Source organism: Verticiella sediminum, assembly GCF_007558815.1.
GTDB classification, from domain to species: Bacteria; Pseudomonadota; Gammaproteobacteria; order Burkholderiales; family Burkholderiaceae_B; genus Verticiella; species Verticiella sediminum.
In genome coordinates this window covers 1-222,316 of sequence record NZ_VLTJ01000042.1, presented here as the reverse complement: position 1 = coordinate 222,316, position 222,316 = coordinate 1, and the positions used below count along the sequence as shown (strand labels likewise).

General features: G+C 68.8%; 202 protein-coding genes, 1 tRNA gene and 7 pseudogenes (1 of these 210 cut by a window edge). 102 read left to right on the top strand and 108 right to left on the bottom strand.

What is annotated here, in order from left to right:
• The 4 genes from FOZ76_RS25275 to FOZ76_RS25260 form a co-directional block, all read right to left on the bottom strand.
• Positions 1-2,702, bottom strand: the 5' portion of a protein-coding gene (locus FOZ76_RS25275; RefSeq protein WP_143951061.1) for a ribonucleoside-diphosphate reductase subunit alpha. It extends 208 nt beyond the left edge of the window; 2,702 of the gene's 2,910 nt are visible here — the first part of the coding sequence; it begins with the start codon at positions 2,700-2,702; its stop codon lies off the left edge, out of view.
• Between the two features lie 196 nt (positions 2,703-2,898).
• The gene (ampD, locus tag FOZ76_RS25270; protein WP_211366506.1) at positions 2,899-3,474 is read right to left on the bottom strand and encodes a 1,6-anhydro-N-acetylmuramyl-L-alanine amidase AmpD; all 576 of its coding nucleotides are present in this window, start codon (positions 3,472-3,474) and stop codon (positions 2,899-2,901) included.
• Positions 3,471-3,710: a PP0621 family protein gene (locus FOZ76_RS25265; RefSeq protein ID WP_143951059.1), complete on the bottom strand. Its 240-nt coding sequence runs from the start codon at positions 3,708-3,710 to the stop codon at positions 3,471-3,473. The genes ampD and FOZ76_RS25265 overlap by 4 nt, the downstream gene beginning before the upstream one ends.
• 123 nt (positions 3,711-3,833) lie before the next feature.
• Positions 3,834-4,673 (bottom strand): cytochrome C assembly family protein, encoded by an 840-nt coding sequence (locus tag FOZ76_RS25260; RefSeq protein WP_143951058.1) that lies wholly within the window; start codon positions 4,671-4,673, stop codon positions 3,834-3,836.
• Between the two features lie 29 nt (positions 4,674-4,702).
• Here FOZ76_RS25260 and ffh point away from each other — a divergent pair, with 29 nt between their 5' ends.
• Positions 4,703-6,136: a signal recognition particle protein gene (gene ffh / locus FOZ76_RS25255; RefSeq protein ID WP_143951057.1), complete on the top strand. Its 1,434-nt coding sequence runs from the start codon at positions 4,703-4,705 to the stop codon at positions 6,134-6,136.
• A 12-nt stretch (positions 6,137-6,148) separates the two neighbouring features.
• The gene (locus FOZ76_RS25250) at positions 6,149-6,520 is read left to right on the top strand and encodes an MAPEG family protein (RefSeq protein ID WP_143951056.1); all 372 of its coding nucleotides are present in this window, start codon (positions 6,149-6,151) and stop codon (positions 6,518-6,520) included.
• Between the two features lie 45 nt (positions 6,521-6,565).
• Here FOZ76_RS25250 and FOZ76_RS25245 read toward each other — a convergent pair whose 3' ends face one another.
• Entirely contained in the window at positions 6,566-7,438 is an 873-nt protein-coding gene (locus FOZ76_RS25245; protein WP_143951055.1) for a helix-turn-helix domain-containing protein, read from the bottom strand.
• Between the two features lie 160 nt (positions 7,439-7,598).
• Here FOZ76_RS25245 and FOZ76_RS25240 point away from each other — a divergent pair, with 160 nt between their 5' ends.
• The 3 genes from FOZ76_RS25240 (at position 7,599) to FOZ76_RS25230 (ending at position 9,936) form a co-directional block, all read left to right on the top strand.
• Entirely contained in the window at positions 7,599-8,396 is a 798-nt protein-coding gene (locus FOZ76_RS25240; protein WP_170235629.1) for an alpha/beta fold hydrolase, read from the top strand.
• Positions 8,397-8,482: 86 nt separating this feature from the next.
• A complete protein-coding gene (locus FOZ76_RS25235; RefSeq protein ID WP_143951268.1) occupies positions 8,483-9,271 on the top strand; it encodes a transporter substrate-binding domain-containing protein in 789 nt (262 codons plus the stop codon).
• A gap of 293 nt (positions 9,272-9,564) precedes the next feature.
• On the top strand, positions 9,565-9,936 hold the full coding sequence (locus tag FOZ76_RS25230) for an MAPEG family protein (RefSeq protein ID WP_143951053.1): 372 nt from the start codon (positions 9,565-9,567) through the stop codon (positions 9,934-9,936).
• 19 nt (positions 9,937-9,955) lie between these two features.
• On the opposite strand, the gene FOZ76_RS25225 is transcribed toward FOZ76_RS25230, so the two are convergent.
• From FOZ76_RS25225 to leuS, 10 genes are all read right to left on the bottom strand, one after another.
• Positions 9,956-11,170, bottom strand: coding sequence for a DUF4214 domain-containing protein (locus FOZ76_RS25225; RefSeq protein WP_143951052.1), 1,215 nt, complete (start codon positions 11,168-11,170; stop codon positions 9,956-9,958).
• A gap of 38 nt (positions 11,171-11,208) precedes the next feature.
• Complete coding sequence (locus FOZ76_RS25220) at positions 11,209-12,306, bottom strand: hypothetical protein (protein ID WP_143951051.1); 1,098 nt, start codon at positions 12,304-12,306, stop codon at positions 11,209-11,211.
• 223 nt (positions 12,307-12,529) lie between these two features.
• On the bottom strand, positions 12,530-12,973 hold the full coding sequence (locus tag FOZ76_RS27765) for a thiamine pyrophosphate-dependent enzyme (protein WP_211366503.1): 444 nt from the start codon (positions 12,971-12,973) through the stop codon (positions 12,530-12,532).
• Positions 12,925-13,284 (bottom strand): hypothetical protein, encoded by a 360-nt coding sequence (locus FOZ76_RS27760; RefSeq protein ID WP_211366500.1) that lies wholly within the window; start codon positions 13,282-13,284, stop codon positions 12,925-12,927. The genes FOZ76_RS27765 and FOZ76_RS27760 overlap by 49 nt, the downstream gene beginning before the upstream one ends.
• Positions 13,285-13,473: 189 nt before the next feature.
• Positions 13,474-14,997, bottom strand: coding sequence for a THUMP domain-containing class I SAM-dependent RNA methyltransferase (locus tag FOZ76_RS25210; RefSeq protein WP_246129761.1), 1,524 nt, complete (start codon positions 14,995-14,997; stop codon positions 13,474-13,476).
• A 12-nt stretch (positions 14,998-15,009) separates the two neighbouring features.
• Positions 15,010-15,432 carry a CopD family protein gene (locus FOZ76_RS25205; protein WP_143951267.1) on the bottom strand — a complete coding sequence of 141 codons (423 nt, stop codon included), beginning with the start codon at positions 15,430-15,432 and terminating at the stop codon, positions 15,010-15,012.
• A gap of 82 nt (positions 15,433-15,514) precedes the next feature.
• Positions 15,515-16,774, bottom strand: a complete 1,260-nt coding sequence (locus FOZ76_RS25200; RefSeq protein WP_143951048.1) for a glutamate-5-semialdehyde dehydrogenase — start codon at positions 16,772-16,774, stop codon at positions 15,515-15,517.
• A gap of 3 nt (positions 16,775-16,777) precedes the next feature.
• Complete coding sequence (holA, locus tag FOZ76_RS25195) at positions 16,778-17,725, bottom strand: DNA polymerase III subunit delta (RefSeq protein WP_143951047.1); 948 nt, start codon at positions 17,723-17,725, stop codon at positions 16,778-16,780.
• A gap of 8 nt (positions 17,726-17,733) precedes the next feature.
• On the bottom strand, positions 17,734-18,294 hold the full coding sequence (locus tag FOZ76_RS25190; protein WP_170235628.1) for an LPS-assembly lipoprotein LptE: 561 nt from the start codon (positions 18,292-18,294) through the stop codon (positions 17,734-17,736).
• A gap of 64 nt (positions 18,295-18,358) precedes the next feature.
• Complete coding sequence (gene leuS / locus FOZ76_RS25185; protein ID WP_143951045.1) at positions 18,359-21,034, bottom strand: leucine--tRNA ligase; 2,676 nt, start codon at positions 21,032-21,034, stop codon at positions 18,359-18,361.
• Positions 21,035-21,234: 200 nt separating this feature from the next.
• Here leuS and FOZ76_RS25180 point away from each other — a divergent pair, with 200 nt between their 5' ends.
• Positions 21,235-21,468 (top strand): hypothetical protein, encoded by a 234-nt coding sequence (locus tag FOZ76_RS25180; RefSeq protein WP_143951044.1) that lies wholly within the window; start codon positions 21,235-21,237, stop codon positions 21,466-21,468.
• Between the two features lie 162 nt (positions 21,469-21,630).
• Here the strand turns inward: FOZ76_RS25180 and FOZ76_RS25175 are convergent, their stop codons facing one another.
• The 3 genes from FOZ76_RS25175 to FOZ76_RS25165 form a co-directional block, all read right to left on the bottom strand.
• On the bottom strand, positions 21,631-22,065 hold the full coding sequence (locus FOZ76_RS25175) for an acyl-CoA thioesterase (protein WP_143951043.1): 435 nt from the start codon (positions 22,063-22,065) through the stop codon (positions 21,631-21,633).
• Positions 22,066-22,181: 116 nt separating this feature from the next.
• Entirely contained in the window at positions 22,182-22,829 is a 648-nt protein-coding gene (locus tag FOZ76_RS25170; protein WP_143951042.1) for a site-2 protease family protein, read from the bottom strand.
• Between the two features lie 24 nt (positions 22,830-22,853).
• Positions 22,854-23,651 carry an IclR family transcriptional regulator gene (locus FOZ76_RS25165; protein WP_143951041.1) on the bottom strand — a complete coding sequence of 266 codons (798 nt, stop codon included), beginning with the start codon at positions 23,649-23,651 and terminating at the stop codon, positions 22,854-22,856.
• Positions 23,652-23,742: 91 nt separating this feature from the next.
• Between FOZ76_RS25165 and FOZ76_RS25160 the strand changes: the two genes are divergently transcribed.
• Complete coding sequence (locus FOZ76_RS25160) at positions 23,743-24,966, top strand: acyl-CoA dehydrogenase family protein (RefSeq protein WP_143951040.1); 1,224 nt, start codon at positions 23,743-23,745, stop codon at positions 24,964-24,966.
• Between the two features lie 13 nt (positions 24,967-24,979).
• The gene (locus FOZ76_RS25155) at positions 24,980-26,041 is read left to right on the top strand and encodes a Bug family tripartite tricarboxylate transporter substrate binding protein (RefSeq protein ID WP_143951039.1); all 1,062 of its coding nucleotides are present in this window, start codon (positions 24,980-24,982) and stop codon (positions 26,039-26,041) included.
• Between the two features lie 135 nt (positions 26,042-26,176).
• Here the strand turns inward: FOZ76_RS25155 and FOZ76_RS25150 are convergent, their stop codons facing one another.
• Genes FOZ76_RS25150 through FOZ76_RS25125 form a run of 6 tightly spaced genes read right to left on the bottom strand, consistent with a single transcriptional unit; the run spans position 26,177 to position 32,600 of the window.
• On the bottom strand, positions 26,177-27,124 hold the full coding sequence (locus FOZ76_RS25150; RefSeq protein ID WP_246129760.1) for a Bug family tripartite tricarboxylate transporter substrate binding protein: 948 nt from the start codon (positions 27,122-27,124) through the stop codon (positions 26,177-26,179).
• Between the two features lie 2 nt (positions 27,125-27,126).
• Entirely contained in the window at positions 27,127-29,250 is a 2,124-nt protein-coding gene (locus FOZ76_RS25145) for an acetate--CoA ligase family protein (protein ID WP_143951037.1), read from the bottom strand.
• The gene (locus tag FOZ76_RS25140) at positions 29,250-30,041 is read right to left on the bottom strand and encodes a DUF169 domain-containing protein (RefSeq protein ID WP_143951036.1); all 792 of its coding nucleotides are present in this window, start codon (positions 30,039-30,041) and stop codon (positions 29,250-29,252) included. Before FOZ76_RS25140 ends, FOZ76_RS25145 begins: the two co-directional genes overlap by 1 nt.
• A complete protein-coding gene (locus tag FOZ76_RS25135) occupies positions 30,038-30,685 on the bottom strand; it encodes a UbiX family flavin prenyltransferase (RefSeq protein WP_143951035.1) in 648 nt (215 codons plus the stop codon). The genes FOZ76_RS25140 and FOZ76_RS25135 overlap by 4 nt, the downstream gene beginning before the upstream one ends.
• Complete coding sequence (locus FOZ76_RS25130) at positions 30,682-31,101, bottom strand: hypothetical protein (protein ID WP_143951034.1); 420 nt, start codon at positions 31,099-31,101, stop codon at positions 30,682-30,684. The genes FOZ76_RS25135 and FOZ76_RS25130 overlap by 4 nt, the downstream gene beginning before the upstream one ends.
• A gap of 26 nt (positions 31,102-31,127) precedes the next feature.
• A complete protein-coding gene (locus FOZ76_RS25125; RefSeq protein ID WP_143951033.1) occupies positions 31,128-32,600 on the bottom strand; it encodes a UbiD family decarboxylase in 1,473 nt (490 codons plus the stop codon).
• 95 nt (positions 32,601-32,695) lie between these two features.
• Here FOZ76_RS25125 and FOZ76_RS25120 point away from each other — a divergent pair, with 95 nt between their 5' ends.
• Positions 32,696-33,475, top strand: a complete 780-nt coding sequence (locus FOZ76_RS25120; protein WP_143951032.1) for a GntR family transcriptional regulator — start codon at positions 32,696-32,698, stop codon at positions 33,473-33,475.
• A gap of 1 nt (position 33,476) precedes the next feature.
• Here FOZ76_RS25120 and FOZ76_RS25115 read toward each other — a convergent pair whose 3' ends face one another.
• From FOZ76_RS25115 to alaS, 4 genes are all read right to left on the bottom strand, one after another.
• Entirely contained in the window at positions 33,477-34,010 is a 534-nt protein-coding gene (locus FOZ76_RS25115) for a TIGR02444 family protein (protein WP_143951031.1), read from the bottom strand.
• A 16-nt stretch (positions 34,011-34,026) separates the two neighbouring features.
• Positions 34,027-34,653: an L-threonylcarbamoyladenylate synthase gene (locus FOZ76_RS25110; RefSeq protein ID WP_143951030.1), complete on the bottom strand. Its 627-nt coding sequence runs from the start codon at positions 34,651-34,653 to the stop codon at positions 34,027-34,029.
• A 46-nt stretch (positions 34,654-34,699) separates the two neighbouring features.
• On the bottom strand, positions 34,700-34,948 hold the full coding sequence (locus tag FOZ76_RS25105) for a sulfurtransferase TusA family protein (RefSeq protein ID WP_143951029.1): 249 nt from the start codon (positions 34,946-34,948) through the stop codon (positions 34,700-34,702).
• A gap of 61 nt (positions 34,949-35,009) precedes the next feature.
• Positions 35,010-37,664 (bottom strand): alanine--tRNA ligase, encoded by a 2,655-nt coding sequence (gene alaS, locus FOZ76_RS25100; RefSeq protein WP_143951028.1) that lies wholly within the window; start codon positions 37,662-37,664, stop codon positions 35,010-35,012.
• Between the two features lie 311 nt (positions 37,665-37,975).
• On the opposite strand from alaS, the gene putA reads away from it, so the two are divergent.
• From putA to FOZ76_RS25090, 3 genes and pseudogenes are all read left to right on the top strand, one after another.
• Positions 37,976-41,920, top strand: a complete 3,945-nt coding sequence (putA, locus tag FOZ76_RS25095) for a trifunctional transcriptional regulator/proline dehydrogenase/L-glutamate gamma-semialdehyde dehydrogenase (RefSeq protein WP_143951027.1) — start codon at positions 37,976-37,978, stop codon at positions 41,918-41,920.
• A gap of 74 nt (positions 41,921-41,994) precedes the next feature.
• The gene (locus FOZ76_RS28240; RefSeq protein WP_281283038.1) at positions 41,995-42,129 is read left to right on the top strand and encodes a hypothetical protein; all 135 of its coding nucleotides are present in this window, start codon (positions 41,995-41,997) and stop codon (positions 42,127-42,129) included.
• A pseudogene (locus FOZ76_RS25090) lies at positions 42,108-42,797 on the top strand (sodium:solute symporter family transporter); the annotation flags it as partial. The gene FOZ76_RS28240 and the pseudogene FOZ76_RS25090, both read left to right, overlap by 22 nt.
• A 58-nt stretch (positions 42,798-42,855) precedes the next feature.
• Here FOZ76_RS25090 and FOZ76_RS25085 read toward each other — a convergent pair.
• Entirely contained in the window at positions 42,856-43,749 is an 894-nt protein-coding gene (locus FOZ76_RS25085) for a LysR substrate-binding domain-containing protein (RefSeq protein ID WP_143951025.1), read from the bottom strand.
• 118 nt (positions 43,750-43,867) lie between these two features.
• Here FOZ76_RS25085 and FOZ76_RS25080 point away from each other — a divergent pair, with 118 nt between their 5' ends.
• The 4 genes from FOZ76_RS25080 to FOZ76_RS25065 all read left to right on the top strand — a co-directional run bounded on the left by FOZ76_RS25080 (position 43,868) and on the right by FOZ76_RS25065 (position 48,123).
• Positions 43,868-44,782 (top strand): ferritin family protein, encoded by a 915-nt coding sequence (locus FOZ76_RS25080; RefSeq protein WP_143951024.1) that lies wholly within the window; start codon positions 43,868-43,870, stop codon positions 44,780-44,782.
• A 111-nt stretch (positions 44,783-44,893) separates the two neighbouring features.
• Positions 44,894-45,883: a Bug family tripartite tricarboxylate transporter substrate binding protein gene (locus FOZ76_RS25075; RefSeq protein WP_246129759.1), complete on the top strand. Its 990-nt coding sequence runs from the start codon at positions 44,894-44,896 to the stop codon at positions 45,881-45,883.
• A 149-nt stretch (positions 45,884-46,032) separates the two neighbouring features.
• Entirely contained in the window at positions 46,033-47,010 is a 978-nt protein-coding gene (locus tag FOZ76_RS25070; protein WP_170235627.1) for a Bug family tripartite tricarboxylate transporter substrate binding protein, read from the top strand.
• A gap of 3 nt (positions 47,011-47,013) precedes the next feature.
• A complete protein-coding gene (locus FOZ76_RS25065) occupies positions 47,014-48,123 on the top strand; it encodes an NAD/NADP-dependent octopine/nopaline dehydrogenase family protein (RefSeq protein ID WP_143951022.1) in 1,110 nt (369 codons plus the stop codon).
• Positions 48,124-48,146: 23 nt separating this feature from the next.
• Here the strand turns inward: FOZ76_RS25065 and FOZ76_RS28075 are convergent.
• Positions 48,147-49,061 (bottom strand): annotated as a pseudogene (locus tag FOZ76_RS28075) (LysR family transcriptional regulator); the annotation flags it as partial.
• Between the two features lie 88 nt (positions 49,062-49,149).
• Here FOZ76_RS28075 and FOZ76_RS25055 point away from each other — a divergent pair.
• Positions 49,150-50,049 (top strand): DNA/RNA non-specific endonuclease, encoded by a 900-nt coding sequence (locus FOZ76_RS25055; protein WP_143951020.1) that lies wholly within the window; start codon positions 49,150-49,152, stop codon positions 50,047-50,049.
• A 94-nt stretch (positions 50,050-50,143) separates the two neighbouring features.
• Here FOZ76_RS25055 and FOZ76_RS25050 read toward each other — a convergent pair.
• A tRNA-Arg gene (locus FOZ76_RS25050) sits at positions 50,144-50,220 on the bottom strand.
• A gap of 391 nt (positions 50,221-50,611) precedes the next feature.
• Between FOZ76_RS25050 and FOZ76_RS25045 the strand changes: the two genes are divergently transcribed.
• From FOZ76_RS25045 to FOZ76_RS25030, 5 genes and pseudogenes are all read left to right on the top strand, one after another.
• Entirely contained in the window at positions 50,612-52,987 is a 2,376-nt protein-coding gene (locus FOZ76_RS25045) for a membrane-bound PQQ-dependent dehydrogenase, glucose/quinate/shikimate family (RefSeq protein WP_143951019.1), read from the top strand.
• 170 nt (positions 52,988-53,157) lie between these two features.
• Positions 53,158-53,274, top strand: a pseudogene (locus tag FOZ76_RS28320) (DNA-binding response regulator); the annotation flags it as partial.
• Positions 53,275-53,353: 79 nt separating this feature from the next.
• On the top strand, positions 53,354-53,854 hold the full coding sequence (locus FOZ76_RS25040; protein WP_342781891.1) for a winged helix-turn-helix domain-containing protein: 501 nt from the start codon (positions 53,354-53,356) through the stop codon (positions 53,852-53,854).
• Positions 53,855-53,907: 53 nt separating this feature from the next.
• The gene (locus FOZ76_RS25035) at positions 53,908-55,278 is read left to right on the top strand and encodes an ATP-binding protein (protein ID WP_143951018.1); all 1,371 of its coding nucleotides are present in this window, start codon (positions 53,908-53,910) and stop codon (positions 55,276-55,278) included.
• A gap of 246 nt (positions 55,279-55,524) precedes the next feature.
• A complete protein-coding gene (locus FOZ76_RS25030) occupies positions 55,525-56,145 on the top strand; it encodes a Fur family transcriptional regulator (RefSeq protein WP_143951017.1) in 621 nt (206 codons plus the stop codon).
• A gap of 85 nt (positions 56,146-56,230) precedes the next feature.
• Here FOZ76_RS25030 and FOZ76_RS25025 read toward each other — a convergent pair whose 3' ends face one another.
• Both FOZ76_RS25025 and FOZ76_RS25020 read right to left on the bottom strand, forming a co-directional pair.
• Positions 56,231-57,427: an MFS transporter gene (locus FOZ76_RS25025; RefSeq protein WP_143951016.1), complete on the bottom strand. Its 1,197-nt coding sequence runs from the start codon at positions 57,425-57,427 to the stop codon at positions 56,231-56,233.
• Between the two features lie 90 nt (positions 57,428-57,517).
• Complete coding sequence (locus FOZ76_RS25020) at positions 57,518-58,765, bottom strand: MFS transporter (protein WP_143951015.1); 1,248 nt, start codon at positions 58,763-58,765, stop codon at positions 57,518-57,520.
• Positions 58,766-58,944: 179 nt separating this feature from the next.
• Between FOZ76_RS25020 and FOZ76_RS25015 the strand changes: the two genes are divergently transcribed.
• Positions 58,945-59,493 (top strand): PaaI family thioesterase, encoded by a 549-nt coding sequence (locus FOZ76_RS25015; protein ID WP_211366526.1) that lies wholly within the window; start codon positions 58,945-58,947, stop codon positions 59,491-59,493.
• 94 nt (positions 59,494-59,587) lie between these two features.
• Here FOZ76_RS25015 and FOZ76_RS25010 read toward each other — a convergent pair whose 3' ends face one another.
• Entirely contained in the window at positions 59,588-60,097 is a 510-nt protein-coding gene (locus FOZ76_RS25010; RefSeq protein WP_170235625.1) for a DUF4168 domain-containing protein, read from the bottom strand.
• A 295-nt stretch (positions 60,098-60,392) separates the two neighbouring features.
• The gene (locus FOZ76_RS25005) at positions 60,393-60,980 is read right to left on the bottom strand and encodes a superoxide dismutase (RefSeq protein WP_143951012.1); all 588 of its coding nucleotides are present in this window, start codon (positions 60,978-60,980) and stop codon (positions 60,393-60,395) included.
• Positions 60,981-61,263: 283 nt separating this feature from the next.
• Here FOZ76_RS25005 and FOZ76_RS25000 point away from each other — a divergent pair, with 283 nt between their 5' ends.
• Together FOZ76_RS25000 and FOZ76_RS24995 are read left to right on the top strand one after the other, a co-directional pair.
• The gene (locus FOZ76_RS25000) at positions 61,264-61,884 is read left to right on the top strand and encodes a DUF2239 family protein (RefSeq protein WP_143951011.1); all 621 of its coding nucleotides are present in this window, start codon (positions 61,264-61,266) and stop codon (positions 61,882-61,884) included.
• Between the two features lie 87 nt (positions 61,885-61,971).
• Positions 61,972-62,220 carry a GlsB/YeaQ/YmgE family stress response membrane protein gene (locus FOZ76_RS24995; RefSeq protein ID WP_143951010.1) on the top strand — a complete coding sequence of 83 codons (249 nt, stop codon included), beginning with the start codon at positions 61,972-61,974 and terminating at the stop codon, positions 62,218-62,220.
• Between the two features lie 266 nt (positions 62,221-62,486).
• Here FOZ76_RS24995 and FOZ76_RS24990 read toward each other — a convergent pair whose 3' ends face one another.
• The gene (locus FOZ76_RS24990) at positions 62,487-62,939 is read right to left on the bottom strand and encodes a PA2169 family four-helix-bundle protein (protein WP_143951009.1); all 453 of its coding nucleotides are present in this window, start codon (positions 62,937-62,939) and stop codon (positions 62,487-62,489) included.
• Positions 62,940-63,308: 369 nt separating this feature from the next.
• Here FOZ76_RS24990 and FOZ76_RS24985 point away from each other — a divergent pair, with 369 nt between their 5' ends.
• Positions 63,309-64,520, top strand: a complete 1,212-nt coding sequence (locus tag FOZ76_RS24985) for an OpgC domain-containing protein (protein ID WP_143951008.1) — start codon at positions 63,309-63,311, stop codon at positions 64,518-64,520.
• A 227-nt stretch (positions 64,521-64,747) separates the two neighbouring features.
• Complete coding sequence (locus tag FOZ76_RS24980) at positions 64,748-67,333, top strand: DUF6351 family protein (RefSeq protein WP_143951007.1); 2,586 nt, start codon at positions 64,748-64,750, stop codon at positions 67,331-67,333.
• Positions 67,334-67,398: 65 nt separating this feature from the next.
• Here FOZ76_RS24980 and FOZ76_RS24975 read toward each other — a convergent pair whose 3' ends face one another.
• Positions 67,399-67,959: an NADPH-dependent FMN reductase gene (locus FOZ76_RS24975; RefSeq protein ID WP_143951006.1), complete on the bottom strand. Its 561-nt coding sequence runs from the start codon at positions 67,957-67,959 to the stop codon at positions 67,399-67,401.
• 95 nt (positions 67,960-68,054) lie between these two features.
• The gene (locus tag FOZ76_RS24970; protein ID WP_143951005.1) at positions 68,055-68,963 is read right to left on the bottom strand and encodes a DUF72 domain-containing protein; all 909 of its coding nucleotides are present in this window, start codon (positions 68,961-68,963) and stop codon (positions 68,055-68,057) included.
• A gap of 132 nt (positions 68,964-69,095) precedes the next feature.
• Here FOZ76_RS24970 and FOZ76_RS24965 point away from each other — a divergent pair, with 132 nt between their 5' ends.
• The 3 genes from FOZ76_RS24965 (at position 69,096) to FOZ76_RS24955 (ending at position 72,808) form a co-directional block, all read left to right on the top strand.
• Entirely contained in the window at positions 69,096-71,168 is a 2,073-nt protein-coding gene (locus FOZ76_RS24965) for an ATP-dependent helicase (RefSeq protein WP_143951004.1), read from the top strand.
• Positions 71,169-71,276: 108 nt separating this feature from the next.
• Positions 71,277-71,888 carry a superoxide dismutase gene (locus FOZ76_RS24960; RefSeq protein WP_143951003.1) on the top strand — a complete coding sequence of 204 codons (612 nt, stop codon included), beginning with the start codon at positions 71,277-71,279 and terminating at the stop codon, positions 71,886-71,888.
• A 62-nt stretch (positions 71,889-71,950) separates the two neighbouring features.
• Complete coding sequence (locus tag FOZ76_RS24955) at positions 71,951-72,808, top strand: ZIP family metal transporter (protein ID WP_425473353.1); 858 nt, start codon at positions 71,951-71,953, stop codon at positions 72,806-72,808.
• Positions 72,809-72,827: 19 nt separating this feature from the next.
• Here the strand turns inward: FOZ76_RS24955 and FOZ76_RS24950 are convergent, their stop codons facing one another.
• Positions 72,828-73,547: a DNA-3-methyladenine glycosylase gene (locus FOZ76_RS24950; RefSeq protein WP_143951002.1), complete on the bottom strand. Its 720-nt coding sequence runs from the start codon at positions 73,545-73,547 to the stop codon at positions 72,828-72,830.
• A 48-nt stretch (positions 73,548-73,595) separates the two neighbouring features.
• On the opposite strand from FOZ76_RS24950, the gene FOZ76_RS24945 reads away from it, so the two are divergent.
• The 4 genes from FOZ76_RS24945 (at position 73,596) to bamC (ending at position 77,753) form a co-directional block, all read left to right on the top strand.
• On the top strand, positions 73,596-74,888 hold the full coding sequence (locus FOZ76_RS24945; protein ID WP_143951001.1) for a phospholipase A: 1,293 nt from the start codon (positions 73,596-73,598) through the stop codon (positions 74,886-74,888).
• A 32-nt stretch (positions 74,889-74,920) separates the two neighbouring features.
• The gene (locus tag FOZ76_RS24940; protein ID WP_143951000.1) at positions 74,921-75,487 is read left to right on the top strand and encodes a thermonuclease family protein; all 567 of its coding nucleotides are present in this window, start codon (positions 74,921-74,923) and stop codon (positions 75,485-75,487) included.
• A 143-nt stretch (positions 75,488-75,630) separates the two neighbouring features.
• Complete coding sequence (dapA, locus tag FOZ76_RS24935) at positions 75,631-76,527, top strand: 4-hydroxy-tetrahydrodipicolinate synthase (protein WP_143950999.1); 897 nt, start codon at positions 75,631-75,633, stop codon at positions 76,525-76,527.
• Between the two features lie 80 nt (positions 76,528-76,607).
• Positions 76,608-77,753 carry an outer membrane protein assembly factor BamC gene (bamC, locus tag FOZ76_RS24930; RefSeq protein ID WP_143950998.1) on the top strand — a complete coding sequence of 382 codons (1,146 nt, stop codon included), beginning with the start codon at positions 76,608-76,610 and terminating at the stop codon, positions 77,751-77,753.
• Positions 77,754-77,999: 246 nt separating this feature from the next.
• Here bamC and FOZ76_RS24925 read toward each other — a convergent pair whose 3' ends face one another.
• The 3 genes from FOZ76_RS24925 to yjgA form a co-directional block, all read right to left on the bottom strand.
• On the bottom strand, positions 78,000-78,506 hold the full coding sequence (locus FOZ76_RS24925; protein WP_143950997.1) for a universal stress protein: 507 nt from the start codon (positions 78,504-78,506) through the stop codon (positions 78,000-78,002).
• A gap of 195 nt (positions 78,507-78,701) precedes the next feature.
• Positions 78,702-79,376, bottom strand: coding sequence for an alpha/beta hydrolase (locus FOZ76_RS24920; protein ID WP_143950996.1), 675 nt, complete (start codon positions 79,374-79,376; stop codon positions 78,702-78,704).
• Between the two features lie 36 nt (positions 79,377-79,412).
• A complete protein-coding gene (gene yjgA / locus FOZ76_RS24915; protein WP_143950995.1) occupies positions 79,413-80,018 on the bottom strand; it encodes a ribosome biogenesis factor YjgA in 606 nt (201 codons plus the stop codon).
• Positions 80,019-80,081: 63 nt separating this feature from the next.
• Here yjgA and pmbA point away from each other — a divergent pair, with 63 nt between their 5' ends.
• Together pmbA and FOZ76_RS24905 are read left to right on the top strand one after the other, a co-directional pair.
• Positions 80,082-81,437: a metalloprotease PmbA gene (gene pmbA, locus FOZ76_RS24910; RefSeq protein WP_143950994.1), complete on the top strand. Its 1,356-nt coding sequence runs from the start codon at positions 80,082-80,084 to the stop codon at positions 81,435-81,437.
• 33 nt (positions 81,438-81,470) lie between these two features.
• Positions 81,471-82,295 carry an NRDE family protein gene (locus FOZ76_RS24905; RefSeq protein WP_143950993.1) on the top strand — a complete coding sequence of 275 codons (825 nt, stop codon included), beginning with the start codon at positions 81,471-81,473 and terminating at the stop codon, positions 82,293-82,295.
• A gap of 37 nt (positions 82,296-82,332) precedes the next feature.
• On the opposite strand, the gene FOZ76_RS24900 is transcribed toward FOZ76_RS24905, so the two are convergent.
• The gene (locus tag FOZ76_RS24900) at positions 82,333-84,033 is read right to left on the bottom strand and encodes a long-chain-fatty-acid--CoA ligase (RefSeq protein WP_143950992.1); all 1,701 of its coding nucleotides are present in this window, start codon (positions 84,031-84,033) and stop codon (positions 82,333-82,335) included.
• A gap of 307 nt (positions 84,034-84,340) precedes the next feature.
• Here FOZ76_RS24900 and FOZ76_RS24895 point away from each other — a divergent pair, with 307 nt between their 5' ends.
• Positions 84,341-85,579, top strand: a complete 1,239-nt coding sequence (locus FOZ76_RS24895) for a M20 aminoacylase family protein (RefSeq protein ID WP_143950991.1) — start codon at positions 84,341-84,343, stop codon at positions 85,577-85,579.
• A gap of 28 nt (positions 85,580-85,607) precedes the next feature.
• Here the strand turns inward: FOZ76_RS24895 and FOZ76_RS24890 are convergent, their stop codons facing one another.
• Together FOZ76_RS24890 and FOZ76_RS24885 are read right to left on the bottom strand one after the other, a co-directional pair.
• Positions 85,608-86,270, bottom strand: coding sequence for a nuclear transport factor 2 family protein (locus FOZ76_RS24890; protein WP_143950990.1), 663 nt, complete (start codon positions 86,268-86,270; stop codon positions 85,608-85,610).
• Entirely contained in the window at positions 86,267-87,274 is a 1,008-nt protein-coding gene (locus FOZ76_RS24885) for a Bug family tripartite tricarboxylate transporter substrate binding protein (RefSeq protein WP_170235624.1), read from the bottom strand. The genes FOZ76_RS24890 and FOZ76_RS24885 overlap by 4 nt, the downstream gene beginning before the upstream one ends.
• Positions 87,275-87,388: 114 nt before the next feature.
• Between FOZ76_RS24885 and FOZ76_RS24880 the strand changes: the two genes are divergently transcribed.
• Positions 87,389-88,333, top strand: a complete 945-nt coding sequence (locus tag FOZ76_RS24880; RefSeq protein ID WP_143950988.1) for a LysR family transcriptional regulator — start codon at positions 87,389-87,391, stop codon at positions 88,331-88,333.
• 39 nt (positions 88,334-88,372) lie between these two features.
• On the opposite strand, the gene FOZ76_RS24875 is transcribed toward FOZ76_RS24880, so the two are convergent.
• Positions 88,373-89,440, bottom strand: a complete 1,068-nt coding sequence (locus FOZ76_RS24875; protein ID WP_143950987.1) for a YeiH family protein — start codon at positions 89,438-89,440, stop codon at positions 88,373-88,375.
• A 110-nt stretch (positions 89,441-89,550) separates the two neighbouring features.
• Between FOZ76_RS24875 and FOZ76_RS24870 the strand changes: the two genes are divergently transcribed.
• Together FOZ76_RS24870 and mgtE are read left to right on the top strand one after the other, a co-directional pair.
• The gene (locus tag FOZ76_RS24870) at positions 89,551-90,453 is read left to right on the top strand and encodes a LysR family transcriptional regulator (RefSeq protein ID WP_143950986.1); all 903 of its coding nucleotides are present in this window, start codon (positions 89,551-89,553) and stop codon (positions 90,451-90,453) included.
• 115 nt (positions 90,454-90,568) lie between these two features.
• Positions 90,569-92,032 (top strand): magnesium transporter, encoded by a 1,464-nt coding sequence (gene mgtE, locus FOZ76_RS24865; RefSeq protein WP_246129758.1) that lies wholly within the window; start codon positions 90,569-90,571, stop codon positions 92,030-92,032.
• 12 nt (positions 92,033-92,044) lie between these two features.
• On the opposite strand, the gene FOZ76_RS28235 is transcribed toward mgtE, so the two are convergent.
• Positions 92,045-92,170: a hypothetical protein gene (locus FOZ76_RS28235; RefSeq protein WP_281283036.1), complete on the bottom strand. Its 126-nt coding sequence runs from the start codon at positions 92,168-92,170 to the stop codon at positions 92,045-92,047.
• Positions 92,171-92,260: 90 nt separating this feature from the next.
• On the opposite strand from FOZ76_RS28235, the pseudogene FOZ76_RS28230 reads away from it, so the two are divergent.
• From FOZ76_RS28230 to FOZ76_RS24840, 6 genes and pseudogenes are all read left to right on the top strand, one after another.
• Positions 92,261-92,695: pseudogene (locus FOZ76_RS28230) on the top strand (ABC transporter substrate-binding protein); the annotation flags it as partial.
• 72 nt (positions 92,696-92,767) lie between these two features.
• Entirely contained in the window at positions 92,768-94,669 is a 1,902-nt protein-coding gene (gene mnmC, locus FOZ76_RS24860; RefSeq protein WP_281283044.1) for a bifunctional tRNA (5-methylaminomethyl-2-thiouridine)(34)-methyltransferase MnmC2/FAD-dependent 5-carboxymethylaminomethyl-2-thiouridine(34) oxidoreductase MnmC1, read from the top strand.
• 92 nt (positions 94,670-94,761) lie between these two features.
• The gene (locus FOZ76_RS24855) at positions 94,762-96,945 is read left to right on the top strand and encodes a glycoside hydrolase family 31 protein (RefSeq protein WP_143950983.1); all 2,184 of its coding nucleotides are present in this window, start codon (positions 94,762-94,764) and stop codon (positions 96,943-96,945) included.
• Positions 96,946-97,027: 82 nt separating this feature from the next.
• Positions 97,028-97,966: a GDP-mannose 4,6-dehydratase gene (locus FOZ76_RS24850; RefSeq protein ID WP_143950982.1), complete on the top strand. Its 939-nt coding sequence runs from the start codon at positions 97,028-97,030 to the stop codon at positions 97,964-97,966.
• Positions 97,963-98,943: a GDP-mannose 4,6-dehydratase gene (locus FOZ76_RS24845; protein WP_143950981.1), complete on the top strand. Its 981-nt coding sequence runs from the start codon at positions 97,963-97,965 to the stop codon at positions 98,941-98,943. Before FOZ76_RS24850 ends, FOZ76_RS24845 begins: the two co-directional genes overlap by 4 nt.
• A 5-nt stretch (positions 98,944-98,948) precedes the next feature.
• Positions 98,949-99,350, top strand: coding sequence for a hypothetical protein (locus tag FOZ76_RS24840; protein ID WP_143950980.1), 402 nt, complete (start codon positions 98,949-98,951; stop codon positions 99,348-99,350).
• A gap of 79 nt (positions 99,351-99,429) precedes the next feature.
• Here FOZ76_RS24840 and FOZ76_RS24835 read toward each other — a convergent pair whose 3' ends face one another.
• The 7 genes from FOZ76_RS24835 to FOZ76_RS24805 all read right to left on the bottom strand — a co-directional run bounded on the left by FOZ76_RS24835 (position 99,430) and on the right by FOZ76_RS24805 (position 104,807).
• On the bottom strand, positions 99,430-100,344 hold the full coding sequence (locus FOZ76_RS24835) for an RpnC/YadD family protein (protein WP_143950979.1): 915 nt from the start codon (positions 100,342-100,344) through the stop codon (positions 99,430-99,432).
• A 399-nt stretch (positions 100,345-100,743) separates the two neighbouring features.
• Entirely contained in the window at positions 100,744-102,045 is a 1,302-nt protein-coding gene (locus FOZ76_RS24830) for a dihydroorotase (RefSeq protein WP_143950978.1), read from the bottom strand.
• 81 nt (positions 102,046-102,126) lie between these two features.
• Positions 102,127-103,083: an aspartate carbamoyltransferase catalytic subunit gene (locus FOZ76_RS24825; RefSeq protein WP_143950977.1), complete on the bottom strand. Its 957-nt coding sequence runs from the start codon at positions 103,081-103,083 to the stop codon at positions 102,127-102,129.
• Positions 103,076-103,594 carry a bifunctional pyr operon transcriptional regulator/uracil phosphoribosyltransferase PyrR gene (gene pyrR / locus FOZ76_RS24820; RefSeq protein ID WP_143950976.1) on the bottom strand — a complete coding sequence of 173 codons (519 nt, stop codon included), beginning with the start codon at positions 103,592-103,594 and terminating at the stop codon, positions 103,076-103,078. Before pyrR ends, FOZ76_RS24825 begins: the two co-directional genes overlap by 8 nt.
• A gap of 31 nt (positions 103,595-103,625) precedes the next feature.
• Positions 103,626-104,018: a Holliday junction resolvase RuvX gene (ruvX, locus tag FOZ76_RS24815; RefSeq protein ID WP_143950975.1), complete on the bottom strand. Its 393-nt coding sequence runs from the start codon at positions 104,016-104,018 to the stop codon at positions 103,626-103,628.
• Positions 104,011-104,583 (bottom strand): YqgE/AlgH family protein, encoded by a 573-nt coding sequence (locus FOZ76_RS24810; RefSeq protein ID WP_143950974.1) that lies wholly within the window; start codon positions 104,581-104,583, stop codon positions 104,011-104,013. The genes ruvX and FOZ76_RS24810 overlap by 8 nt, the downstream gene beginning before the upstream one ends.
• Before the next feature lie 59 nt (positions 104,584-104,642).
• Positions 104,643-104,807, bottom strand: a complete 165-nt coding sequence (locus FOZ76_RS24805) for a rubredoxin (protein WP_143950973.1) — start codon at positions 104,805-104,807, stop codon at positions 104,643-104,645.
• A 107-nt stretch (positions 104,808-104,914) separates the two neighbouring features.
• Between FOZ76_RS24805 and thiD the strand changes: the two genes are divergently transcribed.
• The 7 genes from thiD to FOZ76_RS24770 all read left to right on the top strand — a co-directional run bounded on the left by thiD (position 104,915) and on the right by FOZ76_RS24770 (position 112,811).
• Positions 104,915-105,781, top strand: a complete 867-nt coding sequence (gene thiD, locus FOZ76_RS24800; RefSeq protein ID WP_281283035.1) for a bifunctional hydroxymethylpyrimidine kinase/phosphomethylpyrimidine kinase — start codon at positions 104,915-104,917, stop codon at positions 105,779-105,781.
• Positions 105,778-106,515 carry a thiamine phosphate synthase gene (thiE, locus tag FOZ76_RS24795; protein ID WP_143950971.1) on the top strand — a complete coding sequence of 246 codons (738 nt, stop codon included), beginning with the start codon at positions 105,778-105,780 and terminating at the stop codon, positions 106,513-106,515. Before thiD ends, thiE begins: the two co-directional genes overlap by 4 nt.
• 87 nt (positions 106,516-106,602) lie before the next feature.
• On the top strand, positions 106,603-107,889 hold the full coding sequence (hemL, locus tag FOZ76_RS24790; RefSeq protein ID WP_143950970.1) for a glutamate-1-semialdehyde 2,1-aminomutase: 1,287 nt from the start codon (positions 106,603-106,605) through the stop codon (positions 107,887-107,889).
• Positions 107,890-107,930: 41 nt separating this feature from the next.
• On the top strand, positions 107,931-109,160 hold the full coding sequence (gene argJ / locus FOZ76_RS24785) for a bifunctional glutamate N-acetyltransferase/amino-acid acetyltransferase ArgJ (protein WP_143950969.1): 1,230 nt from the start codon (positions 107,931-107,933) through the stop codon (positions 109,158-109,160).
• A 91-nt stretch (positions 109,161-109,251) separates the two neighbouring features.
• Complete coding sequence (locus FOZ76_RS24780; RefSeq protein ID WP_425473352.1) at positions 109,252-110,094, top strand: ATP-binding protein; 843 nt, start codon at positions 109,252-109,254, stop codon at positions 110,092-110,094.
• On the top strand, positions 110,084-111,094 hold the full coding sequence (locus FOZ76_RS24775) for a Nudix family hydrolase (protein WP_143950967.1): 1,011 nt from the start codon (positions 110,084-110,086) through the stop codon (positions 111,092-111,094). The genes FOZ76_RS24780 and FOZ76_RS24775 overlap by 11 nt, the downstream gene beginning before the upstream one ends.
• Positions 111,095-111,170: 76 nt before the next feature.
• The gene (locus FOZ76_RS24770; RefSeq protein ID WP_170235623.1) at positions 111,171-112,811 is read left to right on the top strand and encodes a methyl-accepting chemotaxis protein; all 1,641 of its coding nucleotides are present in this window, start codon (positions 111,171-111,173) and stop codon (positions 112,809-112,811) included.
• On the opposite strand, the gene zapD is transcribed toward FOZ76_RS24770, so the two are convergent.
• The 3 genes from zapD to FOZ76_RS24755 form a co-directional block, all read right to left on the bottom strand.
• A complete protein-coding gene (gene zapD, locus FOZ76_RS24765; protein ID WP_143950965.1) occupies positions 112,769-113,536 on the bottom strand; it encodes a cell division protein ZapD in 768 nt (255 codons plus the stop codon). The genes FOZ76_RS24770 and zapD overlap by 43 nt on opposite strands.
• 356 nt (positions 113,537-113,892) lie before the next feature.
• Positions 113,893-114,564 carry a dephospho-CoA kinase gene (coaE, locus tag FOZ76_RS24760; RefSeq protein ID WP_143950964.1) on the bottom strand — a complete coding sequence of 224 codons (672 nt, stop codon included), beginning with the start codon at positions 114,562-114,564 and terminating at the stop codon, positions 113,893-113,895.
• Between the two features lie 34 nt (positions 114,565-114,598).
• Positions 114,599-115,477: a prepilin peptidase gene (locus FOZ76_RS24755; protein ID WP_143950963.1), complete on the bottom strand. Its 879-nt coding sequence runs from the start codon at positions 115,475-115,477 to the stop codon at positions 114,599-114,601.
• Between the two features lie 28 nt (positions 115,478-115,505).
• Between FOZ76_RS24755 and FOZ76_RS24750 the strand changes: the two genes are divergently transcribed.
• On the top strand, positions 115,506-116,210 hold the full coding sequence (locus FOZ76_RS24750) for a copper resistance protein NlpE N-terminal domain-containing protein (protein ID WP_170235622.1): 705 nt from the start codon (positions 115,506-115,508) through the stop codon (positions 116,208-116,210).
• 204 nt (positions 116,211-116,414) lie between these two features.
• On the opposite strand, the gene bktB is transcribed toward FOZ76_RS24750, so the two are convergent.
• Genes bktB through FOZ76_RS24730 form a run of 4 tightly spaced genes read right to left on the bottom strand, consistent with a single transcriptional unit; the run spans position 116,415 to position 120,169 of the window.
• Positions 116,415-117,599: a beta-ketothiolase BktB gene (bktB, locus tag FOZ76_RS24745; RefSeq protein WP_143951264.1), complete on the bottom strand. Its 1,185-nt coding sequence runs from the start codon at positions 117,597-117,599 to the stop codon at positions 116,415-116,417.
• A gap of 40 nt (positions 117,600-117,639) precedes the next feature.
• Entirely contained in the window at positions 117,640-118,572 is a 933-nt protein-coding gene (gene rsgA / locus FOZ76_RS24740; protein WP_246129757.1) for a ribosome small subunit-dependent GTPase A, read from the bottom strand.
• Positions 118,569-118,919 (bottom strand): 4a-hydroxytetrahydrobiopterin dehydratase, encoded by a 351-nt coding sequence (locus tag FOZ76_RS24735; RefSeq protein WP_211366497.1) that lies wholly within the window; start codon positions 118,917-118,919, stop codon positions 118,569-118,571. Before FOZ76_RS24735 ends, rsgA begins: the two co-directional genes overlap by 4 nt.
• Positions 118,916-120,169, bottom strand: a complete 1,254-nt coding sequence (locus FOZ76_RS24730) for a M48 family metallopeptidase (protein WP_143950961.1) — start codon at positions 120,167-120,169, stop codon at positions 118,916-118,918. Before FOZ76_RS24730 ends, FOZ76_RS24735 begins: the two co-directional genes overlap by 4 nt.
• A 155-nt stretch (positions 120,170-120,324) precedes the next feature.
• Here FOZ76_RS24730 and orn point away from each other — a divergent pair, with 155 nt between their 5' ends.
• Entirely contained in the window at positions 120,325-120,870 is a 546-nt protein-coding gene (orn, locus tag FOZ76_RS24725) for an oligoribonuclease (protein WP_143950960.1), read from the top strand.
• Here orn and FOZ76_RS24720 read toward each other — a convergent pair.
• From FOZ76_RS24720 to FOZ76_RS24700, 5 genes are all read right to left on the bottom strand, one after another.
• Positions 120,860-122,311: an MATE family efflux transporter gene (locus tag FOZ76_RS24720; RefSeq protein ID WP_143950959.1), complete on the bottom strand. Its 1,452-nt coding sequence runs from the start codon at positions 122,309-122,311 to the stop codon at positions 120,860-120,862. The two genes, orn and FOZ76_RS24720, sit on opposite strands and share 11 nt — an antisense overlap.
• Before the next feature lie 73 nt (positions 122,312-122,384).
• Positions 122,385-124,058 carry a glycosyltransferase gene (locus FOZ76_RS24715; RefSeq protein WP_143950958.1) on the bottom strand — a complete coding sequence of 558 codons (1,674 nt, stop codon included), beginning with the start codon at positions 124,056-124,058 and terminating at the stop codon, positions 122,385-122,387.
• A gap of 407 nt (positions 124,059-124,465) precedes the next feature.
• Positions 124,466-124,732, bottom strand: coding sequence for a type B 50S ribosomal protein L31 (locus FOZ76_RS24710; protein WP_143950957.1), 267 nt, complete (start codon positions 124,730-124,732; stop codon positions 124,466-124,468).
• A gap of 254 nt (positions 124,733-124,986) precedes the next feature.
• Positions 124,987-125,880, bottom strand: a complete 894-nt coding sequence (locus tag FOZ76_RS24705) for an NAD-dependent protein deacetylase (RefSeq protein ID WP_143950956.1) — start codon at positions 125,878-125,880, stop codon at positions 124,987-124,989.
• The gene (locus tag FOZ76_RS24700; RefSeq protein WP_143950955.1) at positions 125,877-127,745 is read right to left on the bottom strand and encodes a potassium transporter Kup; all 1,869 of its coding nucleotides are present in this window, start codon (positions 127,743-127,745) and stop codon (positions 125,877-125,879) included. Before FOZ76_RS24700 ends, FOZ76_RS24705 begins: the two co-directional genes overlap by 4 nt.
• A gap of 134 nt (positions 127,746-127,879) precedes the next feature.
• Here FOZ76_RS24700 and hutC point away from each other — a divergent pair, with 134 nt between their 5' ends.
• Positions 127,880-128,596: a histidine utilization transcriptional repressor HutC gene (hutC, locus tag FOZ76_RS24695; protein WP_143950954.1), complete on the top strand. Its 717-nt coding sequence runs from the start codon at positions 127,880-127,882 to the stop codon at positions 128,594-128,596.
• 52 nt (positions 128,597-128,648) lie between these two features.
• Here hutC and FOZ76_RS24690 read toward each other — a convergent pair whose 3' ends face one another.
• From FOZ76_RS24690 to FOZ76_RS24640, 11 genes are all read right to left on the bottom strand, one after another.
• Positions 128,649-130,004, bottom strand: coding sequence for a DUF1254 domain-containing protein (locus tag FOZ76_RS24690; protein ID WP_246129756.1), 1,356 nt, complete (start codon positions 130,002-130,004; stop codon positions 128,649-128,651).
• A 25-nt stretch (positions 130,005-130,029) separates the two neighbouring features.
• Positions 130,030-131,328 carry a DUF1254 domain-containing protein gene (locus FOZ76_RS24685; RefSeq protein WP_143950953.1) on the bottom strand — a complete coding sequence of 433 codons (1,299 nt, stop codon included), beginning with the start codon at positions 131,326-131,328 and terminating at the stop codon, positions 130,030-130,032.
• Positions 131,329-131,340: 12 nt separating this feature from the next.
• Positions 131,341-132,321 (bottom strand): Bug family tripartite tricarboxylate transporter substrate binding protein, encoded by a 981-nt coding sequence (locus tag FOZ76_RS24680; protein ID WP_143950952.1) that lies wholly within the window; start codon positions 132,319-132,321, stop codon positions 131,341-131,343.
• 79 nt (positions 132,322-132,400) lie between these two features.
• Positions 132,401-133,384, bottom strand: a complete 984-nt coding sequence (locus FOZ76_RS24675) for a Bug family tripartite tricarboxylate transporter substrate binding protein (protein WP_170235621.1) — start codon at positions 133,382-133,384, stop codon at positions 132,401-132,403.
• A gap of 91 nt (positions 133,385-133,475) precedes the next feature.
• A complete protein-coding gene (locus FOZ76_RS24670; RefSeq protein ID WP_143950950.1) occupies positions 133,476-135,581 on the bottom strand; it encodes an acetate--CoA ligase family protein in 2,106 nt (701 codons plus the stop codon).
• 22 nt (positions 135,582-135,603) lie between these two features.
• Entirely contained in the window at positions 135,604-136,866 is a 1,263-nt protein-coding gene (locus tag FOZ76_RS24665; protein WP_143950949.1) for an alkyl sulfatase dimerization domain-containing protein, read from the bottom strand.
• Complete coding sequence (locus FOZ76_RS24660; RefSeq protein ID WP_143950948.1) at positions 136,863-137,546, bottom strand: TetR/AcrR family transcriptional regulator; 684 nt, start codon at positions 137,544-137,546, stop codon at positions 136,863-136,865. Before FOZ76_RS24660 ends, FOZ76_RS24665 begins: the two co-directional genes overlap by 4 nt.
• Before the next feature lie 108 nt (positions 137,547-137,654).
• Entirely contained in the window at positions 137,655-138,320 is a 666-nt protein-coding gene (locus FOZ76_RS24655) for a DsbA family protein (protein ID WP_143950947.1), read from the bottom strand.
• Positions 138,317-138,760, bottom strand: coding sequence for a disulfide bond formation protein B (locus FOZ76_RS24650; protein ID WP_143950946.1), 444 nt, complete (start codon positions 138,758-138,760; stop codon positions 138,317-138,319). Before FOZ76_RS24650 ends, FOZ76_RS24655 begins: the two co-directional genes overlap by 4 nt.
• The gene (locus FOZ76_RS24645; protein WP_143950945.1) at positions 138,753-139,181 is read right to left on the bottom strand and encodes a heavy-metal-associated domain-containing protein; all 429 of its coding nucleotides are present in this window, start codon (positions 139,179-139,181) and stop codon (positions 138,753-138,755) included. Before FOZ76_RS24645 ends, FOZ76_RS24650 begins: the two co-directional genes overlap by 8 nt.
• A gap of 99 nt (positions 139,182-139,280) precedes the next feature.
• The gene (locus FOZ76_RS24640; protein WP_143950944.1) at positions 139,281-140,201 is read right to left on the bottom strand and encodes a LysR family transcriptional regulator; all 921 of its coding nucleotides are present in this window, start codon (positions 140,199-140,201) and stop codon (positions 139,281-139,283) included.
• A gap of 256 nt (positions 140,202-140,457) precedes the next feature.
• Between FOZ76_RS24640 and FOZ76_RS24635 the strand changes: the two genes are divergently transcribed.
• The 5 genes from FOZ76_RS24635 (at position 140,458) to FOZ76_RS24615 (ending at position 143,962) form a co-directional block, all read left to right on the top strand.
• On the top strand, positions 140,458-140,658 hold the full coding sequence (locus FOZ76_RS24635) for a tautomerase family protein (RefSeq protein ID WP_143950943.1): 201 nt from the start codon (positions 140,458-140,460) through the stop codon (positions 140,656-140,658).
• Between the two features lie 415 nt (positions 140,659-141,073).
• On the top strand, positions 141,074-141,340 hold the full coding sequence (locus FOZ76_RS24630) for a hypothetical protein (RefSeq protein ID WP_211366495.1): 267 nt from the start codon (positions 141,074-141,076) through the stop codon (positions 141,338-141,340).
• Positions 141,316-141,507 (top strand): hypothetical protein, encoded by a 192-nt coding sequence (locus FOZ76_RS24625; RefSeq protein WP_211366492.1) that lies wholly within the window; start codon positions 141,316-141,318, stop codon positions 141,505-141,507. The genes FOZ76_RS24630 and FOZ76_RS24625 overlap by 25 nt, the downstream gene beginning before the upstream one ends.
• Positions 141,508-141,562: 55 nt before the next feature.
• On the top strand, positions 141,563-141,799 hold the full coding sequence (locus FOZ76_RS24620) for a hypothetical protein (RefSeq protein ID WP_143950942.1): 237 nt from the start codon (positions 141,563-141,565) through the stop codon (positions 141,797-141,799).
• Positions 141,800-141,985: 186 nt separating this feature from the next.
• Positions 141,986-143,962, top strand: coding sequence for an FUSC family protein (locus FOZ76_RS24615; protein WP_211366488.1), 1,977 nt, complete (start codon positions 141,986-141,988; stop codon positions 143,960-143,962).
• A 407-nt stretch (positions 143,963-144,369) separates the two neighbouring features.
• On the opposite strand, the gene FOZ76_RS24610 is transcribed toward FOZ76_RS24615, so the two are convergent.
• On the bottom strand, positions 144,370-146,766 hold the full coding sequence (locus FOZ76_RS24610) for a membrane-bound PQQ-dependent dehydrogenase, glucose/quinate/shikimate family (RefSeq protein ID WP_143950940.1): 2,397 nt from the start codon (positions 146,764-146,766) through the stop codon (positions 144,370-144,372).
• A 561-nt stretch (positions 146,767-147,327) separates the two neighbouring features.
• On the opposite strand from FOZ76_RS24610, the pseudogene FOZ76_RS28070 reads away from it, so the two are divergent.
• Positions 147,328-147,663, top strand: a pseudogene (locus FOZ76_RS28070) (aldo/keto reductase); the annotation flags it as partial.
• Positions 147,664-147,712: 49 nt separating this feature from the next.
• Here the strand turns inward: FOZ76_RS28070 and FOZ76_RS24600 are convergent.
• Entirely contained in the window at positions 147,713-148,612 is a 900-nt protein-coding gene (locus FOZ76_RS24600) for a LysR family transcriptional regulator (RefSeq protein ID WP_143950939.1), read from the bottom strand.
• A 159-nt stretch (positions 148,613-148,771) separates the two neighbouring features.
• Here FOZ76_RS24600 and FOZ76_RS24595 point away from each other — a divergent pair, with 159 nt between their 5' ends.
• The 12 genes and pseudogenes from FOZ76_RS24595 (at position 148,772) to arsH (ending at position 157,885) form a co-directional block, all read left to right on the top strand.
• Positions 148,772-149,404, top strand: a complete 633-nt coding sequence (locus tag FOZ76_RS24595) for an NADPH-dependent F420 reductase (protein WP_143950938.1) — start codon at positions 148,772-148,774, stop codon at positions 149,402-149,404.
• A 99-nt stretch (positions 149,405-149,503) separates the two neighbouring features.
• Positions 149,504-149,899: a DoxX family protein gene (locus FOZ76_RS24590; RefSeq protein WP_143950937.1), complete on the top strand. Its 396-nt coding sequence runs from the start codon at positions 149,504-149,506 to the stop codon at positions 149,897-149,899.
• Positions 149,900-150,014: 115 nt separating this feature from the next.
• Positions 150,015-150,776: a DODA-type extradiol aromatic ring-opening family dioxygenase gene (locus FOZ76_RS24585; protein WP_246129754.1), complete on the top strand. Its 762-nt coding sequence runs from the start codon at positions 150,015-150,017 to the stop codon at positions 150,774-150,776.
• Between the two features lie 190 nt (positions 150,777-150,966).
• The gene (locus FOZ76_RS24580) at positions 150,967-151,632 is read left to right on the top strand and encodes a response regulator transcription factor (RefSeq protein ID WP_143950935.1); all 666 of its coding nucleotides are present in this window, start codon (positions 150,967-150,969) and stop codon (positions 151,630-151,632) included.
• On the top strand, positions 151,629-153,020 hold the full coding sequence (locus tag FOZ76_RS24575; protein ID WP_143950934.1) for a sensor histidine kinase: 1,392 nt from the start codon (positions 151,629-151,631) through the stop codon (positions 153,018-153,020). The genes FOZ76_RS24580 and FOZ76_RS24575 overlap by 4 nt, the downstream gene beginning before the upstream one ends.
• A gap of 604 nt (positions 153,021-153,624) precedes the next feature.
• Positions 153,625-154,422 carry a MipA/OmpV family protein gene (locus FOZ76_RS24570; protein WP_143950933.1) on the top strand — a complete coding sequence of 266 codons (798 nt, stop codon included), beginning with the start codon at positions 153,625-153,627 and terminating at the stop codon, positions 154,420-154,422.
• A 113-nt stretch (positions 154,423-154,535) separates the two neighbouring features.
• Positions 154,536-154,724, top strand: a pseudogene (locus FOZ76_RS28430) (Rrf2 family transcriptional regulator); the annotation flags it as partial.
• A 419-nt stretch (positions 154,725-155,143) separates the two neighbouring features.
• Positions 155,144-155,818, top strand: a complete 675-nt coding sequence (locus FOZ76_RS24555; RefSeq protein WP_143950932.1) for a class I SAM-dependent methyltransferase — start codon at positions 155,144-155,146, stop codon at positions 155,816-155,818.
• Positions 155,819-156,187: 369 nt separating this feature from the next.
• Positions 156,188-156,511 (top strand): ArsR/SmtB family transcription factor, encoded by a 324-nt coding sequence (locus FOZ76_RS24550; RefSeq protein WP_143950931.1) that lies wholly within the window; start codon positions 156,188-156,190, stop codon positions 156,509-156,511.
• A 54-nt stretch (positions 156,512-156,565) separates the two neighbouring features.
• A pseudogene (locus FOZ76_RS24545) lies at positions 156,566-156,708 on the top strand (arsenical-resistance protein); the annotation flags it as partial.
• A 39-nt stretch (positions 156,709-156,747) separates the two neighbouring features.
• The gene (gene arsC / locus FOZ76_RS24540) at positions 156,748-157,170 is read left to right on the top strand and encodes an arsenate reductase (glutaredoxin) (protein WP_143950930.1); all 423 of its coding nucleotides are present in this window, start codon (positions 156,748-156,750) and stop codon (positions 157,168-157,170) included.
• Positions 157,163-157,885, top strand: a complete 723-nt coding sequence (gene arsH / locus FOZ76_RS24535; protein ID WP_143950929.1) for an arsenical resistance protein ArsH — start codon at positions 157,163-157,165, stop codon at positions 157,883-157,885. Before arsC ends, arsH begins: the two co-directional genes overlap by 8 nt.
• 301 nt (positions 157,886-158,186) lie before the next feature.
• Here the strand turns inward: arsH and FOZ76_RS24525 are convergent, their stop codons facing one another.
• From FOZ76_RS24525 to FOZ76_RS24500, 6 genes are all read right to left on the bottom strand, one after another.
• Positions 158,187-158,525, bottom strand: coding sequence for a hypothetical protein (locus FOZ76_RS24525; RefSeq protein WP_143950928.1), 339 nt, complete (start codon positions 158,523-158,525; stop codon positions 158,187-158,189).
• 29 nt (positions 158,526-158,554) lie between these two features.
• Positions 158,555-158,773 carry a hypothetical protein gene (locus FOZ76_RS24520; protein ID WP_143950927.1) on the bottom strand — a complete coding sequence of 73 codons (219 nt, stop codon included), beginning with the start codon at positions 158,771-158,773 and terminating at the stop codon, positions 158,555-158,557.
• Positions 158,774-159,094: 321 nt separating this feature from the next.
• Entirely contained in the window at positions 159,095-160,252 is a 1,158-nt protein-coding gene (locus tag FOZ76_RS24515; protein WP_143950926.1) for a JmjC domain-containing protein, read from the bottom strand.
• Positions 160,253-160,268: 16 nt separating this feature from the next.
• Positions 160,269-162,860 carry a DNA mismatch repair protein MutS gene (gene mutS / locus FOZ76_RS24510; protein ID WP_143951260.1) on the bottom strand — a complete coding sequence of 864 codons (2,592 nt, stop codon included), beginning with the start codon at positions 162,858-162,860 and terminating at the stop codon, positions 160,269-160,271.
• 312 nt (positions 162,861-163,172) lie between these two features.
• On the bottom strand, positions 163,173-163,595 hold the full coding sequence (locus FOZ76_RS24505; RefSeq protein WP_143950925.1) for a type II toxin-antitoxin system VapC family toxin: 423 nt from the start codon (positions 163,593-163,595) through the stop codon (positions 163,173-163,175).
• Positions 163,592-163,846, bottom strand: coding sequence for a FitA-like ribbon-helix-helix domain-containing protein (locus FOZ76_RS24500; protein ID WP_211366481.1), 255 nt, complete (start codon positions 163,844-163,846; stop codon positions 163,592-163,594). Before FOZ76_RS24500 ends, FOZ76_RS24505 begins: the two co-directional genes overlap by 4 nt.
• Positions 163,847-164,177: 331 nt before the next feature.
• On the opposite strand from FOZ76_RS24500, the gene FOZ76_RS24495 reads away from it, so the two are divergent.
• From FOZ76_RS24495 to FOZ76_RS24475, 5 genes are all read left to right on the top strand, one after another.
• Positions 164,178-165,254, top strand: a complete 1,077-nt coding sequence (locus tag FOZ76_RS24495) for a hypothetical protein (RefSeq protein ID WP_143950924.1) — start codon at positions 164,178-164,180, stop codon at positions 165,252-165,254.
• A gap of 1,077 nt (positions 165,255-166,331) precedes the next feature.
• Positions 166,332-167,219: a LysR family transcriptional regulator gene (locus FOZ76_RS24490; protein ID WP_143950923.1), complete on the top strand. Its 888-nt coding sequence runs from the start codon at positions 166,332-166,334 to the stop codon at positions 167,217-167,219.
• 181 nt (positions 167,220-167,400) lie between these two features.
• Positions 167,401-168,294, top strand: coding sequence for a TauD/TfdA dioxygenase family protein (locus tag FOZ76_RS24485; protein WP_281283034.1), 894 nt, complete (start codon positions 167,401-167,403; stop codon positions 168,292-168,294).
• Between the two features lie 12 nt (positions 168,295-168,306).
• Positions 168,307-169,275 (top strand): Bug family tripartite tricarboxylate transporter substrate binding protein, encoded by a 969-nt coding sequence (locus FOZ76_RS24480; protein WP_143950921.1) that lies wholly within the window; start codon positions 168,307-168,309, stop codon positions 169,273-169,275.
• Between the two features lie 4 nt (positions 169,276-169,279).
• Entirely contained in the window at positions 169,280-170,041 is a 762-nt protein-coding gene (locus FOZ76_RS24475) for a fumarylacetoacetate hydrolase family protein (protein ID WP_143950920.1), read from the top strand.
• 119 nt (positions 170,042-170,160) lie between these two features.
• On the opposite strand, the gene FOZ76_RS24470 is transcribed toward FOZ76_RS24475, so the two are convergent.
• Both FOZ76_RS24470 and FOZ76_RS24465 read right to left on the bottom strand, forming a co-directional pair.
• On the bottom strand, positions 170,161-171,450 hold the full coding sequence (locus FOZ76_RS24470) for a PQQ-dependent sugar dehydrogenase (protein ID WP_143950919.1): 1,290 nt from the start codon (positions 171,448-171,450) through the stop codon (positions 170,161-170,163).
• A complete protein-coding gene (locus FOZ76_RS24465) occupies positions 171,447-171,875 on the bottom strand; it encodes a DUF2231 domain-containing protein (protein WP_143950918.1) in 429 nt (142 codons plus the stop codon). The genes FOZ76_RS24470 and FOZ76_RS24465 overlap by 4 nt, the downstream gene beginning before the upstream one ends.
• A gap of 351 nt (positions 171,876-172,226) precedes the next feature.
• On the opposite strand from FOZ76_RS24465, the gene FOZ76_RS24460 reads away from it, so the two are divergent.
• Positions 172,227-173,507 carry an arsenic transporter gene (locus tag FOZ76_RS24460; RefSeq protein ID WP_143950917.1) on the top strand — a complete coding sequence of 427 codons (1,281 nt, stop codon included), beginning with the start codon at positions 172,227-172,229 and terminating at the stop codon, positions 173,505-173,507.
• Positions 173,508-173,535: 28 nt separating this feature from the next.
• On the opposite strand, the gene FOZ76_RS24455 is transcribed toward FOZ76_RS24460, so the two are convergent.
• The 9 genes from FOZ76_RS24455 to FOZ76_RS24415 all read right to left on the bottom strand — a co-directional run bounded on the left by FOZ76_RS24455 (position 173,536) and on the right by FOZ76_RS24415 (position 181,349).
• Entirely contained in the window at positions 173,536-174,399 is an 864-nt protein-coding gene (locus FOZ76_RS24455) for a cation diffusion facilitator family transporter (RefSeq protein ID WP_143950916.1), read from the bottom strand.
• 127 nt (positions 174,400-174,526) lie between these two features.
• Positions 174,527-175,000, bottom strand: a complete 474-nt coding sequence (locus FOZ76_RS24450) for an ureidoglycolate lyase (protein WP_143950915.1) — start codon at positions 174,998-175,000, stop codon at positions 174,527-174,529.
• Between the two features lie 44 nt (positions 175,001-175,044).
• Positions 175,045-175,770 carry an amino acid ABC transporter permease gene (locus tag FOZ76_RS24445; protein ID WP_143950914.1) on the bottom strand — a complete coding sequence of 242 codons (726 nt, stop codon included), beginning with the start codon at positions 175,768-175,770 and terminating at the stop codon, positions 175,045-175,047.
• A gap of 20 nt (positions 175,771-175,790) precedes the next feature.
• On the bottom strand, positions 175,791-176,642 hold the full coding sequence (locus FOZ76_RS24440; RefSeq protein WP_143950913.1) for a transporter substrate-binding domain-containing protein: 852 nt from the start codon (positions 176,640-176,642) through the stop codon (positions 175,791-175,793).
• A 42-nt stretch (positions 176,643-176,684) separates the two neighbouring features.
• Positions 176,685-177,152, bottom strand: coding sequence for a MaoC family dehydratase (locus FOZ76_RS24435; RefSeq protein WP_143950912.1), 468 nt, complete (start codon positions 177,150-177,152; stop codon positions 176,685-176,687).
• Position 177,153: 1 nt separating this feature from the next.
• A complete protein-coding gene (locus FOZ76_RS24430) occupies positions 177,154-178,788 on the bottom strand; it encodes an acyl CoA:acetate/3-ketoacid CoA transferase (protein ID WP_143950911.1) in 1,635 nt (544 codons plus the stop codon).
• A gap of 10 nt (positions 178,789-178,798) precedes the next feature.
• Complete coding sequence (locus FOZ76_RS24425) at positions 178,799-179,941, bottom strand: acyl-CoA dehydrogenase family protein (protein WP_143950910.1); 1,143 nt, start codon at positions 179,939-179,941, stop codon at positions 178,799-178,801.
• The gene (locus FOZ76_RS24420) at positions 179,938-180,333 is read right to left on the bottom strand and encodes a hypothetical protein (RefSeq protein WP_143950909.1); all 396 of its coding nucleotides are present in this window, start codon (positions 180,331-180,333) and stop codon (positions 179,938-179,940) included. The genes FOZ76_RS24425 and FOZ76_RS24420 overlap by 4 nt, the downstream gene beginning before the upstream one ends.
• Before the next feature lie 5 nt (positions 180,334-180,338).
• The gene (locus FOZ76_RS24415; protein WP_143950908.1) at positions 180,339-181,349 is read right to left on the bottom strand and encodes a LacI family DNA-binding transcriptional regulator; all 1,011 of its coding nucleotides are present in this window, start codon (positions 181,347-181,349) and stop codon (positions 180,339-180,341) included.
• Between the two features lie 180 nt (positions 181,350-181,529).
• On the opposite strand from FOZ76_RS24415, the gene FOZ76_RS24410 reads away from it, so the two are divergent.
• From FOZ76_RS24410 to FOZ76_RS24395, 4 genes are all read left to right on the top strand, one after another.
• A complete protein-coding gene (locus FOZ76_RS24410) occupies positions 181,530-182,471 on the top strand; it encodes a dihydrodipicolinate synthase family protein (RefSeq protein ID WP_170235620.1) in 942 nt (313 codons plus the stop codon).
• 7 nt (positions 182,472-182,478) lie between these two features.
• Complete coding sequence (locus FOZ76_RS24405; RefSeq protein WP_143950906.1) at positions 182,479-183,375, top strand: dihydrodipicolinate synthase family protein; 897 nt, start codon at positions 182,479-182,481, stop codon at positions 183,373-183,375.
• A 104-nt stretch (positions 183,376-183,479) separates the two neighbouring features.
• Positions 183,480-184,196, top strand: coding sequence for an amino acid ABC transporter ATP-binding protein (locus FOZ76_RS24400; protein ID WP_246129779.1), 717 nt, complete (start codon positions 183,480-183,482; stop codon positions 184,194-184,196).
• A 55-nt stretch (positions 184,197-184,251) separates the two neighbouring features.
• Positions 184,252-185,091 carry a phytanoyl-CoA dioxygenase family protein gene (locus tag FOZ76_RS24395; protein ID WP_143950904.1) on the top strand — a complete coding sequence of 280 codons (840 nt, stop codon included), beginning with the start codon at positions 184,252-184,254 and terminating at the stop codon, positions 185,089-185,091.
• A gap of 49 nt (positions 185,092-185,140) precedes the next feature.
• Here FOZ76_RS24395 and FOZ76_RS24390 read toward each other — a convergent pair whose 3' ends face one another.
• On the bottom strand, positions 185,141-186,241 hold the full coding sequence (locus FOZ76_RS24390; RefSeq protein ID WP_170235619.1) for a S1C family serine protease: 1,101 nt from the start codon (positions 186,239-186,241) through the stop codon (positions 185,141-185,143).
• Positions 186,242-186,479: 238 nt separating this feature from the next.
• Positions 186,480-187,724, bottom strand: a complete 1,245-nt coding sequence (locus tag FOZ76_RS24385; protein WP_143950902.1) for an MFS transporter — start codon at positions 187,722-187,724, stop codon at positions 186,480-186,482.
• Positions 187,725-187,886: 162 nt separating this feature from the next.
• On the opposite strand from FOZ76_RS24385, the gene FOZ76_RS24380 reads away from it, so the two are divergent.
• Positions 187,887-188,552: a hypothetical protein gene (locus FOZ76_RS24380; RefSeq protein ID WP_143950901.1), complete on the top strand. Its 666-nt coding sequence runs from the start codon at positions 187,887-187,889 to the stop codon at positions 188,550-188,552.
• Between the two features lie 121 nt (positions 188,553-188,673).
• Here the strand turns inward: FOZ76_RS24380 and FOZ76_RS24375 are convergent, their stop codons facing one another.
• Complete coding sequence (locus tag FOZ76_RS24375; protein WP_170235618.1) at positions 188,674-190,965, bottom strand: AsmA family protein; 2,292 nt, start codon at positions 190,963-190,965, stop codon at positions 188,674-188,676.
• A gap of 387 nt (positions 190,966-191,352) precedes the next feature.
• Between FOZ76_RS24375 and FOZ76_RS24370 the strand changes: the two genes are divergently transcribed.
• Positions 191,353-192,228 carry an alpha/beta hydrolase gene (locus tag FOZ76_RS24370; protein WP_143950899.1) on the top strand — a complete coding sequence of 292 codons (876 nt, stop codon included), beginning with the start codon at positions 191,353-191,355 and terminating at the stop codon, positions 192,226-192,228.
• A 6-nt stretch (positions 192,229-192,234) separates the two neighbouring features.
• On the opposite strand, the gene FOZ76_RS24365 is transcribed toward FOZ76_RS24370, so the two are convergent.
• The gene (locus FOZ76_RS24365) at positions 192,235-193,584 is read right to left on the bottom strand and encodes an APC family permease (protein WP_143950898.1); all 1,350 of its coding nucleotides are present in this window, start codon (positions 193,582-193,584) and stop codon (positions 192,235-192,237) included.
• A 100-nt stretch (positions 193,585-193,684) separates the two neighbouring features.
• The gene (locus tag FOZ76_RS24360; RefSeq protein WP_143950897.1) at positions 193,685-194,476 is read right to left on the bottom strand and encodes an SAM-dependent methyltransferase; all 792 of its coding nucleotides are present in this window, start codon (positions 194,474-194,476) and stop codon (positions 193,685-193,687) included.
• Between the two features lie 309 nt (positions 194,477-194,785).
• On the opposite strand from FOZ76_RS24360, the gene FOZ76_RS24355 reads away from it, so the two are divergent.
• From FOZ76_RS24355 to FOZ76_RS24325, 7 genes are all read left to right on the top strand, one after another.
• Positions 194,786-195,886, top strand: a complete 1,101-nt coding sequence (locus tag FOZ76_RS24355) for a polyamine ABC transporter substrate-binding protein (RefSeq protein WP_246129752.1) — start codon at positions 194,786-194,788, stop codon at positions 195,884-195,886.
• Positions 195,887-195,979: 93 nt separating this feature from the next.
• Entirely contained in the window at positions 195,980-197,113 is a 1,134-nt protein-coding gene (locus tag FOZ76_RS24350; protein ID WP_143950895.1) for an ABC transporter ATP-binding protein, read from the top strand.
• Positions 197,114-197,123: 10 nt separating this feature from the next.
• Positions 197,124-198,029 carry an ABC transporter permease subunit gene (locus FOZ76_RS24345; protein ID WP_143950894.1) on the top strand — a complete coding sequence of 302 codons (906 nt, stop codon included), beginning with the start codon at positions 197,124-197,126 and terminating at the stop codon, positions 198,027-198,029.
• Positions 198,030-198,187: 158 nt separating this feature from the next.
• On the top strand, positions 198,188-198,991 hold the full coding sequence (locus tag FOZ76_RS24340; protein WP_143950893.1) for an ABC transporter permease subunit: 804 nt from the start codon (positions 198,188-198,190) through the stop codon (positions 198,989-198,991).
• 52 nt (positions 198,992-199,043) lie between these two features.
• Complete coding sequence (locus FOZ76_RS24335) at positions 199,044-200,033, top strand: FkbM family methyltransferase (protein ID WP_170235617.1); 990 nt, start codon at positions 199,044-199,046, stop codon at positions 200,031-200,033.
• 252 nt (positions 200,034-200,285) lie between these two features.
• Entirely contained in the window at positions 200,286-201,257 is a 972-nt protein-coding gene (msrP, locus tag FOZ76_RS24330) for a protein-methionine-sulfoxide reductase catalytic subunit MsrP (protein WP_143950891.1), read from the top strand.
• Positions 201,258-201,938 carry a protein-methionine-sulfoxide reductase heme-binding subunit MsrQ gene (locus FOZ76_RS24325; protein WP_425473349.1) on the top strand — a complete coding sequence of 227 codons (681 nt, stop codon included), beginning with the start codon at positions 201,258-201,260 and terminating at the stop codon, positions 201,936-201,938.
• A 78-nt stretch (positions 201,939-202,016) separates the two neighbouring features.
• On the opposite strand, the gene FOZ76_RS24320 is transcribed toward FOZ76_RS24325, so the two are convergent.
• Complete coding sequence (locus FOZ76_RS24320) at positions 202,017-204,416, bottom strand: sulfatase-like hydrolase/transferase (protein ID WP_246129751.1); 2,400 nt, start codon at positions 204,414-204,416, stop codon at positions 202,017-202,019.
• Positions 204,417-204,541: 125 nt separating this feature from the next.
• Here FOZ76_RS24320 and FOZ76_RS24315 point away from each other — a divergent pair, with 125 nt between their 5' ends.
• The 5 genes from FOZ76_RS24315 (at position 204,542) to FOZ76_RS24295 (ending at position 211,593) form a co-directional block, all read left to right on the top strand.
• Positions 204,542-205,264 (top strand): response regulator, encoded by a 723-nt coding sequence (locus FOZ76_RS24315; RefSeq protein ID WP_143950890.1) that lies wholly within the window; start codon positions 204,542-204,544, stop codon positions 205,262-205,264.
• Positions 205,261-207,069 (top strand): sensor histidine kinase, encoded by a 1,809-nt coding sequence (locus FOZ76_RS24310; protein ID WP_211366478.1) that lies wholly within the window; start codon positions 205,261-205,263, stop codon positions 207,067-207,069. Before FOZ76_RS24315 ends, FOZ76_RS24310 begins: the two co-directional genes overlap by 4 nt.
• Before the next feature lie 115 nt (positions 207,070-207,184).
• Positions 207,185-208,498: a DNA recombination protein RmuC gene (locus FOZ76_RS24305; protein WP_143951256.1), complete on the top strand. Its 1,314-nt coding sequence runs from the start codon at positions 207,185-207,187 to the stop codon at positions 208,496-208,498.
• 98 nt (positions 208,499-208,596) lie between these two features.
• Positions 208,597-209,265 (top strand): ribose-5-phosphate isomerase RpiA, encoded by a 669-nt coding sequence (gene rpiA / locus FOZ76_RS24300; RefSeq protein WP_143950888.1) that lies wholly within the window; start codon positions 208,597-208,599, stop codon positions 209,263-209,265.
• A gap of 207 nt (positions 209,266-209,472) precedes the next feature.
• Positions 209,473-211,593 (top strand): acetate--CoA ligase family protein, encoded by a 2,121-nt coding sequence (locus FOZ76_RS24295; protein WP_143950887.1) that lies wholly within the window; start codon positions 209,473-209,475, stop codon positions 211,591-211,593.
• A 98-nt stretch (positions 211,594-211,691) separates the two neighbouring features.
• On the opposite strand, the gene FOZ76_RS24290 is transcribed toward FOZ76_RS24295, so the two are convergent.
• Positions 211,692-212,675 (bottom strand): Bug family tripartite tricarboxylate transporter substrate binding protein, encoded by a 984-nt coding sequence (locus tag FOZ76_RS24290; protein WP_143950886.1) that lies wholly within the window; start codon positions 212,673-212,675, stop codon positions 211,692-211,694.
• A gap of 195 nt (positions 212,676-212,870) precedes the next feature.
• Between FOZ76_RS24290 and FOZ76_RS24285 the strand changes: the two genes are divergently transcribed.
• Entirely contained in the window at positions 212,871-213,773 is a 903-nt protein-coding gene (locus tag FOZ76_RS24285) for a LysR family transcriptional regulator (RefSeq protein ID WP_143950885.1), read from the top strand.
• 26 nt (positions 213,774-213,799) lie between these two features.
• On the opposite strand, the gene FOZ76_RS24280 is transcribed toward FOZ76_RS24285, so the two are convergent.
• The gene (locus FOZ76_RS24280; protein WP_143950884.1) at positions 213,800-214,558 is read right to left on the bottom strand and encodes an IclR family transcriptional regulator; all 759 of its coding nucleotides are present in this window, start codon (positions 214,556-214,558) and stop codon (positions 213,800-213,802) included.
• Positions 214,545-215,447 (bottom strand): isocitrate lyase/PEP mutase family protein, encoded by a 903-nt coding sequence (locus FOZ76_RS24275; RefSeq protein ID WP_170235616.1) that lies wholly within the window; start codon positions 215,445-215,447, stop codon positions 214,545-214,547. Before FOZ76_RS24275 ends, FOZ76_RS24280 begins: the two co-directional genes overlap by 14 nt.
• A 326-nt stretch (positions 215,448-215,773) precedes the next feature.
• Between FOZ76_RS24275 and FOZ76_RS24270 the strand changes: the two genes are divergently transcribed.
• Positions 215,774-216,742 (top strand): Bug family tripartite tricarboxylate transporter substrate binding protein, encoded by a 969-nt coding sequence (locus FOZ76_RS24270; RefSeq protein WP_143950882.1) that lies wholly within the window; start codon positions 215,774-215,776, stop codon positions 216,740-216,742.
• Entirely contained in the window at positions 216,739-217,545 is an 807-nt protein-coding gene (locus FOZ76_RS24265; RefSeq protein WP_143950881.1) for an HpcH/HpaI aldolase family protein, read from the top strand. The genes FOZ76_RS24270 and FOZ76_RS24265 overlap by 4 nt, the downstream gene beginning before the upstream one ends.
• Before the next feature lie 79 nt (positions 217,546-217,624).
• Here the strand turns inward: FOZ76_RS24265 and FOZ76_RS24260 are convergent, their stop codons facing one another.
• The 3 genes from FOZ76_RS24260 to FOZ76_RS24250 are packed head-to-tail and all read right to left on the bottom strand — an operon-like array spanning position 217,625 to position 221,368.
• A complete protein-coding gene (locus tag FOZ76_RS24260) occupies positions 217,625-218,665 on the bottom strand; it encodes an ABC transporter ATP-binding protein (RefSeq protein WP_143950880.1) in 1,041 nt (346 codons plus the stop codon).
• An 8-nt stretch (positions 218,666-218,673) separates the two neighbouring features.
• Positions 218,674-220,365, bottom strand: a complete 1,692-nt coding sequence (locus FOZ76_RS24255; protein ID WP_246129750.1) for an ABC transporter permease — start codon at positions 220,363-220,365, stop codon at positions 218,674-218,676.
• Positions 220,349-221,368, bottom strand: coding sequence for an extracellular solute-binding protein (locus tag FOZ76_RS24250; RefSeq protein ID WP_143950879.1), 1,020 nt, complete (start codon positions 221,366-221,368; stop codon positions 220,349-220,351). The genes FOZ76_RS24255 and FOZ76_RS24250 overlap by 17 nt, the downstream gene beginning before the upstream one ends.
• A gap of 239 nt (positions 221,369-221,607) precedes the next feature.
• Between FOZ76_RS24250 and phoU the strand changes: the two genes are divergently transcribed.
• Positions 221,608-222,306, top strand: coding sequence for a phosphate signaling complex protein PhoU (phoU, locus tag FOZ76_RS24245; RefSeq protein ID WP_143950878.1), 699 nt, complete (start codon positions 221,608-221,610; stop codon positions 222,304-222,306).
• Positions 222,307-222,316: the final 10 nt, after the last annotated feature.

The following is a 222,316-nucleotide window of genomic DNA, read 5'->3' as shown; positions in this document are numbered from 1 at the left end:
GTCTTCAGACCACGCTGCCATGCGAGCTTGTAGGTTTCGTCGAGCTTCTTGCCCGAGGCGCCTGCCATGTAAATGTTCAGAGATTGGGCCTGGTCGATCCATTTCTGGCGACGCGAGGCGCATTCGACCAGCCAGCGCGGGTCGGTCTCGAAGGCCGTGGCGTAGAGTGCGCGCAGCTCCGCAGGGACGCGATCGATCCTGGCGAGCGAGCCATCGAAGTATTTCAGGTCGGCAACCATGACCTCGTCCCACAGACCCAGTTTCTTCAGGTCGCGAGCCAGGTACTCATTGACGACGGTGAACTCGCCGGAGAGGTTCGATTTCACGTACAGGTTCTGGTAGGTCGGCTCGATGCACGCGGATACGCCGATGATATTTGAAATCGTTGCGGTTGGGGCAATCGCTACGCAATTGCTGTTCCTCATGCCATGGGCCTTGATGCGCGCGCGCAACGAGTCCCAGTCCATCGTGCTGCTTGCATCGACATCCACATAGCCGCCGCGCTCTTCGCGCAGCAAGGCGATGGAGTCCTGCGGCAGGATGCCGCGATCCCACAGCGATCCCTTGAAGCTTTGATACGCGCCGCGCTCGGCGGCGAGATCGCACGAGGCCGAGTAGGCGTAGTAGCACACGGCTTCCATCGACGTATCGGCGAACTGCACCGCGGCTTCGGAGGCATAGGGTACGCGCATCGCATGCAGGCAGTCCTGGAAGCCCATGATGCCCAGGCCCACGGGACGATGGCGCTCGTTGGCGTTGCGCGCCTTTTGTACCGCGTAATAGTTGATGTCGATCACGTTGTCGAGCATGCGCATCGCGGTGCCGATGGTGCGCTTGAGCTTCTCGTGATCGAGTGCGTAGCTGCCGTCGTCCTGCTGCTTCAGGTGCGCGACCAGGTTCACCGAACCCAGGTTGCACACGGCGATCTCGCTGTCGTTGGTGTTCAGCGTGATCTCGGTGCACAGGTTGGAGCTGTGCACCACGCCCACGTGCTGCTGCGGCGAGCGGATGTTGCACGGATCCTTGAACGTGATCCACGGATGGCCGGTCTCGAACAGCATCGAGAGCATCTTGCGCCACAGCGACATGGCGGGGATCTTCTTGAAGAGCGTGAGCTCGCCGCGCTCGACCTTGGCTTCGTATGCGGTGTAGGCGGCCTCGAATTCACGGCCGACCTTGTCGTGCAGGTCGGGCGCATCGGAGGGCGAGAACAGCGTCCACTCGCCGTTCTCCATCACGCGCTTCATGAACAGGTCGGGAATCCAGTTGGCGGTGTTCATGTCGGGCGTGCGGCGGCGCTCGTCGCCCGTGTTCTTGCGCAGCTCGAGGAATTCCTCGATGTCCAGGTGCCACGTCTCCAGGTAGGTGCAGACCGCGCCCTTGCGCTTGCCGCCCTGGTTCACCGCGACGGCGGTGTCGTTGACCACCTTCAGGAACGGCACCACGCCCTGGCTTTCGCCGTTGGTGCCCTTGATGTGGCTGCGCAGCGCGCGCACCGGCGTCCAGTCGTTGCCCAGGCCGCCGGCATACTTGGCGAGCAGGGCGTTCTCCTTGATCGCGTCGTAGATGCCTTCGAGGTCGTCGGAGACCGTGGTGAGATAGCACGACGAGAGCTGCGAGTGCAGCGTGCCCGCGTTGAACAGCGTGGGCGTCGAGCTCATGAAGTCGAAGCTCGAGAGCAGGCGATAGAACTCGATCGCGCGCGCATCGCGGTTCTGCTCGCGCAGGGCCAGACCCATGGCCACGCGCATGTAGAAGGCCTGCGGCATCTCGATGCGCTGGCCGCGCACGTGCAGGAAGTAGCGGTCGTACAGCGTCTGCAGGCCGAGATAGTTGAACTGCAGGTCGCGGTCGGCTTCGATCGCATTGGCCAGGCGCGTCAGGTCGAAGCTGGCGAGTTCGGGGTCGAGCAGTTCGCTCTCGATGCCCTTGGCGATGAAGCGCGGGAAGTAGTCCTTGTAGCGCTCGGCCATCCGGGCCTGGCTCACGTGCTGGCCCAGCACTTCGCGGCCGATGGTGTGCAGCAGCAGTCGCGCGGTGACCTGGCTGTAGGCCGGGTCCTTCTCGATCATCGAGCGCGCGGCCAGGATGGCGGACTTGAGCACCTCGTCCAGGGAAACACCGTCATACAGGTTCTTGACCGTTTCCTTCAGGATCGCGTCGGTGTCGACATACTCGGTCAGGCCCTGGCCTGCCGATACGATCAGATCCTGCAGGCTGGCGATGTCGAGCGGGCGGCGCTCGCCGTCGACCAGCACGTTGACCTGGCCATGCTCGGCCTGCACCTGGGCGGCGACCGCGCGCTCCTGTGCACGCTTCTCGCGGTACAGGACGTAGGCACGGGCGACATCATGCTCGCCCGAGCGCATCAGGGCGAGTTCGACCTGGTCCTGGATGTCCTCGATGTGGAAGGTGCCGCCACCCGGCTGGCGGCGCATGAGGGCGGCCACGACCTGCTGCGTGAGTTGCTCGACCAGCTCGCGCACGCGCGCGGAAGCCGCGCCCTGCCCGCCGTTGACGGCGAGAAAGGCCTTGGTCATGGCCACGGCGATCTTGCCGGGCTGGAAGGGCACCACCGAGCCGTTGCGGCGCAGGGTCTTGTAGTCCTGGTACGCAGGGCTGTCGGCGGACGGGGTGTTGGCAGGGTTGGACGGACGGAGCGGGGCGGGCGCGGCGCCAGCCACAGGAGAAGTGGATTGCATGGGGGCTCCTGGAGAGTCGAAGCAGCAACCACACTATGGGTAGTGCTTCGTTGGGTGTTCAGGCACTAATTGTAGTGGTGGGGGCCAGAGGGCACAAGCGTGCCCCCAAGGGGCCATTAACAATTCGATGCAAGTCTGACGATAAAAGAACGCAACTTTTTGCAGCACGGCGGTCTGCCCCGGACGCTGGGCGCGCTCACGGCAGCAGACGGGCCGGCAGGGCTGTGTCGCGCCGGTAGCGCGACCAGTCGAAAGCGGGGCCGGGATCGGTCTTGCGGCCGGGCGCGATGTGTTCGTGTCCACGCACGGCACGCAGCGGGTAGCGGCTGCGCAGCACCCGGGTGAGCTGCGCGAGCCGCGCATATTGCGCATCGGTGTAGGGCAGGGTGTCCGTGCCCTCGAGCTCGATGCCGATCGAGAAGTCGTTGCAGCGCTGCCGATCGGCGAAGAACGACACGCCCGCGTGCCAGGCCCGCCCATCGGCGGGCACGAATTGTACGACTTGCGCGTCGCGGCGCACGAAGAAGTGCGCGCTCACGTGCAAGCCCTGCAATCGGGCGAACCATGGGTGGGCGTTCAGGTCCAGCCGGTTGGTGAAGAGCTGCTCGACATAGGGCCCGCCGAACTCGCCGGGCGGCAGGCTGATGTTGTGCACGACCAGCAGACGGATGGGTTCGCCGGCAGGCCGCGCATCGCAGTTGGGCGAGGGGGCATGCCGCACGTCCGGGCCGGGCAGCAGCCAGCCGCGCCGGTCCAGGCGCAAGGGGGTCAACGCGGCGCCCCCAGGCGCGCATGGTCTTCCGAGCACCAGTGCTTGCCGTTGCGCTGGATGGCATCCTTGGCCGGCAGGTGCACGCCGCAGTGCGCGCATTGCGCCATCGGCTCGAAGCGCCGGCTGCGGCTGGTGCGCCGGGCCGCGGTGGTGCGCGCAGCCGCATGGCGGGCCATGAGCCGCATCACCAGCAGGCCCACGATGACGACGGCGGCCCAGAAGAGAAGTTTGCTCATCAAATGCTCCGAGAAACCCGGCATCCAGGCCGGGGAGGAAAAGGGCGCAGCCGATGGCCATGCCCCACTCGGGACGTCGAGCGCCAGTCTCGGGAGACCCCGGCCTTCAGGGCGGGGAGGACGTCAACGCTGAAGTACGAGTTCCAGTACGAAACGGCTGCCTGCATAGGCCAGCAGCAGCAGGATCAAGCCCGCGAGTGTATAGCGAACCGCGACGCGCCCGCGCCAGCCGCGCAGGCAGCGGCCGAGCAGCAAGGTGCCGAAAGTGATCCAGGACAGCAGAGTGAACACTGTCTTGTGGTCGAAGGGCAGGAGCGGGCCGCCGAGCGCCCGCGACATGGCCGCGCCGGTGAGCACGGCCAGCGTGAGCAGGACGAAGCCGATCCAGATCAGCCGGAACAGCACCTGTTCGAGCACCAGCAGCGGCGGGATCGCGTCGAACAGCCGGCCCCAGGCCGGCGACATGCCGGCGCTGTCGGCCGTGGGCTGTGGACTGTGCAGGCGGCGATCGGCCGCCGCCATGAGCAGCGCATGCAGCGCGGCGATGGTCATGATGCCGTAGGCGGCCAGCGAAACCGTGAGGTGCGCGGCCAGCCACGGCGTGCCGGTATGGGGAATGCTGATCGGGTGCTGCATGGCGACCGGCATCAGCGCGGCGAGCGCGGCCAGCGGCAGCAGCACCAGCCGCACGCCGTCTACCCGTATGATGAAGCTTTCGAGCCAGAACACCAGTATGCCCAGCCAGAGCGTGGCCGAGAGCGCCAGGCCCAGGCCCATGCGCAGTTCGCCATCGCCCACCATCGCTGCGTACAGCCCGGCGCCGTGTATCAGCAGCACCAGGCCGAGCAGGGATTTCTCGGTCGGCGTGGCGAGCGTGCCGGCGTGTCCGGCGAGCGCGCGCCACGGGCGCAGGCCGAGCAGCGCATACCCGAGAGCGGCGAGTGTGTGCAATACAATTCCCATAACCGTCCCAGTGTAAGCGATTCCCATTCATGCTAGACAATCTCACCAACCGTCTGTCGCGCGTCGTCAAGACCCTGCGCGGCGAGGCCCGCCTGACCGAGGCCAACACGCAGGAAATCCTGCGCGAGGTGCGCATGGCGCTGCTGGAGGCCGACGTCGCCCTGCCGGTGGTGCGCGACTTCGTGGCCAAGGTCAAGGAAAAGGCCCTGGGCGAGGAGGTCGTCGGCAGTCTCACGCCCGGCCAGGCCCTGGTCGGCGTGGTGCACAGCGAGCTCACCGCGCTCATGGGCGGCGATCTCGGCCCCTACGCGGCCGAACTCTCGCTGGCCCAGCAGCCGCCCGCCATCGTCCTCATGGCCGGCCTGCAGGGCGCGGGCAAGACCACCACCACCGGCAAGCTCGCGCGCTGGCTGCGCGAAGGGCTGCACACGCACGAAGGGCGCAAGACGGGCAAGAAGAAGGTGCTGGTGGTGAGCGCCGACGTGTACCGTCCCGCCGCCATCGAGCAACTGCGCACCGTCGCGGCCCAGGCCGGGGTGGACTTCCTGCCGTCGAACACCGAGCAGTCGCCCGAGGAGATCGCGCGCAACGCGCTCGAGCACGCACGGCGCTATCACTACGATGTGCTGCTGGTCGATACGGCGGGCCGCCTGGGCGTGGACGAGGCCATGATGCGCGAGATCAGCGCCCTGCACGCCCTCTTGAAGCCCATCGAGACCTTGTTCGTGGTCGATGCCATGCAGGGTCAGGACGCGGTCAACGTGGCCAAGGCCTTCAACGACGCGCTGCCGCTCACGGGCGTGGTGCTGACCAAGCTCGACGGCGACTCGCGCGGCGGTGCGGCGCTGTCGGTGCGCCACGTCACGGGCAGGCCGGTCAAGTTCGTCGGCGTCTCGGAAAAGCTCACCGGCCTGGAGCCTTTTCACCCCGAACGCATGGCCCAGCGCATCCTGGGCATGGGCGACATCGTCTCCCTGGTCGAGCAGGCGCAGCAGGCGATCGACCAGCAGGACGCCCAGAAGCTCGCCGCCAAGCTCAAGTCGGGCTCGAAGTTCGACCTCAACGATTTCCGCGACCAGCTCGCCCAGGTCTCCAAGCTGGGCGACATGGGTTCGCTCATGGAGAAGCTGCCGGCCCAGTTCGCCCAGGCCGCCGGCCAGTTGAAGGGCGGCCAGGCCGAGCAGCAGATGCGCCGCATGCGCGGCATCCTCGATTCCATGACGCCGGCCGAGCGTGCCAAGCCGGAACTGCTCAAGGCCTCGCGCAAGCGCCGCATCGCCACGGGCTCGGGCGTGCCGGTGCAGGAGGTCAACCGCCTGCTCTCGCAGTTCGACCAGATGCAGGGCATGATGAAGCAGATGAAGAAGGGCGGCATGGCCAAGATGATGCGCGCGATGGGCGGCATGAAGGGGCTGGGCGGCCTGGGCGGCATGAAGCTGCCCGGCGGGTTCAAGATGAAATAGGGGGACGACGGCATGAACGCGGTGGCTTACCTGCTGATTCTCGCGGCCCTGCTGCCGCTGCTTGCCGCAACCGTTGCCAAGGCGCGCGGCGAGCGCTTCGACAACAACGATCCGCGCGGCTGGCTGGCCCGGCAACAGGGCTGGCGTGCGCGCGCGAACGCAGCCCAGAGCAATCTCTTCGAAAGCCTGCCGTTCTTCTTCGCCGCGGTCCTCTACGCGCTGTACGCCGGCGCCGCGCCCGGCACGGTGGGTTGGCTGATGCTGGCCTGGATCGTGTTGCGCCTGGCTTACATCGGCTGCTACCTCGCGGACCTCGGCCTGCCGCGCTCGGCGGTATGGGCGCTGGCGCTGGCATTGAACATCGCGATCGTGTTTGCGGGCTGACGGTTCGGCGTGGTCGGGCCACCGCGACGGCGGCGTGCCAGCGGGTCAACCGTCGTGGGCCTGGATCAGACGGTGCAGTTCGTCGGCGGCAGCGCCCGCCTTGAGTGCTTTCTCCCAGAGGCGGTCGGCCAGTTGTGCGTACATGCGCAACGCAGCCGGGTCCTCGGTGACGGTGGCCACGCCGTAGCGCAGGTTGGTCGGCTCGGCAATACGGAAAGGGCTGTTGACCAGCAGTCTGCGCCCGCCCGCGCGCATCAGCTCGAATCCCGCCGTGGGCAGTCGGTGCGGCGTCAGGGCGATCTGCACCCCCATGGGCGGTGAGACGATCAGCTCCGCCATGTGGCGGATCTCGCGCAGGGCTTCACGGCGCAACTGTGCGCGACGGGCATAGGCCATGCCGGGCAGTCCGCCCATGCCGGTCTCGAGGTAGTGCTTCACTTCCGCGAGCGGGACGATGCTGACCAGGGTGGGTGAACGGTAGCGGAAAGCCGCCTTGCGGGCAGCGAGCGTGTGCATCAGGCGCTGGCATTCGGCGGGCGTCAGATGATCGCCGATCTCGCTTTCCCGGGTGAGCGCCTCGGCGAGCAGCGTGTCGTAGCGTTCCGAGGTGAGCAGGTAGGCGATCGGTCCGAACACGACGGTCAGTTGCTCCGCGGCGGCTTCGAGCTTCTGCACGCGTTCGAAGAACTGGAGCCCGTGGGTGACGTATTCGTTGCCCAGGCCGAGCAGGGCGGTGGGAGAGGTGCCATAGACGCGGGCGAGCTTGTCCAGCACGTCCAGCTTGACGATGTTGCCGGCCTCGTAGCGATAGAGCAGTGCCCGCGAAACCCCGGCCGCGCGCGCCGCCTGTTCGGCGCTCAGGCCGGCCGTCTCGCGGTATTCGCACAAGCGCTTGCCGATTTCGCGGTATCCGTCCATGGGTGCCTGCTGCGGTGCGCCGCCAGTGTGTCCAAAAAACAAGACTTATATCGCAATTTCGATGCAAATATCGAAATCGAGCATGGGCGTGCGACGCGGCGGCGACCATAGTGTGCGGGTTGCCCACTGTCCTGCCGGCGCACGCGCGTCGGCCGCCATCATGCCCTTCGTGTCGCTGCGGGGTGCCAATGTGCACTATCTCCACCACGGCTGCGGTGGCCGTCCCATCGTCTTTCTGCATGGCGGATTCGGCAGCTCCTCCGAACTCTGGGAACTCGCCATGGCGGGCCTGCCTCAGGGCTGGAGCGGCTACGCGATCGACAACTTCCTGCGCTCGGATGCGCCTCCCGAGGGCTACAGCGTGCCTGCCCTGGCGGCCCGCGTGGCGGACTTCATCGATGCGCTCGGGCTCGATCGCCCGGTCGTCGCGGGGCATTCGATGGGCGGCGTCGTTGCTCAGCTCGTCGGCATCCGGTATCCGGAGCGCGTCTCGGGATTGGTGCTGGTGTGCACCGGACCTTCCATGACCAGCCATGCGATGGCGCGCGCCTGGTGCGAGCAGCTCGCCGAACATGGCAGTGCCGCCATGCGGGAGATCAGCGCCAACTGGTTCCACACCGTTCCTGGCACCTTCTTCGAGGACTATGTCGCAAGAGCCTGCGCCGCGCCGGTGCCGGCCATGCTCGCGGTGCAGCGGTCTTTGATCGAGACCGATCTTCGCGCAGACCTCGGGCGCATCGGCTGCCCCGCGCTGATCGTGCACGGTGCTCATGACCAGGGGCGCACGATGACGCACATGCGCGCGCTGCTCGACGGCATCCGCGACAGCCGGCTGGCGGTCATGCCCGACAGCGGCCATTCGCCGATGGTGGAAACGCCGGCGGACTTCAGCCTCGCGCTGGGCGACTTTCTGAGCGGGCTCGACGAGCGGCGCCTCGAGGCCTGCAGCACCGTCTGAAGGCCAACTTCGTTTGCCACCCACCACGATCGGAGTCTTTCATCATGATGCAGATCTTCTCCTCTTTCCGGCCGGGAGCGTCGGCAATGCCGCGCGGCCGTGCCTTGCGGACGTTCGCCAGGTTCGCGGCAGCCGCGATGGTCCTGGCAGCCGGCTCCGCGCAGGCCGATGTGCTGGACCAGGTGCGGGCCGCCGGGGCAGTGCGGGTGGCTGTCGTCCAGGACTATCCGCCGTTCGGCTCGGTCGGCCCCGACATGCAGCCGCAGGGGTTCGACATCGACCTTGCCCGCATGCTGGGCGAACGCCTGGGCGTGCGTACCGAACTCGTCAAGGTCATCACGGCGAACAAGATCCCGTACCTCACGACCGGCCGCGTGGACGTGCTGCTGAACATCGGCTTCAATGAAGAACGAGACAAAGTGGTGGACTTCTCGCAGCCGTATGCGCCGTACTTCGTCGGCGTATACGGCCCGGTCGGGACGGCGGTGGCCTCGGCGTCGGACCTGGGCGGGCGGTCGGTGAGCGTGACTGCCGGCACCATCGAGGATCTGCTGCTGACCAAGCACATGGCCGCCGACACCAAGGTCATGCGCTACGAGGACAACACGTCCACCATTTCGGCCTTCATGTCCGGCCAGGCTGAGTTCATCGCCATCGGCAATATCGTGGCCGCGACGGTGCTCGCCAAACAGCCGGCGCGCAAGGCCGAGCAGAAATTCCTCATGATGAATTCTCCGGTCAGGGCCGCAGTGAACGAGGGCGAGGCCCGGCTGCTGGCAGAGGTCGATGCTGCGATAGGCGAGGCCAAGCGTACGGGTGAGCTGAACCGGATGTCGGAGCGCTGGCTGGCACAATCGCTGCCGGAAGGGTTCTGACGTTGTTGCTGGCGACGCCGGCGAGCCTCCCTTCCGATGCGACTGGCCGGATCGCGCGATAGGCGCCGGCGCGCAGCAGGCGGGCTCGATGCCGCAACCGCGTGGCGGCGGGAACGTCCTGGCCGCCGCGCAGTCTCAGCGTCGTCCCGGCCTGTCGGGCTGCCGTGGCCGGGTCCGGCCGCGCGGCGCTGATGGCGAGGCCGCAGGCGGCTATCGCCAAAGTGCTCGCATCCAGGTCTCGCTGTGCCTTGAAGGGAAAAACCCCTTTTCCTCTTTTTCCGGAGATTCCCCGCATGACCCTCGTGACCTGGATGTTGATCGTCGCGGCCCTGCTGCCCTTCGCAGCCGCGGGCCTGGCCAAGGCCGGAGGCCAAGGGTTCGACAACAACGATCCGCGCGCCTGGCTGGCGCGCCAGGAAGGGTGGCGGGCACGCGCCAACGCCGCCCAGAACAACCTGTTCGAAGGCCTGCCTTTCTTCTTCGCGGCCGTTCTGTTCGCCTTGCACACCGGCGCCGACCCTTCGGACGTGGGGCGCCTCATGCTGCTCTGGGTGGTGCTGCGTGTGGCCTATGTGTGGTTCTACGTGGCCGAACGCGGCACCTTGCGCTCGCTGGTCTGGGCCCTGGCGCTCGCCGTCAATATCCTGATCGTGTTCGCCGGCTGAGGCGGGCGCCCAGGCGCGCTCAACTGCCGTCGTCGTACGCGGGCAGCGCGCCGGCAAGTGCGACCTCGACGGCTGTGGCCGCCTGCGCCGCCGGATGGCCGGACGCGGCGGCCGATGGCAGCGTCCAGGGCGTGTCCTCCCACAGCAGGTCCTGCTGCCAGAGCGAGCCGCCGAAACGCGCCAGGTCGCCGGCCGCACCTTCGTCGTAGGCTGCACGCAGATGCAGGATGGCGCGGTAGGCGTCGCCGGCATCGGCGACGCCCGCTAGGATCGCCACCAGATCGACACCGGGCGCATCCGGGCCGCTGACGTGGGCCTGTGCCGCGTGGCTGGCCACGGCCAGTCGCGCGTGCAGATAGGACTGGTCGCCGTCCGCTCCGAGCGCGGCGACCAGAAAGGTGAAGAGGAAGGCATCGCGGCTCTGGACGCCGGTGTCCAGCTCCTGGAGCCAATGGTCGCGGCCCGAGGCGTCGGGCAGACGTCCGAGCACCGAGGCGTAGGCCAGCTCCAGGAACTGCTCGTTGTTCAGGACGGTGCCGGCCTCGCCGCTTACGCTGCCGCTGTGATACATCGACTTGGCGACAGCGCGAAATGCATCGGCCTCGCTCATACCCTCTTCCAGGTAGTGGGCCACGTCCCCGGCCCAGTATGCCAACCCCTCGAACTCGGGCGCGCGGCCGAAGGCGCCGACGTACATGCTGACGAGAAAATCGACCTGCGCGGCGGTGACGCCGTCGAAGGCGAGATCGGCATCGGGAAGCGCGCCGTTGCCCGCGTCGTAGACGGCTTCGAGCACGTCGTCGGCGTTGGGGGCGGGGTTATGGGGGGCTACTTCGATCCAGCCTTGCACCATCTCCACGTGGCTGATGTTGCCGCTTTGCACTGCGTTGATCAGCGCGGCGCGTTCGCCCGGCGCGGCGGTGGGATACAGGAAGTCCACGAATTCGTCGGCCTTGATCGATGCGACGTAGGCGTCGGGGTTGTTGATCGCCCATATATCGACCGGGCTGCTCGGGAAAGCCTTGTAGTACTGCCCTGATACTCCGATGCTGTTCAATAAGGCACGCTCGTACACCTCTTCTGGTGTGCCGATACCTCGGTCGATGAACCAAAAACCAGCGTCAACAGCGGCGATTGCGTCGCCCAGACGTGACCATTCACCTGGTCCTTGAGGCAGATAGACTTCATAAAAATAGGTCAGCTTTGCGACGATCTGATTTCTTGTGTAGCTCATTGGAATCCCTCTACATAAAGTCAATTAGATCGGCCGACTCAGGAAATAACCTTGCATCGATTTCCTGATTTCAAGACATATTCGGCCTTGACACCGAGCCCTGGCCAAAGCTGATTTGCGGTTCGTTGGCATTCGTTATTGCCGGCGGCAATGCCGCCGGCACCCTGTTCGTTGTTGGTCGCGGCGGAGGCGTCAATGGCCCGTCTGATGTTTGTGTCCCATACTCCAGGCATCTCTTTGTTCAAAAAATCCCGATACACGTTTCCAGCAGCCGCGCCTCCCGCATCGTTGAATTTCTGATGGCCGATCGCCGAGGCGCGACTCCACCAGTCGTCCAGCCAGTAGGTGTAGCCGGACCGTTCGGGACAGCGACCCGCCGTGCCCAATCCCCGGTAATAGCTGATCAACTGGTTTCGATACGTGTTGTCCATCAGCGCGCTTCCGGCGCTGTATCCGGTGTCGCTGCTGCTGCATATCATCGAAGTGAAGGAGCGATCGATGGGGAAGTCGGTGCCGGGCTTGGGGCCGCTGGCCTGGCAGGTGCTGCGGCTGACCTGGCAGTTGCGCCAGGTGGTCGTGCCGTTGTGGCTGATGCGCTCCGTGCCGTGCGGCGGCAGCAGCCAGCCGTACACGGTGTAGCTGCCTTGCTGCGCCGATGTGCAGGCGCCGGTCTGCCCGGTGGGACAACTGCAGGCGCAACTGCGCGACGTGGTGTCGGTGCGCAATGCGACGGCGGTGCTGCAGCGCCCGCTGCCGGTGTGCCAGTATTGGCCGCTCGGACAACCGGTGCTTGATGTCCCGATGCGCAACTCGAGGTGCTGCAGGTCGGAGAGCAGGTGGATTTCGGCCTCTTTCGCCTGTGCGCCAGACGGGATGGCGAGCGCGAGCAGGGCGAGACCCAGCAGGCGGGCACCGCAGGTAGTACGACCGGCAAAGCGCTGCGCCGGCCGGGCGAGCGGACGTCGACCCGGCCGGCGGGCCCGCGCTATGGCTATGTGTGCGCGCGCGGCGCTTGCGCGCCATGGTGGGAAGACGGAGGAGGCGCCGTGGCGTCGCTCGCGCTGCGGCGCAGCCCGGCTCGCCGCGGGGGCGGCCAGGGTTGGCGCGGCAATGGGTATGGGCTGTAGCAGTGGCATGGCGGCGGACCTGAGTGGATCGGGCACGCGCCGCAACGGAGGGCCGGCAAGCCGGCACGCCACTCGGTTCGTGAAGATCGCATGGTGCGCGGCCCGCCGGCCGGGTGCAATGCGTAGCGCGCGCAAAGCCGCGCACTCTGGCCCGCTTCGCGTTGCGCCACAGGCAAGCCGGTGTCCTCCTCCGGGGCAAGCCGATGTCCCACCGGGAGCCCGTCGACGGCTCCTAGTCCTTGGGCAGAGCCGGCTTGCGGTGCGAGAAGCGCGTTTCCTCGGCCGTGATCACTTCCAGCAGCGCGGCCCGACCGTTGCGGGTCTGCTCGCAGGCGCGGCGCAGCGCGCCGGCGATCGCCCCGGGTTCTTCGACCCGCTCGCTCCAGCCGCCCAGGTCGCGCGCCAGGCCGGCGTAATCGCCGCCGATGTCGCGCGAGCGGTACAGGCGGTGCGACAGTTCCATGTGGCCGCCTTCGCACGCCATGATCGAATTGTTGAAGACGATGGTGAGAATGGGGGCGTCGCAGCGCACGGCGGTTTCGAAATCCAGCCCGGTCATGCCGAAGGCCGCGTCGCCCATGAAATTGACGCACAGTTTGTCGGGTCTAGCGAGCTTGGCCCCGATGGTCAGGCCCAGGCCGTGGGACTTGCCCCAGCCCAGGTAGCTGTTGGGCACGGTGGCGCGGTAGAACGGGATGATCTGGTCGCGCGGGCTGCCTCGCGCACGACCGTGCCGTCGGGCGCCGCCCGCCCGCGCAGCCGGTCGCGCAGCGCTTCGATCAACTGGCCCAGCACCAGTTTGGCGTCGCCCAGCAGGGCGACGTCGGTTTCGTAGCCCTTGTGCAGGTCCCTGGGGTCGTTGCTCAGGTGCACGAAGCGCTTGCGGTACGACAGGATGGGGTTGACCAGGGCACGCCGGGTCAGGCTGGTGCCCACCGCGAACACCAGTCGGCCGGGTTGGCGACCGAGGTCGTAGGCCGGCTGCATGCCGAGATCGGCCGAGCGTGGCCCTCGCCCGACGTGGCGCGCCTGCTGCCCATGGGCGGCGATGCCGGCGAATACGTGCAGCTCATCCGGCGCGAGGATGCGAAGTGGCGGCCGGTCATCGAACGCACGGGGGTGCGATTCTAGAATCCTGCGCCCGGGTACGGGCGCGGCGGCCGGTGGGGGCTGCGCTCAGAGCTTCTGGCGGTAGCTGCCGCCCACGATCTCGAAGTCGAACAGCCGGCATTCGAGCGCGCCGTTGTACAGCGGTGTACGGCGCTGCGCGTTCAGCCGCAGATGCCGCGGCAGATCGCGATCGGTGGTGATGACGTCGACGTGCCAGCCGTCGAAATGTGCCTTCAAGGTCTGTGACCAGTCGGCCCACAGCCCGGTCTCGTCCGCGCTCAGGCGTTCGCCGTACGGGGGATTGGTGACGATCCAGCCGGGCGCGCCCTCGGGCGGGCGTATGTCGCGCGCATCGCGGATCTCGAAGCTGATCGCATCCGGCGTCAAGCGGGCGCGCTCCGCGTTCTGTTGCGCCGCGTCGATCGCGCGTGGGTCCAGATCGCTGCCGAGCAGCGGGATCTCCAGGCGCGGCAGAATGGCTGTACGCGCCTCGTCCTTGAGGCTGCGCCACAGGTAGTCGTCGTGGTCGCGCAGGCGCTCGAAGGCGAAGGGCCGGCTCACGCCTGGCGGCACCCGCAGGGCGATGTAGGCGGCCTCGATGAGGATGGTGCCGCTGCCGCAGAAGGGGTCGATCAGGGCGGTGTCGCCGTGCCAGCCGGAGAGCGCGAGCAGGCCGGCTGCGAGGTTCTCGCGCAAAGGGGCTTCGCCCTTGTCATAGCGCCAGCCGCGCTTGAACAGCGACTCGCCCGAGGTATCCAGGTACAGCGTGGCCGTGGTTTCGTCCAGGAAGAGATGGACGCGGGCGTCGGGACGCACGGTGTCGATGCTGGGCCGCGCCCCTTCGCGATCGCGCAGCCGGTCGCAGATGCCGTCCTTGGCGCGCAGGTTGCAGTACTGCAGGCTGTGCATCGGGCTGCGCACGGCCGAGGTGTCCACGCGCAGGGTCTGCTCCGCGCCGAACCAGCGCTCCCACGGCGTCGCATGGGCCAGGGCGAGGATATCGTCTTCGGTGCTCACCGGGCCCTGGGCGACCTGCACGAGGATGCGCGTGGCCAGCCGGCTCTGCAGGTTGGCGCGCATCATGCCGGTCCAGTTGGCGGTGAAGCGGCAACCGGCGCGGCCGGCGCTGACGTTCTCGAAACCCAGCGCGGTCAGCTCGTCCGCCAGCGCTTGCTCCAGACCCTGAGGGCAGGGCGCGAATACCGGATAGGTTTCCGCGGACGACGTCCTCGGACCGCGTCCGGCGTAGGGACGCTCGGCGGCCTCGCCGCGCGGCGCCCGGGGCGGGCGCTCGTCGATGCCTCGGCTGTCGGCGTAGCGCTCCCTGTTTTCGCGCGGGGCATGGGGACGGCGCTCGAACGGTCGGCCTTCGCCCTCGGGCCGCGGACCTCGGCGGCGCTCGTCATTGCCTTCGCGAGGTGGGTAGGGCCGGCGCTCGCCGGCGCGCTGCTCGTCGCCTTCGTCGCGCGTGCGGACGGTGGCGCGAGCGATCCGGTGTGCGCGCGAGCCGGTGCGCTGACGGTCGGGGTCCGCGTCGCGGCTGCCGCCGGGTTTGATGGAGAGCGTCTTGCGGGAGGGCGTGTCAGCCACGATGTCTGCCGATCAGAAAGGTTTGACGACCACGAGTACGGTGATCGCGAGCAGGAACAACACGGGAATCTCGTTGAACCAGCGGTAGAAAGTGGCCGAACGCGTGTTGCGTCCCGCCTCGAACTTGCGCAGCAGCACACCACAGCCGTGGTGATAGCCGATGGTGAGCACCACCAGCAACAGCTTGGCATGCATCCAGCCGCTGCCGGGGGAGCGGCCGATGCCATAGATCATGAACAGCCAGAGACCCAGGATGATGGCCGGAAAGGCCAGGATGGTCATGAAGCGGTACAGGCGCCGCGCCATGCCCAGCAGCATGCTGCGTGCCCCGGCGTCCTCGGCCTGGGCCAGGTTCACGAAGATGCGCGGCAGATAGAACAGGCCGGCGAACCAGGAGGCGACGAACACGATGTGCAGGGCTTTGATCCAGAGCATGAGCATGCGGTTTCCTGTGGCGCGAGCAGAAAAGACGCCGGCATCAGCCGGCGTCGGGAAGGCGGTCGGTGCGCAGGAGCGCTCAACCGCGTGTCTGGCCTTCGCCCAGCAGCACCCACTTCAGCGTCGTGAGTCCCTCCAGGCCGACCGGCCCGCGGGCGTGCAGTTTGTTGGTGGAAATGCCGATCTCCGCGCCGAGGCCGTATTCGTAGCCGTCGGCAAAGCAGGTCGGCAGGTTGACCAGTACCGAGGCCGAGTCGACTTCGCGCTGAAAGCGCGCGGCATGGTTCAGGTCTCGCGTGACGATGGCGTCGGTATGGTGCGAACCCCAGCGCTCGATATGGTCGATCGCTTCGTCGAGGTCGTCGACCACCTTGACCGCGAGAATCGGGCCGAGGTATTCGGCGGCCCAGTCTTCGTCCGTGGCCGGCTTGGCCTCGGGCAGGTAGCGGCGGGTACGTTCGCAGCCGCGCAGCTCGACGCCGCGCGCCTCGAACGCCTGGCCCGCGGCCGGCAGGAACTCGGCGGCGACGTCGGCATGCACCAGCAGGGTTTCCATGGCGCCGCAGATGCCGTAGCGGTAGGTCTTGGCGTTGATCGCGATGGTCTGCGCCTGGGCGAGATCGGCCCGGTTGTCGACGTAGACGTGGCAGTTGCCGTCCAGGTGCTTGATGAGCGGCACGCGCGCATCGCGCTCGAGCGCCGCGACCAGGCCCTTGCCGCCGCGCGGCACGATGACGTCGATGTACTCGGTCATGTTGCCCATCAGGCCGACGGCGGCACGATCCGTGGTCGGCACGACCTGGATGGCGTCGGCCGGCAGGCCGGCGGCCTCCAGGCCCTGGCGCACGATCCGCGCGAGCGCGAGGTTGGAGTGCAGCGCCTCGGAGCCGCCACGCAGGATGGCGGCGTTGCCGGACATCAGGCACAGGGCGGCGGCGTCGATGGTGACGTTGGGACGCGATTCATAGATGATGCCGATCACGCCCAGCGGCACGCGCATGCGCCCGACCTGCATGCCGTTCGGACGCGTCTCGGTGGCCGTGCGCTGGCCGACCGGGTCCGGCATGGCGGCGATCTGGCGCAGGCCTTCGGCCATGAGCTCGATGGCACGGTCGGAGAGCTTCAGGCGCTCGACCATGGCCGGCGCGAGTTCGCGCCGGCGGGCGGCTTCCAGGTCGCGCAGGTTCTCGGCCTGGATCGCCAGCCGGGATTCGACCAGCAGATCGGCCATGGCGCGCAGCGCCCGCGCCTTGGCCGCGCCCGGCGCTGCGGCGATCTTGCGGGCGGCGCGGCGGGCGTTCTGCCCCAGGGTCTGCAGGGTGGTGGCGAGATCGGTCATGGCTCAGGAACGAAAGGAATGTCGGGTCAGGCGCAGGGCGAGGGCGGTGAGCTCCTGCCAGGGGTCGGCGAGCCGGTTGGGCACGGCCAGGCCCTTGATGAGGCGGTCGATGTCGTGCGCGTGGCGAACGACTGCGGGCGGCACCGCCTGCGGCGTGCGCGACCACGTCTGCATCACCGCCCATAATACCAGCGGCAGGGCCTCGCCCTCGGCGCGCAGGCCATCGATCATGCGCACCACGCGCGCGCTGTCGCCGGCCTGGATCGCGTCGCGCAGCTTGAACGCGTTGTAGCGCGCCACGTTCATCACGGCGTCCTGCACTTGTTCCAGGCCGAGCCGGCCGGACGGGTGCATGAGGCCGAGCTTGAGGATCTCCTGGTGCGCCGCGAGCAGGTTGCCTTCGACGCGGTCGGCTACCCACTGCAGCGCCTCGCGGCTGGTCTCCTGGCCCTGGGCGGCCAGGCGCGCGCCGATCCAGGCGGGCAGTTCCTGGCGTTCGATGGTGGGTACTTCCACCACCACGGCGGTCTCGGCCAGCGCCGTGAACCAGGGGGTGGCGCGCAGCGTGCGATCCAGCCGCGGCAGTTGCACCACGGTGAGTGTCTGGCCCTGCAGTTCGGGCGCCTGGCGCGCCATGTGCACCAGCACGTCGCTGCCCGACTTGCCGGGCTTGCCGGTGGGCAGGCGGATCTCGAGCAGCGGCTTGTCGCCGAAGAGCGAAGCCGAACCGGCGCCGGCCGCGAGCGCCTGCCAGTCGCTGCGGGCGTCCATGACCACGCTGCGCCGATCGATGTAGCCGGCCGTGCGCGCGGCCGCACGCAGCGCATCGCCGGCTTCGATCACGAGCAGCGGCTCGTCGCCGGCGATGACGTACAGCGGGGCGAGCGCAGCGCCCGCCTGGCGCAGATGGGCGGCGAACTGCTCTGCTCGCAGCTTGCGACCGGGGGCCATCGTACGGCTCAGCGGACCGGCTGCGCCGGCGCAGCCATGCGTTCGCCGCTGGCGCGGCGTACCGCCTCGCGCGTGTCCTGGGCCGACAGGCGCAGCAGAATGCGCTGCATGAGGTCGTTGCGCATCGAGCGGTACAGCGTCTCGGCCTCGCTTTCCTTGGCCTGGGCGACGTTGTCGTCGTAGTACAGCGTGCGCGTGGTGGTGAGGGTGGTGGGCGGCACCAGGATCTCGGCCTGGTCGTCGACCACCTGGAAGCTGATGAGCAGGGTGAGGTCGTATTCCTGCACGCGCCCCTGCGCGGTGAGCGCCTGCTCGCGGCGGTCGCGCGTCTCGCTGAGGATTTCCAGGCGCGCGGCGGCCTGGTTCGGATTCTCGACGATGGTCGTGGCCGGCGCATTGGCGCGCAACTGGCGCCGCATCTGGGCGCCCAGCTCGGCATTGGGCGGCACGTTGATGTAGAGCGAGTCGAAGGGCAGCTCGGTCGGGCCACGCAGCGCGAAGCCGCAGGCGGTCAGCGCCCCGTACAGGGCAACCAGGCACAGGGCGCGCAGCCCGCGGCGTCCAAACATGCGTACACCTCTCCAGCAGGCGAAGCGCGCGGCGGGCGGTGCCCGGGCGCGCCGCTTCGCGACGTTAACCGACGACGTTGACGAGCTTGCCCGGCACGACGATGACGCGCTTGGGCGGACGGCCTTCCAGAAAGCGTCCGACCGCTTCATGCGCGGCCGCGGCCGCCTCGATGGCGGCCTTGTCCGCGCTGGCGGGCACCTGCAGCGCACCGCGCAGCTTGCCGTTGACCTGCAGCACGAGCTCGACCTCGTCGAGCACCAGGGCAGCCTCGTCGACCTCGGGCCAGGCCGCATCGAGCAGGTCGCCGTGCTGGAACGTATAGCCGAGTTCGTGCCAGAGCTTCCAGGTGATGTGCGGCACGACCGGGTACAGCACGCGCAGCAGCACGGTCATGCCCTCGGCCAGCACCGCCGATGCGACGGCCTCGTCGGCGTCGTCGAGCTCGGCGTTCTCCAGCGTGTTCAGCAGCTTCATGCCGGCCGAGACGACCGTGTTGTACTGCATGCGCTGGTAGTCGTAGTCGGCCTGGCGCAGGATGGTGTGGATGTCGCGGCGCAGCGTCTTGACGGAGGAGGGCGCAGCCTGCCAATCGACCCGGGTACCGATAGGCCCGGCGATGCGTTCGCGCTGCTGGTAGGCCCAGTTCCACAGGCGCCGCAGGAAGCGGTGCGAGCCTTCCAGGGCGGTATCGGACCACTCCAACGTCTGTTCGGGCGGGGCGGCGAACATCACGAAGAGGCGGGCGGTGTCGGCGCCCTGGGCGTCGATGATGGCCTGCGGGTCCACGCCGTTGTTCTTGGACTTGGACATCGTGCCCACGCCGCCGTAGTCCACCGGCGAGCCGTCGGACTTGAGCCTGGCGCCCACGATGACGCCCTTGGCGTCGTGGATGTTCTCGACTTCCTCGGGCCAGAAGTATTCGATGCCACCGCTCACGCCCTTGCGCGAATAGATGTGGTTGAGCACCATGCCCTGGCACAGCAGGCGGGTGAAGGGCTCGTCGAACTTGACCAGGCCCAGGTCGCGCATCACCTTGGTCCAGAAGCGCGCGTACAGGAGGTGCAGGACCGCGTGCTCGATGCCGCCGATGTACTGGTCCATCGGCATCCAGTAGTCGTTGCGCGCATCGACCATGGCGGCGTTGCTGCCCGGCGAGGTATAGCGCATGAAATACCAGGACGAATCCACGAAGGTGTCCATGGTGTCGGTCTCGCGGCGGGCGTCCTTGCCGCACTTGGGGCATTGGCACTTCAGGAAGCTCTCGCTGCGCGCGAGCGGGTTGCCGCTGCCGTCCGGGATCAGGTCTTCCGGCAGCACCACCGGCAGGTCCTGCTCGGGCACGGGCACCGGCCCGCAGTCCGGGCAGTGGATAATGGGGATGGGCGTGCCCCAGTAGCGCTGGCGCGAGATGCCCCAGTCGCGCAGGCGGAAGGTGGTCTGCTTTTCGCCCAGGCCCTGGGCGGCGAGGTCGGCGGCGATGGCGTCCACCGCGCCCTGGAAGTCCTTGTCGTCGTAGGCGCCGGATCGGGTCAGACGGCCGGGCAGGTTCACGCCGGGCTTCTCGGCGTACCATTCCTGCCAGGCGCTGGCGTCGAAATCCTTGCCGTCGATCTGGATGACCTGTTCGATCGGCAGCCGGTACTTGAGGGCGAAGGCGAAGTCGCGCTCGTCGTGCGCCGGCACGCCCATCACCGCGCCGTCGCCGTAGCTCATCAGCACGTAGTTGCCGACCCAGACCGGCACCTGCGCGCCGGTGAGCGGGTGGGTGACGTTGAGCCCGGTGGGCAGGCCTTCCTTCTCGCGCGCGGCCATCTCGGCCTCGGACACCCCGCCCTGCTTGCACTGCTCGATGAAGGCGGCGAGCGCCGGGTTGTCGCGCGCGGCGTGCTGCGCGAGCGGGTGCTCGGGCGCCACCGCACAGAAGGTGACGCCCATGATGGTGTCCGCGCGCGTGGTGAAGACGTGCAGCAGGCCGTCCTGGATCGGCTCGCCGTTCTCGTCGCGGATGTCGTGGCGAAAGGCGAAGCGCACGCCTTCGCTCTTGCCGATCCAGTGCTCCTGCATCAGGCGCACGCGCTCGGGCCAGCCCGGCAGGCCGTCCTTGACGGCGGCCAGCAGTTCCTCGGCATAGTCGGTGATGCGCAGGTAGTAGCCCGGGATTTCCCGCTTCTCGACCACCGCGCCGGAACGCCAGCCGCGGCCGTCGATGACCTGCTCGTTGGCGAGCACGGTCTGGTCGACCGGGTCCCAGTTGACGAGCTGGGTCTTGCGGTAGGCGATGCCCTTGTCGAGCATCTTCAGGAACAGCCACTGGTTCCACTTGTAGTAATCGGGATCGCAGGCGGCCATCTCGCGCGACCAGTCGATCGCCAGGCCCATCGCCTTCATCTGCTTCTTCATGTAAGCGATGTTGGCGTAGGTCCATTGCGCGGGCGGCACCTTGGACTTGATCGCGGCGTTCTCGGCCGGCATGCCGAAGGCGTCCCAGCCCATGGGCATCAGCACGTTCATGCCCTTCATGCGCAACTGGCGGGCCATCATGTCGTTGATGGTGTAGTTGCGCACGTGGCCCATGTGCAGCTTGCCGCTGGGGTAGGGCAGCATGGAGCACGCGTAGAACTTCGGCTTCTCTGAGCCGTCGGCACGGTGGGCGTGTTCGGTGACCCGATAGGCGTCGGTGCTTTCCCAGTGCTGCTGGGCGGCGGCTTCGACGTCGGCGGGGGTGTAGCGTTCCTGCATGGCGGCCTGCTCGTGAAGATGCGCGCCGGACGTGGGGGCGCATCGCTGACGGGGAAACCCGTCATTATAGAGCGCGGGTGGGACGAGCGATGATGCTGGCCGGCCAGGGCGCCGCGCGGGGTCTACGCACATTCCACACTGACGCTTCGCCGAGTGCGCCGGCATGATGCTCGTCCGAGCCATCCCCGCACGGGTTCCCCTTGTCCGAATCGCTTCCCTACGACGGCGGCTACCGCCGCATCTTGGTGGGCGGGCTGCTGCGCCTGGAAGCCGTGACCGAACCGCTGGACTTGCCTGGGCATATCACAGGGTTGAACGAGCGACTGCGCGCGCCGGAGCACGCCAGCCTGCGGCGCGCGCTCACCGTCTACGTGAACCGGGTGATCGTGCCGAGCGTGGCGCCCGAGCTCGCCGTTGCCGGCGTGGGTGGATGAGCGTCTCGCGGCTGCCAGCGACACCGAGCTGCAGGCATGGACCGTGTGGCGTGCGTTTCGGCCGCCAGTCTCGACGCGGTGTTCGCATCCTCTTTCGAGCGATGCCGCTGTCGCCTTGCGCCCGCATGCCAGCCAGGCGCGCCGGCGCCGGGCACCAGCCGTTCACCCCTGAGGTGCGATCCGCTCCAGACTTTGCAGGCGATCGCGCCAGCCCTGCGGGATTGCGACACCCTTCTTCAGCTCGACGTCGGCGTACACGTAAGTGAGTTCCGCGCCGACGAGAAAGTCATCGCCGCGGAACATGCCGATGGTCATGCCCATGCTGCTGCGGCCCAGGCGCGAGCAGCGCACACCGATGTCCAACTGATCGTCGAACTCGGCCGAGGCAACGTAGTCGATGGCGGCTTTGCGCAGGAACAGCTCGATGCCGTCCTGCGCCTGTTCCGTGCTGCTCTTCAAGCCGGTGTGGCGCCAGTATTCGGTGAATGCGACGTCGCAATACAGCATGTAGTTGCCGTTGAACACCACCTTCTGCATGTCGACCTCGGCCCAGCGCACGCGCAAGGGGTGGAAGAAGGCGAAATCGGACTTCTGCATGCTGTCTCCTGAGCGGTGTGAAGGATTGTGACAGCAGAGTCTAGCAAGTCGCAGGGGGGCGCAGCGCGGCTCGGGACAGTCGGCGGGCGCCGGCGTGCCAGCGCCGTACTACGGCGCTACAGGAACCAGCGCACCACGCTGGAGCCCACGGCCAGCAGCGGGGTGAGCAGCGTGCCCAGCACGCCGGTGACGAGCAGCACGAGCAGGATGGGGATGCCCCATGGCTCCATGCGCGAATACTGCCAGGCGGCCCGGTTGGGCAGCAGGCTGAAAACGATGCGCCCGCCGTCCAGCGGCAGCAGGGGCAGCAGATTGAGCGCCATCAGGACGAGGTTGACCTGCACGCCGGCAACGGCCATCTGGATGAAGAAGGATTCCTGCACGTTGGTGCCGACCATCAGGCGCAGCGACAGCGCCCAGAGAATGGCCATGAACAGGTTGGCGCCGGGGCCGGCGGCCGCCACCCACAGCATGTCGCGCTTGGGGCGGCGCAGGCGGCCGAAATCCACCGGCACGGGCTTGGCCCAGCCGAACAGCAGTCCCGCGCCGCCCAGCAGCTTGCTGGTGAGCAGGATCAACACCGGCACGAGCAGCGTGCCGACCGGATCGATGTGCTTGACCGGGTTGAGCGTGACCCGCCCGGCGACGGTGGCCGTGTCGTCGCCGAACAGGCGCGCCACATAGCCGTGCGCGGCCTCGTGCAGGGTGATCGCGAAGATCACCGGGATCGCGTAGACCGCGATCGCTTGGATGATGGATTCCATGCGCCGATTGTACTGGCGGCGGGCTCAGCGCAGTCCGGCGGCTGCCTCGACTTCGCGCACCAGGCCGACCAGCCGCGGGCCGACCTCGGCGCGCACGTGTTCCTGGGTGGTGGCGTAGCTCGGAAAGCCGCAGTTGATGACGTACTGCTCCCCGTCGATGGGCTGGCACAGTGGGACGGCGGCCGCGATGCGTGACTGCGGCCTGGGCATTTCGGCGGTGCAGAAGCCCAGCGTGGCGATGTCGGCGGCACAGGCCTGCAACTCTGCGCTCAGGCGCTTGCCCGCCTCGGCGTCCAGGCCCAGGCTCGCGACCAGGTCGAACCGGGCGGGGATCGGCAGGCTGGCGAGGTAGGCCTTGCCCATGGCCGTGGTGTGCATGGGCATCACCGAACCTATCTCGGCGGCAAGGTTCGCCTTGCCGCGCGCCGTGTGGCTCTCGACGAACATCATCTGTCCGCGAAAGTGCTGGCCGACGGATACGGAAGCGCCCAGCTCGTCGGCGAGATCCTGCAGAAAGGGCCGCGCCACCCGGCGCAGGCGCATGCTCGTCAGCAGGGGGTAGGCCAGCGCGAGCAGGCCGGCGGCGAGCCGGTACTTGCCCAGGCTGGCCGAATAGGCCAGGTAGCCCAGGTCGGCCAGCGTCATGGTGAGGCGCGAGACGGTCTGCTTGGGCAGGCCGACCCGCTCGCTGATGTCCTTGTTGCCCAGGTAGGTTTCGCCGGGCCCGAAGCAATGCAGGATGTCGAGCCCCTTGGCCAGGGCGCGAACGAAATAAGCGCTGGTGTCGGCATCGGGCAGGGCGGCAGTTCTTGTTTTCGTCATGCTGTCTCGTATAACGGGATTTAAACCTGCCAGACAGGATACTCGTATATTTCTCCGTCGAACCCATCCAGAGGCCACGAGGAGACTTGCGATGCCAGTGCATAGCCCGGTCGAGCTTGCCGAGCTTGACGTCACCCACCCCGAGCTGTCGCCCGCCCTGGGCTATAGCGACAACCTGCGCGAACTGCGCGAGCGCTACCGGCGCTTCATCGAGGAGGTATGCCGGCCGCGTGAAGACCCGGCATGGATCCACGACATCCCGGCGCAGGACGCTCTGTTCGCCGAACTGCGCCCGATCGCGCGCGAATGGGGGCTGTACGGTCCCATGATCCCGGTCTCCCTGGGCGGCCTGGGGCTCAACCTGCGCGATGGCGCGGCCGTACTCGAAGAGCTGGGACGCAGCCCCCTGGGCCCGGGCGCCGTGCATGCCGCCGCGCCGGACGAAACGAACATCGCGATGCTGGACAAGCTCGCCACCCCCGCGCAGCGCGAGCGCTACCTGACGCCCCTGGCCGAAGGCCGCGCGCGTTCGTGCTATGCCATGACCGAGCCCAGCCCGGGCGCGGGTTCGGACCCCTCCATGCTGCGCACCACGGCGCGCCGCGACGCCGGCGGCTGGATCATCGACGGCCACAAGTGGTTCATCAGCGGCGCCGTCGGCGCGCATTTCGCAATCGTCATGGCGCGCACCGACGAAGGCCCGACGATGTTCCTGGTGGACGCGGACAATCCCGGCTTCGAGCTGGTGCGCGACATCGCCTGCGTGGGGGCGAGCCTGTCCTCGCACTGCGAGATCCGCTTGAACGCCTGCCGCATCCCGGACGATGCGGTGCTCGGCGAAGTCGGCCAGGGATTCGCGCATGCCCAGCTACGCCTGGAGCCGGCGCGCATCACGCACTGCATGCGCTACATCGGCCTGGCGCGCCGGGCCACCGAGGTTGCCCAGTCCTACGTGGCGCAGCGCAACTCGTTCGGTACACCCCTGGGCGAGAACGCGCTGGTGCAGAGCCTGATCGCGGACAACCACATCGACCTGCATGCTGCCCGCCTGACGACCTGGCACGTGGCGGCCCAGGTGGACCTGGGCATGTCGGTGAAGCACGAATCGGCCATGGCGAAAGTGTTCGTGTCCGAGGCGGTCAATCGGGCGGTCGATCGCGCGCTGCAGGTCTGCGGCGCCTTCGGCATTTCGTACGAGTCGCAGCTCGGCATGCTCTACCAGAACGTGCGGGCGTTCCGCATCATCGACGGCGCTTCCGAGGTCCATCGGGTGGCGATCGCCAAACGCGCCCTGCGGCGCCAGGTCTCGCCTTGAGGAGGGGCATGACATGATCAAGCGAGACAGTCTTTTTCCGAAGCCGAAGGCTTGCCTGAATCGTGGCGCGCAAGCCGCGGCCGCCGGGCCGAGGGCCTTCACGATGGCGCGGCGCGCATTCGCCCGCGCGCTTCTTGCCGCCGGCCTGGCAGCGCCCATGCTCTGCGCGGCGGCCTACCCGGAGCGCCCCGTGCGCCTGATCGTTTCCTATCCGGCGGGCGGCAGCACGGACCTCATCGCGCGGGCGCTCGCCAACGCGATGAGCCGAACCCTGGGCCAGCAGATCGTCGTCGAGAACCGGCCCGGCGCGGGCGGCGTCGTGGGCTCGTCGGCGGCGGCTTCGGCGGCGCCCGACGGCTACACGGTGCTGGTCAGCGGCGGCACGCAGGCCCTCATGAAGGACCTGCACCCCACGCTCCCGTTCGATCCGGCGGTGGCCTTCGATCCGGTCGCCATGCTGGTCGAGATCCCCAACGTGCTGGCCGTCAGCGGCACGTCGCCTTACCAGAGCCTGCAGTCCGTCATCGATGCCGCCAGGCAGGCGCCCGGCAAGCTGGCCTACGCCTCCGCCGGGCCGGGCACGCCCGCCAACCTGGTGTGCGAGCGTCTCAAGGTGGAGGCGGACGTCGACATCCTGCACGTGCCGTACAAGGGCAACGCCCCCGCGGTCAACGATGTGCTGGGCGGCCAGGTGCCCATGATGTGCAACAACCTGGCGGGCACGCTGCCCTATGCCGATGGCGGCCGGCTGCGCCTGCTCGCGGTCACCGGCAAGCAGCGCTCGCCTTACGCGCCGGACGTGCCGACGTTCGGCGAGCTCGGGCTGGAACGTCTGGATACCAGCGTGTGGATGAGCCTGGTCGTGCCCAAGGGGACGCCTGCCGAGGCGATCCAGCGGCTGAACGAGGCTGCCGCTCGTGCCCTGGACGATCCGGGCGTGCGCACGCAGCTCGAACAGTTCGGTGCGGTCCCGATCGATACCGGGGTCCAGAACTACGCCGCGCTGCAGGGCCGGGAGCGCGAGCTCTGGGGCGATATGGTGCGCTCGCTGGGCCTGGCCGGCACGGCGAAGTGAGCGCCTGAAAAGCTATTCCTCCATTCCGACCCGCTCAGGATCCCCGCATCCCAGCCGCATGACGGCGGGTGCGGGGCCGATCAGGCCCGCTACGGTGCTCGAGCGGTTCGGACCAGGGGCGCCGCCGATCATGGCTCAAAGTGCAGCGCCGGAAAGGCGAACGACATCGGCCCAGCGTTGCAGTTCGGTCGCGATGTACTGTGCCGACTGATCCAGATCGAGCGTCATCGGTTCCATGCCGATGCCAAGGAGGTGTTCGCGGACCTTGGGGTCGCGCAGGCTGTCGACGATGACCGTGTTCAGCCGGGCGAGCACCGGCGCTGGCGTGCCTGCCGGCGCAAGTACCCCGTACCACGCCTTGAGATCGAAATCCGGCAGTCCCAACTGCGCCAAGGGCCGTACCTCGGGCAGGGCGGGCGATGCTTGTGCGGCAGTCAGGCCGAGCGCGCGCAGGCGGCCAGCTCGGATGTGCGGCAGTGCGGTGGGTATGTCCACGAAGAGCATGCTCACCTGTCCCCCGAGAAGATCCTGCATGGCCTGTGCGCTGCCCTTGTACGGCACATGCAGAAGGTTGACCTTGGCTTGGGCCTTGAACAGTTCGCCCGACAGATGCTGCGAGGTGCCCGCCCCGGCCGAGCCGAACGAGAGTTTGCCGGGTTGAGCGCGCGCCTGCTCGATCAATTCCTGGACGGTGTGCGCAGGCAAACCCTCGTGCACGACGAGGACATTCTTCTGCACCACGGCCACGGCCACCGGCGCGAAATCCCTGACCGGGTCGAACGGCAGCCGGGCACCGAACAGGCTGGGATTGATGCCATGTGTCGCACTCGAGCCCATCACCAGCGTGTAGCCATCGGCCGCGCTTTTCGCCACATAGGCTGTACCGATGTTGCCGCTTGCGCCCGTGCGGTTCTCCACCACGACGGGCTGATCCAGCGCCACATTGAGATGTTGCGCCAGCAGTCGTGCAAGTTGATCGAGCGCCCCGCCCGCAGCGAAGGGATTGACGATATGGACGGCGCGGCCGGGATAGGTCTGGGCCCGGACGGGCAGGGGCAGCGTGGCGCAGGCGGTGAGCGCCAAGATCAGCTGGCGTCGTTGCATGAGTGTCTCCTTGGTGTGGGGGCGGTGGTGTCTTGGCGCACCACTAGAGCATCGACCGCGTGGACGCCGTGACCGGTCTCCAGCACGATCAGGGGATTGATCTCGACCTCGGCGATCACGTCGCGATGCAAATGCGCGAAGCGAGACAGGGCGATCAGCGCTTCGGCGAGCGCGTCGACGTCGGCCGCGGGTTTGCCGCGAAAACCGTGCAGCAGCCTGCCGGCACGTGTTTGCTTGATCAGGCCGAGCGCGCCCGCCCGGTCCAGCGGGCAACGCCGGAATGCGATGTCGCGCAGCACTTCGACGCCGATGCCGCCAAGGCCGAACGCCAGCATCGGTCCCAACTGCGGGTCGTTGCGCACGCCGACCATGGTCTCGATGCCGCCCGACACCATGCGCTCGACTGAAAACCCTGTCAGGGTCGGATGTCGTGCAAGCATGGCCCGCGCGGCTCGTCCCACCGCTTCGGCCGTGCGCAGTTCCAGCGCCACCAGACCGGCTTCCGTCTTGTGTGCTATGCCCGGAACCATGCCTTTGAGCACGACAGGTGCCGGCATTCCCCGGGCGCAGCGCTCGGCTTCGTCCGGTGTCTCCGCCCACTCGGTGATCAGCATGGGCAGTCCGTGCGAGCGCAGCAGCGCACGGGCTTCCTGCTCCGGCAAGGGAGCGGGCCCCGGAGGCTCGGCGGAGGCGGGCTGTGCCGGCGGCGCCGAAGGCGCCGTGTGCAGTGCAGCCGACAACAGCACAGCGGCGGCGTGCAGGCTGCGCGCTACCGGGATGCCGGCCGCGCGAGCGGCTGCGAATCCCGCTTCCTGTCCATGGCCCGACAGGGCGACGATCACCGCCGGCTTGTTGCTGGCGGCCAGGCGGGCAACAGCGTCCTCGAGCAGGGCCGACGAGCGTTCGTCGCGCGGGGCGCCCACGCCGACCCAGCACGCCGCGTCGATCGCCGGATCGGCGCAGGCCAGCGCCAGGGCGCGGCCCGCAATGCCCGGGTCGGAAAACACAGTGCTGCCTACGTCCAATGGATTGTGTGCATGCAGCAGCCTGGGCGCGAGCGCCTCGCAGGCATCGATGGTCCGTGCATCGAGCCCGGGCAGTTCGAGCATCTGGTCGGAAAGCTCGTCGGCCAGCACGGAGGCCGCACCGCCCGACAGCGAGCACACCAGCACGCCGCGTCCGCGCGGCCGGCGCCAGCGCGAGAGCATGCCTGCGGCCGGCAGCAGATCCTCCGGCTCCCGCACGCGCAGCACGCCGAGCTCGTCGCAGAAGGCATCGAACAAATCGTCCGAGCCGGCAAGCGCCCCCGTATGCGAGGCCACCGCGACGCGGCCCGCGTCCGATCGCCCAGCCTTGAACACCGCGATGCGCTTGCCGGCGTCGCGCGCTTGCAGCGCCAGCGCTTCGAAACCGCCGCCCGGGCTCAGGCCCTCGATCATCAGCGCCAGCGCATGGATGTCGTCGCGAGCCAGCAGATGGGCCGCGGCCTCTTCAAGCGACAGGTCCAGCCCGTTGCCGACATGGACGAATGCTTCGACGCCGAAGCCCGAGTCTTCGGCGTTGAGCAGCATGCCGCCCAGCATGGCGCCGCTCTGGCAAACCATGCCCACCGGCCAACGGTGGCGGAAGGCGAAGTGCTCGAACGAGCTGTTGTAGGCCATGCACAGGCCCGCGGCGGCATTGCCGACGCCGATGCAGTTCGGGCCGAGCAGGCGGGTGTCGCCTTGGCGCAGCAGCCTGGCGAGCGCCTCGGAGCGTGCCTGCCCCTGCGGGCCGGCTTCGCCCCAACCAGCGCTGCAGACCATGACGGAGCCGACGCCGTGTTCGACGCACTCGGCCACGGCGTCCAGGCTCGCGGCCGCGTCGAGCGCCACGACGGCCAGATCCACCGGCTGGTCCAGCGCCGCGAGCGACGCATGGCACGGCAGCCCGTGCAGGCTGGCATGCCGCGGATTGATGCCGAACATCGGGCCCTCGAAGCCGAGTCGGCGGCAGTGGCGCAGGCCGCGCGTGGCGGGCGCGTGGGCGCGTTCGGACAGCCCGATGAAAGCGATGGAGCGCGGCGTGAACAGCGAATCCAGCGACGAGGAGACTGTGGGCATCATCAGAGCTTCCCCGCGTAGCTGGCCTGGAACGCTATGGCGGGATCGCACTGCATGCCGTAGGGGGCGATCGGATAGCGGATGCCATGTCCCGCCAGCCAATCGAGCCCGTCGGCGATCTCCTCCAGATGGGAGACCTGCAGCGCGATCAGCAGCTCGTCGTCCTGCACCCCGCCGAAACGGCGTTCGGCGAAGCAGGGCAGCGACATGCTGGGCTCGCGGGTGAGCAGCCCGGCGCCCCAACTGTCGGCACAGGCGGTCTCGCCCGTCGTCGAGAATTGATAGCGAACGTAGTTGCGATGCTGCAGGGCATTGATGAGCAGGATCATCTGCCCGGGCGTGGCGTAGACGAGCACGGCATCGGGAGCGCTCAGACGGTTGCTGGCCAACGGCGCCAGGACGACGCCGACGTACCTGCCGTGGGGAACCCGCGGCATCTGCGCCTGGTGTTGCCGAGAAGCTTCGACCGTTGCGAACCAGACGCCGTGGAACATGCTGCCGTCGAGGTATTTCGTGGCCGGCGCGTTGAGTCCCATGACGCCGCCGCAGTTGCTGTCGGCGGCCACGTTCTCGTGTGTGGCGCCGAGTGTCCACCCGAGCCATCGCGCCTGGCCCACGAGCTGGCACATCGAGAACCGCACTCCGGCGGCAGGCCAGCGTATACCCGGCACCCGGGCCATCGCGTCCACGGTTTCGAAGAGCTGCAGCGCAAGCGGTAGTGTGCGCAGGCGCAGGTGGCGCTGAATGCGATCGACGATCGCGCCATGCTCGGACAAGGAAAGCGCGGTATTCATGGGCAAGCCACCGTGAAGGGTTGGGGAGCGGGGCGCGTTGCGCTGGAGAGCAGTCGGCGGCTGGTTTCGGTCCAGCGGGGCGCGGCTTCGCACTCGACGTCTATCAGGTCCAGGCACCGCATCACGCTGTGATCGACGATGTCGGCCACGGTCCGGGGCCGGTTGTAGAACGCGGGCACGGGGGGGAAAACGATGGCGCCGGCCTGGGTCACGCGCAGCATGCTCTCGATGTGTCCGGCATGCAGGGGGGTCTCGCGCAGCATGAGCACGACTCGGCGCCGCTCCTTGAGGGCGACGTCCGCCGCGCGTGCGATCAGCTCGCCGGTGTTGCCCCAGGCCAGATTGGACATGGTCTTGATCGAGCACGGAGCCACGACCATGGCGTGCACCCGGAACGACCCCGAAGAGACCGCGGCACCGATGTCCTGGCTGGCATGGACGACGTCGGCGCTGGCCTCGAGCTGCTCGATCGGAACGTCGGTTTCCAACTGCAAGGTCTGGCGAGCGGAGCGACTCACGATCAGGTGCGTCTCGACGTCGGGCACCTCCCGCAGCATTTCCAGAAGGCGGATGCCATACGCGCTTCCGCTGGCGCCCGTGAGGGCGACGACCACGCGCCGCCGTTTCGTGTCGGATGCGCTCATTCGACGCTCACCTTGAAACACACCTGGCCCCAGCTTCCGTTGCAGAATCCGCCGTCCTGGCAACTGAAGGTGTTGAACCACATGCCGTTGGGATCGAGCCCTTCGGCGATGCGGTCGTGCGCCATGGCGGCATGGATGGTCATGGGCGCCACCGCGTAGATACAGACATTGCACGACTTCACCACCCCCGCACCGCTCACCTCCACGGTGTCGCCCACCTTGAAGCCGGCGGTGCAGCCGTGGCTGGACACCACGGTGGCGACGATGGTGCGGCGGTTCGCCGCGGGAATGGCTTCGGCGGCCTTGCGTCGCCGCTCGTCCGCGCGAAACTCGGCCATTTGTTCGTCGGTGTAGCCCAGATGGGCCTGGAACTTCGCCCAGTTGAAGGGCTTGGCGGAATTCGAGGGATCACTCATGAGAGGGCCTTTGTGCGAGAAGGGGTTCAGTAGCCGCGGGCGAGCAGCGATTTGAGATAGTCGGGCTGGCGCGCGCGCAGCCGCTGCACGCCTGCCGCGCCCAGCCATTCGGCGAGATCGACGCTCTCGAAACGGCCGCGCTGGTAGCGTTCGGCGCGATGGAACGGTGCGGTTGCGTCGATGTAGACCTTGCGACCCGTACCTGCCGCATCGCCTTCGGCCAGCATGCCGCTCACCTTGGCGCGAGGCGAGAGCATGAGTCCCTCGCGCATGTCCGCCCGCGTGATGAGCGCCCACAGCACCTCGTCGGCATTGCTCAGGTCGATATCGTGGTCCACGGCGATGACCCAACCCAGATCGGAGTGCGCCGAAAGCGCGCCGAAAGCAAGATTGTTCTGCAGTCCTTCGTCGCGAAAGCTCTTGCGCCGGATGCGGATCACCACGCCCAGGCAACCGCGCATGGCCTGCAGGACGTGGCAGGTATCGAACAGCCGAGGGCTGATGCGCCGGCACGCATCGAACACCGAGGCTTCGGCAGGCAGGGCCATCAGATTGGTGGTTTCGGCGTTGATCGCGAGCGGGAACCAGTAGACCGGATCGCGGCGATGCGTGATGGCAGTCACATTGAATTGCCAGACCTTCCATGCGCGCCCCATGTAGCCGGCGGCTTCCGGCATCATCCCTTTCTCGCCGTCCTGCCCGGAGTCCTCCTCGGAGACCAGACGGTCGGTGTCGATGTAGCCCTCCAGCACGTATTCGGCTTCAGCCAGCGCCCACGCGTGTTCCTGGCTGCGGCACTTCACGATCTCGACGGGTCTTTCCTGCAGCGCGCCGGCCATGCCCAGTTCGTCATAGCCGAAAGGGGTGAGCGTCTGCTGCGTGCTTCCCGAGCAGGCCAGCAGGACGGCGGGCCCCGCCCCGATGTTCACGCTGATCGGAATCCGTCGTTCGCCGCGCGTGCGCAGCTTGCGTGCGATTTCCAGCAGATGCCGGCCGGCCTGGATCGTGATGCACGTACGGTCCGGGCCGAGTACGCGCATCCGGTGGTACGAACCGTTGAACGCCCCCGTGTCCGGGTCGCGCACGAGAGCCAGCCCGCCCGTGATCACGGGCCCGGCGTCCTCCCCCGTTTGCAGCGCGAGCGGCAAGGTGCGAAAGAGGTCGATGTCGTTGACGAGCACGTGCGCTTGACTGGGCGCATCGTCGACCTCGCGCGAGGGCACCGGATTGAGCGCTGCGTCGGCAAGGTGGCGCGGCAGGTCGTGGCTGCCGACCCCGCACCAGCGCGCAATGCGCTGCCGGTCGCTGAAGATGTTGGTCACGATGCGCTGGTGGTCCCGGCCACGGAGCCGTTCGAACAGCAGGACCGGACCCGCATCGGCCGCGCGGGCGACCGCGGCAACTTCGAGATGGGGGTCGGCCTCACGCTCGATGCGCAGCAGATCATCATGGGCCTGGGCTTGCGCCACGGCGGCGGACAGACTGAGGACGTCTTTCACGGGGGTCTCCTATTGTACGTATTTCTATTAATTGTCCGTACTATAAACTCGTCCGGAGCAATGTCAAGCAGGAGGCGGTGAAGTACACTTTCGCCATGAAAATTTCTGCCAGTCCGCGGCGCGTCGCAGGGGATGGGGGCGAACCTGCCCGCACCACCCGAACACCGGCCTATCAGTTGATCGTTCGGGAACTGCTCAGCGAAATTCAGGAGGGCCAGTGGGCTGTCGGCGAGCGTCTGCCGACCGAGGCCGAGCTATGCGAGCGCTTTCAAGTAAGCCGGTTCACCGTGCGCGCTGCGCTTGCCGAGCTCGAGGCGGATGGTGTGATATCGCGCAGAGCGCGTATCGGCACGGTCGTGACGGCGGCCGCGCGCCGGGCCAACTACGCGGTGTCCGTGGGCAGTCTGTCCGAGCTGCTCAAGTTCCTGGATTCCACGCAGGTCCGGGTGCTGAAGCGCGAGGACGTCATCGCCTCGCGCGATCTGGCGCAGGAGCTTGGTTGCGCGGTCGGCGAACGCTGGGTGCGGCTGCAAGCCGTGCGCACGCCGGAGCACGGCCAGTTGCCGGTTTCATGGACGGAATACTTTCTGCGTCCCCGATTCAAGTCGGTCATCCCGAAAGTCGGCCAGAAGCCCGGCCCCGTCTACGAGCTGATCGCCAAGCGTTTCGGTGTGTCCTTCGACGACATCGACCAGGAGATAGGGGCGACCGAGCTGCCCGCCGACATCGCCGCGAAGCTGGATGCCCGGCCGCTGATGCCAGCGCTGCGTGTGCTGCACCGCTTCATCTCGCGTACCGAGGGCGTGCTCTATTGCACCTTCAGTCTCTATCCCGCAGACCGTTTTCGCTACGTGCAGAAGCTGCGCAGCACCTGATTCAAGGCAGGGTTCGTTCCAGCAGGCCGATGGCTGCGGCGATTTCCGGCGCGTCCAGCAGCGCCGGGTCGTGGCCGTTCTGCCGGGCGTAGTAGGCGCCAACGCAGCGCACCGAGACGGTCTGGGACGGGGCGGCCACAGGGTCCGCCGAGGCCAGAGACTCGCCCAGCAGGGCCAGGGCGTGCCGCTCGGCCTGCAGCTCGGCGTCCTTGACGCGATCGCGCAGACTGCTCGTTGCGGGGTCGTCGCGCAAGATGGCGCGCCGCGCGGCGCGCAGCGGCGCGATCACGGAATCACGCCAGGACCGCACCGTGGCGTCGGCCGCGGCAAGCCGGTCTTCGTCCGCGGGGTTCCCGCGCGTCGACGCCGCGTAGGCCAGGTGGAGCAGTACGGTAACGTCCACACCCAGGCGATCCTGGAGCAGCAAGCAGGCGGGGGCGACTCCCGGCCGCGCATAGACGTCCAGGGCGTAGCGCCACTGAAGGTCGATCGGCGCAGCCTTCCGCAGGCGTTGCGCGTGTTCTTGCCGGGCCATGGGCTGCGCGCCGCCGCTACCCTTCGATCCCGATCAGCTTGGGATCACCCCGTCCCAGGCGCAGCACTTCCGGCGCGGGCCCGGTCAGGTCGACCACCGTGGTCGAGCGGTTCGGACAGGGGCCGCCCTCGATCACGGCGGCCAGTTCGTGCTCGAAGCGGGCGCGGATCTCGACCGGGTCGTTGAGGGCTTCGGTCTCGCCGGGTGGAATCAGGGTGCTCGAGAGCAGGGGCCCGGTTTCCTTGAGCAGTTCGCGCACCACGGGATGGTCGGGCATGCGCACGCCGATGGTCTTGCGCGAAGGATGCGAGAGCCGGCGCGGCACTTCGTGCGTGGCCTGCATGATGAAGGTGAAGGCGCCTGGCATGGCGGCCTTCAGCAGCCGGTACTGCTTGTTGTCGACCCGCGCGAGCTGGCCGATCTCGGAGAGGTCGGCCACCAGCAGGGTGAGGTGGTGGCGCTCGTCGACGCCGCGCAGGCGGCGCAGGGCTTCGGCCGCGCGCTTGTCGTCGAGCGCGGCGACCACCGCATAGGACGAGTCGGTCGGGATCGCGACCAGGCCGCTCTTGCCGAGCAGTTGGGCGGCCTGTCGCAGCAGGCGCGGTTGCGGGTTGAAGGGATGGACGGAGAAGTATTGCGCCATGGCTCTCTATGCTGCGGCGGCGGGCGCGCAGGCGGTCGAGCCCGCTTCAGCGCCGCGCCAGGTAGTGGATGTATTCCCCGTCGCCTTCCTCCTGGTGCAGCAACGGGTTGCCGGTCTGTTTGCAGAACGCCTTGAAGTCGGCCATGGAGTGCGGGTCGGTGGACACCACGCGCAGCACGTCGCCGCTCGCCAGCCCCGCCAGCGCCTTCTTGGCGCGCAGGATGGGCAGCGGGCAGGTCAGCCCGCGCGTGTCGATGTCGAGCGCGACGGCTTGCGGACGCTGGACATGGCTCATCGACGCACTCCGTAACCATGGGCCCGGGCGCCGGCCTGGTTCGCCTCGCGACCAGCAGGGATCATGCCGCCCCCAGTTGCGTGCGTACCCAGTCCTGGGCGGCCTGGATGGCCTGGGGCAGGGCCGCGGCGTCGGTGCCGCCCGCCATGGCCATGTCCGGGCGGCCGCCGCCCTTGCCGCCGACCTGCTGGGCAGCCACGTTGACCAGTTCGCCGGCCTTGACCTTGCCGATCAGGTCCTTGGTGACGCCGGCGGCCAGGCTGACCTTGCCGCCTTCGGCGGTGCCGAGCAGCACGATGGCGCTGCCGAGCTTGTCCTTCAACTGGTCGATCAGCCCGCGCAGCGCCTTGCCGTCCACGCCGTCGATGCGGGTGGCGAGCACCTTCACGCCGGCGACGTCCACGGCCTGGCCGGCGAGGTCGCTGCCCGCGCTGGCGGCGAGCTTGTCGCGGGCCTGGGCCAGGTCCTTCTCGAGCGCCTTGACCTCGCTCTGCACCTGCTGGATGCGGCCCAGGAGTTCGGCGGGCTGGGTCTTGAGCGCGCTCGCCGCGGATTGCAGCGTGCTTGCCGTCCTGCGCACCCAGGCGAGGGCGTTGTCGCCGGTGATCGCCTCGACGCGGCGCACGCCGGCCGCCACGCCGCCTTCGGATACGATCTTGAAGAGGCCGATGTCGCCGGTGCGCTGCACGTGGGTGCCGCCGCACAGCTCGCGCGAGAAGCCGATGTCGAGCACGCGCACTTCGTCGCCGTACTTCTCGCCGAACAGGGCCATCGCGCCGCCCTGGACCGCGTCGTCGTAGGGCATCAGGCGCGCCTGCACGGGCTGGTTGGCGAGCACTTCGGCGTTGACGATGTCTTCCACGCGGGCGATCTCGTCCGCGCTCATCGGTGCGTCGTGGGCGAAGTCGAAGCGCGTCTTGTCGGCGTCGACCAGCGAGCCCTTCTGCTGCACGTGCTCGCCCAGCACCTGGCGCAGCGCCTTGTGCATGAGGTGGGTGGCCGAGTGGTTGCGCACGGTGCGCGCGCGGCGCACGGCGTCGACCTCGGCGCTGACGGTGTCGCCCACGCGCAGCACGCCTTCCTGAACCTGGCCGTGATGGCCGAACACGTCGGCCACGATCTTCTGCGTGTCGGTGACCGCGAACACGGTGCCGCCCGTGGTCTTGATGAGGCCGGCGTCGCCGTGCTGGCCGCCCGATTCGGCGTAGAAGGGCGTGTGATCCAGGACCACCACCGCATCTTCCTGGCCGGGCTCCAGGCGATCGACCTGGGTGCCGCCCGCATACAGCGCCAGGACCCGGGCCTCGCGGTTGAGCAGCTCATAGCCGTGGAACACGGTCTTCTCGCCCTCGTAGGCGAGGCCCGCCGCCATCTTGAACTTGCCGGCGGCGCGCGCCTGGGTGCGCTGGCGCTCCATGGCGGCGTCGAACGCCGCCATGTCGACCTGCACGCCGCGCTCGCGACAGATGTCGGCCGTCAGATCCAGCGGGAAGCCGTAGGTGTCGTAGAGCGTGAACGCGGTCTCGCCGTCGAGCTGGCGGCCTTCGCCTTCGGCAGGCAGGGTGGCGAGCGCGGCCTCGAGGATGCGCATGCCGTGCTCCAGCGTCTCGCCGAAGCGCTCTTCTTCCTGGCGCAGCACCTGGGCCACGCGGTCCTGGGCCTTGGCGAGCTCGGGATAGGCCTCGCCCATCTCGGCCACCAGGTCGGGCACCAGGCGGTGGAAGAACGGCTTGGTCTGGCCGAGCTTGTAGCCGTGGCGCAGCGCGCGGCGCACGATGCGCCGCAGGACGTAACCGCGCCCTTCGTTGCCCGGGATCACGCCGTCCACGATCAGGAACGAGCAGGCGCGGATATGGTCGGCGATGACCTTGAGCGAGTTGTCGTGGATGTCGGGCGCGCCGCCGCCCGGCACCGTGACTTCGCGGGCGGCCGCGGCGATCAGGCGCTGGAAGAGATCGATCTCGTAGTTCGAGTGCACGCCCTGCAGCACGGCGGCGATGCGCTCCAGGCCCATGCCGGTGTCCACGCAGGGCCGCGGCAGCGGATTCAGGTTGCCCTGGGCGTCGCGATCGAACTGCATGAACACCAGGTTCCAGATCTCGATGTAGCGGTCGCCGTCTTCCTCGGGCGAGCCCGGGGGGCCGCCCCAGACGTCGGGGCCGTGGTCGTAGAAGATCTCCGAACACGGGCCGCAGGGGCCGGTGTCGGCCATCTGCCAGAAGTTGTCCGAAGCGTAGCGCGCGCCCTTGTTGTCGCCGATGCGCACGATGCGCTCGGCGGGCACGCCGATCTCGTCGCGCCAGATGGCGTAGGCTTCGTCGTCCTCCTGGTAGACCGTCACCCAGAGCTTCTCCTTGGGCAGGCCGTAGGTCGTGGTCAGCAGTTCCCAGGCGTAGTGGATGGCGTCGCGCTTGAAGTAGTCGCCGAAGCTGAAGTTGCCCAGCATCTCGAAGAACGTGTGGTGCCGTGCGGTGTAGCCCACGTTCTCGAGGTCGTTGTGCTTGCCGCCCGCGCGCACGCTGCGCTGCGAGCTGGTGGCCCGCTTGTAGGGGCGCTGCTCGCGGCCGAGGAAGACGTCCTTGAACGGCACCATGCCCGAGTTGGTGAACAGCAGGGTCGGGTCGTTGCCTGGCACCAAGGATGCTGACGCAACGACGGTGTGGCCCTTCGCCTCGAAGAAAGACAGGAACTTCTGGCGGATGTCGGCGGATTTCATGGGCTGGACGGGAGTTGGCCGGTTACGGCGCCGGGTAATGGAATAGAAAAGAATGGAAAAGAATGGGATGGAAAGGAACTCGGTTCGCCCGGCGCGGGGGCGGCAGGGCTGCGCACGGTCGGGGCAAACGATCCATTATAAGGTGCGGCGCCCCTGCCGGCTTTGCAAGAGGTGCCCCGGCGGGCCCGGTTGTGGCAGCCGCCAGCCGGTGCTGGTTGCACGTGAAGTCTAGAATGGGTTGCACCTTAATGACAATCGGGTTGCACCAGAGCTAGAATGGCGCTCGCCCAACCTTACGCCCTGGATCTGCCATGAGTTCGACCACGCTCGGTGTCAAAGTCGATGAACAACTGCGCGCGCGCATTCGCGACGCCGCCAATCGGGTGGGGCGCACGCCCCACTGGTTCATCAAGCAGGCGATCTACTCCTTTCTGGAGGACATCGAGGCGGGCCGGCTCCCGGCCGCGCTGCAGCACCTCGCCCGGCACGACGGCGAGGACGCGGTGGATCTGGAGCAGGCCGGCCTGAGCGTGGCGGGCGAGCCGCTGCCCCAGCCGTTCATCGAGTTCGCCCAGTCGATCGCGCCGCAGTCGGTGCTGCGCGCGGCGATCACCAGCGCCTACCGGCGGCCCGAACCGGAGTGCCTGCCGGTGCTGATCGCCCAGGCGCGCGTGGAGAATGCCGCCGGCACCCGGGCGCTCGCTCACAAGCTGGTGACGGCGCTGCGCGGCAAGCGCCTGGGCAGCGGGGTGGACGGCCTGATCCACGAGTTCTCCCTGTCCAGCCAGGAGGGGGTGGCCCTGATGTGCCTGGCCGAGGCGCTCTTGCGCATCCCGGACCGGGCCACGCGCGACGCCCTCATCCGCGACAAGGTCAGCCGCGGCGACTGGCAGTCCCACATGGGCTCGGGCTCGATGTTCGTGAATGCCGCGACCTGGGGCCTGATGATCACCGGGCGGCTGGTCGGCACCAACAGCGAGCGCGGGCTCGCCTCGGCGGTCACACGCCTGATCGGCAAAGGCGGCGAGCCGCTGATCCGCAAGGGCGTGGACATGGCCATGCGCCTGATGGGCGAGCACTTCGTGTGCGGCGAGACGATCTCCGATGCGCTCGCCAACAGCCGGCGCTGGGAAGCCAAGGGTTTTCGCTATTCCTACGACATGCTGGGCGAGGCGGCCATGACCGCCGCCGACGCCGAGCGCTACTACGCTTCCTACGAGCAGGCGATCCACGCCATCGGCAAGGCGTCGGCGGGGCGCGGCATCTATGAAGGCCCGGGCATCTCGGTGAAGCTGTCGGCGCTGCATCCGCGCTACTCGCGCGAGCAGCACGAGCGGGTGATGAGCGAACTGCTGCCGCGCCTGCGCGCGCTCACGCTGCTGGCACGCCGCTACGACATCGGCCTGAACATCGACGCCGAAGAGGCCGACCGCCTGGAGCTCTCGCTCGACCTGCTGGAGGCGCTCTGCAAGGAGCCGGAGCTCGCGGGCTGGAACGGCATCGGCTTCGTGATCCAGGGCTACCAGAAGCGCGCGCCCTACGTGATCGACTACGTGATCGAACTGGCCCGGCGCACCCGCCACCGGCTCATGATCCGCCTGGTCAAGGGCGCCTACTGGGACAGCGAGATCAAGCGCGCGCAAGTGGAGGGGCTGGAGGGCTACCCTGTCTATACACGCAAGGTGTACACCGACATCGCCTACCTGGCCTGCGCGCGCAAGCTGCTGGCCGCGCCCGAGGCGGTATACCCGCAGTTCGCTACCCACAACGCGCACACGCTGGCCGCGATCTATCACATGGCGGGGCAGAACTACTACCCCGGGCAGTACGAGTTCCAGTGCCTGCACGGCATGGGCGAACCGCTGTACGAGGAAGTCGTCGGCCCCGTCAGCGATGGCAGGCTTGCGCGCCCGTGCCGCATCTACGCCCCGGTGGGCACGCACGAGACGCTGCTCGCCTACCTGGTGCGCCGCCTGCTCGAGAACGGCGCCAACTCGTCCTTCGTGAATCGCATCGCCGACGAGTCGGTGAGCATCGACGAGCTGGTCGCCGATCCGGTCGACGAGGCCGAGCGCATCGAACCCCTGGGCGCGCCGCATCCGCGCATCCCGCTGCCCGCGGATCTGTATCGGGCGCAGGGCGCGGGCGAGCGCGAGAATGCGCATGGGCTGGACCTGTCCAACGAACAGCGGCTGGCGTCGCTGTCTTCGGCTGTGCTTGCGAGCGCCGCCATCGACTGGCGCGCGGCGCCGCCCGCGCTCGAGGATGCCGGGCTGGACGCCGCGCGCACGCGGCCCGTGCTGAACCCTGCCGAGCGCCGCGACGTGGTCGGGCACGTGGTGTTCGCCACGGCCGAGGACGTCGACGCGGCGCTGGCGCGCGCGGTGCGGGCCGGCCCGATCTGGCAGGCCACGCCCGTCGAGGAGCGCGCGCAGTGCCTGCTGCGCGCGGCCGATCTCCTCGAGGCGCAGATGCCGACGATGATCGGCCTGATCGTGCGCGAGGCCGGCAAGTCCTTCGCCAACGCCATCGCCGAGGTGCGCGAAGCGGTGGACTTCCTGCGCTACTACGCCAACCACATCCTGCGCGACTTCTCCAACGACAGCCATCGCCCGCTCGGGCCGGTGGTGTGCATCAGCCCGTGGAACTTCCCGCTGGCGATCTTCCTGGGCCAGGTGTCGGCCGCCCTGGCCGCGGGCAACCCGGTGCTCGCCAAGCCGGCCGAGCAGACCTGCCTGATCGCAGCGCAAGGCGTGCGCATCCTGCACGAGGCAGGCGTGCCCGCGGACGTGGTGCAACTGCTGCCGGGCGAGGGCGACGTGGGCGCCGCGCTCACCGGCGATGCACGCACGCGCGCCGTCATGTTCACGGGCTCGACCGACGTGGCGCGCCTGATCGCGCGTACGCTTGCCAGCCGGCTGGACGACGCGGGCCACCCGATTCCGCTGGTTGCCGAGACGGGCGGCCAGAACGCGATGATCGTGGATTCCTCGGCGCTGCCCGAGCAGGTGGTGGCCGACGTGATCGAATCGGCCTACGACTCGGCGGGACAGCGCTGCTCGGCGCTGCGCATCCTGTGCGTGCAGGAGGACGTGGCAGATCACGTCATCCGGATGCTGCGCGGCGCCATGCGCGAACTGACGGTGGGCAATCCGGATCGCCTGTCCACCGATGTCGGTCCGGTCATCGATGCCGAGGCGCGCGACAACCTTGCCCAGCACATCGAGACCATGCGCGCGCGCGGCTTCGAGGTGGAGCAACTGCCGCTGCCGGCCGAGTGCGCGCACGGCACCTTCGTGCCGCCCACGCTGATCGAGATCCAGGCCGTGGCCGACGTGGAGCGCGAGGTCTTCGGGCCGGTCCTGCACGTGCTGCGCTACCAGCGCGCCAACGTCGGCAAGCTCATCGAGGACATCAATGCCACCGGCTATGGGCTGACCTTCGGCGTGCATTCGCGCATCGACGAAACCATCGACAAGCTGGTCGGCCAGGTCCAGGCCGGCAACCTGTACGTCAATCGCAACATCATCGGCGCGATCGTCGGGGTCCAGCCGTTCGGCGGCGAAGGGCTGTCGGGCACCGGGCCCAAGGCCGGCGGGCCGCTCTACCTGGCCCGGTTGCTCTCGAGCTGCCCGTTCGACGTCCCGGCCGGGATGACCTTGGGGTCGGACGCAGCCTTTGCGCCGCTCGACAGCCTGATCGGATGGCTGCGCGCACACGCGACCGAGCCCGCCTCGCGCGTGGCCGAACGCCTGCGCGAGGCCTCGGCCTTGCACGCGCACGCCGTGCTGCCGGGCCCCACGGGCGAGAACAACAGCTACCGGCTCGAACCACGCGGCGACGTGCTGTGCATCCCGCAGACGCTGCTCGGCGCGCAGATCCAGCTCGCCACGGCGCTCGCCTCGGGCAACCGTGCGGTGTTCGACGAGCAGAGCCCGGGCTACGCCGAGGTGCGCGACATGCTCGCCCGGCTGCCGGCCGACGTGACCGCCCGGATCGAAACGGCTGGCGGCGCGGTGCTTGCGTCCGAGCGCAAGCTGGGCGGCGTGCTGTTCGAAGGCGACGGCGACGGCCTGATCGCGCTCGCCGAACAACTGGCTCGGCGCGAAGGGCCGATCGTGCAGCCGCAGGGCCGCACCGCCAGCGATCTTGCGCAGGGCCACACGTATCGCCTGGAGCGCTTGCTCGCCGAGCGTTCCCTGAGCGTGAACACCGCGGCGGCCGGCGGCAATGCCAGCCTGATGGCGGTGGTCTGAGCGGGCACGCATAGGCGTCGCCGGTCAGAGACTGCAGAACCAGGGGGCCGCAGATCCGGTACAGGGCGAGCACCATGCAGATCACCAGCGCACCGCTCACGATCATGTTCGTGATCTACATCGTCGCGATGCTGTTCATCGGCTGGCTGGGCTATCGCGCCACACAGGACCTGTCGGACTACATCCTCGGCGGGCGCAAGCCTGGATGATCCTGTGCCTGGCCGGCGCGGTCGCCGTGGGTTTTTTCGGCGTGGCCTACTTCGCGGCCAACCCCGGCCAGGCCGCGGGCGTCACCGCCAACGCCCAGCGCGTCTTCATCGAGCTCTCGCTGATCCTCTTCAATCCCTGGATCGCCGGGATGCTGCTCGCCGCCATCCTGGCCGCGGTGATGAGCATGCTCTCGGCCCAGTTGCTGGTGTGCTCGAGTTCGCTCACGCAGGACGTCTACAAGACCTTCGTCCGGCGCGACGCCAGCCGGCGCGAACTGGTGTGGTTCGGCCGAGCCATGGTGCTCGCCGTGGCGCTGGTCGCGATCTGGCTGGCCTGGGACCCGGACAGCCGCGTGCTTTCCATGGTGAGCTACGCCTGGGCGGGTTTCGGTGCGGCGTTCGGCCCGGTCGTGATCCTCTCGCTGCTGTGGCGCCGCATGACGCGCAACGGTGCGCTTGCGGGCATGATCGTGGGCGCACTCGTCGTGCTGGTGTGGAACCATTACGCATGGCTCGGGCTGTACGAGATCGTCCCGGGCTTCGTCCTCGCCACGCTGGCGATCTACGTCGTCAGCCGGATGGGCGCCGCGCCCTCGCGCGACGTGACCGAGGTGTTCGACGCGGTGCAGGCGGACATGCATGCGCCGCGCGTGCGCGAGGTGACTTGAGTCGGCACAGAGGGAAGAACGCGCTGCCTGGCCCCGGCCGTTGTCGTGCGGTGGATCGCTACGCGAGGCTGACGCGGGCGATCTCGGCAAAGGCGAGGGCCGCCGCGTTGGCGGCGCCGTTGGGCCAGGCGAGAGCGAGCGGGTAGCGCGGCGTCCCGCCGCTCGCGCTGACGGCGACATAGACCACGTCCGGCAGGTGCAGCGCGCGCATCGCATCCGGCACCAGTGCGATGCCGTAGCCGCCGGCCACCAGGGTGAGCACGGTCTGCATCTGCGCGGCCTCCTGCGCGATGCGCGGCGAGAAGCCGGCGGCCTGGCAGGCGGCCAGGACGGCACCGGCATACCCTCGGCCTTCGGAGAACGGAAAGGCCACGAAGGATTCGTCGACGAGCTGGCGCAGCGCGACCCGGCGACGATGCGCCAGCCGATGCGTGCGTGGAACGGCCAGGACGATCTCCCGCGAGGTCAGGGGCGTGAGCGTGATGCCCTCGGCATCGCGCAGCGGCGGCACCACCAGGGCCAGGTCGATGGCGCCGCGGCGCAGGGCGGCGATGTCCTGCTCCGTGGTGGCCCCGCTCAGGTCCAGGCGCACGCCCGGATGCTGCGCACGAAAGGTACGCAGGATGTCGGGCAGCAGGCCGTAGGCCGCGCTCGGCACGAAGGACAGGCGCAGCATTCCCGTCAAGCCGTGTCCGGCGCTGCGTGCCGCTTCGATCGCATGGCGCGCCTGGTTCAACACCCGGCGTGCCTCCTCGAGCAGAACCGCGCCCGCCTGGGTGAGCCGGACCATGCGCCGGTTGCGCTCGAAGAGGGCGGTGCCGGTCTCTTGCTCCAGCCGCTGGATCGCCGCGGAAAGCGGCGGCTGCGACATGTGCAGCCGCTCGGCTGCCCGCCGGAAGTTCAGCTCCTCGGCCAGGACGACGAATTGTTCGAGCTGGCGCAGCGCAGCCATGGCGTTCTCCGTCTGTGATCCATTGAAAGTATAAGTGGCTGCGCAAAGAGTATTAGAAATATCACTGCCATCACCCTATGCTGGACGCGTCGCTTCTGCCAACCCGATGGAGCCCGCCATGCAGCCATCCTTGCTGGAAGAACTCACGCCGATCCCCAACCCGTATCCGATTCGCGTCGACACCGAGTTCGCCGATGTCTGGCGGCTCTGTCTGCAGGCCCGCGACCTGGCCTGGAATCCGGTCGACATCGATCATGCCGACATCGTGCAGGCCGACATCCCGGCCGACGTGCGCGAAGCCGGCGCCGAATGGTGGAGCCTGCGCGCCTGGATGGAGCACGGTGCGATCGCCTATGGCGCGCAACGCCTGCGCGATGCGATCTACACGCACCTGCCGTTCAAGGTGAAGCAGCACGTCGTCAACTTCATCGCCGAGGAGTTGCGGCACCACGAGGCTTCGTTTCGCGTGGCCCAGGCCCTCGGCGGCTACGAGCCCACGCCGCGCGCCGATTATTTCCAGTCGATCATTCCGCGCTTTCACGACGAACGCGAAGAGAAGGCGATGTCCTTCTACGCCGGGCTGGCCGTCAATACCCTCTTCGAGCAGTTGTCCGGAGAGCTGCTGCAGGCCCGCTACGAGAACGCGCGCTATGCGTCGATCCGCCTCGCCTGCCAGCTCATCCTGCGCGACGAGGCCAGGCACATCCAGTTCGGCCGCATCATCATGCGCCGCTTCTTCGCCGAGCTGAGCGCGGGCGACAAGCGCCTGCTCGGCGAGAAGTTCGCGAAGAAACTGCAGGGTTCCCTGCTGAACGGTGTGTACGCGGTGGTCAACCTGCCCGACGACGAACGGCGCCGTGCCGGGCGCAACCGGGCGCTGGCTGCCGAGCACGGGCTGGGCGCGACCCATCCCGACGAAGAGATCGACATCATCGCGCGTGCGCTCGAGCAGATCCGCGAGGACGTCGCTCCGTATGGCGTCGACATCCCGCGCATCCCCGAAGTCGACGACCGGCGCCCGGTCGTGGTGTGAGCAGGCGGCGCGGACCCGGACGGCACGTACCGTCCGGGCTGGTGGAGGAAGGACAGTTCCGGCCGGCGCGCCGAGCCGACAACCCATCTGCATCCTGCAAGGAGCACCACCATGAAATCGCGTCTCTTTCTGCGTTGTCTGCTCATGCTCGGCGCGGTCTGTAGCCTGGCGGCGGCGATGGCCGCCGCCGCGGCCGGTGCCTATCCGGAGAGGCCCGTCAGGCTCGTCGTTCCCTATCCGCCCGGCGGGTCGGCCGACGTGCTGGCCCGCGTGCTCGCGCAAACGCTCGCCCAGCGCGAGGGCATCAACGTGGTGGTCGAGAACCGTCCCGGCGGGGGCACCGTCATCGGCGCGCGCTACGTCGCGGCGGCGCCGGCCGATGGCCAGACGTTGCTGCTGGGCACGGTCAGTTCGCACGCCATGATGCCGGCGCTCAACGCCGACGTGGGCTACGACCCGGTACGCGATTTCACGCCGGTGGCTTCGCTGGCCTCGATTCCGTTCGTCCTGGTGGCCCGGCCGGCGCTGGGCGTCAAGGACGTGCAAGGCCTGCTCGCGCTCGCGCGCGAGACGCCCGGCAGGATCAGTTATGCCTCGGCGGGTGTCGGCACGTCCAATCATCTGGCTGGCGAGCTGCTCGACGCCCAGGCTGGCGTTCGCACGATGCACGTGCCCTATCGGGGCAGCGCGCCCGCACTCAATGGTCTGCTGGGCGATCAGGTGGACGTGATGTTCGATCTCGTGCCGACGGCGATGCCGCATCTGAAGACGGGCGCCCTGGTCGCCCTGGGCAGCACGGGTGCCGAACGCACGTCCTTCTTGCCCGAGGTGCCCACGCTGCGCGAACAGGGGCTGGGCGACTACGACGTCACGGCATGGTTCGGCCTGTTCGGGCCGGCCGGCCTGGCCCCGGACGTCGTCGCGCGCTGGGACGGCGCTGTGCGCGCCGCGCTGCTCGACCCGGCGGTGCGGACCCAGCTCGCCGGCCTGGGCGTTGCGCCGGATGTCCGGTCGAGCAGCGAATTCGCGGATTTCGTGGCGCAGGAGTGGGCGCGCTGGCGCGGCGTCGTCTCGCATGCCGGAGTGGTGGCGGCGCCCTGAGCGCGCCATGCGCGGCGCCCCTGAGGCAAGCCTGGGCCGCCCGCCCGGCAGCATCAACCTGAGGTTGACGGTCGTTGAGAATACGTCGATCGCCAGCCTGAAAAGCCACTCCTACACTCGCAGCATTCATCAACCGAATGGCAAATCCCATGAGAATGCTGCGTACCCTATGCCTGGGCATGGCGATGGCGACCGCCGTCGGGACGGCGCCCGCACAGGCGCTGGAATACCCGAACCGGCCGATCAAGCTGATCGTCGGCTGGTCGCCGGGCGGTGCGACCGATCTGCTCGCCCGCACGCTGGCGACCGAGCTGAACGGGCTGCTGCAGCAGCCCGTCGTGGTCGAGAACCGGCCTGGCGCGAATGGCACCATCGGCCATGCCCAGGCGGCCAACGCGCCGGCCGACGGCTACACGCTACTGCTCGCCACCAACAGCACCTACGCGATCGCCGAACACCTCTATCGCGGGCTGAGCTATCGCCATCAGACCGATCTCGCGCCGGTGTCGCTGGTGGCCTCGAGCCCGCTGATGCTCGCCGTGCGGCCCGATCTGCCGGCGGATGATGCGGCCGGGCTGCTCGCGCTCGCCAAGCGCGAGCCGGGCCTGCTGAACATCGCGTCGGGCGGCGCGGGCTCTACCAGCCACATGGCCGCCGAGCTCTTCATGTCGGTGACGGGCACACGCATGACGCACGTCCCCTACAAGGGCGGCGGGCCGGCCACCCAGGCGGTCGCCGCCGGCGAAGTCGACGTGGCCTTCCTCGATCTGGGCGTGGCCGCGCCGCTGGCGGCTGCCGGCCGAATCCGGGCAATCGGCGTGACGGGCTCTGAGCACTCGCCGCTGCTGCCGGGCGTGCCGCCGATCGCGTCATCGGGGGTGCCGCAGTTCCAGTCGACCACCAACCTGGCCGTCTTCGTGCCGGCCGGCACGCCGCAGCCGGTCGTGGCGCGTCTGGCCGAGGCGATCCGCGCCGCGCTCGCCGCGCCTGCGCTGCGCGACAAGCTGAGCCGCCAGGGTCTGGTGCTCATCGGCAGCACCCCGCAGGCGCTGGGGCAGAGCGTGCAGGCCGAGAGCGCCCAATGGGCCGAGGTCATCCGCGAGCGCGGCATCGCGCTCGAGCCCTGAACCGTGTCGGCTGCAAGCAGCGGTACCGAGCCGCGCATCGTCGTCGTCGGCGCGGGGGCGATCGGCTGCGCCACCGCCATTCACTTGCAGGCGGCGGGGCACGCGCCGATGCTGTGGTCGGCAAGCGGCCGCCGCTTCGGCCCGTCGCCGGCGCGGGTCGCGCTCCAGGTGCGCGGCGGGCGGCCGCGCGCCGCGCACCTGGACCTGACCACCGACGCGGCCGCCGTCCATGCGGCGGACATCATCATCGTCTGCCTGCCCGGGGACGCGTATGCGCCGGTGCTGGGACGGCTGGCGCCGCATTGGCGCGACGGCCAGCGTGTGATCGTCAGCGGTGCGCTCAGTCTGAGCCCGCTGTGGCTGCACGAACAGGCGCGGCGGCGAGGCCAGCGGATCGCCGCGATCGGTTGGGCGACGACAGCCACCACGGCGCATTTCCTCGCCGACGGCAGCCTGCACATGAATCCACTGCGCGAGCGTATCGATGTCGCCGCCGCCGGTACGGACCCGCAGACCGCGCAGACGCTGTGCGCCTCGCTGCTCGGCGATCGCTTCGTGGCGGCGGACAATCTGCTCGCCATCACGCTCGCCAACATCAATCCGATCGCTCACGCCGCCGAGGTGCTGCCCAATCTCTCGCGCATGGACCTGGGTGAGCGCTGGCCTTTGTTCGGCTGCTTCACGGGCGTGGTGGCCCGCCTGGCCGAGCGCCTGGACGAGGAACGCCTGGCGCTCGCGTGCGCGTTCGGCTTCGCGCTGCCCACGCTGGCGCAGCACTATGCGCGTTCGTACGGTCTGGCCCCCGATGCGCTGGAGCGCATGGCGGCGGGCATCGAAGCGCGTGGCATGGGGCCGCTCGGCCCATCCCGGCTGGCTCACCGGTACGTGCTCGAGGATGTGCCTTACGGCATGGTGTTCCAGGAAGCGCTCGCGCGCAGCGCGGGGGTGCCCAGCCCGGTGCTCTCTTCGTGCATCGAGCTGCTGAGCGCGTGCTATACGCGCGATTTTCGCGCAGAGGCCTGGCTCGTGCGCGAGCTCGGGGTGGACGGCGCGGATGCCGGCGCGTTGTACAAGCGCTGTGCCGCTTCACGCAGCGCCGTCAGCCCACGGTGAGCGCGATCGTGCCGATAGACCATGGCGATCGGCACGGGACGCAGCGGCGTGGCGAGCGGCAGGGCGCTCAGCGTGCCGCGCGCCAGGCGATCCTCGACCGTGCAGCGCGCCGCCAGCGTCAGGCCGAGGCCCGCCTCGGCCAACTGGAGATTGGTGATGGCGTTGATGGATTCGATCTGCGGCGCGATCGGCGCCAGGCCTTGCTCGAGCAGCGCCTGCTCGACGACCGCACGGGCGTGCGTGGGGCGTGGCGGCAGTATCCAGCCGAACTCGCGCAGCCGCTGCCAGCTCAGGCCTTTCGCGCCGCGCGTCCGGAGCTTGCCGGGCGCGCACACCACGACCCAGGACTCGTAGCCGATCTGTTCGATCACGAAACCCTCGGGACGCAGGCCGCCGAGTTCGGAGGGCGTGTTCATGGTGATCAGCACGTCGATATCGCCGGCGTCGAGCTTGTGGCAGATGTCGGCGAGCCGGCCTTCGGTCAGGCGGACCTTGGGCAGATTCCCGGCGGCGCCCAGGGCCCGCAGCAGTTCGCTCACGCGGGTCCAGGTGAGAAAGGGCGGGGCGCCGATGCGCAGCAGCGCGTCGTGGGGCGAGGTGCGCGCGGCGAGCTCGTCCGAGAGTTGCGCCACCTCGCCAAGCAGCACGCGGGCCCGCTGCACGATGAGTTCGCCGGTGGCGGAAGCGACCACGCCACGGGCCAGGCGGTGAAAGATCCGGGTGTCGAACAGGGCCTCGACCTCGCGCAGGCATTTGCTGACGGCCGCCGTGCTCATGTGCAGGCGTTCGCCGGCGGCGCGCATGTTCCCGGTGTCCGCCAGCGTGCTGATCACTTCGAGCTGGCGCAGGCGCAAGGCCGCGAGCACGCGCTGGGTTGCGCCATGCCGGCCGGCATCCCGCTGATTCGCCAAGGTCGATTTCGCCACGGTTGACAGCATACCTCGCCGCTCGCGGCTCGGGGGGCGCGAGGGGGCTCGCGGTCCTCGCCTATACAATCTGCCGCAGCCCATCATTCGCAGTCCAGGCATGACCCGCAGGAAAAAGACCGCTCCCCGCAAGACCTCCCGTTCTCGTACGCGCAAGGCCGAGGCCGGCCGATGGCGCCGCTTCATCCGGGCCTTCGTCGCCTCCTCCGTCACCGCCTTCGGCATTGCGAGTTGTGCATTCAACCCGCAACTGCGCGAGAGCGTGTCGCTCGATCCGTGGCTGGCGCAGCTCGGCCTGCCGGGCCAGCAAGCGCAGGCGCCGCTCGCGCAGGCGAACGGGCCGCTGGTCCAGACGCGCTTTGCCGGGTGCCCGCAGTTCCTGCCTGCGCGCAATGCGCCGAGCGTACCCGCGGCGGCGTCCCTGCGCGAGCTGTGCTTCTCGTCGTTCGCGATCCTGCACAGCGGCCAGACCAAGACCCCGGTGTTCGTCGTCCAGCGCTTGAACCGCCAGATGCTGGCCCGCGCGCCGCAGATCGAGCGCGCCGACCGCTTCTATGCCGAGGCGCGTCTGCCGAAGGCCGAGCGCGCCGAACTGTCCGACTACCTGCGCTCGGGCTATTCGCGGGGCCACATGGCGCCGGCGGGCGACATGCACACGGCCGAGGCCATGGCCCAGAGTTTCTCGCTCGCCAACATGGTGCCGCAGGACCAGATCCACAACGGCGGCGCGTGGAGCCGCATCGAGCAGGACACGCGCAAGTACATCAGCCGCGCGGCGGGCGACGTTTTCGTGTTCACGGGGCCTGTCTATGCAGGCAGCCCGCGAACCATCGGCGAGGGCCGCGTGGCCGTGCCGAGCCATCTGTTCAAGCTGGTGTACGACAGTACGACCGGGCGCTCGTGGGTGCACTGGCAGGCTAACGACCCGCAGACCCAGGCGGGTAAGCCGATCGACTACGCGGAGTTCGTGCGGCGCACGGGCATGCGGCTGTTGCCCTGAAGCGAGGGGAGGGAAAGCAAAAAGCCCCGCAAGACTTTCGCCGTGCGGGGCTTTTTTTGCGACCCCGGCCTTTCGGCCGACATCTGGAATGAAGTGGCGCGCCCGGCAGGATTCGAACCCACGACCCCTTGGTTCGTAGCCAAGTACTCTATCCAACTGAGCTACGGGCGCGCTGAAGAAGTAAATATAGCACGTTTTTTTCTTTGTGCGCAAGTGCAAGGAAAGTTATTGAAACTTTTCCGCCGGACCCATGGCCCTGCAAAGCACTCCGTGCGCGGCACGGCCGGCATTATGCCACAGGCGTGATAGGTCCGATTCACCGTCGATCGCCGCCTATAGAAACCGGGTGTTTCCCAGGGAACCCTATAATCCCCCAGTCATTTCGGCGCGAAGTGTTAACAGGATGGCACTTCCCGAAGCGCCCGGGAACGTGTCGACGACGACTCGAAGCCAAACGTGTCGCAGCACGTCCCGAGCCGGCCGAGCTCGGCCTGTGCCATCCACGTCTTAGGGCTACATCGTCATGTCTGTACCATCAAAAGCTACACGTCGGGGCGGCGCGATGACGTCGTTGTTCGGCGTCATCCTTGTCGTGATCGGCATCATCCTGCTCGTGGGCGGGGTGCGCCTGGTGTCTCTTGAGGGCTCCTGGTATTACCTGCTCGCGGGGGCGGCGCTGCTGCTCTCCGGGCTGCTCTACCTGCGCGCCCGCGTCCTGGGCGCATGGCTGTTCGCCATTGCGTTCGTCGGCACCGCGATCTGGACGATCGCCGAGGTCGGCATGAGCTTCTGGGGTTGGGTGCCGCGCATGGCGCCGATGCTGGTGCTCGGTCTGGTCGCCGCGTTGCTGGTACCGCGGCTCACGGGCGAACGCTGCCGCATGGCCCTGGCCGCCGCGGCCGCGCAGGCGGTGCTCATCGTGATCGGCGCCGTCGCGATGTTCTTTCCGCATGGCGTGGTCTCCAACGACTTCCAGGTGGTCACCGGTACGCCTGCCGTGCCGACGGTGACCGATCCCGCCGATCCGCGCAATCGCTGGCAGTTCTACGGCAACACCACGCATGGCACCCGCTATGCGCCGTATGCGCAGATCACGCCGGACAACGTCGAGAGCCTGGAAGTGGCGTGGACCTTCCGTACCGGTGAGATGGCGACCAAAGGGTCGGAGTACCAGAATACGCCGATCCAGATCGGCGACACGCTGTATCTGTGCACGCCCTTGAACAAGGTGTTCGCGTTGAACGCGGAAACCGGCGAGCAGCGCTGGATGTTCGATCCGCAGGTCAAGAACGAAGGGATCTGGAACCGCTGCCGCGGCGTTGCCTACTACGAAGTGCCGGCGCTGGCCGAGCGCGCGGTGGCGCCCGCCGAGGGCGCGCCGCCAGCGCCCGCGCCGCTCGCCGTGCCGGCCATGTGCGAAAGCCGCGTCTACACGACCACGCTCGACGCCCGCCTGATCGCGCTGGACGCCAGGACCGGCGAGGTCTGCACGGACTTCGGCCAGGACGGTGCGGTCGACCTCAAGGACGGCCTGGGCAATGTGCCGACCGCCCACTACATGCCGACCTCGCAGCCGCTGGTCGTGCGCGATCGCATCATCATCGGCGGCTGGGTGTTCGACGGCCGCCAGGTCGACATGCCGTCCGGTGTCGTGCGCGCGTTCGATGCCCGCACGGGCGACCTGTCATGGGCGTGGGATCTGGGCAATCCGGGCAACACGGGCCTGCCGGCCGATGGCGAAACCTACACGCGCGGCACGCCGAATTTCTGGAGCACCGCGGCCTATGACGAGAAGCTCGGCCTGATCTATCTGCCGACCGGCAACCAGACCCCCGACTTCTGGGGCGCGCAGCGCCCGGCCTATGTCGACGACTACTCGACCTCGGTCGTGGCGATCGACGTGCAGACCGGACGCGAGGCCTGGAAGTTTCAGACCGTGCACCACGACATCTGGGACTACGACAACGGCACACAGCCCGCGCTCTACGACATCCCCGACGGCAAGGGCGGCAGCACGCCGGCCCTGGTTCTGGGCACCAAGACGGCCCAGCTCTACGTGCTCGACCGGCGCAACGGCGCCCCGATCCGGGAGGTCGAGAGCCGGCCGGTGCCGACCGACGCGCAGCCGGGCGAGCGTCCGTCGCCGGTGCAGCCATTCTCCGTGGGCATGCCTGCGCCGGGCGCCGATGCCATGACCGAGCAGCGCATGTGGGGCGCGACCTTCTTCGATCAGCTCTATTGCCGCATCGAGTTCCGCAAGCTGCGCCATGCCGGTCCGTTCACGCCGGTCACCGAAGAACCGACCCTGATCTGGCCGGGCTTCTACGGCGGCTACAACTGGGGCGGCGTGGCGATCGACGAGAACCAGGGCATGCTGGTGGTCAACGACATCCGCATGCCGCAGATCGCCTATCTGGTGCCGCAGAAGGACGTGGACGAGGCCAAGGGCTACGCCGGCCACGGCTTTGGCGTGCATCCGCAGGCTCAGACGCCGTACGCGGCGTTCCGCGGTCCGTTCAACTCGCCGCTGGGCATCCCGTGCCATCAGCCGCCCTGGGGCACGCTGGCCGGCATCGACCTGAAGAGCGCGCAACTGATCTGGGAGCGCCCGCTGGGTTCGATCCAGGACACGGTGCTCAAGGGCGTGCGCGTGCCGTTCGCCGTGCCGGTCGGCATGCCCACCCTGGGCGGCCCGATCACCACGGCTTCCGGGCTGAGCTTCTACGCCGGCACGCAGGATTTCTATCTGCGGGCGTTCGATACGTACACCGGCAACGAACTCTGGAAGTCGGCGCTGCCGGTCGGCGCGCAGGCCGCGCCGATGAGCTATCTGTCGCCCGAGAGCGGCCGGCAGTTCGTGGTGATCAACGCGGGCGGCTCGCGTGATTCCCCGGTGCGCGGCGACTACTTCGTGGCCTACGCGCTGCCCAAGCAGTAGGCGTTGCGTGCCATGCGCAGGGCGGCTGCCCTGCGCGTTCGCCCCCGGGCGCCACGAGGCGCCGGGGGGCTTTTTCGTGCTCGACTGCCCGCGCGCCCGAACGCTGGGTGTCGTCTTGTTAATATTTGATTGAATAATTCTTATTTTTACGCTTGCTGCCGAGGAAGGCCATGGATGGGCGTCCCAGCATCCTCATCGTGGATGACCACAAAAACATTCGGGAACCGCTGTTCACGTACATGCGCCGTTTCGATTTCGATGTCGAAGCCGTCGAAGACGGCAAAGCCATGCGCCGCCCCCTCGAAGAGCGCAGCTTCAGCCTGATCGTGCTGGACGTGATGCCGCCGGACGAGAAACGGACTGTCTTTGTGCCGCTACGTCTGCGAGCGCCTGGGTACGCCGGTGATTCTGCTGACGGCGGTCGCCGATCCGGTGGACCGCATCGCGGGCCTGGAGATCGGCGCCGACGACTACGTGGTCAAGCCGTTCGATCCGCGTGAGCTGATCGCCCGCATTCGCAGCGTGCTGCGCCGGCATCAGGCCAACGGCACCCAGCGCCCGAACGGGCCGGTGCAAGCGGGGGCCGGCGCGGACCCGGCGCACTGCTATGCGTTCGGCGCCGGCTGGACGCTGGACACGCGCACGCGAGCGCTGTGCCACGGTGGCGAGGAGGTGCCCATCGGCACCACCGAGTTCCACCTGTTGCGCGTGTTCCTGGAGCAAGCCAACCGCGTGCTGAGCCGCGGGCAACTGCTGGATCTCACCCAGCGCAACGAAGCCGTGAGCTTCGATCGCAGCATCGATAGCCAGATCAGCCGTCTGCGCAAGAAGCTCGAACAGGACCCGCGCCACCCGGTGCTGCTCTAGACCGTGCGAGGCGATGGCTATCTGCTCGCGGCCAAAGTGACGGCGAGACCGGCATGAGATGGCTGCCGCGCAGTATCTCCGGACAACTGTTCGCCCTGTGGGTCGTCGCCATGCTGCTCGCCCACCTGTTCGCGGTCCTGCTGCTTTCGTGGTGGCGGGCCGACGATGTCTCGGTCCATCCGCTCTCGCTGCGCACGATCGAGGGCCGAGTGGTGGCGGCCTACCGTGCGGTGGGCCGCGCATCGACGGCGGAGCAACTGCTGGAGGACATCAGCCTGCCGGACGCGCGCTTCGAGCTGGCCGGTGCGCCGGCCATCGACACCCATGTCATGGACCCGCGCGAGCGCGCGGTGGCGCAGGATATCCGCGCCCGGCTCGATCTTGCGGCCGAGCTGCCGGTCCACGTGCTGTTCGTACGCGTCGACAGCGTGGACGGGGTGAACGACCCCAGGAACTGGCTGGAGAGGGCCTTCACCGGCACGCATGCCTGGGCCCTGGACATCGAGCTGCGGCTGCCCGACGGTCGCTGGCTGTACAGTCAGCACTGGCCGACGTTGATGCCTGCCCACTGGGGCAGGGTGCTCAGCTTCTCGCTCTTCGTGGGCATGCTGCCCACCGCCCTGATCGCGCTGCTCTTCGGGCGGCGCATCATGCGCCCGCTGCGCCGGCTGACCGAGGCTTCGCGGCGGGTGAGCCGTGGCGAGCACGTGGTCCTGGCGCCTGACGGTCCCGGCGGCATCCGTGAGATCACCCGTGCCTTCAACGAGATGCAGGAAAGCCTGATCCGTTTCGTGAGAGGGCGCATGCAAATGATCGCCGCCATTGGACATGACCTGCGCACGCCGCTCACGTCGCTGCGCATACGCGCGGAGCTGATCGACGATGCGCAACTGCGCCGCGACATGATCCAGACGCTGGACGAAATGAGCGTGATCGTCGAGGAAACCTTGCAGTTCGCGCAGGACGACACACTGCAGGAACCCCCGCAGGAAGTCGACATCGACGATCTGCTGGCGCAGGTGGTCCAGGCGCAGCGGCTGCAGGGCCGGCAGATCGCCTGGGGCCGTGACGCCGGCCCGGCCCTGGTCTATCGCTGCCGGCCCGTGCATCTGAAGCGCGCACTGAACAACATCGTCGACAACGCCGTGCGCTATGGGCAGGCGACGATCCAGCGTCGTGTCGATCACGCCGCCCGGACGCTGCGCATCGATGTCGACGATGTCGGCCCGGGTATCGACCCAGCCCGGCTGGAAGAGGTGTTCGAGCCTTTCGCACGGCTGGACGCCGCGCGCAGCGCGAACACCGGCGGCACGGGGCTCGGCCTGGCGATCGCACGTTCCTGCGTGCGCGCGCACGGCGGCGACGTGTGGCTGCACAACCGGCAGGCCGGGGGCCTGCGCGCGATCATCGAACTGCCGCTCTGAGCGTGGCCCCAGCCGGGGCCGCCGGCATTGCCGGCACCGCGGCTTTGTGGCGGATTATGGCAACAGCCGGCCCTGCGCCACGTTCCGCCACATGCACGCAAACTCGCACAACAGTAATTGGCAATCATTCCTATTGTCAGGCGTTGCTCATGTCATGCATCGCGCCGTGACGCCGCGGTGCCCCTCTTTCTGTGTGTCGTGAGAGCAGGCGGCGACCCGGCTGCCGTTTCCGTTCCGACTCGCAGGATGATTGCCGAACATGTTCCATACGAAGAGCTTGCTGCGCGCCCGCGTACGCAGGCCCTGGGTACGAATCGCGACTCGCCGCCCCGAGCGGACAGTCTCGTCATGAAGGGCAGCAAGCGTGGAACCTCGTCGACGGCAGCCTACAGGCCAGGCGATACACCGCCGGGGCAGCATCGTACGAATCCGAGAATGACGTATCTACGCATGGAAGTGCTGCGCGCGATGCGCGAGCTGGATAGCGGCGCTGTCGGCCGGGAAGACATCTTCCGGCACTTGCTGTTGGGCGGCAGTCAGGTGAGCCTGTCGAGCGTCTACCGGGTCATCACCGATCTGCTGGAAGCGGGCTGGCTGGTGCGAGAGTGGAGCGGCGGGCGCAAGGCGCTCTATCGCCTGAAGCCGGATGGGTTCGACGGCCGCGAGCTGCGCATGGCTTGCCCGCGCACCGGCCGCAGCGTCGTGATCGACGATCCGAGCCTCATGGCGCGCATTCTCGCCGTGGCAGAACAGACCGGCTTCGATGTCGGGGCGGGGGTGACGACGATTGTCTTCGGAGACGAGACGGGCACCGTATCGGGCGCCGCGGCCGGGCCCAAGCGGCGCGGACGTCCCGGCCGAGCATAGCGCGCGGGCGTCGTCGGCAAGGCTCAGGATATCGTCGAGCCGCCGCGGTGACGTTGATCGAGCATTGTTCGTCGTCCAAGGTCCTTCATGCGCGAACGACGTTGCCCGGTGTGGTGCGCGCCAGCCACATCGACGCGCCGAACACCGCCAGCCCACCCGCAGCCAGCGCCGCCCCGACCCAGCCGGTCGCCGTCCACCCGTGCCCTGCGATGATGACCATGCCGCCCAACCATGCGCCCAGCGCGTTGGCCAGGTTGAAGGCCGAATGGTTGAGCGCCGCCGCGAGTGTCTGCGCGTCGCCGGCGACGTCCATGAGGCGGATCTGCAGCGCCGGCGCGAGCGCCACCGTGGTCGCGACCAGGAACAGGTTGAACAGCGCGCTCGCCGGATGCTGAGCGGCGAACGGGAACGTCAGGCAGACCAGGATGGACCACACCAGCACGCCGGCGACGGTGGGCATGAGCGCGCGGTCGGCGAACCAGGCGCCGCCGATGTTGCCCGCGATCATGCCCAGGCCGAAGACGATGAGCACGGCGGGCATCCAGGCTTCGGGCAGGCCCGCCACCTCGGTCATGGTCGGCGTGATGTAGCTGAAGACCGCGAACAGGCCGCCGAAACCGATCGAGCCGATGGCCAGGGTGAGCAGCACCTGCGGGCGGCGCAGCGCGCCGAGTTCGCGCAATGGGCTGGCCAGCGGGTTGCCGGGCGTGTAGGGCACCCAGCGCCAGACCAGCGCCGCGCACAGTATGCCGATGGCACCGACCAGCACGAAGGCGGCTTGCCAGCCCAGGGTCTGCCCGAGCCAGGTGGCGATCGGTACGCCGACCAGCGTCGCGCCGGTCAGGCCGAGCATGACCCGGGCTACGGCCTGGGCGCGCCGCCCGGGGCCGGCCAGTTCGGCCGCCACCAGCGCGGCCACGCCGAAGAAGGCGCCGTGCGGCAGGCCGGAGACGAAACGAAAGCCGGCGAGCGACAGGAAGCCGGGCGCCGCGGCGCTCGCGAAGTTGCCCAGCGCGAACGCCGCCATCAACAGGATGAGCAGCAGGCGGCGCGGCAGGCGCGCGGCGAGAACCGCGATCAGGGGCGCACCCACGACCACGCCGACAGCATAGGTGCTGATGAGATGGCCGGCCTGCGGAACGCTGACGCCCGTGCCCGCGGCCACCTGGGGCAGCAACCCCATGATGACGAATTCTCCGATGCCGATGGCAAAGCCGCCGATCGCCATGGCGAGTTCGGCCAGCGCCGGGCGGGCCGGAGCATGAATGTCGGGTGTATGCATGAAGCGTGTAAGAAAGGAAAAGGATTCAGCGAAGGCTGGCCGAGGTGTCGGGCAGCCGCCCGTGCGTGATGTGTGGCGGATGACGGCGGCTCATCGACTTTGCGCCTGGCGTCGCGCGCCGTCCGCCGCGGGAAGGGGCCGCGCACGGCCTTCGGTGGCGAAGAGCGCAAGGGCGGCCAGCCCGAAAGCGCTGCCCAGCAGCGCGACGCCGTGCCAGCCGTACGCTGCGTAGAGAGCGCCGGCGAGCGTGGACCCGCATGCGCCGCCAACGAAGACCGAGGTCATGAAGAGGGCGTTGAGGCGGCCGCGCTGTTCGGGGGCCAGCATGAAGATGGCGCGCAGGCTGAGCACCTGGCACACCTGGACCGCGGCATCGATCCCGATGGCCGCGAGCGCCAGCCACAGGACCGTGCTCGCCTGCCCGGCCCAGCCGGTTGCCGCAAACGACAGGGTGACGCAGGCGAGCGCACCGAACGTACCGGCCCGGGTCAGGCCCCGGTCGGCGAGACGGCCGGCCAGCGGGGCGACCAGCGCGCCGGCGGCCCCGCACAGGGCGAAGGCCGCGATGCCGTACTGGCCGAAGCCGAACTGTTCGACCAGCAGCAGCGGTGTTGCGGTCCAGAACGCCGTGAAGGCGGCGAACATCATCGCCTGATAGAAGGCGCGCCGCCGCAGCAGCGGATTGCGGGCGAGCAGCCCCGGCATCGAGCGCAGGATCGCGCCGTACGACAGCCCTGCCTGCGGCGCGCGTCGCGGCAGCTTGCGTCCGAGGGCGACGGCAAGTGCACAGACCAGCACGGTCGACACCACGAACACCGCGCGCCAGCCGCCCCACTGGGCGAGCACACTGGCCAGCGGCCGCGCGAGCATGATGCCGGCGAGCAGCCCTGCCATGACGTTGCCGACCACCCGGCCGCGGTGCGCCGGTGCGGCGAGTTGCGAGGCAAGCGGGACGAGAATCTGTGCGGCGGCCGCGCACAGGCCCAACGTCAGCGTGGCGGCGAGAAAACTCCAGGCAGCGGTGGAGGCGGCGATCGCGACCAGGCTCGCCACGACGCCGCCGAGCAGGATCAGGACCAGTCGGCGGTTCTCGACGCAATCGGCGAGCGGTACGAGCATCAGCAGCCCCACGCCGTAACCCAACTGCGCACAGGCCACCACAATGCCGGCCAGGCTGTCGGGCAGCCCCAGGTCCGGCGCGATCAGCCCGATCAAGGGCTGGGCATAGTAGATGTTTGCGACGAGCAGGCCGCATGCGGCGGCAAACAGCAGAAGCAGGGATGGCGACAGCTCGCCGGACGCCGAGGGCACTGGCGGGGCGGGAAGGGTATGGGACATGGGGAAAGGAGACGCGGCCCAGCGCGGGCCGCAGCGATCGCTGGCGACATTACCATAACGCTGCAGTGCAGCAAACGCAAGGCCTCGCTTGTTTCGCTTTACGCCGCATGGCATAAGGCTGAACAGATGCCCGGCCGCATGGCGCCCCGGGGGCCGAGACAAGGAGAGGAAAGATGAGCATGGACACGGCGCCTGCCGATGGCCGCAGCCTGTTGGCCGACTGGATCGATGACGAGGAGGCCGCGCTGGCGCGCCAGTGGCCCGGCGTCGCGGACCCGGCTGCCCTGGCCGGGCTGGATGGACTGGCCGTGATGCGCGCCATGCTGGCTGGAGCCACGCCCTATCCGCCCATCGCACAGACGCTGGGTTTCGTGCTGGTCGAGGTGGAGCGCGGCCGGGTCGTCTACCAGGGCCGGCCGGCACAGTCGCATCTGAACCCGATGGGCACGGCGCATGGCGGCTGGTTCGCCGCCATTCTGGATTCCGCGCTGGCCTGCGCCGTCCACACGCTGCTGCCGCAAGGCCGCGGCTACACCACGGCAGAACTCAGCGTGAACATCGTGCGCGCCCTGCGGCCGGGCGAAGTGCGGGTGCGGGCGATCGGCGAAGCCCTGCATGCCGGCCGCCAGCTCGCCACCGCGCAGGCGCGGCTGGTCGGGCCGGATGGCACCCTGTATGCGCATGCCACCACCACCTGCCTGGTGTTCGAGACGCGTGCGCCCGGTTGAGGCGCATGGGGCGCGCGCCGACGGGAACACATGTACGCGCAGCCACCAAAAAAAAGGCCGCCTCGTGGGGCGGCCTGGTCCGGCGAGACAGTGCTTACTGCATCGTCGGCTGCTGCGGCAGCATCTGCTGCGCGCGCGCGTGCAACTGCGGATCCTGTTCGATGGCCTGGCTGATGCCGTTGAACTCTTCGACCGTCAACCCGCTTTCCTCGACGGCAGACGCCATGCGGTCGTTGGCCTCGGCCACGATCTGCTGCTGGTTGTCGGTCCCTTCGGCCTGCTGCAGGCGCTGGTTGTACTCGTTCGACAGAGCAGCCACCTTCTGGGCCGATTCGACGAACTTCTCGAGTTGCGCATCCGTCACGGCAGCGCTCGCCCCGTCGGCGGCCCCCGGCGCGGCGCTCATACCCGGCGCTGCGCCAGCACCCGGAGCAGCGCCCGGCGCGGGAGCGGCGGCCGCCGGCGCACCGCCAGCGCCCTGGGCGCTCGCCGGCGCGCTGGATTCCGTCATGCTGGACGTGGGCTGCGCATGCGCGATGGCGGCGGAGCCGACCCCCGCGCACAGCAGGGCGGCAGAGCAGAAAGTCGCGATGCGTTTGTGCATGAAAACACCTCCAAGATTGCGCTGATTGCGAGCGACCAGTATGCCCACGCGCCGGGTGTGTTTCATGAGCGTGTGTTTGGTCATGTATCGAGTCATGTATGACCAGGTGTCGCCGCGGTAGCGTTGCAGATCGGCTTTGTCCTGGGGGAATGCCGACTCGGCTGTCAGTTTTGAGTAAGTTTTTCGACGAGTCTTGTTACGTATTCGTCGGGGCCGGATTTCGCCCTGGAAGCGGCCCGACAGCAAAAAAAACGCCCGGTCGGGCCGGGCGTTTGCAGACAGGCTCGCTGAAGGATCAGGCCTTGGCGAAGTTGTCCTGCGCGAATTGCCAGTTGGCGAGCTTGTCGAGGAAGGTCTCGACGAACTTCGGGCGGGCGTTGCGCTGGTCGATGTAGTAGGCGTGTTCCCACACGTCGATCGTCAGCAGCGGCACGTCGCCGGTGGTGAGCGGGGTGGCGGCGTTGCTGGTGTTGACGATGTCAACCGAGCCGTCCGCCTTCTTCACCAGCCAGGTCCAGCCGGAACCGAAGTTGCCGACCGCGCTGTTCGTGAACGCTTCCTTGAACTTGGCGAAATCGCCCCATTTCTTGCCGATCGCGGTAGCCAGGTCGCCGGCGGGCTCGCCGCCGCCTTGCGGCTTCATACAGGACCAGAAGAAGGTGTGATTCCAGACCTGGGCGGCGTTGTTGAAGATACCGCCTTGCGAGGAGCGGATGATCTCGACCAGTTCCTGGTTCTCGTGCGGCGTGCCGACGATCAGCTTGTTCAGGTTGGTGACGTAGGCCTGATGATGCTTGCCATAGTGGTATTCGAAGGTCTCGGCGCTCATGTAGGGCTCGAGCGCGTCCTTGGCGTACGGCAGGGGAGGCAGTGTGTGTTCCATGGATACTCCGGCTGATGTTGTGGATTCTCGCTGCCCGCCATGCGGTCGATGACGGGCAGGCGCCGGCGCCGGGGGGCTGTCGGCGTCTGCTCGGTTGTATCGGCGTGGCCGCAATATGTCAAGGTCGAGCTAGGAAAAATACCCGCTTACGCGTCGGCTGTGCGGAGGATAGCCCGCAGGCAAGACATACGGGCACAATGTGATTGCCGTGCTAGCCCTGCGCTATGCAAACTTTAAAATCCGGGTAAAATAAAGCCAGCGATACTCTTCGCAGGAGTCGTACATGTCCTACCCCCTAGACATGCCCGCTACCGCTTTCGATGGCACGAATCGCATCGCTGCGGGCACGCTGGCAGACGTCGTGCCGGACGTTCAACGGTATCTGGCGCGTGCACCCGAGGCGCGCGTGGCGGTCTACGCCGACGAGACGGGCGAGCGCCTCGATCTCGACTTGCGCGGCACCGAGCAGGATGCGCTGGCCAGGCTGGATCCCGCGCGCGAGCCGGTCTTGCCCGAAGCGCCACCGCCGGCGCCGCGCGGCCCGGGCCGTCCGCGCCTGGGCGTGATCGCCCGCGAGGTCACCCTGCTGCCCCGGCACTGGGAGTGGCTCAATACGCAGCCCGGCGGCGCTTCGGCCGCCCTGCGGCGCCTGGTCGACGATGCCCGCAAGGCCAACGAGGCCAAGGAGTCCGCGCGCCGCGCGCAGGAGGCGGCGTACCGGTTCATGCTCGCCGCAGGCGGCGATCTGCCCGGCTACGAAGAGGCGTTGCGCGCGCTGTTCGCCGGCGACGTGGTCCAGTTCGAGCACCGGCTCGCCTCCTGGCCACCCGATCTGCGCAATCACGCCATACGCCTGGCCTTCGGCACGCCGGAAGCCCGGCGCCCGCCGGGCAGTGTCGGCTAAATACCACGGCCGCCGAAATGTCATCACATTTTGGCGCAACCTGATTATCATCGGTAGTCACTGGATGCTGCCGGCTGGGAGGCCACCATGAGTTTCATCGTGATGATCGTCGTGGGTTTGATCGTGGGCTTGATCGCGCGGGCCATCATGCCGGGCGAGCAGAAGATGGGCATCGTGCTCACCTGCATACTCGGTATCGTCGGCGCGCTCATCGCCGGCTATCTCGGCCAGGCCCTGGGATGGTATGGCCCAGGCGAGGCGCCGGGATGGATCGCCTCCATCGTCGGGGCGATCATCGTGCTCGGCATTGTCGGGTTGATCCGCAAGCGTAGCTGAACCGTTTCAGACGCCGCGCCCCCACGCAGGGGCAAACGGCAAGGCCGGCGCAAGCGCCGGCCCTTTCGATCGGCGCCTCTCGGCGCCGTTTTTCTTTCCCGCTTTTTCCTTCCATTCTCACCGGGTTTTCCGGCGTGACGACCCGAGCCGGGGGCCTCGCGGGGCGGCGCAGTAAAAGGCGTAGCGCTACCTTACTGCAGCCAGGCCGCGCCCGGGTGGACCGCGCCCCGGGGCCGTCCGAGCCCTGGGTATGCGCTGCGGCCAGTTCAGCCGCGAGCCCGTTCCTGGTCGCGCAGCGCCTTGATCTGGTCATGGTTGCGCAACACGCCGTCGTACTGGCGCTGCACGAGTTGGCGGATATCTTCGGGCAGGGCCGCCTCGTTCAGGGCTTTCTGGTATTCGGCCTTGGCATGGTCCTCGCCGCGTTCGCATTCCTCGAGGACGGCCTTGTCCTCCCGGCCTGCGACTGCCGCCTTCAGATTGACCCAGCCGCGGTGCATGGCGCCGGTGACAGTGCCGCTGTCCTCCGGCTTGCCGCCCAGGCGGGACACCACTGCCTGCAACTCCGTGGCGGCGCTGGCGCATTCCTGCGAGCGCTTGCTCAACAAGGCTTTGAGTTCGGGGTTCTTGGCATCCTCCGAAGCGGCCAGAAAGCCCTTTTCACCGTTCTTGGAGGTTTCGATCAGATGGTTCAGCGTCTTGACGATTTGGTCGGACATGGAATTCTCCTGTGTGTTGTATAGGGAGCCTTGCGTGGGGGCTTGCTTGCATCGCCGTCATGATCGGCTTGGCATGGGTTCAAGCAACCCGTGTGCCCGGACCAGCGCCATCGTCGGCGCCAGCAGCCTTTCAAGTATTTGATTTTGTGACTGAATATTCCCGGTCGGCCTGTATCAAACCGCAACCGTCGGCGTGCTGCGCGGCCGTGGTTCCATAGGGAAGTGGGGCCGGATGGCGCTTGCGGTGGCATCGATCCTGCGGGTATTCCCGCATTACATCGGGTCGCGAACTGTCAGGCAGGTTATGCTCGCCCCCCGCTTACATTGACCTGGTCATCCCTGGCCCGCCTGTGCGGCCCCCCTATTGCCATGAAAAACCAACGTTCCCTGGAGATCGATGTCTTTCGCGGCCTCGTCCTGATCTTCATCGTCGTCGACCATATTTCGGGCAGCGTGTTTGCCTGGACCACGCTGCGCAACTTCGCCATCGCGGACGCCACGGAAGTCTTCGTCTTCCTGGCCGGCGTCGTGACGGCCATCGCCTACACCGGCATCCTGCGCAAGCGAAGCCAGCGCGAAGCCGATCGCCGCTTCTGGCGCCGCTCATGGGAGATCTATCGGGCCTTCCTGCTGCTTGCGGTCCTGATGTTCGTCGCCGGCTGCCTGCTCATGCGCTGGCAATTGCAGACCCCCTCGCTGGGCGCTTCGGAGGCGAAGGATTTCATCGCTGCGCCGTGGCGCAGCCTGCTCGAGGTGGTGTTCCTGGCGCGTCAGCCCTTCCTCGCCGACATCCTGCCGATGTACGCCTTCTTTGCGCTGATGGCGCCCCTGGCGATCCGCCTGGCGATGCGCTCGTGGACCTGGCTGCTGGCCGCGAGCATCGGCCTGTGGCTGCTGGCGCCCTGGCTCGGCTCCTACCTGCCCACCACCACCATCCCGCACTGGTCCTTCAACCCGTTCGCCTGGCAGGTCGTGTTCGTCGTGGGGCTCATCGCCGGCCTGTACCCGGAGCTTGCCGAGCGGCCGCAGGGGCATGGGCGCCGGGTATTGCTCGGCCTGGCGATCGCGATCTGCATCGCCGGTGCCATCACCTCGCTTTTCTCCTATCATGAGAGCCTGCGGTCGATCTTTCTTTCGACGTGGCTCGAGAATGGCCTGCAGACGTTCTCCAAGCCCAACGCATCGGCGGTTCGTGTCATCAACTTCCTCGCCCTTAGCTGGCTGACCTACCTTGCCGTCAGGCGCGGCTGGTTCGACAAGCTGTTCGTCCGCCTGAGGCTGGTGGCGCTGGTCGGCAAGAACGGGCTGATCTGTTTCGTGGGAGGCGCGGTGATTTCCATCATGGCCGAAGCCATGGCATACGCCCTGTCCGGCGGGGTGCAACCGGCGTGGCCCCAGGGGCTGCTGGCCGACGTGGTGGCCATCGCCGCGCTGCTCGCCCTGGGCTGGACGGCCGAGCAATGGCGGCAGTATCGCAGCGGCCTCGGGGCGCCGGCCGGCCGGTTGGCGCGCCCGGTGCCCGCCAGCGTGCCGGCCGCCGCCCCCCAGACGTGTGCGCTGCCGCGCGAGCGCCGACACTGAAGTGAAACCCACCCCCTACGCGCTGACGCGCGCCCCCTCAAGGGGGCGGCACTGGCGGACCGGCAAAGCCGGCTCCGCTGTGCCCTGGATCGCATCGTCGCAGTGTCATACGTCGGGGTGGTGCGCAGCGTCATGGACAACTGAAGTGGAACGGCCCCCACGCTCACTGCGTTCGCTGCCGCCCGAGGGGGCTTCAGCCTCCTTCGGGCGGCCGTTCGGAGGCTGAGATGCGTGCAGCGCGGGTCGCATTCGCGTGCTGCACGCGGTGGGTGGCCGGTTGCCTGATCGCGCTCGGTGCCTTGCCGGCGCTGGCGCAGTCGTCGGCGAACGCGGCGGGTGCCCAGCCGCCGGCCAATGCGAGCGGCGAGAGCCTGCTGGTGCTGCCGGGCGGTCTGGACCTGACGTTCGACGAACCGTGGGCCGGGCCGACGAGCCGCGATCGCGATGTGCCGATGGCGCTCGCCATCCGCCCCGAAGTGCTGTCCTCGCGCGCCGACATGGTGAGCGGCGGCGATGTGCTCGTCAGAGTGCCGGTACCCGCACCCTATGCTCCGGGCGATATCGAAGTGCGCTTGGGCGACACCGACATCACCCGGCATTTTGTCAGTTCCCGCGATGGTCAACTGATCGCCCGCCTGACCGGCCTGCAGGTGGGCTCCGCGCAGCTCGAGGTGCGGGTCAACGGCCGGCGCGCCGGTGCGCTGACGCTGGTCAATCACCCGATCAGCGGGCCGCTGTTCGCAGGCCCCCGGGAGAAGCCCTTCATCTGCCAGACCGACGAGTTCGCGCTGCCGGGCGGCACACGCCTGGGGGCGCCCCTGGACGCGGACTGCAGCATCACGACCCGGGTGGACTACTACTACCGGCCGTCCGGCGCGGGCGGCCCGGTGCTCAGGCCCTTGCCCGCCGGCGATGCGCCGCCCGCCGATGTCGCGACCCTGGAGCGCGAGGGCAAGACCATCCGCTACATCGTCCGCCTGCAGACGGGGACGGCGAACCGCGCGATCTACCAGATCGCCGCGTTGCACGATCCCTATGCCGATCCCGAGGTCACGCCGTTCCATAGCTGGCCGGGCTGGAACAACCGCCTGATCTTCGCCTTCGGCGGCGGTTGCAACGGCGGCTGGTACCGCCAGGGGGCCAGCGTCGGCGACGTGCTCAATTCGCACCTGATCGAACAGGGCTACGCGATCGCTTCGTCCTCGCTCAACGTGTTCGGCAACAACTGCAACGAGGTGCTCGCCGCCGAGACCATGGCGATGGTCAAGGCGCGCTTCATCACCACCTTCGGCGTGCCGCTGTTCACGATCGGCTGGGGCTGCTCGGGCGGCTCCTACCAGCAGCACTTCATCGCCGACAATTATCCCGGGCTGCTCGACGGCATCATTCCCGGATGCAGCTTCCCGGACCTGCTGTCCACCGTCACCATGCTGGCCGATCTGCATTCGATGCGGCGGTATTTCGCGCGCGAGGATGCCGCGTCGTTCAGCCCCGAGCAGCAGCGCGCAGTGGCGGGCGTGGCGAACCTGGCCACCCTCGCGAACCAGGATATCGAACGCGGCGTCAAGCGGATCGCTGCGACCGGCATCGTGCCGGAGGTGCTGCCCCGCAACCTGCTGTTCGACGCCAAGACCAATCCGGGCGGCGTGCGGGTGGATGTGTTCTCGCACGGCGTCAACTATTTCGGGCGCGATCCGACCAGCGGCGTGGCCCTGCGTCCACTGGACAACGTGGGCGTGCAATACGGCCTGCAGGCGCTCAAGGGCGGCGTCATCACGTTCGAGCAGTTCCTCGACCTGAACGAGAAGATCGGCGGCTACGACGAGCACGGCCTGCCCACCGAGGCGCGTTCGTACGGCGCGCCCCAGGCGCTGGCCGCGGCCTACGGGGCCGGGCTGCTGACCGGGCGCGGCGGGCTGGCGTCGATTCCGATCATCGACTATCGGGCTTATACCGACGACCTGCCCAACGGCGACATGCACCTGCGCTATCACTCCTTTGCCATGCGCTCGCGGCTGGCCGGCACCTCGGCCAAGGCCGGCAACCAGGTGATGTTCGTCGAGGATGCGCGCTACGGCCTGTACTCCACCGCCAGCCCCTTGCTGCGGCGCGCGCTGGCCGAGATGGATGCCTGGCTGACGGCCATCGCCGCCGATCACAGCCAAGACCCGCCCGCCGAGAAGGTGCTCCGGCACCGTCCGGCGGGGCTGACCGACGTGTGCATGACGCGCGAGGCCGAGCCGGTGCCCGTGGCGGAAGACATGAACGCCTTGTCGGGCCGCTGCGCCAGCCTCTATCCGGCACCATCCTCGCCGCACGTGGCCGCGGGCGCCCCGCTGGCCGGCGACGTGCTCAAGTGCCGCCTGCATCCGCTCGATGCCGCGCTGTACCCCGAGCCGCCCAGCCCGGAACAATGGGAGCGCCTGCAGCGCATCTTTCCGCAGGGCGTCTGCGACTGGTCACGGCCAGGCGTGGGGCAGGACGAGCGGGCCGCGCCGTGGATGCGCTTTCCGCTGCGTTCGGCGTCGGCTGCGCCCGGGCCGGAGCCGGCGCCCGCGCTCACTCCCGCCGCCTCGTCCGACTTGCCGGCTGTCGCAGTGCCGGAAAGCCCGGTGCAGAGCACACAGGCCGCGGCCGAGGCGGCTGTGCGCGAGGCTTCGACAGCGGACGGCGCCGCGAGCACCCCGGCCGGGCCGGTGGCCGAACTGGCCAGCGCCGCCGCGCGCCCACGCGCCGGCGCACCGTCGAGCGTATTACCCAGCCGGCCCACCCGCGCCGACGCGGAGCCGGCGCCGCCCCGTTCCCCCTTTTGAGCGTCATGCCGCCCGAAGGAGGCTGAAGCCCCCTCGGGGGCAGTGAGCGTGGGGGACGTTTCCCCTCAGCGCAGGGTGCCCAGCGCGTTGCTCCAGCGCAGCAGTTCGTCGAGCAGGGCCTTGGCCGAATCGGTGTGGATCTGGGCCGGGGCGAAGCGCTTGTCCGCGTCCAGGTGCTTGGCGACATCGACCACGGTGACGGCCTCCATCAGCGGCACCATCTTCAGGGTGGTGAGGGTGCTCTTCTCGCGCTCGACCGCGCGCATGCCGCCCGAGACGCCGCCGTAGCTCACGAACGCGGCGGGCTTGTAGTTCCACTCGTTGTAGAGATAGTTCAGGGCGTTCAGCAGCGCCGGCGGCGGGCCGAAGTTGTATTCGGGGGTCACGAACACGAACGCGTCGGCCGAGGCCACGCTGGCGCTCCAGCGCTTGGTGTGCTCGTGCTGGTACTTCTGCAGACGCGGGTGGTAGGGCTCGTCGAAGATGGGCAGCGCCACCTCGGCCAGGTCGACCCGTACGCAGTCGAACTTGCCGTGGGCCTGTGCGTAGCCATGGAACCAGTCGCCGACGGCGGCGCCGACGCGGCCGGGCCGGGTGCTGCAGATGATGGTGTGCAACTCGGGCATGCGAAAACTCCTTGTGCGGTGCGAAAAGGATGCCGGCAATCATTCTAGGGCCTTAGCGTTCACAGCCCTAGGCCGTCCGGGCGCCGTCGGCGGGCTCATCGGGCGAGCTCGGCCAGTGCCTGCTCGAAGGCCCGGGCGTTCACCACGCCCTGATCCTCGCGATTGGTGTTGAACACGACGTGCGTGCGGCGGGCGAGGCGGGCTAGCTGCTGCGCCTGGCGCGCCAGTTCGGCCAGTTCGTCGGGGCTGTAGACATAGTCGAAGCGCTCGGACGATCCACCGGCGCCGCGCCGCCAGCCCGCCGCATTGCGGCCGTGCAGCCGCAGCATGGCGTACTCGTCGTGGGTGGCGGCCCACACGGCCGGGACGGCATCCTCGAAGCCCGCGGGCTGGTCGACCACGACGTGCACGGCGCCCAGGTCGCGGACCAGCCCCAGCGTGCGCTCGGTGCGTGCCGCATCGGCGAACCAACTGCGATGCCGGAACTCGACCGCCGGCACGCAGGCCTCCAGGCGGCTCGCGCTGTAGCGCACCAGCGCTTCGCCCGCGGCGTTCGCCTGTATCCATGCCGGAAACTGGAACAGCACCGTGCCCAGGCGACCCGATAGGCGCAGCGGCTCCAGGGCGAGCTGAAAGCGCCGCCAGAGTTCGTCGCGCACGTCGCCGGGCATGCGGTTCATGAAGGTCACCTGCTGTTCGGCGGGAAGTTCGGCGCGCAGTTCCGCGGGCAGTGCCGAGAGCGGTGTCTGGTGGCCGGTGAAGGCGCGAAACGCCTTGACGTTGATGGTGAAGCCGTCCGGCGAGCGGCTGGCCCAGCCGTGCGCCGCACTGGGCGCGGGCAGGGCGTAGTAGCTCGAATCGATCTCGACCACGGGGAACTGGCTGGCATAGTAGGCCAGGCGCTGGGCCGCGGGCAGGGCGGGCGGGTAGAAGCGCCCGGTGGCCACGAGGTTGCGATCGGCAAACGACGAGGTGCCGACGAGGACGGAAGCAGTGCTGCGCATGGGGGGGCGGGAAATCTGTACGAATATCCAGTATCGTAGCGCCAGGGCGGTGCCGCGCGCATCGCAAGCCCGATAGCCCGGGGCCACGCGGCCCGTATCGCGCGCCTTGCCTACACGATGTATGGTTTTTTCATGTCTTTCACCGGCACCTCCTCCGACGATTTCCTGTCGGGCCTGAATCCCGAGCAGCGCGCCGCCGCCGAGCACGGCGGGCAGGGCGTGCCCGGCCCGCTGCTGGTCATCGCCGGCGCGGGTTCGGGCAAGACCACCACGCTGGCGCATCGGGTCGCCCATCTGCTGCGCCAGGGCGCGGACCCGCAGCGCGTCCTGCTGCTGACTTTCTCGCGCCGCGCCGCGCACCAGATGAACCAGCGCGTCGGCGCGGTCCTGCAGCGCTGGCTGGGCGCGAGCGGGGCGCAGGCGCCCGAACTGCCCTGGGCCGGCACCTTCCACAGCGTGGGCGCGCGCCTCTTGCGCCGGTACGCCGAGCGCATCGGCCTGTCCGAGGCCTTCAGCGTGCACGACCGCGGCGACGCCGAGGACCTCATGGGCATGGTGCGCCAGCAACTGGGCCTGGCCGCGAGCACCGAGCGCTTTCCCTTGAAGAGCACTTGCCTGTCCATCTATTCGCGCGTCGTCAATGGCCAGGACGAACTCGCCGCCATCCTGCAGGGCGCCTATCCCTGGTGCAGCGCCTGGGAGGCCGAGCTGCGCCGCCTGTTCGCCGCCTACGTGGCCGCCAAGCAGGAGCAGCAGGTGCTCGACTACGACGACCTGCTCCTCTATTGGGCGGCGATGCTCGACGAACCCGGCATCGCCGCCGAGTTGGGCGCGGCCTTCGACCACGTGCTGGTCGACGAGTACCAGGACACCAACCGCCTGCAGGCGCGCATCCTGCGTGGGCTCAAGCCCGACGGCCGCGGGGTGACCGTGGTCGGCGACGATGCCCAGTCGATCTACGGGTTTCGCGCGGCCACGGTGCGCAACATCCTCGACTTTCCGGACCAGTTCGATCCGCCCGCGCGGGTGGTCACGCTGGATCGCAATTACCGCTCGACCCAGCCCATCCTGGCCGCTTCCAACGCCGTCATCGCCCAGGCTGCCGAGCGCTATGCCAAGGCGCTCTGGACCGACCGGGTGTCCAGTCAGAAACCCGAACTCGTCGCCGTGTCGGACGAGAGCGGGCAGGCACGCTGGGTGGCCGACCAGGTGCTCGCGCAGCGCGAGGCCGGGGTCAGGCTGATTTCCCAGGCGGTGCTGTTCCGCAGCGCCAGCCACAGCGCCCAGCTCGAGCTCGAACTGGTCCGGCGCAACATCCCGTTCGTGAAGTTCGGCGGCCTGAAGTTCCTCGAAGCCAGCCACATCAAGGATGTGCTCAGCCTCTTGCGCTGGGCCGAGAACCCGGGCAATCGCCTGGCGGGCTTTCGCGCCGCGCAGTTGGTGGCGGGCATCGGGCCGACCCGCTCGGCGCGCCTGCTCGATGCGGTGCAGGCCGTGGCGGTGCCGGCCGAGGCCATCGGCGCCTTCGACCCGGGTTCGGGCGCGCGCGACGAATGGGCCGCCTTCGCGGCCCTGATGCGCGGGCTGATGGCGCAGGTGGCGTGGCCGGGCGACCTGGAGCAGGCGGTCAACTGGTACGACGCCCAGCTCGAGCGGCTCCACGACGACGCAGCGGTGCGGCGCAAGGATCTCGAGCAACTGGTGCGCGTGGCCGCCTCGTACGGCACGCGCGAGCGCTTTCTCACCGAGCTTGCGCTCGACCCGCCCGACGCCACCAGCGCCGAGGCCGGCCCGCCGCTGCTCGACGAGGACTACCTCATCCTTTCCACCATTCATTCGGCCAAGGGGCAGGAGTGGCACAGCGTGTACCTGCTGAGCGCGGTCGACGGCTGTCTGCCCTCCGATATGGCCACCGGCACGGCCGAAGAGATCGAGGAGGAACGCCGCCTGCTATACGTTGCCATGACGCGCGCCAAGACCCGCCTGCAACTCGTCGTGCCGCAGCGCTTCTATGTGCGTCAGCAGGGCGCCGGGGGAGACCGCCACGTGTATGGTGCGCGCACCCGGTTCATCGAGGATGCCATGCTGCCGCTGTTCGAGCGGCTGCCCAAGGCGCCGCCGTTGCCGCCGCTGCCCGAGCCGCGGCTCGGCGCCAAGCAGCCGGCGGTCGATCTGGCGGCGCGGATACGCGCGACGTGGATGTAGGGGCGGGCGCGCCGGTATCATGCAGGCAAGGAACCCGGGGCCCTGAGAACCCGTTCACGTCCACCTGGGCGCGAACGGCACGCGCAACCTTTTCACAAGGAGCCGATCATGGCCTATACCCTGCCTGAACTTCCCTATGCCTACGATGCCCTGGAGCCGCACGTCGATGCGCGCACCATGGAGATCCATCACACCAAGCATCACCAGACCTACATCAACAACCTGAACGCCGCGCTGGAGAAGGCCGGCGTGCCCGAGCAGCCGATCGAGGCGCTGATCGCGAACATCGATGGCCTGCCGGAGGATATCCGCGGGGTCGTGCGCAACAACGGCGGCGGCCATGCCAATCACTCGCTCTTCTGGCTCGTGATGTCACCCGACGGGGGCGGCCAGCCCACGGGCGCGGTGGCCTCGGCCATCGACGCGGACCTGGGCGGCTTCGATGCCTTCAAGGACGCTTTCACCAAGGCCGCCACCAGTCGTTTCGGCAGTGGCTGGGCCTGGCTCTCGGTCGACCCCAAGGGCAAGCTGGTCGTCGAGAGCACGGCCAACCAGGACAGTCCGCTGATGACCGGCAATACGCCCATCCTGGGCCTGGATGTCTGGGAGCACGCGTATTATCTGCTCTACCAGAATCGCCGGCCGGAATACATTGCGGCGTTCTATAACGTCGTCAATTGGCCCGAGGTGGCGCGTCGCTACGAAGCCGCCACTGCCTAGGAGGAGTCGTGCAACCCGCCCCGGTGCGTTCGAGTCCCCCCGCGCTGTCGCGCGGCGCACGCATTCGCCGCGCGCTCGGCGCGGCCATCGTGCTCGCTGGCCTGCTCGTGTTCCTGCAGGATATCTGGATGCGCATGGGCGATCCCGGCAGCGTGGTGCGTGAGGCCTTGCTGGCCGGCATGGTCGCCGCGGGCGCGACCGCGCTCGGGGCGGTTCCGGTCCTCTTTTCGCAGACCATCTCTGAGCGTACACAGGATTGGCTGTTCGGCTTCGGCGCCGGCGTGATGCTCGCGGCCAGCGCTTTCTCGCTGGCGTTGCCGGGCATCGAGGCGGCCGAGCTGCGCGGCGCGAGCAGCCTGCAGGCCTCGAGCATGGTCGGTGTGGCGATCCTGCTGGGCGCTGCGCTGTTGCTGCTCATCGACCGCGCTCTGCCGCACGAGCATTTCATCAAGGGGCTGGAGGGCAAGGAGGCCGCAAGGTTGCGGCGCGTCTGGCTGTTCGTCTTCGCCATCGCGCTGCACAACCTGCCCGAAGGCCTGGCCATCGGTGTCGCGTTCGCCGGGACCGAGGCCACGGCGGCAGGCGCGCTGGCGACCGGGATCGCGATCCAGGACGTGCCGGAGGGCCTGGTGGTGGCGCTGGCTCTCGTCGGGGCCGGCTACCGCCGGGGCTGGGCAGTGCTCATCGCGGCGGCCACCGGGCTGATCGAGCCGGTGGGCGCGGTCATCGGCGCGGTCGTGCTCGAGTACTCGGTGGCCTTGCTGCCCTGGGGCCTGGGCTTCGCGGCGGGCGCCATGCTGTTCGTCATCAGCCACGAGATCATTCCGGAGTCGCATCGCAAGGGGCACGAGGTCAGTTCCACCATCGGGCTGATGCTGGGCTTCGTGCTGATGATGGTGCTGGATACGGCGCTGGGGTGAGTCCGCTTCGGCTTGCCCGCTACGCGTCGCGCACGTCGATGCGGGTGTAGTGCACGTCCTCCACCTGCCCGCGGCGCAGCGGGTTGCGGGTGGCGTGGCGGGCGTAGTCCGGATCGACGTAGCGATAGGGCAGGTGCTCGTCGCGCCCGGGCGGAATGCCGAGCCGGGTGGTCTGCACCAGATGGGACGGGCGCAGGCCGACGTCCTCGACGTAGAAATCCGCCGAGAACAAGCGCCCGCTCCAGTCCGGCACGCGCAGCGCCAGCGACTTGCAGAGCAGCGTCTGGCCGGCGCAGAGTTGTTCGGGCGGGCGCGGGCTGCCGTCGGCGCGCGGGTTCAGTGCCTGCATGCGCGCCAGCGATTCGGCGCCGGCGCGCGCATCCAGCCAGGGGTGGGCGGACTTGATGAGCACGGCGTTGCCTGCGCCGTGGGCGCTGAAGTTCAGCGAGTCGCCGCCTCGCGCGTAATACATGTAGATCGTGCCGCCTTCTTCGACGAAGAGCGGATGGCGTTTGGCGGTGTAGCCCAGCGAGGCGTGGCTGCCCCTGTCGACAAGGTAGTAGGCTTCGGTCTCGATGATGCGCGCCGACAGCCAGAGCCCGTCCAGGCGCCGGCGCAGGATCTTGCCGATGAGCGCGCGCGCGAGTTCCAGTGCATCGCGATCGAAGAAGCTGCGGGGCAGGGCGGGCAGGCCCGGCCAGGTGTTGTCGCTTTCGGGCAACGGCGCAATCGAAGTCATGCCAAACAGTGTAATCTCGGGCGCTGATTTTCCCTTCGCCTCTCCCCCATGTTCCCTTATGCACCGGCCGCGGTTGCTGCCGCCGTCCTGGCCATGGCCAGCGCCGCGCAGGCGGCGACCACCTATCAGCTCGACCGCACCCAGGCTTCGTCGGGCGAGGCGATCGAGATCCGCGGCACGTTCTTCAACGACGGCACCACGGCGGCCACCTGGCAGCCGCCGCGCCAGCTCGTGCTGCAGTGGCGCGACCGCGAGGGCCGCGCCCAGCGGACGGTTGCGCACGCCGCCGGCGAGGTGGTGCCCGCCACCGTCCCGGTCAACAACTTCGTGCGCATGGTCTGGCGCACCGTGGTGCCCGCGGGGCTGACCGGCCTGCAGGCGATCGCCATCGAGGGCGAACCCGGCCTGCTGGCGCTGGACACCAGCACGCGCGAGCGCAGCGCGATCGCGGGCACGCCGGCCGTCGCCCCCGTCACCGATCCGAGCGCGGCGCAGCGTGGCGAGCCGGTCGTGGTGCCGCCCATCGCCGCGGCGCAGATGGGGGTGGATCCGAACGTGGGCGCCGCCCCGGTGACCGCACCGCAGCAGGGCCGGGTGGACTATGCCGCCAATGCCTGGGAGTCGTTCCGCAACGCCTTGTCGCCCTACGAGCCGGTGTATTTCGTGGTCGGCACGCGCGGGGGCACGAACGCGCGCTTTCAGATCAGCATGAAGTACCGGCTGTTCCAGCCGCCGGTCGACCGGCCCTCGGCCTTCTACCAGAATTTCTATCTCGGCTATACCCAGACCTCGCTCTGGGACCTGGATTCCCCCTCCAAGCCGTTCTACGACACGACCTACAACCCCAGCGTGTTCTGGATGTCCGAGAGCCTGTGGCAGTCGGCCAGCCAGCGCTTCAGCGCGGGGCTGGCCACCGGTGTGGACCACCAGTCCAACGGGCGTGACGGCGACGATTCGCGTTCGATGAATTCGGCCTACGTGCAGCCGATACTCGCCTATCGCCTGGGCAACGGCAGCACCTTCAGCTTCACCCCGAAAATCCGCCAGTATTTCTCCATCGCGAGCGAAAACCCGGACATCCGCGACTATCGCGGCCGCGTCGACTGGCGCGCGCGCTGGACCACCGACGACGGCATGATGATTTCCGGGATGTGGCGCGACGGTAAGGACGGCAAGGATTCGTGGCAGGCCGATTTCGCCTACCCGCTCAAGCGCACCTGGTTCTCGGGCCTGAACGGATTCCTGCATCTGCAGTACGTCAACGGCTATGGCCAGAGCCTGCTCGACTACAACGTGCGCCAGCCCGATCAGTTTCGCATCGGGCTGATGCTGGTGCATTGAAGCCGCCGCGACCCTTGCGCGGGGGCCGCCGGATGACGGCCGCCGTCGCCGCCGCGATTGTGCTCGGCCTGGCCGTCTGGCACGAATGGCCGGCGCCCCTGCCCGAGCCTGCGGCGACGGCGGGCGGCGCGCACACCCTGCGCGGACGCGTCGTGCGCGTGACCGACGGCGACACGCTGCGCCTGCAGGGCGACGGACGGCGTCCCTACACCGTGCGTCTGGCCAGTATCGACGCGCCCGAGACGCAGGCCAAGGATCGGCGGGGGCAGCCCTATGCCCAGGCCTCGCGCCGGGCGCTCGAGGCGTTGGTCGGCGGCCGCGATGTGCAGGCGGAGTGTTACGAAATCGACACCTACGGAAGGGACGTCTGCGACATCCGGCTGCAGGACGCCGGCACCGCCAACCAGGCGATGGCGCGCGCGGGCATGGCCTGGGCCAATCGGCAGTTCGGTGGCCGCTACCTGCGTGATCCGGCGGTGGCCGAGGCCGAAGCCGAGGCGCGCGCCGCGCGGCGCGGCCTGTGGGCCGAGCCGGACGCCGTAGCGCCCTGGGTCTGGCGCCAGCGCTGCTGGCGCGAAGGGCAGTGCGGGCCGTCCTGATACAGTCTGTCGCGCTTGTCGAGTTCGACGACGCAGCGCCGGCCGCTTCCAGGGTAGAATCGAAAACCTTGTACCTGTTTCCTGCTTTTAGCTAGCCTTTGGCCGGTCCCGTCGCGGGTCGGATGAGTCAGGAGTTTCACATTATGAATGCTGTTGCCGCGCCGTCCCTCCAGGGCAGCATCGTGGCAATCGTGACGCCCATGCTGCCGGACGGCAGTCTGGATTACGAGACCTACCGCAAGCTGCTCGACTGGCACGTCGCCGAAGGCACCGCCGCCATCGTCGCAGTGGGCACCACGGGCGAATCGCCGACCGTCTCCATGGAAGAGCACGCGGAACTCATCCGCGTCACCGTGGAGCACGTGGCCAAACGCGTGCCCGTGATCGCCGGCGTCGGCGGCAACTCCACGTCCGAGGCCATCGAGCTCGCCGGTTACGCCAAGGCGGCCGGCGCCGACTACGGCCTGCAGGTGGTGCCTTACTACAACAAGCCGTCGCAGGAAGGCTTGTACCGCCATTTCCGTGCGGTCGCCGAGGCCGTCGATCTGCCCACGCTGCTGTACAACGTGCCCGGACGCACCGTCGCCGACCTCGCCAACGACACCGCGCTGCGCCTGGCGCAGGTACCGGGCATCGTCGGCATCAAGGACGCCACCGGCGACATCGTGCGCTGCATGGATCTGCTGGCCCGCCGGCCGGCCTCGTTCTCCGTCTACAGCGGCGACGACGCTACGGCGATCGGGCTGATGCTGCTGGGCGGCGATGGCAACATTTCCGTCACCGCCAACGTCGTGCCGCGCCTGATGGCCGACATGTGCGCGGCGGCGATCGCGGGCGACGCGCCGCGTGCACGCGAACTCAACGCGCGCATGCAGGGGCTGAACCGGGCATTGTTCCTCGAGGCCAACCCGATAATCGTGAAGTGGGCCATGGCCGAGATGGGCCTGACCAAGCTGGGTTATCGTCTGCCCTTGTGCGAGCCGGACGCCCGTCATCACGACGCCGTGCGCCAGGCCCTGCGTGCCGCTGGCGCGCTCTGAGCCGGTGCCCCCCGGCCGCCGCCCGCGTGCTGGCGGCCGTTCTGCGGGGCATCACTGTCTTTCCCTTTGAGAGCTTCTTAATGAACAGAGAATTGCGCATCGCCGGCGCGGTTGTCACGCTTGCGGCGTTGAGCGGCTGCAACGCGTTCAACCAGTTCCTCGGCAAAGAAGACGCCATCGACTACCAGAGCGCGACCCCGCAACGCGCGTCGCTCTCGGTCCCGCCGGACCTGACCCAGGTGCCGGCCAGCTCGCACTACCAGGTGCCGGCTGGTGCGGGCGGCGCTTCCTATTCGCAGTACGCCAGCGAGCAGGCGCAGCGCCAGGCCCAGGCGGCCTCCGGCCAGAACGCACGCGTGCTGCCGCAGCAGGACAACGTCACCGTGGGCCGCGACGGCACGCTGCGCTGGCTGATCGTCGACATGCCCGCCTCGGAGGTGTTCGACCGTGCCGTGGAGTTCTGGCGCGGCGAAGGGTTCGTGATCCGGAACCAGAATCCCCAGGCCGGCCTGATCGAGACCGACTGGGCCGAGAACCGCGCCAACATCCCGCAGGATTTCCTGCGCCGCACGGTGGGCAAGATCTTCGACCAGGTCTGGGACAGCGGCCAGCGCGAGCTTTTCCGCACCCGCCTGGAGCGCGGTGCAGACGGCCGCGTCGAAGTCTATTTCTCGCACCAGCACATGGTCGAGGAGAACGTGAGCGAGTCCCAGACCCGCTGGGTGCCGCGTCCGCCCGATCCCGATCTGGACGCCGCCATGCTGGCGCGCTTCATGGTCTTCCTCGGCGGTGAGCAGAACCGCGCCCAGGCCGAGATGAGGCTCGAGGAAGCAAGCCAGAGCGTTCCCGCCGAGCCGAGCGCGCAGTTGGTGCGCATGGCCGACGCGGGCGCGCTGGAAGTCGCGGAGTCGTTCGACCGCGCCTGGCGTCGCGTCGGCCTGGCGCTGGACCGCGGCAACTTCACCGTCGAGGACCGCGACCGCACCGCCGGCCAGTACTACGTGCGCTACGTCGACGTCGACGCTCAGCAGTCCGAGAGGCCCGGCCTCATGACGCGCATCTTCGGCGCGCGCACGCCCAAGCAGCAGCCCCAGTACCGCGTGCAACTGTCCGACGTCGGCGGCGCGACGCGCGTCACGGTGCTGAACGCCGAAGGCCAGCCGGACAACAGTTCCACGGCCGGCCGCATCCTGCAGGTGCTGCAACAGCAGTTGCAGATACAGTAAAAGGCGTTCGTCGCCCGCTACCCGCGCCCCCTGGTCGGGCGCCGCCCCTGCCGGCATCCCCGGCTGGGACGGCGTCGGACCAGGGGCGTTTTCTTTTTTTGTTCCCGGGCCGACCGGGGCCGGGGCGGCGGCCGCATGATGGCAGACGCGGCAAGGCCCTGAGCAGCATAGCCGCACCAGGGCCTCGAGAACCACCTTGCCCGGGGCAGCCTATCCCTTTTGGGAATGCGCTGCCCCGCTGGCGTTTCAGCTCACCGCCGGCGTGGCAGGCGGCGCTTCCTTTTCCTTTTCCTTCTTGTCTTCCTTTACCCGGTACACCAGCACGGCGACCGTGGACAGCGACAGCACTTTGGCGGTGACGCTGCCCAGCAGCAGGCGCGACAGGCCGCTGCGGCCGTGGCTGCCGATGAAGATCAGGTCGCAGCGGTTTTCCTGGGCGGCCTGGACCACGCCGTCGGCGACATTGAAATTGGAAACCGAGCAGGACTCGGCCTTTACGCCCTGGGCTGCGGCGCGGTCGGTGATGGTCTTGAGGTATTCGGCGGCCTGTTCGGCGGCGGCCTTTTCGTAGGATTCGTCGGTGATCGCGTAAGCCGCGGCCATGCCGTCGAAGCCGATGGTCGCCGCGAAGGGCTGCGTGACGTGCAGCGCGACGACTTCGGCGCCGACGGATCTGGCAAAGTCGATCCCTGCGGTCGCGGCCTGCAATGCCAGGGGGGAACCATCGGTGGGAATCAGGACTTTCTTGAACATGGTGTCGGTGCTCCAAAAACGCCGCATGTACCGGTACCGCGAGCAGGACTGCCTGGGGCTGCCGGTTCAGCGGCTGACGAAGCCGTGGTGACGGCAGGGCAAAAGTAACACCGAATCCGCCATCGTGGCTTGCGCATCGTCAATCCTGATGCGCGACAGGCGCGCCGCATATCTCATGCCGTAGAGGCGCCGCGTTCAGGCGAGAACGCGGCGCAGGAAGCTGCCGAGGTCCTGGATCTCCTGGGGATGCACCGAGTGCGGCATCGGATACGTGTGCCACTCCACGGCGTAGCCCAGGCGCTCGAGTGCGGCGCGGCTGGATTCGGCGCGTTCCAGCGCGACGACGGGGTCGTGGATGCCGTGCGCCATGAAGATCGGAGTGGCCTTGTTTGCCGGGCTGGCTTCGGCGGCAAGGGTGTCGGCGAGCGGCAGGTAGCCGGACAGCGCGACCAGGCCGGCCAGCGTCTTGCCGTAGCGCAGGCCGGTCTGCAGCGTCATGGCGCAGCCCTGCGAGAAGCCGGCAAGCACGATGTGGCCGGCATCGATGCCGCGTTCCTGCTCGCGCGCGAGCAGGGCCTCGACGGCCGCCTGGGAGGCGAGGATGCCGTCGGCGTCCTCGCGCCGCACGAGGTCGCTGCCGACGATGTCGTACCAGGCGCGCATCGCCATGCCGCCGTTGATCGTCACCGGCATGACCGGGGCGTGGGGGAAGACGAAGCGCACGTCGGGTACGCCGGCCAGATCCAGTTCGGGCACGATGGGGGCGAAGTCGCGGCCGTCGGCGCCCAGGCCGTGCAGCCAGATCACCGCGCGCTGCGGGTTGGGGCCGGTCTGGATTTCGATGGCTTCGAGCAGGGACGGAGCGGTCATGGCTATCCTCGGGGTGTGCGGCGCCGCGTGGGCGGATCAGTCGGCCTGGGCCGCTTCGTGGCGCAGCTTGATTTCCTGGAACAGGGCGCGAAAGTGCTTGCGTTGCGGCTCGCGCCCCTGCGGGAGGGCGGCATTGGTGGCGGCTTCCTTGCGTGCCGCGCGGATCAGGGCGCGCAGATGCTGCACGTCGCTCGCCGGGTAGGCCTCGATGAAGGCGGTGAGGGCGGCATCGTCCTCGAGCAGGCGTTCGCGCCAGCGCTCCAGGGCGTGAAAATGCGCGGCCTGTTCGCGCGAGCCGTTTTCCCAGATGTCGAGCTGGGCCGTGATGGCCTCGGCATCGGCGTCGCGCATGAGCTTGCCGACGTACTGGAGCTGGCGGCGGCGCCCCTCGTGCGCCTTGATGCGCTGGGCCTCGAGGATGGCGTCGTGCAGGCGTTCGGCAAGCGGCAATTGGGCGAGCTTGTCGCGCGACAGCTCGACCAGACGCTCGCCCAGGCGCTGCAGGGCCGCCATCTCGCGCTTGCGCTGCGACTTGCTGGGGCCGTCCCAGTGCGCGTCGCCGGCGTCCTGCGGGTCGGCGTCGGGCGCGAAAGAAAGCGAAGCGGAGGGGGCCGGGGGGCGGCGCGAAGAAGAACGGGGCATGGCTGGGAACGGCTGACGCACAATTGGCTATGATACCTTTCCATCCCCTTTCCAGCAGAGCCCATGTCCGACTCGTTCATCGTCGCCAACGCGCCGCAGTTTCGTGATCTCGTGCAGTTCGCGCTCGAGCGCGCCCGCGCCGTGGGCGGCACCGACGCGGCGGCCGAAGTCTCCGAAAGCCAGGGGCTGTCCGTGAACGTGCGCCATGGCGAGGTCGAGACCGTCGAGCAGACGCGCGACCGCTCGCTCGACGTGACCGTGTACGTGGGCCAGCGCCGCGGTTCGGCCTCGACCTCCGACTTCTCCGAGCAGGCGATCGAAGACACGGTGCGCGCGGCGTGGCACATCGCCCGCCACACGGCCGAGGACCCGGCCGCCGGCCTGCCCGACGCCGAGGACCTGCTGCTGGGCGTAGCGCCCGATCCCGATCTCTACCACCCCTGGGAGATCGACGCCAGGCAGGCGGCACGCATCGCCAAGCGCGCCGAGAAGGCGGCGCTGGATACCGACCGCAACGTCACCAACTCCGACGGCGCCACCGTCAACACGTTCTCGGGCCATTTCGTGATGGCCAACACGCGCGGCTTCATGGGCGGCTACCCGTACTCTCGGCACAGCCTGTCGGTGGCGCCCATCGCCGGGCGCGGCGACAACATGCAGCGCGACGACTGGTATTCCAGCCAGCGCGATCCCAAGCGGCTGGCCGATCCGGCGGCCGTCGGCCGTTATGCCGCCGAGCGGGCGTTGTCGCGCGTGGGCGCGCGCCGCATCCGCACGGGGCGCTACCCGGTGCTCTTCGAGGCGCCGCTCGCCTGCGGCCTGCTCGGCTCGTTCACCCAAGCGGTGAGCGGCGGCGCACTGTACCGCCGCGCGAGCTTCCTGGTCGACGCGCTCGGCAAGCCGGTCTTCGCCTCGCACGTGGACATCGAGGAGAACCCCCATCTGCCAGGCGCCCTCGGTACCGCGTTCTTCGACGACGAGGGCGTACGCACGGCGCCGCGCAGCCTCGTGCAGGCCGGCGAGCTGCAGGGCTACCTGCTGTCCACCTACACCGCGCGCAAGCTCGGCATGCGCACCACCGGCAACGCCGGCGGCTCGCACAACCTCTTTCTCACCTCGCGCGAGACGCGTCCGGACGACGATTTCAAGGCCATGCTGAAGAAGCTGGGCACCGGGCTGCTCGTCACCGAGCTGATCGGCCAAGGCGTCAACTACATCACGGGCGACTATTCCCGCGGCGCCTTCGGCTACTGGGTCGAGAATGGCGAGATCCAGCACGCAGTCCAGGAAATCACGATCGCCGGCAACCTCAAGGACATGTTCGCCAGCCTGGCCGCCGTGGGCAGCGACGTGATCACCCGCGGCACCAAGTCGACCGGGTCCATCCTGCTGCCCGAGATGGCGGTGGCAGGGCTCTGAGCCGGGCCGGCCGAGCGCAAGGGCGTCCGCGTCATGTGTCTGATCGCCTTCTCCTGGATGCCCGGCAGCGACATGCCGCTGCTGCTGCTCGCCAATCGCGACGAGTTCTATGCCCGGCCCACCGCGCCTGCGGAGTGGTGGGCCGAGGCGCCCGGCGTCTGGGCCGGGCGTGACCTGCAGGCGGGCGGAACCTGGATGGGCGTGACGCAGACGGGGCGCTTCGCGGCGCTCACCAATTTTCGCGACGGCCGCGCGCTGCGGCTGGCGGCGAGTTCGCGCGGGCACCTGGTGGCGGATTTTCTCGCCGGCGACGTGCCCACCGACGTGTACATGCGCGGTGTGAGCGCCAACGGCGGCGCCTACAACGGCTTCAACCTAGTTGCCGGCAGCATCTACGGCACGGCGGCCGAGCCGGCGCAACTCTGGTACTGCGGCAACCAGCCGGGCGGCCAGGCGCGGGCGCTCGCGCCCGGTCTGTACGGCCTGTCCAACGCCGTGCTCGATACCCCCTGGCCCAAGCTCACCCGCCTGAAGGCGAGGCTGGCCGGCGTGAGTACCGGCAACGACGATCTCATCGATGCGAGCATGGCCTTCCTGAGCGACCCCACGCCCGCCGAGGACGACGCGCTGCCGGCGACCGGCGTGCCGCTGGAGCGCGAGCGCATGCTCTCGCCGATCTTCATCGTGACGCCCGAGTACGGCACCCGGGCGCAGACGGTTCTGCGGGCCGATGGCAGCGGCAGGATCGACGCGACCGAACGCAGCTATGAAAGCGCCGCGGCCGCCAAGGCCCTGCTTCCCGACACCCTGCGCCGCATGCGCTTTCGCGTGCAGCGCCCGGGCGAAGCGCCACGCTGAGCCGGCTCGAGCCGCGCGGCGAAGACCGGCGCGGCGCTCAGGCCGCCTTTTTCTGTTCCTGCGGCGCGGTTTCGTCGCGCAGCGCCCGGCGCAGGATCTTGCCGACGTTGGTCTTGGGCAACTCGTCGCGGAACTCGATGTAGCGCGGCCGTTTGTAGCCGGTCAGGTTCTCGTGGCAGTACTGCTTGAGCGCTTCCTCGGTGAGGCCGGGGTCGGAGCGCACGACGTAGAGCTTGACCACCTCGCCGGAATGCTCGTCCGGCACGCCCACCGCGGCGACTTCCTGCACCCCGGGGTGCTGCGCGACGATGGCCTCGATCTCGTTCGGGTAGACGTTGAAGCCCGACACCAGGATCATGTCCTTCTTGCGGTCGACGATGCGGATGTAGCCCTTCTCGTCCATGATGCCGATGTCGCCGGTCTTGAAGAAGCCGTCGGCGGTCATGGCCTTGGCGGTTTCTTCCGGCATGTTCCAGTAGCCGGCCATCACCTGCGGGCCGCGGATCGCGATCTCGCCGGGCTGGCCCTGCGGGACTTGCTGGCCGCTGTCATCCAGGATGGCGACCTCGGTGGACGGGATCGGCAGGCCGATGGTGCCGTTGTATTCCTTGCTGGTGGCCGGATTGATCGTGGCGCCGGGCGAGGTCTCGGACAGGCCGTAGGCTTCCAGGATGTGGCAGCCGGTGGCGGCCTTCCATTTCTCGGCCACAGCGCGCTGCACGGCCATGCCGCCGCCCAGCGAGAGCTTCAGGCCGGACATGTCGACCTTGGCGAAGTCGGGATGGTGCAGCAGGGCGTTGAAGAGCGTATTGACCGCCGGAAAGATGTTGACCGGGGTCTGCTCCAGCGCCTTGATGAAGGCCGGAATGTCGCGCGGATTGGGAATGAGCAGGTTGCGCGCGCCCGAGTACAGCCCGTACAGGCCGCAGGCCGTCAGCGCGAAGATGTGATACAGCGGCAGCGCGCTCACCGTGGTGAGCTGCGGCCCGGTACCCGCCGGCCCCACCATGGGCTCCATCCACAGGGCGTTCTGGATGATGTTGGCCACGATGTTGCCGTGGGTGAGGATGGCGCCCTTGGCCACGCCGGTCGTGCCGCCGGTGTACTGCAGAAAGGCGATGTCGTCGGCGCGGGTGGAGGGGCGCTGCGGCTTGCGGCCGGCGCCCTTTTTCAGCACGTCCTTGAACTTGACCGAACCGGACAGCTCGTAGGGCGGCACCAGTTTCTTCACGTGGCGCACCACGAGATCGACGATGAAGCCCTTGGCGCCGCCCATGAGATCGCCCATGGACGTCACGACGATGTGCTTGAGCGGCACCTGCGAGCGCACCTTCTGCAGCGTGCTGGCGAAGTTCTCCAGGATGAAGATCGCCTCGGCGCCGCTGTCCTTGAGCTGGTGCGTGAGCTCGCGCGGCGTGTAGAGCGGGTTGACGTTGACCACGACGTAGCCCGCGCGCAGGATGGCCGTGGCGCACACCATGTACTGCAGGACGTTGGGCATCATGATGGCCACGCGCGCGCCCGGCTCCAGCTTGAGCGTCTGCAGCCAGTAGGCGACGGCGCACGACAGCCGATCGGTTTGCGCGAAGCTGAGGGTCTTGCCCATGCAGACATAGGCGTCGCGCTCGGCGTAGCGCTGGAAGGCGTCCTCGATCACGTCGACGAGCGATTCGGGCCGCTGGGCGGGGATCTCGGCAGGAACGCCGGGAGGGTATTCAGCGAGCCAGGGTTTCTGCATGTCGGTCTCCGTGTCGGGTTCGGCCGATCCGGCCGGCGCTCGGGCAGCGCCGCGAATGCGGCTGCCGCGGTCGGCGGCGGGCGGCGCCCACCGTTCACCACGCCTGGGCTTGGAGCGGGGAAAGGCGTGGCGGTTCATCATAGCGACGGCCGTTCGTCCGGCATAGCGGCAAAACCCTGCCTTGACGAACCCGGGGCGAACGGGCATGCCGGCGAGTTCGATGCGCGTAGCGCGGAGAAGGGGCGGGAAAACGCTAAGATAAGGCGTGCGCGCAAACCGCCTTGCGCGCCGATTTGCGGAGCGCGCCATGCAACTCGTCGACCCCATCCTCACCTGGCATCAGGAGCTGACCGACATCCGTCGGGATCTGCATGCCCACCCCGAACTGGGGTATCAGGAAACCTGGACGTCCGAACGCGTCGCCCGGCTGCTCGAGGGCTGGGGCATCCCCATCCATCGCGGGCTGGCGGGCACCGGCGTGGTCGGCATCGTCGAAGGTGCGCGCGGCACGGCGGGCGGGGCGATCGGCCTGCGCGCCGACATGGACGCGCTGCCCATGCAGGAGGTCAACACCTTCGCGCATGCCAGCCGCAACCCGGGGCGCATGCACGCGTGCGGCCACGACGGGCACACGGCGATGCTGCTGGGCGCGGCGCGCTACCTGGCCCGGCACCGCGATTTCGACGGCATCGTCTACCTGATCTTCCAGCCCGCCGAGGAGGGCGGCGGCGGCGCCGCGCGCATGATCCGCGAAGGCCTGTTCGAGCGCTTTCCGATGCAGGCCGTGTTCGGCATGCACAACTGGCCGGGCCTGCCGGCCGGGCACTTCGGCCTGACACCCGGGCCGATCATGGGTTCGAGCAACGAGTTCGCCGTCAAGCTGCGCGGGCGCGGCGCGCATGCCGCCATGCCGCACATGGGCGCCGATCCGGTCATTGCCGCCGTGCAGATGGCGCAGTCGCTGCAGAGCATCGTCACGCGCAACAAGGACCCGCTCGACACCGCGGTGCTCAGCGTCACCCAGATCCACGCCGGCAGCGCCGACAACGTCATCCCGACCGAGGCCGAGCTGCGCGGCACGGTGCGCACCTTCGCCCTCCATACGCTCGATCTCATCGAGCAGCGCATGGGCGAGATCGTGCGCCATACGGCCGCCGCGTTCGATGTCCAGGCCGAGTTCGACTTTCATCGCAACTACCCGCCCACCATCAATCACCCTGCAGAGGCCGCGCTGGCGGCGGACGTGCTGCGTGGCCTGGTCGGCCCCGAGCGGGTAAACGACCGTGTCGCGCCGTCGCTGGCCGCCGAGGATTTCGCCTTCATGCTGGCCGACGTGCCGGGCTGCTACGTGTGGCTTGGCGTCGGCGATGGCGAGCACCGCGTGGCCGGCCACGGCATGGGCCCGTGCACGCTGCACAACGGCAGCTACGACTTCAACGACGACATGCTGCCGGTCGGCGCGAGCTACTGGGTGCGCCTGGTCGAACACTGGTTCGCCGTCGGCGGGGTGCAGGGCGCCGGGCTCGCGGCCGGCGCCCAGGTGTGACCGCCGGGCAGGCACCGGGCGTGCGTCGCTACGTCCCCGTCACGGGGTTTCGATAATGAAACGGCGGGATGTACGCGGCGGGGTAGGGCTCGTATTGCTCCGTGGGCGGCAGGTCGGGCGGGAAGTCCGCGCGTACGCCGCCCACCGGCGAGCGCGCGGTCTTCCAGCCTTCGTCGAACGGCGTATGGAAGGTCCGGTAGAAGTGCAGCTTGCGGATGCGCCACAGGCCGTCTTCCTCCTTGCGGTATTCGATCTCGTAAGGCCCTTCGCCCCACAGCGCCTTCTCGCCGAAGGTGGCGATCTGCATGAAGCAGCGCCAGCGGCCCCGAGCGTGGCGGCCGTCGGGGGCAACGTGCACCACGCCCTGCAGGAGCATGTGGTTGTATAGCTGGCCCCAGAGCAGGCCGCGCTCGTCGCTTTTCGCCGGGCCCTTGCCGAGCACGTCGCGGAACAGCGTCTCGGCCTGGCGCTTGCCGAGATAGACGCCGAGCATGGAGATTTCTATCGAGCAGTCGTCGGTGAACAGCGGCAGGACCTCGCTCCACAGCGCCTTGTCCAGGTAATAGCCGTAGATGCGGGTGAGGCGCTTGATGGCCTCGGTGTCCTCGGTCGTCTGCACGCGGCGTTCGAGCTCGGCTATGCGGGCTTGCAGGCGCGCGATGCGCGCGGTGTCGGTGTGGTCGTCGGTCATTGGTCGAGGCGGAGTCCGAGTTGCTGGATGATGGCGCCCCACTGGGCGTGGTCGGCGCGCACGACTTCGGCGAAGCGTTCGGGGCTGGTGCCGGTGATGCGCAGGCCCAGCGGCTCGAACTGGGCCGCGATGCGCGGGCTTTGCAGGGCTTGCACGATTTCCCGGTTGAGGCGGGTGACGTCCTCGGCGGCCATGCCGGCCGGGCCGAAGAAGCCCATCCAGGCGCCGATGGCGAGCGCCGGATAGCCCTGTTCGGCGGCCGAGGCCACGTCGGGCAACTGGGGCAGGCGCTGGGCGCCGGTGACGGCGAGCGCCTTGAGGCGGCCGGCGCGGATGTGCGGCAGCGAGGAACTGGGCGAATCGAACTGCAGGCGGGTGATGCCGCCGAGCAGGTCGCGCAGGGCGTCGGCCGAGCCTTTGTAGGGGATGTGCTCGAAGCGTGCGCCGTATTCGTGGTTCATCATCTCCAGGTACAGATGGCTGTTGGTGCCGGGGCTGGCCGAACCTGCCGGGATGGGGTCCTGCCGGCTGAGCTCGACGGCCTGCTTCAGGTCGTCGGCGGCCAGCGACGGGTGGGCCACCAGCACCGACTGCGCCTCGTACACCTGGGCGATCGGCGTGAAGTCCTTGAACGGGTCGAACGGCGGCTTGCCGAACATGTGCGGCACCTGGGTGTGCGTGGTGTTCAGCGCAAGCAGCAGGGTGTGGCCGTCGGGCGCGGCGCGCAGCACGTCGTTGGCGGCGAGCAGGCTGGCTCCGCCGGGCTTGTTGTCGACCACGATGGGATGGCCCGGCAGTTGCGTGGTCAGCTCGGCGGCGACGGCGCGCGCCACCGTGTCGCCGGGGCCGCCGGGCGGCGCCGGCACGACGATGCGCACCGGCTTGCCGGGCAGCGGAAAGCCCTGGGCCGTGGCCGTGGGTAGGGCCAGCGCCGTTGCCAGTACAGAAACGAAGCTCAGGGCTTGCCAGCCGCCTGGCAGGCGGCGCAGGATACGGGTCGCCACGGCAGTCTCCTCCGATGATGGCTTGTTTTCGTTGTCGAACGACAAGCGTAAGCGCCGGCCGGATGCCGGGGTAGCGGCATTTTTTCTCCAGGTGTTGAAACAAAGTTGACGGACATGGCAACACACTCCCTGGCGCTGGCGCGCCGGCTGCGCTTTCAGCATCTCGAGCTGCTGCGCGAGGTGGCCGAGCGCGGCACCCTGGGCGAGGCGGCCGCCGCGCTGCACCTGAGCAAGCCAGCGGTGAGCAAGGCGCTCAAGGAGATCGAGAGCGGCTTTGGCCAGCCGCTCTTCGAGCGCTCGGCGCGCGGCATGCGGCCTACCGCGCTCGGCGCGCGCGTGGTGCGCCATGCGCGGCTGCTGCTGCACGAATTCCGGCACATGGTGGACGACGTGGGCGACGGCGAGCGCAAAGTCAGCGGCCGCGTGCGCGTGGGCATGTCGCCCTATGTCAACCTCACGCTCGCGCCCGGGCTGATCACCCGGCTCAAGCGTCTGCAGCCGCAGGAGGCGGCGGCGATCCAGGTGAGCGACGGCTGGCTGGCCGGGCTGATCGAACGGCTGCTCGGCGGCGAGCTGGACGTGGTGCTGGCGCTGTACGCGCCGCAGGCGGTGGCCGGTATGGACCTGAGCCGCCTCGTCATCGAACCGCTGCGCGAGGAGCCCATGATCCCCGTGGCCTCGCCCGCCCTGGCTGTGGCCCCGCCTGCGAGCGGGCGCTGGCGCGAGCTGCTGGCCTGGCCGTGGATATTGCCGCCGCCGGCCACGCACCTGCGCCGCACCGTGGACGAGCGCTTCGCCGCCGAAGGCGCCCGACCGCCGCTGCCGGTCATCGAGTCGCCCGTGCTGGCTGCCAACGCCGGGCTGGCCGCTGCCGGCCTGGGCCTGACCGTAGTGCCGGCCAGCGCCGCCGCGCCCGGCATCGCGGCGGGCCGGTTGCGTGCGCTGGACACGCTCGCGCCACTGCCGCCCACGCACCTGGTGCTGATGTATCGCCGGGTGGCGGCGCTGTACCTGCCGTGGATCGAAGTGTTCCGTGCCGCTGCGCTGGAGGTGGCGTAGCGGAACGCCATAGCGCCGCGGGCGGAAGGGGCTACGCCCTCACACCCAGGCCAGCGTCAGCGCATACCCGCCGAACAGCAGCCAGACGAACAGGATGGCGGCGAGGGCGAAGACGCGGGGGCCGGCCTGGCGCATGCGCGACAGGCGGGTCTCCATGCCCAGGGCGGCCATGGCCATGGTGAGGGCGAAGGTGACCAGCGGATTGATCGCGGCGATGGCGGCCTGGGGCACGACGCCGGTGGAGTTCAGCGCGATCATGGCGAGAAAGCCCAGCACGAACCAGGGCACGGGCGCCTTGCCCTTGGCGGCGCCGGCTTCTTCGCCGGCCGGGGCGCGGCGGGCGAGCCACAGGCCGAGCACGAGCAGGACCGGCACGAGCAGGGCGACGCGGGCCATCTTGGTGATGGTGGCGGCTTCGATGACGCTCGGATCGATGGCGCTGGCCGCCGCGACGACCTGCGCCACTTCGTGCACGCTGGCGCCCACGAACAGCCCCAGCGCGGCGGTGTCCATCTGCAGCCAGCCGGCGTGATAGAGCACCGGGTACAGGAACATCGAGACCGTGCCGAACAGCACCACCGTGGCGACGGCGACGGCGCTTTTTTCAGGTGCCGAGCGCAGGCTCGATTCGAAGGCGAGCACCGCCGCGGCGCCGCAGATCGCGCTGCCGGCGGTGGCGAGCAGCGCCGTCTCGCGGTCCAGCCGCAGCAGGCGGCCGACGATGACACCGATCGCCAGCGTGCCCACGACCATGCTGGCTGCCAGGCCCAGGCCCGGAACGCCGACCGAGACCAGCTCCTGGGCGCTGATGCGCAGCCCGTAAAGTGCGATGGCGATGCGCAGAATGCGGCGCGCGGCGAAATTCACGCCGGCGGCCCAGTCGGCATTCATCTGCCCGGGCATGGCGTTGCCATAGACCGCGCCGAAGACGATGGCGATCACGAGGGGGCTCAGCCCCAGGCCGGCGATCCAGGGCAGCGCGGCCACCTGCTGGGCGGCCAGGGCGAGCAGAAAGACGAACAGCAGCCCGTCCAGGCGGCCGCGTCGACGGCTGAGCGGCGTCGGCTGGGCATGCGCGGCGGAAGTGGTGGGAGCGGTGGCGGCCATGGGTAACCTGGGCAGAAGCAGAAGCTGGCACACGCATCTTATTCCTTCAAGTTATATATTTATAATCGTATATTTCGATGTAAAACATCGTACAAACTTATGGATCGGACATGACTCCGGATCAGCTCCTGACCTTCGCCGTCGTCGCCGAAACCGGCGCCATCGGCCGTGCGGCCGAGGTGCTGCATCTGACCCAGCCTGCGGTGTCGGGCCAGTTGCGCCTGTTGCAGTCGGCCTTCGGCCAGCCGCTGTACCGGCGCGAGGGGCGCGGCATCCGCCTCACCCCGGCCGGGGAGCAGCTCGCCGGCATCGCCCGCCAGTTGCGCCAGACCTACGAGCGCGCGCACACCCTGCGCGCAGCCATCGCCGGCCTGCGCGGCGGCTCGCTCGCCATCGGCGCCAGCACCACGCCGGCGAGCTACCTGCTGCCCTACATCGTGGCCGAGTTCCGCGTGCGCCATCCCGGCGTGACGCTGACTCTGGCCAGCGGCAACACCAGCCTCATCGTCGGCGATCTGCAGCGCTTCGATTTCGCCTTCATCGAGGGGGCGGTGCCCACGCAGTTGCCCGTCGATACCGTAGTGCGGCCCTGGGTCAGCGACGAAATCGTGGCCCTGGTGCGCGACGACCACCCGCTGGCCGGACGCCGGCGTACCCAGGTGACGCTGGCCGAGCTGGCGCCGCATCCCCTGGTCATGCGCGAGGCCGGCTCCGGGGTGCGTCAGCAGGTCGCCGCGGCGTTCGCCGCGGCCGGGCTGGCCATGCAGGTCGGCCTGGAGCTGGCCGGCGTGGAAGGCGTGCGCGAGGCGGTGCGCGCGGGCCTGGGCGTGGGCTTCGTCTCGGCGATGGCGGTGCCGCGCGGCGAGAGCGCGCTGGTGGCGTTGCGCCTGAGCCCGGTGCCGCTTGCACGCAACATCGCGGCCCTGATTCCCCACGGGGATGCCCTGGGCGCGCCCGCGCGCGCGTTCTGGGACATCTGCTCGACACATAGCCGAATACAATCCGAACCTTGAGTCTGGCGCGAGAGAGTCCCGTGATGTCCGCAACGCAAAGCCACCGTACCGAATGCCCCGTTCTGCGGGTGCCTGCCGCCGCGCCGACTCGTGCCGCCGCCTGGGAGACCGAGCGGTGAGCCGGCTGCCGCTCAAGCCGGTCCCGGGCCGCCGCCTGGATTCGGAAGACGCCGAGATCGCCCTCGAGGAAGTGCAGCGGCTGCTGCATCGCCAGCAGGTGATCCGCGAGCTGGTGCACAAGCAGGAAGAGGGCGAGGAGCGCGGCAGCCTGGTCGAGAGCGTGCTGCAGCGCACGCAGGACGCTCAGTTGCAGAACCTGCTGCAGGGGCTGCACCCGGCCGACATCGCCTTCATCCTGGAGGCCCTGCCGCGCGAGGAGCGCCAGCACGTCTGGAACCTGGTCAAGGCCGAGAACGACGGCCAGGTGCTGCTCGAGGTCGGCGACCGCGTGCGCGGTTCGCTCATCGACGTCATGGACCGCGACGACCTGCTCGCCGCGGCCGAGACGCTGGACGCCGACGAACTCGCCGACCTCGCGCCGGACCTGCCGACCGACGTGGTCGAGGAGGTCCAGCAGGGCCTGACCGAACAGGAGCGCGCGCGCCTGTCGGCCGCCATGAGCCACCCCGAGGGGTCGGTCGGCGCGATCATGGATTTCGACATGGTGCGCGTGCGCCATGACGTCACGCTGGAGGTCGTGCTGCGCTATCTGCGCCGCCTGCCGGAGCTGCCCGATCACACCGACCAGATCTTCGTCGTCGACCGCAACGAGCGGCTGCAGGGCGCGCTGCGCCTGACCCGCCTGCTGGTGAGCGATCCGACGACCCGCGTGGCCGAGGTGATGGACAGCGACATGCTGACCCTGCATCCGCACGACGAAGCCGACGATGCGGCGCGTGCGTTCGAACGCTACGACCTGGTGTCCGCCCCGGTGATCGACACCCAGGGCCGCCTGATCGGCCGGGTCACGGTCAACGAAGTGCTGGACGTGATCCGCGAGGCCTCCGAAGAGCAGGCGCTCTCCAAGGCCGGTCTGCAGGAAGAGGATCTGTTCGCGCCGGTGCGCCAGTCGGTGCGCAACCGGGCGCCGTGGCTGCTGGTCAATCTGTGCACGGCGGGCATCGCGTCCTTCGTGGCCTCGCGCTTCGAGGACACGGTCAGCCACATCGTGATCCTGGCCTTCCTGATGTCCATCGTCGCCGGCATCGGCGGCAACTCGGGCAACCAGACCATGACCATGGTGATCCGCGCGCTCGCGACCAACCGCATCAACCCGAACAACGTCAAGCGGCTGATCCGGCGCGAGCTGTCCGTGACCCTGCTGACCGGCTTCGTCGGCGCGCTCATCGCCGCGGGTTTCGCCTACATGATCTCCGGCTCGCTCTCGCTCGGCGTGGTGATGATGTCGGCGATGATTTGCAACATGTTCGTGGGCGCGGTGATGGGCATGGCCGTGCCCCTGCTGCGCGATCGCTTCGACCGCGATCCTGCCATCGGCTCGTCGGTGCTGCTCACCTTTGCCACCGACTCGCTCGGCTTCTTCATTTTTCTCGGGCTTGCCACGATTTTCCTGCTGTGAGCGTGCGGGCAGCTACTGGCTGCTCGGCACCGGCGCCTCGTATGCCGACGCGCTGGTCGAGCTGCTGGTCCAACTGCGCGGCGAAGGCAGGATCGGCAACAGCGTGGCCATGGCCTCGATCGCCGACGGTTTCGGCATGGAGCTGTCCAACGCCGGTCGCAAGGCGCTGGGCGAGGCGGGCTTCGAGCTGGTCTATGACCGCTCGTATCCCATCGGCACGCAGGATTCGCGCCGGTGGTCAACGAAGTCCGCAAGGCCGCTCCGGATGTCTTCATCACCTTCAGCTATCCGCCCGACACCATCGCCGTCACCGAGCAGGCGCGCCTGCAGTCCTTCAATCCCAAGCTGATGTACACCGGCGTCGGCACCGCCTTCGCGCTCTTCAAGCAGCGCTTCGCCGACAACGCCGACGGCGTGCTGAGCCTGGGCGGCGTGACCGCCGACAGCGCGGCAGTGCAGGACTACATCGCGCGCCACCGCGAGGTGGTGGGCCAGGAGCCCGACCGCTGGGCGAGCCTGGTCACCTATGCCGGGCTGCAGGTGCTGCAGCAGGCGATCGAGCAGGCCGGCACGCTCGATCGCGCCCAGGTCTCGGCACGGATCGCGACGGCGCCGCCGAGCTGGTCTTTCCCAAGCCCGAGTGGAAGGCGCCCGCCGCGCGTTGACCACGCGGCGCGGCCGGATGCGCTGTGCGCCCGGCCGCGCGAGGCCAGGCGATGCGCTATCGTGTGCGCCATGTTCGAACCGCTCGTCCCGGCGCACGCCATTGCCGCCGATTCCGCCGTCCCTTTCAGCCCCGTCTATGGCGATGTCTACCACGCCGCAGCCGGCGCGTTCGCCCAGGCCGAGCATGTGTTCATCGCCGGCAACGGCCTGCCGGAACGCTGGCGCGGCCGCGCCGATTTCACGGTGCTGGAGACCGGCTTCGGCCTGGGCCTGAATTTTCTTGCGCTGTGGCGCGCATGGCGTGCCGACCCTGCGCGCAGCGAGCGGCTGCACGTGGTGTCGGTGGAGGCCCATCCCTTCACACGCGACGAACTGGCGAGCTGGCTGCGTGATCTCGTGCCGGGCGAACTGCGCGTCCAGGCCGACGCGCTGCTGGCCGCCTGGCCGCCGTTGCTGCCGGGACTGCACAGCCTGAGCTTCGAGCAGGGCCGGATGCGTCTGACGCTGGCTTTCGGCAAGGCGGCTGCGATCGTGCCGCGGCTGAGCCTGGCCGCCGACGCGTATTTCCTCGATGGCTTTGCGCCCGCCCGCAACCCGGAGATGTGGAGCGATGCGCTGATCGCCGCGCTCGCCGAGCATGCGGCGCCGGGCGCGACGGCGGCGACCTGGGCCAGCGCCGGCCAGGTGCGCCGCGCGCTGGCGGCGGTCGGCTTCGCGGTGCGCAAGCGGCCCGGCTTCGCCGGCAAGCGCGACATGACTGTCGCCGAGCATCCGGTGGGCGGCGCATGCGGGCGGCGCGTTCTGGCGCAGCGCCGCACGCCCGGTCGCGCCCTGGTCGTGGGCGCCGGCGTTGCCGGCGCGGGCGTCGCGCACGCCCTGGCCGCGCGCGGCTGGGCGGTGGATGTCGTGGCGCCCGATGACGCGGCGCACGCCGGCCATGCCGCCGCGGCGCTGACGCCCACCATCGATCCCGGCGACAGCGTGCGCGCCCGGCTGGCGCGTGCCGGTGCCGGCCTCGCGCACGGCACCTGGCGCCCGGTGATCGCTCCCACGCTCGCCGACGCGGGCGAGACGGCCGTGGCGTGGCGGCTGGGCACGGTGCAGGTGGCGCCCCGACGCCAGTTGCGTTCCGACGAGGCTTACGCACGCTGGCGCGAGGGGCTGTCCGCGCTCGGCTTTCCGGCCGATTGGCTGCGCCTGATCGATGCCGCCGACGCCGCCGAGCTGGCCGGGCAGCCGGTGGGGCGCGGCGGCGCCTGGCTGCCGGCCGGGCTGCTGGTGCGGCCGGGCCGGCTGCAGCGCTGGCTGCTGGAGGCGCCCGGCGTGCGCCGCGTGCGCGCCCGGGTGGCCCGGCTGGCGGCGGGCGATGCCGGCTGGACAGCGTACGACGAGGCCGGCCGCGCCTGCGCGGGCGGCGAGGTGCTCGTGCTCGCCTGCGCAGGCGGCACGGCGGATCTGGCGCGCGCGAGCGATATCGCCTGGCCGCTGGGCGACGCGCTGCAGGCGGTGGCCGGCCAGATCACCTACCTGCCCGAGGACCTCGTGGCGGGCCTGCCGCGCTGCGTGGTGGCGGGCGACGGCTACGTATTGCCGGCCCTGGACGGGCGCGGCGTCGCCGGCAGCACGTACGACCACGCGACGCAACCCGGCATGCCTGCGCCGGCGAGCGCTGAAGGCCATGCCCGCAATCTGGAGCATCTGCGCGCGCTGCTGCCGCAGGCGGCGTGGCCGGCGCATGCCGACTGGCGAGGCTGGGCGGGCTGGCGGGCCGTGCTGCCCGGGCGCCTGCCGGCGATCGGCGCATTGCCGGGGGCAGCCGGCGTCTTCGTCGCCACGGCCTATGCTTCGCGCGGGCTCTCGCATTGTGCGTTGGCGGGCGCGCTGATCGCGTCGCACCTGTCGGGCACGCCCGCGCCGATCGAGGCGGATTTGCAGGCCGCGATCGGCCCGGGGCGGGCCGCGGGGGCCTGAATCCCGGAGTGGATCGGCGCCTTCCAGGGGACACGAGTTTATTTCGGTGCGCAAATCCGTCAAAATAGCGGTTTTGCAAGCAAATGGCGGCAATGCGCGACTCGACGACCCACCAGCGATCCCGCTATCAGAGCCTTGATGCGCTTACCTTCGTCGCCTCGACGTCCACGACGTTCGAGTTTGCCATCGAAGGGGGGGGAGCCTTGGTCATCGAGGCCCACGCCCCCGGGCTCTTTCGGCTCTCCACGGGCGAAGCCGGCACCGACCGCGCGCTCGATCTCGCCGCGCTTCTTGCGCGCGAAGAGCCTGTGGGCGAAGCCACGCTCGAGCCCATGGCGGGCGGCTGGCGCATCCGGCAGGGCGAGGACGTGCTCAGCGTGTATGCCGATCCGCCGCGCTTTGCCATGCATCGCCAGGACCGCCTGCTCTTTTGCATCGGCGACGAAGGCCGCGCGGGCATCGGCACCGGCGTGGACGAGCCTGGCTGGATGCTCGAGATCCCGCTGCATGACGACGACGGCATCTTCGGCCTGGGCGAGAGCCAGCTCGCGCTGGATCGCCGCGGCGAGCACATCGTCTCCGACGATCCCGACGCCCACGCACTGCCGCTGGCCTGGAGCCAGCGCGGCTGGGGCCTGCACGTCAATGCGCTGGGGCGTGTGCAGCACCGCATCGACAGCGAGCCCGAGGAAGCCGGCTACTTCATCGAGGTGGCCGAGCGCCGGCTCGACGTCTTTTTCTACGTCGGCGAGCCGGGCGAGATCCTGAGCCAGTACAGCCAGCTCACCGGCCGCGCCGGCCAGCCGCCGCTCTGGAGTCTCGGTCCCTGGCTGCGCCAGGCGCCGCAGAGCTCGGTCGAGGATCTCGCCGCCAGCGCGACGCAGCTCAAGCAGTCGGGTTTTCCGATCGAGACGCTGTGCATGGACGGCCCCGCCGCCTGGGACATCAAGGGCAAGCAGGCCTTCGAATGGGACGCCAGCCGTCTGCCGGATGCCCGCGCCTGGCTGGCCCAATGCAAGGCCGCCGACCTGAAAATCTGTGCGCCGGGCTTTCCCGGCGTGCTGCAGGCGAGCGAAGCCTTCGAGGAACTGGAAGACCGCGGCTGGCTGCTCACCAACGACGAGGGGCTGGCGCACGTGTTCGAGGGTGTGCCGGCCACGCGCAACCAGCCGTTCGGCCTGCTCGATCTCACCCACAAGGACGTCTACAACTTCTGGTGCGAGCGCAACCGCCAGTTGTTCGACGACGGTATCGACGCCATCGCCTGCAATGCGCAGCTCGACATCCGCGACGACGTCCAGGCGCGCAACGGGGCGAGCGGGGCGCGCCTGCGCGAACTCTATCCCATGCTCGCGGCGCGCAACCTGTTCGACGCCGCGGCCTGGAACAAGGTCCCGCCCGAGGGCGTGGTCTGGCATCGCGACACCTTCCCCGCGGCGCAGCGCCTGCCCTTCGTGGCCGGCCCCACCGTGCCGAATACCTGGGAAGGGCTGGCCGAATCGCTGCGCGCCGCGCTCACCACCGGCGCGAGCGGCGTGCCCGTGCAGTCGCACGAGATCGGCAGCCAGGACATGCCGCTGGACGCCATGACGCCCGAGCTCTACGTGCGCTGGCTGATGGTCGGCGTGTTCAGCGCGCATTTCCGCTTCCAGGGGCTGCCCGCCCTGTTGCCGAGCGCCTTCGACGAGGCCACGCAGGCGCGCGTGCGCACCTGGCTGGAATGGCGCTACCGCCTCATTCCCTATGTGCTGGGTGCCATCGAGGACGCCGCGCGCAACGGCCTGCCGGTGCAGCGCAGCATGGCCTTGTCCTTCCCCGACGATCCCGAGGCGCAGGCCTACGAGTCGCAATACCTGCTCGGCCCGGCCCTGCTGGTGGCGCCCCTGCTCGAATCCGGCGACGAGGTCACCGTGTATTTCCCCGCCGGCGAGGCCTGGTGGGATCTGGCCACCGGCTGGCGCTACGAGGGCGGCACGGCCTGGACCTTCCCTTGCCCGGACGGCCACGTGCCGGTGTTCGGCCGCGACGGGCACATCCTCTGCCTGGGCACGGGCGGGCGCCACACCGGCGAGTTCAATTCGGCCCGTCTGCTCGAGGAAGTCTGGCTGTTCGGCATGCCGCAGGTCAGCCCGACCGTGATGCGCAACAAGATCCGCGTCATGCAGATGCAGGGTTCGAGCTACATCAAGGGCCTGGAAGGCCTGAAGATCGTTCCTTCCGAGGGGCTCGAGGTCAAGCGTCGCGGCGCGGAGGTGCGCATCTCGCGGGCGCGCTAGGGTCTGACGACACGATGGCCATCGTGTCAACAGATCCTGGCCCGGCGCGCCGCGAGCGCCGCCACTCTCGCGAGGAGCCGACATGAACCTCCACCCGCCGCCGCGCCGCCTGCTCGTCACCGGCCATCGCGGCTTCGTGGGGCAGGCATTGCTCGACTGGTTGCCGCGTTCGCGCTGGCAGGATCGGGCGGTGCTGCTCACGCCCGGCAGCGACTTCGATCTGTGCGACGCCGGCGCGGTGCGCCGGCTGGTGCGCGACGCCCGGCCCGACGCCGTGCTGCATCTGGCCGCGCAGAGCTTCGTGCCGGCCGCTTTCGCCGACCCGGCCGGCACCTTCGCCGTCAACGTCGAGGGCACGCTGCACCTGCTCCAGGCGCTGCGGCAGGAAGCGCCGGGCGCACGTCTGCTCTACGTGAGCAGCGCCGACGTCTATGGCGCCGTCGAGCCCGAGGCCATGCCGGTCGACGAAACCCGGCTGCCCGAGCCGCGCAACCCGTACGCCGTCAGCAAGGCGGCCGCCGAGATGCTGTGCCGGCAATGGCACTTCACCGAAGGCACGGACGTGGTCCTCGCGCGCCCCTTCAACCATACCGGCCCGGGGCAGGATGCGCGCTTCGCCGTCTCGGGCTTTGCGCGCAGCGTGGCGCGCATCGCGCTGGGCCTGGAAGCGCCGCGTCTGGTCACGGGCAATCTGCAGGTCACGCGCGATTTCAGCGACGTGCGCGACGTGCTCGACGCCTATCTGCGCCTGATCCACGATGGCCAGCCCGGCGCGATCTATAACGTGTGTTCCGGCATCGAGCAGCGTCTGGCCGACGTGCTGGCCGCGCTGCTGCGGCTGGCCGGCGTGAGCGCCGAACAGGTCACCGACCCGGCGCGGCTGCGCCCCAACGAACAGCTACGCATGGTCGGCAGCAGCCTGCGCCTGCGCAAGGACACGGGCTGGCAACCGGCACACGACTTCGACGAGACACTCGCCACCCTCCTGGCATGGTGGCGACACAAGGAATTGAATCCATGAGCAAGACAGCATTGGTCACCGGCATCACCGGCCAGGATGGCGCCTATCTCGCCCGGCTGCTGCTGGACAAGGGATACACGGTGTACGGCTTTCAGCCGCGCCGTTCCACGGATACGTACTGGCGCCTGCGCGAAGTGGGCGCGGCCGACGACGTGCAGTTGCTCGCGGGCGATCTCACGGACCTGTCCTCGGTGCTGCGCGCCGTGCAGACCAGCCGGCCGGACGAGGTGTACAACCTGGGCGCGCAGAGTTTCGTCGGCAGCTCCTGGGACCAGCCCGTCCTCACCGGCCAGGCCACCGGCATCGGCGCGGTCAACGTGCTCGAGGCGGTGCGCATCGCGGCGCCCGAGGCGCGCTTCTACCAGGCGTCCACGAGCGAGATGTTCGGCCTGATCCAGGCCGAGCGCCAGGACGAGAAGACGCCGTTCTATCCGCGCAGCCCCTATGGCGCGGCCAAGCTGTATGCCCATTGGATGACCGTCAACTACCGCGAGAGCTTCGGCCTGCACACCTCCAGCGGCATCCTCTTCAACCACGAGTCGCCGCTGCGCGGCCTGGAGTTCGTCACGCGCAAGGTCACCGATGGCGTCGCGCGCATCAAGCTCGGCCTGCAGAAGGAACTGCGCCTGGGCAACCTCGACGCGCAGCGCGACTGGGGGTTTGCCGGCGACTACGTCAAGGCGATGTGGGCCATGCTGCAGCAGCCGCAGGGCGACGACTACGTCGTCGCCACCGGGCGCACGGTCAGCGTGCGTCGCTTCTGCGAACTCGCCTTCGGGCATGTCGGGCTCGATCACGAGGACTATGTCAAGGTCGACCCCACGCTGTACCGTCCGGCCGAAGTCGATATCCTGCTCGGCAACCCGGACAAGGCGAAGCAGATACTGGGCTGGGAGGCCGAGACCTCGCTGGAGCAGCTCGTCGGCATGATGGTGGAAGCCGATCTTGCGCGCGTGTCCACCGGCGCGCGGGGCTGAGCACGATGGCATCGGTCTATCTCAACTACGTCTTCGGTTTTGCCGTCTCGCTGCTGCTGGCGTGCCTTTTCGTCACCCTGATCGCCGGCGTGTTCCTGTTCTTCATCAGTTGGCGACGGATCAACGACGAGTTCCAGCATCCGTTGCTCAAGGTGCGGGCCTTCCAGCACCAGCCGTTCTCGCTGAAGCTTGCCATCTATCTGGACTACTTCCTGCACCTGGTGTTTCCGAACAACAAGGGCAGCGGCCTGATCGGCAACGCCAATCGCATGCTCTCGCACGTGGACGCGCGCATCCTGCCCCTGGGCGTGCGCTGGCCCATCGCCGGCTTCTGGGGCGGCGTGTTCATCGGCATTGCTGCGATGATTGCGGTGTGGGTGCTGCTGTTCCTGGGCGCTGGGCAGTAGGAGGGCGCCGCCTGCGCGGCGCCGGGGCCGGGCGCCGTACCGCCTTGTCGTCGCTGACCCGCCGGGAAGGCAGCCAGGGCTAACGGTCGATCCGAAGTGCCTCGGCCAGCGTGTCCGAGGCGAACACCCGAGCAGTCCAGGTGCGCAGCGTAGCGGCATCGGCCTCATCGAGACGTTCGCGGGCATGCGACGGCAGAGCGCCGAACCGTTGCGTCAGTTGCAGGGCCAACACGCCGCGCAGGGCGTCGCACTCGCCGCGGTCGCGTCCTTGTTCGAGCCCTTGTTCGAGTCCCTTGGCCAGCCCCTTGCGAAAGCCGACGCGTTCGATGCTGGTGATGTAGGTCACGTTGTGTTTCTCCTCGATCCGGATGACAGCCCGGGCGAAGCGTTCTTCGTCGTCCGGCGGCAGGGTGAGAACGCCGTCGATGAAGGCGAAGAGGCGCCGGACGTCGGCCGCGCCATGGCCTTGTTCGTACAGCAGGCGGACCAGGTCGCGCTTGCTGCGCAGGCGTTGCCCGGGGGCGGTGCGCGCAGCGGCCTCAAGTTCCGCCAATATCGCGACGGCGAAGGGATTGGTGCGGGCGCAGACGCGCAGCCGGGCGCGACGGCGTCGCCAATGCTGCAAATGTATCACCGGAAACGTGAGGCGCAGTTCGCCGTGCGTCGGCCCCAGCGCGCACTCGCGGTGCAGCAGCAGCGCTGAACGCCCTGTCGAGCGGGTGAGTATGGCGATCTGCGCGATCGGCTGTTCCGGGTGGCGCTCGCGCAATCGATAGTAGTAGACGAACATGCGTCGGGCGAAGTCCGTGTCGTGTGCGCCTTGCACTTCGACGTGCAGCAGAATCCAGATCGGCGACTGGCCCGCAAGTACGAGTTCGGCCAGTTTGTCGACGTGCCTGCGCCCCTTGCGGCGAGCGCCGGCCAGGCGTTGCAGCTCCTTGTCGAGGAACCGGGGCGGGACCGACCAGTCGATCAGGCCGTGGAGTTGCGGCACGCAATAGCGCGAGGCAGGGCCCGAGATAGGCGTGCAGGGCGTCTTTCCAGGCGCCGTCATGGTCTGCCGCAGTGTGTTGTCGGGGCGGAAGATCCAGGCTGTGGCGGCAAGGGCATGGCACGGGTGGATATAGGCACAGGCGGGCGCCCCGGGACGGCGAGTGGGGTTGCCAGCGTAGCGCGGCAATGCCGCTGTGCATCGCCGACTGTGGCGTTGCCGACGCAGTCCGGGCCGCTTCGCTTCATCGGCGCTGACCATGCCATGAGCGCGACGACCAAGTCCTTGATTCGACAGCGATATCGCCAGTGCCCCCCAGCTTGTCCCCAGGGATGCGCACAGAATGCGGGGATAACCGTGCACGCCCCCGCCCGTGCAGCAGCGGGCGGCAAGGAGCCACGCTCACATCTTCAGTGACCCACCTTCGTACACCAGGCGCCCTTCCACCAGCGTCGCGCGCACGCGCGCGGGCACTTCCAGGCCGAGGAAGGGCGTGTGCTTGCCCTGGCTATTGAGGGCCGAGGCCTGCACGGTCCACAGGGTGTCGAGATCGACCAGGCAGAGGTCGGCGCTGCCGCCGACGGCGATGCGGCCGGTGGACGCGAGCACTTTGTCGCCGAGCACGCGGGCCGGTTCGCTGGTGACGCGCGCAAGCGCCTGGACCAGCGGGATGCCGGTTTCGTTGGCCCACTTCACGGTGAGCGAGAGCAGCAGCTCCAGCCCGGTGGCGCCGGGCTCGGCCTCGCTGAAGGGCAGCAGCTTGTTGTCGTCGTCGACCGGGGTGTGGTCCGAGCAGATCGCGTCGATCGTACCGTCGGCGAGAGCGGCGCGGATGGCGTCGCGGTCGCGCTGGCCGCGCAGTGGCGGCACCAGGCGAAAGTGCGAATCGAAGTGGCCGATGTCCAGGTCGGTCAGGTGCACGTGATGGGCGCCGATATCGCAACTGACGGGCAGGCCCTCGGCGCGCGCCTTGCGCACGAGTTCGAGGCCGGCGGCGCTGGAGACGCGGCACAGGTGGATGCGCGCGCGCGTGATGCGCTGCAGCTCGAAGATGGTGTGCAGCGCGATGGTCTCGGACTGCTCGGGCACCCCGGAGAGGCCCAGGCGGCTGGCGTAGGAGCCGCTCGCCGCCACGCCGCCGCGGCCCAGCCATGGATCCTGTGGGCGCAGCCACAGCGCGTAGCCGAAGGTGGCGGCGTACTGCATGGCCCGGTGCAGCACGGTGGTGTCGATGACCGGTTCCTCGGCCTGGGAGAAGGCGACGCAGCCGGCTTCGGTCAGCTCGGCCATCTCGGTGAGCTTCTCGCCCTTCAGGCCGATGGTCATGGCGCCCAGGGGGTAGAGGCGGGCGCGGTTGAGCAGGCGCGCGCGATGCTTGAGCATCTCGATCAGGCCGGGCTCGTCCAGCGTCGGGTCGGTGTCGGGCGGCTGCACGATGCTGGTGACGCCGCCGGCCAGCGCGGCCTGCATTTCCGATTCCAGGGTGGCGCGATATTCGTAGCCCGGCTCGCGCAGGCGCGCGGCCAGATCCACCAGGCCGGGCAGCACGGCCAGCCCGCGCGCGTCGATCACGCGGTCCGCCGCGAAATCGCCGGGGTTCTCACCCAGGGCGACGATGCGCCCGCCGGCGACGTAGATGTCGCGCACGGCGTCGGTGCCGCTGGCGGGATCGATGACGCGGGCGCCTTGTATATGCAACTTCATGTCGAGTCCTTGCCGGGCGTGCCGCCCGGGCTGAACGTTCCTAACGTGCGGCGCCGGCCAGGCCGGCGCCGCCTGCCGTGGTCAGTCGTTGGTCGAGCCGGCGACGATGCTCATCACCGCCATGCGCACCGCGATGCCGAACGTGACCTGGTTCAGGATCACCGCCTGCGGGCCGTCGGCCACCGACGATTCGATCTCCACGCCGCGGTTCATCGGGCCCGGGTGCATGACGATGGCGTCGGGCTTGGCGAGCGCGAGCTTCTCGGCGGTCAGGCCGTACTGCTTGTAGTACTCCTGCGGCGACGGCAGCAGGGCGCCGCGCATGCGCTCGTTCTGCAGGCGCAGCATGATGACCACGTCGACGTCGCGCAGGCCTTCGCGCATGTCGTGGAACACGCGCACGCCCATCTGCTCGAGCCCGCCGGGCAGCAGGGTCATGGGGCCGATCACGCGCACCTCCGGCACCCCGAGCGTGGTGAGCGCGTGGATGTCCGAGCGCGCCACGCGCGAGTGCTGGACGTCGCCCACGATGGCCACCGTGAGCTTGGTGAAGTCGTGCTTGTAGTGCCGGATGGTGAACATGTCGAGCAGGCCCTGGGTCGGGTGGGCATGCCAGCCGTCGCCCGCGTTCACCACGTGCACGTGGGGCGCCACGTGCTGCGCGATCAGGTGCGGCGCACCGCTCGCCGAATGGCGCACGACGAACAGGTCCGCCTGCATCGCCGACAGGTTGCTGATGGTGTCGAGCAGCGACTCGCCCTTGCTCGTGGACGAGGCGTTGATGTTCAGGTTGTAGACGTCGGCCGAGAGCCGCTTGGCCGCGATCTCGAAGGTGGTGCGCGTGCGCGTGGAGTTCTCGAAGAACAGGTTGAACACGCTCTTGCCGCGCAGCAGCGGCACCTTCTTGACTTCGCGCTCGGCCAGCGGCGCGAAGGTTTCGGCGGTGTCGAGAATGTGCGTGACGATGTCGCGCGGCAGCCCGTCCAGAGTGAGCAGATGGGTCAGTTCGCCGTTGCGGTTCAACTGCGGGTTACGCATGGTCGGCGTTCTCCAGGGCGAGCGCGTAGCGGCCGTCGTCGGCGCGCGTGAGGTTGATGCTGGTGCCGGCCTGCACGTCGAGGCGGGCCGCGCACAGCGCAGCGGCCACGGGCAGTTGGCGTCCGCCCCGGTCGATCAGCACGGCGAGCTGGATCGAGGCGGGGCGGCCATAGTCGAACAATTCGTTCATGGCGCCGCGGATCGTGCGGCCGGTGTAGAGCACGTCGTCGACGAGGATGACGTGGGCGCCGTCGACCGAGAACGGGATCTCCGTGGGCTGGACCTGGTGGTGCAGCCCGATGCGGTCGAAGTCGTCGCGATAGAAGCTGATGTTCAGAAAGCCGGGGCGCTCGGGCAGGCCGAGCTCGGCGTGCAGGCGCTCGGCGAGCCAGGCGCCGCCGGAATAGATGCCGACCAGGTGGACGCTGCCGGCGGGCAGGGCGGCGACGGCCGCCTGCACCTGGCGGCGCAGCTCGGTGTACAACGCTTCGGCGTCGGGTAGGGTGGTCATTTCAGCCTCCGCGCGGGGGCCTTTTCCATGCTCATAGCGCATCCAGATAACGTTGCAAAATAATCGCCGCCGCCATGGCGTCGTCCTCGCCGCCGCGGCCCAGCACGCGCTGCGCCTCCAGCGAGGAGTGGCGCTCGTCCTGCAGGTGGACCTGCAGCCGGAAGCGCCCGCGCAACTGGTCGGCGAAACGGCGGCAGCGCCCGGTGGCGGCCTGCTCGCCGCCTTCGGCGTCGAGCGCCAGCCCGACCACGGCGGCGCCGGGCTGCCATTCGTCGAGCAGGGCCGCGATGCGGGCGAAGCGCGCGGCGACCGGCTCGCTGGCGATGGCCTCCAGCGGCCGGGCGGTACGGGTGAGCGTATTGCCCAGCGCCACGCCGATGCGCCGCGTGCCGAAGTCGAACCCGAGCAGGGCGTGCTCAGGCATGGCCGACATCGCCAGCCAGCATGATGGGGTCGATGCCCAGCAGGGCGAGGGCGGCCGGGTAGCGCTCGGCGGGCGGCACGTCGAAGATGATGTGGGCGTCGGCCGAGACGGTGAGCCAGGCGTTGGCGCTCATTTCGGCCTCGAGCTGGCCGGCGGTCCAGCCCGCATAGCCGAGCGTGACCAGCAGGCGCTCCGGCCCGTCGCCGGCGGCGACCGCCTGCAGCACGTCGCGCGAGGTGGTGAGGGTGAGGCCGCCCACCTGCATGCTGGAGGTGTACTCGCCGGTGGGCATGTGCAGCACGAAACCGCGGTCGGTCTGGACCGGGCCGCCGAAATACACCGGCGCGTCCTTGATCGGCGCGATCTCGAGCTGCAGGTCGATGCGCTCGAACAGCGAGCCCAGGGTGAGATCGGTGGGCCGGTTGATGACCAGGCCCAGCGCACCGCGCGGCGTGTGCTCGCACACATAGATCACCGCGCCGGCGAAGTTCGAGTCGCCCATGGCCGGCATGGCGATGAGAAACTGGTTCGAGAGATCGAGTTGCTGCTCTGGCGTATCAGGCATGGCGCTCTCCGTGTAGCCGTGCACACCGGCGGCTGCCGGTTCGTGTGCTCAAACCCGGGTCAGATCTCCACCATTTCGAAGTCTTCCTTGCGGGCGCCGCATTCCGGGCAAACCCAGTTGGGAGGGACGTCCTCCCAGCGCGTGCCCGGTGCGATTCCCTCGTCGGGCAGACCCGCTGCCTCATCATAGATCCAGCCACAAATTAGACACATCCAGGTGCGCATGGTTTTCCTGCTGACGTTTTACACTAGAGGGTCACGGTGCGCGCCGCTCGCGTTGGTATGCGTCGCTGCATCGAACCCCACACCCGCATCTTACTAAATCGGCTGCTTTGAACCCCGCCAAGCCCTTCCCCGTACTTCTTTCCTTCGCCCCGTCGGACCCTTCCGGCGCCGGCGGCATGCAGGCGGACATTCTCGTGGGCGCAAGCCTCGGCTGCCATGTCGTCACCGCGCTCACCGCGCTCGCCATCCAGGACAGCGCCGGCATCGAGGACATCCAGGCGGTCGCACCGGAATTCATCGACGACCAGGCGCGCAGCCTGCTCGAAGACATGTCCGTGCACGGCTTCAAAGTGGGCAATCTGTACAGCCCGGAATCGGTGAGCGCCGTGGCCCAGGTGGTGGCCGACTATCCCGACGTGCCGCTGGTGCTGCATCTGGGCATGGACCCGGTCGATCGCGGCGAGGAGGGCCAGGAGCTGGCCGACGCCACCGTGGTCGCCCTGTGCGAGCTGCTCGTGCCGCAGGCCGACGTGGTGGTGATCGATCATCGCCGCCTGGAGCAATGGCATACCGAGGGCCTGCTCGGCAAGGCGGAAGGCGACAACGCGGTGCAGACGCTGCTCGCGCTCGGCCCCGAGCACGTGCTGGTCACCGGCGTGCCGCACGCCGGGGGGTCGCCCGTGAACGTGCTGGCCGGCGAGGACCCACAGGCCGAAGCCTGGTCCTGGCGCCGGCTGCCCGGCAGTTACGCCGGTGCGGGCAGCACGCTGTCGGCCGCGCTGGCCGCGCTGCTCGCCGGCGGGCAGACGCTGCGCCAGGCGGTCATCGACGCCCAGCAATACACCCGGCGCGCGCTCGAGGCGGGCTTTCAGCCCGGCATGGGGCGCGCCATGCCCGATCGCATGTTCTGGATGCGCAGTAGCGACGACGATGCCGACCAGGCAGACGAAGAGGACGAAGGGGACGAAGCATGACACTACCTCCGCCGCATGAGGCGGCCGGCGGCCGCGCCCGCACGGCCAGCGCGCCGCTCGGCCTGCGCGACCCGGCCGTGCGGGGCGTGGTCGGCCTGTATGGCCTCACGCCCGAATGGGACGACACCGCGCGTCTGCTCGACGCCATCGCGCAGGCCGTGCGCGGCGGCATGCAGGCGCTGCAGTTTCGCCGCAAGCACCTGGACGACGCGGCGCGCCTGGCGCAGGGGCGCAGCCTGCGCGCGGCCTGCCGCCAGCACGGCATCGCCTTCATCGTCAACGACGACTGGCGCCTCGCGCTCGAGCTCGAGGCCGATGGCGTGCATCTGGGCCGCGACGATGCCGAGCAGGCCACCGTGCGGCGGCTCGCCGACGAGGGCATGGTGGTGGGCGTGTCCTGCTACAACGAGCTCGACCGCGTGCGCGCGGCCATCGATGCGGGCGCGGCCAGCGTCGGCATGGGCGCGGTCTATCCGTCGTCCACCAAGCCCGGTGCCGTGCGCGTGAGCCTCGAAACCCTGCGCGCCGCGCGCCGCCTGTGCGAGGACGCGGCGCGCGCGGCCGGGCAGCCGCGCCGCGTCGGCGTCATCGCCATCGGCGGCATCACGCCGGGCAACGCCGCGCCGGTCGCCGCGGCCGGCGCGGACGCGCTTGCCCTCATCACCGGCCTGTTCGAAGCGGCCGACGTCGAGGCGGCGGCGCGCGCCACCATGGCCGCCATGGCCCCGCGCTGAGGGGCCGCTTGCCGGCCCTTTTTTCGCCCGCTCGCCGGGCGCGTGCCGCTGCGAGCTGCGCGCCGGCATCAACCTGACACGATAGCCATGACCACCAACGCCGACCTTTTCGCCCGCGCCTGCAAGACCATTCCGGGAGGCGTGAACTCCCCCGTGCGGGCCTTTCGTTCCGTGGGCGGCACGCCGCGGTTCATCCGCCGCGCGAGCGGGCCCTACGTCTGGGATGCCGAGGGCCGCCAGTACATCGACTACGTCGGTTCCTGGGGCCCGGCGATCCTCGGCCACGCGCACCCCGACGTGGTGCGCGCGGTGCAGGAGGCAGCCGTGGACGGCCTGTCGTTCGGCGCGCCCACCGAAGCCGAGATCGTCCTGGCCGAAACGCTGGTCGCCCGCCTGCCCGCGCTCGAGCAGGTGCGGCTGGTCAGCTCCGGCACCGAGGCCACCATGAGCGCCATCCGCCTGGCGCGCGGCTACACCGGCCGGCCCAAGCTCATCAAGTTCGAGGGCTGTTACCACGGCCATGCCGACAGCCTGCTGGTCAAGGCGGGTTCGGGCCTGCTCACCTTCGGCAATCCGACGTCGGCGGGCGTGCCGCCCGAGTTCGTCGCGCACACGGTCGTGCTCGACTACAACGATCTGGACGGTGTGCGCCGCACCTTCGCCGAGCTGGGCGAGGAGATCGCCTGCGTCATCGTCGAGCCCATGCCCGGCAACATGAACCTCATCAAGCCCGCGCCGGGCTTCCTGGAAGGGCTGCGCGAGCTGTGCACCGAGCACGGCGCCGTGCTCATCTTCGACGAGGTCATGACCGGCTTTCGCGTCGGCCCGCAGGGCGTGCAGGGCCTGACGGGCATCCGCCCCGACCTGGTCACGCTGGGCAAGGTGATCGGCGGCGGCATGCCGGTGGGCGCCTTCGGCGGGCGCGCGGACATCATGGCCCAGGTCGCCCCGCTCGGCCCGGTCTACCAGGCGGGCACGCTGTCGGGCAACCCGGTGGCCGTGGCCGCCGGGCTCGCCACGCTGGCGCTCATCGCCGCGCCCGGCTTCTACGAGCGCCTGGGCGAACAGACCGACAAACTGGTACGCGGCCTGCGCGAGCGCGCCGAGCTGGTCGGCGTGCCGTTCTCGGCCGATGCCGTGGGCGGCATGTTCGGCCTCTATTTCAGCGAGCGGGTGCCCGCCAGCTACGCCGAGGTCACCCGCAGCGACATCGAGGCCTTCAAGGTCTTCTTTCAGGCCTGTCTCGCCCAGGGGGTATATTTCGCTCCGTCGGCCTACGAGGCGGGCTTCGTGTCGATCACCCACGACGACGCCGTGATCGCGCGTACGCTGGACGTCGCGGAACACGCCTTGCACACTGTCAAGGGCGCCTGAGCGCGCGCCCCGCATACCCTAGAACCTACAAGGAAAGCCTCATGGCTGTGAACCTGCACATTCCCGACGAGAGCGCCATCTTCCCGGTGGCGGGTGTGGACATCGGCGTCGCCGAGGCCGGCATCCGCAAGGCCGACCGCCGCGATCTCACGGTCTTTCGCTTCGAGCCCGGCACCACGGTGGCGGGCGTCTTCACCCGCAACCGCTTTCGCGCGGCGCCGGTCCAGGTGTGCGAGGAGAACCTCGCCGACCCGGGCCAGGGCATCCGCGCGCTGGTGATCAACACCGGCAATGCCAACGCCGGCACCGGCGCGCCCGGTCTGGCCGCCTGCCGCGAGGTGTGCGCCGAGCTCGCCAAGCTGATGATGCTCGATCCGCGCCAGGTGCTGCCGTTCTCGACCGGGGTGATCCTGGAGCCGCTGCCCGTGGACCGCATCGTCGCCGGCCTGCCGCATGCGGTGGCCGACCTGCGCCCGGACAACTGGTTCAATGCCGCGCACGGCATCATGACCACCGACACGCTGCCCAAGGTGTCGTCGCTGCGCGTGAACATCGACGGCAAGGTGGTCACCGTGACCGGCGTCAGCAAGGGCGCGGGCATGATCCGCCCGAACATGGCGACCATGCTCGGCTTCGTGGCCACCGACGCCGGCGTGCCCCGGGAGCTGCTCGCCCAGCTCACCCGCGACATCGCCGACCAGTCGTTCAACCGGATCACGGTCGATGGCGACACGTCCACCAACGATTCCTTCATCATCGCGGCCACCGGGCAGAGCGGCGTTCAGATCAGCGGGCCGACGCACCAGGGCTTCCTGGTCCTGCGCGCGGCGCTCGTGGAGATCGCCCGCGACCTGGCGCAGAAGATCGTGCGCGACGCCGAGGGGGCGACCAAGTTCATGACCATCCGTGTCGAGGAGGCCGGCGACAGCGAGGAAGCCCTGAAGGTGGCCTACGCGGTGGCGCACTCGCCCCTGGTCAAGACCGCGTTCTATGCCAGCGACCCCAACCTCGGCCGCATCCTGGCGGCGATCGGCTACGCCGGCATCGAGGATCTCGACGTGGACAAGGTCAACCTTTGGCTGGACGACGAGTGGGTCGCCCGCGACGGCGGCCGCAACCCGACCTATCGCGAGGAAGACGGCCAGAAGGTCATGCAAAAGCCCGAGATCCTGGTGCGCATCGCGCTGGGCCGGGGCAAGGCGCAGGAGACCGTCTACACCTGCGACTTCTCGCACGACTACGTGAGCATCAACGCCGACTACCGTTCCTGATCCTACGCGCGTACGCCCCTGGCGGCGACGCGCGTCATCCTTCATGTCACAGACCGCCTCATCCCCCTCGATTCCCGACCTGCCCGCCCTGATGGCCCAGGCCGCCCGCGTGCTCGCCCAGCTCGAAGCCTGGCTGCCGCCCGCTCCCCCGCCCATCGACTGGAGCGCCCACGCCTACCGCTGGCGCCGCCGCGGCTCGCGCGGCTGGCTCGAAGCCGTGGCCCACGTCGCCCGCATCGAGCTCGACGACCTGCAGCACGTCGATCGCCAGAAGGACGTCATCGAACGCAACACGCTCCAGTTCCTGAAGGGCCGGCCCGCCAACAACGTGCTGATGACGGGCGCGCGCGGCACGGGCAAGAGTTCGCTGGTCAAGGCCATGCTGGCCGCCCACGCGGGGCAGGGCCTGCGCCTGGTCGAGGTCGACAAGGAAGACCTGGCCGACCTGACCGACATCGTCGCCCTGCTCGCCGACCGCGAGGAACGCTACATCCTGTTCTGCGACGATCTCTCGTTCGAGGAAGGCGAAGGCGGCTACAAGGCGCTGAAATCGGTGCTCGACGGTTCGATCTCGGCGACCAGCGGCAACGTGCTGATCTACGCCACGTCCAACCGGCGCCACCTGCTGCCGGAATACATGAGCGAGAACCTCGAGACCAGGCACCAGCCCGACGGCGAGATCCACCCCGGCGACACGGTCGAGGAGAAGATCTCGTTGTCCGAGCGCTTCGGCATCTGGCTCTCGTTCTATCCGTTCCGCCAGGACGACTACCTGGACATCGTGCACCACTGGCTGCGCGAGCTGGGCTGCCCGGCGTCGGGCATCGAAGCCGCGCGCATGCCTGCGCTGCAGTGGGCGCTCGAACGGGGTTCGCGTTCGGGCCGGGTGGCCTGGCAGTTCGCCAAGGATTGGGCGGCGCGCCATGTCGAGTGAGCCCAACGCCGCACCCAAGCTCGTCGAAGTCGCCGCCGGCCTGATCATCGATCGCGAGGGCCGGCTGCTGCTCGGCCAGCGGCCGCAAGGCAAGCCCTACGCCGGCTGGTGGGAGCTGCCCGGCGGCAAGCTCGAGCCGGGCGAGGATGCGCTGACGGCGCTGGCGCGCGAACTGGACGAGGAGCTCGGCATCCAGGTGACCGAGGCCACGCCCTGGATCACCCACGTCCACGCCTATTCGCACGCCACGGTGCGGCTCGAATTCTGCCGCGTCACCGGCTGGCGCGGCGAACCGCGCGGGCTGGAGAACCAGCGCCTGGCCTGGGTCGATCCGCGCCAGGACATCGATGTGCTGCAGGCCGGGCTGGGCGAGGGGCAATTGCTGCCCGCCACGCTGCCCCCGCTGGCCTGGATGCAGGTGCCCGACACGCTGGTGATCGGCGGTATCGGTACGCCCGCCGGGTTGGCCGGCCATCTCGCCCGGGTCGAACGGGCGCTGCGTGCCGGCGTACGGTTGTTCCAGTTCCGCGAACCCGACTGGCCCGAAGGCCCGCAGGCGGCCTCGCTGCACGCGGCCTTGCAGGCGCTGCTGGGCGTTGCGCGCGCGCAGGGCGCCCGGGTACTGGTCAACAGTGCGCATCCGCTCGCCTGGGCCAACGAGGCCGACGGGCTGCATCTGCGCAGCGCGGACCTCGCCCTCGGACGACCCGAGGGCCTGGCCGCGCACGCCTGGCTGGGGGCCTCAGTGCACGATGCAGACCAGATCGCGCAGGCGCGCGCCCTGGGCGCTCGCTACGCCGTGCTGGGCCCGGTGCTCGCCACACCCACGCACCCGCAGGCCGAGCCGCTCGGCTGGGCGCGCTTCGCGGCGCTGCGTGAGCATGCCGGCCTGCCCTTGTTCGCCCTGGGCGGGCAAGGCCTGGCCACGCGCGACGAGGCCCGACGGCAAGGCGCCCATGGCATCGCGGGCATACGTCTGCTGGCCGAGCTGGGCGGTTAGGGCCTGTCACGGGTCTGCCATATCCACCGGGCATAATTCCGGCCGTTCAAAGGCCGCTGTGGCCGGGAGTCGGGATATGGCATCGTTCTTCCGCAATCTGCGGGTTCGCACGGTCGTGGCGGCGGCGCTATGGGCCTTTGTCGTGCTGTTCGCCCTCGCCGGCGCGGGCGGCCTGTGGATGCAGCAGCTCACGCACGAGCGTATCGAAACGCTGGGTAGTGCACAGCTCGCTCAGGCCAACGCCCTGTCCGATACCACCGTCGCGCTGCTGCGCGCCCGCGTGCACTTGGCCGATGCCCGCGGCTACATGGAGGGTGGGCAGGATACAGAGCGCGACACCGCGCTGCGCCAGGCGCACGAGCAACTCGACCTGGCCGACCAGCGCGTGGCCATGCTCGACGGCGAGACCGGCCCGGCCGCCGGGGCGCTGGCCGCCTACCGCGCATGGGTCGCTCAGGGGCTGCGTCCCTGGGGCGCAGCCATCGAGAATTGGAACGGCATCGCCGCCCAGCAGCTCGAGCAGCAGCAGGTCGCCTCGGGCGCGGCGGATTTCCTGCGGGCCGTCGAGGGGTTCCAGGCCGCGCTGCGCGCCCAGGGTGCCCAGGCCGTCGACGCGGCGGGCGCCGCGGTCGATCTCGCGCGCGTGGCCATGGCCGCGGGGCTGGCGCTTGCCGTCGCGCTCGCGCTCTCGTGTCAGGCTTTCATCGGCCGGATGGTGCTGCGTCCGCTGCACTGGGCCGGCGCGCATCTGCTGCGCATCGCCCGCGGCGATCTCTCCACGACCCTGGTCGCGGGTTCCCGCAACGAGATCGGCGCACTGCAGGACCAGTTGAATCTCATGCAGCAGCAGTTGCGCCGCATGGTGCGCACCGTGCGCGATGGCGTCACCGAGATCGACGCGCACACGGTCACCATGGCGACCGACAATGCCGATCTGGCCGCGCATACCGGCCAGCAGGCTGAAGCCTTGCGCGAGACCGCGCAGACGGTGCAATCGCTGGCCCTGACCGTGCACGAGAATGCCGAACACGCCCGCGAGGCGCGCGAGCGGGCGCAGAGCGTCGCCGATGCTGCCCAGGCCTGCGGCGCGGACGTCGGCCGCCTGCTCGAGTCGATCGGCGCCATTGCCGAACGCTCGCGCCGCATCGACGAGCTGGTCGACGTCATGGACGAGATCTCGGTGCAGACCAATCTGCTGGCGCTCAATGCCGCCGTCGAGGCGGCCCGCGCAGGCAGCGAAGGGCGGGGTTTCGGCGTGCTCGCCAACGAGGTGCGCCGACTCGCCACGCAGAGCACGCAATCGGCCGCGCAGGTGCGGCAATTGGTGGGCGAGGCGCGCGCCAGCGTGAACCAGGGCGCACGCTCGGCCGAGGCCGTGCGCCAGAGCATGGCCGGGGTGGTGCAGGGCGCCGCCGCTACGGCCGGGTCGATGGGCGCGCTGGCCCAGGGTGCGGCCCAGCAATCCCACGACATCGGCCACGTGAACGCGGCGATCAAGCGTATTGACGAAGCCACCCGGCGCAACGCCTTGCGCGTGGATGAAGCCGCCGAGGCCGCCGCCCGGCTCGAACACCAGGCCGCGCTGCTGCGCGAGGCGATCGCCGCTTTTCGCGAGGGCGGCCAGACGTCGGCCATCGATGCGCAGCCGCCCGCCGCGCACCTGCCGGGGCGCGCCTACAGGCTGGTGCAGAGCGTCAGCTTGAACGGCACGTCGTAGGCGACGGGCTGGGGCTTGTCCTGACCGTCCTGGGTCGAGAAGCGGATGGAGATCGAATACTTGTTGGCGCTGATCTCGGGAAAGCACACGGCATCGTCCGACAGCCGCACCTGCAGCAACTGGTAGGCCTTGCCGCTGGGCACCTGCTGGTACAGGCCCTGCGGCGCGACGGCGTCCACCACCTCGCCGGTCTGGCGGGTCAGGCGCAGGGTGAGATCGAGCGCATCCTGCAGCGGCCAGAGCGGCGCGCACCAGCGCTGCAGGTCGGCCCGCCTGTCCTCGGCCGGCCGCTGCTGCCATGCGTAGTACGACGGCATGTCGAATTCGCATACGCCGCCGGGGATGACCAGCCTGCTGCGCAGGCTGGCGAGCCACTCGTTCTGGCGCAGCGCCTCGGCGGGCTTGGTGTGGTTGGTGAGCTCGTTGCCGGCTTCCTGGATGCGCTCGACGGTGGCGTCGAGCAGGCTGCGGTCCACGCCCGGATGCTCGCGCAGGGCGGCCAGGCTGTGCCGCTGCCGTTCGAGCTCGTGCAGCAGTTCGGTGCGCACGTCGGCGCGGCCGGCGCCGCGCATGATGGCGTCGCTGATCTCGAACAGGATGCCGAGCGCCGCATGCTGGGCCCGTACGTCATCCTGCTGCACGAAAAAGAGCAGCCGATCGAACTGGTCTTCCAGGCGCAAGAAGTTGCGTATGCGCTCGTTGAAGGGGTATTCGTAGAGAATCACGCCTGTCCTGGGCTTCGTTGCTGCACGTCGTTCTGACCACGGGCCAACGCGCTAGCCCTCGCCCTTCAGGGTTCAGGGCGAGGGCTAGCGAGGCCAGCCCATCCTGGCGCCGGGAGCGACTCACGGGCCGGCCGCAGCGGGCGCCGGCGGTAGCCAGCCTTAGCGGGGCATTGTATCGAGCAAGCAGGGGCGGACAAAGCCAAGGCCTGCGACAAGTCGCTACAAGCGATGACCACGGGCCAAAGCGCTAGCCTCGCCGTTGACGGCGAGGCTAGCGAGGCAAGTCCATCCTGGCGCCGTAGGCGCCCCTGTTGGGTGGCGAGGAGGCTCCCGCCTTCAGGCGGGAGTGACTCACGCTAGGCGTGCGGCGTGCCGGGCGCGTAGGGCGGCTGATCGCGCAAGGCCATCCAGCGCGCATGCTGGGCGGCCACCCGTTCGCTCAACTGTTCGGGCGTGGTCTGGCCGTCGTTCACGATGACGTCGTCGGCTGCGGCGAGGCGTTCGTCGCGAAACGCCTGCACATCGAGGATGCGCTGCACGGCGTCGGGCGTGAGGCCGCTGCGCTGGCCGACGCGCGCGATCTGCGTGGCTTCGTCGCAATCGACCACGCAGATGCGATGGACCCGTTCGCGCCAGCGTCCGGACTCGACCAGCAGCGGCACGACGAATACCGTGTACCAGCCGAGGGCGGCCTCGGCCTCGCGCTGCACCGCGGCACCGATCATGGGGTGGAGCAGGCCTTCCAGGCGGCGGCGCGCCTCGGCGTCGCGAAACACGCGCTCACGCATGGCCGCGCGGTCGAGCGCGCCGCCGGCATCGATCGCCCACTCGCCGAACAGGGCGCGCAGCGGTTCGATGGCAGCGCCCCCCGGGGCCGTGAGCGCGTGGGCGATGGCATCGGTGTCGATCACGCTCGCGCCCAGCGCAGCCAGTTGGTCGGCGACCCGCGTCTTGCCCGAGCCGATGCCTCCGGTCAGGCCGATGCGCAGCCAGGGGCGGGTGGACGGGGTGGCAGTGTCTGTGGTCATGGTAGGCAGGAAAAGGCTGAGAATGGAGCAGGGCTCAGGATAGCCGCAGCCAGGCGGGCAGGAACAGCGCGAGCAGCCCGGCGCCGGCGAGGAACGGCCCGAAGGGCAGCGGCTGGTCGCGCCGCAGGCGGCGCAGGCCGAGCAGCGCGAGGCCGACCGCCGCCCCCGCCACCGATGCATACAGGATGATGCCGGGCAACGCAGGCCAGCCGAACCATGCGCCCAGCGCGGCCAGCAGCTTGAGGTCGCCTTGGCCCATGCCTTCCTTGCCGACGAGCTTCTGGAAGCCGACCGCGATGACCCAGAGCACCAGGTAGCCTGCCATGGCGCCGATCACTGCGGCCTCGAGCGAGGCGTAGCCGTGCGGCGTGAGGTTCAGTGCGAGCCCGGCCCACAGCAGGGGCTGGGTGATCGCGTCGGGCAGCAGCAGGGTGCGCAGATCGATCACGGCGAGCGCGAGCAGCGCCGCGCACAGCGCGGCCGCCGCCGGCATGGCCGGCGTGGCGCCGAAGCGCCAGGCGCAGGCGGCGAACAGCGCGGCGCAGGCAAGCTCGACCAGCGGATACTGCACGCTCACGCTGGCCCGGCAGTGCCGGCAGCGCCCGCGCTGCCACAGCCAGCTCAGCACCGGCACCAGTTCGTACCAGGCGAGGCCGTGGCCGCAGGCCGGGCAATGCGAGCGGGGCCGGGCGAGATCGTAGGGAGGCGCCGCGTCGGCCGCGGCGGCGGATGCGCCGGCGGTGGTCTCTGCCTGCAGCTCGGCGCAGGCTGCGGCCCATTCTCGCTCGAGCATGCGCGGCAGCCGCACGATGACGACGTTCAGGAAGCTGCCGATGACCAGGCCCATTGCGATGGCGGTCGCGTAGAGCCAACCGGCGAACTGCGGCTGCGATATCCCAATGTATGATTCCATGACGGAACAATACTATGGAGCGCCTTCGATGCCCGCCCTGCTGTCTGGAAAATCCCGCATTGCCCGAGTCCTGGCGGGTGCCATGTCGCTGGCGACGCTCGCCGCCTGCCAATACTATGCGCCCAACGCCTACGTGGACCCGGACAGCACCGAGGCCGTCACGCGCGCCCAGGCCGAGCGTCTGCAGCAGTCGGGCGCCTCGCGCAGCATGGCGCCCTCGCAGATCCGCATCGCCACGGGCGGCCTGACCCAGCCGCAGGCCGGCGTGTGCCGCGACTGGCTGGACCCGTGCTGGGAGCAGGGCGCCGGCCAGGTGCAGTCGGCCGATACGCCGGAGGCCCTGCGCATTCCGCGCCCGGCCGAGGCGCAGACCTTTCGCGGCGTGCTGCCCTGCCAGGACGCGGCCATGGGCTGCCAGGGGCAGCGCGCCGTGCTGACCCTGTTCGCCAACGGCACCTGGCGCGCGAACGTCAGCTATCTCGACGGCGCAGGCCGCGCGAGCGCGCCCACCCAGCAGCAGGGCTGCTGGACGCGCGGCTTCGACAATCCGCGCCAGCTCCTGCTCACACTGGCCAATGGCAACCCGCTGGCCGAGTTCAACGCGACCTCGGTCAATTCGCTGCTCGTGCGTTCGCCCGAGGACAGTCCCACGGCGCTGCGTTATACGCTCACGCGCCAACCCGATCCGGAGCTCATGGGCGGTGCACCGCAGGGCCTGCGCTGCCCGGTCTGAGCCGCCAGCGTGCGGCCTGCCGCCACTGATGGGCCCGCACGGCCCGTGCGGGCGGCACTGCGGCACGCCTGAAAAGCAACACCCCGCCACGGCGGGGTGTTGCTTTTTCGGAAGACCGGCCTCCAGCGAGGCCCGGTCTTTCCCGGTCCGGGGCGGGGCCGGGGGATTGCCGCCAGGAACACCCAGCGGCCAGCGCGCAACGGCTCAGGCGCGCTCGAAGATCGCCGCGATGCCCTGGCCGCCGCCGATGCACATCGTCACCAGGGCGTAGCGGCCCTGGATGCGCTGCAGCTCGTACAGCGCCTTGACGGTGATGAGCGCACCCGTGGCGCCGATCGGGTGGCCGATCGAAATGCCGCTGCCGTTCGGGTTGACCTTGGCCGGGTCCAGGCCGAGCTCTTTGGAGACCGCGCAAGCCTGGGCGGCGAAGGCCTCGTTGGCTTCGATCACGTCGAGCTGCTCGGCGCGCAGCCCGGCCTTTTCCAGCACCTTGCGGGTGGCCGGCACCGGGCCGATGCCCATCAGGGTCGGCTCCACGCCGGCATGCGCATAGGCCACCAGGCGGCCCAGCGGCTTGGCACCGCGGCGCGCGACCGTCTCGCCGTCCATGAGCACCACCGCGGCCGCGCCGTCGTTCAGCCCCGAGGCGTTGCCGGCCGTGACCGTGCCGTTCTCCTTGGCGAACACCGGCCTGAGCTTGGTCAGGCTCTCCAGGCTGACGTCGCCGCGCACGTGCTCGTCGGTGTCGAACACCACCTCGCCCTTGCGGGTCTTGAGCGTGACCGGCAGGATCTGCTCCTTGAAGTGACCGGCAGCGTGAGCCGCGGCGGCGCGCTGGTGCGAGGTGAGCGCGAGGCGGTCCTGGTCGTCACGGCTGATGCCGTACTCGCGGGCCACGTTCTCGGCGGTCACGCCCATGTGGATGGTGTGAAAGGGGTCGTGCAGGGCGCCCAGCATCATGTCGAGCATCTTGACGTCGCCCATGCGCGCACCGAAGCGCGTGGCGCTCGAGATGTAGGGCGCGCGGCTCATGCTCTCCGCACCGCCGCCGATGGCGATGTCGGCGTCGCCCAGCAGGATCGACTGCGCGGCCGAGACGATGGCCTGCAGGCCCGAGCCGCACAGGCGGTTGACGGTGAGGGCCGGCGCATCCTTGGAGACGCCGCCCTCGATGGCCGCGACGCGCGCCACGTACATATCGCGCGGCTCGGTCTGAATCACGTTGCCGAACACGACGTGCTGGACTTCGTCGCCCGCCACGCCGGCGCGCGCCAGGCTCTCCTTGACGACCATCGCGCCCAGTTGGGTGGGCGAGAAGTCCTTCAGGCTGCCGCCGAAATCTCCCACGGCAGTACGGGTGCCGGCCACGACGAATACATCGCGCATGATGTCCTCCTGATATTGTGGTGCTGCGCGTTGAACTGCGAAATCAATAGCGCTCGGCCGCTTCGTTCTCGGCCAGGATGCGCATGTAGAGCGCATGCCGCTCGGTGTCGATGCGCCCGGTCTCCAGGGCCGCGAGCACCGCACAGCCCGGCTCGTGCCGGTGCGTGCAGTTGTAGAAGCGGCACTGCGCGGCGAACGGCGCGAACTCGGGAAAGCCGCGTTCGACGTCCTCGCGCGAGAGATGGGCCAGGCCGAAACCCTGGAAGCCGGGCGAGTCGATCAGATGCCCTGGCGCCCCGGGTCGGGTGAGCGCTTCGGGTAGATGATACAGGCGCGTGCTGGTGGTCGTGTGGCGCCCGGTGCCCAGGGCCTCGGAGTGTTCGCGGGTGGCCGCGCCGGCTTCGGGGACCAGGGCGTTGAGCAATGTGGACTTGCCCATGCCGCTCTGGCCCAGCAGCAGGCTGATCCTGCCGGCAAGCACCGGCGCCAGGCGGGCGCGGGCCGCTTCGGCATCGAGCGCGGAAAGCTCGAGCACCGGCACGCCGATCTCGGGGTAGCGCGCGAGCCGCTCGCGCGCGGCGGCGAGCCGCGCCGGCCGATCGACCTTGTTGAGCAGGATGGTGGCCGGCACCCCGGCGCTGGCCGCGGCGACCAGCGAGCGGCCGAGCAGGTCGGCCGAGAACTCCGGCTCGGTGGCGACCACCAGCAGCAGGGTGTCCAGATTGGCGGCAAACTGCTTGCTGCGCTGCTGGTCGCTGCGAAAAAGCAGGTTGCGGCGCGGCAGCACGGCCTCGATGGCGCCTTCGTTGTCGCCCTGCAGGCTGATGCGCACCCGATCGCCGACGGCGGCCTGGGCCTTCTTGCCGCGCGGATAGCTCTGGCGCACGCTGCCGTCGGCCAACTCGACCCCGTAGTGGCGCCCGTGCGCCGAGACCACCCAGCCTTCCTGCAGGGCGGCCTTCGCGCGCCCGCTCACCCGCCGTACACCTGATCCAGGTGGGCCGCGGCGATGAAGTCGTTGAGCGAGATCCCGTTGGCCGAGTGGGTGTCGAAGGCCGCCGCCACCCGGTCGTAGGTGACGGTCAGTTCGGGATGGTGGTCTTCGCGATGGATGACCCAGGCGATCGCGTTCACGAAGGCCATGGTCTCGTGATAGTTCTTGAACACGTAGGTGCGCCGCAGCTTGCCGTGCGCGTAGCGCCAGTCGGGCAGTACCTGCAGTTGCGCCTGGATCTGCGCGTCCGAGAGCTGATCCTGCGGGTTCATGTGCCGGCAGTGGGCGGCGCGGAGCTGTTCGAGCGTGAGCGGGGTGTTCTGGGTCATGGATGGCTGGGCGTGAGTCGGCCGATGCGAACGGCGGCCGGGGGATGGCTATCGTAGAACGCCGAATGCGCCGGGTCCGGCGTCAGCGTGGCGGCGTTGTCATCGTACAGCTTGACCAGGGCCGAAACCAGGCGGGAAGCGTCGGTCTGGTCGGCGGCGTAGCGGTCCGCCTCGAACTCGTCGCGGCGCGAGAACCAGCTCGTGAGCGGGGTGAGCAGGAAGGTGAAGACCGGCATCGTCAGCATGAACAGGATCAGGGCGAGCGCGCTGTTCGAACCGACCAGGTTGGGCTCCACGCCCAGCCCGGTGTAGAACCAGGGGCGCTGCGCCAGCCAGCCGAGCAGTACCAGAAAGCCCAGCGACACGGCGAAGTTCATGACGATGCGCTTGAGGATGTGCCGGTGCTTGAAGTGTCCCAGTTCGTGGGCGAGCACCGCCTCGACTTCGTCCGCATTCAGGCGCGAGAGCAGGGTGTCGAAGAACACGATCCGCTTGGCGCGGCCAAAGCCCGTGAAATAGGCGTTGCCGTGCGCCGAGCGCTTGGAGCCGTCCATCACGAACAGGCCTTGCAGCGAGAAGCCGCAGCGTTCGGCCAGGCTCCGGATGCGGCCGGCCAGCTCGGCGTCCTGCAGCGGCGTGAACTTGTTGAACATCGGCGCGATGACCGTCGGAAAAAGCCACAGCACCGCCAGGTTGAAGAGTGCCCACACGGCCCAGACCCAGAGCCACCAGTAGGCGCCTGCGCTGTCCATCAGCCAGAGGATCACGGCGAGCAGGGGCAGGCCCAGCACCGCGCCGAGCAGCACGCCCTTGGCGAGATCGGCCACGAACAGGCGCGGCGTCATGCGGTTGAACCCGAAGCGGGCTTCGAGCCGGAACTGGCGGTAGATCGTGAAGGGCAGGCCGACGGCGCCGAGCACGGCGACCACGGCGACGATCAGGGCCATCTGGCGCGCCAGTTCGCCGCCGGGCAACCCATAGGAGACCACCGCCAGCCACTGCAGCCCGCCCAGCAGCGTCAGGCCGACCAGCACGGCGGCGTCGACCACTGTCTCGAGCATGCCCAGGCGCACCCGCGCGGCCGTGTAGTCGGCCGCGCGCTGGTGGCTGCGCAGGCCGATGCGGTGCGCGAACACCGGCGGCACGGCGGCCCGGTGGCGGGCCACGTGGCGAATCTGCCGCAGCGAGAGCCACAGGCGCACCATGACGCCGAGGATCAGCACGGCGACGAAAAGAAGTGTGAATGTCATAGACCAGTAGCCCGGCCCGGGCGCGCGGGCCGGGTGTGCGAAAATGAGCCGCTTTGCGGCGGGGCCGCCATGCCAGGCGAGGCGGCATCCGGGGCGGCCCCCCGGGGGCGCCGGGCGCCGGCGCGCCGCCGGGTCAATTGCCGGAGTCTGATTATATGGTCCCGAACGAAAACCATCTGGTGTGGCTGGACATGGAGATGAGCGGGCTCGATCCCGAGCGCGAGCGCATCCTCGAGGTCGCCGTGGTGGTTACCGACGCCTTTCTGGAAACCGTCGCCGAAGGCCCGGTGCTGGTCGTGCACCAGCCTGACGAACTGCTCGACGGCATGGATAGCTGGAACAAGTCCACCCATGGCAAGAGCGGCCTGATCGACAAGGTGAAGGCGTCCACCCTCACCGAAGCCGAAGCCGAGGAGCAGTTGCTCGCCTTTCTCAGGCAGTACGTTCCCGCCGGCAAGTCGCCCCTGTGCGGCAACACCATCGGCCAGGATCGCCGCTTCATGGTGCGCTACATGCCGCGCCTGGAGCAGTTCTTTCACTACCGCAACCTCGACGTCAGCACCCTCAAGGAACTCTGCCGCCGCTGGAAGCCGGAGATCTACCGCAACTTCACCAAGCAGTCCAAGCACGAGGCCCTGTCGGACGTCTACGACTCCATCGAGGAGCTGAAGTACTACCGCGAGCACTTCATCAAGGTGTAGACGCCGCGGCGGCCGCGCCCCGCGTGCGCCGCAGGGCCCGCCAGTACACCGGCTGCATCAGCGCGCAGGACAGCATCAGGCCCGTCGTCGCCATCAGCCACAGTGCCGCTGCGCCGGCCGGCGCGTCCGGCGCGATGCGCGCGATCACCGGCGCGAGCCCGCCCGCGCCCGGCCCATAGGCCAGATACCAGCCGCCCACCAGCCCGACGAGGCCCAGCGCCACCGCCTGCAGCAGCATCGGCACGATCGCGATCCGGTAGGCGCGCAGCAGGTACAGCGTCATCGCATGCAGGGCGTCGGCCAGGTGGAACAGCGGCAGCACCACCAGCAGGGGCACCGCCAGAACCGCCACGTCCACGCTGTCGGTGTAGAACCCGACGATGTGCTCGCGCGCGCCGAGCAGGATCGCCACCGTGATCGCCACTTCGCCGACGATCAGCAGGAACCCCGCCTGCCCGAGGCGCCGCGCCGCGTCCCATTGATGCGCGCCCAGCGCCTGGGCCGCCTGCGCCGAGGTGGCGATGCCCAGCGCCATCGGCGCCATGTAGCACAGCGCGGCCAGATTGGCCGTGATCTGGTGGGCACCCGTCGCGGCGATACCGCTGCGCGCCACCATCAGCGCCATGAAGGTGAAGGCCATCACCTCGATGAGGTAGGACGCGCCCATGGGCAGCCCCAGGCGCAGCAGCTCGCGCTGGTCGGCCCAGCGCGGGCGGCCCAGGCGCAGCCGAAAGCGCCGGAAGTAGGCGTCGTGGCGCAGCACCAGCCCCGCCAGCACCACGCTCGCCCAGAACACCAGGGCGGTGGCCATGCCCGCGCCCACGGCGCCGAACGCCGGCAGCCCGAACTTGCCGAAGATCAGCACCCAGTTGAAGAAGGCCTTGAGCGCCACACCCACCAGCATGATGCGCATGATGACCTTGGGCCGCGAGACGGCGGCGCCCAGCGCATACATGGCGCGGAACACCAGGGCCGCGGGCAGGGCGAAGGCGAGCGCGATCAGGTAGCCGTCGATGCGCGTCCGGACCGCGGGCTCGATGTCGCCCGAGAGGGCGAGCAGCGGGTCGGGAAACAGCAGCACGGCCACCCCGAAGGCCGACAGGAACAGCGCGAGCCAGACGCCCTGTCCCCAGCCGCTGCCCACGTCCTCGAGGCGGCCGGCGCCCAGGCGCTGGGCAAGGATCGGAATCAGTGCGTGCACCACGCCCATCAGGCCGACGAAGACCGTGATGTTGATCGCCACGGCCAGGGCCATCGCGGCCAGGTCCTCCGGCGAGGCGTGCCCGGTCATGCTCGTGTCGAGCACGCCGAAGGCGATGCCCGCCCATTGCCCGATCATCACCGGCCAGGCCTGGCCGACCAGGCGGCGGGCCAGGCGGCCCAGGCCGTCGGCATCGGAAGGCGGCGTCTGCAGCGCGTCGCTCTGCGTGCTGGTGCTCATGATGTTTGCATCCGTGGGGCGGTGGGGCGCGGCGGACGGGTCCTTCGGCGGCGCGCGGAGCCGGGGCCCCCGTTCAGGGCGAGACCCGGATCACCCGATACCATTCCTGGCGGTCGGCCGGGCGCGCGCCTTCCCAGAGCAGGGTTTCGTCGGCGCGCAGTTCGGGCAGTTCGTCCTGGTCGGTCTGCTGCACGACGAGGCGGCAGGCGCCGTCGAAGCTGAACACCAGCCCGCCCAGCACCGCGAACGAGGCGCGCTGGGCGAGGTTCAGGCCGCGCGTGCGCACGCATTCGCCGGGCCCCTGCTCGGCCAGCGTCTGCGCGATGGCGTTCGCCACCGGGCGATAGCTGCGCGCATAGTCGATCGGCGCGAGCCACAGCAGATTCAGCAGGACCCACGTCACCAGCACCCCGCCGGCCGAGAGCATCGAGCCGCGCCAGAGCGCCGCAGGATGCACGCGCAGCCGCCAGGTGATCAGCGCGACCCACGCGGCCGTGGCCAGCAGCGCGCCGAGCACGGCGAGCCAGACGAACTGCATCTGAAAGCCCGGCGTCTGGCGCTCGATATTATTGGCGATCTGGTTCGGCCAGCCCGACAGCGCGGTGGTCCAGCCGAACCACACCAGAAAGGCGGCGACCGAGAAGGCCATCACCGCGAACCAGTCCAACCAGTTCACCTGGCCGCGCCGCAGCGTGGGCAGGGCGAGCGCGCTCAGCATCGCGGTCGGCACGACCATTCCCAGCAGTTCGGCTTCGCCGGGGTGGTGGGTGACGAGCAGCATCAGCAGCGCGCCGCCGCCGAACGCCAGCGGCACGCGCAGGTGGGCCGCGCCATACCAGCCGCGCCAGCGCACCAGCGCGAGCAGGGCGAGCGGCCACAGCGGCCACAGGAACCAGGGCGCGTTGCGCAGGGCGCTGGCGGTGCCGTCGAGCGTGGGCAGGCCGAAGAAGCTGGTGTGCCAGTTGTACCAGCCCTGCATCCAGTACAGGCTGGTGTCGAGCGCGGGCATCCACCACGCCGCCACCAGCAGCACCGCGAGCGGCGCGGCGAGCAGGAGGGCGGCGCGCACGCCGCGCCAGCCGGTGGCGGGCAGGGCGAAGGGCAGCGCCGCGAGCAGCGGCAGCAGGGTGGCGCCGCCGCGCGTCAGGACCGCGCCCGCGAGGGCGAGCCCGAGCGTGGCCGCGCCCAGCCAGGGCCGGTCGAGCATGCGCGCGACAGAATAGAAGGCCAGCGCCTGGCAGGCGACCGCCGCCGGGATGACCGAGGTCTCGTGCGTGCGCCAGGTCAGGCCGAGCGTGGCGATGAGCAGCAGCAGCGCGGCATCCGCGAGCATGCGGCCGTAGTCGGAAGGCGCCGGCTGGCCGCCGAAGGGCAGGGCCAGCGGCTGGGCCTCGCTGCGCCGGCCGAGCAGGTAGGTGCCGTACCACACCGAACTGGTGGTGATCGCGAACCAGAGCAGATTGGGCAGGCGCGCCGCGTTGATCTCGCCGATCCACGGGCCCAGCAGCCACATGGCGCCGGCGCCCGCCCACATCGCCAGCGGGCCGTTGGCGGTCGCGGTGATGCCCGCGACCTGCGGCAGCAGCCAGGCTTCGCCCTGCAGGTGGACCGCGCTCCACATCTGCGCCATCCCGATCACGTCGTCCGTCTTCCAGGGGTCGCGCCCGAACAGGCCGAAGAGGATGTAGACCAGGCAGACGCCCAGCAGTACGGGGCGCGAGAGCTTGGCGGCGGCGGGCGCCGTCATCCGCGCCGGCGTGGCGCGTACAGCGGAAGCGAGGACAGGCACGGGTCAGCGATAGCTTGGATCGTTCATGGTGCGTGCGCACCGGGACAGCGCATTATGAAGCAAAAGCCGGTTCGGCCTTGCGGCGGCGCGACGGCGGCGAAAAGGCGACGATGCGCGCTTGAACGCCGAAGATCCCCTGGGGGCACGCCGCTCGGTGGTCGGGACGGATGCGCCGGCCGCGGGAGCAATGCACGAGCGTGGTGCGCGCCCGGCGGCGGCCCGGGAAGTCGCGCCGCCGGGCGCCGCGACGGGGGGAGCACGGCGATCCGAACAGCGGCTTTGGGATGGCCCGACGGCAAAAAAGGCAGCCGAGGCTGCCTTTTTTGCGTAGCCGTGATGCCCGCTCGAGCGGACGCGGCGGCGAATTACTTCGCGGCGGCGGCGGCGCCGGTGGTGCGGGCGAAGCGCTGGCGGAACTTCTCCACGCGGCCGGTCTCCACGATGCGCGTCTGCGCGCCGGTGTAGAACGGGTGCGATTCGGACGTCACGTCGCACTTGAAGAGCGGGTAGCTCTTGCCGTCGACTTCGATGGTTTCACGGGTGTGGAGCGTGGAACGAGAGATGACTTTGGAACCGGTCTGCACGTCGAGGAAGACGACTTCGCGGTAGTCAGGATGGATGCCTTCTTTCATGGCGCGTATTCCTTGAAATATTTCCTGGGTTTACCCGCGCCACGCCCCGCACCGGGGTGCCGGGCGGGCAATGGCTGTCGGACGCTGGCGGGCTGGGCCCTGTTGTTGTGGGCCCTGCCAAAAAAGGGCTGGCTGCCCGCCTGGGTCAAAGGTAAAGGGCTGCTGCCTCTGGCCCGATGAACACGAAATTATGACTCAAATCGGCACGTCTGGCAACTGTCGCGCCTGGCCGGGGCCGCATCGGGCGCGAACGCTCACAGGCCGGCCGTGCCGGTGGATGCCAGGCCCTGCACCAGTGCCGTCAGCGCCGGCGCCACGGCGGCATCGAGCTTGAGCGTGGCGAGCGCGTCGGCGCGGGTGCGGCCCCGGTTCAGGATGGCGATCGCCTGGCCGCGCTCGGCGGCCTTACGCGCGAACCGGAAACCCGAATAGACCATCAGCGACGAGCCCACCACCAGCAGGGCATCGGCCTGCGCGAGCGCATCCGTGGCGGCGCGCACCCGCGCAAGGGGAACGTTGTCGCCGAAGAACACCACGTCGGGCTTGAGCCGCCCGCCGCAGCGGCTGCAGGCCGGCACGGTGAACGCCGAGAAGTCGGCACCGTCCAGCTCGGCATCCCCATCGGGCGCCGGCGCGGCCTGCGCGCTGGCCCACGCGGGGTTGGCGTCGGCCAGCGCCCGCTGGAATACCGCGCGCGGCAGCCGATGGCCGCAGTCCAGGCACACGACCTGGTCCAGGCGGCCATGCAGGTCGATCACCGCCCGGCTGCCCGCGGCCGCGTGCAGGCCGTCCACGTTCTGGGTGACCAGCCGGGCGACATGGCCGAGCGCCTCCAGGCGCGCCAGGGCGAGGTGCGCGGCATTGGGCCGCGCCGCGCCGAAGTGGCGCCAGCCGATCAGGCTGCGCGCCCAGTAGCGCCGGCGCACCGCCGGGTCGGCGACGAAATCGCGATGGTCCACCGGCCGGGGACGTTTCCAGGCGCCGTCGGCGTCGCGGTAGTCCGGGATGCCCGAGTCGGTGCTGCAGCCCGCGCCGGTGAGTACCAGCAGCCGCGGGTGGCGTTGCACGAAGGCGAGCAGGGATGCTGCCGTTGGGTTTGCGTCATGCGCAAACGAATGCGCGGTACCTGTTGCGGAAACCCGGCTCATATCTCCACCTTGCCGCCCAGCTCGACCACCGCATTCGCGGGCAGGTGCAGGAAGTCGGCGGCGTCGCTGGCGTTGCGATGCATCTGCACGAAGAGTTTCTCGCGCCACGGCGCCATGCCCGCGCCCGGCGTGGATACGACGATGACGCGCGACAGGAAGTAGCTGGTCGTCATCGCGTCGAGCCGGCAGCCGGGCAGGCCGGCGCGCTCGATGGTCGCGGCCAGGTCCAGATCGTCGGTAAACCCTGTATGCACCTGCAATTCCCAGCAGCGATTGCCGAGGGCGCTGGCGTACAGCCGCTGCTCGGGCGGTATGCGCGGCACCTCGTGCGGCACCAGGGTGACGAACAGGTTGTTCTCGTGCAGCACCTTGTTGTGCTTCAGATTGTGCAGCAGGGCGTCGGGCACCGTGCCGGCGTTGGCGGTCATGAAGACCGCGGTGCCGGGCACGCGTTCGGGCGGGTGCTGGAAGACCGAGTCGAGGAAGGCGGGAAGCGCAATGGCATGCGCCTGCTGGGCCTGCGCGACGAGCTGGCGGCCTCGGCACCAGGTCATCATGAGCAGGAACATGCTGGCTCCGATCAGCAGGGGGAACCAGCCGCCGTCGAACAGCTTGAGCAGGTTGGAGGCGAAGAACAGGGCGTCGATGACGAAGAAGACGCCGGTGGCGAACACGCACAGCACGAGCGGATAGCGCCAGGCATAGCGCAGCACGAAGAAGGTGAGGATGGTCGTGATCAGCATGTCCAGCGTGACCGCGATGCCGTAGGCGCCGGCGAGCCTGCTCGAACTGCCGAACAGCACCACGGCGAAGGCGATCGCCACGAAAAGCGACCAGTTCACCGCGGGAATGTAGATGCGCCCGGCATGCTCGGCGCTGGTGTACTGCACGTGCAGGCGCGGCAGGTAGCCGAGCTGGATCACCTGGCGGGTCACGCTGAACGCCCCGGTGATGAGTGCCTGCGAGGCGATCACCGTGGCCGCCGTGGCCAGGACCACCAGGGGGATCACGCCCCATGCGGGCACCATCAGGTAGAACGGGTTGCGGATAGCCTGCGGATCTTCGAGCAGCAGCGCCCCCTGGCCGAAGTAGTTGAGCGTGAGCGCGGGCATCACGACCAGATACCAGGCGAGGCGGATCGGCCGCTTGCCGAAGTGCCCGAGGTCGGCGTAGAGCGCTTCGGCGCCCGTCACGCAGAGCACGGTCGCGCCCAGGATGATGAAGGTGGTGCCGGGGTTCTCGAGGATGAAGCCGAGCGCGTACGTGGGCAGCAGCGCCGCGAGGATCTCGGGATGGCGCAGGATCTGGTTTGCGCCGAGCAGGGCGATGACGCCGAACCACACCAGCGTGACGGGCCCGAACAGCCGCCCGATGCCGCCGGTGCCCCGCTTCTGCATGGCGAAGAGCAGGAACAGCACGAGCAGCGTGGCGGGCAGCACGTAGGGCGCGAGCGCCGGCGAGATCACTTCCAGCCCCTCGATGGCCGAGAGCACCGAGATGGCCGGGGTGATCACGCCGTCGCCATAGAACAGCGAGGTGCCGAAGATGCCGAGCGCGAGCAGCCAGCGGCGCAGCCCCGGCTTGTCGACGACCGCCTGCGAGGCGAGCGCGAGCATCGCGACCAGCCCCCCCTCGCCGGCGTTGTCCGCGCGCAGCACGAGCAGCACGTACTTGATCGACACGATGACCGTGAGCGTCCAGAAGATCAGCGAGGAGATCCCATAGACATTTGCCGTGGTCATGGCGACGTGTCCCTGGCCGAAGACCTCCTTGGTGGCATACAGCACGCTGGTGCCGATGTCGCCATAGACGACGCCGAGTGCGCCCAGGGTGAGGGCCGGCAGGCTGATTCTGGCGGAGGACACGGTGCGCGTACGCGGGCTCGGGGGGATGCGCTATTGTGCCTTGCGCGGCCAGCAAATGGGCGCGCTTTCCCTCGTATGAGGTGCGCATGCCGGGTGGTATGCTGAACCGTCGTCCAGAGTACGGATTCGTCGTCATGGCCAAAGCTGCTGCCCCGGTTGCCTTGTATGTGCAAATGAAGGACGCGATCCGCGAGGCGATCGCCCAGGGCCATTGGCGGCCTGGCGACCGCGTGCCGTCCGAGCACGAGCTCACCCGCGAGTACGGGGTGTCGCGCATGACGGCCAACCGCGTGCTGCGCGAGTTGACGGCCGAGGGCCTGATCTTGCGCACCCAGGGCGTCGGCTCCTTCGTCGCCGAGCTGCAGCCGATTGCCTCGGTGCTGCACATGCCCGAAATCCAGGACGACATCGCCGCGCGCGGCCATGCGCATTCGGCCCACGTGCTCGTGCGCGAAAAGATCGCGAGCGACGCCGATCTGGCCGCGGCGATGGGTTTGCGCAGCCGCACGGCGGTGTTCAGCGTCACGCTGGTCCACCGCGAGGACGGGGTGCCGGTGCAGCTCGAAGAGCGCTTCGTCAATCCGGCCGTCTGCCCGGACTTTCTCGCCTTCGACTTCGACGCGGCCACGCCGGGCCGCTATCTGGCCGAACACGCGCCGCTCACCGAGGCCGAACAGGCCGTCGAGGCGGTGGCCGCCCCGGCCGCCGTCGCGCAGGCGCTGGACGTGGCCGAGGCCACCCCTTGTCTGCTCGTGCGGCGCCGCGTCTATTGCGGCGCCGACGTGGCTTGCGTGGTCCGTCTCTGGCATCCGGGCGGGCGCTTTCGCCTGACCGGCCACTTCAAGCCCTGAGGCTCGCGGCCGGGGAACGGCGCCCGGTGTCCTTCCCCGGCACGGGCCCGGTTCAGTCCGCGCGGCGTACCGGCGGCGCCTGATAGCTGCCGTCGAGCAGCGCCTGGCGCGGCTGGTAGGCGCGCAGGCACAGATAGAACCCGTCCTTCGGCGCCGGCAGCCAGTTGCCCTGGTCCTCGCTTGCCGGGGCCTCGTGCTGGATCCGGATCTCCAGGCTGCCGTCCGCACCCCAGCGCAGGTGCCGGCTGCGATCGCCGACGGCATAGCGCTCGAGTGCATTGGGCACCAACATGAAGTCGCGGGTGCTATAGAGCGTCACCGACCAGAAGCAGTCCACGGGCGCAAGCTCGTGCGGCTCGAAGCGCAGCACGTAGCGATGGCTGCCGTCCAGGCGTTCGCCCTCGGCGTCGACGTAGCTCATCGCGTAATACGCTTCGTCCGTGCACAGCGCGCCGATGTAGCCGATGGCCACGAAGGCGCGTTGCCGGTAGTCGGTGCCGAAGCTCTCGCCGATGAACTTGGGCGGCTCCCAGCTCGCGCGCGGGCCGTTGTCCTGCTGGCGGCTGCCACGGCTGCGCTGGCTCATCTCCTCGCGCGCCGCGTCGTAGCCTGCCTGGATCGCCTCGCGCTGGGCCGGTGTGCAGGCATCCAGCGTGCCGGCGTCCGCCTGCGGGCCCAGGCCGAGTGCGGCCAGACGCGCCATCAGCGCCGCTTCGCTCGCCGGCGGCGGGTTCTCGCGCAGGCCGCGCGCCACGATGCGCAGGTAGGCCAGTGCATCGTCCGGGAAGCGCTTCTCGGCCATCCAGGCGTCGACCACGCGGCCATCGGTGTCGTCGCTGCCCAGGGCGGTAATGGTGTAGCCCTCCTGCAGCGCGTTGACGGCGGCCACGTCGTCCGGCCCGTCGACCAGGATGCGGCCGATGATCCACACCATCGGCGTGGGGCAGCGCACGAGCTGCATGCCTTCGGGTACGTCGCCCTGCCAGCCCGGGCCGGCCACCAGGAAGCGGCCGGCGCCGGTGCCGGTGGTGCGCCGGCCCAGGTGGCAGAACGGGTTGGTGTAGGCGTCCAGAAAGCCGAGCACGTAATAGCGGTCGGCGGTGTCCGGCACCGAGATCACCACCGGGCCCTGGGCCAGGTCGAGCCAGGCGTTGGTGTAGAGCGTGTCGTAGTTGGGCGTCACCACGCGGCTCTCGCCGGCCTTGAGCAGGTGGCGCGCGTGGATGAAGGTGTTGACCCAGCGATGGGTGCTCTCCCGGGTCTCGCCGGCCGGCGTGCCGCGGGCATTGCGGCGCGGCGCGGTCAGGGTGCGCATGCGCAGCATCTCGAACACCGGGCAGGTGTAGACGAAGGCTTCGGCCGCCAGCTCGCGCAGGCTGAGCTCGGTCGATGGGGTGGCGGAATTCACGCGTCGTGCTCCAGGAGTCGCGGCATCACTGCACGCGGGTGACGGCGGGGATGCGGTAGCTGCGGTCCAGGATCTCCTGGCGCGGGTGGTACAGGCGCAGGACCAGGTAGAACGCGCCGGCCGGCGCGGGCAGCCAGTTGCTGCGGCCCTGCCTGGGCTCCTCGTGCTGCAGGTACAGGGTCAGCGAGCCGTCGCTGTTGTATTCCAGGCCCTTGGTGCGGTCGCCCAGCGCATAGCGCTTGATGGGGTTGTCGATGAGGTAGAAGTCGTCGCCGTACAGGGTCACGGACCAGAAGGCGTCGACCGGCGGCAGTTGGCCCGCGGGGAAGTGCAGCACGTAGGCGTTGCTGCCATGCAGCGGGCGCTTGTCGCCGTCGAAGTCGGACATGGCATACAGCGCTTCGCTGCCGACCAGAGCGCCCAGCCCCTTCATCGCGGTCGCCGCGCGCGTGACGTACTCGAAGCCGTAGACGCCGATCCGGTAGCTGAGCCCCCACGAGCGGGCGCGCTTGCTGCGGGTGATCGAGTGGATGAAGTCGCGCGCATCCTCCACGGCCCAGGCCACGGCTTCGCGCACTTCCGGCTCCAGCGCCTGGGCGTCGAAGGGCGCGCCAGGCCGGATGCCGATCGGCGCGAGCTGCGCTACCAGGCCGCGCTCGGCCTCGGCCACCGGGAAGTCGGCCAGCCCGCGCGCGAGGTTGGCGTAGAAGGCCAGCGGGTCGCCGCTGGCGTCGTAATCGCGCACGCTCGCCGGCAGGCGGCCCGGCTTGCCGGAGAGCGGCTCCAGCGTGAAGCTCTGCTGGAAGGCCTGCGCGGCAGAAAGGTCGTCGGCATCGTCGACCAGGATGCGGCCGATCACCCAGACCAGGTCGGTCGGCGCGCGCACCTCGCGCACGCCCTCGGGCAGCTCGCCCTGCCAGTCGGGGCCGACGATGGCATGGCGCGCGGGGCCGTCGCCGCATTCGCGCGGGCCGATGTTGGTCCAGTTGTTGGTATGCGCATCGAGCAGCGCCATGACGAAGTAGCGGCCGGTGGGCGTGGGCGTGCCCAGGATGACCGGGCCGTCGGCGAGGTTGAGCCAGGAGGTCGAGTAGATCAGGTCGTTGGCCGGCGTCACCACCCAGCGGTCTTCATGGGTGCTGGGCCGGGTGGCATGGTTGAAGGTGTTGATGTGCGGCCTGCCGTCGGCGGGGCCGGCGGCGTCGGTGAAGCCCTCGTAGCAGGTGCGCAGGGATTCGATCAGAGGGTAGCCCCAGACCCAGCCCTGGAAGGCGGCGGAATAGGCCTGGCGTTGGGCGGGCGAATTCAGGGTGCGTGTCGTCATGTCGGATTTCCGTCAGTCCAGAGTGATGTCGGCGGCCTGGATCACGTCGCCCCAGACCTTCAGGTCGTTGGCGATGGTATCGGCGAAGGCCTGGGCGTTCTTGTCGGCCGGGGCCGTCATGTTGAGCTGGCGAAAGCGCTCGATCATTTCCGGGTCCTTGAGCACGGTGTTGACCGCGGTGTTGATCTGCGCCACCAGCTCGGGGTCCATGCCCTTGGGCCCGAAGACGCCATACCAGGATTCGGCGTCGTAATCGATGCCCAGTTCGGTCAGGGTCGGCACGTCCGGGTTCATCGGCGCGCGGGTCTTGCCGCTGTTGGCGATCGGGACGATCTGGCCGGACTGGATCATCGGCAGCGACGAGGAGCTGTCGACGAAGGCGATGGGCAGGCGCCCGCCGACCATGTCGATCAGCGAGGGCTGCACGCCCTTGTACGGCACGTGCTGCATCTTGAGCCCGGTCTGCTGCTTGATCGCCTCCATCGTGATGTGGCCGCCCGAGCCGTTGCCCCAACTGCCGTAGCTGTAGACGTCGGGCTTGGCCTTGACTTCCTCGAGCATGCCGGCGAAGTCCTTGGCCGGGAATTCCTTGCTGACGACCAGCAGGTTGCCGCCCGCGCCGATCTGGGCGATCGGGGTGAGGTCCGTCTGCGGGTCGTGCGGCAGGTTGGGCATCAAGAGCTTGTTCGAGACGATGGCTGCCGCGTAGGTGAAGGACAGCGTGTAGCCGTCCGGCTTGGCGCGGGCGACGGTGTCGTTGCCGATCATGCCGTTCGCGCCGGGCTTGCTTTCCACGATGATGGTCTGGCCGATCACCTTGCTCAGGCGGTCGGCTACCAGGCGGCCCATGGTGTCCGTGCCGCCGCCCGCGGCGGACGTGATGATGAATGTGACCGGCTTGGCCTTGGGCCAGGGCTCGGCTGCCTGGGCGCCGGCGGCGCACAGCAGGCCGACGCCGAGCAGGCCGGCGGTGATCAGGTTCTTCGTGCTCATGAAGGTCTCCTCGAATGCTGGGGCGGGGCGGGCGCGCGGCCCGCTCCGGTCTCATGGTGGCAAACGTGCGTGCTCGTGCTCAGGGCAGCGAAATATGGGCGGCTTTGATGACCTCGTCCCACACCTTCACGTCGTTCGCGATGGTCGCGGCGAACTCGGCGGAGGTGCGCGGCTGGGGCGCGGCCATGTTCAGTTGCTCGAAGCGGGCGGCGATCTCCGGGTCCACCATGGCTTTGTTCATGGCGGCGTTGATGCGCTCGACCAGGGCCGGGTCCATGCCCTTGGGGCCGAACAGGCCGAACCACGCATCGGCGTTGAACTGCACCCCCTGTTCGAGCAGGGTGGGCACCTGCGGCGTGGCGGGCGGGCGCACGCTGGCGCTGCTCACCACCGGGATCAGCTCGCCCGACTGGATCATCGGCAGCGGGCCCGAGGCGTCCACGAAGGCCACCTGGATGCGCCCGCCCTTCAGGTCGGTCAGGATCTGCGGCACGGTCTTGTAGGGGATGTGCTCGATGTCCATGCCGGTTTGGTGCTTGATGCTCTCCATGGCGATGTGCCCGCCCGAGCCGGTGCCCCACGAGGCATAGTTGTACTTGCCCGGGTTGTTCTTGACTTCGGCGACCACGCCGGGGAAGTCCTTGGCCGGGAAGTCCTGCGTGACCACCAGCAGGTTGCCGCCGCGGCCGACCTGCGCGATGGGTGTCAGGTCGGTCAGCGGGTCGTGCGGCATGCTGGGGTTGAGCAGCTTGTTGCCGATGATGGTCGCGGCATACGTGAAGCCGAGGGTGTAGCCGTCCGGCTTGGCGCGGACCACCGCGTCGTTGCCGACCACGCCCGTGGCGCCGGCCTTGTTCTCGATCACGATGGACTGGCCGAGATCCGCACTCAGCCGCTGGGCCAGCAGGCGGCCGAGGATGTCGGGCTGGCTGCCCGCGGAGGCCGGCAGGATGAGCTGGATCGGCCGTTCCTCGGGCCAGGAGGCGGCCTGTGCCGCGAGGGACAGGGAAACGGCGGCGATACCCAGCAGGGCGCGCGGCCAGGGGGGGAAGCATGCAGGCATGGAGTGTCTCCTCGTTCTGCGTCTGCGATTGCCGTCTGTGCGGCGGATAGGGAGCGCGGACAGCGCCTGTCGCTGCCCGCGCTGGCCGGAGTCAGGAACCGGGTGGCGTGCGCACGACCAGCGCATCCAGCGCGAGCGCATCGCCCGGGCGCGCGATGAAGGGGTTCACGTCGATCGAGGCGATCTGCGCGGCGCCGTCGGCCGCGAGCGTGGACAGCCGGGAGATGGCGCGCGCCAGCGCGTCCAGGTCGGCCGGCGGGCGCCCGCGATAGCCCGTGAGCAGGGGATAGGAGCGCAGCTCGCGCATCATGGCGCGCGCCTCGTCCTCGCTCACCGGGGCCAGGCGCAGGGCGAAGTCCTTCTGCAGCTCGACGTCCACCCCGCCCAGGCCGAACATGACGACCGGGCCGAACACGGGGTCGAGCTGGGTGCCGAGGATGCACTCGATGCCGCCGCCCACCATGGGCGCCACCAGCACGCCTTCGAGGTGCGCGTGCGGCGCGCCCGCGCGCACGTCGTCCAGCATGGCCGCGTGGGCCGCGCGCAGGGCCTGTTCGTCGCGCAGGTTCAGCCGCACGCCGCCGACGTCGCTCTTGTGCGCGATGTCGGGCGAGAGCACTTTCAGCACCACGGGCCAGCCGACCGCCTGGGCGGCGGCCACGGCTTCGTCCGCGGTGCGCGCCGCGCGCGCCGGCACCGTGGGCACGCCCGCCTCCTCGAGCAGCGCCAGGGCCTGCAGCTCGGTGAGCGGCGCGCTGCCGGCGGGCAGTGTCACGGGCCCGGCGGCGGCCGGCGCGGCCGACGCTTCGGAGCGCGGGCGGCCCAGGGCCTGCAGCGCGGCCACCGCGCGGATGGCCGTGCTCGGATCGTCGTAGGCGAGCACGCCCAGCGCCTGCAGGCGGGCCTTGCGCTCGGGCGAGAACAGGGTCACGAACACCACCGTGCGGTCGGGAAAGCGCTCGCGCAGGGACGCGGCCAGGGCTTCGTTGCGCGGCCACATGGTGTCCGACAGGCCGCCCGCGGCCAGGAAGATGAGCAGGCTGCCGTAGCCGCCCTCGTCCAGCATGCGGTAGGCTGTCTCGTCGAGCAGCTCGGGCTGCGCGGTTACCTGGGCGGTGATGTCCACCGGGTTCACGGGCGCCGCGAAAGGCACCTTTTCGCGCAGCCACTGCTGGGTGTGCTCGGGCATGGGCGTGAGTTCCAGGCCGGCCAGGCTGGCATCGTCGGCCATCAGCGCGCCTACCCCGCCCGAGACCGTCAGCACGCCCACGCTCGGGTTGGTCGGACGCGGCGCCACCGAGAGCGCATAGCCCACGTTGAAGAAGTCCTCGATGGTGTGCGTGCGCCACACGCCGTACTCGCGGAACACCGCGTCGTAGACCGCATCGTCGCCCGCCAGCGACGCCGTGTGCGAGGCGGCCGCGCTGGCGCCCGCGGCGGTGCGCCCGACCTTGACGGCCACCACCGGCTTGTTCGCTGTCCGGGCCGCCGCCAGCGCGCGGCGCAGCCGGGCGCCGTCGCGGCAGCCTTCCAGGTAGAGCAGGATGACGCGGGTGCCCGGGTCCTTGGCCAGCCATTCGATGCAGTCGGCCACCTGGATGTCGGCCTCGTTGCCGGTCGTGGCCCAGTACGACAGGCCGAGCCCGCGCGCCCGGGCGAGCGCATAGGCGTAGATGCCGAAGGCCCCGCTCTGGCTGACCACGGCGATGTCGCCGTGGGCCACCCGGCCCGCCGCCACCGCCGGGGCGAAGGTCGCATAGGCGTTGCGGGCGATGTTGATGAAGCCCAGGCAGTTCGGGCCGATGAAGCGGATGTCGGCGGCGCGTGCGCGCGCGGCGAGGCGCTCCTGGGCCTGGCGGCCGGCATCGTCGACCTCCGCGTAGCCGGCCGAGAACAGCACGACGTTGCGCACCCCGGCGGCGATGGCGTCTTCCAGCGCCGCCTCGACCTGCTGGGCGGGGATCGCGAAGATGGCCAGGTCGATGGGCTCGCCGACCGCGCGCAGGCTGGGCCAGGCGCGCTGGCCCTGGACCGTGTCGCGGGTGGGGTTGATCGGATAGATGGCGCCGTCGAAGCCGTAGGAGAGCTGGTAGGTGAGCGGGATGCCCCCGATCTTCGTGGGCGTGTCGGAAGCGCCCACGATGGCGATGCTGCGCGGGGCGAAGAAGGAGTCGAGGCGGTCGATGGAGCTGGACATGGTGGACACGGCGGTGGCGGGCTTAACGGAGGCTGAAGGCGGCGGCGCTGCCGTCTTCCAGCATGTTGGCGCTGGCGTGGTAGAGGCTGCGCGAGACGTAGCTCGGCACCTGGCGGGCGCGCTCGCGCAGCCATTGCGCCTTCAGCGCGCGGGCCTCGGCGAACTCGGGCGCCTCGCCGCTGGCGGTGGCGAGCAGGTCGACCACGTGCAGGGCGAGCTGCAGCTCGCCGCGTTCGGCCAGCGCGCGCGCATGCGCGAGCACCGCGCCCTTGTCCTGGATGGCCTTGCCAATCTCGGCGGCAACGTCCGGCGGCGGCGCCGGGTGCAGGCTGGTCGCGTTGCGGTCCCACCAGCCGTTCTCGGAGCGGTAGATGTCGCGGGCGATGAAGTCCGGATCGCCATAGGTGGGCTTCATCCAGGGCTGCTCGAAGAGCTCGGGCGGATATTCCAGGCGGGCGAGCAGTTCGCGCTCGCCCAGCCCCTCGTTGAGCAGGCGGATCACCTCGGCATGCAGCCAGCGCAGGGCGCGCGCGGTGCCGCCGAGCACCGTCTGCACCTCGTCCTCGCCCACGATGTGCGGGCCGAACTCCCGGATCACCAGGCGCGGGCGCAGCGCGGCCAGCTTCTCCAGCGTGTCGGCCCAGCGCAGCGTGTGGCGCAGGGTGCGCAGCGGTGTGCCGATGTTCGGGATGTTGTCGAGCACGGCCGGGCCGCCGTACAGGATGCGCTGGTGCGGCATCCAGACCGAGATGGCGTCGTCGGTCTCGGAGGGCGCCCACAGCAGGTGCGCCTGGCGCTCGCCTTCGCCGAGCACCAGGACGTCGTCGAAGCCCTCGTCCGGATCGTGCACCGGCAGTTTGCCGCGCAGCGCGCCGGCCCGGGTGCGGAACTGCATTTCGGCCATGCGTTCCTGCAGGGGCATGGTGGCGCGGTAGCGCGCGTAGCGGCGCGGCACGTTGGCGTGGGCGATGACGCGCGGCCGCGCATGGCCGCGCTCGGCGGCGTCGGCCAGCCAGAGCGGCAGGCCGGCGTTGTAGCCGATGTGGCCGTGGCTGTAGGCGATCGCACCCAGGGGCTGGGGCAGATGCTCGCGCAGGTGGGCGATCATGCCGCGCGTGACCTTGCCGCCCGGCCCGGTGTCCACCAGGAGCAGGCTGTCGGGCAGTTCGACGACCAGGGACTGGCCCTGGCCGTGCAGGACGTGGATGCCGTCGGCCACGGATTCCAGGCCTTCCTTCGTCACGAGAAAGGCCGCGTCGTCCTTGGGGGATGCAGTAGTGCTCATCTGGAGGTTCCGGTTGCGAGGGTGGGGGCCGTGCGGGTGTCGCTGTGATCGGCCTGCGCGCTGCCGGGAGCGAGCAGGCCGGCGGTGCAGAAGTCGGTGAGCTGCGCGAGCAGGGTGTCGAGCGGCACGGCGCCGGCCGGTCCGTGCGCCAGGCGGCTCCAGTGCGCGATGCTGTAGACGGCTGTGTCGTTGACCAGGACCAGCCGCTGGCGGGCCACGCGAGGCGGCAGATGCCCGAGCTGCGTGAGCAGCATGTCGCGCACACGGCGCAGGCCGGTGACGCGCTGGCGCGCGATCACGCCGACGCCGAGCAGCCGCGGGCTGAAGGTGGCCTGGACCAGGACCTGGATGTACGAGGCGCCCCAGCCGGTGTCGCGCACGACCTCGCAGAGCGCGCGGAACGATGCGCTCAGCAACTGGTGGGCGGTGGGACATGGGTGCCCGGCGAGCAGGCGGTCGATCAGCGCGTTGCGCCGCTCGTTGACCTGGCCGAGGCGCAGGTTGAGCAGTTCGGACACCAGGGCTTCGCGCGAGCCGAAGTGATAGTGCAGGGCCGAGACGTTGCGCTGGCCGCTCTCGAGGACGATCTGGCGCAGCGACACGTGCTCGATGCCGCGCTCGGCGAACAGGCGTTCGGCCGTCTCGAGCAGGGTCAGCGAAGTTTCGGCGGCGCGCGCCATGCTGTCTCCGTGATTTTTTTAATTCATGTGCTTTATTTAATCTATATGCATTAGAAAGAGGACGTCAACCTAGGGTATGCCCGGGCCCTGCGCGCAGAGCCACGCGACTCATGGCGCCTTGCGTGCGCGTTCGGCCTCGCTCTTGACCATCTCCAGCAGCACGCGCGGATCCGGCTCGGGCAACGGCTTGCCATTGACGAAGAAGGTAGGCGTGGCGCGCACGCCCACCGCCTCCAGGTCGGCCACGTCCTGCGCCAGCACCTTGTCGACCGCACCCGTGGCCACATAGGCCCGGGCTTGTTCCAGATCCAATCCTGCCGCCCGGGCGAATTCCCAGGCCCGCTCGGTGGCGGAGTTGCTGTGGCTGGCCCAGACCGGCTGAGACTGCATCAATGCGTCCATGACAGGCTCGAAGCGGTTCTGCTGCCGCGCTGCTTCGAGGATCTGCACCCCGGCGACCGATGGCTCACGATGGAATGGCACGTAGCGGATCACGAGGCGCGCATCTTGAGGGTAGGCGGCCAGGATCTGCTTGACGTAGGGATGGAAGGCCCGGCAGGCCTCGCAGGCCGGGTCGAAGAATTCGACGATGGTGACCGGGGCATTCGCAGGTCCCTGGACGGGTGAGTGCTCCCGGACCATGACATCGAACTGTGTTGCGGCCCGCTCGGCCGCCTGCTGCCGGTCGTGGCGCTGGTAGAGAAAGACGGCCGTGGCGAAAGCCGCCAGGGCGACGAGTGCGGTGAGGAGAACGATCGTGGTGCGTCGGGTCATAGGGAGGTCCTGGAACGGGTCATGAGAAGCAGCGTGGCGATGGCGCCGAAGGCGGCCAGCGCCAGCAGGGGCAGCGGCAGGCCGCCTAGGATGGTCATGTCGGCACTGGTGCAGGACACGCCCTGGCTGCAGGGCATGATGCGCTCGGGGATCACGCCCAGGTAGAGCAGGCTGTGGAAGCCCGCCACCAGCAGGCCACCGACGGCCAGCGGTAGCGCATAGCGCCATGCGGCCGAGTCCGCGCGCAGGCTGGCCACGCCCAGCACGATGGCCAGCGGAAACATGAAGGTACGCTGGAACCAGCACAGGTTGCAGGGCGTCTGGTCCATGACCTCGCCCACGAAGAGCACTGCGAGCGAGGCGATCAATGCGACCAGCCAGGCGGCGAACAGCGGTGCCCAGCCCCCCCTGTCTCGATCCGATACCGCTGCCTCAGCCATTGGCGGTCTCCCGGTTGCGGAGCAGTCGGGACGAGTGGGCGAGGATGCCGATATCCGGGATCGACTGCAGCGCCGCCGCATGAATGGGTGGCAGCAGGCCGAAGGCCGCCAGCGCCTGCACGTCGGCGATGCCCGACAGCGCGCGCACGGCCTCGTCCACGCTGCCCCCGCAGCCGCCGCAGTTCATGCCAGTGACTGGCAGGGTGATGTTTTGCAGATTCGGAGGCCAGGTCATGGCGGTACTCCAGAGATCGATGAAGGGAGAAGGATGACGGGTTTTACAGCCAGCGCCGCACGCGCGCGGCGTAGGCATCAAAGTCGGTGCCGAAGCGCTCGCGCAGCGCGGCTTCCTCGGGCTTGGCAGCACCGCGAAGGCTGACAGCTTGCCCAGGTACAGCGCCCAGGCCAGCAGTGCAACCACCGCACAGGCAGATCAGGAGGAAGCGAGGCACTCCCTTGGAGGGCTGTTATTCAGTGCGACGGGCGCTAGAGCACCAAGTCAAGCCCCAAGTGAAATCGCTTAATCCAGTTCGCCCCGTTCCGCGCACTCCATGAGTTGGTCGATCACATAGCGGACTCTGGGTGCGAGAGCGGACTGGCGAACCCAGAGTATGTGGATGTCGACCAGGACGCCGGAATAGGCCTGAAGAACGGGCACCAACCGGCCTTGCTCGATGTGGGACCGCAACAGCGACACGGGCATCTGGCACAGGCCGAACCCTGCCAAGGCCGTCTCCACGATCGACTCGCCATCGCTCAGTTGGTGTGTGGCGGGCGGCGTGATGTGCGTCACCTGCCCACCGTCCTGCACTGTCCATTGCTGTGGCGGCCCGTGGGTCGTCCCGACGATGCATCGATGGCCGTTGAGATCGGACAGGTTCATCGGCACGCCGTGCGTCTGCAGGTAGCCGGGAGAGCCGCAGATCAGGCGTTCCTGGCTGGTCAGCTTGCGGGCGACCAGATGGCCGCTGTCGGGAAGCCGGCCGAAGCGGATCACAAGATCCGCCTCGGCCCGCATGAGATCGACGGTGGCATCGTTGAAGCTCATCGTCAGGGCCAGTTCGGGGTGCGGCGCTGCCATTTCCAGCAGGATGGGCAGCAGCACACTCTTGCCGAACGCCATCGGCATGTCGATGTGCACCCGGCCCCGCAGGACCTGATCGTACGGCGTGATCTGCGCCTGCGCTGCCGCAATTCCATCCAGCGCCACCGAACAGGCCTGGAAATACGCCTCGCCGTCGAATGTCAGTTGAAGGCGCCGCGTCGTACGCCGGATGAGCTTCACCCCGAGGCGTTCCTCGAGACGGTTGATGCTTTTTCCAACGGCCGACTTGGTCACGCCCAGGCGTTCGGCCGCCAGGGTAAAGCTGCCTGCTCGAACCACGGCGACGAACGCGCCAACGCCTGAGAGTGAGTCCGGGGACACGCGCTGCCCAGCCATGTGCCATTATCAACAGTGGAATTAATATCTACCAATTGTAGATTGAATCCGCCTTTATCAATATTTGGGCAACAAATATGATCAACATCGTCTTGGAGCACCAAGCAACCAGGCGTGCGATCAAGGCTTCATTCATTGGGCCGCGATCGGTAGGAAGACCGATCCGGCTGTGGATCGGAACTGACTCGGTTTGCGCCGCGCGTGCCAGGCCATGGGAGCTGGCACTTCCACTTCATCACCAAGAGAGGAATTGAACATGCCTGTAGTACGCGTCAGCTGGTTCGAGGGCAAGGACACCAAGGCAAAGCAGGCCGTCGCCGCCGAGATCACCGAGAGCATCGTCAAGAACACCGGGACGGATCCAAACTACATCTATGTGATCTTCGAGGATGTCGCCCCTTCGGATTGGGCGGGTGCAGGAAAGCTCTTCGGGCAAGCGAAGCCAGAGGAAAGCTGATCGCCCATTGCCGCGGGCCCCTGCACGAAAACCTCCCCGCGGCACATCACTCCCGGCCAGCCCGGCGCAGCACGATCGACGCCATTCACCCTTCGCGCCGAACATGCTGCGTATCAGCCCAACGCATGGATCCAACAAGATGTCCGAGGACAAGAACGGGCCCGCGCCGGAGGCGCCACGCAGGTCCTTGCACACAGCGTGACCCGCAATGGCGCCATCGCTTCGGTGGCAGCGGCTGGAGAGCCACGGGCACCAGAGCTTTCGGCATGGCAGTATTACGGCCGCACCGCGCGGGGAGCGCGCTTCGCGCTCGAGACGCAGATCAACCGCGACAACGTCGACAGCCTGGAACCGGCCACCGGCCGGGTGCGCTGGGAGTTCCAGACCGCGCACCACGGACCTTCGGGACTACGACGTGCCCTCGCAGCCGGTGCTGGTCGACCTCCCCGACGGCCAGGGCGGCACCATGCCGGCGCTGGTGCAGGTCACCAAGCGCGACCAGGTCTGCCTGCTCGACCGCCGCGACGGCTTGCCGCGGGCCGAAGTCCAGGAGAAGTCTGTCCCGCAGGAACACCAGGAAGGCGACCGGGTCAGCCCAACGCAGCCGTATCTGGTGGGCATGCCGGCCATCGGTACCGGATTCCCGGCCGCCGCATCATGGGGATCGTGCAGGGCGACGTAGTCTCGCGCACTTTCATTCCCGAGCTGATCGAGCGGTCCCGGCAGGGCCGCTTCCCGCTCGACCGGCTGGTCAAGTTCTATCGCTTCGAGGCGCTGAACCAGGCCATGGCCGACAGCAAAAGCGGCGTCACCATCAAGCCCATCCTGCGTTTCGCCAACTCGCTCTGAGTGCTACCCAGGCGCCTTTCCCAGGCCGACACCCAGTTTTAGAGAAGAGACAACCATGCAAACAGAACTCGTCATCGACAACATCCCCCGTGCCGCAGAGAACGGCGCCACCTTCGAACGGCGCCACCCCGTCAGCGGCGAATTGGTGAGCACCGGCGCGGCCGCCTCAGTTGCCGATGCGCTCGCGGCCGCCGAATCGGCGGCCAAGGCGTTCGCATCCTGGTCGGCTACTGGCCCCTCGACAGGCGTGCGGTCATCGACGAGTTCACCGAGATCAAGTGGATCACGCTAGAGGACCCAGCCCAGCCGTATCCATTCTGAGCGGCAACGCTGTCCGTTCATGGCTGTCGCTTGCTTGTCGGGAATGAGCCAGCGATCTTTTTTCGACTGTTCCGGCTGGTGCCGCTGCTGCGTTGGGAGTTCTGCGCGACCCTGGCGGTTCAGCAAGACCGGGACGCCGCTCGCACCTGATACTCCCTTGAAGCCCCTGATTGCTACTTTCCTCAATTCCGCGGCGTGCAACATCGCCATTCGCCTGACACTGGCCTCGATGATCGCGATGTCGGTCGCGACAGCGTTGGGGATGGAAAGCCCGTGGTGGGCGGCCATGGCGGTCTGGATGATCGGGCAGCCGCCGAGGGGACTGCTGTTCGAGCGCAGTCTGGCGCAACTGATCGGAACCCTGGTCGGCGCCGTGGCGGGAGCGCTGCTGGTAATCGCCGGAAGCGGATCGTCCGCCGTGTCGCTGGCGGGACTTGCCGCCTGGATCGCTGTCTGCTGCGGCGTCGCCAATGCGATGCGTCACCAACGCGCGTATGGCGCGGCGCTGTGTGGGCTGAGTTCCGCCGTCATCGTGGCGTTGACCCTGGGCACGACCCTCGACCCCTCGACGTTCGCCGCTGCACGGGTTCTGGACAACCTCATCGGCGTCGTCTCGGCGGTCGGCGTGGCGATCGCCCTCGGCCCGCCCACATCGGGCCCGGCCATCGCCGGCCGGGCCCGGACGGTGGCGACACAAGCGCTCACGCTGATCGCCGATGCCCTGACCGAGGACAGCGGACGACCACTGACGCGGGAACGCGAATTCCTGCTGTCCCTCGCCGCCGTCGAGGCCTCGGCCGAGGATGCCGTCGCCGGATCGATCGCCGGCCGGCGCAGGCTCGGGGAAATGAACGCGCTGTTCGCATTCCTTCTCGACCTGATCGTCGTCGCCCGCGCGATCCGTTCGCGCGAAGCCTCTTCGCAGGCGCCGGGGCATGCAGGCCTGATGGCGCTGCGCGAGGCGTTCGACGCATCTGCGAACGTACTGACCGCCGAGGGTGTTCTCGACGTCGAAGCGATCGATGCAGCATCCCGACAACTGGAAGCATCCGATCCGGTGCTGTCGCCCGTGCTGGGCGAGATGCGGATGCTGCTCGCACGCACCGCCCGCGTTTACCGGCGGTTCTCGGAGGGGAAAGGTGAATCCGCGCCGCAGGCGTCACGGCCCCACCCGGAGATCGCCGGCTTGCGGCTGGCGATGCTGCGCGGGGCGATCGCCGCCTCGGTCGCCGGGCTCGCCTGGCTTGCCATCGACTGGGAGCCCATGCGTTACCTGCTGCTTGGAACCTGCATCTTTACGGTGCTGTTCTCCATGGTGGACGAGCCCGCGCCCGCCGTTCGGCAGATCTTCCTGGGTGGCCTGGCCGCCGCGATCCCGGCGGTGATCTGGCGCCTGGTGGTGGTGCCGGAAGTCGGGGACGCCTGGCTTTCGCTGCTGCTGGCGGTGCCGTTCGTGTTCATCGCCTCGTTGCTGCAGAGCAGGCCAGCCACACTGGTCATCGGTCTGGCCTTCAACATGCTCTTCGCGGTCATGGCGCGGCCGGTAGATACGAGTGTGAGCACGCTGCCTCCCATCGTCGCCAACGAAGCGCTGCTGCTGGCCGGGATCGTGCTGAACTACGCGCTCTACCGCTGGCTGCTGCCGATGAACCCGGCCCGCCGCAGAATGCATCTGCGCGCCTCCATCCGCCGCGAGATCTCGGCGATCTCGATCCGCGCCGGGACGCCATGGGCCGAGCGCCATCTCGCACGCTTGCGCTACCTGGTCTTCAGCCTCGCGGTCCGGTCGCGCGGGCAGGTACAGCAGGTCGAGGATGCCCTGGCCGCGCTGACGCTGGGCCATGCGCTTTTCAGGCTGGGGGAAATGCAGACGGCGGATCTGGCGCCCCTGGCGCGCGACGCCGTTCGGGAAACGCTTCGCCTGGCCTGCGCGCCGCTCGACGACCCGCATCGCGCGGGCGTGATATTGCGAGAGTGTGCCCGGCGACTTGGCCAGGCCGATCCGCAGGGCAATCGACCCGACGGCGAGCAGACGACCAGGATCCGCTGGCTGCTCGGGCTGGCCGCCCGGGAGTTCAGCGAGCATGCGGCCATGTTTACCGCAACGGGCAACCCGGGCCGTCCTGCGGGTTGACGCCACATCATGATCAGCAGCGACGTCGAACCGACTGGATTACGGCCGGCCCCTTCGACGCCCCGCGCTCGGCTCTTTATCCGGAAGCCGGCGGATCGGGGTTGCCGGGAAGTGAACGGCAACTGCGCAAGGGGCGGCGAGCCGAGCCGCCCGAGATGCAAGTGATTGACCTAGTGGAAATGCGAACCGGCCAGAAAAGCCGCTTCGGCCTGGCTGTCGGCCGCGATGACGTGGTCCCCGACCATCACATGGAGCCTGGCCAGCACCGGGGATGGCGCGGCTCGATCCGGCGTTGCCGCAGTCGGCCGTCGCCAACACCATCGAGCCGCTCACCCATAGCGGATTCGGCCGCTCGGCCCGGAATGGCCGGTTGACCCGGTCCGGCGGGCATGGCGCCTTGGCGTCCCCTACGGTCGTGCCTGCTCGGGCAACGCATAGGCAATGAGGTAGTCGCCATAATCCGGTGCCGCCCTGGAACCGCTTGCAGTCACCACGACATACTGCCTGCCATCAGCCGGAGAAGTGAACACCAGCGGTGTGGAGCCGCCTCCCACCGGCAACGGACTCTTCCAGACCACTTCGCCGGTCATGACATCGATCGCACGCAGGTAGTAATCCGAGGTGGCGGAGAAGAACACCAGCCCCGAACCTGTTGCCACCGCACCGCCCAGGGTCGGCATGCCGAGTTCAATTGGCAGATGGGTCTTCATACCCAGGGGACCGAATTGCTCGGGCGTGCCCAGCGACCGGTGCCATATGACCCTGTGCGTATTCATGTCAATGGCCGCCATCGTGCCGAAGGGCGGCGTCGTGCACGGCACGCCCAGGAAGGACTGCACCATGCCTCGCTCGGCACCATACGGTGTGTTGGCCATCGGAATCACGCCACCGACACCTTGTACCGACTTGTTGGCCAGCCGTTCGTTCGTCTCCTCGCGGGAGAGCAGCCGCCCCTTCATCATGATCCGCATGTCGTTGACGATCATGATGTCGTGTTGCTTGTCCATCGACTGGCCACCCCAGTTGTTGGTACCGTACCAGGAAGGATTTTCGAGATACCACTCCAACTGCGGCGGCGTGTAATCGCCCTCGTAATGAAGTCCCTTGAACTGCACGCGGCAACTCAGTTGATCGATCGGCGTGATACCCCACATCTTGGCCTCAGTCAGCACGGTGTCGCGCATCTGGGGCATGCCCACGGAATAGGGCTGTGTCGGCGACAGGCGTTCCCCTGGTACGCCCTGGGTGGGTACCGGGCGCTCCTCAACCCGCGTGAGCGGCATGCCTGTGCGACGATCCAAGACGAAAATCTCTCCGTTCTTACCCGCCTGCACGAGCGCCGGAACTCGTCCCCCCTTGCCATCGGGCATGTCGTAGAGCACAGGCTTGGACGGAAGGTCGTAGTCCCACACGTCATGATGCACGAGCTGGTATACCCAGCGTTCTTGGCCAGTGGTGGCATCCAGAGCAACGACCGACTGGGACACGCGCTCCGACTCAGGCGAACGCAGACCGCCGAACAGGTCTGGCGTGGCACCGCCCGTGGGCAGATACACCATGTTCAACTCGGCGTCGTAGCTGGGCGTGGCCCACATGTTTGGCGTACCGCGGGTGTAAACCTCCCCCTCAGCCGGCTTACCTGTCTTGCCAGGACGACCAACATCCCAGGCCCAGGTCAATTCACCGGTGACGGCATTGAAGGCACGCACGACGCCCGAGGGTTCATCGGTGGACTGGTTGTCCATCACCCAGCCACCGACGATGAGGTTGCGGCCCGCCAGCAGCGGCCCCGAGGTGGGGTTGTAGAAGCCTGGGATGACCTTGCCCATGCCCTCGGCCAGATAGACGGTTCCATCTTCGCCAAAGGAAGGCACCGGTTTGCCGGTCGCCGCGTCCAGCGCGATCAGACGCATGTCGCCCGTGGTGAGGTAGACACGCTTCTTGCCCGGTGTGTCATTGGACAGCTCGGGAACCTCGAAATAGGCCAACGAGCGGCACCGCATCCAGTTGGCCGTAGAGGCCGGCGTCACCTCGGGATCGAAGTGCCAGAGTTTCTCGCCAGTGTCGCCGCGCACCGCAAAGACCTGCCCCGACTGAGTGCAGGGATAGAGCGTATTGCCGATCTGCAATGGTGTGTTCTGGTTCTCCCTGCCATCCGCACTGATGTCTCCAGTGCGCAAGGTCCAGGCAACCTGCAACTGGCCGACATTATCCTTGGTGATCTGCGTATCCGGCGAGAACTGTTCACCCGTCGTGGTGCGTCCGAAGCCAACCCAGTCCTTGGGCTCAAGCTCCGGCTTGTAGTCCGCAGCAACCTGAGGCGTCGCACCGTTCCTGACGAGCCAGACGGGGGAAAAAGCGCCCACGAAGGTTGTCACCAGCCCAACGGCGGTCGCACCGGCGAGTCCGAAAGCCAGGCCGCGTATGCGCGGAATGCTCTTGGCTCCGGGCAAACACGGAACGCAGAGGGCCAGGAGCAAGCCGAGAACAGCGAATAACCCAAGCCGCGCAGCGAGGGGCCAGAATTGAAAGCCAGCCTCCCAGAAGGACCACAACGCGGTGACAACGAAGAACCCCAGATACAGGTAGGCCGCACGCAAGCTGAGCCTCACGAGCAGCATCGCAGTAGCGATGAGCGCGATGCCCGCGGGCAGGTAGTAGAGGGAGCCACCAAGCATGATCAGCTTGGTGCCGTTGTAGACGAAATACAGTCCGACCAGGCCAAGCACCAGAGCCAACAGGGTCGTATAGAGTCTTAGTGCGGCAGACACCTGCCTGTCGGCAGGCTCAGCTTGAAATGGCATGACATGTTCTCCTAGAGGAACCGCCGCCAACCTTCCACACAGTCGGAGATTCCGAAATGGCCGTGTGCCGCGTTGAACCAAGCCAGGGGACTCGTCCACGACGGGAAGGCGCCAGTTTACGGCGTGTGGCATCCGCCTATTGGGGCCACGACACAGAACCGTGAACGCTAGCTCAGTGCGGCACCTCATGAGGCCACGGGGGACCCACACGTTTCCAGCCAGAGATGACGGGAAAGAACGAACTTCGCAAAGCCAAAGCCCGCGAACCAATGTAATCGAGCAACTATATTTCACGGCGCACGCATGATAAATATGGTCTAGAGCACCACAATGTGGACTTTAAGTCCACAAACTACTCGACAAGCCGCTGCTTGCTTGGCTTGGGAGCCGACAGTCATGCGTTGCAGCGGGCGGTTCACGGCTGGGCCTCCACACTGTTACTCTGCGGTGTCACGCAGGGAAACAGTGGCAGCAGGTACTCGCCCAGTTCGTCGATTACCTCGCCGGCCGGGCTGGATCGCGGAAGCGCTCGGCGCGATGATCTGGTAGCCGCTCGGGTGGGGCACGCTGACCGGCAAGATCCGCAGGGACCGCAAGCCCGAGCCAGGGACCCGCGCATTCGACGGCGCCGACATGGGCCTGAAATATGACGAAGCGCATCTGTTCGCCATCGTCGATGCGCTCGACGACATCGCCCGAGAGAGCGGCAGGACCATTCCGCAGGTGGCCCTGAACTGGCTGCTGCAGCGGCCGACGGTGAGCAACGTCATCATCGGCGCGGTCGGTTGGAGCCTGACGTCCGAGCAGGTGTCCAGGCTCGACGCGGCAAGCGACAGCCAACCGCCGTATCCGACCTGGCACCAGCGCAGCTCGCCGGAGCTCAAGGCGTTCCGATGAAGGCCTGGCGCGTTGCCGGGGGGGGGGGGGCGCCTCCTGTACCCTGCCTTCACCGCGCCCAGGGCGGCGTGCGCAGCGCCTCCACGAGGAAGTCCACCAGCCGCCGCACCTTCAACGGCAACTGCTTGCGCGTGGGATAGACCGCGAAGATGCCCAGCTCCACTGCGCGGAACTCCGGCATGAGCTCGACCAGCGCACCGCTGCGCAGGTCCTCGTGCACCAGGAAATCCGGCTGCAGGATGATCCCCTGGTGTGCCAGCGCCGCCGCACGGCAGGTGTCGCCGTTGTTGGCGTGGATGCGTGAATGCGTGCGCACCGTCACGGAATCCGTGAGGCCCTGGAAGCTCCAGAGATCGCCGGATGACCAGTAGGTATAGGAGATCACGTCGTGCCGGGCGAGCTCGTGTGGGTGCACGGGAGTGCCTCGCTCGGCGAGATAGTCCGGCGAGGCGCACAGCACCATGCGCGTACGGGCGAGCGGGCGGCTGACCAGGCTGGAATCGGACAGCCGCGCGATGCGCACCACCAGGTCGTACCCTTCCTCGACGAGGTCGACCACGCGGTCCGACAACACGATGTCCAGCGTGACCTGCGGATTCTGCGCTGCGAATCGGCCCCACAACGCGGCCAGATACAGCGCACCGAAGGTCTGGGGCGCACCGATGCGCAACCGTCCCTGCGCCTGCAGCGCACTGGACCCCACTTCGGCCTCCGCCTCCTGGACGGCCAGCAGGATTTCCTTGCAGCGTTGGTAGTAGGCCTGGCCTTCGCCTGTCAGCGACAGGCGGCGCGTCGTTCGTTGCAGCAGGCGCGTGCCCAGGTGCTCCTCCAACTCGTTGACGTGGCGGGAGACCGCGGGCTTGGACAGCCCGACCACGTCCATCGCTCCGACGAAGCTGCCGGCCTCGACCACGGCGGTGTAGGTTTTCATGGCTTGGAGTAGGTCCATAGTCTCGAATATCAAAACAATTTGTCCATCCGATAGGAGTTTATCCCGGCCTATGCGTCCAATATAGTTCTCTTACGCCGTCAGGCCTGCCGGGGACTCGGGACAGCCAGCTTTCCCCGTGTGCTACTACGGCCCCTCTCTCGCAACAGGACTATCACCATGAACATCACTCTCATCGGCGCCGGCAGCATGGGCGCAGGCTTCGTCAAGCAACTCACTGCCGCTGGCCACCAGGTCCGCGTTACCTCGCGTGATCTGGCCAAGGCCGAGGCCCTGGCCGTCGCCCATGCCGGTGCAACGGCCGTGGCCCCGGCCGACGCACTGGGCGACTCGCTGGTCGTCATCGTCGCCACCAGTTATGCCGATGCCGTGCCGGCACTCAAAGCGCTCGGTTCGCTGGAAGGCCGCATCGTGATCGACATCACCAACCCGCTGACGGCCGACTACATGGGCCTGACGCTGGGCCACGCCACCTCCGCTGCCGAGGAGATCGCCAAGGCGCTACCCGGCGCCCAGGTGGTCAAGGCATTCAACACCGTGCTGGCCCAGGTGCTGGCCGAAGGCCCTGCCTTCCCGAACGGCCAGACGGTGCCGGTCTTCTATGCGGGCGATGACGAGCGCGCCAAGCAGACCGTGCGTGCGCTGGCCGAAAGCATCGGCTTCCAGCCGGTCGACGCCGGGGGGCTGAAGAACGCGCGCTACCTGGAGCCGGTGGCCGGCCTGAACATCTACTTCGCCTACGGCGCCGGGCAAGGTACGCAGATCGCGCCGACCTGGATCCGTCGCGGCTGACCCTTCCCGGGCATGACGCGGGCGACCCCGCCGCGTCCGCTTGGCGGCTCTTTTCCGCATCGACACGAGTCTTCACCCCTCGACACAAAGGACACTGACATGAACGCAACACTTTCGCTGCTGGGCCGCATCGGCCTTTCGCTGATCTTCATCATCTCCGGCTGGAGCAAGATCACCGGCTACGCCGGCACCCAGCAGTACATGGAGGCCATGGGCGTACCGGGCGCGCTGCTGCCGCTGGTCATCCTGCTGGAGCTCGGCGGCGGCCTTGCCATCGCCGCGGGTCTTTTCACACGCTGGATCGCCATCGCCCTGGCGGTCTTTTCGGTCGCAACCGCAGTGGTCTTTCACGCCGATTTCGGCGATGCGATGCAAGCTGTCAGCTTCTGGAAGAACGTCGGCATGGCCGGTGGCTTCCTGCTTCTGGTTGCCCATGGCGCAGGCGAGTTCAGCATCGACGGCATGAGAAGCCGCCGCAACGGCCAGCCGTCGTAGTACGCCCAATCTACATCCAACCTGATGAGAAAAAGCGGGCGCTCTTGGCGCCCGGCAATCCTGGAGCATTACCATGACTCGAGCTCCCTCGCTCTTCATCTCCCACGGGTCGCCGATGTTCGCCATGGAGCCCGGCGTGCTTGGCCCCAACCTCCGGCAGCTCGGCGCATCGCTGCGCGATCTGTCCGCGATCGTGGTGGTGTCCCCGCATTGGCAGACCATGGGCATCCGCGTCGCCGGTGTCGCCCGGCCAGCGACCATCCACGACTTCGGCGGCTTCCCCGCGCCGCTCTATGCGCTCAAGTACGAACCGCCCGGCGCACCGGCCCTCGCCGCCGACATCGTCGGCATGCTCGCCGAGGCGGGCATGCCCGCGACGATCGACCCGCAGCGTGGCCTGGACCACGGTGCCTGGGTGCCGCTTCAGTACCTGAAACCCAGCGCGGACGTTCCGGTGCTGCAGGTTTCGCTGCCGCGCGACATGGACGTCGAAGGTGCTCTGCGTCTGGGCCAGGTCTTGGCGCCGCTCCGGGACCGCGGCGTACTGATCGTGGGCTCCGGCAGCCTTACACACAACCTGTATGAGTTCCGCAGCCATGTCCGGGATCCAGAGTACGCCCAGGAATTCGCCGACTGGATCGCGGCCGCCATCGCGCGACGTGACGACGCGGCACTGGTGCAGTACCGCGCACGCGCGCCCCACGCCGAGCGTGCGCACCCGACCCAGGAGCATTACCTGCCGTTGCTCGTCGCGGCGGGTGCAAGTTCTCCCGATGAATCCCGCAGCCTGATCCGGGGTGGAATGACCTACGGCGTCCTGTCGATGGATTCCTTTGGATTCGGGCTCGATGGCAACGCGATGAAGCAAGCCGCATGAAGCACGCCTGTATCCTGGCGATCAGGCATCCCGCCCGCCACGCAGGATGGTTTCCTCGCCCGGCTTGGGTGTCTCGGGGCCTGAGACCGTACTGGTATCGACCCCCGAGCGCATGGCGCCTTAAAAATATATTAAAGAGTGTCCTGCATGATTCGCTGAATACTGGCGCATAGGTGTGGATCGATATGACATGAACCTCCTCCTCGTTGAAGACGACCAGATGCTGGGCGAGTCCGTTTGCGACGGTGCACGCCAGAGCGGATGGAACATCGACCACGTGCGCGATGCAAATTCGGCGCGTAGCGCGCTGGTGGATCACAGCTACGCCGCCGTCCTGCTGGACATCGGTCTTCCGGGAGAGTCCGGCCTGTCCGTGCTGCGCTCCATGCGTGGGCGTTACGACGCCACGCCGGTGCTGATCCTCACCGCGCGTGGCCAACTCAGCGAGCGCATCGTCGGCCTGGACGCAGGCGCTGATGACTATCTGATAAAGCCATTCCAGTTCGATGAACTCTGGGCGCGCGTGCGCTCGGTGATCCGCCGCAGCCAGGGACGCGTCGTCCCGGTATTCACTTACGGCGACGTGCGCATCGACCGCAGCAAGCGCGTCGTCAGCAAGGCCAACGTCGAGGTCGTCCTCAGTGCCCAGGAATACCGCACTTTGCTCGCCCTGGTCGAGCGGGCCGGCCATGTCGTCACACGCGACCATCTGCACGACGTCGTTTACGGCACGGCCAGCAACGTCGAGAGCAACACGATTGCCGTGTTCATCCACCAGCTGCGCCGCAAGCTCGGGGACGACCTGATCCGGACCGTTCACGGGCTCGGGTACGTCATCGGGCAGCCAACCGCGTGAAGTCACGTTCCTTCAACGCGCAACTGATATTGGTGATTGTCGCGGTCATCGCCCTGTGCTGGGCGGCAGTGCTCGGGGTCGTGCTCACGCAGTTCTCGCTCAACCGCGCCAGCACATGGGACGAGAAGCTCGGAGCCATTGCTACCCAGCTGCTGGTCACGATCCCTGCGGATAGCGATTTCGACGGAGGCGCCGGTCCGGGGCTCAAGCTGCGCGCAGTCCCGGGCACCAGGCATGAGCCTCTCGTATTCCAGATCTGGGTCGATCGCGGCCGGATGGTCGCCAGTACGCCAGGGGCGCCCGAGTCGCCGCTCCAGCCTGACTTCGCCGATGGCGCGGCCTCGACCCTCGTCGAGGGCCAGAAGTGGCGTGTCTACTCCGCATCCGACAGCACCGGGCGGGTGAGCGTCCAGGTGGGCAACCTGCAAAGTGTCGTAGACGCGGACATGCGTCACGAAGCAACCCATGCACTGGTCCTGGCAACGGTTCTGCTCGTCATAGCCGGTCTCATCATGTGGTTCGTCACTCAAAGCGCACTCAAACCCGTACGAGCACTGGGGGCGGCGATGCGCCATCGCCGCCGCTTCGATTTCACCCCCTTGCCCCTGGATCGCCTGCCGCGGGAATTGCTTCCACTGGTCGACTCCTTCAACCATGTCCTAAAGCAACTCGACGAGGCGATCGAAAGCGAGCGCCGCTTCATCGGCGATGCGGCGCACGAGCTACGCACACCGTTGTCGGCCTTGCAGGCACAGGCCGAGATCGCACTGCGAGCGACCGATCCCGAGGACAAGGATGCCGCCCTGAGAAAGCTGCTGGTAGTCGCCAGGCGCAGCACACGGCTGTCCGAGCAGTTGCTCGATCTGGCCAGCATCAATGCCGGTGCCAAGGCCCCCAAGCACGTACCGGCCGATCTGAGCAAACTGGTGCAGCACGTTGCCCAGGAGTTCGAGGTCTATGCCAGCCTGAACCAGCGCTCGCTCTTTCTGGATGTGCATGCCTGCACGATTTCATGCGACATTGATGAGATCGGCATTCTGCTGCGCAACCTCATGCACAACGCCATGCGCTACACCACAGAAGGCGGCAACGTGCTCGTGCGTTGCGGTTACCAGGCCCGCGAGGGCAGGGAGCCCGCGCCCATGGTGTATCTGGAAGTTGCGGATGACGGCCCAGGCGTTCCGGCCCAGGAGCGCGAGGCCATCTTCGAGCGTTTCCACCGGGTCGCGGGCACGCCCGTGCGCGGTAGCGGCATCGGCCTGTCGCTTGTGGCGGGCATCGCCGAGTCTCACAGCGCCACCATCCAAACTGGCACGGGGCTGCAAGCTCGGGGGCTCATGGTGCGCGTCGTTTTTCCCTGTCTCGTCGAGCCACGGCGCCCTGGCTGATCGACCCGGTCCTGTCGCGGTGGGTGAACCTTCGTCCTTCTATTGGGCCGTTGCGAGCGCCTGCCTTGCTCGCGGAGTGGCTGGTCAGGACTGCCTGTCGCACTTGCGCTGGGATGACCGGCTGCCCTGAACGCTACGCGCTTCCACGACTCTCTGGCCGTTGCGGCGATTGAATCGGGCTGTGCACAAGCGGCTTCCGAGCGGATCGGATACATGCCGTTCACTTTTTTTTTGCTGAATGGCTCACTCCTTAAAGAATTCCTAATAACGCTAAAAAACCGCTAAATCCGCTTGGGCAGTATCCGCCCCCATAGGTGCGTCGCCTTTGACGCGCCGCGAAATCGGAAGGATTCATGCTGCATTGCAAAGCCAGACCCGGGCACGCCGTCATCTCTGATCGGCCTGCAGTGTGGGTCACGTGCATGGCGCCAGGCGTCTCGCCGATCCCGTCGGGCGATGCCGAGGTAGCGGCAGCGCTGTCACCCGGCCTGACGCTCGCCATCGTGACAGGAAGACATGCAATGAGCTCTCGCCCGGTCCATGCCTGCGGCCAGGCCGCAAAGCGCAACAAGGCCCCCAAATTCGCCACAGAAAGGACTAACCCATGTCTCAACAAAAACTCTCCCGCTCCCCGCTGGCATCGTCCAAGCCGAGCCTCATCGCCGCCGTGGCACTTTGCACCGCATGGGCCCCGGCTGCCTTCGCGCAGGGTAGCCAGGCCAAGGACGGCAGCGGCCGGTGGGCCCTTGGCATCGGCGCCGTCGTACTCGACAAGCCCTACCGCGACTTCGACCGCAAGGTGCTTCCCCTTCCATTGATTTCCTACGAAAGCAAGTGGATCAGTGCCACCGCTCCCACTTTTGACGTCAAGCTGTACTCGACCGACGCTCTTTCGTTCCGTCTGCGCGCGCGTTGGTCCGGCGATGGCTACGAGGCCAAGGATTCTGCGGTCCTCACCGGCATGGATGAGCGCAAGTCCAGCCTGTGGGCCGGCGGCGCGGTGACCTGGAAAACCGGTTTCGCGAACTTCAGCGGTGAAGTGCTGGCCGACGCGATGGGCAACAGCAAGGGCACGCGCGCCAAGCTGCAGATCGACCGTCGATTCGCCGCCGGCAAGTTCGGCTTCACCCCACGCCTAGCCGCAGAGTGGGTCGACGACAAGTACGTCGACTACTACTACGGCGTGCAGCAGTCCGAGGCCCAGGCCGGCCGGGCCTTCCATGAAGGCAAGGCCACCACGAACCTGCAGTTCGGCCTGCGCATGGACTACTCGCCGTCGCGCCACCATACGGTGTTCGTGGACGTGGGAGCCACTCGCTTCGGCAGCTCCGTCAAGGACAGCCCGCTGGTGGACAAGACCACCGGTACCACGCTCGCGCTCGGCTACGCCTACCGCTTCTGACGCGCTCATCAACCCCGTCGCGACCGGGCCTCTCAAGCGGCATGCACAGTGCGATAGCGAAGGCGTCAGCAACTGTCTTGACATGCGGCCCTATATGTAACATCGTTAGTTTCATGAAACGCGACAGCCGCTTATCGTCCGTCCTGCATGCGCTGCTGCGCATGGCCGAACAGGATGGCCCCCTCACTTCTGAAACCCTGGCCAGGTGCTTGGGCACCAAACCGGTCGTCGTCCGGCGCTCCATGGGGTATTTGCGAGAAGCGGGCATCGCCACTTCGGACCAAGGCCACGCGGGTGGATGGCGCATGCCGGTATGCGGCGGCACGACGCACAACAAATTGATCATGCACCACGATGTCATCGTCATCGGCGAAAGCTACGCAGCGATGGCCGCGGCCCTGCAACTGGTGCGGGCGCGCCGGTCCGTGCAGGTGATCGATGCGGGCGAGCGGCGCAAGCGCTTCGGCAGCCATTCCCACGGGTTTCCGGGCCAGGATGGCGTACCTCCCGGCGAGAGCGCGGTGAACGCGCGCGGCCGGCGCGAAGCCATGGCAGGGCGGGTGGACGAATTCACTGTTAAGACATCCGACGGCGGATCGCACCGAGGCCGCCGCATCCTGCTGGCCACCGGTGGGGCCGGCACTGAGCCAGGAGGCCAGGTCCACCGTTCCTTGCTTTGGCCCGAGTCCCTCGCCCCCATGCAAGCGGAAGGCGGCATCCGATGACTCCGTTTTCCAATCCGGCGGCCGTCTCAAGCTATGCACAGAGGACTGCGAGGATCGTACCCGGCCTGAGGGACTTGCACAGGATGGCGGGTGTGCTGCTGGCCGAACGTGCGCCTGCCGACGCACGCATCCTGGTGCTCGGCGCCGGTGGCGGGCTGGAGTTGAGGGCATTCGCCGAGATGCAGCCAGGCTGGCACCTCGACGGCGTGGATCCATCCGCCGAGATGCTCGAACTGGCCCGCACGACTCTGGGGCCTCTGGCGCCTCGCGTGCGCTTGCATGAAGGCTATATCGATAGCGCTCCCATGGGGCCTTTCGATGGCGCGGCCTGCTTGCTGACGCTGCACTTCCTGTCTCCGGACGAACGCCTGCAGACCTTGAAGCAAATGCTCGTTCGGCTCAAGCCTGGGGCGCCCCTTGTGGTTGCGCATCACAGTTTTTCCAGCGACGGCCCCGTCAGGGACAGATGGCTCGCGCGCAACGCGGCGTTCGCGGCTGCTTCCGGCGTGCCTGTGGCACAGGCCGAAGGTAGCATCGCGGCGATCAAGGAGAGGCTGCCAGTGCTTACACCGCAGCAGGATGCCGATCTGCTGCGCGAGGCCGGATTCACGGACATCGACCTCTTCTATTGCGCATTCACCTTCAAGGGCTGGATCGCCCATGGACAATGAGGGCCGGGTCCGCTCGGCTTCGTGGTGGCACGATGTCAGGCATCGTCCCGGGCGGTTCGTGCCCTTCTTTCCTTGGCCTGCCGGTTCTCACCATGGCATTCAGAATGGGCTTGAGCTGCCCCAGTGCTGAAAGCTCGGAAATCAGCGCAACCGTCGTCGCCGGCCCAATGCCTTTGACGCTCTGCAAGAGTTTCGTCAGATTGGCTTGAGCACGTGGGTTGGAAGATGCGAGAGGTCAAAGCCAGTTGGCAGCGACTCGGAACTAGACGCGGGACGCAATCCGCGAACCCGACGGCACAACGCCGGGACGTCATTTCGCCTTGAGGCATTTTTGCTTCAATGATTCAATGAATGATGTAATATCGAATCATGAATGAAGATGAAGCCGTCTCTGCCCTCGGTGCCCTGGCACATACTCAGCGACTGCGCGTGTTCCGCGCCCTGGTCATTGCCGGCCCGGAAGGTCTGACACCCAGCGTCCTGGCCGAACGGCTCGACGTGGCCCGCAACACGCTGTCCTTCCACTTGAAGGAACTAGCCCATGCCGGCCTCGTCACTATCGAGCAGCAGGGTCGCAATCTGATCTATCGCGCCGAGTACGGCCAAATGAACGGCCTGATCGGCCATCTGACCGAGCATTGCTGCCGGGGCGGCGAATGCGAGGTCTCCAGATCTTCCCGCTGCAACTGCTGACGCCATGACCGGCACCATCTATGGCGCACTGCGCATCTGCACAGGCAATTCTGCGCGCGCAACTTCTCCGAACTGGCCGTGGCCGCCATCAGCCTGTTCGGCTTGCATTCCGGCGCGGCCCTCGCCACGGTAGTCGGCATGCTCATCGAGGCGCCGGTGATGCTGGTGGTGGTGGCCTAGTCAACCGCTCACGCGGACCTTCGGCCCTCGACTCCATAACGCAACAGGCCTATGCCATGAGCAATATCACGATCTACCACAATCCCGCCTGCGGTACGTCGCGCAACGTGCTCGGGCTGATTCGCAACAGCGGTGAGGAACCGACCGTCATCGAGTACCTGAAAACGCCACCCGACCGCGATACGCTCAAGGCGCTGGTCGCCGCGATGGACGTGTCGGTGCGTGCAGTGCTGCGCGAGAAAGGAACGCCCTATGCCGATCTCGGCCTGGATGACGCGAAGTGGAGCGACGACGACCTGACCGACTTCATGCTCCAGCATCCCATCCTCATCAACCGGCCCATCGTGGTCACCCCGCTGGGGGTGCGCCTGTGCCGGCCTTCGGAAACCGTGCTCGACCTGCTGTCGCAGCCACAGCGCGGCGCGTTCAACAAGGAAGACGGCGAACCGGTGGTGAATGCGGAGGGACACCGTGTCTGAATTCTGCCTCGACGTGCCGAACATCGACTCGGCAGTGTTCCAGCAGCCCGATACGGAACGCTTGCTGATGTCCGGGCGGGCGACGCACGCGCCGCGCTTTCTACTGCTCTACGGATCACTGCGCGAGCGGTCATTCAGCCGCCTGGCGGCCGAAGAAGCGGCGCGTATCCTGCGTGCTCTCGGAGGCGAGACTCGGATGTTCAATCCCTCTGGCCTGCCGCTGGTGGACGATGCGCCACAAGACCACGCAAAGGTCAGGGAGTTGCATCAATTGGTGCAGTGGGCCGAAGGCATGGTGTGGAGTTCGCCAGAGCGCCACGGCGCGATGACCGGCCTGATGAAGACCCAAATCGACTGGATTCCGCTGTCGGTCGGCGCGGTGCGCCCGACTCAGGGCAAAACGCTGGCGGTAATGCAGGTGTCGGGCGGTTCGCAGTCGTTCAACGCGGTCAACCAGATGCGCGTGCTCGGCCGCTGGATGCGCATGCTGACCATCCCGAATCAGTCCTCGATCGCCAAGGCATATCAGGAGTTCGACGACGCCGGGCGCATGAAGCCCTCGGCCTACTACGACCGCGTGGTGGACGTGATGGAAGAACTGATGAAGTTCACGCTGATCACGCGCGACGTGGCACCGTATCTGGTGGATCGGTACAGCGAGCGCAAGGAAAACGCCGAGGCATTGAGTCGACGCGTCAGCCAAGCCGCCATTTGAGCGCCAAGTCAGGGCTTTCCGGCGCCATCGCGCTGCTCGATCTGCAACCGCGCCCGCTCGGTTGCCTGCTGCCACCGTTCCCCCAGGAGCGCACGCGGCGACAATGTCCGTGATCGAGAGAGCGGTGCCGGATGCTATGAGTGCCGACGTGTGGCGCGCGGGCCACCGTGAGCGCGTGCTTCCAGTCGCCGTAATACTCGCCATAGGCCATATGCTTGTCCGGGGCATTGGGCGACGGCAGGCATGGGGAGCAACCTTCCCGGCGGGGTGCCGTCGAGAACAAGGCAATGGGCTTTCTCGCTCATGCGCTTGGAGATACCGCCAGTCTTGCATCCGGCCAGATCACGTGTCGTTCTTCCAGATCGATCCGTTCCCATTCGAGCGAGACAATTTTGGAGCGGCGGACAGCAAACTGCAGGCGGAGTGCCAGCGGGATGGCGCATCTCTCCAGCCCTTCGGCCTCCAGACGCTCTGGGTGACGGAAGATGTACACCATGTCCTCGCCGTCGACGAGTGGGATCGCCTTGCTGGCCGAGAACATCGGGATGCGGCGGCACGGGTTGGTGCGCGCGGCGGCTTTGGCCGACCAGCGGCAAAAAAAACGCCCCGCACGAGGCGGGGCGTATCGCAAGCTTCCCATGGTGCCGGCCTGTGGCCGGCAGGGAATGCTTATTGCGATTCGCTGCCGGTACCGGCGCCAGCGCCCGGCGAGGGCATGGCGGGATCGCCGGCAGGCGGCACACCCTGGGGCGCCGGGGAGGGCATGGTCACCGAATCATCGGTCGCGCCCGGCGCGCCGGTCATGGAGGCCGGGTCGTCCGAACGATCGCAGGCGGCCAGCGCGGCCGAGGCGGAAAGCAGAGCGGCGAGAATCAGCGGCTTCTTCATGGTGTCATCTCCTTGATGTGAGTCCAGTGGGGTTGCCGTTCAGGCCTTTCGACCTGCGCCGGTATGGTTCCCATACTACGGATCTCCGCTGAATGCGTCTGCTTTTGTAAGGTTAGCGTAAGTATTAAGTGTGGGCGGCTGTAACGACGCACGGACCTTCAGTTATTTCTGCAATATGCTTCTAACTTGCTAATTAATAAAGGATTTTGCAGATACCAAAGCATGCCGTCTCGTGGTGCGGCGGAAACGCCCTGATGACAAATCCTGCAGATGGTTGCTGGCTGTTCAGTCCGTCTGCAAGGTTCACGTCAGCTTCGGGTGCTATTTGCCGGCGGCATCCCGGTAATGTACCCAACCCGCCTCCAGCCACGCCTGCAGCCGCTCGCGTTCGGCCATGGCGGGCCGCGCCTGCGCGCAGGCCAGTTCGCGCGCATCGGCGAGCATGCGCAGGGCGCCCGCGCTGCGCAGCGGCTCGTCCTCGCCGTTGATGAATACGTGGCTGCCGTCGTAGAGCATGCGCGTGCGCCGATCCAGTACCAGGCGGCCGTCGGCGGGCCAGGCGCCGATGAGGTCGGGCAGCTCGGTCCCGGGCGCGAAGAACACCCCGGGCTTGGGTTCGCTCAGGTGCCTGCCCAGAAAGCGCACGGCGAGCGCGCGGTCCAGGCGTACGGTGCGCAGCGCGTCGAGCGCGGCCTCGACCAGCGGTTCGGGCAGGGCGGCGGGCGCGAGGCTCGCGGGCTGCCCCGGATCGCGGTAGAGCCGCGCATCGCCTACGCGCGGTGCCTCGGCGAGCCCGTCGGCCGCGGTCTCCAGCATGCCGCGCGCAAGCTCCGCGCGGTTCAAGGCGCGAAAGCCGATCGAGATCGTCATGCAGCCGTCGCCCAGGGCCACACCCTCGTGCGCCACCTGCGGCGGCAAATACAGCATGTCGCCCGGTTCGAGCACGTATTCCTCGGTCGGCTCGAAGTGCTGCAGGATGCGCAGCGGTGCATCCGGGTCCAGCGAGAGATCCTTCTGCCGGCCGATGCGCCAGCGCCGTCGGCCGGCCGCCTGCAGCAGGAACACGTCGTAGCTGTCGACGTGCGGCCCGACGCCGCCGCCGTCGGAGGCGATGCTGATCATGGCGTCGTCCAGCCGGGCATCGGGCACGAAGCGAAAGCGCTGCATCAGCGCGGCGGTGGCCTCGTCGTGCAGGTCCATGCCCTGCACGAGCAGAGTCCAGCCGGGTTCGCCGGCCTTGGGCAGGCGGGCGAACGGGCCGTGCTCCATCGCCCACCGGCCGTCTTCCTGCCAGACCAGGCGCGATTCCACGTCGTCCTCGCGGGCGAGCCGGCGCAGCGCGGCGAAGCCGATCGGCGGCTTCATCCGCGGCAGAGCCTGGCGGATGAGCAGAGGCCTGCGCTGCCAGTGGCGGCGCATGAACTCGGCCGGCGACTGGCCGTCGAGCAACGCGATGGGCGTATGGATATCGGAGAGCATGCAGCGTTATCGCGGGTCAGGCCTGGTCGGCGAGCAGGGATTTCAGGTGGTACAGCGCGTCGAGGGCTTCGCGCGGGCTCATCACGTCAGGATCGAGCGCGGCCAGGGCCTCGAGCGCCGGGGCGGGCGCAGGCTCCGGCTGGGCCGGCGCCGCGCCGGCCGGGGCGTCGAACAGCGAGAGCTGCGGGCGCGGCTCGCTGCGCCATTCCAGCTTCTCCAGCTCGCGCTGCGCCATGCGCAGCACCGGCGCCGGCACCCCGGCGCGCTGCGCCACCTGGATGCCGTAGCTCTGGCTGGCCGGGCCTTCGCGCACCTCGTGCAGGAACACGATACCGTTGGGCGACTCGGCCGCCGCCAGGTGCACGTTGGCGGCTTCGGGGCGTTCCTGCGGCAGGCGCGTCAGCTCGAAGTAGTGGGTGGCGAAGAGCGTGAGGGCGCGGTTGTGCCCGACCAGGCGCTGGGCGATCGCCCAGGCCAGCGCGAGGCCGTCGTAGGTGGAGGTGCCGCGCCCGATCTCGTCCATCAGCACCAGGCTGGACGCGGTGCTCGCCGAAAGGATCACGGCGGCTTCGGTCATCTCCATCATGAAGGTGGAGCGCCCGCCCGCCAGGTCGTCGGCGGCGCCGATGCGGGTGAAGATGCGGTCCAGGCGGCCCACGCGCGCGCTGCGCGCCGGCACGAAGCTGCCTACGCGCGCGAGCAGGGCGATCAGCGCGACTTGGCGCATGTAGGTCGATTTACCGCCCATGTTGGGGCCGGTGACCAGCAGCAGGCGGCGCGCTTCGGCGAGCCGGCAGTCGTTGGGCGTGAAACGCTCGATGGTGCGCTCGACCACCGGGTGGCGGCCCTGTTCCATCTCGATGCAGGCCTCGTCGAGCAGTTCGGGCGGGACCCAGCCGTGATCGCGCGCGTGCGCGGCCAGCGAGGCCAGCGCGTCGAGTTCGGCCAGCGCGGCGGCGCAGGTCGCGAGCGCGGGCACGTAGGGCGCGAGGCTGTCGAGCAACTGCTCGAACAGCCACTTCTCGCGCGCCAGCGCACGCTCCTGCGCGGACAGAACCTTGTCTTCCCAGGTCTTGAGCTCGGGCGTGATGTAGCGTTCGACATTCTTCAGGGTCTGCCGGCGCCGGTAGTCGTCGGGCACGCGGTCGGTCTGCCCGCGCGTGACCTCGATGTAGAAGCCGTGCACGCGGTTGAACTCCACGCGCAGGTTGGCGATGCCGGTGCGCTCGCGTTCGCGCGCCTCCAGTTGCACGAGGAAGTCGCCGGTATGCGTCTGCAGGTGGCGCAGTTCGTCGAGTTCGGCGTCGTAGCCGGCGGCGATCACGCCGCCGTCGCGCACCGCCACCGCCGGCTCCTCGGCCACGGCGCGGCGCAGCAGCTCGCCCAGCGCGGGGTCGATCGCCAGGCGCTCGGCCAGTTCGCAGATGTGCGCACCGCGGCCCGTCGTGCCCGGCAGGTCGTCCTGCTGGCCGGCGACGGCGCGCGCCTGGGCGCGCAGCCCGGGCAGGCGGGCGAGCGCTTCGCGCAGGCTGGCGAGTTCGCGCGGGCGCACCGAGCGCAGCGCAACGCGCGCGGCCATGCGCTCGATGTCGGGCAGCGGCTCGAGGGCGTCCTGGAAGTCGGGCAGGGCGTCGCACCACAGGGTGGCGACGGCGTCTTGCCGGGCCTGTGCCGGCGTGTTGTCGCGCAGCGGGTGGTGCAGCCAGCGGCGCAGCAGGCGGCTGCCCATGGGCGTGCCGCAATGGTCCAGCGTGGAGAACAGGGTGGGCGACTCCTCGCCGCGCAGCGTCTCGGTAAGCTCGAGGTTGCGGCGCGTGGCCGGGTCGAGCACCACGTACTGGCCGACCCGGTCGACGCTGATCTGCTGCACGTGGGCCAGCGCCTGCGACTGCGTGCGCCCGACGTAGCGCAGCAGGGCCCCGGCGGCGCACACGGCGGCCGGCATGTCCTCGATGTCGAAGCCGGCGAGCGTGTCCGTGCGGAAATGTTCCGTCAATTGGGCGCGCGCGCCGCTGGTCTCGAAGTGCCAGGCGGGCACGGGCGAGAGCGGCGCGGCGAAATCCCCGCAGCCTTCCGGCAGCCCCTGGCCGTCGGCGACGACCAGTTCGGCGGGCGCCACGCGGGCGAGCTCGCTGGCGAGCTGGCTCGCCGGGCATTCGGTCACCCGGCAATCCCCGCTTGCCAGGTTCAGCCAGGCCAGCCCCGCGAGCTTGTCCTTGCGGCCCTGGGGCACGTACAGCGCCGCGATCGAGCGATCGGCCTTGGCGGGCAGCAGCGCATCGTCGGTCAGCGTGCCGGGCGTCACGATGCGCACGATGCGCCGCTCCACCGGCCCCTTGGCGGCGGCCGGGTCGCCCACCTGCTCGCAGATCGCCACGGATTCGCCCAGCGCGACCAGGCGGGCGAGATAGCCTTCCAGCGCATGGAACGGCACGCCGGCCATGCGGATCGGCCGGCCATTGGAACTGCCGCGCGTGGTCAGCGTCAGGTTCAGCAGGCGCGCGGCCTTCTCGGCGTCCTCGTAGAACAGCTCGTAGAAGTCGCCCATGCGGTAGAGCAGCAGCAGGGGGCCCGCCTCCGCCTTCAGGCGGAGATACTGCTGCATCATGGGGGTGTGGCCGGATTCGTCCACGCCGCGCTGAGCCTGTGTTTTCGGGGCTCTTGCGCGAGGTGCCTCGCTTTGCGCTGGGTTCTCGGGCGATTCGGGGCGATCTTTATCTGTCATCAACGCACATCACACATAACAACACTTGGGCTATCGGCGTAGCTTTTGGCCAGGGGGGGGGCGACGTTACGCCGGCTTGTCGGTAGCATCGCTCGAAAGCTGCGCCGGGAACGCCATGCGATTCGACGCTCTTGCTGCCAGGACGCTCAAGCCGGGCGAACACATTACCATTGACGGCCCACGGCATGCTGAGGGCTACGTGTCGTCCCAAGGGTTCACCACCGTCACGCCAGCGGCCCGGAATGGGCGCGTGTCGCGTGTGGCCACCGTGAACCCGTTGGCAATCGCAACGGCCGCGATGAACGCGTCGGCAGTCTCCACGGCTTGGCCGGCAGCGCGAGCTTTTGGCAGCAACTCGGCGTAGGCGTGGCTGCAAGCCATGTCGAATGCAAGCATGCGCCCGGCGAACATGGGCAGCACCCGCTGCTCGAGGTGCTCCTGCAGGTTCGAGCGCCGCCTGCCGGCCGGCAGGAGCGCCACGCCAGACCGAAGCTCGGCCACGCTGATCACCGACAGATAGAGCGTCTCCAGCGGTTGTGCGTCGATCCATGCAATGACACGGCCCTCGGGTGCCGGGCGTAGTGGCTCGGACACCACGTTGGTATCGAGCAAAATCATTCGAACTTCGCCGCGCGAGCCGGTGTCCTGTCGCCCGCGCTCTCGAAGACGGCGAATTCCTCGTCGGTCAGCTTCACCTTGCGGCCAATCTCGGCCAGCAGCGAGCCCAGCCTGACCCTGCCTTGCGGCTTCACCGCGGATTCCAGAATGTCGCGCATTTCGGCCTCGATGCTGCGGCCGTGTTGAGCAGCCCGCACGCGGATGGCGCGATGTACCTCGTCGGGCACGTTTCGAATGGTGACGGAGGGCATCTTTCAACTCCTGCAGGTGAAAGCAACTCTTGCATTTTAGCAAAATGCAAGAGCGCTCGATCGCGGTGAAGCCTTGCGGATGCCGGAAGGCTCCTGTAAACAACCTGCTTGATCGCGCCTACGAGGAAGCGTCGGGGGGGGGGTAAGACTCCGTCGAGCGCGAAGATACCGAATGGCTTATTCTCATTCAACTTTCCCGAGACACGGCTGAGGAGCGACTCATATGCGATCGTCGGCGGCGTTCTCGAAATTTGTCCTGGCGCAGACCGTAGATGGGATGGGCATAACGGAGTCCCTCGAGCTGCAACGGCTACTGTTCTCATAGAGATCGATGAATACTTTCCAACTCGTTCGCTCCATTGACGCTTTCTTAGCAGGGTTGGCGCCGGTCCAACCGTTCATAGCTGGTCTTTCCCAGCTTTCAGACCACGCTGATAGTGGAGTGAGGTTGTTAGAGAGCGTTGCAAGCACAGGTCATACCTCACAAGGGGCCGCTGCTGCTGCTAACCTTTATAAGCACTTCAATGCGCTGCGTACGATCACTGAGAATATAAATCATCGAAGTTTCTTTAAAGCATTGGAGAGTCTGCAAGAGGGGCTAAACGCACTGAAAACTGGATGGCCGGATGGCGTAGAACCAATCCATGAAATTAGTCATGCAACGGAGATCCTCGCCGATCTTTATGACAAATACTTGGCGAAGCAGTCAGCGTTGAACGCATATCCTTTGATTTTCTCCGCGCAGAAGTTGCATTCCGAGATTGAAGCCTTCCTGAGGACCCTCCGTGCGGTAAGGACATCGATCGAGCAGGCGCATCGAGCTGGCAGTATTGAGGCAGAGTTTTTGTTGGTGCTGCAGAAGGGGAGCAGCTTGGTGATTCTTGCGGGTCAGCTTAGGGCGTTGCAGGCTATCTACTCGGAACTTTGTGCCTTGTTCTCAGTGTCTGAAATCGAATATCCGCTCCGTATTGGCAAAATAGAGTCGGGTAGCCTATGGGTCCAGTTGTTCGGACACACCAAAATTGTTGAGACGATGGCGGCGTTCATCTCGAATGCGGTAGCGTGGATTTACAGAAACTACACTGATGAGGGAAGAATCAGTAGGCTTCCACAAAGAGCCGACGCAGTGGATGCAATTCTCACGCTGTCTCAGCGTATGAAAGAGCAGGGGATCGACGTGTCTGAAATGGAACCAAATTTGAAGAAGGCTGCTGTTGGGTTGTCGAAAGATTTGTCGGAACTGTTATGCAACCAGCCGAGTATCACTATTAACCACAGAACGCTGTCCCTTCGCGAAGAACTGACAAAGGCTACTCTTGAGGGCAGTGAGGCTAGGCGCTTGGGCATGCAGGATTCGCGAGAATCCGGCCTTTCATCAATGTTTCCAAACGAAAACCAGGACGGTTAGTGACTGCGATTCAGCCAAAAATAACTGAATTCAGCAGGGCTGTGCGCATGTGGTTTTCTCCTGCGCTACCGCGAGTTTGGAGCGCGTCTTGTCACAGCTAGCGGCTTATTGTTTTCGCGCCGCGCCTGGGGAGGCTCGATCACGGGAGGGGGCCGCTGGGTCCTACGCGCCGTCGGCGTGTGCGATGCGGCTGCGTCAGTCGCACCACGATGCGAAGCCATGCGGACATCCAGATGGATGCGCGTCTGCCACTGGCCCAACATCAGCCCTACATCGATGTCAGCGCGCGTGCAGTCGAGCCTGGCGTTGATCGCCGGGCCGCGCTTGTACCCGGATGGATGGTAGCCCCCAGAACATCCGAGTTGCTGCCTGCTCTCCGTCGAGCCCAGCAACGCCCATTATGGTAGGTGTTCCTCAGCGTAGCGTTTGGCGTAGCTTTCCATACTTGTCCCAGCGTTCTATAGGGGACACGCTGCTGCATCATCGGCGTGTGCGAAGAAACGTCTATATTGCTCATTCAAAGCGATCGCTCATGAATGATTCCGCAAGTTTCGGGGCAGACTTCGGGCATTCTTCGCCAAATTCTCCGAGCATCGTTGTCGGCGCAGCGGGAATGCGGGAAGAAATCGGCGTCGCCGGACTTCAGGGCGTAGGGGCCACAGGGTGCAGGCCGGCGGCGTGTTTGAGTTGGCCCTGATTGTCCGTGTATCTCGATGCCGGTATGGCCGGTCTTTCCGGCCCTCGGGTGCCTGCCATCTGTCTTCCCTTGCTAATTGCGCCGCTCCTTCGTCCTGGTTGAGTGGCCATTGTCCGGTCACCCGCTTCCCGTTGTTGCCACGCGCGCAGCGAGGCCCGCACGGTTTGCGCCGCTGCGTCTGCGTCAGTCCCGCTGCAATGCGGGGTTTCACGGATGGCGGCGGGCGTGGGGCTTTGCTGCTTCTCTAAGTACCGATCGGATTGGCGCACTACACTAGCCGCATTGAGCGGCGACTCGCGGGTCCGTTGCGAAGCCGGGCATCGCCCTCGTCGCGGGGCCTGGGGTTCTGATATGGCAGCCTTACCGTATGGGGCGTGCGCATGCAGTTTCGACATCTCGAAGTCTTCTATGCCATCTACCGCACCGGCTCGGTCACGGAAGCGGCGCAGTTGCTCAACGTCACCCAGCCCGCGGTGAGCACCGTGCTCAAGCACGCGGAGACCAGGCTCAAGTTCAAGCTGTTCGAGCGAGTCGCAGGCCGGCTGAAGCCGACGCCCGAGGCCCTGGCGATCTTGCCGGACGTGCGCATATTGTTCGAGCGCCTCGATTCGATCGAGCGGCTGACCCGCGATCTGGCCGGAGGAACGCTGGGCGCCGTTTCTCTCGCCGCGGCGTTTCCGATCGCGTACGGCCTCGTGTCGCGGGCCGTGGCCGGCTTCGTTGCCACGCGACCGGACATGCAGGTGCTGTTGCATTCGCTGACGCCCTCGCAGGTGCTCGATCGGGTGGTGAGCCAGGAGGTCGAGCTGGGCATGCTGTATGGGCCCGTGCACAACCAGGCCCTCGATGTGGAACCGCTGGGCCATGTGGAAATCGTCTGCGTCGTTCCGCGCGATCATCCGCTGGCCGGGCTTGGCTGCGTCGAAATGGCCCAGCTTGCGGAACATCGGTTGATTACCTACCTGCCGCAGTCGGCGCTGTGGCCCTGGGTCGATCGGGCCCTGTCCGAAGCGGGCGTCGCGCCGAAGATCCAGGTGCACGTGTCGATGTCCTCCGCCGGCATCCAGCTCGCCCGGCTGGGCGTGGGCGTCGCATTGGTCGAATCCACGCTGGTGCGGGCGATGCCGTTCGGCGATCTGGTAGCCGTCCCGCTGCACCCGGTGATCGACATCGAGACCGTGATGGTGAGCAACCCCTCGGTTCCGAAGTCCGAGGCCATGCTCGCCTTCATGGCGCAGTTGCGCCTGACGGCCCAGCGCGGCGAGTGAGCCTGCCGCCTGACAGGCGCGCGCGCTCCCCCTTGGCGGCATGGCGCGCAGCGCGAAGGGTGCGCCGGCGAACCTGCTGCCCGAGGCATTAATCTGCCTTATGCAAACCACCGACTTTATGATTGGACTCGACAGCGGTGCGCCAGCACACTGATGTCTCCATTCTGAATCGGAGAGCATCATGGGGCTAACGCTGCGACCCCTGTCGTTCGCGCTCGGTGCCGAGGTGCTCGGGATCGACCTTCGCGAGCCGCTCGACGCCGCGACGGTGGATGAGATCAGGCAGGCCTGGACGCGCGAGGGCGTGCTTCTCTTCCGGGAGCAGGACATCACGCCTGCGCAGCACGTGGCGTTCACGCGCGCGCTCGGCGAAGTGGAGGTGGGCAATGCGCTCAGCCACTACAACCATCCGGACCACCCCGAGATCTTCGTGGTCACCAACCATCTCGTGAACGGCAAGCCCTCGGAGACGAGGGACACCGGACGCAAGTGGCATTCCGATCTTTCGTACACCACGCGGCCCGCGGCCGGCTCGCTGCTGCATGCGCAGGAGATCCCGCGTGTCGGCGGCGACACGCTGTTCGCGAACATGTACCGCGCCTACGACATGCTGTCCCCCGCCATGCAGGCGTTTCTGGAACCCTTGTGGGCCGTTCACGATTTCTGGAACTCCAGCGATATCAAGAAGCGGGAGCCGCAGGTGGTGGCCGAGATGCTCAGGCGCACGCCGCCGGTCGCGCAGCCCGTGGTCCGCGTGCATCCGGATACCGGCCGCAAGGCGCTTTACGTGCACGAATTGTCGACGGTGCGGATGCTCGATCTCGGCGAGGGCGAGAGCGACGCCTTGCTGAAATTCCTGTTCGCGCACTGCGCCGATCCGGAGAATCAGTACCGTCACCAATGGCGGCGGCATGACCTGCTGATGTGGGACAACCGCTGCACCATGCACATTGCGCTGCCGAACTACGACCGCTCGGAAGGGCGGCACATGTTCCGTACCACGCTCGTCGGCACGCCCTCGGGGCGCGTCGTGGAGCGGGGTCCGGTTCACCTTCTGACGCCGCAGGCTGCCTGAGCGAGGAGCACCATGACATCCGGCCTTTTGAGGTTCATCGTGGTCGCGGCGGCGCTGCTGCCGTTCCCACCGGCTTTTGCGCAGTATCCCGAGCACCCGGTGCGCATCATCGTTCCGGTGGCCGCCGGTGGCGGCAGCGACATTCTCGCGCGCAGCATCGCCGACAAGCTCTCGGCCATGTGGGAAGAGAAGGTCGTGGTGGACAACCGGCCGGGAGCCGGACACGTGCTGGGTACCGCTGCTGCCGCGAAGGCCGCGCCGGACGGCTACACCATCCTCATGGTGGGGATGCCGCATGCGGTGAACCCCGCCCTGCAGAGCAAGCTGCCGTACCGCTCGGACGACTTCGATCCGGTCATTCTTCTCGCCCAGGCGCCCATCGTGCTGGTGGCCAGCCCCGCCGCACCGTTCACCTCGGTTGCCGAGCTCGTGCAGGCTGCCCGCAAAAGCCCCGGCGACATCAGCTTCGCCTCCACCAGCCCGGCCGGCTCCGGCCACCTGGCCGGGGAGCTTCTCAAGCTTTCGGCGCAGATCGACATGCTGCACATACCCTACAAAGGCAGCTCGGCCGCCCTCCAGGATGTGCTGGGGGGACGGGTGCCCGTCATGTTCGATGCGCTCGTGACCGCCGCACCCCATATCAAGAGCGGAAACCTGCGGGCTCTGGCCGTTACCGTCGGCACGCGCGCGGCGGATTTCCCGGACGTTCCGACGATGCAGGAGGCGGGCTATGCCGGATTCTTCGTCGCGGGGTATCTGGGTCTGGTGGTGCCCAAGGGAACGCCTGCGGCGGTGATCGACAAGATCGGCGCGGACGCGGCGAGCGTATTGCGCGACCCCGAGATCGTCGACAGGCTGCACACGCAGGGATGGGAAATCCTGCCGATAGGCGCCAGCGCCGAGGTCTTCGGCGAGTTCCTCCGCAGCGAGGAACAGAAGTGGGCCGACGTCGTGCGCGCCGCGAAGATCACGGTCGAATAGCCCGATGAGGATCGTTCGCGTCCGGCACCAGGGCGAATCGCGCTATGGGCTGCTCGGCGGTGCCCGGGTCGAGCTGTGCCGCGGCACGCCGTTCTCGGACCTGACGAGGACCGGCGACGTGCTGTGCCGGCCGCCGCTGCTCGCGCCGCTCACGCCCGGCAAGATGGTGGCGGTCTGGCGCAACTCGCGCGCCCTCGTCGTGGCATCCAAGGCGCGCGAGACCATCGATCTTTGCTATGTGCTCAAGCCGCCGAGCAGTTTCATCGGCCCGGACGCCACGATCGTCCTGCCGCCGGCCGCGAGCCGCGTGATTTTCGAAGGGGAGCTGGGGATGGTGGTCGGACGCCGCTGCAAGGCCGTGTCCGAGGCGCACGCGCCGTCGTTCATCCTGGGCTGGACCATCGTCAACGAGGTGACCGCATCGGACATCATTCAGCGCGAACCCGATTTTCCGCAGTACACCCGGGCCAAGTCCTTCGACACCTTCGGCGTATTCGGGCCGGTGGTGGATACGGATTTCGCGCCGCACTCCGCCGTCATACGGACGCGCCAGAACGGCGAGCTGCGCCAGGAGTTCGCGGTCGGCGATCTGGTCCGTGGACCCTACCGCATCCTCTCCGAGCTTTCCCATGACATGACCCTCGAGCCCGGCGACGTCATCGCCTGCGGCTCGTCCCTGGGCGTGCAACCCATCGCCGCCGGCGACGTGATCGAAATCGAGATCACCGGCCTTGGCGTGCTCCGCAACCCGGTCGCGTCGCTCTGATGCGCGATGGCGCTGTGCGACGAGGTTGTGCCGCAGCCCGGTTCGGCCCGCGAGGCTGGCGCAGTCCCGACATCGCCGCCGGCCGGCCAGCAGCGCTGCTGGCCGGCCGGTGCAGGCCGTCAGCGCGCGGGCGTCACGCGCCACACGGTGTTGGACAGGTCGTCGGCGACGATGAGCGCGCCGCGCGGGTCCAGCGTCACGCCCACCGGACGCCCGCGGGTCGTGCCGTCGTCGTCGCGAAAGCCGGCGACGAAGTCGATCGGATCGCCGGCGGGCCGGCCATCCTGAAAGGGCACGAAGACCACCTTGTAGCCCACCGGTTCCGCGCGGTTCCAACTGCCGTGCTCGCCGACGAACACGCCGTCGGCGAATTCCGTGCCCATGGCCTCGCTGGAGAAGGCCAGGCCCAGGGCGGCCACGTGCGAGCCCAGGCTGTAGTCGGGCGCGATGGCGGAGGCGACCTTCTCCGGGTCCTGCGGCCGGACGCGCTCGTCCACGTGCTGGCCCCAATAGCTGTAGGGCCAGCCATAGAAAGCGCCCTCGCGCACGGAGGTGAGGTAGTCGGGGACGAGGTCGGGGCCGATCTCGTCGCGTTCGTTGACGACGGCCCACAGTTGCCCGGTGCCGGGCTGGATGGCGAGCGCGGTGGGGTTGCGCAGGCCGGTCGCATAGGGCTTGTGCGCGCCGGTGTTCGCGTCCACCTGCCACACCATGGCGCGGTCCACCTCGACCGCCATGCCGCGCTCGGTGATGTTGCTGTTGGAACCGATGCCCACGTAGAGGTACTGCCCGTCCGCGCTGGCGGCCAGGGCCTTGGTCCAGTGATGGTTGATCGCCGAGGGCAGGTCGGCCACCTTGGCCGGCGGGCCGCTGGCCTGGGTCTGGCCTTCCTGGTACTCGAAGCGCACCAGTTCGTCCTGGTTGGCAACGTAGAGGTTGTTGCCGACCAGCGCCAGGCCATAGGGGGCGTCGAGGTCCTCGGCGAACACGGTGCGCTGTTCGTAGGTGCCGTCGCCGTCGGCGTCGCGCAGCAGGGTCAGCCGGTTGCCGCTTTCCACCGACGTATTGCCCCGGGCCTTGATGACGCCGGCGATCACGTCCTTGAGTTTGAGCGTCGGCGCGTTGCCGCCCCGGCCTTCGGCCACCAGGATGTCGCCGTTGGGCAGCACCAGGGTCTGGCGCGGGATCTGCAGGTCCGTGGCGATGGCGCTGATCGCATAGCCCTGCGGCACCGTGGGCTGGCGATCGCCCCAGGGCGCAGGCTTGGCGATCGTCATGTTGGGCAGCAGCCCGCGCCTGGGCTCGGGCAGGTCCGGGTTGGCGCCGTATTGCAGCGGTTGCGGTTCGGCCCCGCAGCCGGCCAGCAGCGCGGAACTTGCGATCAGGGCTGGAACGTAGGCGAGCTTCATGTCGATTCCCTCATGCGCGGTGTACGCAGGCCCAGCCATGCGGCGATGCATGCCAGCACGGTCACGATCACCGACAGCACCAAGCCGGTGGGCATGATTGCCCACGCGTCGCGGGCGTGGACCAGTGCGTTGACGATGCCCAGCACCCAGGTGATGAGCAGTACCAGGAAGTAGGCCGCGCCGCCGCGGTGGCGGCGCGTCGGACGCGCAAGGCCGATGAGGGCGCACAGCAGCGCCACGGTGCCGAACACCAGTCCACCGGCGATCAGCCAGGCGGCGAAGTTGCTCCACTGGATCTCATAGGTCGACGCGTAGGCCGCGTCGCTCAGCGCCGCCCCGAGGAACAGGGGAATGGTGCCGGCCAGGAAGACGGCATGCAGCGGGTGTATGTAGCCTGGGTACCTGTAGTCGATGGTGACTGCCATGGCGGCGGTTCCTCCTGTTGGTTGAGCGCCCGGCATGCCGGCTGTGCCGCCGCGCCATGGGCCGTGGTGTGGGCCGGGCCGGTCGGCCGGCCTTCTGTAGCGCGTCGTGTCTGGCTTGCAGGGCCATGTGGATGCAGGGCCGCGCACGACGCCGGCACCGGCCGTTGCGGGCCGGCGCTGTGTGGCCTTGCAGCAACGGTTGTTCCTGCGGCAACGCGAGGCCTGCGCAGGCCTGCCAAGGTTCGCCGCCCTGTGCGCGGTCCGCAGGCCGGTGCGGCGCACGCATCGGCGGTATCATGCGCTCCCCGTTCCGCAGGCCGCCTGCGGCTTTCTCCGCGCACCCCGTCCGTCATGCCGCTTGCCGCCGCGATTTTCCTGTTGACCCTGGTGCTGGTGATCTGGCAGCCGCGCGGGTTGGGCGTGGGCTGGAGCGCCGGCCTGGGCGCGGCGCTGGCGCTGGCCACCGGCGCCGTGCACTGGTCCGACATCCCGGCGGTCTGGGCCGTGGTCTGGAACGCCACCGCCACCTTCATCGCGATCATCGTGATCAGCCTGATCCTGGACGAGGCCGGCTTCTTCGAGTGGGCCGCACTGCACGTTGCGCGTTGGGGTGGCGGGCGCGGCCGGCGCCTGTTCTGCCTTAGCGTGGTGCTGGGTGCGGTGGTGTCGGCCCTGTTCGCCAACGACGGCGCGGCGCTCATTCTCACGCCCATCGTCATGGCGATGCTGGCCGGCCTGGGCTTCGGCAGCGGCGCCACGCTCGCCTTCGTGATGGCCGCGGGCTTCATCGCGGACACGGCCAGTCTGCCGCTCATCGTGTCCAACCTGGTCAACATCGTCTCGGCCGACTTCTTCGACATCGGCTTCGGCCGCTATGCGCAGGTGATGCTGCCGGTGACGCTGGTGTCGGTGGCGGCCTCGCTTGCCGTGCTGCTGGCCTGTTTCGGCCGCGAGGTGCCCGCGCGCTACGACGTATCGCGGCTGCGCGCGCCGCGCGAGGCGATCCGCGACGTGGCCACCTTCCGCGCCGGCTGGGTCGTGCTCGTGCTGCTGCTGGCCGGCATGTTCGTCCTGGAGCCCCTGGGCATACCCGTCAGCGCGGTGTCCGGCGTTGCCGCGGCCGTGCTGCTGGCGGTGGCCGCGCGCGGCCACGTGGTCTGCACGCGCAAGGTGCTGCGCGAGGCGCCCTGGCAGATCGTGGTGTTCTCGCTGGGCATGTACCTGGTGATCTACGGCTTGCGCAATGCGGGTTTCACCGATGCGCTCGCCGGCCTGCTCGATGTCTTCGCGGCCTGGGGCGTGTGGGGCGCGGCGCTGGGCACGGGCCTGGCCATGGCCCTGCTGTCCTCGGTCATGAACAACCTGCCGGCCGTGCTGACCGGCGCGCTCGCCATCGATGCCAGCCAGGCGAGCGGCGTGGTGCGCGAGGCCATGATCTACGCCAACGTGATCGGCTGCGACCTCGGCCCCAAGATCACGCCGATCGGCTCGCTGGCCACCTTGCTCTGGCTGCACGTGCTCGCCCGCAAGCAGGTGCGCATCACGTGGGGCTATTACTTCCGTATCGGCGTGGTGCTGACCGTGCCCGTGCTGGCGTTGACGCTGGCCGCGCTGGCGCTGCGCCTGGCCTGAGCCCGACGGGGCGCGCCGGCCGCCGGGCTCAGCGCCGCTGCGCCGGCTCGATGTGCGTGGTCAGCGTGATCCCGACCGCCTGCGCGGCGGCTTCGACCCGGTCGGCCAGCTCGTGCGCCCGCGTGACGCTCCAGTCGCCGGGCACGTGCACCTGGACGTGTGCGAAGCGCAGCGCGCCGGCCTTGCGCGTGCGCAGGCCGACGTAGTGCACGCCATCGACCAGACAGGCGGCGAGGGCCGCCTCCAGGCTCGCCAGTTCGGCCGGGTTCAGCGCGTGGTCCATCAGGCCGTCGACGGAGCGGCGCAGCAGGCGCCAGCCCTCGCGCAGGATGTTCAGCGCGACCAGCATGGCGAGCAGGGGGTCGAGCCAGACGTGGCCGGTGAGCACCGCGAGCGCCACGCCGGCGATGACGCCGGCCGTGGTGAACACGTCGGTCATGAGATGCCTGGCGTCGGCTTCGGCGGCGATCGAGCGATGGGTGCGCGCCGCCGCCAGCAGCAGCCTGGCCACGAGCAGGTTGGCCAGGGTGGCGAGCACCGCCAGGGCCGTGCCCCAGCCGAGCGCCTCGATCGGGCGCGGATGCACGATGCGCTCGGCGGCCGAGACGAGAATCGCCAGCGCGGCCAGAAAGATCATGCCGCCTTCGAAGGCGGCCGAGAAATACTCGGCCTTGCCGTGGCCGTAGGGGTGCTCGGCGTCCGGGGGCTGCTGCGCGTAGATCACCATCGCCAGCGCGAACGCCGCGCCGGTCACGTTGACCAGGGATTCGAGCGCATCCGAGAAAAAAGCCACCGAGCCGGTGATCCAGGCGGCCAGCCCCTTGAGCAGGGTGGTCAGGATGGCGACCGCAACGGAGACCTGCAGGGCCTGTCGGGGAGTGAGCGCTGGCATGGCGGCCTCGGTGAACGAGCCGGCATGTTAGCCGCGCCCGCGCGAGGATGAAAGCCGGCGCCGCCCTGCCGGCCGTGTCGGCTGGCGCGCTCGCCGTCGACGCCAGCCAGGCGAGCGGCGTGGTGCTTCAGACGCCGGCGACGGAGACGGGCGCAATGGGGCGGAATTCCTCGTCGCCATCGTCGCCGGCGCGCCACATGAGAATGGCGAACCGCGCCTGGCGCTCGAGCACGGTCAGGCCATGATGCCAGGTGTCGGCGTGGTAGCTCACCGCCTGTTCCGGCCCCGCCAGGAAGGCCTGCGCGGCGCCGCCGTCGGGGCCGCCGTCCGGCGCGCGGGGCGCGACGATGACAACGTAGGCGGCGACGTCCAGAGGGATGAAGGTCTGGCTGGAGTAGGCGTGCCGTTCCAGTGCCGTGAGACGCAGGGGCAGCGCGGTGGGCGCCACGGTGATGAGCGAAAGGCTGGGGCTTGCGCCGCTGCCGCGCAGGTTGGCAAGGATGGGGTCGTGGTACTGCCGCGCCGGCTGCCGCGGGCACTGCAGGACGTGGCCGTAGGGCGCGAAAGCCTCTGCGGTCAGGGGCGTTGGAATGATGAGCATGGCGGGTGTCGGGCGCGGCGCGCCCCCGGGCGGATTGGAGGGCGTCAGGCGGCAGCCGACGAGGTCCGCGCGCGGAGCCAGCGGCGCGCGGCGGGTGCTTTCGCGGTGGGCGCATACCCCCGGCCGTAGTGGCGCTCCAGGCGGGTCTGGACCAGGCCCCACAGCGAAGTCAGCAGCAGGTAGTACACCGCGGCCACGCAATAGAGTTCGAGCACTTCGAACTTGGCCTGCATCAGCACCTGGGCACGGTGCATGAGTTCCTGCATCGAGATCACCGAGGCGAGGGAGGTGGCCTTGAGCAGGCCGTTCACGGAGTTGCCCAGCGGCGGGATGATGATGCGGATCACCTGCGGCAGCGTGACCAGGCGCAGCGTGGCGAAGCGCGACAGGCTGAGCGCCTTGGCCGCCTCGACCTGGCCCTTGGCCACTGCGCCGAAGCCGCCGCGGATGGTCTCCGACAGGTAGGCGGCTTCGTTCAGGCTGAGCGCGATCACCGCCGAGGTGAGTACGTCGAAGCGCACGCCGAGCTGCGGCAGGCCGGTATAGATGATGACGATCTGTACCAGCAGCGGCGTGCCGCGGAACAGCCATACGTAGAAGCGCGCGGGCGCGGAGATGACCGCATGGCTGGACATGGTGGCCAGCGCGAGGGGCAGGGCGAGCAGCAGCCCGATCGCCGCGGTCGCGATGGTCAAGCCGATGGTGATGCCGACCCCGCCCAGCAGGTAGGGGTTCACCAAATACGATAGGAATGCTTCGAAACTGAACATACCCTGTCCCTCGCCTCGGGTTAGTTGGGCTTGCCGCCGTCGGGCCCGGGCCCGCGGATGGCGAACTTGCTGGTGTCGACCAGCCGGGTCATGCGGAATTTGTCGAACACCGTGTCGTAGAAGCCGTCCGCCTTGATCTCGTCGAGCGCGCCCGCCACGGCTTCGGCGGCCGCGCGGTTGCGCAGCGCCAGCGTCACATCGGTGCCGTACAGCCCTTGCAGGTGCACCTTGGCAACGCCGAGATCCTGATAGGCCAGAGCCGTCTCGTCGGCGTTGATGGCCGCCTCGAGCTGTCCGGCGCGCAGCGCCGCCATCGTCTCCGACGCATTGGTGAAGGTGCGGAAATCGATCGTCTTGAGGCCGTTCTTGGTCATTTCGTCATTGAAATGGCGTGCCTGGGCTTCCTGGTAGGTGCCGCTTTCGATGCCCACGACGCGGCCCGCGAGATCCTCGAAGCGCGTGATCGTCAACGGGCTGTTGGGTGTCGTGAAGATGCTCATGGCCTGCTGGCCGTACGGCACCATGTACATGATCTTGGCGCGATCCTCCGTCCAGAACAGCCCTGTGTTGATCATGTCGAAGCGACCGGCTTGCAGGGCCGGCACCATGGGCGGGCGGTCCATGCGGATATAGACCGGCTCCAGGCAGAGCTTCTGCGCGACGGCGCGCCCGAGCTCGATGTTCAGGCCCTGGAGTTCGCCCTTTTCGTCGACGAACTGCTGGGGCGGCAGCGTGGGGTTGGTCACCATCGTCAGCTTGCCGGGCTGGACGAGGTCTTCCGCCGCGACCTTGGGGGTGCAGGAGGCGGCGAGTGCTTGGCTAGACAGCGCCAGTCCGAGCAAAGCGGTGCAGAGCAGTTTCGTTGCGTACATGGCACTTCCTTGAGAGCGGGTTGAGGGAGGTGTAGCAAGCGTTCAAGCGCAGGTCGTCGAGGCGCGGCATGCGAGGAGGGACGCATGCCGGGCCTGGATCACGATCTGGCCGTGCTGGTTGATCAGGTACAGCATCTCGTGGACGATGCCGCGCCCGGGTTTGCTGGTGGGGCGCTTGTCCACGAATTCGAACGCGACGTGGACGCGGTCGCCGGCGACCACGGCCCGTACGAAGCGCACGTCGTCCCACCCGAGCGAGGCGATCGAACTGTTCTCGTACAGGCCGAGCGAAGTCTTGAGACCTTCCATCAGGGCGAGCCCGTACAGGCCGTGCGCGATGACGCCGGGAAAGCCGCGCGTGCGCGCGTACTGCGCGTCGGTGTGCAGCGGGTGGTGGTCGCGCGTGAGTTCGCAGAAGCGCGCGATGTCCTCGGCGGTGACGAGGTGCGTCTCCGACGTGTAGCGCGTGCCTGGCTCGGCGTCCTCGAAGTAGATGTCTTGCCGGTTCATGTCAGTTCTCCCGGGAAGCAGCGAACGCAGTGAGCGCAGGGGTCGTTTCATGCCGTCCCTGCTCGCTATGGCGCGGGCGCTGTTGCAGGAAGGCTTCGCGGATGCCCATCGGGCCTGCACGGAAGATGCGGGCATCCATCTCGCGCAGGTTCTCGTGCACGCGCACCGCAAACCCGATCCTGTCGAGCACGTCTTCCTGCAGCCGCACGCCGGGTGCGATCTCGATCAGGACCAGGCCGTCGGCGCCGAGCTTGAACACCGCGCGGTCGGTCACGTAGGTGACGTCCTGGCCGCGTTCGCGGGCGAGCTTGCCGGAGAAGCTGATCTGTCCGACCGCGGGCACGAATTTGCGCACCGCGCCGTCCCGGCGGATGCGCAGCCCGCCGTTCTCGATCGCGATGTCGGATTCGCCGCCCGTGAGCGATCCGCTGAACACCAGATGGCGCGTGTTCTGCGTGATGTTGATGAAGCCGCCGGCGCCGTCGTAGCGGTTCCCGAAACGGGTGACGTTGACGTTGCCCTGCGCGTCGACCTGGGCGAACGACAGGAAGGCGCACGACAGCCCGCCGCCGTCGTAGAAGTCGAACTGGTAGGCCTGGTCCAGGATCACGCGCGGATTCACCGCGGTGCCGAACTCCCGGGCATGGCCCGGCACGCCGCCCACGACGCCGGATTCCACCGTCAGCGTGATGAGCTCGTCGATGCCTTCCTCGGCGGCGACGTTGGGAATCATGGCGGAGATGCCCACGCCGAGGTTCACCACGTCGCGCGGGCGAAGCTCGAAGGCCGCCCGGCGGGCGATCGCACGGCGCGGCGTGTGGGCGTCGGGCTCGATCGCCGAGCCCGGCACGCGGGTTTCGCCGCTGCGCGCCGGGTCGTACTGTGTGGCGTAGGTCTGCATCTGATCGGGGACCACGACCAGATGGTCGATCAGGAAGCCGGGTATCTTCACTATGTGGGGGTGCAGGCTGCCGCGCCTGACGATGCGCTTGACCTGGCAGATCACGGTGCCGCCGGCGTTGTGCACGGCCTGCGCCATGGACAGGTCCTCGCGCGCGGTGGCTTCGTGTTCCATGCTGACGTAGCCGTCCTCGTCGGCCGAGGTACCGCGTATCAGCGCGACCTTCGGCACGCCAGGCACCTGGTAGAAGAGAAAGTCGCCGTTGGGCAGCGACACCTTGTGCACGAGTTCGGTGGTGGTTCCGGCGTTCATCCGGCCGCCTCCCTGCTCGGGCTCCATGTAGGTCTTCAGGCCCACGTGGGTTAGCACGCCGGGCTGGCGGCCCGCCATCGCGCGGCACAGGTGGCTCATCACGCCCTGCGGGAAGTTGTAGGCCTCGAGCCGGTCGTCGACGATGAGCTTCATGAACGGCACCTGCATGCCGTAGTTGCCGCCGATCACGCGGTGCACCAGGCCGGGATGGGCGAAGCGGCACAGGCCCTTTTCCGTCACCGCGCCGATGCCGGTCATGTGGAACAGCGTGATGCCGTGCGGCCCGTCGCCGGCGAGAAAGCGCCGCTCGATGGCTTCGTACAGCGCCTCGGGTACGCCCGAGCCGCCGTTGCCGCCGGCGAGCACCATGTCGCCGTCCTGGATCAGGCGGGCGGCGGCGTCGGGAGAGATGCAGTCGATCATGGCGGGCTCCTCAGGCGTAGTCTTTGTCGAGCTGGCGCGCGATGATCAGGCGCTGGATCTGATTGGTGCCTTCGTAGATCTGGGCCAGGCGCACGTCGCGGTACAGACGCTCGATGCGGTACTCGCGCGAGTAGCCGTTGCCGCCGTGGATCTGCAGGGCGTTCGAGACGTTGCGCACCGCCATGTCGGTGGTGAAGAGCTTGGCCTGGGCGGCCGCGCGCACGATCGACAGGCCGGCGTCCAGGCGGCGCGCGGCGTGATGGATGAGCAGGCGCGCCGCGTCGATTTCGGTCGCCATGTCGGCCAGCATGAACTGCACGGCCTGAAAGCCCAGGATCGGCTGGCCGAACTGCTTGCGGTTGCGCGCGTAGGCGAGGGCGTCCTCCATGGCCGCGCGGGCCATGCCCAGCGCCATCGAGGACATCAGCAGGCGGCTGAAGTTGAAGTTGTCCATGGCCATGCCGAAGGCGCGATTCTCCTCGCCGATCAGGGCATCGGATGGCACATGCACGTTGTCGAGCACGATCTGGCAGTCCTCCAGGCCGTGCATGCCGAGCAGGTCCTCGTTCCTGCCGCGGCTCACGCCCGGGGCGCGGGCGTCCACCAGGAAGCAACTGATGGCCTTGTGGCCCGCCGCGTCGCCGGTGCGCGCGAACACCATGATGCGGTCGGCCACGCCGCCGAGCGTGACCCAAGCCTTGGTGCCGTTGACGATCCAGCCGTCCTCGACGCGGCGCGCGGCGGTGCGGATGCTGGCCGCGTCCGAGCCATAGTCCGGCTCGGTCATCGCGGTGGCGAATACCAGCGAGCCGTCCACGATCGACGGAATCAGCGCGCGCTGGGCTGCGTTGCCATGGTGGTGCAGAAAGAGCGCGGCCTCCACCGGGATCGCGAAGGCGTTGCCGATCGCGCCGGAGCAGCGCGCGAGCTCTTCCATCGCAAGACACACGCTGGTGGTGTCCATGCCTGCGCCGCCGGCCGCTTCCGGCAGGCTGACGGCGAACAGGCCGAGTTCGGCCATGCGCCGGTAGAGGCCGCGCGGGAAGGCGTCTTCCCGGTCGATGGTCGCCGCGAGTGGCAGGACTTCCCGCTCGCCGAAGCGGCGGGCGGTTTCGGCGACGGAGCGTTGTTCCTCGGTCAGGAGTTCGTTCATGGCGTGACGGGGCAGGTGAGGGGTTCGTCGCAGACCAGCGTGCCGCCGTGGGCGACCTCGTCCCTGGCCCGGTCGAGAAAATAGATGGCTACGTTGGCGGGCGACGTGCAGAAGCAGGCGGCCAGTACCGGCGTCATCGCGGCCACGACGGCGCGCCGTTGCGTCAGGTGGCGCGGGTAGGCGTGCAGCTTGGCGAAGACCCGCTGTCCGACAGTGGTCTCGCCCAGTTGCCCGGCGTGCGCGTAGTCGTCCTCGCGCGTGGCGACGAAGAACACCGTGACGGTCTGCGGCGAGACGCCGAAGTGCTCGACCAGGCTGCGCGTGAGTGCCTGTACGGCGGTGCGCTTGCGCGCGGCGGGAGCCGGCGAGGCGAGGATTTCCAGATAGGGCATGGACGTCAAGACTCCTTCGGGGCCCGGCAGGAAGCACGTTGCACGAGGCGCGAGCCGATGCGGAATTCGCGGCCGCTGTTGGCCGCGCCGTCCAGCCGTTGCAGCAGCCGCTCGACGGCCAGGTTGGCCAGTTCGCTGGCGCCGCTGTCGACCACGCTCATGGGCGGGCTGAGCCACTGGAACCAGGGCGTGTCTTCATAGAACAGGAGCGACAGGTCGTCGGGCACGCGCAGGCCCTTGTCGGCGACCACCCGCAGCACGCCGACGCTGGATTCGTGGTTCGCCACGAACAGCGCGGTGGGCGGGGGCGTCGCGCCGAGAACGGCCTCGGCTCCCTCCACGCCCGTTTCGGGCGCGTACCGTCCCTGGTGGATCAGGGCCGGGTCCAGCGCGACGCCCGCCTCGCTGAGCGCGCGGGTGTAGCCGGCCAGGCGTTCCTTGCCCGACGTCGTTTCCGATATCCCGACGATCAGCCCGATGCGCCGGTGGCCCAGCTCGAGCAGATGGCGAGTGCCCGCATAGGCGCCTTCGAAGTCCGCGGCGAGCACGGATTCCAGATGCGCGTCGTCGATGTGGCGCACTGCGCTGATGACGGGGATTCCGGTCTGCTCCAGGTCCGTCATCTGGCGTCCGTTGGCGCCGGTCGGCACCGAGATCAGCCCGTCGATACCGTGATCCAGCAGGGTGGCGAGGATCTCGCGCTCCTGGGCGGCATCGTCCGAACTGATGCTCAGAATGACCTGGTAGCCCAGCGCCTGCATGCGCTGCTGCACGACGGCCGCCAGCGTGCGAAAGGAGGTGTTCTCCAGGTTGTGCACGGTCAGCCCGATCAAGCGCGACTTGCGTGTCTTGAGCGCACGCGCAAGCGGGTTCGCCCGATAGCCGATGGCCGCCGCCACCTGCGCGACGTGGGTGCGGGTGGCCTGGTTGATCAAGCCGGAGCCGGCCAGCGCGCGCGAGGCGGTGGCGACCGAAACGCCCGCCGCCTGGGCCACATCCCTGAGCGTCAGTGCCATATGGGGTGTCCTCGATGCTGCAACTTGAGCTCCTTATTGCAAACGATTGCATGTGAATTATGAGCACATCATATTGATAGTCAACGCTAGGCTCGGACTTTTCTGCGAGAAATGGATATTAATTATGCAAACGATTCCAGTCGTATTGCATACTGCCGACTCGTATCCGGAGGCGCAGTTATGAACGACAGACTTACCGGGGTGGGCGGTGTATGGCCCGCCACGTTGACGCCTTTCTCCGATGACGGCGGCATCGATGCCGCAGCGTTCATGCGGCATGTCGACGAGATCGCTTCCACCCCTGGGGTGCGGGCCCTGGTGGTCAACGGCCATGCTGGGGAAGCCACTTCCCTGGACCTGCATGAGCGCGCCCGCATCGTCGCGCAGGCGAACGAGGCGGCGCGCGGGCTGCCGGTGGTCGCCGGTGTGCTCGCGGAGGACACGCGCGCCGCCTGCGCGCAGGCGCGCGACGCGCAGCGAGCCGGCGCGGCCGGCCTGCTCTTGTTCGCTCCCGCGCTGTTCGCCCAGGGCGCGCGCGGGCGTCCGGAGGTGGTGCGCGAATTCGTGCGCCGGGTCGCGCAGGCCAGCGACCTGCCCATCGTGTTGTTCCAGCTTTCGTGGGCCTCGGGCCTGGGTTATGAGGCGGCGCTCCTTGCCGAACTGCTTGCCGAGGTGCCGCAGATCGTGGCCATCAAGGAAGGTTCGGACGTGCCGGAACGCTATGAGGACACGCTGCGTGTCGCGCGCGAGGCCGGGCGGCCCGTCAGCGTTCTGAGCAGTTGCAATACATGGCTGCTGGGCTCACTGGTGTATGGCGGGCAGGGCGTTCTGTCCGGGCTGGGCAGTGTGGCCTCCCCACTGCTGGTCGAACTCTGCGAGGCCATGGCGCAGGGCGAGCTGGCACGCGCGCGCGCCGTCAACGAGCGCTTGCTGCCGTTGTGCCGGGCGTTCTATCGCGCGCCGTACTTCGATTGCCACAACCGCATGAAGACTGCCCTGCACCTGCTCGGCAAGCTGCCCAACGCCGTGCCGCGCGCGCCGCTGCTCGCCATAGGCGCCGCGGAGCGGGAGCGCATCGCCGCCGCGCTGGCCGATGCCGGCTTCGAACGCGTTGCCGGGTGAGGCCGCCATGACCCAATTTGCCGGTACTTACACCATCATGGTCACGCCGTTCGATGAGGACGGGAGCGTCGACGTAGAGGCCCTGCGCCGCTACGTCGACTGGCAGATCGACGCGGGCATCCGGGGGCTGATTCCGTTGGGATCGACCGGGGAATTCCTCTCCATGACCGACGGCGAGATCGACCTCGTGACCGACACCGTGGTGCGCCAGGCGGCCGGCCGCGTGCCTGTCATCGTCGGCGCCACGGCGGAAGACAGCCGGGTGGCTGCGCGCAAGTGCCGGCGCGCCGAGGCGCTGGGCGCCGATGGCGTGATGGTGCTGCCCCCGTTCTACAGCACGCCCACGCCGGACGAGATATTCCGCCATTACGCCTGCCTTGCCGACGGCCTGGGTATTCCGGTGATGGTCTACAACAACCCGGCGGTGGCCAACGTGGACCTCTCGCCGCAGCTCATCGCCCGGCTGGGCACGATCCCCAACTGTTGCTACGTCAAGGAATCCACCCTCGACGTGACGCGGGTGCGCGACATCCTGCGCTACTCGGACGGCCGGGTCACGGTGTTCGGCGGCATCATGGGCTACGAATCCTATCTGGAGGGCGCGCTCGGCTGGGCCTCGGTGCCGGCCAACGGCGCGCCCGCCGAGTTCGCCCGACTGCCCGCCCTGATAGACGCGGGCGATGTGGCGGGCGCGCGAGCATCGTATCTGCGCCTGCTGCCGCTGGTCGATTTCGTCGCCGGCCAACGCTATGTGGCCGGCACCAAGGCCGTGCTGCGGCAACTGGGCCTGCCCGTGGGAAGCCCGCGTCCGCCGCGCCTGCCTCTGACCGACGCCGACCTCGCGGCTGCCGCCGGCCTGGTGCAGGCGCTGGCGCTGCCCGCCGTGCCGCCGGTGCCCGCCTGAACCTCTGTTTGCATCCTGCCCAGGAGAACCCCATGCTCAACGCCGACGCATCCGCCGATACGGCCCAGCCGGCCCGTCCGGCTTCGGCCGATACCGTCATCCGCATGGTCAACGTGCAGAAGTGGTACGGCCAGTTCCAGGTGCTGCGCGACGTCAACCTCGAAGTCAGGCGCGGCGAGCGCATCGTCATCTGCGGCCCCTCGGGCTCCGGCAAGTCGACCATGCTGCGTTGCATCAACCGCCTGGAAGAGCATGACGGCGGCGAGATCGTGGTCAACCGGATACGCGTGGACCACGACCAGCGCAATGTCAGTGTGGTGCGCCGCGACGTCGGCATGGTGTTCCAGCACTTCAACTTGTTCCCGCATCTCACGATCCTGGAGAACTGCATGCTGGCGCCGGTGTGGAGCCGCAAGTACACCCGCGCCGAGGCGCGCGAGGTGGCCATGGCGTACCTGGAGCGCGTGCGCATCCCGGAGCAGGCGGACAAGTATCCGTCCCAGCTCTCGGGCGGCCAGCAGCAGCGGGTCGCCATCGCGCGCGCTTTGTGCATGGGGCCCAAGGTGATGCTGTTCGACGAGCCCACGTCGGCGCTCGATCCGGAGATGGTCAAGGAAGTCCTCGACACGCTGGTGTCGCTGGCCGAAGACGGCACCACCATGCTGCTCGTCACGCACGAGATGAACTTCGCGCGCCAGGTGGCGAGCCGGGTGGTCTTCATGGACCACGGCAGCATCGTCGAGGACACCCCGCCCGAGCGCTTTTTCCACAACCCCAGCCAGGAACGCATCAAGGCCTTCCTCGGACGCCTGCTGCATTGAACGGCGGCGTCCGGCATTCTTTGCGCCCATCGGGCGCGTACGCTCGGAGAGCTTCATGACCATTCCCGATCAGTCTGCACCTCCCTTGTCCCGGCGCTACCAGGAGCTGGGGTTCGAGTTTCCGATTGCGGCACTTTCTCGCGAGGCGGCGCAGCGCTATCGGACGCGGCTCGAGACCTCCATGGAGGCCGTCGGCGGGCGGTTCAAGGGCATCTACACGCAGAAGCCGCACCTGCTGTTCAAATGGCTGGCCGAGCTTGCGAGCGAGCCGGCGATCCTGGACGTGGTGGAGCGCGTGATCGGTCCCGACATCCTGCTGTGGTCGACCGAGTTCTTCATCAAGGAGCCCGGCGACGAACGGTTCGTGCCGTGGCACGTCGACGATACCTACTGGCACATCGAGCCGGAAATCCAGACCACGGTCTGGATCGCGCTCTCGGACGTCAAGCTGGAAAACGGTCCGTTGCGCTACATTCCCGGCAGCCATCGGCAGTCGCCCCTGCCGGTGGCGACTCAGGCGAGCCCGGAGAACATGCTGATCAGCGGGCAAATGGCGCAGGGCGTCGATGAGTCCGTGGCGGTGGACGTGGTGCTGCAAGCTGGCGAGATCGCGGTCCACGACAGCAAGACCCTGCATGCGTCGGGAAAGAACACCGGGATGGATCGCCGTATCGGCATCGCGGCGAGGTATCTGTCGCCGCAGGTGCGCAGTCTGAGCAGTCGGGAATCGGCCCTGCTGGTCCGGGGGACGGACCGCTATGGGCACTTCGACCCTGAACCGTGGCCGGCCGCCGATCTGGACGAGGCGGCCCGCAAGGCACACGCCATCGCCGCCGAGCGCCGGCTGGTCAACATGTACGGCGCCCGGCATCAGGACCAGCCGGCCATGCGCTAGGCGCATTCACGCAGCCGGCGCGGCCAGCCGGTCTTTGCGCGAGCCGGCCTCAGAACATCGCGGGCGGGCGCAGATACTCCTGGCGGTCGATGGTCTTGATCGGCAGCCGCTTGACCTCCGCGCCCTGCACCACGTTCAGCTCCACTTCGACGCCGGCGTCGCCGCTCTCCCACAGGCGCTGGTAGAAGTCGGCGGAGCTTTTCAGCGGCTGGCCCTTCAGGCCGACGATGATGTCGCCTTCGTTGATGCCGCCGCGCGCGGCGGGGCCGTCGGCCGAGACCCGCGTCACCAGCAGGCGGCCCTTGATGTCCTGCACGTTCACGCCCAGCCACGGCCGCGCCGGGGCCTTGGGCTTGCCGGCCTCGACCAGGTCGGTGAGGATGGGCTTGAGCAAGTCCACGGGGACGAACATGTTGCCGGCCAGGCGCTGGCTTTCGCCCAGCGCATCGGGCACGAGCAGCGAGCCGATGCCCACCAGCTTGCCTTCGTTGTTGACCAGCGCCGCGCCGCTCCAGCCCGTGGTGGCCGGCGCGGTGAAGAGCGCGTCGTCGAGCAGATATTCCCAGGTGCCGGCATACTGCCGGCGCGACACGAGATAAGCGGGGGCGACGCCGTCGAAGCCGACCACCAGCATCGGGTCGGACACCTTGGCCTGGCTCGAGTCCGCAAAGTCGATGGGCTCGATGTTCAGCGGCGCGGCGGCCCGCACCAGGCCCAGGCCGGTGTTGTTGTCGTAGGCGATGAGCGCGGCCGGCACGCGCTGGCCGTTGCGTCCGATGACTTCGATCTGCTCGGTCTCGATCACGAGATAGCCGATGGTCAGGATGAGCCCCTCGTCGTCGATGACGATGCCGCCGCCCTGCCGCTTGTCGCCGAGCGAGGTGACGCGGGCATTGGGCGCCGCCGTGCCGCGCAGTTCCACCACCGAGAAGTCGGCGATCTCGAGCCGCGCCTGTTGCGGAATCGGCTGGGGGCCGCCCTCGCCGGGCGGAACCGTCAGGGGAGGCTGCGCCGGCATGGGCGCGACGCCCGGCGGGTTCTCGGTCTGGGCGGCGGAAGCGCTGGCGAGCGCGACGCAGGCGCCGAGCCCGGCCAGAAGGCTCAGCCACGACGTGCCACGGGTATGGGGGCGGGGGACGAATGCGCTCACGATGCATGCTCCATCAGGATAGGCTGGCGTGGCCGGCACGTCGCGAGCACCCGGGCACAGGCTCGATGGCGGCCGCAGGGACCGCCCTCGTACGGCCGGGCGCATGGCGTACGCCGTTTAGATGTAGCACGGAATGGGCCACGCTGCTTTCGGAGGGCGTGCGGGAATGGGGGGCGGGGCCCTCCAGTCGCCGCGCGACATCCTCCCCGCCACTCCCTTCGGGCGGCCGGGCGAGTGCTCAGCCCGGTGCGCGCGCGTCGCGCCAGACGCGCCAGCCGACGAGGCACAGGAGGCTCGCGCAGACCAGCACGAAGCCGCCGACGGCGACGCCGGGGCTCCAGGTGTCGCTGATGGCGCCCAGCAGCAGGGGGCTGAGGTTGCCCAGGTAGCCGGCCACGTAGAACCAGGACACCAGGCGCGCGCGATGGGCCGGGGGCGCGGATTGCTGCAACAGGGCCGCGGCGCAGCTCAGTGCGCCGCCCTGGCCGATCGCGGTGACCAGCATGCCGAGCACCACCACCCAGGGCCAGTGTCCCAGCGCGCCGGCGCCCTGGCACAGCAGGCCCAGCGCCATGACGAAGCAGCCGCGGATCAGTGCCGGGCGGACACTGGCGCGCCGGTGGAACCACTGGCTGATGGTGCCGCCCAGCACCAGGGCCGACACCGCATAGCCCGACACCGCGTAGTTGTCGATGCCGAGCAGCGCCTCGCCGAAGTAGGGGCCCAGCGCCATCAGCGAGGCGCCCAGGCCCCAGCCGGTGAGAATGACGGTGGCGCACAGGAAGAACACCCGCCATGGGATGGGCGCGGCATCCCCCTTCGGCGGCGACGGCGCAGCGCCGGCGACCGAGGGCCGCGCGCCGATCTCGCCCGGCGCCGCGCCCGGGTAGGCCCGCCATTGCCGGGCCAGCACGGCGATACCTGCAACCGCCGCCAGGGCGACCGCCACGAACGGCAGCACCAGCGGCCACCAGCCCAGTTGCAGCAGGACGCCGCTCACGATGGGGCCGGCGGCCGAGCCGGCGCCGAACGACAGCGTGGACACCATGGCGGCATGCCGCACGTCGCCCTTGGGCGCCAGCTCGATCATGAGGGCGTTGGCGCTGGTGGTGACCACGCCCGTGCCGAGCCCGGCAAGGACGCGGCCCACGATCAGCCAGGCCAGGCCCTGTTCGGCGGCGATCAGCAGCGCGCCGAGCGCTGCCAGGCCGAGGCCGGGCAGCAGCAGGCGATACGCGTTGCGCAGGCGCCGCAGCAGGCTCGGCGCGAGCAGCAGCGCGCCGAGCACCGCGCCGACATAGACGATGAAGATCACCGTCATGGTGAAGGCGTCCAGTTGCAACTGGCTGCGGTAGATCGGGTAGAGCGGGATCGGGGTGCTGCTGCCCGCGACTACCACGCAAAGGCTGAGGGCGACGAGACGGCGCAGCGTGGTGGGTTCGGTCAGGCGCGAAGCGGGGCTCGGGGTGGCGGCGGAGGTCATGAAGCGGGCGGCGGCGGCGAACCGGGTGTCACCCACCCGGTCCAGCCCGCAACCCTAGCATGCCGCGAGGCATGCTGCTTGCTAAACAGCCGGTCTGTGCGCTCGTCGTGTCGTCAGCGCAACGGCGAGCTCCGATCTTCCGAATCACTCGAAGGAGTCAGCATGAAAGCGCAAGTTCTGAAGACGGTGGCCGGTGCCGGGGTCTTGTGCGTCGCAGCCGCAGCCCAGGCCCAGGGCGCCGCCGTATCCACGAGTCAGTTCCGCATCGCCGAGCCCGGCCCGACCCGGACGGTGCCGGCCGAAGAGGCCGCGCAGATGCCGCGCGTGGCCCCGCCGCCGCCTCCGGCCGCACAGCCCGCGCCGCCACCCCCGCAGGGCGCCATGCCGGCGCGCGAAGCAGGGCGCTCCCAGCCGCCCATGGACGCCGGTCCGCGCGCCGGTCGCCCGGACCGGGACGGCATGCCGCGCCCGCAAGGCCAGAGCTGGACCACCGACGGCATGCCCACGGTGCGCGAGGAGAACGGCGTACGCTACGTCACCGGCGGTTTCGGCCTGGACGAGTCCACCGCGCTGCGCAAGGCCATGTCCGACTATCGCGTGTCGTTCGTGCTCAGTCGGGCCAGCGGTGAATACGTGGCGTTCGTGCCGATCGAGATCACCGGCATGCGCGGCGCTCCCAGCCTCACCGTGAAGGCGGAAGGGCCGTACCTGCTCATGGACCTGCCGCGCGGCAGCTATCAGGCCAAGGCCACCTACGAGGGACGTACCCTCACCCGGAATTTCACCGTGGGCGCGGGCGGCAGCCAGCGCATCGGCTTCGCCTGGTAAACCGCGCCCGGCCCCAGCGGGCCGGCCGACGCGCAACAAACCCCGGGTCCGGCGCAGCCGGCCCGGGGTTTGTCTTTCCGCCGCCGGGCCGCCCCAACGCGGAAAAGGCCCCCACATCCCACTACCGAACCTGCAGACTCGACTTGGGCGTACCTCCGCCGCCGCCGCCGCCGCTGGCCGGCGCAGCGCGTCCGTTCGCCGGTGCCTGCCGCGGCGCAGCCTGGCTTGCGCCCTCGGGAACCGCGAGGTCGCCGACGCGGCCTCCACGTTGGGGCTCGGCCGGTTGCGCGCGCGGCGCCGCATCGGCGGGCGCGGTGGCCTCGCTGCGGCCCCCGCCCTCGCGGCTCACCGGCTCGACGGGCGCGCGGGTGTCGGGATTCAGCGAGGGCTTCTCCCGGGCATGCGCCAGCAGCGCGTTGCAATCGGTCTCTTCGCGCGTGCCCGGCACGGTCAGCGGCAGCAGGGCAGCCGCGGGCGGGGCGATCGCTATCACCGCCGCGGCGATGCCGGCGCGCAGCATGAGGGGGCCCTTCTCCAGGCCGATGTCCGGCTTGGCGAACGTGCCGTTCACGTACAGCGGCGTGCGCAGCGACACCAGACGCACGCTGGTGGACTGGGGCTTGATGTCCAGGGCCAGGATCTCGCCCTTGAAGTCGACCGCGCCGGTGATGTCGATCAGCGCGTCCTGGGTGCTGATGCGAAAGTCGCGCATCGTGGCGAGGCCGTCCTTCAGGGCCATGCTCACGCCGGCGCAGTCGATCCTCACCTCGCTGTCGCCGAAGAGCTTGGCGACCACGGCGCTGGCGATGTTCAACGAAGCGGCCTCGAGCAGGAACTTGCTGATGCGCCCGCTCTGCAGGTAGACGTTGATCTCGCCGCCAGCGCCGCCGAGCAGCTCGGCCACCGAATTGCCGCTCGCGGTGAGCGCGACTGCGCCGTCGATGCGGCCCGCGCTCTGCTGCATGGCTTCGACCGTGGGGAACAGGCGCGGCAGTTGCACGGCGCTCACACTGCCTTGCAGGCGTGCGCGCATGGGGTCTTCGCGTCCGTCGAGCCGGATGTCGGCCTTGACCTGGCCGTCGGCCACGCCGAAGGCGAGCGGCTGCAGGCTGAGCACGCCGTCCTCCATGACGGCGTGGGTGTTCAGCTTCTGGAACGGCAGCTCGGGGTCGCGCACGATGCGCTCGCCGGTGTACTTCAGGTCCAGGTCCATTGCGCGCCAGCGATCGGTCAGGAACTCGTCGTCCGGCAGCACGCGGCCGGGGCGCTTGTTCGTCTTGGCCTGGCCTTTGCGGGCCTCGGCTTCCTTGGCCGCCGGGTCGGCCGGGGCGCCGCCCACGCCGACCACCGGCCCCAGATCCTCGAAGCGCAGCAGCTTGGAGCGCATCTCGCCGATCAGCTTGGGACGCGCCCCTGTGCCGTCGTAGGTCAGGTCGCCGTCCAGGTCGCTGCCGCCGACCTTGCCGTGAAAGTCGGCATAGCGCCAGAGCACGCGTTCGGGGTCGACCGTCCCGCTGAGGTGGCCGTCGGTGGAGAAGGGCGGTGTGTTGGGCAGCACCACGCCGGTCAGCGGGTAGAGCATGGCCATGCTGGGCGCGGCGATGCGCACGTCCAGATCGATCTCGGGCTGGGCGTAGAGATTGCCGATCTGGCCTTCGGCGCGCGCCTCCACTTTGCCGGCGCTGGCCTCGACCATCACCGGATAGCGCACCGCCGTGTCGCGCAGCGACAGCACGGCGCCGCTCTTGCCTTCGCCCTTGATGGCCGCGTCGCGGTACTTGCCCTCGAACGTGAAGCCCAGGCCGTAGGGCTCGCCGCCGCTCGGGTTCTTCGCGCGCTCGGCGTCGTCCAGGCTGGCGAGCTCGGCATCCAGCGACAGGGCGAGGGGCGCGTCGCGATATGCGAGGTGCCCTTGCTCGATGCGCACCTCGGATACCGCCACGCGCCAGGGTTCGCCGGCGGGCTCGTCGTCTTCAGCCGGTTTCTCGAAAGTCCAGTTGTTCGCCTGGTCGGTGCGTTCGATCGCCACGCGCGCGCCGTCGACGTTCAAGTTGCGCAGCACCACCGCGCGGGACAAGAGCGGCAGCAGCTCGACGCCGAAGCTCACGCGGCCGACCTCGGCCATGTTCTCGTGCTCGGCCCAGTCCGGATTGCCCAGTTCGAGCGATTCGGCATGGATCACCGGCAGAGGCACGTAGCGCCGCCAGCCGCTCGGCGCCAGCGCATCGCGCTGCCAGCGCACGCCCAGGTCGCCCTCGATGGCGAAGCGGCGTCCGGTGGCGTCTGATACCAGGGCGTTGATGCGTGGCTTGGCGCGGTTCCAGTCGTAGGTATAGAGGATGACGCCGGCGACAGCGATCAGCACGATCAGCGTCGCCAGAATCCCCAGCAGCCATTTCCCAGCAGTTTTCATCGTTCTCTCCGCTCGCGCAGATGCGGGTGGGTCCGGCCAGGGCCGAGCAACTATCGCGCCCATCGGCTGTGCCGTTGCGTTGCGGGCATGCCGGGTGCTGCGGCCACAGCGCGTGTTTCCGTGCCCTGTCCCGGGGAAAGACGCCGCCAGTTGGCACAGGCTTTGCAACTGCACACTGACAGGCCACGTGTCTGCAACCGTCCGCAACATAGGAAGCCGTATGGCCCGCTGCTCTGTCTTTCATGCCGTTGCCCGCCAGCAGCCCGCGGGCACTGACGGTGCCGCGCGCAGCCCAATGCTGCCCGTCTGCTTCAGGCTGGTGCATGCGGCGACTCGGATGCGCCTGGCCGGTACGCCCACGCGGGCGTTGCGCTCGCGGAGACGCCCGTGAGTGCCCAGGCGCGTGCGCCGCGCCTGCATGCCACGTTGGCGATGGCCGGGCCGCAGGCCCTGGCGCCAGTGCACGACGACGATTACGACAGTCTGGGCACGGCCGGGCAGGATGCGCAGCGCAGGTCAGCCTATCGCGCGCGCAGCGACCGCCTGCGCGCGCTGGCTGGCGTGCGGCTCGATCTGGCCTATGGGCAGGGCCCGCGGCAATGCCTGGACTACTTTCCCGCGCCCTTGCCGGGGCCGGTGCTGGTGTTCGTCGGCAGCGTCCTGTGGCGGTACTGGAGCAAGGAGGATTTCGCGTTTCTCGTGCGCGGGCCCCTGGCGCATGGCATTCACGTTGCGCTGCTCTCGCACACACCCGTGCCGCGCCAGACGCTTTCCGGGGTCGTGGACGAAGTGCGCCTGGGCCTGGCCTGGCTGGGCCGGCATGCCGGCGCCTTCGGCGGCGACGGCAGGCGCATGCTGATCTGCGGCTGGTCCGCCGGCGCGCATCTGGCCGCGCTGTGCCTGGACGAGCCCGGCGTGGTCGGCGGGCTCGCCGTGAGCGGCATCTACGACCTCGAGCCGTTGCTGCACACGCACGGCAACGACGACCTCGCTCTGGACGTGCGCGATGCGCTGCGTCTGAGCCCGCAGCACCGCATGCCCGGCCTCAAGCCGCTGGTGCTGGCCTGCGGCGAGCACGAACCGCTGGCGCTGCGCCGGCAGGCCGCCAACTTCTCGAACCTGCGTGCGCACGAGAACGGCACGATGCTCACCGTGCCGGGCTGCGATCACTTCAGCATTCTCGAGGAACTGGCCGATCCCGCGGGGACGCTCATGGTGCACGCCCGTGCGCTGCTCGCCACCGGATCGGCCCTCGCGCTCTAGCCCCGGCTAGCGGGTAGCGTCGGGCACTGCACCGTCCCCGGCGAGCGTCACCTTGCCGTAGCGCAGCGCGAAGGGCACGCCGCTCGCGAGCACGACCAGACCCAGGAAGCCGCCGATGCCCGCATACACGATGCTCGAGTACAGGAGCCCCAGGCAGGCCAGGCAGAACAGCGCCGGCGTGACCGGGTAGAGCGGCACGCGGAAAGGACGCTCGCGCTGCGGTTCGCGGCGGCGGAACACGAACAGGGAAATGCCCACCAGCAGCATGAAGAGCCAGAACACCGGCGCCGTGTAGGCCACCATGGTGTTCACGCCGCTGCCGTGCGTGAACGCGCCGAACACGATGAGCGCCAGCGTGATCGCGGCCTGGACCAGCAGGGCCGTGGACGGCGTGGTGCCGTGGGCCGCGCCCAGGCGCTTCAAGGCCGGCACGTCGCGGCCGAGCGCGTAGTACACGCGCGCGCCGGTGAAGATCGTGCCGTTGATCGTGGACAGGGCGGTCAGGCACACGAGCAGGCTGAGCAGCACCGCGCCGGCCGGGCCGGCCACGATTTCCATCAACGCCGCCCCCACTGCATGCGTCTCGCGCAGTTGTGCCAGGCCGAAGATGTTCAGGAAGGCGAGGTTCACGCAGGCGTACAGGGCGACGACGATCACGGTTCCCCATACCATCACACGGGTCATGTCGCGCTTGACGTTGCGCATTTCGCCGCTCAGGTAGGCGGCCTCGTTCCAGCCGCCGTAGGTGAGCAGCACGAAGACCATGGCCATGCCCAGGCTGCCGGCGGCGGGTGGCGGCGGCGCGGAACTGCTGGCTGCGCTGCCCGAGCCGAACACGCCGGCGACGATGACGGTGAGCACCGCGAGCACGGCCGCGATCGTGAAGATGATCTGTACGCGCTTGGATTGGCCGGTGCCGGCCAGGTTGAGCGCGGTCAGCACCAGCACCGAGATCGCCGCGTGGATGGAGTCGCCGTAGGGCCCCAGGGGCAGCAGGATGTTGGCGTACTCGCCGTAGATGAAGGCCACCACCGCGATGGCCCCGGTCTGCACGACCGTGCCGCGCGCCCAGGCGAAGAGCATGCCGATGCGATGGCCGTACGCGCGCGAGAGAAAGTGGTACTCGCCGCCGGCGCTCGGGAAGGCCGAGCCCAGCTCGGCGTAGGTCAGCGCGCCCACCAGCATGACCAGCCCGCCCGCCAGCCAGGCGAGCATGTACATGGTGCCGCTGTCCACGTTGGCGGCGACCAGGGGCGGGAAGCCGAAGATGCCGATGCCGACGACCACGCCGACGACGAAGGCGACCCCGTCGAAGGCGGACAGCTTGTTCTTATCGTGTTGCGTATCGATGCTCATGAGGGACTCGAACGGGGCGCGTACTGACCGAGTACGCAAAAACCGCCCCGCGAGGGGGCGGCAGGAAAGGCGTGGCGGACCGGGCTGCCACGCGTAGGAATCATGCCTTGGTCGCGCGCCAGCCGCCGGCGCCCTGCAGGCCCTCGTCGGTGACGCGGGCCTCGTAGGTTTCGCCGTCGATGCCGAAGCTCAGGCGGTCGCCGCGCAGGGTCGCATCGACCAGCTCGACTTCCTTGCCGCCGACGTTCGCCTTGCCCGAGACCTGTTGGAACTCTTGCTCGAAGGTGACGGTGAAGGGCTCGCCCTTGGCGGGCTGCACGTTCCAGGTGCCTTGCACCTGGGCCGGCACGATCCACAGGTACACTGTGCGGCCGTCGACCGACTCGCGCGCGTCGGGCTCCCACTCGGCCATGTCGAAGGCGTGCGAGACGACGCGCGAGCCCGGCGTCATCTCCTCGAGTATGCGCGGGCGCAATTGCAGGTTCACCCGCGGCAGCAGGTACATGGTCAGTACCTGCGCCTCGCCGATCGGCGTCTCGAACAGATCCTGCTGCTTGAATTCGACCTTGTCGGTCACGCCGGCCTTCTTCGCGTTCTCGTTGGCCTCGCTGATGCGCTGCGGGTTCAGGTCCACGCCCATGGCGCGTGCCTGGTACTGGCGGGCCGCCGTGACGGGAATGCGCCCGTCGCCCGAGCCGAGATCGATGACGTAGGTCTCCTGGCTGACCTCACCCAGTTCGAGCATGCGGTCGACCACCTGCTGCGGGGTGGGGACGTAGGGCACGTCCAGCGGCTTGTCCGCGGCCAGCGCCACGCCGGAACCGAGCAGGGCGCAGGCGCCCAGCGTGTGAGCGAGCAGGCGGCGGGATCGTGCAAAGACGGGTGGCAGCATCGTGGTTTCCTTGCGTGAGTGACATTGGGTGGCTTCGGATCGGGTGGCTTCTGATGAGAGCCATCAGGAGATGACCCGTCGGTCGGCGGTCAAGTTTCCGGGAAGGCTGTCGAATAAACGTATCCAGATGTTTCCATCGGCGCCGCGAGGGGTCGGCCGCGCGATCCCGCGCACCGGATTCCTCCCGGTTTTGTCGCAATGCGATGCCGATTGACTTTATCATTCGGCCTTGCCGACGAGAAACCCCGACGTCCCCGGAATCACGGCCTGCGGGCCGGGACGTCCATCCCTAGCAAGGAGCAAACCACGGTGAAGGTTACAGCCCTCCACGCCCTGTCGCTCGCGGGCCTGCTGGCGGCCGCCACCGCAGGCGCGCCCGCCGGCGCCCAGCAGGTGAACGTCTACAACTGGGCCGAGTACACCGCCCCCGACACGCTGCCCGGCTTCGAGAAGGCCACGGGCATCAAGGTCAACTACAACGTCTTCGATACCAACGATGCGCTGCAGGCGACGCTGCTCACCGGGCGCTCGGGCTACGACGTGGTGGTGCCCTCGACGCACTATGCCGCGCGCCAGCGCGAGGGTGGGCTGTTCCAGAAGCTCGACAAGTCGCTGATCCCCAACTGGCAGCACCTGGACCCGGACATCATGGCCCTGGTCGCGCAAGCCGATCCGGGCAACGAGTACTTCGTCCCGTGGGGCATGGGTACCAACGGGCTGGGCTTCAACGTCACCCGCGCCCAGGAGATCCTCGGCAAGGATGCCGATCTGGGCACCTGGGACATGCTCTTCAACCCCGAGAACGCCCAGAAGTTCCAGGGCTGCGGCATCTCCATCCTGGACGAGGCCGCGCAGGTCTTCCCGGCGGTGCTGCACTACATCGGCAAGGACCCGAACAGCAGCGATCCCAAGGACTACCAGGAAGCGATGGAAGTCCTGAAAAAGATCCGTCCCTACGTGCGCCAGTTCAGTTCGTCGGGCTACATCGACGAACTGGCCGTGGGCGACCTGTGCCTGGTGTACGGCTTCTCGGGCGATGTTTTCATCGCCAGGACCCGAGCCGAAGAAACCAAGCGCGATTACACGGTCGACTACTTCGTGCCCAAGGGCGGTGCGCCGGTCTGGTTCGACGTCATGGCCATCCCCAAGGGCGCCAAGAACGTGAAGGAGGCGCATGCCTTCATCAACTACATCGAGACGCCCGAGGTGCACGCGGCCATCACCAATGCGGTGTTCTTCCCGAACGCCAACCAGGAGGCGCGCAAGCTGGTCGACCCCAAGGTGGCCGACAACCCGATGATCTACCCCCCGCCCGAGGTCGCCAAGACGCTGTTCGTGATCCAGCCGCAGCCGCTCGAGATCCAGCGCCTGCAGAACCGCCTCTGGAACGAACTCAAGACGGGCCGCTGATCGCCCGGCCCGAACCCGCAGCCCGCGCGGCCGCAGGTTCGGGCCATTCTCTCTGCCACCGGCGCATGGCGCCCGCCACCCCGACACCACACCATGTCCGTTTCCCCCGCCGGCGCCCAGCCTGCCGGTTCCCGCGACGATGACGCCTTCCTGCGCATCGAGCACGTCAGCAAGCAGTTCGGCGACACCCGCGTGGTGCGCGACCTGTCCCTGGCCATCGGCCGCGGCGAGCTGTTCGCCCTGCTGGGCAGCTCCGGCAGCGGCAAGTCGACGCTGCTGCGCATGCTGGCCGGGCTCGAGACCGTGAGCGCCGGGCGCATCTGGCTGGACGGCCAGGACATCACCGACATGCCGGCCTACCGCCGGCCGGTGAACATGATGTTCCAGTCCTATGCGCTGTTTCCGCACATGAGCGTGCAAGCCAACGTGGCGTTCGGCCTGAAGCAGGAGGGCGTGGCGCGCGGCGAGATCGCCGAGCGGGTGGCTTCGACGCTGGAACTGGTGCAGATGGCGCAGTACGCCGGACGCAAGCCGGCGCAGCTCTCGGGTGGGCAGCAGCAGCGCGTGGCGCTCGCGCGCAGCCTGGTCAAGCGCCCCCGGCTGCTGCTGCTCGACGAGCCGATGTCGGCGTTGGACAAGAAAATCCGCCAGCAGACCCAGATCGAACTCGCGCGCATCCTGGAGCAGGTGGGCGTGACCTGCGTGATGGTCACCCACGACCAGGAAGAAGCGATGACGCTGGCCGACCGGCTGGCCATCATGAGCGAAGGCGAGATCGTGCAGTGCGGCACCCCGCACGACGTGTACGAGTATCCCAATTCCCGGTTCGTGGCCGGTTTCATCGGCTCGACCAATCTCTTCGAGGCGGTCATCGTCGAGGACGAGGCCGATCACATCGCCTTGCGCTCGGACGACATGCCGCAGCCGCTGTACGTGAATCACGGCGTGAGCGAACCGCTCGGCACCGCGGTCGCGGCCTCGGTGCGCCCGGAGCGCATCGCGGTGACGCGCACGCGCCCCCAGGCTCGCTCGAACTGGGTCGAGGGCGTGGTCGAGCATCTGGCCTACATGGGCGCCCACACCCTTTATCACGTGCGGCTGGCCTCGGGCAAACTCGTCGCGGCGAGCGTGCCCAGCCTGGTGCTCGCCACCGAAGGGGCGCCGGCGCTGGGCGAGACCGCCTTCCTGCGCTGGTCGGCGGACGCCGCCACCGTGCTCTCCGCCTAGGAGGTCGGGCATGGCCAAGCTTCCGCGCCGCGTGCTGCCTTCCGGGCGCGCCCTGGCGATCCTGCCGCCCTACCTGTGGCTGGTCGTCTTCTTCCTGGTGCCGTTCCTGCTGGTCGTGAAGATCAGCTTCTCGGAGATGCAGTTCGGCATCCCGCCCTACAGCCCGCTCATCGAATTGCAGGAAGGCGTGCTGCGCGTCTCGCTGCAGCTCCAGGGCTACGCGCGGCTGTTCACCGACAACCTGTACGTGGCGACCTACCTCAGCTCGCTGAAGATGGCCGCGGTCACGACCGTCTTCTGCATCCTGATCGGCTATCCGCTCACGTACTGCATCGCGCGCTCGGACCCGCGCACGCGCACCCTGCTGCTGCTCGCGGTGATCCTGCCGTTCTGGACCTCGCTGCTGCTGCGCGTCTATGCCTGGATCGGCATCCTGCGCAACGACGGCCTGCTCAACAACTTCCTGATGTGGCTGGGCCTGATCGACACGCCGCTCGAGATCTACCGCACCGACCTGGCGGTCTACATCGGCCTGGTCTATGCCTACCTGCCGTTCTTCATCCTGCCGCTGTACTCGCACCTGGTGAAGCTCGACGGCCGCCTGCTGGAAGCGGCCTACGACCTGGGCGCCAGGCCCTGGCGCGCTTTCGTCTCGATCACCCTGCCGCTTTCGCGCAACGGCATCATCGCCGGCGCCATGCTGGTCTTCATCCCCACGGTGGGCGAATACGTGATTCCCGAACTGCTGGGCGGCGCGAGCACGCTCATGATCGGCCGCGTCATGTGGACCGAGTTCTTCGGCAACACCGACTGGCCCATGGCCGCCGCCGTCACCTGCGTGATGGTGCTGCTCCTCCTGGTGCCGCTGGCGCTGTTCCAGCACAGCCAGGTCAGGGCGCTGGAGGAGCGGCGATGAGCGCCCCCGCCCGGCCGCCCGAAGGGGGCGCTCCCTCCCGCGGGGAGGTGGTCGCGCAGCGACCGGAGGGCACATCAATGAGCGCCCCCGCCCGGCCGCCCGAAGGGGGCGCTTCCTCCCGCGGGGAGGTGGTCGCGCAGCGACCGGAGGGTAGACCCATGAGCAGAGGTGGCAGCAAGACACTGCGCTGGCTGGTGCTGGCGCTGGGCTTCGGGTTCCTGTATGTGCCCATCGTCAGCATGGTGGTGTACTCGTTCAATGCGTCCACCCTGGTCACGGTGTGGTCGGGTTTCTCGCTGAAGTGGTACCAGTCGCTCTGGAACGACAGGGCGCTGCTCTCGGCGGCCTGGCTGTCCCTGCAGATCGCCGCCTTCACCGCGACGGCGGCCGTGATCGTGGGTACCTGGGCCGGGTTCGTGCTCGCCCGCATGGGGCGTTTTCGCGGCTTCTCGCTGTACGTCGCCATGGTCAGCGCGCCGCTGGTGATCCCGGAAGTGGTGCTGGGCATCTCGCTGCTGCTGCTCTTCGTCGAGATGGACGCCCTCTTCGGCTGGCCCGAAGGGCGCGGCGCCCTCACCATCTGGGCCGGGCACACCATGCTGTGCGTGGGCTACGTGGTCGTCATCATCCAGTCGCGCGTGCGCGAGCTCGACCGCACCCTCGAAGAGGCGGCGCTGGACCTCGGGGCCACGCCGCTCGGGGTCTTTTTCAAGATCACCTTGCCGCTGATCCTGCCCGCGCTGCTGGCCGCCTGGCTGCTGGCCTTCACCCTGTCGCTGGACGACGTGGTGATCGCCGCCTTCCTGTCGGGGCCGGGTTCGACCACGCTGCCGCTGGAGATCTTCTCGCGCGTGCGGCTGGGGCTGCGCCCGGAAGTCAATGCGCTCGCCACGCTGCTGATCGCGGTGGTGGCGGTGGGCATGCTGATCGCGCACGGGATGCAGCGGCGGCGCAAGTATTGATGGCGACGCGGTCGCGCGCGTGGCGCGCCCGTTTTTCATGGAGGGAGTCCGCGTGTTTGGACGCAAGCGCAAGACCCTGCCCGACGGCATCCCGATGCGCACCGACGAGCGGGCGAGCCGCGAAGACATCTACTACTGTTTTCGCCTGATCCTCGGGCGCAATCCCGACCCGGAAGAGATCCCCGGCCACTTCGCGCGCGCCGGCGCGGATCTCACCGCGATCGTCTCGACCTACGTCAATTCGCTGGAGTTCGCCCGCCGCAAGCTGCTCGCCGCCCCGGGCGACGACACGTACGTGCAGGCCGAGATCGAGGGGTTTCGCCTGATGGTCGGCGCCAATGACGAGGACGTCGGCAAGCCGGTGCTCGCCGGCGGCTACGAGGCCCACGTCACCCGGGTCTTTCGCGAGCGCCTGCGGCCGGGCATGCGCGTCGTGGACGTGGGCGCCAACATCGGCTACTTCAGCATGCTCGCGGCCAGCCTGGTGGAGGAGTCGGGGCACGTGCTCGCCTTCGAGCCGAATCCGGAGAACGGCCGCCTGCTCGAATGCAGCCGCCGCTTGAACGGCTACGAGCAGGTCCAGCTCTACCAGACGGCCGCGTCGGACCGCGACGGGCTGCTGGTGCTCAACGCCACGCACAGCAACGGCACCACCTCGCGCATCGACGATGCGCAGGCGCTGCTCACTGCGCGCACCGTGCCCTGCCTGCAGCTCGATCCGATCCTGCTGCGCGGGGGCAAGGTGGATTTCATCAAGATCGACGTCGAGGGCGCCGAGTACCTGGCGCTGTCCGGTGCGCGCGAACTGCTGGCGCGCGATCGCCCGGCCATCGTCAGCGAGTTCTCGCCCTCGACCATGCCGGGCATCAGCGGCGTCGACGGCCCGACCTACCTGCGCTTTCTGGCCGAGCTCGGCTATCGCTACACCGTACTGGGCGACGATCCCGCCGGCCTCGACTGCGGCCGGGACGTGGGCCGAGTCATGAACGCTTACGCCGGTGCGGGGGGCGATCATATAGACTTCCTGGCAGTCTGCGACTGAAGTGAGGCTCACCCCCTACGCGCTGACGCGCGCCCCCTCAAGGAAACGCCGGGCCGTCCCAAGTTTCCTTGCCCCCTCGGGGGCAGGCCGGGCGCAGCCCGACCCTGGGGGCGCTCCAACTGGCGGCACTGGCGGACCGGCAAAGTCGGCTCCGCGGTGCCCTGGATCGCATCGCCGCAGTGTCATACGCCAGGGTGGTGCGCGGCGCCATGAGGCCGCGCATCGTTGTCAGTACGCAGCAGGAGCCTCCTCATGCTCATCCGCCGTCCAACCGACATCTTGTCGTCCGAGATCACCCCCGAATCCGTCTATCGCGACCGGCGCCGCCTGGTCCAGGCGGGCGTGGCCGCGGGCCTGCTCGTCGCCGCGCAGGGTTACGCCGGCCGCCCGGCCCGTGCGGCCGAGCCGTCCGGGCTGGCGCCGCTCGCCGCCGAGCGCAACCCGGATTTCGTGATGCTCGACAAGCTTACGTCCTACGAGGACATCACCCACTACAACAACTACTACGAGTTCGGCACCGACAAGGGCGACCCGGCGATGTACGCCGACGCTCTGGAGATCGACCCCTGGAGCGTGATGATCGAAGGCGAGGTCGAGCAGCCGCGCAGCTTCACGCTGGAGGAGCTGCTCAAGCTCGCGCCCATGGAGGAGCGCGTGTATCGACTGCGCTGCGTCGAGGCCTGGTCCATGGTGATCCCCTGGATCGGCTATCCGCTCGCGCGCCTGATCGATGCCGCGCGGCCCACGGGCAACGCCAAGTTCGTGGCCTTCGAGACGGTGGTCCAGCCGAAGAACATGCCCGGCGTGCGCCGGCGGGTGCTCGACTGGCCGTATGTGGAAGGCCTGCGCATGGACGAGGCCCGTCATCCGCTGACCCTGCTCACCTTCGGCTTGTACGGCAAGGTGCTGCCCAAGCAGAACGGCGCGCCGGTACGTATCGTCGTACCCTGGAAATACGGCTTCAAGTCGGCGAAGTCGCTGGTGCGCATCCGCTTCACCGAGACCCAGCCGCCCACCGCCTGGGGGCGGTCGGCGCCCCAGGAGTACGGTTTCTATTCCAACGTGAATCCCGAGGTCTCGCATCCGCGCTGGAGCCAGGCCACCGAGAGGCGCATCGGCGAAGGCGGCTTCTTCACGCCCCGGCGCAAGACCCTGATGTTCAACGGCTATGCCGATCAGGTGGCCTCGCTCTACCAGGGCATGGACCTGAAGGCGAATTACTGAGTGCGCGTATCCGACGACAGCCCGAGTAGGCGGGGCGCCGGCGCAGCCGCTCGCCCGCGGCCCACTGCCCGGATCGGCCCGCTGCCGGTGCCGGCCGCCAAAGTGCTGCTGTTCTGCCTGGGGCTGGTGCCGCTGGCGCGCTGGGTCTGGCTGGGCGTGAACGGCGGCCTGACCGCCAACCCGCAGGAGTTCCTGTTGCGCTCGGCGGGCACCTGGACCTTCGTCTGCCTGCTGGTGACGCTGGCCATTTCGCCGCTGCGGGTCTGGCTGCGCCAGCCCGGCCTGATCCGCCTGCGCCGCATGTGCGGGCTGTTCGCGTTCTTCTACGCCTGCCTGCATTTTCTGGCGTACGCGGGGTGGGACCAGGGCTTCGACGTGCCCTTCATCCTGGCCGACATCGCCGAGCGCCCCTTCATCGCCTTCGGCTTCGTCGCCTTCGTGCTGCTGATCGCGCTGGCGGCCACGTCGCCGCAGGCCGCCATGCGCCGGCTCGGCCGCCACTGGCAGCGCCTGCATCGGGCGATCTACGCCATCGGCATCCTGGCTATCGTCCATCTGTACCTGCACAAGGCGGGCAAGAACGATTTCCAGGATGTCTGGTGGTTCGGCGGCGTGCTGGCCGCGCTGCTGGCCTGGCGGATCTGGCGGCGCTACAGGGTGAACCCACCCCCTACGCGCTGACGTGGCGCGCAGCGCCATGGACCGCTGAAGTACAGCCCCCCCCCACGCTCACTGCGTTCGCTGCCCCCCGGGCGGGCCTCAGCCTCTTTCGGGCGGCCGGGCAGCGGCTGACGACGCGGCCGGGCTGCAGCTACGGCCGAGGTTCTTTTCGATGATCGCCAGGTCGGCCGCGTCGGTCCTGCCGTCGTGGTTGAAGTCGTACCAGCTCGACTGGCCGCCGTTCAGCCGGCTCAGTTCCCGCCAGTTGTCCACGTCCTTCTGGTCCACCACCATGTCGCGGTTGCCGTCGCCCGGGCAATGGAGAGTGTCGTAGTCCAGGTTGTAGCTGGCCACGGCATCGTGCTGGTCCATCTCGGAACTGAGCCTGGCGTAGGCCTGCTGCTGCGCGCCGCTCAGCGACGAGGTGTCCAGCGGCGGGGCGGCGATCGCGACCAGCTCGCTGCCGTCCCTGTCCAGCAGAGGCGCGGGAGCGGCGGTGTCGATCCGGTAAAGCTCGTCCCTGATGTCGTAGCCGGTGGCGCTGTAGCTGTAGGCGCCGGGGTCGGCGGTGCCCATGGCCGGCTCGCACTGGTTGCGGGCCACGCGCACCAGCTTGTAGGTGCCGTCGGTGAGCGCCTTGGTGGCGGTCGGCAGGAAGGTGGTCGATTCGCCCTGGGCCGAACGGTACGCCTGGACCTGGCAGCAATTGTTGTAACCCGCTGCGGGCAAGCCGCTGGTCTCGCTGGACAGGTTGTCGCCGTACCAGATGCCGCCTTGGGCCAGGCATATGCCCTTCTGCGGGAAGAGGGTCGTGCAGACGTTGTTGGCCGCGGGCACCACGCAGGGGTATTGCTCGTCGGCCGTGCCGCTCGCCCTGAGGTTGGTGCCCATCTCGGTGAAGTTGGTGCTGCGGATGCTGGCCTGCCCCGCGTCGGTCAGGTAGGCCAGCATGGGCTGGGCGTCGACCGGGCGCTCGGCCGGGATGGCGGCGTCCACGTCGGAGCCCGCGATGTCGGCGAACAGCCGGTACAGGTCGACCGAGCCCACCATGTGCGGTACCTCGCGCCCGGGCGAGGCGATCATCGGGCCGGCCACCAGCAGCGGCACCCAGACCCCGGTCTGGTAGGGCGAGGCCTTGGCGCGCTTGGGATCGAAGCTGCCCGGCGCAGTGAACTTGACGCTGTTCACGTAAGTGCCGTTGTCGCCCACGACGACGACGACGGTGTCGGTCTGTTCGGGACGGTAGTCCAGCGTGCCGTCATCGTTGTACCTGGCCAGGCGCAGGCCCACCAGCAGGTCGCCGATCTTCCTGTCCATGGCCTCGATCATCAGGTTGGTGATGAGGTGGTTGTCGATGAGGTCGGTGACCTGCGTCAGCACCGGCGTATTCTCCGAGTCGGCCAGTGGCGAGCACACCAGGTTGTCGTTGCGGCCCGGCGTGCCCTCTGCGATCAGCGACACGGGCGGCAGTTGCAGGGGCGTGTGGATGCCCGAGTAGCCCACCGTCAGCATCCAGGGCTGGTCGGCCGGCTGCTGTGCGGCCCAGGCGAGGGCGCGGTCGGTCTCCAGGATGCTGCGGTAGCCGCGCGAAGACGGGTCGGAAGCCGGGATGACATGGCCGTCGCCGTTGGCCGTGCTCCTGACCCACCGGCCGCTGTAGTAGCCGTTCTGCGCCGTGAAGTCGACGTAGCTGGGCGGCGTGGCCTGGCAGGACTGGCCCGGGTCCAGGATGCCGCCGCGCTCCATGCAGCTTCGGCCCGGCGTGGTGACGTCACCGCCTATCGAGATCTGCGCGCAGTTGCCGTCGGCGAAGTAGCACGCGCCGGCATCGGCGCCGTTGGCCGCGTCGATCCGGGTGCTCGGGATGAAGCCGCACTTGTAGGGGCCGCTGTCGACGTCGGGGCCTTTGGTCGTCAGGCCCGCCCGGGTGTCGATGTTGTACGGCGCGCCGTCCAGGAAGCCGTCGAAATGATCCCAGCCCAGCTTCCACATGCTGTCGTAGCCGTAGGGCAGGTTGAACGCAGCGTTCAGGTCCGAGCCCGTCAGGTGCATCTTGCCGACCAGCGCGTTGGTGTAGCCCTGGGTCTTCAGGAGCTTGGGCAGCGTCATCTCGTAGGGCGAGGGCGCGGAATTGGCCAGGTCGGTGGCCACCAGCGCGTTCAGCACATTGGTCCGGGAGGGATAGCGCCCCGTGAAGAAAGTGGCCCGCGTGGGGGTGCAGGTGGGCATGGCCCACGCGTTGCGGAACTGCACGCCGGCCTGGGCGATGGCGGTAAGGTTGGGCGTTCTGGGCGGTACGGCGCCGCCGTAGCCGTAGGACGTCATCTGGTCCACGCCCAGGTCGTCGAGCACGATGAAAAGAATGTTGGGCTTGGCCGAGGCGGACGGCGGGGACGGATCGCCGGCCGAGGACGAATCGTGGCCGGAGCACGAAGCCAGCAGCGCCGCCATCGCCGTCAGAGCCATTGCGGATACGGGCCGGGGGTGTCTTGCGGGCATGGAGGTGCGCTCCTTTTCGTGAGGGCCGCCCGGCGGTAAAAAAACCGGTGACAATAGGTAATTCTGGTGACAATAGATTAAGGGCCGGCCCGCCGCCGGCCTATACCATGAAAAGGGTAAGGCCGATGGACTCTGGGAGCGGGCACCTGGGCGCCGACACGGGGCGGGACGGCGACGCAGCGCTCTGCCGCACGCTGCTGGTCGAAGACGACGAACCCCTGCGCCGGCGCTTCGAATCGATCCTGTCGGGCTGGCGGGGCGGCCGCCTGGTCGCGGCCTGCGGCACGCTGGGCCAGGCGATGGCGGTCCTGCAGAACGAGCCCGTCGATCTGCTCATCACCGACCTGCGCCTGCCGGACGGCCACGGCGTCCAGTGCATCCGCCGCCTGCGTGCGATCAACCCGCAGGCCGAGGCCATGGTGGTCTCCGCGCTGGCCGACAACGAGGTCGTGATCGCGGCCATCGAGGCCGGGGCGACAGGCTATCTGCTCAAGGACGTGGACTCTACCGATCTGATCGAGGCCATCGAGGAGTTGCGCGCCGGGCGCTCGCCGATTTCCTCGTCGATCGCGCGCGTCATCGTGCGGCGGCTGGGCGAGCGCGGGCAGCCGCCCCAGGCTCAGGCCTCGGCGCCGTCCCGGGAAGGCGCCGCCGCGCTCACGCCGCGCGAGACCGAGATCCTGTGCAGCATCGCCAAGGGCCTGACCTACGCCGAGGTGGCCGAGCAGCTTGGCCTGTCGCGCCAGACCGTGCCCGTGCATATCAAGAACATCTATCGCAAGCTGCAGGTCGGCAACCGTTCGGAGGCGGTGTTCGAGGCCTCGCGCCTGGGCCTGATATGGCTGTGAGCCGGCGCTGGCTCTGGGCCGTCCTGGCCGTGCTGGCGACGGTGGCGGCCAGCGCGCCGCTGTGGCTCTCGCTGCCGGTGCCGCCGCATACTCTGGTGATCGACCAGGCCCGCTACACGGCGGCCGGGAGCGCGCCCGCGCCGGTGGGCCTGCCCCACGTCCCGGGCGGCCACGGTGCCCGGGGCCACTACCGCATGGCCTTCGAGTTGGCCCAGGCACCCGCGCAGCAGCTCTACCTCTTCATTCCCATGCTCAGCTACCGCGCGATCATCGCGCTGGACGGCGATGTGCTGCTGGACACCGGGACGAACTCCCTGATCCCGGGCATCACGCTGGGCGTCTCGGCGCTGGTGCCGCTATCGGGCCGCCACCTGGCCGCGGGCCGCCACGTGCTCGACATCCTGCTCGAAGCGCCGGGCATCACGCGCGGCTACCTGTCGCCCCTGTACGTGGGCACCGCGCAGCAGATCGCGCCGTACCACAGGCTCAGGGTCCTGGTGCTCGAGCATACGCGCATGATGGTGCTGGCCTGCCAGCTACTGCTGGCCATCGCGACCCTGATGGCCTGGATCTACCGGCCGCAGGAATCCCTGTACGGCTGGCTGTTCCTGCTGCACTGGGTGTCCACGGCCTCTTACGCGGGCCTGCTGGCCGACGCCGTGCCCGGCGTGTTCGCCTGGCTGCCCTATGCCTTCACGTTCAGCATGGCCAGCGTCTTCATCCTGCACATCATTGCCCTGAAGATCAACGGCACCGCGCCGCCGGGCTGGCTGCGCGCCTGCGTGGTGGCCGTGCCCGGCGCGTGCATGCTGGCGATGGCGCTGGGCGTGGCGCCAGCCCGCACCGTGCTGATCGGCGTGGTGACGCCCGTCATGGTGGTCTCGCCCCTGATCACGGTCGCCATCTCGGCCTGGGGGGCGCTGGTGAAGAAGGCGCGGGAAGCCTGGCTGCTCCTGCTGCCCCTGTGCTTCTTCTCGCTGGCCACCCTGCACGACGGTGCGATCGTCGCCGGCAGGCTGGACGGCCCGGTCTTTCTTTCGCTCTATTACCGGCAACTGCTGATCGTGGCGATCGCGGTGATTCTCATGCGCCGATTGGGCCTGAGCCTGATGCGCCTGGACGGCGCCAACGCCCATCTCAAGCAGCGGCTGGCCGAACGCGAGGCCGAACTGCACCGCCTGCACGAAGAAGAGCGCAGCGAATCCGCCCGCCGCGTACGCAGCGAGGAGCGCCACCGGCTCACGGTGGACCTGCACGATGGCCTGAGCGGCCACCTGGCGTCGATCATCGCGCTGGCCGAGCGCGAGCACTCGAGCGGCATCGAGCGCACCGCGCGCGAAGCGCTCGACGACCTGCGCCTGGTGATCCATTCGCTGGACATCGGCGATCGCGAACTCATGGCCGCGCTCTCCGGCCTGCGTGAGCGGCTCGAGCCCCAGCTCAAGCGCCTGGGCGTGGGGCTGGAATGGTCGATGGCGCGGCTGCCCGAGATCTCCGGCGTCACGCCGGAGTACGCGCTGCACGTGCTGCGCATCGTGCAGGAGGCGGTCACCAACGCCCTGCGCCACGGCCCGGCCTCGCACATCGCGGTGCGCGGCGGTGCCGGTCCGCAGGGCGAAGCACGCATCGTCATCGACAACGACGGCATCCCCTATGCGGGTGCGGGCCAGGGCGGGGCGGGGGTGCAGAACATGGGCCGGCGCGCGGCCCTGCTGGGCGGCACGCTGCGCATCGAGGCACTGGCGGGCGGCACGCGGGTCACGCTCGCGCTGCCGCCGCGGCTCCCGGGCGGGCCCGGGGCGTGAGGCCGCGCCGGCGGCGGCGCGCGCCGCGCTTCTACAATGCGGGTTTTGCCGGAGATCCGTCTTGTCCCTCGAATCCTGGTTGCCCTGGCTCTGGCCGGCCCTCGGCAGCGGCGGCATGCTGCTCGGCATCCTCGCCCTGGCCGTGGTGCTGGCGCGCCGCCAGCGGCCCGACCCGCGGCTGGACCTGGTCCTCGCCACCCAGGAGAAGCTCGAACGCCTGCTGCGCGCCGACCTGGCCGACGCCCACCGCGGCCTGCGCAGCGAGCTCGAGGACTCCGCGCGCGCGCTGCGCGCCGAACTCATGCGCAGCGTCGAGGGCCTGCGCACCGTGATGTCGCACGACGCCGGCGAATCCCGGCGCGAGAACGCCCAGTCGCTGCACCGCTTCGCCGAAGGCTTCGGCCAGCAGCTCGCCCAGCTCACCGAGGCCAACGAGCGGCGCATGGCCGACATGCGGCAAACCCTGGAGGCCAGGCTCGCCGCGCTGCAGAACGACAACGCCGAGCGGCTGGAGCAGATGCGCCGCACCGTCGACGAGAAGCTGCACGACACCCTGGAAAAGCGCCTGGGCGAATCCTTCCGCCTGGTGTCCGAGCGCCTGGAGGCCGTGCACCAGGGCCTGGGCGACATGCGCCAGCTCGCGGCCGGCGTGGGCGACCTGCAGCGCGTGCTGGTCAACGTGAAGAGCCGCGGCACCTGGGGCGAAGTGCAGCTCGCCCGCCTGGTCGAGGACAGCATGACGCCCGACCAGTACGCCCGCAACGTCAAGCCCGTGCCCGGCAGCAACGAGGTGGTGGAGTTCGCCATCCGGCTGCCCGGACGCGACGACGACGCGCCGGTCTGGCTGCCCATCGACGCCAAGTTCCCCAAGGAAGACTACGAGCGCCTGGTGCTGGCCCACGAGCGCGCCGACGAGGACGCCATGCGCGTGACCGGTACCGCCTTCGAACGCGCGGTCGAGGCCGAGGCGCGGCGCATCACGGGCAAGTACGTGGCGCCGCCGCACACCACCGATTTCGCGATCATGTTTCTGCCCACCGAAGGCTTGTATGCCGAGGTGCTGCGCCGGCCCGGCTTGATGGATCGGCTCTTCGCGCTGCGCGTGAGCGTGGCCGGCCCGACCAATCTCGCCGCCCTGCTCAACAGCCTGCAGATGGGCTTTCGCACGCTGGCGATCGAACAGCGCTCGTCCGAGGTCTGGCAGGTGCTGCGCGCGGTCAAGACCGAGTTCGACAAGTTCGGCGACACGCTGGCCGGCGTGAAGAAGGCGCTCGAGACCGCGAGCAACCGCATCGGCCAGACCGAGACGCGCACCCGCGCCATGCTGCGCAGCCTGCGTTCGGTCGAGGCGCTGCCCGAACAGGATGCGGTGTCGCTGCTCGGCCTGCCGGAGGCGCCCGCGGCCACCGGGGACGATGCGGGCAAATAGTGCGGCCGCCGAGGGCGGCCTATACTGCGCCGGTCGTGTCCTGGCGCCACGGTAATCCCCGGGCTTCTGGCCCGGGCGAATGTCAATACAATCTCACCATGCTGACCCAAGACCAACTCAAGAAGCAGGCGGCCGAGGCCGCCCTGGAACTCGTGGCCGAGGTGGCCGGCCCCGACGTCGTCATCGGCGTGGGCACCGGCTCCACGGCCGATCTCTTCATCGACGGCCTGGCCGCCTTCAAGGGCCGCCTGCGCGGCACGGTGGCCAGCTCCGAGCGCAGCGCGCAGCGCCTGGCCGGCCACGGCCTGCCGGTGCTCGATCTGAACGACGTGGCGAGCATGCCGATCTACGTCGACGGCGCCGACGAGATCGACCACAGCCTGGCCATGATCAAGGGCGGCGGCGGCGCGCTCACGCGCGAGAAGATCGTCGCGTCGGTGGCCGAGCGCTTTGTGTGCATCGCCGACGAATCCAAGCTCGTGCAGCGCCTGGGCAGATTCCCGCTGCCCGTCGAGATCATCCCCATGGCCCGCGAGGTCGTGGCGCGCCGCCTGGCCGCGCTGGGCGGCAAGCCGGTGCTGCGCGCCGGCTTCGTCACCGACAACGGCAACCACATCCTCGACGTGCACGGCCTGGACATCCAGGACCCCAAGGGCCTGGAAGGGCTGGTCAACGACATCCCGGGCGTCGTCACCTGCGGCCTGTTCGCGATCGCGGGCGCGGACGTGGCCCTGCTCGCCACGCAGCAGGGCATACGGCGGCTGTGAGCCCCTGGCCGGGCGGCGGGCTGCGCTACCTCCGGCGCGGCCGGCCCGCATCGATGCGCCATAAGGGTTTCCGATAAATCATTCGGAAATCTCGTCTTGCCCGATAAATCGCCTGCTGGCTATCGTCATTGCTAGCCAGGCGCGTGCGTGTGCGCGTGCCGGTCCCGGCGTGCGGAGGGCCGCACGCGGACGACAGACAGGTCTTCGATGAGCACATCCCCGCTTGATTCCTTCCTCACGCCGCGTTCGGTCGCCGTGGTGGGCGCTTCCACGACACCGGACAAGATCGGTGCGGTGCCCCTGCGGCATCTCATCGAGCACGGCTACGACGGCGCGATCTTTCCCATCAACCCGGCGCACGCCGAAGTCCAGGGCTTGCCGGCCTATCCCAGCCTGCAGGCGGTCGGCAGGCCCATCGATCTGGCGATATTCGCCGTGCCGGCGGCCCGGGTGGACGATGCGATGAGCGATGCCGTCGCCGCCGGCGTGAAAAGCGTCGTGATGTTCTCGGCCGGCTTTGCCGAGATCGACGACGAAGGCGCCCGGGCGCAGCGGCGGATCGCCGAGCGGGCGCGCGCCGCGGGCATCCGCCTGCTCGGCCCCAATTGCCTGGGGTTCATGAACATCGGGCGCGCGGTCTACGCCACTTTCTCGCCGGTGCTCTCGACGGGCCTGGTGGCCAGCGGCCCGGTGGGCATCGTCAGCCAGAGCGGCGCCTTTGCCGCCTATGCCTACGGCATGGCGCGCGAGCGCGGCGTCGGCCTTTCGGTCTGGGTGGCCACCGGCAACGAGGCCGACATCCAGGTGGCCGACTGCATCGCCTGGATGGCGAACGACCCGGCCACGCGCGTCATCATGGCCTATCTCGAGGGGTGCACGGACGGCGAGAAGCTGAAACAGGCCCTGGCGCTGGCGCGTGCCGTGCGCAAGCCGGTGGTCATCGTCAAGGTGGGACGCAGCGAACTCGGCGCGAAGGCGGCGGCCTCGCATACGGCTGCGCTCGCCGGCGACGATGCCGTGTTCGACGCGCTGTTCCGCCAGTACGGCGTGTGGCGCGCACGCACGATCGACGAATTCTTCGATGTGGCGCATTGCCTGGCGGTATCGCCGCTGCCCGCGCACGGCTCGGTCGGCCTGCTCACGGTGTCGGGCGGCGTGGGCGTGCTGATGGCCGACGAGGCCGCCGAGCTCGGGCTGGACGTTGCGCCCATGCCCGGCGAGGCGCAGGCGCGGATCCGGGCGCGCGTGCCCTTTGCCGGCACCATGAACCCGGTCGACGTGACCGGCCAGGTGACCGCCGACCCGGAACTGCTGCCGCTGGCGGCCCATACGATGCTGGCCCAAGGCGGCTACGGGGCGCTCGTCATCTTCCTGGCGGCGGCCGGGTTGACGCCCGCGATGCAGGCGATGCAGTTGCGCCTGGCGCACGAGCTGACGGCCGCGCATCCCGACCGGCTGCTCATGTTCAGCACCCTGGCCGACGCCGCCCATCAGCGGGCGCTCGCCGCCAGGGGATGCCTGACCTTCCCCGACCCGAGCCGCGCCTTGCGCGTGCTGGCGGCCGCGGACTTCTTTCGCCGGCAGTTCTCCGTGCCGCCATCACTGCCCGAGCAGGCGAGCGAGCGCACTGCGCTCCGCCTGGAGCCCGGCCTGCGCAACGAGGCGGATGCGCTCGCGCTGTTGCGCGAGCACGGCATTGCCAGTCCGGCCATACGCCGGGCGGTGTCGCGCGAGCAGGCCTGCGCGGCCGCGCAGGCGCTCGGCTTTCCCGTGGCGATGAAGGTGTTGTCGGCGGCGCTGCCGCACAAGACCGAGGCCGGTGGCGTCGTGCTGGGCGTCAACGATCTTGCGCAGGCGGCGCAGGCCTACGACCGGATACGCGAGCGCGTCGCGGCGGCCGTGCCCGACGCGGCGATCGACGGCGTGCTGGTCGCGCCCATGGTGGCCGGCGGTGTCGAGTGCATTCTGGGCGCGCACCGCGACCCGGTGCTGGGTGCCGTGGTGATGCTGGGCGCCGGCGGCGTGAACGTCGAGCTGATGCGCGACGTGAGCTTCCGGCTGGCCCCGGTGGACCGGCAACAGGCCCGCGCCATGATCGACGAATTGAAGAGCGCGCCGCTGCTGCGCGGGTTTCGCGGCGCCCCCGTGGCCGACGTGGAGGCGCTGGCGGATGCCATCGTGCGCCTGTCCAGGCTGGCCTTCGACGCGGGCGAGACGCTGGCCGCGATCGACATCAACCCGCTGCGCGTGATGCCGGTCGGCCAGGGAGTGCTGGCATTGGATGCGCTCGTCGCCGGTCGCGACCCCGAAGCCGCCGGCGCCGCCTGAGCCCGGACCCGCGCGAGCGGCGGCGCCCGGGCCGGGAGGTCGCTGCGCGCGGATGCCGACGGTGCGCAGCCGGCGTGCCGGTTCGGCAGCGCGACTGGTTACTCCGCGCGGATGTCGGCGGCGCGGATGACCTCGCTCCACTTGGCCGTTTCGGAGGCCATGAAGCGTGCGAACTCGTCCGCCGTGCCGGGATGGGCCTCCAGCCCCTGGTCGAGCAGCTTGCGGGCGATCTCGGGGTCGCGCAGGGCTTCGCCGATCCGGCCTTCCAGAGTCCCGACGATCTCTTGCGGTGTTGCGGCGGGCGCCATGAAGCCGTACCACCCGGAGGCGACGACGTTCGGCAGTCCTTGCTCGCGCAGCGGACGCGCCTGCGGGTAGATCGCGCTGGGTTGCTCCGAGGCGACGCCGAGCACGCGCAGCCGGCCGGACTGGATGTGCGGCAGTGCCGAGCTGATGGCGGTGAGCGTTGCGTCCACCCGTCCGGCGATCAGTTCGGTATAGGCCATGGCGTCCCCGCGAAAGTGCACGTTGAGCCCCGTCACCCCGGCATCCCGGAACAGCAGTTCGGCGGCCAGATGCGGCTGCGACGCAGGCGCGGGCGAGCCGAAGGTGAGCCCCTCGGGCTTGCTTTTGCCGTAGGCGAGGAAGGATTCGACGCTGTCGTAGGGTGCCTCGGCATTGACGACCAGGAACAGCGGCGCCATCACCGCCATTGCCACGGGGCGCAGGTCTTTCTGCGGATCGTAGGACAGCTTGCCGAAGAGCGCCGACGCGGTGGCGTAGGGCGCGGCGGCGTAGAGCAGCGTATAGCCGTCGGGCGCGGCACGGGCGACGGCTTCGTTGGCGATGCGCGTGCCGGCGCCGGGGCGGTTCTCCACCACGAACTGCTGGCCCAGCATGCCGCCCAGGCGTTCGCCCAGGATGCGCGCCGAAATGTCGCTGGCGCCGCCGGGCGCGTAAGGGGATATCAGGCGGATGGCGCGTGTGGGCCACGCTGCGTCCCGCGCGTGCGCGCGGCCGAAGGCCGCCGCGCCGCAGGCCGCGGCCAGACTGCGTAGCAAGGTGCGGCGAGTGATGCTCATAGGTGTGTCTCCTGGTCGATGGGCGACCGGCGTGCGTCGCGAGCGCGGGCATCGTCCGGTCAGCGGCCCGTTCGGAAGCGGGCTCGTCCCGCCACGATAGAAGCGTCCAGCCTTATCGGACAATCTGCTTTTTTTGAGAAACCTATCGGAAAGGCTTATAGAATCGGAACCCTGTCATCAACCGGAGCCGCCGGCATGCACGTGACTCTGCAGCAATTGCGCGCCTTCGTCGCGGTGCTGGAGACAGGCAGCTTTTCCGAGGCCGCGAAAGCCATGCACCTGTCGCAGGCCGCCCTGAGCGGCCTCGTCAAGGAGCTGGAATCCCGCGTCGGCGTGCGGCTGCTGGATCGCAACACGCGCCATGTGTCCGCCTCGGGCGTGGGCGGCGAGTTCGCGCCGCTGGTGCGCCGGGTCCTGGCCAACCTCGATGAAGCGCTGGACAGCCTGGCCAACCTCAAGGCGCTGCGTGGCGGCACTGTGCGGGTGGCCGCCCCCGAGCCGCTCTCGTGCACGGTGCTGCCGGGCCTGATCGCGCGCTATACCGAGCAGTACCCGCAGGTGGACGTGCGCTTCGAGGACGTACCCATCGAGCAGGTGCTGAGCGGGTTGGCGAACGGCAGTTGCGACATCGGCTTCGGGCCGGCCGGCGCGCTGCTCGACGACGCGCTGCAGGCGCAGGCGCTCTGGTCCGACCCGCTGTGGGTCGCGCTGCGTCCGGACGACCCCCTCGCCGGGCGCCGCGCCGTGCGCTGGCTGGACCTCGCCGGACACAGCCTGATCAACTACATGCCCAATCTGGCCGCCAACGTGCTGGCCCAGGTGCCCACGCGGCGCCATCCCCGCAATATCGTCCCGGTGCACCGGGTCAACACGGCGCTCGCGCTGCTGCGGGTGCGCGCCGGGGCGGCGATCTGCCCCGCGTCGGCCGAGTCGCTGGTCCGCGGCTTCGGGCTTGCCTTCCTGCCCCTGGAGCAGCCCGTGGTGCGATGGCGCGTGGCCTTGTTCGAGCGTCGCGGCACGGCGCTGTCGCCGGCCTCGGAGAGCTTCGCCGCCTTCATTCGCGAGTGCGCGCGGGCGCATCCCGAGCGCGCCGTCTGAGCGGCGCGACCTCGATCGTCGCCCCTTCAGCGCGGCGCGCCGGCCCTGTCGAAAACACCGCGCGCCTGCGTTTTGAGCTCCTGCACGATGTGGCTCAATTGCGCGTCCAGGCGGCGGATGGGGCCGCCGACCCCCAGCGCGACGCGCTGCCCCTGGATCGTGTACTCCAGGGGTGCCGACACCATGCCGGTATCCTCGAACACACCGCCGCGCGACACCACGAAACCGTGCCTGCGGGCCGCCTCCAGCCGCTGGCGCAGCGCCCTCGCATCGATGGGCTGCACGCGTGCCTGCCGGCGCGCCTTGCGCAGCAGCGCCAGCCATTCGCGGGCGTCCATCGTGCTGAGCAGGGCCAGGCCGGTGCCGGAGGTGAAGAGCGGCCTGAACACCCCGACTTCGGTCGGCACGACGCGCGGCCGCCGCCGCTGCGCCACGATCAGGTATTGCGTATGGATGCCTTTGCGCACGGCGACCACAGCGGTCTCGCCCGTGCTGCGGTGCAGTTGTTCGGCCGCGCGCAGCAGCGCCGGTTCGGCGGCGAGCCCGTCGTCGCCGATCCAGCGGCCCAGGTGGGCGACCCTGGTGCTGGGCACGTAGGTGTGGCTGCGCCGGTCGTGGACCAGATAGCCGTGCTGCACCAGCGTGGCGAGCAGGGCCGCGGCGCTCGACTGGGGATAGCCGCTGGCGCTCACCACGTCCTTCAGCGCCAGCGGGGCCTGCGCCTGGTCGAACAACTGCAGCAGTTCCAGTACGCGGGCCGCGCTCTTGACGTCAGCGTGTGCCATCGAGGCGCGGCAGATAGGCCTGTTCCAGAGCGTGCAGGCCGGGCAGGCCGAGAACGTGCTCCAGAGCGTCCAGCGCCAGCGGCGCCTGCGGCAGCGGGCGGCCCTCGCGCAGCGCGAGCAGATTGCCTTGCACGGCGGCCGCGGCGCTCATCAGCGGCATCAAAGGGTGCGTGACGACGGCTACCTTGCCGTCGAAAGCGCCCGCGGCCTGGCGGCCGGCCCAGCCCAGCGCGGCGATGAAGAGCGGCAGGCCGCAGGCATGCCGGACCTCGTCGAGGAACGCCAGGCGCCGCAGGGCCGGGCTGACGAGCTTGATGGCATCGACGCCGGTATCGGCATAGCGCCGTGCGCGTGCCAGCACCTCGGCTTCGTCGTGCGCATCGATGCGCGCCACGATCATGAGTTCGGGGTCGCGCCTGGCTCGTAGCGCGGCGCGCAGCTTGCCTTCCGCCTCATCGATGCTCACCAGCGCGGGCGGTTCGCCCAGCAGCGGACACCGCTTGGGCGACACCTGGTCTTCCAGCGTGATGGCGGACACGCCGCGCTGTTCGAGCGCCTGCACGGTGCGCATGACGTTGAGCGCGTTGCCGTAGCCATCGTCGGCGTCGGCAAGCACGGGCATGTCGACGCGAGCCGCCACGTTGCCGCACACCTGGATCGTCTCCGACGCCGTGCACAGCTCCATGTCGGGCAGCCCGAGCAGCGAGGCCGACACGCCGAACCCGGAAACCACCACCGCCTCGAATCCCGCCTGCTGGGCGAGCAGCGCGCTCATCACGTCGTAGCAGCCCGGCACGATCAGCGGCGCCTCGGCCGCCAGGGCGCGCCGAAGGCGTCGGCGGCGTTGTGCGGCGTCGGCGGCGCCGGTCATGTCCTTGGTGTCCTGCATGGTTCTGTCTCCCGAGTGTTTGCGCAAGCCTAGGAAGGTTCCGGCGCGCAGGCAAGCGTCGGCCGCCCACCCCGGGCATCGTCTTCCAAGCATGTGGAAGGCATGGCGCGGCTACGTGCGCGACGGCTTGAGCGTGCCGAACCGCCATGTTCTAGTGCATGCCGCATATCCGCTATCCATGGCGCTGCAACCCACCCCCGCGTAGGAAAAAACTGCGCGATGCGATCCAGGGCACAGCGGAGCCGGCTTTGCCGGTCCGCCAGTGCCGCCCCCTCAGGGGGGCGCGCGTCAGCGCGTAGGGGGCATTCCAATCGAGGAGACATCGTATGAAACTGACCGGACACCCCTGGTGCGCCGCACTCTGCCTGGCCTTCGCCGCGCACGCGGCCGCGGCCGCGGACTATCCCGTGAAGCCCCTGACCATCATCGTGCCGTTCTCCGGCGGCAGCGGCTCGGACGCCACCGCGCGCTACTATGCCGAGCGCATGGCGCCGCTGCTCGGCCAACCCATCGTCGTGGAGAATCGGCCCGGCGCGGACGGCGCCATCGGCATGGTCGCCGCCAAGCATGCGCCGGCAGACGGCTACACCCTGGTGCAGGGCGGCATCTCGCCGTCGGTGGTCAATGCGGTCATGATGAAGGCGCCCGGCTACGATCCGCTGGAAGACTTCGTGCCCGTGCTGGGTTATGGCCGCAACATGAACGTGCTGATCACCCGGATCGACGCACCCTTTGCCACCGTGTCCGAAGCCGTCGCCCATGGCCGCAGTACGGGCCGGCCGCTGAATATCGGTACTTTTTCCACCACCCTGAAGCTGGCGGCCGCCTGGCTGGGCAAGGGGCTGGGCATCGATCTGCAGAGCATTCCGTACAAAGGGCAGACCCAGGCGATCAACGACGTGATCGGCGGACAACTGGATCTCGCGCTGGTCGACCTGGGCGGCGCCACGCCGCTGCTCAAGGGCGGGCAGATCAAGGCGATCGCGGTGACGGGGCAGGAACGCAGCCCGGATTTTCCGCAAGTGCCGACCGTCGCCGAAAGCGGCGTGCCCGACTACGTGCTCTATAGCTGGAATGCTTTCTTCGTGAGAAGCGAAACGCCGGCTGACATCCGCGAGCGGCTTGCCCAGGCCGTGCGCACCGTCATGACGGATGCGGACACCGTGGAGAAGTTCTATCGGCCCAAGGGTACCGAGGGCATTCCGGACGATGCCAATGAAGTGCGCGAGCTGCAGCGCCGCGAGATCGAGCGCTTCCGGCAGGTAGCCGACGAGCTGGACCTGGAGCGGCAATGACGTATCCCCACGCCAACCCCCTCAAAGAGCGTGTCGCGGCAGGCGAGGCAGCCTGCGGGATCTACGTGCAGATGGACAGCGTGGATGCCGTGGAGATCGCCGCTGCCGCCGGGCTGGACTACGTCATCCTCGACGAGGAGCATGGCGCGCCGAGCGGCGCACGCACGACGGCGCTGATCCGCGCGGCCCAGGCCTGCGGCATCGTGCCCATCGTGCGGGTGGCGGACCAGGATCGCACCGCCTTGCGGCGCGCCGTCGAGGCGGGCGCCGCGGGCATCTATGTGCCCGACGTCCGGTCCGCCGACCAGGCGAGGCAGGCGGTCGCCGCCGTGAAATTCGGCCATCGGACGGCGGGCGCGGGGCGGGGTGCCTGCCCGTCGGTGCGCGCGGCGCGCCATGGCGCGGTGCCATGGCCCGACTACACGGCCTGGAACGACCGCTACGTGCAGCTCACCGTGCTCATCGAAAGCCGCGAGGGGCTGCGGGCGCTGGACGAGATCCTGGCGGTGCCCGGCGTGGACGCCGTGGCCCTGGGCCGCTTCGACCTGGCTCACGAGCTGGGGCTCAACGGCGACCGGTACGGCGCGGCGATGGAAGCGGTCTTCGCGCAGTTCCTGGCCCAGGTCAGCGCCGCCGGCATGCCCTGGTTCGCGCGCGTCGCGCCCGGGCCGCAGGAACACATGCGCGAGGCTTACGCGCGCCTGCGCAGGCAGGGCGCGTGCATGTTCACGCTGGGCTCCGATCGCGAGCTGCTGCTCAAATCGTTCCGGGGCGCGCTGGCGCCCATGCAGCCGTCCGCATGACCCTCGCCGCTCGGCCCGTGCTGCGCGCTCGACCCCTGGCATGCGTCGAGCCAGGGCAACCGCGCGGCCGGGCGCGCGATCATTGCGCGGCGAAACCGCACACGGTATCCACGTTCAGCCGCACCGGCGTGCGGGCACCCACCTCGAGCGCGTCGCGGCTCGGCGCCAGGGCGAGCAGGTGGTGCCCCGAAGGGAGCTGCAGCGTGTAGAGATACTCCGCGCCGCGAAACACCCGGTGCACCACTTCGGCCTGGACGGCGCTTTCGTCGGCCTGCAGGCGCAGGGCATCCGGGCGGATCAGCACGTCGACATCGTCCGTATCGCCGGGCGCCCGGGCCGCGTCGAGCCGCAGCGTGCCCAGTTCAGTGCGTACGCGGCCGTCGCCCAGCCGCGTGCCGGGCAGCAGGGCGCCTTCGCCCACGAAACCGGCGACGTAGCGATCGGCCGGGTGGTGGTACAGCGCGTAGGGCGTGTCCCACTGCAGCAGCCGGCCCTCGGCCATCACGCCCACCTGGTCGGCGATGGCGAAGGCCTCGCGCTGGTCGTGCGTGACGAGGATGGCGGTGGCGCCGGCCTGCTTGAGTATCCCGCGCACTTCGTCGGCCAGGCGCTCGCGCAGCGTCACGTCCAGGTTGGAAAAAGGCTCGTCCATGAGCATCAGGCGCGGCGCCGGGGCGAGCGCGCGGGCGAGCGCCACGCGCTGCTGCTGCCCGCCGGACAGCTCGTGCGGATAGCGTGCGCCCATGGCGGACAGGCCGACCAGCTCGAGCATCTGCTCGACCCGGAAGGCGCATTCGCGGCGCTCCAGCCTGCGCAAGCCGAAGGCGACGTTCTGCGCGACCGTCAGGTGAGGAAACAGCGCGTAGTCCTGGAACACCACGCCCACGCGCCGCTCTTCCGGCGACAGCATGCCGCGCTCGTAGGCGACGCGCTCGCCGCCGAGGTGGATCTCGCCCGCGCGCACCGGCTCGAAACCGGCGATGGCGCGCAGCACCGTCGTCTTGCCGCAGCCCGAGGCGCCCAGCAGGCAGCCGATCTGGCCTTCGCCCAGGTGCAGCGAGAAGTCGTGCACGACCGGGTGGGCGGCGTAGGCGATGGCGACGGTTCGGATGTCCAGCATGGCGGGTCTCAACGGCGTAGCGTGGTGGGGCGGGCGTCGGTCTCGCGTACGAGCAGGGCGACCGGAAGCAGGCCGACCAGGACGATGAAGGCGGCGGGCAGCGCGGCGCTCTGCCACATGGATTCGGCCGTGAGCTGATAGATGCGCACGGCGAGAGTGTCCCAGCCGAAGGTGCGCGTCATCAGCGTGATCGGCATCTCCTTGAGCACATCGACGAACACCAGGAGGAAAGCGGCGAAGAGGCCGGGGCGCATCAGCGGCAGGTAGATGCGCGCCAGGCGCTGGCGCGGGCCCAGGCCGAGCGAGCGCGCGGCATCGTCCTGGCTGCGCGTGACGCGTTGCATCGCGCTGTCGCTCGCCTGGTAGGCCACGGTCAGAAAGCGCGCCACCAGGGCGAGCAGCATGGCGGCCAGGGTGCCCTTGAGCACCGGCGCACCGGCCAGGCCGAAGGCCTGCGCCAGCGGCGCCAGGCGCTCGTCCAGCCAGGCGATCGGGATGAACACGCCCACCGCGAGCACCGCGCCGGGCACGGCGTAGCCCAGCACGGCCAGGCGGATGGTCCACGCCGTGGCGGCGTCGTCGTACCGGCGCCGCAGCCAGGCCAGGCAGACCGCCAGCGCGGTGGCGACGGCGGCGGCGGAAAAGGAAAGCGTGACCGAGTTGGCCGCGAACTGCCAGTAGCGGGCGTCCAGCTCGTCGCGCCAGACCGAACCCGCCCACAGCGCCAGTTGCAGCACCGGGATCGCGAAGGCGATCAGCAACACCAGCAGGCAGGCGGCGCAGGCGAGCCAGCCGGCGGCGCGGCCCAGGCGTACGCGCGGGCTGTGGCCGTAGGCCACCTGGTACTGCCGGCGGCCGCGCTGGCGCTGCTCCAGGGCGGCGATCAGGAGTACGCACAGCACCAGCAGCGAGGCGAGCTGGGCCGCGCCCGGCAGGTTGAACAGGCCGAACCAGGACTTGTAGATCGCCGTGGTGAAGGTGTCGTAGTTGAGCACCGCGACCGCCCCGAAGTCGGCCAGCGTCTCCATCATGACCAGCATCAGGCCGCCGGCGATCCATGGCCGCGCCATCGGCACCGCCACCTGCGCGAACGCGCGCCAGCGCGGCAGGCCGAGCGTGCGGGCGGCCTCGAGGGCGCGCCGGCCCTGCGTCTGGAAGGCATTGCGCGCGAGCAGGTAGACGTACGGGTAGAGCGCCATCGTCAGCACGGCGGCGGCCACTCCGGCGTGGTTGCGCAGGCCAGGAAAGAAGGCGCTGGTGCCGAACCACGCCCGGGCCCAGGTCTGCGCCGGGCCGGCGAAATCGAACAGGCCCATCTGCACGAAGGCGAGCACGTAGGCCGGGATGGCCAGCGGCAGCATCAGGGCCCACGCGAAGAAGCGGCGCCCCGGGAAGTCGCACACGGCCGTGAGCCAGGCCAGCGGCACACCGACGGCGAGCACGCCGATGGCGACCAGGGCCATCAGCTTGGCGGTGTTCAGCACGACGCGCGGCAGGACGTGCCGGGCCAGGTGCTGCCAGATCTCAGCCTGCGGATACAGGAAATAGCCCAGCACCACCAGCAGCGGCACCAGGGTCAGCAGGGCGATCGGCAGCGCATACAGCGCGCCGCGGCTCCAGCCGCTGCGTGCGGCCGGCGCGCGGCGCCAGCCCCGGCGGCCGGCCGGGGCTGCGGCGGACAGGTCAGCGGTAGCCGGCACGATCCAGGAGCAGGATGGCCTCGGGCTGGAGCTTGCCGATGTCGGACGCGTTGATGGGGTTGGCCTCGTAGGTGCCCCAGGCCTTCACGATGGCGTCGGGCGCCACCGCCGGGTTGACCGGGCTTTCGTAGGTGCCATGCGTGTAGCCGTTCTGCGCCGCGTCCGAAGACAGCCATTCCATCAGCTTGAGCGCGCCCTGCGGGTTCTTCGCGTGCGTGACCACGCCAGCGCCGGACAGATTCACATGCACGCCGCCTTCGTCCTTGCCCTGGTTGGCCCAGAACAGATGGACCTGCTCCTTGAAGTCGGACTTGGCGGCGATCAGGCGGCCGTAGTAGTAGGTGTTGGCGATGCCCACCGTGCATTGTCCCGCGGCGACGGCTTCGAGCAGGCTGGTGTCGTTGGTGAAGACCTCGGTGGCGAGGTTGTCCACCCAACCGCGGACGATCTCCTCGGCCTTCTGCGCGCCGTGCTGGTGGATCAGCATGGCGACCAGGGACTGCGTGTAGGTCTGCTTGCCGGTGCGCAGGCAGAGCTGGCCCTTCCACTTCGGGTCGGCCAGGTCCTCGTAGGTCGAGAGCTGCTCGGGCTTGACCTTCCGGGGATCGAAGAAGAGGGTGCGTTCGCGGCGCGACAGGCCGTACCAGCGGCCTTGCGGGTCGCGCATGGTCTCGGGCACGTTGGCCGCGAGGATCTCGGACGGCGCGGCCTCGATGAGGCCGCGGTCGGCCGCGCGCCAGAGGTTGCCCACGTCCACGGTGATCAGCATGTCGGCCTGCGTGGCCTCGCCCTCGGCGGCCAGGCGCTCCATGAGCGCGCTGCCGTTGTCGTTCAGCAGGCGCACCTCGACGCCGGTTTCCTCGGTGTACTTGTCCAGGATGGGCTTGATCAGGCGCTCGATGCGCGAGGAATAGATCGTGACGGGCTCGGCCGCCTGGGCAAGACCGGCGCAGAACGTGCCGGCAACGACGGCCGCGCTCGCCAGGATTCGGGGTCGGAACACGTGCGGGATCTCCTAAGGGTGGGCCAGGCGCCGGCCGTGCGCGCAAAAGCCTGGAATTATAGAAAAAAATGAGAACTGTTATCGATGGTTTCAAGCTGGTCCGACACGCCGGCCGCCGCCGGGTTCCCTCCGTGCGCGGCCGACACATCACTGCCACATTCCCGGCCTATACTCGTGCATCGCTCGCGGGTGACGTCATCTGCCGGCGGGTGGCAGCTGAATGCAAGGAGTCAGGCACCATGGAACACACACACAAGCAATTCGACGCTGAACTGGAGAACGTGCGCTCCCGCTTCCTGCAGATGGGCGGGCTCGTCGAGTCGCAGATCACGGGTGCCATCGATGGTCTGGCCAACGGCGACATCGAGCAGCTCGATCGGGTGATCGCGCGCGAGGCCGAGGTCAACCGCTACGAGACGGACCTGGACGAGGCGATCGGCCGCATCCTGGCGCTGCGCCAGCCGGCGGCCGTCGATCTGCGTCTGATGATCACGCTCACCAAGATGATCACCGACATGGAGCGCGCCGGCGACGAGGCCGAGAAGATCGCGCGCATGGCCAAGATGATCCACGAGGCCGGCCGGCGCAACATGCCGCAGGTCGAACTCTGGCACATGGCCAACTACGTCGCCACGATGATGCGCCAGACGCTGGACGCCTTTGCGCGTTCGGACGCCAAGGTCGCGGCCAACGTCGTGCGCCAGGACAAGAGCGTGGACATCGAATGGCAGGGCGCCATCCGCCACCTCATCACCTACATGATCGAGGATCCGCGCACGATCTCGCGCTCGATCGAACTGCTCTTCATCGCCAAGGCGCTCGAGCGCATCGGCGACCATGCCAAGAACATGTCCGAGCTGGTGATCTACATGATCAAGGGCAAGGACGTGCGGCACACCGGCGTGGACAACGTCGAAAAGCAGGCCACCGGCGACTGAGCCGGCGCGC

What these genes read in the sequence shown, in the direction of transcription:
- FOZ76_RS25265 (WP_143951059.1), bottom strand. Translation starts at nt 3,710, where the DNA reads ATGAGCAAACTTCTCTTCTGGGCCGCCGTCGTCATCGTGGGCCTGCTG.
- FOZ76_RS25260 (WP_143951058.1), bottom strand. Translation starts at nt 4,673, where the DNA reads ATGGGAATTGTATTGCACACACTCGCCGCTCTCGGGTATGCGCTGCTC.
- ffh (WP_143951057.1), top strand. Translation starts at nt 4,703, where the DNA reads ATGCTAGACAATCTCACCAACCGTCTGTCGCGCGTCGTCAAGACCCTG.
- FOZ76_RS25250 (WP_143951056.1), top strand. Translation starts at nt 6,149, where the DNA reads ATGAACGCGGTGGCTTACCTGCTGATTCTCGCGGCCCTGCTGCCGCTG.
- FOZ76_RS25245 (WP_143951055.1), bottom strand. Translation starts at nt 7,438, where the DNA reads ATGGACGGATACCGCGAAATCGGCAAGCGCTTGTGCGAATACCGCGAG.
- FOZ76_RS25240 (WP_170235629.1), top strand. Translation starts at nt 7,599, where the DNA reads ATGCCCTTCGTGTCGCTGCGGGGTGCCAATGTGCACTATCTCCACCAC.
- FOZ76_RS25235 (WP_143951268.1), top strand. Translation starts at nt 8,483, where the DNA reads ATGCCGCGCGGCCGTGCCTTGCGGACGTTCGCCAGGTTCGCGGCAGCC.
- FOZ76_RS25230 (WP_143951053.1), top strand. Translation starts at nt 9,565, where the DNA reads ATGACCCTCGTGACCTGGATGTTGATCGTCGCGGCCCTGCTGCCCTTC.
- FOZ76_RS25225 (WP_143951052.1), bottom strand. Translation starts at nt 11,170, where the DNA reads ATGAGCTACACAAGAAATCAGATCGTCGCAAAGCTGACCTATTTTTAT.
- FOZ76_RS25220 (WP_143951051.1), bottom strand. Translation starts at nt 12,306, where the DNA reads ATGCCACTGCTACAGCCCATACCCATTGCCGCGCCAACCCTGGCCGCC.
- FOZ76_RS27760 (WP_211366500.1), bottom strand. Translation starts at nt 13,284, where the DNA reads ATGCAGCCGGCCTACGACCTCGGTCGCCAACCCGGCCGACTGGTGTTC.
- FOZ76_RS25205 (WP_143951267.1), bottom strand. Translation starts at nt 15,432, where the DNA reads ATGCTCTGGATCAAAGCCCTGCACATCGTGTTCGTCGCCTCCTGGTTC.
- FOZ76_RS25200 (WP_143951048.1), bottom strand. Translation starts at nt 16,774, where the DNA reads ATGACCGATCTCGCCACCACCCTGCAGACCCTGGGGCAGAACGCCCGC.
- holA (WP_143951047.1), bottom strand. Translation starts at nt 17,725, where the DNA reads ATGGCCCCCGGTCGCAAGCTGCGAGCAGAGCAGTTCGCCGCCCATCTG.
- FOZ76_RS25190 (WP_170235628.1), bottom strand. Translation starts at nt 18,294, where the DNA reads ATGTTTGGACGCCGCGGGCTGCGCGCCCTGTGCCTGGTTGCCCTGTAC.
- leuS (WP_143951045.1), bottom strand. Translation starts at nt 21,034, where the DNA reads ATGCAGGAACGCTACACCCCCGCCGACGTCGAAGCCGCCGCCCAGCAG.
- FOZ76_RS25175 (WP_143951043.1), bottom strand. Translation starts at nt 22,065, where the DNA reads ATGCAGAAGTCCGATTTCGCCTTCTTCCACCCCTTGCGCGTGCGCTGG.
- FOZ76_RS25170 (WP_143951042.1), bottom strand. Translation starts at nt 22,829, where the DNA reads ATGGAATCCATCATCCAAGCGATCGCGGTCTACGCGATCCCGGTGATC.
- FOZ76_RS25165 (WP_143951041.1), bottom strand. Translation starts at nt 23,651, where the DNA reads ATGACGAAAACAAGAACTGCCGCCCTGCCCGATGCCGACACCAGCGCT.
- FOZ76_RS25160 (WP_143951040.1), top strand. Translation starts at nt 23,743, where the DNA reads ATGCCAGTGCATAGCCCGGTCGAGCTTGCCGAGCTTGACGTCACCCAC.
- FOZ76_RS25155 (WP_143951039.1), top strand. Translation starts at nt 24,980, where the DNA reads ATGATCAAGCGAGACAGTCTTTTTCCGAAGCCGAAGGCTTGCCTGAAT.
- FOZ76_RS25145 (WP_143951037.1), bottom strand. Translation starts at nt 29,250, where the DNA reads ATGATGCCCACAGTCTCCTCGTCGCTGGATTCGCTGTTCACGCCGCGC.
- FOZ76_RS25140 (WP_143951036.1), bottom strand. Translation starts at nt 30,041, where the DNA reads ATGAATACCGCGCTTTCCTTGTCCGAGCATGGCGCGATCGTCGATCGC.
- FOZ76_RS25135 (WP_143951035.1), bottom strand. Translation starts at nt 30,685, where the DNA reads ATGAGCGCATCCGACACGAAACGGCGGCGCGTGGTCGTCGCCCTCACG.
- FOZ76_RS25130 (WP_143951034.1), bottom strand. Translation starts at nt 31,101, where the DNA reads ATGAGTGATCCCTCGAATTCCGCCAAGCCCTTCAACTGGGCGAAGTTC.
- FOZ76_RS25120 (WP_143951032.1), top strand. Translation starts at nt 32,696, where the DNA reads ATGAAAATTTCTGCCAGTCCGCGGCGCGTCGCAGGGGATGGGGGCGAA.
- FOZ76_RS25115 (WP_143951031.1), bottom strand. Translation starts at nt 34,010, where the DNA reads ATGGCCCGGCAAGAACACGCGCAACGCCTGCGGAAGGCTGCGCCGATC.
- FOZ76_RS25110 (WP_143951030.1), bottom strand. Translation starts at nt 34,653, where the DNA reads ATGGCGCAATACTTCTCCGTCCATCCCTTCAACCCGCAACCGCGCCTG.
- FOZ76_RS25105 (WP_143951029.1), bottom strand. Translation starts at nt 34,948, where the DNA reads ATGAGCCATGTCCAGCGTCCGCAAGCCGTCGCGCTCGACATCGACACG.
- alaS (WP_143951028.1), bottom strand. Translation starts at nt 37,664, where the DNA reads ATGAAATCCGCCGACATCCGCCAGAAGTTCCTGTCTTTCTTCGAGGCG.
- putA (WP_143951027.1), top strand. Translation starts at nt 37,976, where the DNA reads ATGAGTTCGACCACGCTCGGTGTCAAAGTCGATGAACAACTGCGCGCG.
- FOZ76_RS28240 (WP_281283038.1), top strand. Translation starts at nt 41,995, where the DNA reads ATGCAGATCACCAGCGCACCGCTCACGATCATGTTCGTGATCTACATC.
- FOZ76_RS25085 (WP_143951025.1), bottom strand. Translation starts at nt 43,749, where the DNA reads ATGGCTGCGCTGCGCCAGCTCGAACAATTCGTCGTCCTGGCCGAGGAG.
- FOZ76_RS25080 (WP_143951024.1), top strand. Translation starts at nt 43,868, where the DNA reads ATGCAGCCATCCTTGCTGGAAGAACTCACGCCGATCCCCAACCCGTAT.
- FOZ76_RS25075 (WP_246129759.1), top strand. Translation starts at nt 44,894, where the DNA reads ATGAAATCGCGTCTCTTTCTGCGTTGTCTGCTCATGCTCGGCGCGGTC.
- FOZ76_RS25070 (WP_170235627.1), top strand. Translation starts at nt 46,033, where the DNA reads ATGAGAATGCTGCGTACCCTATGCCTGGGCATGGCGATGGCGACCGCC.
- FOZ76_RS25055 (WP_143951020.1), top strand. Translation starts at nt 49,150, where the DNA reads ATGACCCGCAGGAAAAAGACCGCTCCCCGCAAGACCTCCCGTTCTCGT.
- FOZ76_RS25045 (WP_143951019.1), top strand. Translation starts at nt 50,612, where the DNA reads ATGACGTCGTTGTTCGGCGTCATCCTTGTCGTGATCGGCATCATCCTG.
- FOZ76_RS25035 (WP_143951018.1), top strand. Translation starts at nt 53,908, where the DNA reads ATGAGATGGCTGCCGCGCAGTATCTCCGGACAACTGTTCGCCCTGTGG.
- FOZ76_RS25030 (WP_143951017.1), top strand. Translation starts at nt 55,525, where the DNA reads ATGATTGCCGAACATGTTCCATACGAAGAGCTTGCTGCGCGCCCGCGT.
- FOZ76_RS25025 (WP_143951016.1), bottom strand. Translation starts at nt 57,427, where the DNA reads ATGCATACACCCGACATTCATGCTCCGGCCCGCCCGGCGCTGGCCGAA.
- FOZ76_RS25020 (WP_143951015.1), bottom strand. Translation starts at nt 58,765, where the DNA reads ATGTCCCATACCCTTCCCGCCCCGCCAGTGCCCTCGGCGTCCGGCGAG.
- FOZ76_RS25015 (WP_211366526.1), top strand. Translation starts at nt 58,945, where the DNA reads ATGGACACGGCGCCTGCCGATGGCCGCAGCCTGTTGGCCGACTGGATC.
- FOZ76_RS25010 (WP_170235625.1), bottom strand. Translation starts at nt 60,097, where the DNA reads ATGCACAAACGCATCGCGACTTTCTGCTCTGCCGCCCTGCTGTGCGCG.
- FOZ76_RS25005 (WP_143951012.1), bottom strand. Translation starts at nt 60,980, where the DNA reads ATGGAACACACACTGCCTCCCCTGCCGTACGCCAAGGACGCGCTCGAG.
- FOZ76_RS25000 (WP_143951011.1), top strand. Translation starts at nt 61,264, where the DNA reads ATGTCCTACCCCCTAGACATGCCCGCTACCGCTTTCGATGGCACGAAT.
- FOZ76_RS24995 (WP_143951010.1), top strand. Translation starts at nt 61,972, where the DNA reads ATGAGTTTCATCGTGATGATCGTCGTGGGTTTGATCGTGGGCTTGATC.
- FOZ76_RS24990 (WP_143951009.1), bottom strand. Translation starts at nt 62,939, where the DNA reads ATGTCCGACCAAATCGTCAAGACGCTGAACCATCTGATCGAAACCTCC.
- FOZ76_RS24985 (WP_143951008.1), top strand. Translation starts at nt 63,309, where the DNA reads ATGAAAAACCAACGTTCCCTGGAGATCGATGTCTTTCGCGGCCTCGTC.
- FOZ76_RS24980 (WP_143951007.1), top strand. Translation starts at nt 64,748, where the DNA reads ATGCGTGCAGCGCGGGTCGCATTCGCGTGCTGCACGCGGTGGGTGGCC.
- FOZ76_RS24975 (WP_143951006.1), bottom strand. Translation starts at nt 67,959, where the DNA reads ATGCCCGAGTTGCACACCATCATCTGCAGCACCCGGCCCGGCCGCGTC.
- FOZ76_RS24970 (WP_143951005.1), bottom strand. Translation starts at nt 68,963, where the DNA reads ATGCGCAGCACTGCTTCCGTCCTCGTCGGCACCTCGTCGTTTGCCGAT.
- FOZ76_RS24965 (WP_143951004.1), top strand. Translation starts at nt 69,096, where the DNA reads ATGTCTTTCACCGGCACCTCCTCCGACGATTTCCTGTCGGGCCTGAAT.
- FOZ76_RS24960 (WP_143951003.1), top strand. Translation starts at nt 71,277, where the DNA reads ATGGCCTATACCCTGCCTGAACTTCCCTATGCCTACGATGCCCTGGAG.
- FOZ76_RS24950 (WP_143951002.1), bottom strand. Translation starts at nt 73,547, where the DNA reads ATGACTTCGATTGCGCCGTTGCCCGAAAGCGACAACACCTGGCCGGGC.
- FOZ76_RS24945 (WP_143951001.1), top strand. Translation starts at nt 73,596, where the DNA reads ATGTTCCCTTATGCACCGGCCGCGGTTGCTGCCGCCGTCCTGGCCATG.
- FOZ76_RS24940 (WP_143951000.1), top strand. Translation starts at nt 74,921, where the DNA reads ATGACGGCCGCCGTCGCCGCCGCGATTGTGCTCGGCCTGGCCGTCTGG.
- dapA (WP_143950999.1), top strand. Translation starts at nt 75,631, where the DNA reads ATGAATGCTGTTGCCGCGCCGTCCCTCCAGGGCAGCATCGTGGCAATC.
- bamC (WP_143950998.1), top strand. Translation starts at nt 76,608, where the DNA reads ATGAACAGAGAATTGCGCATCGCCGGCGCGGTTGTCACGCTTGCGGCG.
- FOZ76_RS24925 (WP_143950997.1), bottom strand. Translation starts at nt 78,506, where the DNA reads ATGTTCAAGAAAGTCCTGATTCCCACCGATGGTTCCCCCCTGGCATTG.
- FOZ76_RS24920 (WP_143950996.1), bottom strand. Translation starts at nt 79,376, where the DNA reads ATGACCGCTCCGTCCCTGCTCGAAGCCATCGAAATCCAGACCGGCCCC.
- yjgA (WP_143950995.1), bottom strand. Translation starts at nt 80,018, where the DNA reads ATGCCCCGTTCTTCTTCGCGCCGCCCCCCGGCCCCCTCCGCTTCGCTT.
- pmbA (WP_143950994.1), top strand. Translation starts at nt 80,082, where the DNA reads ATGTCCGACTCGTTCATCGTCGCCAACGCGCCGCAGTTTCGTGATCTC.
- FOZ76_RS24905 (WP_143950993.1), top strand. Translation starts at nt 81,471, where the DNA reads ATGTGTCTGATCGCCTTCTCCTGGATGCCCGGCAGCGACATGCCGCTG.
- FOZ76_RS24900 (WP_143950992.1), bottom strand. Translation starts at nt 84,033, where the DNA reads ATGCAGAAACCCTGGCTCGCTGAATACCCTCCCGGCGTTCCTGCCGAG.
- FOZ76_RS24895 (WP_143950991.1), top strand. Translation starts at nt 84,341, where the DNA reads ATGCAACTCGTCGACCCCATCCTCACCTGGCATCAGGAGCTGACCGAC.
- FOZ76_RS24890 (WP_143950990.1), bottom strand. Translation starts at nt 86,270, where the DNA reads ATGACCGACGACCACACCGACACCGCGCGCATCGCGCGCCTGCAAGCC.
- FOZ76_RS24880 (WP_143950988.1), top strand. Translation starts at nt 87,389, where the DNA reads ATGGCAACACACTCCCTGGCGCTGGCGCGCCGGCTGCGCTTTCAGCAT.
- FOZ76_RS24875 (WP_143950987.1), bottom strand. Translation starts at nt 89,440, where the DNA reads ATGGCCGCCACCGCTCCCACCACTTCCGCCGCGCATGCCCAGCCGACG.
- FOZ76_RS24870 (WP_143950986.1), top strand. Translation starts at nt 89,551, where the DNA reads ATGACTCCGGATCAGCTCCTGACCTTCGCCGTCGTCGCCGAAACCGGC.
- FOZ76_RS28235 (WP_281283036.1), bottom strand. Translation starts at nt 92,170, where the DNA reads ATGCCGAAACCGTCGGCGATCGAGGCCATGGCCACGCTGTTGCCGATC.
- mnmC (WP_281283044.1), top strand. Translation starts at nt 92,768, where the DNA reads ATGTTCGAACCGCTCGTCCCGGCGCACGCCATTGCCGCCGATTCCGCC.
- FOZ76_RS24855 (WP_143950983.1), top strand. Translation starts at nt 94,762, where the DNA reads ATGCGCGACTCGACGACCCACCAGCGATCCCGCTATCAGAGCCTTGAT.
- FOZ76_RS24850 (WP_143950982.1), top strand. Translation starts at nt 97,028, where the DNA reads ATGAACCTCCACCCGCCGCCGCGCCGCCTGCTCGTCACCGGCCATCGC.
- FOZ76_RS24845 (WP_143950981.1), top strand. Translation starts at nt 97,963, where the DNA reads ATGAGCAAGACAGCATTGGTCACCGGCATCACCGGCCAGGATGGCGCC.
- FOZ76_RS24840 (WP_143950980.1), top strand. Translation starts at nt 98,949, where the DNA reads ATGGCATCGGTCTATCTCAACTACGTCTTCGGTTTTGCCGTCTCGCTG.
- FOZ76_RS24830 (WP_143950978.1), bottom strand. Translation starts at nt 102,045, where the DNA reads ATGAAGTTGCATATACAAGGCGCCCGCGTCATCGATCCCGCCAGCGGC.
- FOZ76_RS24825 (WP_143950977.1), bottom strand. Translation starts at nt 103,083, where the DNA reads ATGCGTAACCCGCAGTTGAACCGCAACGGCGAACTGACCCATCTGCTC.
- pyrR (WP_143950976.1), bottom strand. Translation starts at nt 103,594, where the DNA reads ATGACCACCCTACCCGACGCCGAAGCGTTGTACACCGAGCTGCGCCGC.
- ruvX (WP_143950975.1), bottom strand. Translation starts at nt 104,018, where the DNA reads ATGCCTGAGCACGCCCTGCTCGGGTTCGACTTCGGCACGCGGCGCATC.
- FOZ76_RS24810 (WP_143950974.1), bottom strand. Translation starts at nt 104,583, where the DNA reads ATGCCTGATACGCCAGAGCAGCAACTCGATCTCTCGAACCAGTTTCTC.
- FOZ76_RS24805 (WP_143950973.1), bottom strand. Translation starts at nt 104,807, where the DNA reads ATGCGCACCTGGATGTGTCTAATTTGTGGCTGGATCTATGATGAGGCA.
- thiE (WP_143950971.1), top strand. Translation starts at nt 105,778, where the DNA reads ATGACACTACCTCCGCCGCATGAGGCGGCCGGCGGCCGCGCCCGCACG.
- hemL (WP_143950970.1), top strand. Translation starts at nt 106,603, where the DNA reads ATGACCACCAACGCCGACCTTTTCGCCCGCGCCTGCAAGACCATTCCG.
- argJ (WP_143950969.1), top strand. Translation starts at nt 107,931, where the DNA reads ATGGCTGTGAACCTGCACATTCCCGACGAGAGCGCCATCTTCCCGGTG.
- FOZ76_RS24780 (WP_425473352.1), top strand. Translation starts at nt 109,252, where the DNA reads ATGGCCCAGGCCGCCCGCGTGCTCGCCCAGCTCGAAGCCTGGCTGCCG.
- FOZ76_RS24775 (WP_143950967.1), top strand. Translation starts at nt 110,084, where the DNA reads ATGTCGAGTGAGCCCAACGCCGCACCCAAGCTCGTCGAAGTCGCCGCC.
- FOZ76_RS24770 (WP_170235623.1), top strand. Translation starts at nt 111,171, where the DNA reads ATGGCATCGTTCTTCCGCAATCTGCGGGTTCGCACGGTCGTGGCGGCG.
- coaE (WP_143950964.1), bottom strand. Translation starts at nt 114,564, where the DNA reads ATGACCACAGACACTGCCACCCCGTCCACCCGCCCCTGGCTGCGCATC.
- FOZ76_RS24755 (WP_143950963.1), bottom strand. Translation starts at nt 115,477, where the DNA reads ATGGAATCATACATTGGGATATCGCAGCCGCAGTTCGCCGGTTGGCTC.
- FOZ76_RS24750 (WP_170235622.1), top strand. Translation starts at nt 115,506, where the DNA reads ATGCCCGCCCTGCTGTCTGGAAAATCCCGCATTGCCCGAGTCCTGGCG.
- FOZ76_RS24735 (WP_211366497.1), bottom strand. Translation starts at nt 118,919, where the DNA reads ATGACCCAGAACACCCCGCTCACGCTCGAACAGCTCCGCGCCGCCCAC.
- FOZ76_RS24730 (WP_143950961.1), bottom strand. Translation starts at nt 120,169, where the DNA reads ATGACATTCACACTTCTTTTCGTCGCCGTGCTGATCCTCGGCGTCATG.
- orn (WP_143950960.1), top strand. Translation starts at nt 120,325, where the DNA reads ATGGTCCCGAACGAAAACCATCTGGTGTGGCTGGACATGGAGATGAGC.
- FOZ76_RS24720 (WP_143950959.1), bottom strand. Translation starts at nt 122,311, where the DNA reads ATGAGCACCAGCACGCAGAGCGACGCGCTGCAGACGCCGCCTTCCGAT.
- FOZ76_RS24715 (WP_143950958.1), bottom strand. Translation starts at nt 124,058, where the DNA reads ATGACGGCGCCCGCCGCCGCCAAGCTCTCGCGCCCCGTACTGCTGGGC.
- FOZ76_RS24710 (WP_143950957.1), bottom strand. Translation starts at nt 124,732, where the DNA reads ATGAAAGAAGGCATCCATCCTGACTACCGCGAAGTCGTCTTCCTCGAC.
- FOZ76_RS24705 (WP_143950956.1), bottom strand. Translation starts at nt 125,880, where the DNA reads ATGAGCCGGGTTTCCGCAACAGGTACCGCGCATTCGTTTGCGCATGAC.
- hutC (WP_143950954.1), top strand. Translation starts at nt 127,880, where the DNA reads ATGGCCAAAGCTGCTGCCCCGGTTGCCTTGTATGTGCAAATGAAGGAC.
- FOZ76_RS24685 (WP_143950953.1), bottom strand. Translation starts at nt 131,328, where the DNA reads ATGACGACACGCACCCTGAATTCGCCCGCCCAACGCCAGGCCTATTCC.
- FOZ76_RS24680 (WP_143950952.1), bottom strand. Translation starts at nt 132,321, where the DNA reads ATGAGCACGAAGAACCTGATCACCGCCGGCCTGCTCGGCGTCGGCCTG.
- FOZ76_RS24675 (WP_170235621.1), bottom strand. Translation starts at nt 133,384, where the DNA reads ATGCCTGCATGCTTCCCCCCCTGGCCGCGCGCCCTGCTGGGTATCGCC.
- FOZ76_RS24670 (WP_143950950.1), bottom strand. Translation starts at nt 135,581, where the DNA reads ATGTCCAGCTCCATCGACCGCCTCGACTCCTTCTTCGCCCCGCGCAGC.
- FOZ76_RS24665 (WP_143950949.1), bottom strand. Translation starts at nt 136,866, where the DNA reads ATGAGCACTACTGCATCCCCCAAGGACGACGCGGCCTTTCTCGTGACG.
- FOZ76_RS24660 (WP_143950948.1), bottom strand. Translation starts at nt 137,546, where the DNA reads ATGGCGCGCGCCGCCGAAACTTCGCTGACCCTGCTCGAGACGGCCGAA.
- FOZ76_RS24655 (WP_143950947.1), bottom strand. Translation starts at nt 138,320, where the DNA reads ATGACCCGACGCACCACGATCGTTCTCCTCACCGCACTCGTCGCCCTG.
- FOZ76_RS24650 (WP_143950946.1), bottom strand. Translation starts at nt 138,760, where the DNA reads ATGGCTGAGGCAGCGGTATCGGATCGAGACAGGGGGGGCTGGGCACCG.
- FOZ76_RS24640 (WP_143950944.1), bottom strand. Translation starts at nt 140,201, where the DNA reads ATGGCTGGGCAGCGCGTGTCCCCGGACTCACTCTCAGGCGTTGGCGCG.
- FOZ76_RS24635 (WP_143950943.1), top strand. Translation starts at nt 140,458, where the DNA reads ATGCCTGTAGTACGCGTCAGCTGGTTCGAGGGCAAGGACACCAAGGCA.
- FOZ76_RS24625 (WP_211366492.1), top strand. Translation starts at nt 141,316, where the DNA reads ATGGGGATCGTGCAGGGCGACGTAGTCTCGCGCACTTTCATTCCCGAG.
- FOZ76_RS24620 (WP_143950942.1), top strand. Translation starts at nt 141,563, where the DNA reads ATGCAAACAGAACTCGTCATCGACAACATCCCCCGTGCCGCAGAGAAC.
- FOZ76_RS24610 (WP_143950940.1), bottom strand. Translation starts at nt 146,766, where the DNA reads ATGCCATTTCAAGCTGAGCCTGCCGACAGGCAGGTGTCTGCCGCACTA.
- FOZ76_RS24600 (WP_143950939.1), bottom strand. Translation starts at nt 148,612, where the DNA reads ATGGACCTACTCCAAGCCATGAAAACCTACACCGCCGTGGTCGAGGCC.
- FOZ76_RS24595 (WP_143950938.1), top strand. Translation starts at nt 148,772, where the DNA reads ATGAACATCACTCTCATCGGCGCCGGCAGCATGGGCGCAGGCTTCGTC.
- FOZ76_RS24590 (WP_143950937.1), top strand. Translation starts at nt 149,504, where the DNA reads ATGAACGCAACACTTTCGCTGCTGGGCCGCATCGGCCTTTCGCTGATC.
- FOZ76_RS24585 (WP_246129754.1), top strand. Translation starts at nt 150,015, where the DNA reads ATGTTCGCCATGGAGCCCGGCGTGCTTGGCCCCAACCTCCGGCAGCTC.
- FOZ76_RS24580 (WP_143950935.1), top strand. Translation starts at nt 150,967, where the DNA reads ATGAACCTCCTCCTCGTTGAAGACGACCAGATGCTGGGCGAGTCCGTT.
- FOZ76_RS24570 (WP_143950933.1), top strand. Translation starts at nt 153,625, where the DNA reads ATGTCTCAACAAAAACTCTCCCGCTCCCCGCTGGCATCGTCCAAGCCG.
- FOZ76_RS24555 (WP_143950932.1), top strand. Translation starts at nt 155,144, where the DNA reads ATGACTCCGTTTTCCAATCCGGCGGCCGTCTCAAGCTATGCACAGAGG.
- FOZ76_RS24550 (WP_143950931.1), top strand. Translation starts at nt 156,188, where the DNA reads ATGAATGAAGATGAAGCCGTCTCTGCCCTCGGTGCCCTGGCACATACT.
- arsC (WP_143950930.1), top strand. Translation starts at nt 156,748, where the DNA reads ATGAGCAATATCACGATCTACCACAATCCCGCCTGCGGTACGTCGCGC.
- FOZ76_RS24525 (WP_143950928.1), bottom strand. Translation starts at nt 158,525, where the DNA reads ATGGGAAGCTTGCGATACGCCCCGCCTCGTGCGGGGCGTTTTTTTTGC.
- FOZ76_RS24520 (WP_143950927.1), bottom strand. Translation starts at nt 158,773, where the DNA reads ATGAAGAAGCCGCTGATTCTCGCCGCTCTGCTTTCCGCCTCGGCCGCG.
- FOZ76_RS24515 (WP_143950926.1), bottom strand. Translation starts at nt 160,252, where the DNA reads ATGCTCTCCGATATCCATACGCCCATCGCGTTGCTCGACGGCCAGTCG.
- mutS (WP_143951260.1), bottom strand. Translation starts at nt 162,860, where the DNA reads ATGATGCAGCAGTATCTCCGCCTGAAGGCGGAGGCGGGCCCCCTGCTG.
- FOZ76_RS24505 (WP_143950925.1), bottom strand. Translation starts at nt 163,595, where the DNA reads ATGATTTTGCTCGATACCAACGTGGTGTCCGAGCCACTACGCCCGGCA.
- FOZ76_RS24500 (WP_211366481.1), bottom strand. Translation starts at nt 163,846, where the DNA reads ATGCCCTCCGTCACCATTCGAAACGTGCCCGACGAGGTACATCGCGCC.
- FOZ76_RS24495 (WP_143950924.1), top strand. Translation starts at nt 164,178, where the DNA reads ATGAATACTTTCCAACTCGTTCGCTCCATTGACGCTTTCTTAGCAGGG.
- FOZ76_RS24490 (WP_143950923.1), top strand. Translation starts at nt 166,332, where the DNA reads ATGCAGTTTCGACATCTCGAAGTCTTCTATGCCATCTACCGCACCGGC.
- FOZ76_RS24485 (WP_281283034.1), top strand. Translation starts at nt 167,401, where the DNA reads ATGGGGCTAACGCTGCGACCCCTGTCGTTCGCGCTCGGTGCCGAGGTG.
- FOZ76_RS24480 (WP_143950921.1), top strand. Translation starts at nt 168,307, where the DNA reads ATGACATCCGGCCTTTTGAGGTTCATCGTGGTCGCGGCGGCGCTGCTG.
- FOZ76_RS24475 (WP_143950920.1), top strand. Translation starts at nt 169,280, where the DNA reads ATGAGGATCGTTCGCGTCCGGCACCAGGGCGAATCGCGCTATGGGCTG.
- FOZ76_RS24470 (WP_143950919.1), bottom strand. Translation starts at nt 171,450, where the DNA reads ATGAAGCTCGCCTACGTTCCAGCCCTGATCGCAAGTTCCGCGCTGCTG.
- FOZ76_RS24465 (WP_143950918.1), bottom strand. Translation starts at nt 171,875, where the DNA reads ATGGCAGTCACCATCGACTACAGGTACCCAGGCTACATACACCCGCTG.
- FOZ76_RS24460 (WP_143950917.1), top strand. Translation starts at nt 172,227, where the DNA reads ATGCCGCTTGCCGCCGCGATTTTCCTGTTGACCCTGGTGCTGGTGATC.
- FOZ76_RS24455 (WP_143950916.1), bottom strand. Translation starts at nt 174,399, where the DNA reads ATGCCAGCGCTCACTCCCCGACAGGCCCTGCAGGTCTCCGTTGCGGTC.
- FOZ76_RS24450 (WP_143950915.1), bottom strand. Translation starts at nt 175,000, where the DNA reads ATGCTCATCATTCCAACGCCCCTGACCGCAGAGGCTTTCGCGCCCTAC.
- FOZ76_RS24445 (WP_143950914.1), bottom strand. Translation starts at nt 175,770, where the DNA reads ATGTTCAGTTTCGAAGCATTCCTATCGTATTTGGTGAACCCCTACCTG.
- FOZ76_RS24440 (WP_143950913.1), bottom strand. Translation starts at nt 176,642, where the DNA reads ATGTACGCAACGAAACTGCTCTGCACCGCTTTGCTCGGACTGGCGCTG.
- FOZ76_RS24435 (WP_143950912.1), bottom strand. Translation starts at nt 177,152, where the DNA reads ATGAACCGGCAAGACATCTACTTCGAGGACGCCGAGCCAGGCACGCGC.
- FOZ76_RS24430 (WP_143950911.1), bottom strand. Translation starts at nt 178,788, where the DNA reads ATGATCGACTGCATCTCTCCCGACGCCGCCGCCCGCCTGATCCAGGAC.
- FOZ76_RS24425 (WP_143950910.1), bottom strand. Translation starts at nt 179,941, where the DNA reads ATGAACGAACTCCTGACCGAGGAACAACGCTCCGTCGCCGAAACCGCC.
- FOZ76_RS24420 (WP_143950909.1), bottom strand. Translation starts at nt 180,333, where the DNA reads ATGCCCTATCTGGAAATCCTCGCCTCGCCGGCTCCCGCCGCGCGCAAG.
- FOZ76_RS24415 (WP_143950908.1), bottom strand. Translation starts at nt 181,349, where the DNA reads ATGGCACTGACGCTCAGGGATGTGGCCCAGGCGGCGGGCGTTTCGGTC.
- FOZ76_RS24410 (WP_170235620.1), top strand. Translation starts at nt 181,530, where the DNA reads ATGAACGACAGACTTACCGGGGTGGGCGGTGTATGGCCCGCCACGTTG.
- FOZ76_RS24405 (WP_143950906.1), top strand. Translation starts at nt 182,479, where the DNA reads ATGACCCAATTTGCCGGTACTTACACCATCATGGTCACGCCGTTCGAT.
- FOZ76_RS24400 (WP_246129779.1), top strand. Translation starts at nt 183,480, where the DNA reads ATGGTCAACGTGCAGAAGTGGTACGGCCAGTTCCAGGTGCTGCGCGAC.
- FOZ76_RS24395 (WP_143950904.1), top strand. Translation starts at nt 184,252, where the DNA reads ATGACCATTCCCGATCAGTCTGCACCTCCCTTGTCCCGGCGCTACCAG.
- FOZ76_RS24385 (WP_143950902.1), bottom strand. Translation starts at nt 187,724, where the DNA reads ATGACCTCCGCCGCCACCCCGAGCCCCGCTTCGCGCCTGACCGAACCC.
- FOZ76_RS24380 (WP_143950901.1), top strand. Translation starts at nt 187,887, where the DNA reads ATGAAAGCGCAAGTTCTGAAGACGGTGGCCGGTGCCGGGGTCTTGTGC.
- FOZ76_RS24375 (WP_170235618.1), bottom strand. Translation starts at nt 190,965, where the DNA reads ATGAAAACTGCTGGGAAATGGCTGCTGGGGATTCTGGCGACGCTGATC.
- FOZ76_RS24365 (WP_143950898.1), bottom strand. Translation starts at nt 193,584, where the DNA reads ATGAGCATCGATACGCAACACGATAAGAACAAGCTGTCCGCCTTCGAC.
- FOZ76_RS24360 (WP_143950897.1), bottom strand. Translation starts at nt 194,476, where the DNA reads ATGCTGCCACCCGTCTTTGCACGATCCCGCCGCCTGCTCGCTCACACG.
- FOZ76_RS24350 (WP_143950895.1), top strand. Translation starts at nt 195,980, where the DNA reads ATGTCCGTTTCCCCCGCCGGCGCCCAGCCTGCCGGTTCCCGCGACGAT.
- FOZ76_RS24345 (WP_143950894.1), top strand. Translation starts at nt 197,124, where the DNA reads ATGGCCAAGCTTCCGCGCCGCGTGCTGCCTTCCGGGCGCGCCCTGGCG.
- FOZ76_RS24340 (WP_143950893.1), top strand. Translation starts at nt 198,188, where the DNA reads ATGAGCAGAGGTGGCAGCAAGACACTGCGCTGGCTGGTGCTGGCGCTG.
- msrP (WP_143950891.1), top strand. Translation starts at nt 200,286, where the DNA reads ATGCTCATCCGCCGTCCAACCGACATCTTGTCGTCCGAGATCACCCCC.
- FOZ76_RS24320 (WP_246129751.1), bottom strand. Translation starts at nt 204,416, where the DNA reads ATGCCCGCAAGACACCCCCGGCCCGTATCCGCAATGGCTCTGACGGCG.
- FOZ76_RS24315 (WP_143950890.1), top strand. Translation starts at nt 204,542, where the DNA reads ATGGACTCTGGGAGCGGGCACCTGGGCGCCGACACGGGGCGGGACGGC.
- FOZ76_RS24305 (WP_143951256.1), top strand. Translation starts at nt 207,185, where the DNA reads ATGCTGCTCGGCATCCTCGCCCTGGCCGTGGTGCTGGCGCGCCGCCAG.
- rpiA (WP_143950888.1), top strand. Translation starts at nt 208,597, where the DNA reads ATGCTGACCCAAGACCAACTCAAGAAGCAGGCGGCCGAGGCCGCCCTG.
- FOZ76_RS24295 (WP_143950887.1), top strand. Translation starts at nt 209,473, where the DNA reads ATGAGCACATCCCCGCTTGATTCCTTCCTCACGCCGCGTTCGGTCGCC.
- FOZ76_RS24290 (WP_143950886.1), bottom strand. Translation starts at nt 212,675, where the DNA reads ATGAGCATCACTCGCCGCACCTTGCTACGCAGTCTGGCCGCGGCCTGC.
- FOZ76_RS24285 (WP_143950885.1), top strand. Translation starts at nt 212,871, where the DNA reads ATGCACGTGACTCTGCAGCAATTGCGCGCCTTCGTCGCGGTGCTGGAG.
- FOZ76_RS24280 (WP_143950884.1), bottom strand. Translation starts at nt 214,558, where the DNA reads ATGGCACACGCTGACGTCAAGAGCGCGGCCCGCGTACTGGAACTGCTG.
- FOZ76_RS24275 (WP_170235616.1), bottom strand. Translation starts at nt 215,447, where the DNA reads ATGCAGGACACCAAGGACATGACCGGCGCCGCCGACGCCGCACAACGC.
- FOZ76_RS24270 (WP_143950882.1), top strand. Translation starts at nt 215,774, where the DNA reads ATGAAACTGACCGGACACCCCTGGTGCGCCGCACTCTGCCTGGCCTTC.
- FOZ76_RS24265 (WP_143950881.1), top strand. Translation starts at nt 216,739, where the DNA reads ATGACGTATCCCCACGCCAACCCCCTCAAAGAGCGTGTCGCGGCAGGC.
- FOZ76_RS24260 (WP_143950880.1), bottom strand. Translation starts at nt 218,665, where the DNA reads ATGCTGGACATCCGAACCGTCGCCATCGCCTACGCCGCCCACCCGGTC.
- phoU (WP_143950878.1), top strand. Translation starts at nt 221,608, where the DNA reads ATGGAACACACACACAAGCAATTCGACGCTGAACTGGAGAACGTGCGC.